This is a genomic window from Sorangium sp. So ce726 (assembly GCF_051521405.1).
Classification (GTDB): domain Bacteria; phylum Myxococcota_A; class Polyangia; order Polyangiales; family Polyangiaceae; genus Sorangium.
The window spans coordinates 3,932,672-4,163,357 of the sequence record NZ_CP150349.1 but is presented as its reverse complement, the minus strand read 5'-3'; the positions used below and the strand labels follow the sequence as shown (position 1 = coordinate 4,163,357).

General features: G+C 70.8%; 161 protein-coding genes and 1 pseudogene (2 of these 162 cut by a window edge). 61 read left to right on the top strand and 101 right to left on the bottom strand.

Features of this window, described 5'->3' with window-relative positions; translation table 11 throughout:
* A protein-coding gene (locus tag WME79_RS15640) for a hypothetical protein (protein WP_437536005.1) crosses the window boundary here: on the top strand, positions 1-257 show its 3' portion. The gene continues 1,270 nt to the left of window position 1, outside the view; the window shows 257 of its 1,527 coding nt (coding positions 1,271-1,527); its start codon lies off the left edge, out of view; its stop codon occupies positions 255-257.
* Positions 258-338: 81 nt separating this feature from the next.
* Here the strand turns inward: WME79_RS15640 and WME79_RS15635 are convergent, their stop codons facing one another.
* The 8 genes from WME79_RS15635 to WME79_RS15600 all read right to left on the bottom strand — a co-directional run bounded on the left by WME79_RS15635 (position 339) and on the right by WME79_RS15600 (position 9,351).
* A complete protein-coding gene (locus WME79_RS15635) occupies positions 339-905 on the bottom strand; it encodes a hypothetical protein (protein WP_437536002.1) in 567 nt (188 codons plus the stop codon).
* Positions 898-1,392, bottom strand: coding sequence for an RNA polymerase sigma factor (locus WME79_RS15630; RefSeq protein WP_437539852.1), 495 nt, complete (start codon positions 1,390-1,392; stop codon positions 898-900). The genes WME79_RS15635 and WME79_RS15630 overlap by 8 nt, the downstream gene beginning before the upstream one ends.
* Before the next feature lie 654 nt (positions 1,393-2,046).
* On the bottom strand, positions 2,047-2,625 hold the full coding sequence (locus WME79_RS15625; protein ID WP_437536000.1) for a redoxin family protein: 579 nt from the start codon (positions 2,623-2,625) through the stop codon (positions 2,047-2,049).
* Positions 2,626-2,628: 3 nt separating this feature from the next.
* Positions 2,629-5,760, bottom strand: coding sequence for an efflux RND transporter permease subunit (locus WME79_RS15620; RefSeq protein WP_437535997.1), 3,132 nt, complete (start codon positions 5,758-5,760; stop codon positions 2,629-2,631).
* Between the two features lie 10 nt (positions 5,761-5,770).
* The gene (locus WME79_RS15615; protein WP_437535994.1) at positions 5,771-7,135 is read right to left on the bottom strand and encodes an efflux RND transporter periplasmic adaptor subunit; all 1,365 of its coding nucleotides are present in this window, start codon (positions 7,133-7,135) and stop codon (positions 5,771-5,773) included.
* Position 7,136: 1 nt separating this feature from the next.
* A complete protein-coding gene (locus WME79_RS15610) occupies positions 7,137-7,475 on the bottom strand; it encodes a hypothetical protein (protein WP_437535992.1) in 339 nt (112 codons plus the stop codon).
* Between the two features lie 319 nt (positions 7,476-7,794).
* Complete coding sequence (locus tag WME79_RS15605) at positions 7,795-8,151, bottom strand: hypothetical protein (protein WP_437535989.1); 357 nt, start codon at positions 8,149-8,151, stop codon at positions 7,795-7,797.
* An 84-nt stretch (positions 8,152-8,235) separates the two neighbouring features.
* Positions 8,236-9,351, bottom strand: a complete 1,116-nt coding sequence (locus WME79_RS15600) for an STAS domain-containing protein (protein ID WP_437535986.1) — start codon at positions 9,349-9,351, stop codon at positions 8,236-8,238.
* A 211-nt stretch (positions 9,352-9,562) separates the two neighbouring features.
* On the opposite strand from WME79_RS15600, the gene WME79_RS15595 reads away from it, so the two are divergent.
* Together WME79_RS15595 and WME79_RS15590 are read left to right on the top strand one after the other, a co-directional pair.
* A complete protein-coding gene (locus WME79_RS15595) occupies positions 9,563-11,071 on the top strand; it encodes a 3' terminal RNA ribose 2'-O-methyltransferase Hen1 (RefSeq protein ID WP_437535983.1) in 1,509 nt (502 codons plus the stop codon).
* Positions 11,068-13,635 (top strand): polynucleotide kinase-phosphatase, encoded by a 2,568-nt coding sequence (locus WME79_RS15590; RefSeq protein ID WP_437535980.1) that lies wholly within the window; start codon positions 11,068-11,070, stop codon positions 13,633-13,635. Before WME79_RS15595 ends, WME79_RS15590 begins: the two co-directional genes overlap by 4 nt.
* 95 nt (positions 13,636-13,730) lie before the next feature.
* On the opposite strand, the gene WME79_RS15585 is transcribed toward WME79_RS15590, so the two are convergent.
* From WME79_RS15585 to WME79_RS15550, 8 genes are all read right to left on the bottom strand, one after another.
* The gene (locus tag WME79_RS15585; protein WP_437535977.1) at positions 13,731-15,608 is read right to left on the bottom strand and encodes a cellulose binding domain-containing protein; all 1,878 of its coding nucleotides are present in this window, start codon (positions 15,606-15,608) and stop codon (positions 13,731-13,733) included.
* A gap of 242 nt (positions 15,609-15,850) precedes the next feature.
* Positions 15,851-17,368 (bottom strand): cellulose binding domain-containing protein, encoded by a 1,518-nt coding sequence (locus tag WME79_RS15580; RefSeq protein ID WP_437535975.1) that lies wholly within the window; start codon positions 17,366-17,368, stop codon positions 15,851-15,853.
* A 760-nt stretch (positions 17,369-18,128) separates the two neighbouring features.
* Positions 18,129-19,313, bottom strand: a complete 1,185-nt coding sequence (locus tag WME79_RS15575) for a polysaccharide deacetylase family protein (RefSeq protein WP_437535972.1) — start codon at positions 19,311-19,313, stop codon at positions 18,129-18,131.
* A 460-nt stretch (positions 19,314-19,773) separates the two neighbouring features.
* Positions 19,774-21,153 (bottom strand): MFS transporter, encoded by a 1,380-nt coding sequence (locus WME79_RS15570; RefSeq protein WP_437535969.1) that lies wholly within the window; start codon positions 21,151-21,153, stop codon positions 19,774-19,776.
* A 435-nt stretch (positions 21,154-21,588) separates the two neighbouring features.
* Complete coding sequence (locus WME79_RS15565) at positions 21,589-24,633, bottom strand: ATP-binding protein (protein ID WP_437535966.1); 3,045 nt, start codon at positions 24,631-24,633, stop codon at positions 21,589-21,591.
* Positions 24,630-24,914 carry a hypothetical protein gene (locus WME79_RS15560; protein WP_437535963.1) on the bottom strand — a complete coding sequence of 95 codons (285 nt, stop codon included), beginning with the start codon at positions 24,912-24,914 and terminating at the stop codon, positions 24,630-24,632. The genes WME79_RS15565 and WME79_RS15560 overlap by 4 nt, the downstream gene beginning before the upstream one ends.
* A gap of 208 nt (positions 24,915-25,122) precedes the next feature.
* Entirely contained in the window at positions 25,123-26,100 is a 978-nt protein-coding gene (locus tag WME79_RS15555) for a macrolide 2'-phosphotransferase (RefSeq protein WP_437535960.1), read from the bottom strand.
* 281 nt (positions 26,101-26,381) lie between these two features.
* A complete protein-coding gene (locus tag WME79_RS15550; protein ID WP_437535957.1) occupies positions 26,382-27,542 on the bottom strand; it encodes a DTW domain-containing protein in 1,161 nt (386 codons plus the stop codon).
* A 221-nt stretch (positions 27,543-27,763) separates the two neighbouring features.
* On the opposite strand from WME79_RS15550, the gene WME79_RS15545 reads away from it, so the two are divergent.
* Entirely contained in the window at positions 27,764-29,251 is a 1,488-nt protein-coding gene (locus WME79_RS15545) for an amino acid permease (RefSeq protein WP_437535954.1), read from the top strand.
* Positions 29,252-29,262: 11 nt separating this feature from the next.
* On the opposite strand, the gene meaB is transcribed toward WME79_RS15545, so the two are convergent.
* From meaB to WME79_RS15530, 3 genes are read right to left on the bottom strand one after another with little or no spacing between them, the layout of a single operon-like run.
* The gene (gene meaB / locus WME79_RS15540) at positions 29,263-30,264 is read right to left on the bottom strand and encodes a methylmalonyl Co-A mutase-associated GTPase MeaB (RefSeq protein WP_437535951.1); all 1,002 of its coding nucleotides are present in this window, start codon (positions 30,262-30,264) and stop codon (positions 29,263-29,265) included.
* A gap of 1 nt (position 30,265) precedes the next feature.
* Positions 30,266-32,914 carry a methylmalonyl-CoA mutase gene (gene scpA, locus WME79_RS15535; protein WP_437535948.1) on the bottom strand — a complete coding sequence of 883 codons (2,649 nt, stop codon included), beginning with the start codon at positions 32,912-32,914 and terminating at the stop codon, positions 30,266-30,268.
* Entirely contained in the window at positions 32,907-33,359 is a 453-nt protein-coding gene (locus tag WME79_RS15530; protein ID WP_437535945.1) for a VOC family protein, read from the bottom strand. The genes scpA and WME79_RS15530 overlap by 8 nt, the downstream gene beginning before the upstream one ends.
* 205 nt (positions 33,360-33,564) lie before the next feature.
* On the opposite strand from WME79_RS15530, the gene WME79_RS15525 reads away from it, so the two are divergent.
* Positions 33,565-34,428: a PAS domain-containing protein gene (locus WME79_RS15525; RefSeq protein WP_437535942.1), complete on the top strand. Its 864-nt coding sequence runs from the start codon at positions 33,565-33,567 to the stop codon at positions 34,426-34,428.
* Between the two features lie 19 nt (positions 34,429-34,447).
* Here WME79_RS15525 and WME79_RS15520 read toward each other — a convergent pair whose 3' ends face one another.
* Entirely contained in the window at positions 34,448-35,947 is a 1,500-nt protein-coding gene (locus WME79_RS15520) for a M14 family metallopeptidase (RefSeq protein WP_437535939.1), read from the bottom strand.
* 491 nt (positions 35,948-36,438) lie between these two features.
* Here WME79_RS15520 and WME79_RS15515 point away from each other — a divergent pair, with 491 nt between their 5' ends.
* Together WME79_RS15515 and WME79_RS15510 are read left to right on the top strand one after the other, a co-directional pair.
* On the top strand, positions 36,439-36,759 hold the full coding sequence (locus tag WME79_RS15515) for a hypothetical protein (protein ID WP_437535936.1): 321 nt from the start codon (positions 36,439-36,441) through the stop codon (positions 36,757-36,759).
* A 151-nt stretch (positions 36,760-36,910) separates the two neighbouring features.
* On the top strand, positions 36,911-37,720 hold the full coding sequence (locus WME79_RS15510) for a class I SAM-dependent methyltransferase (RefSeq protein WP_437535933.1): 810 nt from the start codon (positions 36,911-36,913) through the stop codon (positions 37,718-37,720).
* A gap of 121 nt (positions 37,721-37,841) precedes the next feature.
* Here the strand turns inward: WME79_RS15510 and WME79_RS15505 are convergent, their stop codons facing one another.
* Genes WME79_RS15505 through WME79_RS15495 form a run of 3 tightly spaced genes read right to left on the bottom strand, consistent with a single transcriptional unit; the run spans position 37,842 to position 40,213 of the window.
* Positions 37,842-38,543 (bottom strand): hypothetical protein, encoded by a 702-nt coding sequence (locus WME79_RS15505; RefSeq protein ID WP_437535930.1) that lies wholly within the window; start codon positions 38,541-38,543, stop codon positions 37,842-37,844.
* A gap of 3 nt (positions 38,544-38,546) precedes the next feature.
* The gene (locus WME79_RS15500) at positions 38,547-39,560 is read right to left on the bottom strand and encodes a hypothetical protein (protein ID WP_437535927.1); all 1,014 of its coding nucleotides are present in this window, start codon (positions 39,558-39,560) and stop codon (positions 38,547-38,549) included.
* A complete protein-coding gene (locus tag WME79_RS15495; protein ID WP_437535924.1) occupies positions 39,557-40,213 on the bottom strand; it encodes a glycine-rich domain-containing protein in 657 nt (218 codons plus the stop codon). Before WME79_RS15495 ends, WME79_RS15500 begins: the two co-directional genes overlap by 4 nt.
* Positions 40,214-40,586: 373 nt before the next feature.
* Here WME79_RS15495 and WME79_RS15490 point away from each other — a divergent pair, with 373 nt between their 5' ends.
* The gene (locus WME79_RS15490) at positions 40,587-40,739 is read left to right on the top strand and encodes a hypothetical protein (RefSeq protein ID WP_437535922.1); all 153 of its coding nucleotides are present in this window, start codon (positions 40,587-40,589) and stop codon (positions 40,737-40,739) included.
* A 535-nt stretch (positions 40,740-41,274) separates the two neighbouring features.
* Here WME79_RS15490 and WME79_RS15485 read toward each other — a convergent pair.
* The gene (locus WME79_RS15485; protein ID WP_437524905.1) at positions 41,275-41,571 is read right to left on the bottom strand and encodes a hypothetical protein; all 297 of its coding nucleotides are present in this window, start codon (positions 41,569-41,571) and stop codon (positions 41,275-41,277) included.
* Between the two features lie 16 nt (positions 41,572-41,587).
* Positions 41,588-42,655 carry an IS630 family transposase gene (locus tag WME79_RS15480; RefSeq protein WP_437535919.1) on the bottom strand — a complete coding sequence of 356 codons (1,068 nt, stop codon included), beginning with the start codon at positions 42,653-42,655 and terminating at the stop codon, positions 41,588-41,590.
* 692 nt (positions 42,656-43,347) lie between these two features.
* Between WME79_RS15480 and WME79_RS15475 the strand changes: the two genes are divergently transcribed.
* Together WME79_RS15475 and WME79_RS15470 are read left to right on the top strand one after the other, a co-directional pair.
* On the top strand, positions 43,348-44,274 hold the full coding sequence (locus tag WME79_RS15475) for a hypothetical protein (RefSeq protein WP_437535916.1): 927 nt from the start codon (positions 43,348-43,350) through the stop codon (positions 44,272-44,274).
* An 83-nt stretch (positions 44,275-44,357) separates the two neighbouring features.
* Positions 44,358-45,194, top strand: a complete 837-nt coding sequence (locus WME79_RS15470) for a hypothetical protein (RefSeq protein ID WP_437535913.1) — start codon at positions 44,358-44,360, stop codon at positions 45,192-45,194.
* Between the two features lie 48 nt (positions 45,195-45,242).
* Here WME79_RS15470 and WME79_RS15465 read toward each other — a convergent pair whose 3' ends face one another.
* The 9 genes from WME79_RS15465 to WME79_RS15425 form a co-directional block, all read right to left on the bottom strand.
* Positions 45,243-46,172 (bottom strand): hypothetical protein, encoded by a 930-nt coding sequence (locus WME79_RS15465; RefSeq protein WP_437535910.1) that lies wholly within the window; start codon positions 46,170-46,172, stop codon positions 45,243-45,245.
* A 506-nt stretch (positions 46,173-46,678) separates the two neighbouring features.
* On the bottom strand, positions 46,679-46,936 hold the full coding sequence (locus WME79_RS15460) for a hypothetical protein (RefSeq protein ID WP_437535907.1): 258 nt from the start codon (positions 46,934-46,936) through the stop codon (positions 46,679-46,681).
* A gap of 80 nt (positions 46,937-47,016) precedes the next feature.
* Positions 47,017-49,131 (bottom strand): ATP-binding cassette domain-containing protein, encoded by a 2,115-nt coding sequence (locus WME79_RS15455; protein WP_437535904.1) that lies wholly within the window; start codon positions 49,129-49,131, stop codon positions 47,017-47,019.
* Positions 49,128-51,890, bottom strand: a complete 2,763-nt coding sequence (locus tag WME79_RS15450) for an ATP-binding cassette domain-containing protein (protein ID WP_437535901.1) — start codon at positions 51,888-51,890, stop codon at positions 49,128-49,130. Before WME79_RS15450 ends, WME79_RS15455 begins: the two co-directional genes overlap by 4 nt.
* Positions 51,887-53,038 carry an HlyD family secretion protein gene (locus WME79_RS15445; RefSeq protein ID WP_437535898.1) on the bottom strand — a complete coding sequence of 384 codons (1,152 nt, stop codon included), beginning with the start codon at positions 53,036-53,038 and terminating at the stop codon, positions 51,887-51,889. Before WME79_RS15445 ends, WME79_RS15450 begins: the two co-directional genes overlap by 4 nt.
* Position 53,039: 1 nt before the next feature.
* Positions 53,040-54,005 carry a sigma-54 interaction domain-containing protein gene (locus WME79_RS15440; RefSeq protein WP_437535895.1) on the bottom strand — a complete coding sequence of 322 codons (966 nt, stop codon included), beginning with the start codon at positions 54,003-54,005 and terminating at the stop codon, positions 53,040-53,042.
* A 539-nt stretch (positions 54,006-54,544) separates the two neighbouring features.
* Positions 54,545-55,078 (bottom strand): LEA type 2 family protein, encoded by a 534-nt coding sequence (locus tag WME79_RS15435; protein ID WP_437535892.1) that lies wholly within the window; start codon positions 55,076-55,078, stop codon positions 54,545-54,547.
* 162 nt (positions 55,079-55,240) lie between these two features.
* A complete protein-coding gene (locus tag WME79_RS15430; RefSeq protein ID WP_437535891.1) occupies positions 55,241-55,492 on the bottom strand; it encodes a hypothetical protein in 252 nt (83 codons plus the stop codon).
* A 553-nt stretch (positions 55,493-56,045) separates the two neighbouring features.
* The gene (locus WME79_RS15425; RefSeq protein WP_437535888.1) at positions 56,046-56,591 is read right to left on the bottom strand and encodes a DUF4123 domain-containing protein; all 546 of its coding nucleotides are present in this window, start codon (positions 56,589-56,591) and stop codon (positions 56,046-56,048) included.
* 71 nt (positions 56,592-56,662) lie between these two features.
* Between WME79_RS15425 and WME79_RS15420 the strand changes: the two genes are divergently transcribed.
* Together WME79_RS15420 and WME79_RS15415 are read left to right on the top strand one after the other, a co-directional pair.
* Positions 56,663-57,205 carry a hypothetical protein gene (locus tag WME79_RS15420; protein WP_437535885.1) on the top strand — a complete coding sequence of 181 codons (543 nt, stop codon included), beginning with the start codon at positions 56,663-56,665 and terminating at the stop codon, positions 57,203-57,205.
* A gap of 33 nt (positions 57,206-57,238) precedes the next feature.
* On the top strand, positions 57,239-59,575 hold the full coding sequence (locus WME79_RS15415; RefSeq protein WP_437535882.1) for a DUF2169 family type VI secretion system accessory protein: 2,337 nt from the start codon (positions 57,239-57,241) through the stop codon (positions 59,573-59,575).
* Positions 59,576-59,593: 18 nt separating this feature from the next.
* On the opposite strand, the gene WME79_RS15410 is transcribed toward WME79_RS15415, so the two are convergent.
* From WME79_RS15410 to WME79_RS15395, 4 genes are all read right to left on the bottom strand, one after another.
* Complete coding sequence (locus tag WME79_RS15410) at positions 59,594-60,418, bottom strand: DUF4123 domain-containing protein (protein ID WP_437535879.1); 825 nt, start codon at positions 60,416-60,418, stop codon at positions 59,594-59,596.
* Positions 60,419-60,432: 14 nt separating this feature from the next.
* A complete protein-coding gene (locus WME79_RS15405) occupies positions 60,433-60,789 on the bottom strand; it encodes a PAAR domain-containing protein (protein WP_437535876.1) in 357 nt (118 codons plus the stop codon).
* A 19-nt stretch (positions 60,790-60,808) separates the two neighbouring features.
* Positions 60,809-62,815 (bottom strand): type VI secretion system Vgr family protein, encoded by a 2,007-nt coding sequence (locus WME79_RS15400; RefSeq protein ID WP_437535873.1) that lies wholly within the window; start codon positions 62,813-62,815, stop codon positions 60,809-60,811.
* A gap of 167 nt (positions 62,816-62,982) precedes the next feature.
* Complete coding sequence (locus tag WME79_RS15395) at positions 62,983-63,816, bottom strand: class I SAM-dependent methyltransferase (RefSeq protein WP_437535871.1); 834 nt, start codon at positions 63,814-63,816, stop codon at positions 62,983-62,985.
* Between the two features lie 29 nt (positions 63,817-63,845).
* Here WME79_RS15395 and WME79_RS15390 point away from each other — a divergent pair, with 29 nt between their 5' ends.
* The gene (locus WME79_RS15390) at positions 63,846-63,995 is read left to right on the top strand and encodes a hypothetical protein (RefSeq protein WP_437535868.1); all 150 of its coding nucleotides are present in this window, start codon (positions 63,846-63,848) and stop codon (positions 63,993-63,995) included.
* Between the two features lie 297 nt (positions 63,996-64,292).
* Here the strand turns inward: WME79_RS15390 and WME79_RS15385 are convergent, their stop codons facing one another.
* Complete coding sequence (locus tag WME79_RS15385) at positions 64,293-65,108, bottom strand: hypothetical protein (RefSeq protein WP_437535865.1); 816 nt, start codon at positions 65,106-65,108, stop codon at positions 64,293-64,295.
* Positions 65,105-65,362 (bottom strand): hypothetical protein, encoded by a 258-nt coding sequence (locus tag WME79_RS15380; RefSeq protein WP_437535862.1) that lies wholly within the window; start codon positions 65,360-65,362, stop codon positions 65,105-65,107. The genes WME79_RS15385 and WME79_RS15380 overlap by 4 nt, the downstream gene beginning before the upstream one ends.
* A 1,100-nt stretch (positions 65,363-66,462) precedes the next feature.
* Between WME79_RS15380 and WME79_RS15375 the strand changes: the two genes are divergently transcribed.
* A complete protein-coding gene (locus WME79_RS15375) occupies positions 66,463-67,893 on the top strand; it encodes a hypothetical protein (protein ID WP_437535859.1) in 1,431 nt (476 codons plus the stop codon).
* Positions 67,894-68,125: 232 nt separating this feature from the next.
* On the opposite strand, the gene WME79_RS15370 is transcribed toward WME79_RS15375, so the two are convergent.
* Complete coding sequence (locus WME79_RS15370) at positions 68,126-69,973, bottom strand: glycoside hydrolase family 43 protein (RefSeq protein ID WP_437535856.1); 1,848 nt, start codon at positions 69,971-69,973, stop codon at positions 68,126-68,128.
* A 177-nt stretch (positions 69,974-70,150) separates the two neighbouring features.
* Between WME79_RS15370 and WME79_RS15365 the strand changes: the two genes are divergently transcribed.
* Positions 70,151-70,324, top strand: coding sequence for a hypothetical protein (locus tag WME79_RS15365; protein WP_437535853.1), 174 nt, complete (start codon positions 70,151-70,153; stop codon positions 70,322-70,324).
* Positions 70,325-70,591: 267 nt separating this feature from the next.
* Here the strand turns inward: WME79_RS15365 and WME79_RS15360 are convergent, their stop codons facing one another.
* The 3 genes from WME79_RS15360 to WME79_RS15350 all read right to left on the bottom strand — a co-directional run bounded on the left by WME79_RS15360 (position 70,592) and on the right by WME79_RS15350 (position 74,482).
* Positions 70,592-71,995, bottom strand: a complete 1,404-nt coding sequence (locus WME79_RS15360) for a sigma-54-dependent transcriptional regulator (protein ID WP_437535850.1) — start codon at positions 71,993-71,995, stop codon at positions 70,592-70,594.
* Between the two features lie 317 nt (positions 71,996-72,312).
* The gene (locus tag WME79_RS15355; protein WP_437535847.1) at positions 72,313-73,707 is read right to left on the bottom strand and encodes an SGNH/GDSL hydrolase family protein; all 1,395 of its coding nucleotides are present in this window, start codon (positions 73,705-73,707) and stop codon (positions 72,313-72,315) included.
* A gap of 535 nt (positions 73,708-74,242) precedes the next feature.
* Entirely contained in the window at positions 74,243-74,482 is a 240-nt protein-coding gene (locus WME79_RS15350) for a hypothetical protein (protein WP_437535844.1), read from the bottom strand.
* Between the two features lie 712 nt (positions 74,483-75,194).
* On the opposite strand from WME79_RS15350, the gene WME79_RS15345 reads away from it, so the two are divergent.
* From WME79_RS15345 to WME79_RS15330, 4 genes are all read left to right on the top strand, one after another.
* On the top strand, positions 75,195-76,013 hold the full coding sequence (locus WME79_RS15345) for a class I SAM-dependent methyltransferase (protein WP_437535842.1): 819 nt from the start codon (positions 75,195-75,197) through the stop codon (positions 76,011-76,013).
* Positions 76,006-76,665: a class I SAM-dependent methyltransferase gene (locus WME79_RS15340; protein WP_437535839.1), complete on the top strand. Its 660-nt coding sequence runs from the start codon at positions 76,006-76,008 to the stop codon at positions 76,663-76,665. The genes WME79_RS15345 and WME79_RS15340 overlap by 8 nt, the downstream gene beginning before the upstream one ends.
* A 24-nt stretch (positions 76,666-76,689) precedes the next feature.
* The gene (locus tag WME79_RS15335) at positions 76,690-79,035 is read left to right on the top strand and encodes a hypothetical protein (RefSeq protein ID WP_437535837.1); all 2,346 of its coding nucleotides are present in this window, start codon (positions 76,690-76,692) and stop codon (positions 79,033-79,035) included.
* Positions 79,036-79,233: 198 nt separating this feature from the next.
* Positions 79,234-79,947 (top strand): NUDIX domain-containing protein, encoded by a 714-nt coding sequence (locus WME79_RS15330; protein WP_437535834.1) that lies wholly within the window; start codon positions 79,234-79,236, stop codon positions 79,945-79,947.
* 163 nt (positions 79,948-80,110) lie between these two features.
* Here WME79_RS15330 and WME79_RS15325 read toward each other — a convergent pair whose 3' ends face one another.
* On the bottom strand, positions 80,111-80,776 hold the full coding sequence (locus WME79_RS15325; RefSeq protein WP_437535831.1) for a hypothetical protein: 666 nt from the start codon (positions 80,774-80,776) through the stop codon (positions 80,111-80,113).
* A 410-nt stretch (positions 80,777-81,186) separates the two neighbouring features.
* On the opposite strand from WME79_RS15325, the gene WME79_RS15320 reads away from it, so the two are divergent.
* The 4 genes from WME79_RS15320 (at position 81,187) to WME79_RS15305 (ending at position 93,445) form a co-directional block, all read left to right on the top strand.
* A complete protein-coding gene (locus tag WME79_RS15320) occupies positions 81,187-82,551 on the top strand; it encodes a hypothetical protein (protein WP_437535828.1) in 1,365 nt (454 codons plus the stop codon).
* A 104-nt stretch (positions 82,552-82,655) separates the two neighbouring features.
* Positions 82,656-84,215, top strand: a complete 1,560-nt coding sequence (locus WME79_RS15315; protein ID WP_437535825.1) for a thiol-activated cytolysin family protein — start codon at positions 82,656-82,658, stop codon at positions 84,213-84,215.
* 309 nt (positions 84,216-84,524) lie between these two features.
* Complete coding sequence (locus WME79_RS15310) at positions 84,525-91,496, top strand: pentapeptide repeat-containing protein (RefSeq protein WP_437535823.1); 6,972 nt, start codon at positions 84,525-84,527, stop codon at positions 91,494-91,496.
* Complete coding sequence (locus WME79_RS15305) at positions 91,493-93,445, top strand: metallophosphoesterase (RefSeq protein WP_437535821.1); 1,953 nt, start codon at positions 91,493-91,495, stop codon at positions 93,443-93,445. The genes WME79_RS15310 and WME79_RS15305 overlap by 4 nt, the downstream gene beginning before the upstream one ends.
* A 65-nt stretch (positions 93,446-93,510) precedes the next feature.
* Here the strand turns inward: WME79_RS15305 and WME79_RS15300 are convergent, their stop codons facing one another.
* The 6 genes from WME79_RS15300 to WME79_RS15275 all read right to left on the bottom strand — a co-directional run bounded on the left by WME79_RS15300 (position 93,511) and on the right by WME79_RS15275 (position 101,487).
* Positions 93,511-94,518 (bottom strand): tetratricopeptide repeat protein, encoded by a 1,008-nt coding sequence (locus WME79_RS15300; protein ID WP_437535818.1) that lies wholly within the window; start codon positions 94,516-94,518, stop codon positions 93,511-93,513.
* A gap of 224 nt (positions 94,519-94,742) precedes the next feature.
* Entirely contained in the window at positions 94,743-96,257 is a 1,515-nt protein-coding gene (locus tag WME79_RS15295) for a hypothetical protein (RefSeq protein WP_437535815.1), read from the bottom strand.
* Positions 96,258-96,280: 23 nt separating this feature from the next.
* The gene (locus tag WME79_RS15290; RefSeq protein WP_437535812.1) at positions 96,281-97,834 is read right to left on the bottom strand and encodes a hypothetical protein; all 1,554 of its coding nucleotides are present in this window, start codon (positions 97,832-97,834) and stop codon (positions 96,281-96,283) included.
* 37 nt (positions 97,835-97,871) lie between these two features.
* A complete protein-coding gene (locus WME79_RS15285) occupies positions 97,872-99,521 on the bottom strand; it encodes a hypothetical protein (RefSeq protein ID WP_437535809.1) in 1,650 nt (549 codons plus the stop codon).
* Positions 99,522-99,535: 14 nt separating this feature from the next.
* Entirely contained in the window at positions 99,536-100,477 is a 942-nt protein-coding gene (locus WME79_RS15280; RefSeq protein WP_437535806.1) for a hypothetical protein, read from the bottom strand.
* Between the two features lie 866 nt (positions 100,478-101,343).
* Positions 101,344-101,487: a hypothetical protein gene (locus WME79_RS15275; RefSeq protein WP_437535803.1), complete on the bottom strand. Its 144-nt coding sequence runs from the start codon at positions 101,485-101,487 to the stop codon at positions 101,344-101,346.
* A 26-nt stretch (positions 101,488-101,513) separates the two neighbouring features.
* Between WME79_RS15275 and WME79_RS15270 the strand changes: the two genes are divergently transcribed.
* Together WME79_RS15270 and WME79_RS15265 are read left to right on the top strand one after the other, a co-directional pair.
* On the top strand, positions 101,514-101,996 hold the full coding sequence (locus WME79_RS15270; protein WP_437535801.1) for a CoA-binding protein: 483 nt from the start codon (positions 101,514-101,516) through the stop codon (positions 101,994-101,996).
* Positions 101,993-102,760 (top strand): formylglycine-generating enzyme family protein, encoded by a 768-nt coding sequence (locus WME79_RS15265; protein ID WP_437535798.1) that lies wholly within the window; start codon positions 101,993-101,995, stop codon positions 102,758-102,760. The genes WME79_RS15270 and WME79_RS15265 overlap by 4 nt, the downstream gene beginning before the upstream one ends.
* A gap of 7 nt (positions 102,761-102,767) precedes the next feature.
* Here the strand turns inward: WME79_RS15265 and WME79_RS15260 are convergent, their stop codons facing one another.
* Positions 102,768-104,348 (bottom strand): cytochrome-c peroxidase, encoded by a 1,581-nt coding sequence (locus tag WME79_RS15260; RefSeq protein WP_437535795.1) that lies wholly within the window; start codon positions 104,346-104,348, stop codon positions 102,768-102,770.
* Between the two features lie 242 nt (positions 104,349-104,590).
* On the opposite strand from WME79_RS15260, the gene WME79_RS15255 reads away from it, so the two are divergent.
* The 5 genes from WME79_RS15255 to WME79_RS15235 all read left to right on the top strand — a co-directional run bounded on the left by WME79_RS15255 (position 104,591) and on the right by WME79_RS15235 (position 112,684).
* Entirely contained in the window at positions 104,591-105,454 is an 864-nt protein-coding gene (locus WME79_RS15255; protein ID WP_437535792.1) for a TOBE domain-containing protein, read from the top strand.
* Positions 105,455-105,833: 379 nt separating this feature from the next.
* On the top strand, positions 105,834-106,454 hold the full coding sequence (locus WME79_RS15250) for a hypothetical protein (RefSeq protein ID WP_437535789.1): 621 nt from the start codon (positions 105,834-105,836) through the stop codon (positions 106,452-106,454).
* A 125-nt stretch (positions 106,455-106,579) separates the two neighbouring features.
* Positions 106,580-110,398 (top strand): fibronectin type III domain-containing protein, encoded by a 3,819-nt coding sequence (locus WME79_RS15245; RefSeq protein ID WP_437535787.1) that lies wholly within the window; start codon positions 106,580-106,582, stop codon positions 110,396-110,398.
* A 266-nt stretch (positions 110,399-110,664) separates the two neighbouring features.
* Complete coding sequence (locus tag WME79_RS15240) at positions 110,665-111,816, top strand: TauD/TfdA dioxygenase family protein (protein WP_437535784.1); 1,152 nt, start codon at positions 110,665-110,667, stop codon at positions 111,814-111,816.
* 157 nt (positions 111,817-111,973) lie between these two features.
* The gene (locus WME79_RS15235; RefSeq protein ID WP_437535780.1) at positions 111,974-112,684 is read left to right on the top strand and encodes a M24 family metallopeptidase; all 711 of its coding nucleotides are present in this window, start codon (positions 111,974-111,976) and stop codon (positions 112,682-112,684) included.
* A 146-nt stretch (positions 112,685-112,830) separates the two neighbouring features.
* Here WME79_RS15235 and WME79_RS15230 read toward each other — a convergent pair whose 3' ends face one another.
* Positions 112,831-113,127 (bottom strand): hypothetical protein, encoded by a 297-nt coding sequence (locus tag WME79_RS15230; RefSeq protein ID WP_437523245.1) that lies wholly within the window; start codon positions 113,125-113,127, stop codon positions 112,831-112,833.
* Between the two features lie 16 nt (positions 113,128-113,143).
* A complete protein-coding gene (locus tag WME79_RS15225; protein WP_437523247.1) occupies positions 113,144-114,211 on the bottom strand; it encodes an IS630 family transposase in 1,068 nt (355 codons plus the stop codon).
* An 857-nt stretch (positions 114,212-115,068) separates the two neighbouring features.
* On the opposite strand from WME79_RS15225, the gene WME79_RS15220 reads away from it, so the two are divergent.
* Together WME79_RS15220 and WME79_RS15215 are read left to right on the top strand one after the other, a co-directional pair.
* Entirely contained in the window at positions 115,069-116,436 is a 1,368-nt protein-coding gene (locus WME79_RS15220; protein WP_437535777.1) for an MFS transporter, read from the top strand.
* Between the two features lie 492 nt (positions 116,437-116,928).
* On the top strand, positions 116,929-118,689 hold the full coding sequence (locus WME79_RS15215) for a DUF3616 domain-containing protein (protein ID WP_437535774.1): 1,761 nt from the start codon (positions 116,929-116,931) through the stop codon (positions 118,687-118,689).
* Between the two features lie 664 nt (positions 118,690-119,353).
* Here the strand turns inward: WME79_RS15215 and WME79_RS15210 are convergent.
* The 6 genes from WME79_RS15210 to WME79_RS15185 all read right to left on the bottom strand — a co-directional run bounded on the left by WME79_RS15210 (position 119,354) and on the right by WME79_RS15185 (position 124,413).
* Entirely contained in the window at positions 119,354-119,911 is a 558-nt protein-coding gene (locus WME79_RS15210; RefSeq protein WP_437535771.1) for a dihydrofolate reductase family protein, read from the bottom strand.
* 727 nt (positions 119,912-120,638) lie between these two features.
* Positions 120,639-121,550, bottom strand: a complete 912-nt coding sequence (locus tag WME79_RS15205) for an MBL fold metallo-hydrolase (protein WP_437535768.1) — start codon at positions 121,548-121,550, stop codon at positions 120,639-120,641.
* Between the two features lie 34 nt (positions 121,551-121,584).
* Positions 121,585-122,343 carry a hypothetical protein gene (locus WME79_RS15200; protein WP_437535765.1) on the bottom strand — a complete coding sequence of 253 codons (759 nt, stop codon included), beginning with the start codon at positions 122,341-122,343 and terminating at the stop codon, positions 121,585-121,587.
* Positions 122,344-122,410: 67 nt separating this feature from the next.
* Positions 122,411-123,430, bottom strand: a complete 1,020-nt coding sequence (locus tag WME79_RS15195; RefSeq protein WP_437333305.1) for an NAD-dependent epimerase/dehydratase family protein — start codon at positions 123,428-123,430, stop codon at positions 122,411-122,413.
* A gap of 84 nt (positions 123,431-123,514) precedes the next feature.
* Positions 123,515-124,063, bottom strand: a complete 549-nt coding sequence (locus WME79_RS15190; protein ID WP_437535761.1) for a TetR/AcrR family transcriptional regulator — start codon at positions 124,061-124,063, stop codon at positions 123,515-123,517.
* Between the two features lie 5 nt (positions 124,064-124,068).
* The gene (locus WME79_RS15185; protein WP_437535759.1) at positions 124,069-124,413 is read right to left on the bottom strand and encodes a transposase; all 345 of its coding nucleotides are present in this window, start codon (positions 124,411-124,413) and stop codon (positions 124,069-124,071) included.
* A gap of 98 nt (positions 124,414-124,511) precedes the next feature.
* Between WME79_RS15185 and WME79_RS15180 the strand changes: the two genes are divergently transcribed.
* Entirely contained in the window at positions 124,512-124,649 is a 138-nt protein-coding gene (locus tag WME79_RS15180; RefSeq protein ID WP_437535756.1) for a hypothetical protein, read from the top strand.
* Positions 124,650-124,661: 12 nt separating this feature from the next.
* Here the strand turns inward: WME79_RS15180 and WME79_RS15175 are convergent.
* The 4 genes and pseudogenes from WME79_RS15175 to WME79_RS15160 all read right to left on the bottom strand — a co-directional run.
* Positions 124,662-124,766 (bottom strand): annotated as a pseudogene (locus tag WME79_RS15175) (hypothetical protein); the annotation flags it as partial.
* A gap of 189 nt (positions 124,767-124,955) precedes the next feature.
* Positions 124,956-125,231 carry a transposase zinc-binding domain-containing protein gene (locus tag WME79_RS15170; RefSeq protein ID WP_437535753.1) on the bottom strand — a complete coding sequence of 92 codons (276 nt, stop codon included), beginning with the start codon at positions 125,229-125,231 and terminating at the stop codon, positions 124,956-124,958.
* Positions 125,232-125,526: 295 nt separating this feature from the next.
* Positions 125,527-125,946 (bottom strand): outer membrane protein assembly factor BamB family protein, encoded by a 420-nt coding sequence (locus WME79_RS15165; protein WP_437306528.1) that lies wholly within the window; start codon positions 125,944-125,946, stop codon positions 125,527-125,529.
* A gap of 861 nt (positions 125,947-126,807) precedes the next feature.
* Complete coding sequence (locus WME79_RS15160; protein ID WP_437535750.1) at positions 126,808-126,957, bottom strand: hypothetical protein; 150 nt, start codon at positions 126,955-126,957, stop codon at positions 126,808-126,810.
* A gap of 43 nt (positions 126,958-127,000) precedes the next feature.
* Between WME79_RS15160 and WME79_RS15155 the strand changes: the two genes are divergently transcribed.
* Positions 127,001-127,840 carry an amidohydrolase family protein gene (locus WME79_RS15155; protein ID WP_437535748.1) on the top strand — a complete coding sequence of 280 codons (840 nt, stop codon included), beginning with the start codon at positions 127,001-127,003 and terminating at the stop codon, positions 127,838-127,840.
* A gap of 229 nt (positions 127,841-128,069) precedes the next feature.
* Here the strand turns inward: WME79_RS15155 and WME79_RS15150 are convergent, their stop codons facing one another.
* Together WME79_RS15150 and WME79_RS15145 are read right to left on the bottom strand one after the other, a co-directional pair.
* Positions 128,070-128,525, bottom strand: a complete 456-nt coding sequence (locus tag WME79_RS15150) for a hypothetical protein (protein ID WP_437535745.1) — start codon at positions 128,523-128,525, stop codon at positions 128,070-128,072.
* Between the two features lie 76 nt (positions 128,526-128,601).
* Complete coding sequence (locus WME79_RS15145) at positions 128,602-129,801, bottom strand: hypothetical protein (RefSeq protein ID WP_437535742.1); 1,200 nt, start codon at positions 129,799-129,801, stop codon at positions 128,602-128,604.
* Positions 129,802-129,961: 160 nt separating this feature from the next.
* Here WME79_RS15145 and WME79_RS15140 point away from each other — a divergent pair, with 160 nt between their 5' ends.
* Positions 129,962-131,803, top strand: a complete 1,842-nt coding sequence (locus WME79_RS15140) for a glycosyltransferase family 39 protein (RefSeq protein WP_437535739.1) — start codon at positions 129,962-129,964, stop codon at positions 131,801-131,803.
* 31 nt (positions 131,804-131,834) lie between these two features.
* Here WME79_RS15140 and WME79_RS15135 read toward each other — a convergent pair whose 3' ends face one another.
* Positions 131,835-133,424 carry a hypothetical protein gene (locus WME79_RS15135; protein WP_437535736.1) on the bottom strand — a complete coding sequence of 530 codons (1,590 nt, stop codon included), beginning with the start codon at positions 133,422-133,424 and terminating at the stop codon, positions 131,835-131,837.
* 70 nt (positions 133,425-133,494) lie between these two features.
* The gene (locus tag WME79_RS15130) at positions 133,495-134,544 is read right to left on the bottom strand and encodes a hypothetical protein (protein ID WP_437535734.1); all 1,050 of its coding nucleotides are present in this window, start codon (positions 134,542-134,544) and stop codon (positions 133,495-133,497) included.
* A gap of 574 nt (positions 134,545-135,118) precedes the next feature.
* Here WME79_RS15130 and WME79_RS15125 point away from each other — a divergent pair.
* Positions 135,119-136,264 (top strand): FAD-binding oxidoreductase, encoded by a 1,146-nt coding sequence (locus WME79_RS15125; protein WP_437535731.1) that lies wholly within the window; start codon positions 135,119-135,121, stop codon positions 136,262-136,264.
* Between the two features lie 67 nt (positions 136,265-136,331).
* On the opposite strand, the gene WME79_RS15120 is transcribed toward WME79_RS15125, so the two are convergent.
* From WME79_RS15120 to WME79_RS15105, 4 genes are all read right to left on the bottom strand, one after another.
* A complete protein-coding gene (locus WME79_RS15120) occupies positions 136,332-137,414 on the bottom strand; it encodes a hypothetical protein (protein WP_437535728.1) in 1,083 nt (360 codons plus the stop codon).
* A gap of 49 nt (positions 137,415-137,463) precedes the next feature.
* Positions 137,464-137,973 carry a hypothetical protein gene (locus WME79_RS15115; protein WP_437535726.1) on the bottom strand — a complete coding sequence of 170 codons (510 nt, stop codon included), beginning with the start codon at positions 137,971-137,973 and terminating at the stop codon, positions 137,464-137,466.
* 64 nt (positions 137,974-138,037) lie between these two features.
* Entirely contained in the window at positions 138,038-139,675 is a 1,638-nt protein-coding gene (locus tag WME79_RS15110; RefSeq protein ID WP_437535723.1) for an FG-GAP repeat domain-containing protein, read from the bottom strand.
* A gap of 153 nt (positions 139,676-139,828) precedes the next feature.
* Positions 139,829-141,937 (bottom strand): hybrid sensor histidine kinase/response regulator, encoded by a 2,109-nt coding sequence (locus WME79_RS15105; RefSeq protein ID WP_437535720.1) that lies wholly within the window; start codon positions 141,935-141,937, stop codon positions 139,829-139,831.
* A gap of 173 nt (positions 141,938-142,110) precedes the next feature.
* Between WME79_RS15105 and WME79_RS15100 the strand changes: the two genes are divergently transcribed.
* The gene (locus tag WME79_RS15100) at positions 142,111-144,024 is read left to right on the top strand and encodes a PAS domain S-box protein (protein WP_437535717.1); all 1,914 of its coding nucleotides are present in this window, start codon (positions 142,111-142,113) and stop codon (positions 144,022-144,024) included.
* Here the strand turns inward: WME79_RS15100 and WME79_RS15095 are convergent, their stop codons facing one another.
* The 14 genes from WME79_RS15095 to WME79_RS15030 all read right to left on the bottom strand — a co-directional run bounded on the left by WME79_RS15095 (position 144,025) and on the right by WME79_RS15030 (position 168,525).
* Entirely contained in the window at positions 144,025-144,522 is a 498-nt protein-coding gene (locus tag WME79_RS15095) for a response regulator (RefSeq protein WP_437535715.1), read from the bottom strand.
* Positions 144,523-144,536: 14 nt separating this feature from the next.
* Positions 144,537-149,963 (bottom strand): trifunctional serine/threonine-protein kinase/ATP-binding protein/sensor histidine kinase, encoded by a 5,427-nt coding sequence (locus tag WME79_RS15090; protein WP_437535713.1) that lies wholly within the window; start codon positions 149,961-149,963, stop codon positions 144,537-144,539.
* 324 nt (positions 149,964-150,287) lie between these two features.
* Complete coding sequence (locus WME79_RS15085) at positions 150,288-151,358, bottom strand: hypothetical protein (protein ID WP_437535711.1); 1,071 nt, start codon at positions 151,356-151,358, stop codon at positions 150,288-150,290.
* A gap of 30 nt (positions 151,359-151,388) precedes the next feature.
* Complete coding sequence (locus WME79_RS15080; RefSeq protein WP_437535708.1) at positions 151,389-152,510, bottom strand: hypothetical protein; 1,122 nt, start codon at positions 152,508-152,510, stop codon at positions 151,389-151,391.
* A 309-nt stretch (positions 152,511-152,819) separates the two neighbouring features.
* Positions 152,820-153,875: a hypothetical protein gene (locus WME79_RS15075; RefSeq protein WP_437535707.1), complete on the bottom strand. Its 1,056-nt coding sequence runs from the start codon at positions 153,873-153,875 to the stop codon at positions 152,820-152,822.
* Positions 153,872-155,425 carry a hypothetical protein gene (locus WME79_RS15070; RefSeq protein WP_437535704.1) on the bottom strand — a complete coding sequence of 518 codons (1,554 nt, stop codon included), beginning with the start codon at positions 155,423-155,425 and terminating at the stop codon, positions 153,872-153,874. Before WME79_RS15070 ends, WME79_RS15075 begins: the two co-directional genes overlap by 4 nt.
* Positions 155,426-155,520: 95 nt before the next feature.
* Positions 155,521-156,666, bottom strand: a complete 1,146-nt coding sequence (locus WME79_RS15065) for a hypothetical protein (RefSeq protein ID WP_437535701.1) — start codon at positions 156,664-156,666, stop codon at positions 155,521-155,523.
* Positions 156,663-158,891 (bottom strand): hypothetical protein, encoded by a 2,229-nt coding sequence (locus tag WME79_RS15060; RefSeq protein WP_437535698.1) that lies wholly within the window; start codon positions 158,889-158,891, stop codon positions 156,663-156,665. The genes WME79_RS15065 and WME79_RS15060 overlap by 4 nt, the downstream gene beginning before the upstream one ends.
* A complete protein-coding gene (locus tag WME79_RS15055) occupies positions 158,888-160,330 on the bottom strand; it encodes a hypothetical protein (protein ID WP_437535695.1) in 1,443 nt (480 codons plus the stop codon). The genes WME79_RS15060 and WME79_RS15055 overlap by 4 nt, the downstream gene beginning before the upstream one ends.
* A gap of 253 nt (positions 160,331-160,583) precedes the next feature.
* Positions 160,584-162,212: a reverse transcriptase family protein gene (locus tag WME79_RS15050; RefSeq protein ID WP_437535692.1), complete on the bottom strand. Its 1,629-nt coding sequence runs from the start codon at positions 162,210-162,212 to the stop codon at positions 160,584-160,586.
* Positions 162,213-162,648: 436 nt separating this feature from the next.
* Positions 162,649-164,799: an SWIM zinc finger family protein gene (locus tag WME79_RS15045; protein ID WP_437535689.1), complete on the bottom strand. Its 2,151-nt coding sequence runs from the start codon at positions 164,797-164,799 to the stop codon at positions 162,649-162,651.
* A complete protein-coding gene (locus tag WME79_RS15040; protein ID WP_437535687.1) occupies positions 164,796-166,505 on the bottom strand; it encodes a hypothetical protein in 1,710 nt (569 codons plus the stop codon). Before WME79_RS15040 ends, WME79_RS15045 begins: the two co-directional genes overlap by 4 nt.
* Positions 166,506-166,626: 121 nt before the next feature.
* Positions 166,627-167,745 carry a Kazal-type serine protease inhibitor family protein gene (locus WME79_RS15035; RefSeq protein ID WP_437535684.1) on the bottom strand — a complete coding sequence of 373 codons (1,119 nt, stop codon included), beginning with the start codon at positions 167,743-167,745 and terminating at the stop codon, positions 166,627-166,629.
* Between the two features lie 141 nt (positions 167,746-167,886).
* The gene (locus tag WME79_RS15030) at positions 167,887-168,525 is read right to left on the bottom strand and encodes a hypothetical protein (protein ID WP_437535681.1); all 639 of its coding nucleotides are present in this window, start codon (positions 168,523-168,525) and stop codon (positions 167,887-167,889) included.
* A gap of 212 nt (positions 168,526-168,737) precedes the next feature.
* On the opposite strand from WME79_RS15030, the gene WME79_RS15025 reads away from it, so the two are divergent.
* The 3 genes from WME79_RS15025 to WME79_RS15015 all read left to right on the top strand — a co-directional run bounded on the left by WME79_RS15025 (position 168,738) and on the right by WME79_RS15015 (position 175,076).
* Entirely contained in the window at positions 168,738-173,684 is a 4,947-nt protein-coding gene (locus tag WME79_RS15025; protein ID WP_437535678.1) for a sigma 54-interacting transcriptional regulator, read from the top strand.
* Between the two features lie 371 nt (positions 173,685-174,055).
* Positions 174,056-174,499 carry a BON domain-containing protein gene (locus tag WME79_RS15020; protein ID WP_437535676.1) on the top strand — a complete coding sequence of 148 codons (444 nt, stop codon included), beginning with the start codon at positions 174,056-174,058 and terminating at the stop codon, positions 174,497-174,499.
* Between the two features lie 31 nt (positions 174,500-174,530).
* Complete coding sequence (locus WME79_RS15015) at positions 174,531-175,076, top strand: DUF3341 domain-containing protein (RefSeq protein ID WP_437535673.1); 546 nt, start codon at positions 174,531-174,533, stop codon at positions 175,074-175,076.
* A gap of 76 nt (positions 175,077-175,152) precedes the next feature.
* Here the strand turns inward: WME79_RS15015 and WME79_RS15010 are convergent, their stop codons facing one another.
* Positions 175,153-175,752: a cysteine hydrolase family protein gene (locus tag WME79_RS15010; protein WP_437535670.1), complete on the bottom strand. Its 600-nt coding sequence runs from the start codon at positions 175,750-175,752 to the stop codon at positions 175,153-175,155.
* Positions 175,753-176,020: 268 nt separating this feature from the next.
* Here WME79_RS15010 and WME79_RS15005 point away from each other — a divergent pair, with 268 nt between their 5' ends.
* Complete coding sequence (locus tag WME79_RS15005; RefSeq protein WP_437535668.1) at positions 176,021-176,977, top strand: Ku protein; 957 nt, start codon at positions 176,021-176,023, stop codon at positions 176,975-176,977.
* A gap of 70 nt (positions 176,978-177,047) precedes the next feature.
* Entirely contained in the window at positions 177,048-178,247 is a 1,200-nt protein-coding gene (locus WME79_RS15000) for a putative sensor domain DACNV-containing protein (protein ID WP_437535665.1), read from the top strand.
* A 170-nt stretch (positions 178,248-178,417) separates the two neighbouring features.
* On the opposite strand, the gene cheB is transcribed toward WME79_RS15000, so the two are convergent.
* The 7 genes from cheB to WME79_RS14965 are packed head-to-tail and all read right to left on the bottom strand — an operon-like array spanning position 178,418 to position 188,077.
* The gene (cheB, locus tag WME79_RS14995) at positions 178,418-179,452 is read right to left on the bottom strand and encodes a chemotaxis-specific protein-glutamate methyltransferase CheB (protein WP_437535662.1); all 1,035 of its coding nucleotides are present in this window, start codon (positions 179,450-179,452) and stop codon (positions 178,418-178,420) included.
* Positions 179,449-180,279 (bottom strand): CheR family methyltransferase, encoded by an 831-nt coding sequence (locus tag WME79_RS14990; protein WP_437535660.1) that lies wholly within the window; start codon positions 180,277-180,279, stop codon positions 179,449-179,451. The genes cheB and WME79_RS14990 overlap by 4 nt, the downstream gene beginning before the upstream one ends.
* Positions 180,280-180,289: 10 nt before the next feature.
* The gene (locus WME79_RS14985) at positions 180,290-182,653 is read right to left on the bottom strand and encodes a HEAT repeat domain-containing protein (protein ID WP_437535658.1); all 2,364 of its coding nucleotides are present in this window, start codon (positions 182,651-182,653) and stop codon (positions 180,290-180,292) included.
* Positions 182,650-185,199 carry a methyl-accepting chemotaxis protein gene (locus WME79_RS14980; RefSeq protein WP_437535655.1) on the bottom strand — a complete coding sequence of 850 codons (2,550 nt, stop codon included), beginning with the start codon at positions 185,197-185,199 and terminating at the stop codon, positions 182,650-182,652. Before WME79_RS14980 ends, WME79_RS14985 begins: the two co-directional genes overlap by 4 nt.
* Positions 185,189-185,626, bottom strand: a complete 438-nt coding sequence (locus WME79_RS14975; RefSeq protein WP_437535652.1) for a chemotaxis protein CheW — start codon at positions 185,624-185,626, stop codon at positions 185,189-185,191. The genes WME79_RS14980 and WME79_RS14975 overlap by 11 nt, the downstream gene beginning before the upstream one ends.
* Positions 185,623-187,689, bottom strand: a complete 2,067-nt coding sequence (locus WME79_RS14970) for a chemotaxis protein CheA (RefSeq protein WP_437535649.1) — start codon at positions 187,687-187,689, stop codon at positions 185,623-185,625. Before WME79_RS14970 ends, WME79_RS14975 begins: the two co-directional genes overlap by 4 nt.
* Before the next feature lie 4 nt (positions 187,690-187,693).
* A complete protein-coding gene (locus tag WME79_RS14965) occupies positions 187,694-188,077 on the bottom strand; it encodes a response regulator (RefSeq protein WP_437535646.1) in 384 nt (127 codons plus the stop codon).
* Positions 188,078-188,656: 579 nt separating this feature from the next.
* Between WME79_RS14965 and WME79_RS14960 the strand changes: the two genes are divergently transcribed.
* The gene (locus tag WME79_RS14960) at positions 188,657-191,185 is read left to right on the top strand and encodes a hybrid sensor histidine kinase/response regulator (RefSeq protein ID WP_437535643.1); all 2,529 of its coding nucleotides are present in this window, start codon (positions 188,657-188,659) and stop codon (positions 191,183-191,185) included.
* Between the two features lie 61 nt (positions 191,186-191,246).
* Here the strand turns inward: WME79_RS14960 and WME79_RS14955 are convergent, their stop codons facing one another.
* Both WME79_RS14955 and WME79_RS14950 read right to left on the bottom strand, forming a co-directional pair.
* A complete protein-coding gene (locus WME79_RS14955) occupies positions 191,247-191,627 on the bottom strand; it encodes a response regulator (protein ID WP_437535640.1) in 381 nt (126 codons plus the stop codon).
* Positions 191,628-191,712: 85 nt separating this feature from the next.
* A complete protein-coding gene (locus tag WME79_RS14950; protein WP_437535637.1) occupies positions 191,713-194,859 on the bottom strand; it encodes an ATP-binding protein in 3,147 nt (1,048 codons plus the stop codon).
* A gap of 220 nt (positions 194,860-195,079) precedes the next feature.
* Between WME79_RS14950 and WME79_RS14945 the strand changes: the two genes are divergently transcribed.
* The 3 genes from WME79_RS14945 (at position 195,080) to WME79_RS14935 (ending at position 199,886) form a co-directional block, all read left to right on the top strand.
* Positions 195,080-196,006 (top strand): FHA domain-containing protein, encoded by a 927-nt coding sequence (locus tag WME79_RS14945; protein ID WP_437535634.1) that lies wholly within the window; start codon positions 195,080-195,082, stop codon positions 196,004-196,006.
* Positions 196,007-196,215: 209 nt separating this feature from the next.
* The gene (locus WME79_RS14940) at positions 196,216-197,409 is read left to right on the top strand and encodes a S8 family peptidase (RefSeq protein WP_437535631.1); all 1,194 of its coding nucleotides are present in this window, start codon (positions 196,216-196,218) and stop codon (positions 197,407-197,409) included.
* Positions 197,410-197,945: 536 nt separating this feature from the next.
* Positions 197,946-199,886, top strand: coding sequence for an ABC transporter ATP-binding protein (locus tag WME79_RS14935; protein WP_437535629.1), 1,941 nt, complete (start codon positions 197,946-197,948; stop codon positions 199,884-199,886).
* 211 nt (positions 199,887-200,097) lie between these two features.
* Here WME79_RS14935 and WME79_RS14930 read toward each other — a convergent pair whose 3' ends face one another.
* Complete coding sequence (locus WME79_RS14930; protein ID WP_437535626.1) at positions 200,098-201,123, bottom strand: phosphatase PAP2 family protein; 1,026 nt, start codon at positions 201,121-201,123, stop codon at positions 200,098-200,100.
* A gap of 1,008 nt (positions 201,124-202,131) precedes the next feature.
* Between WME79_RS14930 and WME79_RS14925 the strand changes: the two genes are divergently transcribed.
* The gene (locus WME79_RS14925) at positions 202,132-202,518 is read left to right on the top strand and encodes a KGG domain-containing protein (protein ID WP_437535623.1); all 387 of its coding nucleotides are present in this window, start codon (positions 202,132-202,134) and stop codon (positions 202,516-202,518) included.
* Between the two features lie 65 nt (positions 202,519-202,583).
* On the opposite strand, the gene WME79_RS14920 is transcribed toward WME79_RS14925, so the two are convergent.
* Positions 202,584-204,371, bottom strand: a complete 1,788-nt coding sequence (locus tag WME79_RS14920) for a PE-PGRS family protein (protein WP_437535620.1) — start codon at positions 204,369-204,371, stop codon at positions 202,584-202,586.
* 814 nt (positions 204,372-205,185) lie between these two features.
* On the opposite strand from WME79_RS14920, the gene WME79_RS14915 reads away from it, so the two are divergent.
* From WME79_RS14915 to WME79_RS14890, 6 genes are all read left to right on the top strand, one after another.
* Entirely contained in the window at positions 205,186-206,835 is a 1,650-nt protein-coding gene (locus tag WME79_RS14915; RefSeq protein ID WP_437535617.1) for an FAD-dependent oxidoreductase, read from the top strand.
* A 202-nt stretch (positions 206,836-207,037) separates the two neighbouring features.
* The gene (locus WME79_RS14910; RefSeq protein ID WP_437535615.1) at positions 207,038-208,105 is read left to right on the top strand and encodes a PEGA domain-containing protein; all 1,068 of its coding nucleotides are present in this window, start codon (positions 207,038-207,040) and stop codon (positions 208,103-208,105) included.
* Positions 208,105-209,556, top strand: coding sequence for an SBBP repeat-containing protein (locus tag WME79_RS14905; RefSeq protein ID WP_437535612.1), 1,452 nt, complete (start codon positions 208,105-208,107; stop codon positions 209,554-209,556). The genes WME79_RS14910 and WME79_RS14905 overlap by 1 nt, the downstream gene beginning before the upstream one ends.
* Positions 209,557-209,579: 23 nt before the next feature.
* Complete coding sequence (locus WME79_RS14900; RefSeq protein WP_437535610.1) at positions 209,580-211,178, top strand: thrombospondin type 3 repeat-containing protein; 1,599 nt, start codon at positions 209,580-209,582, stop codon at positions 211,176-211,178.
* Positions 211,179-211,474: 296 nt separating this feature from the next.
* Entirely contained in the window at positions 211,475-212,572 is a 1,098-nt protein-coding gene (locus WME79_RS14895) for a hypothetical protein (protein ID WP_437535607.1), read from the top strand.
* A gap of 233 nt (positions 212,573-212,805) precedes the next feature.
* A complete protein-coding gene (locus WME79_RS14890) occupies positions 212,806-214,161 on the top strand; it encodes a hypothetical protein (RefSeq protein ID WP_437535606.1) in 1,356 nt (451 codons plus the stop codon).
* Positions 214,162-214,185: 24 nt separating this feature from the next.
* Here WME79_RS14890 and WME79_RS14885 read toward each other — a convergent pair whose 3' ends face one another.
* Both WME79_RS14885 and WME79_RS14880 read right to left on the bottom strand, forming a co-directional pair.
* Positions 214,186-218,355, bottom strand: coding sequence for a hypothetical protein (locus WME79_RS14885; RefSeq protein WP_437535603.1), 4,170 nt, complete (start codon positions 218,353-218,355; stop codon positions 214,186-214,188).
* A 280-nt stretch (positions 218,356-218,635) separates the two neighbouring features.
* Positions 218,636-219,439: a TetR/AcrR family transcriptional regulator gene (locus WME79_RS14880; protein WP_437535600.1), complete on the bottom strand. Its 804-nt coding sequence runs from the start codon at positions 219,437-219,439 to the stop codon at positions 218,636-218,638.
* A 137-nt stretch (positions 219,440-219,576) separates the two neighbouring features.
* Here WME79_RS14880 and WME79_RS14875 point away from each other — a divergent pair, with 137 nt between their 5' ends.
* From WME79_RS14875 to WME79_RS14850, 6 genes are all read left to right on the top strand, one after another.
* Positions 219,577-219,975, top strand: a complete 399-nt coding sequence (locus WME79_RS14875) for a hypothetical protein (RefSeq protein WP_437535597.1) — start codon at positions 219,577-219,579, stop codon at positions 219,973-219,975.
* Entirely contained in the window at positions 219,972-220,571 is a 600-nt protein-coding gene (locus tag WME79_RS14870) for a 6-bladed beta-propeller (protein ID WP_437535594.1), read from the top strand. The genes WME79_RS14875 and WME79_RS14870 overlap by 4 nt, the downstream gene beginning before the upstream one ends.
* Entirely contained in the window at positions 220,568-221,440 is an 873-nt protein-coding gene (locus tag WME79_RS14865; protein WP_437535591.1) for a hypothetical protein, read from the top strand. The genes WME79_RS14870 and WME79_RS14865 overlap by 4 nt, the downstream gene beginning before the upstream one ends.
* A 285-nt stretch (positions 221,441-221,725) precedes the next feature.
* Positions 221,726-222,649, top strand: a complete 924-nt coding sequence (locus tag WME79_RS14860) for a transposase (protein WP_437535589.1) — start codon at positions 221,726-221,728, stop codon at positions 222,647-222,649.
* A 493-nt stretch (positions 222,650-223,142) separates the two neighbouring features.
* Complete coding sequence (mfd, locus tag WME79_RS14855) at positions 223,143-226,958, top strand: transcription-repair coupling factor (RefSeq protein WP_437535586.1); 3,816 nt, start codon at positions 223,143-223,145, stop codon at positions 226,956-226,958.
* A gap of 96 nt (positions 226,959-227,054) precedes the next feature.
* A complete protein-coding gene (locus WME79_RS14850; RefSeq protein WP_437535583.1) occupies positions 227,055-228,827 on the top strand; it encodes a metallophosphoesterase in 1,773 nt (590 codons plus the stop codon).
* A gap of 236 nt (positions 228,828-229,063) precedes the next feature.
* Here the strand turns inward: WME79_RS14850 and WME79_RS14845 are convergent, their stop codons facing one another.
* Entirely contained in the window at positions 229,064-229,327 is a 264-nt protein-coding gene (locus WME79_RS14845; RefSeq protein WP_437535581.1) for a hypothetical protein, read from the bottom strand.
* A 318-nt stretch (positions 229,328-229,645) separates the two neighbouring features.
* Between WME79_RS14845 and WME79_RS14840 the strand changes: the two genes are divergently transcribed.
* Complete coding sequence (locus WME79_RS14840; protein ID WP_437535578.1) at positions 229,646-230,089, top strand: DUF2383 domain-containing protein; 444 nt, start codon at positions 229,646-229,648, stop codon at positions 230,087-230,089.
* Between the two features lie 117 nt (positions 230,090-230,206).
* Positions 230,207-230,686, top strand: partial view of a hypothetical protein gene (locus WME79_RS14835; protein ID WP_437535576.1) — the 5' portion only. The gene runs 258 nt beyond the window's last position; only the first 480 of its 738 coding nucleotides appear in the window; it begins with the start codon at positions 230,207-230,209; its stop codon lies beyond the right edge, outside the window.

The following is a 230,686-nucleotide window of genomic DNA, read 5'->3' as shown; positions in this document are numbered from 1 at the left end:
CGGGCGGCGCGGATCCCTCGGGTGGCGCTGGCGGCATGAATGGCGCGGGCGGCACGGATGCCGCGGGCGGCGCTGGCGGCACGAATGGCGCTGGCGGCACGGATGCCGCGGGCGGCGCTGGCGGCACGAATGGCGCTGGCGGCACGGATCCCTCGGGTGGCGCTGGCGGCACGAATGGCGCGGGCGGCGCTGGCGGCACGAATGGCGCTGGCGGCACCCTCGATGGGTCGTCGGTGTCTGCTGGAGGCGCCGAGTAGCCTCGGGCTGCGCACTGTTCTCTTCGAGATCGCCGACCTCCTCGCCGCGGCGAGGAGGTGCACACCTCTGGCGCAGTAGCACTACGGCGGGTTCCGCCCACCTCCGCACCATGCAGAGCAGAGCGGGACCGCCATGAGTGCGCCGGCCGCCATCGCGCCGAGCACCGCGAGCAGGCTTCCGGCACCGAACCCGGCGCAGCTCATGGCCGCGGTCAGGCTCGCGATCATGCCGGCGAGGAGCGCGTGGCGAGGCGGATGCGTCACGTGCGCCGCGCCCGCCAGCCAGGTGGTGCCAAGCCCCGCGAGGAACCCGGCGATCAGGCAAACCGGCGCACACGTCCGGAAGGGATCGGCGAGATCGCAAGCCCTGCCGAGCAGCGCGGTCAGGGCGCCCGCCGCGAGCGGGATAGCCCCCACGGTCATGCCCGTCTGGACAGCCAGCGCTCCCGGACGGCCCCACCAGCGGAGCGCGACCGACGTCGCCAGCAAGGCTGCCGCAAAAAGAAGGCAGCTCCTGGCTTCGACCTGCGCCGTGATGGCGGCGAGCGCCAGCGCCGCGATCGGCACCGAGACACGGAGGGCCGCGCGGACGCGCCCGTACTCGCTGGCGCGGCGCGCCTTCCTGGCCAGCACATCGAGATCAACCATGCAGCTTCCTCCAAGCGGCCCGGAGCCTCTCAAGCGCCCTGAGGCGTCGCTTCCTCGAGGTGTCGTCCGTGGGGGCAACTTCGCCTGCAAACGCGAAGGCCAGCGCAGCCTGATCTCGCTCCGGCAGCTCGCCCAGGACGGCGCGGACAGCCGCGCGCAGATCATCGGCGACGATCTGCTCTTCCTGGGTGGGCGCCGGATCCTGAAGGGATCCCAGCTCGACGCTGGCCGCTTCGCGGCGACGTTGCCGTTGCTTGCGGAGGGTCATCACTTCGTATCCGGTGATCGCCAGCGCCCAGCTCAGCGCGTCGCGCTCGCGATCGAAGTCGACGCTGCGCGAGAACACCTTGAGGAGCGCCTGCTGGGCCGCGTCCTCGGCGTCGGCGCGCGAGGGCAGCGTGCGCGTCGTGAAGGCGAGCAGCACAGGCCAGAGCCCATCGAACAGAGGCTTGAAGGCGGAGCGATCCCCGTCCGCGAAGCGGATCATGAGCGCGGTGAGCTCGCGGCGCCGTTCGGCCTCCATGCGCAGGATCAGACTATCCGGTGCGATGGGCGTCGAGCCCTGCGCCACGAGCCTGGGCGTCAGGGCGGAGGGGGACGTCAGACGCTCGGGCGCCCTGTGGAGGAAGCGTTCGGGCGCTCGCGGGGCCCTGTCGATCTGGAGCACGCGCGTCCGGCGGACGACAGCCGCACGCTCCTTCGGTCGAGCACGCACCCGCCTCGCCGCAGGATCCCTGGCGCTCCTCCGAGCGGCGACGAAAGGCGACCACCGCCAGCACCACGCCGACGGCCATCAGGCCGAAGGCGAGCGGCTCTCCGAAGGCGACAAGGGCGCCGAGCCCGCCGGCGCCGATGCTCAGGCCCAGCAAAGGAATCGCGCAGCACGCGGCGCAGGCGGCCACGCCGAGACCCAATGAAATGGCTGGCAGCGGCCAGCGCCTCTGAGGAACGGTGGACATCTCGAGCTCCTTTCCCCCTCTAGGCCGCCAGGCGAACGATCGGGACAGCGTGCGTGCGTATGCACACAAAGCTTTGTAATCGCTAATTATTTTCGTTCGATGCCAGGACCCGGCAGAGAGCGCCCCGCCTTCGCGCAGCAGGCGGCGTGGCCCTCGCCAGGGCTTTCCCGGGGGAAGCGCGATCAGGGCGCTGGCCGCTCGTGGCCAAGCAGGAGCGCCGTCGCCTCGGGTGCTCGCCAGTCCCTCGGGCCCGTGAAGCGGAGGGACATCCTGCCGTCCGCCTCCACCAGGAAGGTGTCGGGCAACGTCGAGACCCCGAACCGCTGCTGCGCCGCAGGGGATCCGGCCCGCACGACGCCGGGAGGGACCTCGCCCCCGAAGAACGCGCGCACGACTTCCCAGTTCTCGTCGACGCTCACGGCCACGAGCTGGAGCCTCCCGGCCTTCTCCAGCTGTTGGCCGAGCTCCAGCAAACGCGGGAGCTCGGCGCGGCAGGGGGCGCACCAGGTGGCCCAGAAGTGGAGCAGCACCGGCCGGCCGCGCAAGGCGGCCGCGCGAAGCAAGGTCCCGTCCGGCTGCTCGAAGGCAGCGTCGGGCACGCGCTGGCCGTCGTGGAGCCGCTCGACCGCGAAAGGGCGACCTGGCCGCTCGGCCTCACGGCGGCGCTCCACGGCCCAGTAGAGCCCCGCCGCGAGCGCCTGGAGGAGGACCAGGACGCCCGCGGCAGCGGCGATCGTGCGGAGGCGGGAGCGCGCGCTCATCGCCTACTCCGCCGCAGGCGAAAGGGCCGGGCCAGCGGGCCGCGGAGGCTCGGAAACGCCCGTCTCACCAGCGGCGTCCGGGCGGAGCCTTCCGCCGACCATGCTGTAGAGCGCCGGCAAAACGAGCAGGGTGAGCAGCGTGGAGGAGATCACGCCGCCGATCACGACGGTCGCGAGCGGGCGCTGGACCTCGGCGCCGACACCCGTGTTCAGCGCCATCGGCACGAAGCCCAGGGAGGCGACCAGCGCCGTCATGAGGACCGGGCGGAGGCGCCGCTCGGCTGCCAGCTCGATGGCGTCCCGCACCGGCATCCCGGCCGCGGTGAGCTGCCGGATGGTCGAGACGAGCACCATGTCCCCGAGCACCGCGACGCCTGACAGCGCGACGAACCCGACGCCCGCGGAGATGCTGAAGGGCAGGTCGCAAAGCCAGAGGGCGACGACACCGCCGATCGCGGCGAAGGGGACGCCCGTGAAGACGCGGACCGCATCCAGGAGCCGCCCGTACGTGAAGTAGAGCAGCAGCAGGATCAGCCCGAGCGCGATGGGCACCACGACGAGCAGGCGCGCCTGCGCCCGCTCGAGGTGCTCGAACTGCCCGCCGAAGCGGACGTAATAGCCGGGCGGGAGCTCGACCTCATCGAGCCTCGCCCTCGCCTCCTCGACGAAGGTGCCCACGTCGCGGCCGCGGACGTTCGCCTGCACGACGATCCGGCGCTTCGCCCACTCGCGGTTGATCGCGGCCGGCCCCTCGGTCGTGCGGATCTTCGCGAGCCGCGCGAGCGGGATGCGCTCTCCGCCGGCCGCGGTGACCAGGATGCGACCGATCGAGGCGGGGTCCTCGCGGTAGCGATCGTCGATGCGCAGCACCACGGGGAAGCGGCGCTCGCCCTCCTGGAGCTGCCCCACCTCCCGCGCGCCGAGGGCCTCGACGACATCCAGGACGTCGGCGGCCGCGATGCCGTGGCGCGCGATGGCGGCGCGGTCGACCTCGATCTCGAGCACGGGTTGGCCTGTCACCTGCTCGGTCACCACGTCCGCGGCGCCGGGGATCTTCTTGAGGGCAGCCTCGATCTCGCGCGCCTTCTGCTTGAGCGTGTCGAAGTCGTCGCCGAACAGCTTTACCCCGAGATCGGCCCGGATCCCCGCGACCATCTCGTTGACCCGCATCTCGATCGGCTGCGTGTAGATGACGCGCATGCCCGGCATCCCCGAGAGCTCCGACTCCATCGCCTGGACGAGCTCGTCCTGCGTGGCGGCGCGCTTCCATGCCTCTCGCGGCTTGAGCGTGATGAACATGTCGGACAGCTCGAGCCCCATCGGGTCCGTCGCCACCTCCGCGGTGCCCGTGCGCGTCCAGACGCGCTCGATCTCGTCCGGGAACCTGCCCCGCAGGACCCGCTCGAGCTGGGTGCCGTAGCGGATCGACTCGCCCGCCGAGACCCCCGAGAGCCGCACGGTGTTGGCGACGAGGGTGCCCTCACGGAGCCGCGGCACGAACTCGGCGCCGAGCCGCGTCGCGAGGAAAGCCGCGTTTCCGAGGAGCAGCGCGGCCCCGGCGAGCACCGCCCAGCGCCAGCGCAGCGCGAGCTGCAGCACGGGCCGGTAGGCCCGCTTGAGGAGGCGCACGAGCGCGTTCTCGCGTTCCTTCATGCGGCGCGGCAGGAGCAGGCTCGCGAGCACCGGCATGAGCGTGAGCGACAGGATCATCGAGCCGATGAGCGCGAAGATCACGGTGAGCGCCATCGGCCGGAACAGCTTCCCCTCCGCCCCCTCGAGCGCGAGGATCGGCAGGTAGACGATCATGATGATGAGCTCGCCGAACATCGTCGGCTTGCGGACCTCGATCGAGGCGTCGCGCACGATGTCTGTCGTGCTCCGGTCGCCCGAATCCTCCGAGAGCCGCCGGACCGAGTTCTCGACCATGATCACCGAGCTGTCGACGACGAGGCCGAAGTCGATCGCGCCGAGGCTCATCAGGCTCCCCGCAACGCCCGCGCGCAGCATGAGGTCGAATGCGAAGAGCATCGACAGCGGGATGGCCGAGGCCACGATGAGCCCGGCGCGGAGGTTGCCGAGGAAGGCAAAGAGCACCGCCACGACCAGCAGCGCGCCCTCGAGCAGGTTCTTCTCCACGGTGCCGAGCACCTTGTCGATGAGCTCGGTGCGGTCGTAGACGACGGCGACGTCGACGCCTCTCGGGAGGCTCTTCTTGACCTCTTCCAGGCGCGCCTTGAGCCGCGTCGTGACGTCGTGGCTGTTCTCGCCCATCAACATGAAGCCGAGGCCGAGCACGACCTCCCCCTGGCCGTCGGCGGTGACCGCGCCCCGCCGGATCTCGCGCCCCTCGACCACCCGGGCGACGTCGCGCACCCGGATGGGCGCCCCGCCCTTGGCGGCGACCACGATGTCCTCGATGTCGCTCACGCGCGTGGCGATGCCGATCCCCTGGATCAGGCTGGACTCGCCGGCCTGGTCCAGGTTGCCCCCGCCCACGTTGGCGTTGTTGCGCTCCAGGGCCTCGGAGAGGTCGTGGAGCGAGAGCCCCCGCGCGGTGAGCTCTGCCGGGTCGACGAGCACCTGGATCTGCCGCTCATCGCCGCCCCACGCGTTGACCTCGGCCACGCCGCGCACCGAGCGGAGCTGCGGCGCGATGACCCAGTCGTGGACCGTCCGCAGCTCGCTCAGCGACTTGCCCTTCCCCGTGACCACGTAGTGGAACACCTCGCCGAGCCCGGTGGCGACCGGGCCGAGCTCCGGGCGATGGATCCCCGGCGGCAGCGTCACGGTCTGGAGCCGCTCCATGACGACCTGGCGGGCCAGGTAGATGTCCGTGTCGTCCTCGAAGCGGGCGGTGACCTGGGAGAGGCCGAAGCGGGAGAGCGAGCGGACCTCCTCGAGCCTGGGAAGCCCCGAGATCGCCTGCTCGACAGGCGCCGTGATCTGGCGCTCGATCTCGACGGGGGAGAGGGCAGGCGCGACGGTGTTGATCTGCACCTGCACAGGCGTCGTGTCCGGGAAGGCGTCGATTGGCAGGCGGCGGAACGCGAGGACGCCTGCCAGAGAGAGGCCGATCGCGGCGAGGATCACGAGAAACCGGTGGCGGAGCGACCAGGTGATGACGGCGTTCAGCATGACCCGCGCCTCAGTCCTCGCCGCAGCAGCCGGCGCCGATGCTCTCCTTGAGGGTCTCGGTCTTGAGCAGGAAGCTCCCTTCGGTCGCGACTTCCTCGCCCGGGCGCACGCCCTTGGTCACCTCGACGACATCGCCCTCGGTCGCCCCGATCTCGACCCGCCGCGCCTCGAACTGGTCGTCCGCGAGCCGCACGAACACGAGCTTCACCGTCTTCGCGCGCTGCACCGCGGCGCGGGGCACCACGACCGCCGCGCGGGATGGGGCGAGGATGCGCGCCCGGCCGAACATGTTGGCCCGCAGCGCGCTGTCCGGGTTCGCGAGCGGGACGCGCGCCTTGGCCGTGCGCGTGGCCGGGTCGATGGCCGGCGCCACATACGTGATCTCCCCTTTGAGCTCGCGCCCCTCGATCCCATCGACCTCGATCACCACCGGCTGCTTCAGCGAGACGGCGGGAAGCTCGGTCTCGGGGACGTCGAGCTCGGCCCACATGCTCGAGACGTCGACCACCTCGAACAGGGTCTCCTCGACGCCGACCAACCTGCCCACGGTGGCCCTCCGCTGCGTCACGACGCCGGCGAGCGGTGTGGTGAGCGTGTAGCCCCCGCTCCCGCCCGCGCTCGCGCCCACGACGGCCAGGGAGGCCGCGAAGGAGGCGCGCTCGGCGCGGGCGGCGTCGAGCTCCTGCTGCGCGGCGAGGACGCTCTTGCGCGCGGCGAGCCCTTCCTTTTCGAGCTGCTCCTCGCGCTTCAGGTTCTCCTCGGCGACCTTGAGGCGCGACTGCGCGCCGGCGAGCCGCGAGCGATCGGCGCCCACGTCCGCGCTGTCGATGATGGCGAGCGGGGCGCCCTTCTTGACCTCCGCGCCCACATCCACGTGAAGCTGACGGACGACCCCCGCGGCGCGGGCGTTGATCTCCGCCACCTTGAGCGCGTCGTAGACGATCCTGGCGGTCACAGGGATGCCACCGCCGCCCTGACGCTCGACGGCCTTTGCGGTGAGGATCCCGGCGAGCCGGGCCGTGTCCTTGGTCTTGAACTTGACCTTCGTCCCGTCGGCAGGCGCGCCGTCGCTCGCCACGTCGGCCGCCGGCTTGCCTCCGCGCTCTGGGTGGCAGATGGGACAGATGGACTCCGGGAACTCGTGCTCCTTGCACCAGTCGCCCTTCGCCTGGAAGACGGGGACGAGCCTCGGATTGCACTTCGTGCAGAGGGCTTCCAGCACGCCGTGCTCCTTGCACATGGCGCCCTCGACGGCCGCCGCCGCTTTGGGCTTCGCCTCGGCCTTCTCCTGCGCGGTGAGGTCGGTCCCTTTGGACCCGCACCCCGAGCTGGCCGCGAGGAGCAGGAGCAACACGATGTGAACGCGGCCGGGCATGTCAGCTCTCCTTCGGCGGCCGGACGATCTTCAGATCGGGATTGCACTTGAGGCACTGCGACTCGGGCAGCCCGTGCTCCGCGCACCAGTCGCCCGTGGCCTTGAAGGCCGGGATCAGATCCGGGTTGCAGCGGGTGCACTGAGACTCGGGCACCTGGTGCTCTCCGCACCAGTCCTCGTGGGAGCCGGGCTTCACGCCGGCCGGCGCGTGCGGCGCGGGCGCCGCCTTCGCCTGCGTCTGCTCGGGCGCAGCCTTGCCGGCGCTCGGCGCCTCCTTCGAGCACGACGCAGCGCCGAGGGCGAAGACACAGAGCACGAGCGAGATGGAACGAAACTTCATGGGCCTTTTCTCCTTGTTGTTCACAACGTCACCTGACGAACGAGTCTCGGGCATGCGGTCTCTCTCGCGCACCAGCGCAGCGCCGCTACCGCCTCCGACCTGCCCGCGAGCATGACGCGCGAGCTGGGTAGACAGAGCTGAACCGGCGCGCTGGAGCGGGCGCGCGACGACGCGCCGCGTTCACGCCCTCCGCTCGGATCCAGCAGGGCGCTGAGCCACGCCACGCTCCGCTGAGGCCACCGGGGGCCGACAAAGCCCACATGGAGCTCGCAGGAGCGCGATCGACGGCTCGGGCCGCCGAGCGGCCATCCGCGCCGTGCTAGGTGAGGTGCCTTGGGACGTGGAGCACTTCGCGTACCTCTGGCGATGGGGGCGCGCGCTCGGGCACGAGCAGCACAAGGTCCGCGGAGGGGGGCGCGAGCAAGACCGGAACGATGGGCGAGGGCGGGACGGCCGGGACCCTCGCCGCGCAACACCCCGCGGCGCAGTCCAGGGGACAGGGGCAGTCCCCCTCGTCGTCATCGTCGGGACACGACTCGCCGCAGTCGTCGACGGCCACGAAGGCGTACGCCACCGTCAGCTGGCTCGCGAGCAGGGCAAGCACGAGCGCGGAGAGCAGCCGGACGAGCCGCCGCGTCCACCTGGAGCGTGGGTGGTGCCTTCGGTGCCGAGTCACGAGCCGGCAGAGCCTACCATGTGGACCGAGGGGAGCGAGCGCCAAGAGCGGCCCGGCCAGGGATCGACGGGCCGACCCCCGTCTTCACACCGCTGCAGGCTTGTCCGAGAGCGATTGGATGCACATCCGCAGCCCCTCGCGGAGGTTCCGCAAGGTGGTCACGGCGGACAGCTCGAGGCCGAGCGACGTGATCAGCGCGGCCACCGCGGGGCGCACGCCGGTGATGACCCCCTTGGCGCCGAGCAGCTCGACCGCGCGGATGATCCGGATCACGTGATCGGCGGTCTCGCCGTCGATGCTGTCCACGCCGGTCATGTCGAGGATCGCATAGCGGGAGCCGGTCCTGACGATGGCGTCGAGCAGCTCTTCCGTGATCACCCCGGCCCTCACGCCGTCGAGCGTGCCGATCAACGGGAGCGTCAGCACGCCGTCCCACACCTGGATGATCGGGGTGGCGAGCGCGCGGAGCTCGTGCTGCTGCCGCTCGATCAACGACAGCTTGTCGCGGAGCTCCTGCTCGGTCCTCTGGAGCTCCTCGGCGATGCGGGCGCGCTCATCGACCTCGCGCTTCAGCTTGTGCAGCGCGATGGCCAGATCCGTCTTCGTCGCCCGCTCCTCGTCGAGCAGGTGCTGCAGCCGGTCCTCCAGGCTGGTCGTCGCGGGGCGCACCGTGAACTCGTCGTGGGCGTCGCCCCGCGCGGCGAACGACGTCTGCTCGACGTCGCACTCCTCCCCGAAGAGCCGGGTACAGTACCCGGCCAGCTTGCCCGCGATCATGCTGCTGCCCCAGCAGACATCGAGCTCCTTCTGGTAGACCGACTCCCACCCGTTCACCACGCGGAAGCGGGCCTCCTTCCGCTCCCGGTCCAGGGAGAGCACGTGCCACACGCCCCAGCCCGCCGTGGCCGCGCCGACGCCGAGCGCCTTGAAGCCCTCCTCGAACGTCGGATAACCGGAGATGTAGTCCCAGTCGTCATCGATGCTGAGCCGCCCCCCGCTCTCCACGGCGAGGTTGAAGCGCTCGGTCCCCGCCATCCGCTGGAAGCCGGACATCAGGCCAACCACGCTGCTCGGCAGGAACATCGACACCGAGGGGACGCCGGCCCAGGTGCACTGCCCGTTCTCGAGATCCCACTCGATCGCCATTCCCTCGACGACGACGCGGATCTTCTTGTCTGCAGATGGAGAGCTCGTGTCCATTCATGCTCCGGGTTCGCGAGCGCGTGTGCCCGCCCGCAGCAGTCTACCGGCTCAGCGTCCGGCCGTGCACTGCGGGTCGCTCCCCGTTCGGCTCGGGACGCTCGCGCCGTCGCGACGGCCGCTGCGCCCGAGGAGCCGGAGATCGCCGCGCGATGCGCGGGCGCGCCGAGCGTGTCGCGCGTCGTCGCGCTCGCGTAGACTCGGGCACCCGATGCTCCTTACGCTCACCACCACGCACCGGCCGGCGACCGACCTCGGCTACTTGCTCGTCAAGAACCCGGCGTACACGCAGTCGTTCCCGCTGTCGTTCGGCAAGGCGCACGTGTTCTATCCGGAGGCGACCGAGGAGCGGTGCACCGCGGCGCTCCTGCTCGACGTCGACCCCGTGGACCTCGTGCGCGGGCGCGGCGCGGGCGAGCCCGGGACGCTCGCGCAGTACGTGAACGACCGGCCCTACGTCGCCTCGTCGTTCCTCTCCGTGGCGATCGCGCAGGTCTTCGGCTCGGCGCTCGGCGGCAAGTGCCGCGATCGCCCGGAGCTCGCCGACGCGCCGATCCCCCTCTCCGCCACGATCGAGGCCCTGCCGTGCCGCGGCGGAGAGGCGCTGCTCCGGCGGCTCTTCGAGCCGCTCGGCTACGAGGTCGCGGCCGAGCGCCTCCCGCTCGACGAGGCGTTCCCGGAGTGGGGCCAGAGCGCCTACCTGCGCGTCTCGCTCGCGAGGACGTGCCGGCTCAGGGAGCTGCTCGCGCACCTCTACGTGCTCGTGCCCGTGCTCGACGACAAGAAGCACTACTACGTGGGCGACGCCGAGGTCGACAACCTCCTCGCCAAGGGCAAGGGGTGGCTCGCGGAGCACCCGGAGCGCGAGGCGATCGCGCTCCGCTACCTGAAGCACAGCCGGCCGCTCTTCCGGGCCGCGCTCGCGCGGCTCGTGGCCGACGATGAGGCGAGCCCCGAGGAGGCCGAGGACGAGAAGGCCGCGCCCGAGGACCGGGGTGAGGCGCGGATCAGCCTCGACGAGGCGCGGCGCGAGGCCGTCGTCGCGGCCCTCCGCCGGGCCGAGGCGAGGAGCGTGCTCGACCTCGGCTGCGGCGAGGGCAAGCTGCTGAAGCGCCTCGTCGACGAGCGCGTCTTCGAGCGCGTCGCGGGCGCCGACGTCTCCGTGCGCGGCCTCGAGATCGCCAAGAACCGGCTGCGCCTCGACGACCTGCCCGACAAGCAGCGGCGGCGCATCCAGCTCTTCCAGGCGTCGGTCACCTACCGCGACGCGCGCTTCTCGGGCTACGACGCCGCGACCCTCGTCGAGGTCATCGAGCACGTGGACCTCTCGCGGCTCGGCGCGCTCACGCGCAGCGTCTTCGAGCACGCGCGGCCGCGCGTCGTCCTCGTGACCACCCCGAACGCCGAGTACAACGCGCTGTTCGAGGGGCTGCCGCGCGGCGCGCTGCGCCACGGCGACCACCGCTTCGAGTGGACGCGCGCCGAGTTCCGCGCCTTCTGCGAGGGGGTCGCGGCCGCGCACGGCTACGCCGTCGAGCACCTGCCCATCGGCCCGATGGATCCCTCGCTCGGCGCGCCGACGCAGATGGCGATCTTCACGCGCGAGGGCGGCGCGGGCGGCACAACCAGCACCAGCGGCGCGGGCGGCGCAGAGGCCCAGGACGGCGGCGCGGGCGGCGCGGGCAGCGTCGAGACGCAGGCGACGGAGGCGGCGTCGTGAGCGAGCAGGCCCCCCTCATCGTCCCTTCCCTCTCGCTGGTCGTGCTCGTCGGCGCGTCCGGCTCCGGCAAGAGCACGTTCGCGAGGGCGCACTTCAAGCCGACCGAGATCCTCTCGTCCGATCACTACCGCGGCGTCGTGTCCGACGACGAGAACGACCAGGCCGCCAGCGCGGCCGCGTTCGAGGTCCTGCACTTCATCGCGGGCAAGCGGCTTGCGTCGGGGCGGCTCGCCGTTGTCGACGCGACCAACGTGCAGGCGGACGCGCGCAGGCCGCTCGTCGCGCTCGCGCGCGAGCACCACGTGCTGCCGGTGGCCATCGTGCTCGACATGCCGGAGAAGCTCTGCCACGCGCGCAACGCCGGCCGGGCGGACCGGCAGTTCGGCCCGCACGTCGTGCGGGGCCAGAGCCGCGAGCTGCGCCGCTCGCTCAAGGAGCTCCGGCGCGAGGGCTTCCGCTACGTGCACGTGCTCTCCTCGCCCGAGGAAGTGGCGACGGCCACGATCGAGCGGCAGCGCCTGTGGACCGATCGCCGCGACGAGCGCGGGCCGTTCGACATCATCGGCGACGTCCACGGCTGCTTCGACGAGCTGGTCGAGCTGCTCGAGGCGCTCGGCTACAAGCTGGAGGGGCTGCCGGACGCGCCGCGCGCGTCGCCCCCCGAGGGCCGGCGCGCGATCTTCCTCGGCGACCTCGTGGACCGCGGGCCGCGCTCGCCCGACGTGCTGCGCCTCGCGATGGCGATGGTCGAGTCGGGCGCCGCGCTCTGCGTGCCCGGCAACCACGACGTGAAGCTGCTGAAGAAGCTGCGCGGGCGCGACGTGCGGGCGACGCACGGGCTCGAGCGGACGCTCGAGCAGCTCGAGGCGGAGACGGACGCGTTCAAGGCGAAGGCGGCGGACTTCATCGACGGGCTCGTCAGCCACTACGTGCTCGACGACGGGAACCTCGCGGTCGCGCACGCGGGGGTGAAGGAGGCGTTCCAGGGCCGGGGCTCGGGCGCGGTGCGCGAGTTCTGCCTGTACGGCGAGACCACGGGTGAGACCGACGAGTACGGCCTGCCCGTGCGGTACAACTGGGCCTCGGAGTACCGCGGCAAGGCGATGGTGGTCTACGGCCACACGCCGACGACGGTGGCCGAGTGGGAGAACCGCACGATCTGCATCGACACGGGGTGCGTGTTCGGCGGCGCGCTCACGGCGCTCCGCTACCCGGAGCGCGAGCTCGTCGAGGTCAAGGCGCGCCGCGTGTACTACGAGCCCGCGAAGCCGCTCGCGCCGCTCGCGGGCGAGCCGAGGGCCGGCGCGCGGGGGCAGGCGGACGACGTGCTCGACATCGACGACGTGCGGGGCCGGCGCGCGATCCGGACGCGGGTGCACGGCATGGTGACGATCCGCGAGGAGAACGCGGCGGCGGCGCTCGAGGCGATGAGCCGCTTCGCCGTGGATCCTCGGTGGCTCATCTACCTGCCGCCGACGATGTCGCCGAGCGAGACGTCGAAGGACGGGGGCCTGCTCGAGCACCCGCGCGAGGCGTTCGCGTACTTCCGGCAGAACGGCGTGGGCCGCGTCGTCTGCGAGGAGAAGCACATGGGGTCGCGCGCGGTGCTTGTCGTGTGCCGCGACGAGGCCGCGCGGCGGCGGAGGTTCCGCCTCGACGAGGGGCCGCTCGGCGTGTGCACGACGCGCACGGGCAGGCCGTTCTTCTCGGACGAGGCGCGGAGCCGGGAGCTCATCGACCGGGTGCGGGCGGCGATGGATCGGGCCGATCTGTGGGCCGAGCTGCGCACGGACTGGGTCTGCCTCGACGCGGAGCTCCTGCCCTGGTCGGCGAAGGCGCAGGATCTCCTGCGCGGCCAGTACGCCGCCGTGGGCTCGTCGGGCCGCGCGTCGCTCGACGCGGCGGTGCGGGCGCTCACGATGACCGCCGCGCGCGACGAGAGCGCGCGGGTGTTGCTCGAGCGGCACGCGGCCCGGAAGGCGGCGATGGACGGGTACGTGGCGGCCTACCGGCGCTACTGCTGGCCGGTGCGGTCGCTTTCGGACCTCCGGCTGGCGCCGTTCCACCTGCTCGCGAGCGAGGGCGCCGTGCACGCGGCGCGGGACCACGGCTTCCACCTGCGGCAACTCGCGCGCCTCAGCGAGGTCGATCCGGCGTTCTTCGTGCCGACCCCGCACCGCGTGGTCGACCTCTCGGACCCGCAGAGCGAGGCGCAGGCGGTGGCCTTCTGGACGGAGATGGTCGAGCGCGGCGGCGAGGGCATGGTGGTCAAGTCGTGGGAGTGGGTGGTCCGCGGCCCGCGCGGGCTCGTCCAGCCGGCGATCAAGTGCCGCGGGCCGGAGTACCTGCGCATCATCTACGGGCCGGAGTACCTGACGCCGCAGCACCTCGCGCGGCTGCGGAACCGCAGCGTGTCGGGGAAGCGCGCGCTCGCGCTGCGGGAGTACGCGCTCGGCCTGGAGGCGCTCCACCGCTTCGTGGAGGGCGAGCCGCTCCATCGCGTGCACGAGTGTGTGTTCGGGGTGCTGGCGCTGGAGAGCGAGCCGGTCGATCCGCGGCTGTGACGGGGGTCGGCCAGACGCCTGGCTATCCATCGCCAGACGTCTGGCCGTCGAGCTCGGCGGCGCCAATCCCGAGGGAGGCGCCGCGCCGGCGAGGCTCAGGGCACGGCCATCTCGAACGCCACCGCGTAGTTCGGCTGCGCGGTCCCCGTCATCGATCCGACGAAAGGATCGGAGTCGCGCAGCTGGCCCGAGCGCCACGTCCGGCCGGAGAACGCCGTGCCGTCGCTGGTCATGGCGTAGCCGACCCAGACGCCGGTCGCGGGGAGATCGCTGCCGACCGTGATGCGCACCGTGTCGCCCGAGATCGCGACGGAGCTGATCGCGATCCTGGTGTTCGCCGTGCGGACCTCGAAGCCGCGCCCCTGCGCCCACTCGGTGAGCGCGCTCTGGTGCGGCGAGGGGAGCGAGCTGTCCCAGGCGAGCGGCGGCACGGGCACGTGGAAGTGCACCGTGATCACGCGACCGCTGCGCTCGACCCGCGTCGGCTGCAGCGGCTGCCAGTCACGGCCCTGCACGACCTTCTCGCTATAGATCTGCCCGAGCTTCTCGCCGAGCCGCTCGTACCCGATCGCGGTCATGTGGATGTTGTCGCTCGCGTACGGGTACTGGTACTTCGGCCCCGAGCAGATGATGTCGCCCGGGCGGTCGATCCCGGCCTGCCACTGCGCGAGCGTGGCCGCCGACCGCTGGTTCGAGCCGCTCGGATAGGCGTGCTGCTGCGACACGAACATCGGGATCGACCGGGTCTGCCCGGTCAGCGGCTTGAGATCGGCGTTGTAGTCCGACCAGAGCTTGATGAGGTCGTTCTTGTAGCTGGAGCTGCCGGCGTCCGACTCGCCGTGGGTGATCACGATCGCGCCGACGCCGTACGTCTTGCCTGCCGCGCCGGCGAGGCGGGCGATCGCGGCGGCCTCGAACAGCGACGCCGCGTAGGCCCGACCCGTCGTGCCGGTGTCGGTGGCGCCCTTCCGGATGACCGACATGGCCTGTCCGCTCTCGCCGACGACCGTGTGAACGCTGATGTAATCGCCGCCCGTCGCTGCCTGCACGAGCGCCGTGATCTGGTCCCCCATGGCCGTATGCGGCGACTCGCCATAGATGTTGCGCGGATACGCGCTCGGGTAGCCCGTGGCCAGCGCGCGGATGGGCTCGACCAGCGGCACCATCGAGAGCGAGCTGTTCCTCGGATCGAAGGGCGGCACCGAGGCGTTGCCCAGCGAGAGCTTGAGGTTGTGACGGCGCTGGGTGGTCGCCCTGGCCGGCGTCCCCTGCGCCCCGACCGACAGGCTCTGACCGGTCCCGATGATACCGGCCCAGTCCCAGCCAGGGCCCGCGCCTCCGCCGCCAGAGCCGCCGCTGCCGCCAGAGCCGCCGCTGCCGCCCGCGCCGCCGCTGCCGCCTGCGCCGCCTCCGCCAGAGCTGGCCGAGGAGCTGCTGCTGGAGCTGCTGGAGGCGCTGCTGGAGCTGCTGGAGGCGCTGCTGGAGCTGCTCGAAGCGCTGCTGCTCGAGCTGCTCGAAGCGCTGCTGGAGCTCGCCGACGTCGAGCCTCCGTTCCCGTTGCCGTTGACCGACGTGATCGAGGGCTTCCCCGTGCCGTTCGCGCAGAACCCCCAGGTCGTCGACGCTCCTGCTCCCAGCGAGCCGTTGTAGCTCTCATGGGTGGCGTTCAGTGTCCCGTTCGACTGCGTGATCCGCGCGTTCCACGAGTTGGCCAGCGTCGCTCCGTTGAGCCCGATCGAAAGGCCCCACGAGGTGCTCGGCTTCGAGCTCACGTTCTTCACGGTCACGTTGGCGCAGTACCCCGTCGGCCACTGCGACTGATACGAGAGGTCCGCCGACATCGTCGAGTCCGGGCTGAGCAGCTCGCCCTCCAGCGACAGGATCTCTTCGTCGTCGGAAGACGCGCCGATGCAGGCGGCCAGGCAGCAAGCGATCGAGACTGAGCCCCAGCTCAGCAAGCTAGCAAAGCGCATGAATTTTCTCCTGAAAGCGGCCGAACAGGCCGCAAGCAAACTACGTAAGATGCCACGTTGGAACCGCAGAGGAGACAGAGCTCCTTTGCGGATGCTGGTGGGAAGTCCCCTACCCTACCGGAATAATGAAACCGCCAAGGCGCCATGAGACGCCAAGATTATTGTGGTTTTCTTGGCGTCTTGTGGCGTCTTGGCGGTTCAAAAACCCACCGCGCGCGTCGCGACGGGATGGGCCCGCTACATCACGGCGACAGCGTCACGGACTTCGCGTCGAGCGCCACTTCGTAGTAGCCATGCGGATCCCAGTTCAGCGGAACGCCGTTCTGCTTGAGCGTGCCGCCGGTGACCGTCACGCGCAGGTACTTGCCCGGCGGGAAGTGGTCGGGGAGCTGCCACGTGTAGGTCGTCGCGCCGCCAGACGCCGAGGTGGTGGCGGAGGAGACCGCCTTCTGGCCACGCCAGTAAGCGCCGACGTTGACCACGCTGTCGAGCCACATGTCGCCGAGCGCCTTGGAGTGCTTGACGTGATCGACGAAGGCCTGGAGCCCTACGGGCTGATAGGCGCCGTCGCTGCCGCCGGTGAAGCCGTGCACCAGGACGGTGCGCCACTTCTTGGCGTCCCGCGCGCCCGTGACCTGCTGGTCAAGCACCGCCGTGGAGGCGCCGGTCGGGGGGATGTAGCAGGGCAGCGTGAACGGATCGGTCGAGTCGTTCGGGCCGATGAGGTTGTTGGCCACGCCACGGTTGATGAGGAAGCGGGTCCTGGCGATGCTCGAGTACACGGACGCGCCGTTCGGGGCCGCCATCGTCCACACCTTGGTGCCGAACCGGCTCTCGATGAACTGCGTCGCCGCGTCCGTATCGGTGCCGTTGTCGTTGCTCGAATGGCTCTTCGTGTGGTTGCCGAGCTCGTGCCCGTCGCTCAGCGCCCTTTGCCACACCGCATTGGTCGATTCGGTCTTGCCGGTCTGGAGGTAGAAGGTGAACGGAACGTCGAGCGCGTTCAGCGTGTCGTAGTTCTGGATCTGGCTCGAGTTCGAGTCATCGAACGTGTACGACACGGCGCCCGTGAAGCCGGCCCAGTTGATGACCCTGAACCCGCCGGCCGCGCCCGACGGCTTCGCCACGTTGCTGGGTCCGGGCGGTGTCGGAAGGCCGGAGTTGACCACCGGGCCTCCACCGTTGCCGCCCGCGCCTGAGCCGCCTGAGCCTCCGGTGCCGCCTGCGCCGCCTCCGCCAGAGCTGGCCGAGGAGCTGCTGCTGCTGCTGGAGCTACTCGAAGCGCTGCTGCTCGAGCTGCTCGAAGCGCTGCTGGAGCTCACCGACGTCGAGCCTCCGTTCCCGTTGCCGTTGACCGACGTGATCGAGGGCCTCCCCGTGCCGTTCGCGCAGAACCCCCAGGTCGTCGACGCTGCTGCTCCCAGCGAGCCGTTGTAGGTCTCGTTGGTGGCGTTCAGCGTCCCGTTCGACTGCGTGATCCGCGCGTTCCACGAGTTGGCCAGCGTCGCGCCGTTGAGCCCGATCGAAAGGCCCCACGAGGTGCTCGGCTTGGAGCTCACGTTCTTCACGGTCACGTTGGCGCAGTACCCCGTCGGCCACTGCGACTGGTACGAGAGGTCCGCCGACATCGTCCCGTCCGAGCTGAGCAGCTCGCCCTCCAGCGACAGGATCTCTTCGTCGTCCGGAGACGCGGCGATACAGGCGGCCAGGCAGCAAGCGATCGAAACTGAGCAGAGGCTCAGCGAGCTAGCAAAGCGCATGAATTTTCTCCTAGGAGCGGCCGGATGGCCGCAAGCAAGTTCCGTAAGATGCCACGCCGACGCACCGCGCGCAAAGCACATGACACGGAGCGCTCAACCTATCTTTGTTTCGTGGCCCCCCGATTCTCGATTCCCGACGAGAGACCCTTCGATCACACGACGTGCTGAGTCAAGAACAATTGTTCTCTCAAGCGGGCGACGCGTCAAATACCAAGCTGTGGTTCAATGTAACGAAGAAGCACAGAGCACATCGGAGGCCTCGCAGCCCATCAGTGGCAACAAAACTATTCATCGATGCGATTCGCCAACATCGCGCCTCCCACGGTCATCTCGGTTCCTTCAAGAAAAACTATTTGAACCCTAGGTGCACAGAGCAGGCGGATGCACCTCTGAGCTCAGACCCGAGATCGAGTGACGCGGTAAGAGAGCGCGCCTCAGCTGAATCGCCTCGTCGCCCTGGCTCCTCCCATGCCAGCGCATCCGTAGACCCCCGTGGAGGGTGGTCGTCGCACGCGGCGCGGACGGGCTGATGTTTGAGCCCAAATGACGTCCTGTGTCCGGCGTGCTCCGCACGTCGGGCACAGGACGTCCCAGGCGAGTTCAGCCCGTCCGTGCCGCGCGCGACGACCACCCTCCACGGGGGCCGGGCGGTTCACCGAGGCCTCCCCTACAGGTCTGCGTGAACAATGCGCGGCGCCGCGCCCGGGAGGGCGTCGAAGTCGCCGCGCGCGCCGGCTCGACAGCCGGAATGACAGGGTTGTTACGGCGACAAGGTGAGCGCGCCCGCGTCGAGCGCGATCTCGTAGTAGCCGTGCTCGTTCCACGCCAGCGCATTTCCCCCCTGCGTCAGCGTGCCGCCATCCACCGTCACACGGAGGTACTTGCCCGTCGGGAAGTGCTCCGGCAGCGTCCACGTCCAGGTCGTCTCGTCGCCGGACGTATCGCTCGTCGCCTCTGCGAGCACCTTCTGACCCACCCAGTAGGCCCCGACCTCGACCATCGTGTCGATCCACACGTCGTTCAGCCCTTTGGCGTGCTTCATGCTATCGGTGATGCTCGTGAGCTCGACGTCGGCGTACCAGTGGTCCTCGGTCGGCAGGATCGTGTGGAACAGGAAGTTGAGCCACTTGCCGTCCGACCTCGCCGAGTCGATGGCCGTATTGAACGGCTCGGCGGTCTCGCCCCCGTTCGCCATCATCGTCGGGAGGTTCCACGGGTCCGAGTTGTCGTTCGGGCCGACCGTCCCGCCCTGGACGCCGCGGTTCAGGAAGAACCGCGACTTCGCCGGCTCGTTCCACCCCGCGTCGCCGAAGGGAGAGGCCATCGTCCAGACGTCGCTCTGGCCGTAGTTCGCGACGATGTAGTCGGTGCACTCGTCGATCTCTTCAATGAGGCTGCCGGCCGAGTCGCCCGCGCACTCGGTCATGTCGTCGTGGCAGTGGTGCGCCGTGTGGTTGCCGAGCTCGTGGCCATCCTGGACTGCCTTCGTCCACGTCGCGTCGAAGTTCGCCAGGTCGTTTCTCCCGCTGTTGACGTAGAACGTCAGCGGGATCCCCTCGGCCTGGAGCGCATCGTAATGAGCGATGTGCGACGGCTGCGCGTCGTCGAAGGTGTACGTGACGGCGCCCTTGAACCCGGCCCAGGGGAGCACGACCAGGTTCCCTGGCGTGCCGGACGGCTTGGGCACGCTGTCGCCGGGCGGGACCGGCAGCCCCGACTCGCCGCCACCAGCTCCGCCACCGCCATCGCCGCCGCCAGAGCCACCGGTGCTCGTGCCGGTCGTCGCTTGCTCGCCACCGCCGGCGCCGCCGGAGCCCGACGTGGCGCCGCCAACACCGCTGGTGGAGCCGCTGGTCGTCGCGGCAGTGCTCGAATTGTCGTCATCGCCACCACAGGCCACGAGGAAGATGGCGCAGACACCTGGAAACAAGAGCGAAGTACGCATAGGCCTCCTGTTGGGCTGAAGAATTCCAGGTCCTTATACACGGATTTTTCCGCGTGGGAAGCACACCGATGGGCGTCGATCACGAGGCCGTGGGCCTCGATTGGTGCGTTGCTGTCCTGCCGCACGGGAGTTCGGTCAGCGATAGCGGGGCACACCGGCGTGCACTCTGCGGGCTGACGAACCCCCTCATCTTGTTGGCATTTTTGGCGGAGAATTGAACAGGGAGACAGGGAGATTGGTGGGATTCCACTCCCCGTCTCCTCGCCTCCCTGTGAATTTTTCCGGAATTCGAGGGATGCTTCAGCGATACGGGCTCATCCGCGCCGTTCGGCTCGCTGCGGCGTACTTTCGTATGCCTCGCTCCGGTGCCTGACGGCTGAGCCCGTATCCCACGAATCTGCAAGGAGCGGGAGGCGGCGGACGACGCGCGAGCAGCGCTCCGTCCGCCGGGAGATCGGCATCAAGCCGGGCGATCGAGCTCGTCCCAGAGGCGCACGTCGCTGCGCTCTTTCAGGAAGATCCCGCCGACGACAACGGTGATGAGCGCCACCGCGATCGGGTAGAGGAGCCCCGCGTAGATGTTGCCCGTCGCGACCGTCACCGACGAGGCGATGAGCGGCAAGAGCCCGCCGAAGACGCCGTTGCCGACGTGGTACGGGATCGAGAGCGACGTGTAACGCACCTTCGCAGGGAAGGCCTCGACGAGGTAGGCCGCGATCGGGCCGTAGACCATCGTGACGAACAGCACGAGCACGAACACGAGCGCGGTGAGCACGACCGGGTTGTCCGCGTTCTGCTTCATCGCCCAGAACACGGGGAAGAAGCCGATCGCGCCGCACAGGTTGCCCGCGAGCATGATCTTCTTCCGTCCGATGCGATCCGAGAGCGCGCCGAAGAACACGAAGAACGGCATGCCGAGGGCGAGCGCGGAGGCGATCACGATCGTGGCCGTGATGAACGGGACCTTCAGAGTGTTCTGCAGGAAGTAGAGGGCATAGAACTGCCCCGTGTACCAGACCACGCCCTGGCCGGCCGTGGCGCCGAAGAGGGCGACCAGGATGACCTTCCAGTTGCGCTTGTTGCCGAGGCTGTCCTTGATGGGAGCGGTCGACGTCTTCCCCTCGGCCTTCAGCTTGCTGAAGATCGGCGACTCCTTGAGGCGGGCACGCACGTAGAAGGACACGGCGACGAGGAGGACCGACAGGAGGAACGGGATGCGCCAGCCCCAGTCCTTGAAGGCCTCCTCGCCCACGACAAGGCGGGTGCTGAGGATCACCGCCAGCGAGACGAACAGACCGAGCGTCGCCGTGATCTGGATGAACGAGGTGTAGAAGCCGCGCTTCTCGTCGGGCGCGTGCTCGGCGACGTACACCGCCGCGCCGCCGTACTCGCCGCCGAGCGCGAGGCCCTGAACGAGGCGGATCAGGACGAGCGCGAGCGGGGCGAGGAGCCCGATCTTGTCGTACGTCGGCAAGAAGCCGATGAGCGCCGTCGCGCCGCCCATGAGCAGCAGCGTCACGAGGAACGCGTACTTCCGACCAACGATATCGCCGATGCGCCCGAACACGAGCGCGCCGAACGGGCGGACGACGAAGCCCGTGGCGAACGTGCCGAGCGTCAAGAGGAAGCTCGCCGTCGGGTTGTCCTTCGGGAAGAAGTGGGTCGAGATGATCGCGGCAAGACTCCCGAAGATATAGAAGTCGTACCACTCGATCATCGTGCCGCCAGCGGACGCGAAGATGACCTTCCAGAGCGTGGAGCTGCTGACAACCTCACGCTCGGCCGCGGGGGCACTGCTCGTGGGGGTCACGGCGAAGGTTTGGGGAGACGTCTGTGCCATGAGAACGGTTCCTCGGAGGAGTTCCAGCGCTTGTCGAGAGGGCCGGAGACGGGCTTGGAGGCGAGCCGAGCGGAAAGAGGCAGCCAGGGTGTTCTTCATGGCTCCTCCTCCCTCGCACGCGAGGGAGGAGGAGGGGCCGGGCAGCGCGTGGGTCGATGCCCTGTCACCCCCGGCTCGCGGAATGCTGCTCTCTTTGATCTGAATACCACGCAAGCAGCCTTGAGAATACCTGTTCGTCCACGGGGCAAGCACGTTGGCGGGCTCGTTCAGCCACGTCTCGTTACGATCGGTAACACCCGACGTCCCGCACCGACCGCGTCACCTTCGGGCCTCATCCACCGGGTCGACGCGCCTCGGACGACGCGGTGCGCGCAGCGCGCAGTCGGCCGCGTGCCGCCCTGAGGACGACCCCGGCCTCGACACGCGGGGGCCGGCTCAGGGCTCCGCTTCGGGCCTGCGCCGCGCCTCGCCCGCGCCCGCGCCCGCGAGCGGCAGCCGGACGACGACCGTCGTCCCCCGCCCCACCGCGCTCCGCAGCGTGAGGGTCCCGCCGTGATCCTCGACGATCGAGCGCGAGAGCGGCAAGCCGAGCCCCGTGCCGCTCGGGTCGCGCTTCGTCGTCACGAACGGCTCCAGCACCGCGGCGAGGAGCTCCTCGGGGATGCCGCTGCCGTGGTCCTCGACCTCGACCACGATCTGACCCGCCTCGATCCACCCTCGAACGGCGATGAGCGCGCCGGCCTCGGACGCGTCGCGGGCGTTCGCGAGCAGGTTGACGAAGACCTGGACGAGCTCGCGCCGGTCGCCGATGACGACGAGCGACTCGGGGCAGGCTTGATCCACCCGGACGTGGGGCGCCGCGCGGTCGAGCCGGATGAGCCGCACGGCCTCGGCGACCACCTCGGCGAGCGCCACGCGCCCGACCCGCGCGCGCGCGCCCTCGCCGGGCTTCGGCACGGCGCCGGTGCGGCTGTGGTCGAGCAGGGAGCGCAGGATGGCCTCGATGCGCGCCGCCTCGCCCAGGATGAGGCCCGCCCGCGCGCGGATCTCGTCGCTGTCGGACTCGGCGCGGAGGTTCTGCGCGAGGCAGGCGATGCCGGTGAGCGGGTTGCCCACCTCGTGGGCCACGCCGGCGGCGAGGCGGCCGAGCTGGGCGAGGCGGTCGCGGTGGGCGAGCTGCGCCTCGAGCGCGCGCTGCTCGGTGCGATCCTCCACGAGGAGGACCACGCCCCCCGAGGCGGCGCGCGCGTCGAGCGGGTCGAGCGCGGCGCGGTGGACGCGCAGCGAGCGCGCGCGCCCGGCCACGTGCGCCTCGATCTCGTCCGCGCCGGCCTCGCCCGCGGAGGCGGCGCGGGCGGCGCGCGCGAACAGCTCCGCGAACGGGGCCGGCAGCCGGTCGAGCGGCGCCCCGACGAGGTCGCGCTCCTCGGCGCCGACGAGCGCCTCGAGGCGGCGGTTCACGAGGCTGATGGCGCCGTCGGAGCCCACCGCGCAGACGCCGAGGGGGAGCTGCGCGAGCACCGAGCGGAGCCAGCGCCGCAGGAGGTCGAGCTCCTTCGCGGCGCCGACGAACGTCGTCGTGGCCTCCCCGCGCGCGAGGCGCCGCTCCAGCCACCGGAGCTCCTCGGTGAGCGCGCCGCTCGCCGCTCTGCCACCGAACGCCGCGGGGGCGGCCTGCGCGTCCGCCTCCGCGACGGTCCTCGCGAGCACCGGGCCGACGAGCGGCGACAGGTTGCGGTGCAGGCGCTCCTGCAGCGCGTGGAGCTCCGTGGGCCGCGTCTCGTCGCGCGGGATGTCGAGCTCGATCCGGGCGCGCGTGACCTCGAGCGCGGCCGCCTCGCGGCCGAGCAGCCGCGCGAGCCGCTCCTCCAGCGCGCTCACGCTCGAGGCCACGGTCGCGCGCTCGACCGACGGGCCGATCTCGCGGCGCGTGCACAGGCGCGCCGCCTCGCGCTCCTCCTCGGCCGGGGGGCGCAGGAGCGAGACGAGCCCGAGCGTGGCGCCGTTGACGGCGAGCGACACGAACGTGGGCAGCGACCAGGTGTCCATGGCCGCCGCGTACGCCGTGGGGTCGGCCTGGCCCGCGCCCTCGCGCAGGAGATCGGCCCACCCTGGATCGAGCCCGGACAGCTCGGGCAGGAAGGGCGCGAGGCAGGTGGCGGTCCAGGTGCCGATGCCGGCGAGGAGCCCGGCGAGGAACCCGGCGCGCGTCGCGCGCTCCCAGAAGAGCGCGGCGAGCAGCCCCGGCAGGAACTGCGCGAAGGCGACGAACGACACGATGCCGCTCTCGACGAGCAGCCCGCGGTGCGGCTGCGCGCGGTGGAAGAGCCACCCGCCGGCGAGCATGACGATCAGGAGCCCGCGGCGGAGCCACAGCACGCGCGCGTAGACGTTGCGGCGCAGCGTCCTCCGGGCGAGCGGCAGGAGCAGGTGCGTGGCGCTGGCGCTCGCGAGGGCGACGGCCGTGACCATGACCATGGCGCTCGCCGCGGAGATGCCGCCGATGAACGCGGCGAGCGCGAGCCAGCCCTGGCCGAGCAGCTGCGGCACGAGCAGCACGTAGCTGTCGGCGGGCTCGGCCGGCGCGAGGCGGGTCCCGGCCCAGAGGACGGGCAGGACGGGCAGGTTGAGCGCGAGGAGGAAGAGCGGGAAGGCCCAGGCCGCCTTGGCGAGCGCGCGGTCGCCGGCGCCGCTCGCGAACGCCATGTGCCACTGCCTCGGCAGCAGGAAGGCGGCGGCGAAGCTGATGACGAGCATCGACGTCCAGCCGCTGTCCTCGCGCACGGGGCGGCCGAGCGCCTCGACCTCGGCGGCGTGCTCGCCCAGCCAGCCCGCGAGCCCGCCCGCCCCGCCGAAGACCCCGAGCACGGCGACGAGGCCCACGGCCGCGAGCACGGCGAGCTTCGCCGCCGACTCGAACGCGACCGCCGCCGCGAGGCCGTCCTCCCGCCCCTGCTCGGCGGCCGGGCGGGCGCCGAAGAACGCCGTGAAGAGCGTGAGCAGCGCCCAGAAGACGGCGCCCACGGCCTCCTCGTGCCCGGGCCCGGAGAGCACGCGGACCGACTGCTCGGTCGCGCGGAACTGCTGCGCGACGTAGGGCACGCTGGCGACGACGGAGAAGGCGGCGACGACCGCCCCCGCCGCGGGGCTCTGGAAGCGGAAGGCGAAGAGGTCGGCGAGCGAGGAGAGGCGCTGCTCGCGCGTGATCCGCAGGACGCGCGACCAGAGGAGCGGGGTGGCGATGCACGCGAGCGTCGGGCCGAGGTAGACCGCGAGGAAGACGAGGCCGTGGCGCTGCGCGAAGCCGACGCCGCCGTAGTAGGTCCACGACGAGGCGTAGACGCCGAGCGAGAGGGCGAGGACGAGGGGGTGACGCGCGATCGCGCGGGGGATCCGCTCGCGCTGCGCCGCGAGCGCGATCGCGGCGAGCACGGCGAGCCAGGCCACCGTGGCGAAGAGGAGGACGCCGACGTCGATCACGGCGGGCCTCGATCACCGGCGCCGGGGGCCGGGTCGCCGCGCTCGCGCTCGCCGCGGGCGAGATCGCCGCCTGGTGGGTCGCCGCGGTCACCGCGGTCGCCGCGCGCCGCGAGCACGGCGAGCGCGATCAGCGCGGCCCAGACCGCGAAGACCGCGGCCACCGCAAGCAGGCCTCGGGCCCAGAGCAGCCGCGCCGGTGACACGAGCAGCACCGTGCCCAGCAGCATGAGCACGAGCGCGCGATCCGCCGCGCCGGCATCCGCGCCGTGTCCTCCGGTCATGCGGAGAGGCTACTCAGGGCCGCAGCGGCTGAATACGCGCCGCAGCACAACGCAGCGCATCATCGCGGCGCGGCGGCGCGGCGGCGCGCGGAACAACGCCGGACAGCGCGCGCGAGCCGCGCCGAGGTCTCCTCGGACGATCAAGGCGCGATGCGGCCGGGCGCCGCGGTCCTGTGCGCGCCCGGCCGTGCCCTGGGGGCGCCTCTGGTCAACCGCTCTCGATCGCGAGCCCGGGGAGGAGGCTGCGCGCGTGCTCGATGACGCCTTCGTTGCCCGAGTCGACGCCCCACTTCGCTGCCAGCGCGGGCCACGCCGCCCAGCGCTCGGCGGCGTGGGCCGCAAGGCCGGGCCACGTGGCGCCGCCGGCCGCCTCGAAGCGCGCGATGAGCGCGTCGAGCACCCCCTTGCCGAAGGCGCCGGCGAAGAGCGCGAAGTCGCTCGAGGGCTCGCCGAGGTGGGCCTCGGTCCAGTCGAGGATCCCGGTGAGCCGGCCGCCCTCGTCGACGAGCATGTGCCCGGGGTGCAGGTCGCCGTGCACGAGGGCGAGGTGGCGCGGCCAGATGGCGTCGTTCGCGAGCCAGCGCTGCCAGCGCGCCCACAGGACGTCCGGCGGCGCCAGCACCGCGCGCGTCTCGTCCATGGCGCGCGCCAGGGCCTGGCGCGCGTCGTCGATCGGCTTCACGGGGACGCGCGCCGCCTCGACCTCCGCCGCATCGATGCGCTGCAGCGCGGCCAGGGCCTCCGCGAAGGAGGCGATGAACGCCGCCGAGGGCGCCGCCGGGTCGACGCGGTTCCAGCGCACGCCCGCCTCGGGATCGACGGTCACCGCGGGTACGTCGACGAGCCGCGGATACGCGATCACCTGATCGGTGTGCACGCGCCAATCGGGCACGGCGACCGGCAGGTGCCTGCGCACGAGGGCCAGCACGCGCGCCTCCACGCGGGCCGACGCGACCACAGCGGGCCGGCGCGGCGTGCGCACGACCCACGGCACGCCGTCCTCGTCGTGGGCGTGCACGACGAGGAAGTCGAGCCCGGTCTGGTCCAGGTCGGCGTGGTTCGTGACGAGCTGGAGCCCCTCGCGGCGCGCTGCCTCGAGGAGCGCGCCGACGGACTCGATCGGCGCGAAGGAGGAAGAGGAAGAAGCGGTGGGAGAACCGGTGGAGGTGTCTTGGCGTTCGGTCATGATCGCGAGCCTCTGGGCGCGCCGCCGGCAGGGCGGCGCGCGTGAAGGGGGGAAGACTCGCGGCGCGAGCTCACGACCGATGCGCGTGGCGTGATCCATCCAGGCTCCAGGGCGTGAGTCGACGCGCCCCGGTCTTCCACGTTTCGAGCGAACTCGGAGGAAGACAGGGCACGGACAGGCACCCGCGCGCTCGCCGCGTGCCCCCGGCGGCGCCGGGGACTACGGGGAGGACGAGGATGCCGGACTCAGCGGAACCGGATGGAATGCACGGACGGAGAATCTCATGCGGCGCCCCGCGCGGCAACGTCGTCTTCGCCCGCGAGGTCGAGGAGGCGCGCGAGGACGACCTCGAGCCACCCCACCGTGCGCCCGGCGCGCCCGCTGCCGTGCGCCGCGGGCTCCCCGGCCAGGAGCGCCCGCGCACCGTGGGCGATGCCGCCGGGCCGCCGGCGCAGGTGCCGCGCGCAGAGGTCGCGCAGGTCGAGGGAGGGCGGGCGCCCGAGGCCCTCCTGCGCGAGCAGGTCCAGGGTGAAGGTGCCCCAGGCGCCCAGCACCCCGCCCTGGCCGACGAACGCGCGGAACCGGGCCAGGGCCGTGCTCGCGTCCTCGCCGTCGAGCAGGCGGCGCTCGGGCACCTCGATCTGGTGCGCGACGCTCGGGCCCAGCGGCCGCCGCGGGCGCAGGAACGCCTCGAAGCGCTCGCCCGACGCGCGGCAGGCCACGAGGTGCACGAGCTCGGACGTCGGCTCGGCCTCGCCGGCGCCCGCCGGCCAGCCGGAGCTGGCCCCGCCGTCGACGAGCACCACCCTCGCCGGCTCGGCGAGGTAGGGGCGCAGCGGCGCGAGCGGCGAGGCCGCCTGCGCGCGCCGCCGTCGCGGGGCCTTGCTCCTCTCCTGGTGCTCGATCTGCCGGTCGACCATGAACGTGAAGGCCCGCAGCATCTCGTCGAAGCGCGCAGGCTCGCCCTCGAGCGCGGCCAGCGCGCTGGCCACCGCCTCGACCGTGGCGAGGCACTCGGGCCGGGGCTCCTTGCGGATGCGGTAGTTGCCCGGCGCGCGGGGCGTCACGCCGATGCGCCGCACCGAGGCCAGGCGCGGGTTCAGGGCGAGCATCTTCTTCGCCTGCCACCACGTGCCGTCGACCACGATGAGCGAGCGCACCGGCGCCCCGCCCGCCGGCTGCGCGTCGCCCCCGGGAAAGAGCACGGCCGTGGTCGGATCGCTCGCGAGGGCGGCGATCCGGGCGTCGTCCTCGAAGACCACCCCCTCGTGCAGCTCGGAGTTGGGCAGCGCGAGGTGGGTCATGCGCGCTGTGCCGATGCCAACCTTCCGCTCGCGCGGGTGCTGGAGGAGCACGACCCGGGTCCTCGTCGGCAAGGAGGGCAGGAGGGCGCAATAGCAGACCGGACGGGGGCGCCGGCAGCGCCAGCAGACGTCGCGCATGGGAGGCCCCCCTTGTACCGCGTCACCGCCGCTGCCGCGATCGTCGTCGCCAGCGCCACAGCCCAGGAGCGCCAGGCTCGGCACGACCGTGCTCAGCAAAGGCGTTGACCGCGTGGCTGATCGTGCACGGCGCGACATCGAACCACCGCATGTCCTCCCGCGAACGAATCTCCGGCTTGACGTGCCGCGGGCCGGGCCGCAGAGCCTGCGCACCGAACGCCATGGGGAGCCGGCTACTCGTCCGCAAGCCGATATCGGTCCTGAAAAAGGAGCTAGAGGGGGAGCACCGCCTCCGGCGCGCCCTTGGGCCGCTGCAGCTGACGAGCCTCGGGATCGGCGCCATCATGGGGACAGGCATTTTCGTACTCACCGGTCAGGCCGCGCACGACAAGGCAGGTCCTTCGCTGATGCTGTCCTTCGTGGTCGCGGGGATGGCCTGCGTGTTCGCGGCCCTCTGTTACGCGGAGTTCGCGGCGATGGTGCCGGTCGCGGGCTCGGCCTATACGTATGCGTACGCGACGCTCGGCGAACTGCCGGCGTGGATCATCGGGTGGGATCTCGTCCTGGAGTACGCCGTCGGCGCCGCCGCCGTGGCGCACGGGTGGTCCCACTATGTCCAGGACTTGATCGGGATCTTCGGGGTAGAGGTGCCAAGAGAGCTCAGGAGCGCGCCGTTCGACTACGATCCGGCGCTCGGCGCGCTGGTGTCCACAGGGGCGATCCTCGATCTCCCGGCCATGCTCGTGACGGCTGCGGTCACGGTGGTCCTGCTCAAGGGTATCCGCGAGAGCGCGACCATCGCCGCCGTGATGGTCGCGCTCAAGCTCGTCGTCGTGCTCCTCGTCATCGTGGTCGGCGCGTTCTACGTCACCCCGGCCAACTGGCGGCCGTTCGCGCCGTTCGGGCTCGGGGGGCTCAGCCTCTTCGGTCACACGATATTCGGCGAGACCGGCAAGGGGGGAGAGCCGCTCGGGATGCTCGCCGGCGCCGCGACCATCTTCTTCGCCTACATCGGGTTCGATGCTGTCTCGGCGCACGCAGAGGAGGCGAAGCATCCGCAGCGCGATCTCCCCATCGGCATCGTGGCCTCGCTCGTCATCTGCACCACCCTGTACGTCGCCGTCGCGGCGATCCTGACCGGCATGGTGCCCTACGCCGAGCTGAACATCGACGCGCCGGTCTCCGACGCCTTCGCGCGCGTCGGCCTCCCGTGGGCGCAGTTCATCATCTCCCTCGGGGCGGTCGCCGGAATCACCTCCGTGCTGCTCGTGCTCATGCTCAGCCAGCCGCGCGTGCTGCTCGCCATCGCCCGCGACGGGCTCCTGCCCAGAGGCTTCTTCGGCTCGGTGCACCCGGTCTTCAAGACGCCGTGGAAGTCCACCCTCCTCACCGGGTTTGTGGTCGCTGCCCTCTCGGCGCTCCTCCCGCTGCGGATCCTCGCGGAGCTCGTCAACATCGGGACGCTCCTTGCGTTCGTGTTCGTATGCGCGGCGGTCCTGATCATGCGCCGGACGGCGCCGGACGCGCCGCGCCCCTTCCGGGTGCCGCTCTATCCGCTCACTCCGATCCTCGGGATCGTGATCTGTCTCATCCTCATGTTCTCGCTGCCCACCGAGAACTGGCTCCGTCTCGGCGCCTGGCTCCTCCTCGGGCTCGCGATCTACTTCGGCTACAGCCGCAAGCACAGCGCGCTCATGGCGAGCCAGTGACGCCGCGGCGCTCACCGCGTTCGGCCCTTGCTGGCCGGGTCCCAGGCCTCCAGCAGCTGCCGCGCGGCGCGAAGCGGGCTGAGCGATCCCGCCTCGACGAGCGCCTCCACGCCAGACAGGCGCTCTCGCACGCCGGCGCTGCGCAGGAACGCCTCCCGCAGGTGCCCCTCGATGAGCTCGAACAGCCAGCGGCGCGCCTGCGCCGCGCGGCGGCGCAGGAGCCAGCCGCTGGCCTGCATGTGCGCGCGGTGGCGCAGCACGATCTCCCACGCTTCGCGGACACCGCGGCCCTCCTGGGCCGAGCAGACGCCAACGACGGGGGCCCAGCCGTGAGGCGCCGGCGGGAACAGGTGCAAGGCGCTCTCGTAATCGCGGCGCGCTCGCGCGGCCCTGTCGACGTTCCCGCCGTCGGCCTTGTTGATGATCACGAGATCGACAAGCTCCATGATGCCCCGCTTCACGCCTTGCAGCTCGTCGCCGGCCCCAGGCAGCATGAGGAGCAGGAAGCAATCCGTCATGTCGGCGACGGCGACCTCGGATTGCCCGACACCGACCGTCTCGACAAGGATGTTGCGGTATCCGGCCGCCTCGCAGAGCGCGATGGCCTGGCGCGTGGCCCGCGCCACGCCGCCGAGCGAGCCGCCCGACGGCGAGGGGCGGATGAAGGCCCGCGGGTCGCTCGCCAGCCGTGGCATCCGGGTCTTGTCGCCGAGGATGCTCCCGCCGTGGACAGGGCTGCTCGGGTCGACCGCGAGCACGGCCACCGTCTCCCCCCAGTCACGCACGAGGTGAACGCCGAGGGCGTCGACGAACGTGCTCTTGCCGACCCCGGGCACGCCGGTGATGCCGAGGCGCGTGGCGCCGCCGGCGTGCGGCAGGCAGCGCTCCAGGACCTCCTCGGCGAGCTCCTGGTGGCGGGGGAGCGAGCTCTCGGCCAGCGTGATCGCGCGCGCGAGCGCCGCCCGGTCGCCCGCGAGGAGACCGTCGACGAGCTGCCTCGGGCTCGACTTCAACCTAGCGCGCCTCCTGCGACGACAGGCTCCCAAGGAGCGTCCGGACGATCCGCGCCGCGGCCTCGGGAATGACCGTCCCGGGCCCGAAGATCCCCGCGACGCCGCGCTCCTCCAGATACCGGTAGTCCTGCGGCGGGATCACGCCGCCCGCCACCACGAGGATGTCCCCGCGGCCGGCCTCCCCGAGCGCCTCGATCAGCCGGGGCACCAGGGTCTTGTGGCCGCCGGCGAGCGAGGAAACCCCGACCACATGCACGTCGTTCTCGACGGCGTGGCGGGCCACCTCGTCCGGGGTCTGGAAGAGCGGACCGATATCGACGTCAAACCCGAGATCCGCAAAGGCCGTGGCGATGACCTTCATCCCCCTGTCGTGCCCGTCTTGACCCATCTTGGCGACCAGGATGCGCGGGCGCCGGCCCTCGAGGGCCGCGAACTCGCGGACGAGCGCCTCCACCTCGCGACCAGCGCCCGCATCGCGGATCTCCGCGCCGTACACGCCGCTCACCGTGCGCACCGGCGCCTCGTAGCGGCCGAAGACGCGCTCGAGCGCGTCGGAGATCTCGCCGAGCGTCGCGCGGCGGCGCGCGGCGTCGACGGCGAGCGCCAGCAGGTTCCCCTCGCCCGCCTCGGCAGAGCGGGTGAGCGCGGCCAGCGACTCACCAACAGCCGCCTCGGCGCGGGAGGCCTTCACCTGGCGCAGCCGCGCGAGCTGGTTTTCGCGAACCGCGGTGTTGTCCACCTCGCGGAGCTCGATCGGCGCCTCTCTCTCCAGCCTGTACGCGTTGACCCCGACGATGATGTCGCGGCCCGCGTCGATCCGGGCTTGCTTGCGGGCCGCCGCCTCCTCGATACGCAGCTTGGGCAGGCCGTTCTCGATGGCCTTGACCATGCCGCCCAGGGACTCCACCTCCTGGATGAACTGCCACGCTCTCCGCGCGAGCCGGTCTGTCAGGCGCTCGACGTGGTAGGAGCCGCCCCACGGGTCGATGACCCGGCAGAGTTCGGTCTCCCGCTGCAAGAGGAGCTGGGTGTCGCGCGCGACCTTCGCCGAGAAGTCCGAGGGGAGCGCCAGCGCTTCATCCAACGCGTTTGTGTGCAGCGACTGCGTGCCGCCGAGCACGGCCGCGAGCGCCTCGATGGCCGTCCGCGTGACGTTGTTGAACGGGTCCTGCTCGGTGAGGCTCCAGCCCGACGTCTGGCAGTGAGTCCGCAGCGCCATGGTCTTCGGGTTCTTCGGGTGGAACCCCTTCACGATCTTCGCCCACAGGAGCCGCGCCGCCCGCAGCTTGGCGATCTCGGTGAAATGGTCCATGCCGATGCCGAAGAAGAACGAGAACCGCCCGGCAAAATCGTCGATATCCATGCCCGACGAGATCCCGGTGCGCAGGTACTCGAGGCCGTCGGCGAGCGTGTACGCGAGCTCCAGCTCGGCGGTCGCGCCGGCCTCCTGCATGTGATAGCCGCTGATGCTGATCGAGTTGAACCTGGGCGTCTTCTCGGCGGTGTAACGGAAGATGTCGGCGACGATCCTCATCGACGGCGCCGGAGGGTAGATATAGGTGTTCCGGACCATGAACTCCTTGAGGATGTCGTTCTGGATGGTCCCGGAGAGCAGCTCGGGGCGCACGCCCTGCTCCTCGGCGGCGACGATGTAGAACGCCATGATGGGGAGCACGGCGCCGTTCATGGTCATCGACACGCTCATCGTATCGAGCGGTATCTGGTCGAAGAGGATCTTCATGTCCTCGACGGTGTCGATGGCCACACCGGCCTTCCCCACATCGCCGACAACGCGCGGGTGATCCGAGTCGTAGCCGCGGTGGGTCGCGAGGTCGAAGGCGACCGAGAGCCCGGTCTGCCCGGCGGCCAGGTTGCGCCGGTAGAACGCGTTCGACTCCGCGGCCGTGGAGTACCCGGCGTACTGGCGGACGGTCCACGGGCGGACCACGTACATGCTGGTATACGGCCCGCGCAGGAACGGCGGCGCGCCGGCGGAGAAGCCGAGGTGCTCGAGCGACGCGACGTCCGATGGGGCCGCGCCAGGCTCCGGGATCTCCCTTGTGTCGCCGAGCTCCCGCATCGCTGCGCGCGCGAGGCTCCGCGCGAGCTGCTCGATGTACCAGGAGCCGGCTGCAGGGCTGTCTCCGGCGTCGAAGCGGGCCTCCTCGCGGAGGATGACCCGGGCGTTGCCGAGCAGGCGCTCGGGCGGCGTGACGACGATGTCGTCCGCGCCGCCCGCGATGGCCGCCATCATCCCGACGATGCCGCGGAGGAGGTTCTTGTGCTCCTCGTCGCCAGGGACCGCGGCGGACGGGATGACGGCGGTGATCGTGGCGCCCGCCCGCAGGCGCTCGGCCAGGAGGCGCGCGGCGCAGAGGCGGGCGATCTCCAGGAAATAGCTGCATCCCATCGTGAAGCGCAGCTCCGGCGCGCCGCTCCGGAGCTCGGCGACCAGCGACGCCACGAGCGGGCCACCCGTGGCCGGCGGGAGCGAGGGGCTGTCCGGCGCGAAGATCGGCGGCACGAGGAGCCCCTCGGCGCTCGCCCACGAGAGGTCGTCCGCGGTCTTGCCCTTGAGATCCCGGTGGAGCGCCTGCTTCCACGTCGCGAGCGCGACCGGCGCGAAATCGGCGAAGAGCCTGTCATCCATGGGACTGAACGACCTCGATGAGGTGTCCGAACGGCGCGTCGTCGCGCGATCGGGGGTGCACGAAGAAGATCGTCGTGCCCCGGGAGCCCGGCCGCGGCGCCGCGTCGATGATGCGGAAGCCGCGCGCCTTGAGCTCGTCGAAGGCGGCCTGGACGTCGCTGACCCGGTAGGCGACGTGGGCGAAGCCCCCGCGACCGCCGTTCTTCTCGATGAGCTTCTGGACGGGAGACTCGGGAGAGAGCGGCTCGAGGAGCTGGACGTGGTTGTCGCTGTCGCCGATGCGGAGCATCACCTCGCGCACCTGATCCGTGCCCCGCACCTCTTCCCGGTGCACCTCGCGGAAGCCGAGCATCTCGTACGCCTTCACCTGCGCGTCGAGCTGCCCAGCGGGCACCGCCATGGCGATGTGATCGATGAACAGAAACCCGGGAATCTGGTCCTTCATGGGCTCTCGTGGGGTCGGGAGGCCGGTCGGGGCTGCAGGGGCCGGCCGTGTCGAGGGGGGCGCCATGCGCGCAGCTTGCGCCGCGAAGCGGGGCGGCGGCAAGAGCCGCGCGACGGGCTGCGGGCGTGGGCCGGCGTTGTTATAGACTCGCGACGACGTGCGAGAGCGCGAGCGCGCCCGGGCAACACAGGGGGGAGCGTGCGACATGCAGGGACGGGATCACGAGGGGCTCGTCGCGGAACTCGAGCGGCTGCGCCTGCGCGTGAGCGAGCTCGAGAAGGACAGGATCCGTCGCGACGCGGGGGTGAACCGGCTCGAAGACTACGTGCGACTGCTGACGAGTTACATGCCGGCGGCGGTCGCGCTGTTCGACCGCGACATGCGTTACCTGCTGACGAGCAAGCGCTGGCTCGAAGACTATGGCCTCGCGCCGCGCGAGATCATCGGTCTCTCGCACTACGACGTCTTCCCCGAGATCCCGCAGCGATGGAAGGATACCCATCAGCGCTGTCTCGCCGGGGCGAGCGAGCGCCACGACGAGGACCTGTTCCAGCGGGCCGACGGGCGCATCGACTGGGTGCGCTGGCAGGTCTTCCCGTGGCACGACGAGCGCGGCGGGATCGGCGGCATCATGATGTTCACCGAGGTCATCACCAGGCAGAAGGAGCTCCAGGATCGGCTGCGCGTGCAGTCTGCCGCCCTCCGCGAGCCGTCGACGCCGATCATCCCGATCTGCGACGAGGTGCTTGTCCTGCCGCTCATCGGCACGCTGGACGAGCGCCGCTCGCACCAGCTGGCGGAGGCGCTCCTCAACAAGATCGCCGACAAGGGAGCGCAGATATGCATCGTCGACCTCACGGGCGTCTCCGCCTTCGATATGCGGGCAGCGAGCGCGCTCGCGCAGATCGCCCAGGCGGTGCGGCTGCTCGGCGTCGAGGTGGTGTTGACGGGCATCCGGCCCGAGGTCGCTCAGGCGCTCGTCGGCCTGGAGGTGGAGCTGAGCAGCATCGTCACGCGCCGCGACCTCTCGCACGGGATCGCGTTCGCGATGGCGGCCAAGAAGCCCTGACCGCCCGACCCCTCCGGGCTCACCGGACCCGCCACGCCGGGTGCTCGTCCCCGATGGCGGGCGCCTCCACCAGGCCATTCTCGACCGCCCCATCGTCGCTTTCCGGCTCGCACAGGTACACGGCGATCGCGCCGAGCGGCTGCTCGGTATCGACCCGGGACCAGCCCTCGGGGGCCCGCCGGGCCTCCTCGCGCCACCGCACCGACACCTCGCCGACCCGTGCCGCCTCCAGGATGGCCCGTCCGCCCTCGGCGCCGAGCGACGCCACCCGGGCGACCTCGACGTCGTGGACGCCCCCGGCCGGCTCGACGCGGAGCCCGTGCCGGCGCAGGGCCTCGGCGATCGTCGGCGGCACGAGGTACGCCCGCGGCCGATCCACCACCGTGGTCCCGACGAACCGCGCGTGGTGCGGGATCCGCAGGGTGACCGGCGCGCCGTCGAACGCCCGCGGGCTGCGCGTCAGGATGTCGATCGGGGTCCCGGTCGGCTCGAGGCGGTACCGGACCGCGACCCGCTCCGGCGGCCGGGCGCTCGCGGCCACGACCTCGCGGACCGCGTCGGCGTGGGCGGCGACCCAGGAGAGGGCCTCGATCTGCCACGCCGAGGCGGTCTGGACGCGCTCCTCGAAGGGGAGATAGCTGGTGCACTCGAGAAGCAGGTCGAGCCGCCCCGTGAGCCCGCGGTAGTTCGAGCCGAACCGCGGGTGGTGCGGGTAGGTCATCCACCCGAGACCGACGGGCGCCGCCGGGTCGACCTCGCCGTCCGCGTCGAGCACCCGCTCGTCCTCGACGAAGTTGCCGTACCAGCCGCTCTCGAAGCCACGCCGCCGGACCGCGGCGATCACGTCGGGGACCAGGCGGTCGCGCACCATGGCGATCGGCTCGTGGCGGCCGGACTCGATGGTGTGCGGCACGTCGATCGTCATGTGGAACCGGTGCACCGACCCGTTGGTCGCGTGGTTGTCGATCGTGAGATCGGGCGCCCAGGGGATGCACACGCGCTGCTGGAGCAGGCGCATCTCGGGCGCGGCCTGGCGGAGGTAGTCGCGGTTCAGGTTGATGCCGTGGCTCTGGGTGCGGGTGCCGACGACGGGACCTGGCTGGCCTGTGAGCTTCTTGAGGTCGAGGCGGCGGTTCCGCGGGTCGAGCGCGTCGTTGCCATCCGCGTTGAACAGCGGAACGACGAGGAGCACGAGCGCGTCGAGCCAGTCCGGGTGGCGGCCGTCGAGCAGATCGCGGACGAGCGCGAGGCTGGCCTCCTTGCCCTCCACCTCGCCGGGGTGGATCCCGTCGAGCATCAGCACCACGGGGCGCCCGGCGCGGCGGGCCTCGTCCGGGGATCGCACGCCGTCCTTGGACAGCACGAGCAGCGGCAGCTCCCGCCCGCCCGGGCTGGTCCCGAAGGTGGTCACGTGCAGGCGCGGGTCGTTGCGGCCTTCGAGCGCGCGGACGAACCGCATCACGTCGGCGTGCAGGGAGGTCTCCCGGAATCCGGTGGCTTCGGCGCGGGTGAGCAGCATGGGCCCGATCTCTACCCCGCCGCCCGCACGAGGGGGCAGCGATCGGCGATGACCGCGCGACGACCGCGCGACGGCGGCGCGCCCCGCCGGACGAGCCCGCACGTGTGGTGGTGTGGCGGGTGTGGTGGACGAAGCGCCGGAGTCCTCGTCCAGGCTGGTCAGATCGACAGGACAGGATGCGACCCGAAAGCGTGGAAGGTTCGGCAGGCGCGTCAGACACGCATGTCTTCCCTTCGCCACGGTCACCGGCGCGCGCGGTCCGCACGCGGTCCACGCAGCGACCAAAGGCTTCAAAGAACGGATTGTCATTTTGGCAGGATGAGCCATTGTACAGGTGGCGGACGTGTCAGCTTTGGCAGAGCGGCGCAAGAAGCCCCTCGATCCAGGCGCTGGTTCCAGCGGATGGCAGCTGGCACGACGCTCGCATTGACAGGAGTCGTCACACGGACGCTGGCAGCGAGCGGGCGCTCGCGAACGAGGCAGGTAGCACCATGTTGAAGATCCTCCGGAAGTTGAATGAAGGGAGCCTCCTCCAGCGCACAATGATGCATATCGCGGTGCTCGTCGCTGGATCTGCGAGCGTCGTCGCTCTGACCAGCGTGCTGCTCGTGTCGACCGCGAAGACCGTGCTGCCGCGTCACGACGCGACCGAGGCTGACGCCGACAAGGCGGATGAGGAGCACAGCGCCGACTCGGATGCTGATCCGAGCTCGTCGGAGGCGGCGGCGAGCCCCGCCGGCCCGAGAGGCGTGCCGAAGGCGCTGGCGCAGGCGCGCGTGGCGAATCGACGCGAGAGCGCGGTCGCGCGGTGATCACCGCATCACCTCATCGCGGCATGGCGTTGGCGCGGCGTACTCGTGGTCATCGCCTCGCCCCGGGGGCGTGAGCGGCGACCACGAGTACGCCGCGCCAGGACACCGGCGGCTGGATCCGCTCGACGCGTCCGTGATAGCACCTCTGCCGATGACCCAGCCCCCGAGCCCCCTCGCCACCCCCGTCGCGTGGAACCTGGTCGCCGACGATTACACGTCCGACATCGTCCCTCACTTCGAGAAGTACGCCGCCGACGCGCTCCGGCTCGCCGGGGTCGGCCCGGGCGCCCGCGTGCTCGATGTGGCCGCCGGGCCGGGCACCCTGTCCCTCCTCGCCGCCGGGGAGGCGCGCGTGACCGCTGTCGATTTCGCCCCCGCGATGGTCGAGCGGCTGCGCGAGCGCGCCGCGCGCGCGGGGCTCGCGGTGGACGCCCGCGTCGGCGACGGCATGGCGCTGCCCTTCGAGGATGGCTCCTTCGACGCTGCCTTCTCGATGTTCGGGCTGATCTTTTTCCCCGACCGCGACCGCGGCTTCCGCGAGCTCCTCCGGGTGCTGCGCCCCGGCGGCCGCGCGGTCGTCGCGAGCTGGGTGCCCATGGACAGGACGCCCATCCTGGGCGAGCTCTTCTCGGCGATCGGCGCCGAGCTCCCCGGGCTGCCCTTCGGCGAAGGCAAAGCGCCGCTCGGAGACCCAGGCGAGTTCCGCGCCGAGATGGAGGCCGCCGGGTTCCGGGACGTCTCGGTGCACGAGGCGGAGCACTCCCGCGAGTCGCCCTCGACCGAGGAGTTCTGGCGCTCCGTGAGCCGGAGCAACGCGCCGCTGGTGCTCCTGCGGGACAAGCTGGGCGACGAGCGCTGGGAAGCGCTCAGCAAGGCGATCCTCGGCAGGCTGCAGGCGCGGTTCGGCGACGGTCCTCAGCAGTTCTCGATGACCGCCCTCCTGGGCGTCGGCTCGCGCTAGCGACGCCCACCTGGAGTCCGTCCACGGATCCGGAGAGATTTCAACGCAAAGGCGCAAAGGCGCAAAGGCGCAAAGGCGCGAAAAAGAACAGATCATCGCTCGTCGCGGGCGGCTGCACCGACTACGGGGCGACGCGGAGCGTCCGCGACGCCACGAGCGCCCGGCAGAGGGCGATCCGGTCGTCCAGGTCGAGCCCGGGCAGCTCGCGCACGTAGAAGATGCCGTGCCGGGCGATGAAGCGCAGCGCGGGCTCGCCCCAGGCGTCGACGCGGACGAGCACCGCGTCGCCATCGACGAGCTCCGCCTTACCGTCGTTCAGTCGGACCGACACCTCGCGATCGCGGATCACGCGGCGAGGGCCGCAGATGGACGAAGCGTCACTCCACAGCTCGGGCGGCGGCTCGCCGTACAGGGCGCTGTACGCGGCCGCGAACTCATCCCACGTCGCCTCGCGGCAGGCGTGCGTGACGGGCGCGTTGCTCGGCGCATGGTGCAGGAAGCGCCCGAAGAAGCGCTGGCAGAAGCCGGCATATTCGATCGTGAAGAGGGCGAACTGGTGCCAGGCCTCATCGACGCGCAGCGAGAACATCGGGTAAGCGCGGGTGCGGTCGGAGTCGACGAGCCAGAGATAGCGCACGAGCTCCCGGAACAGCGCCTCTGCCTCGCGCTCGGTGGCCACGGTCTTGTTCATGAGCAGCTTGCTGATGACGAACGGCGCCCGGTAGGCAAAGAGATCAGGCCGCCTGCGCGCGATCGGCGTCACGACATCTGTCTGCGTGGGCTGCGTGGGCTGCGTGGGCTGCGTGGTTTGCGTGGTTTGCATGGGTCAGTTCTCCTGGGCTTCGAAGGGCTGAAAGGTCCCCCAGTCGACGAGGGCGCGGGCGAGCGCGAGCTGCTCCGCCTCCGCGAGGCCGGGAATGTCGCTGGGGCGGAGCTCCCGGGCGGCCGACACCGCGTGGAGGGCGGGTCCGGCCCACGCGTCGACGCGGAGCAGGACCTGGGCGCGCGGGCCGCACCGCGCGACGAGCTCGGCGCGGCCCGCGCGGGGCGCCACGTCGAGATCCACGCCCGGCCAGCGGCGCGCGAGGACGGCATGCGTGCCGAGGGCCTCGGTCCGGCCGAGCGCCCGGGCGGCGCGCCGCCGGGTCCCCGCGTCGCCGCGGGCGTGGAGGCGCGCGAGGAGCGCGGCGGCCTGCGGGCCCCGCCGCTCGAGGGCGTCGATCTGCGCCCGGCGAACGCACTCCCGCTCGTACGCGAGGAGCGCCGCCGAGAGCGCGTCGTCCGGCGCCGCCTGGGGCGCCGCGGGGGTCAAGCCCTCGATGGGGCCCACCTGCGCCTCGATGACCGGACCGTCGTGAGGGCCGAACAGGTGCAGCGAGATAGACCAGCTCCCCGTCGGGTTCCGCGGGTCGTGGATGCACGGCCCGTAGATGTGGCCGACCCGCCCGGCCTCCGCGGAGAACAGCCGCTTCGGCACGAGCCGCCGCGCGCGGGCCGTCGCGTCCCAGTCGAAGGTGGCGACATCGAGCGTGTTGTGGACGACCGCCGTGACCGTCCAGTCCGAGTGCTCGTGGGCGCCGGCCGCGCGCCCGGGCCGCCAGTACGCGAACGCGAGGCGCACGCCGAGCTCGGGGATGACGTGGAACGGCGCGAGATCCGGCGCGCCGTCGCGACGCTCGATCTCGAGCGCGAAGAGGTCGAGCAGGAGCTCGTCGTCCGAGAGCCCGGCGCGGACCGCCCCCTCGATCGCGCGGACATGATCGCGCGGAGGATGGCCATGGCCCTCGGGGGCCGGGAAATCGAGCCGCCCGAAGAGGGCGGTGAGCTCGGCGAGCCTCATGGCGCGATCCGGAGGTAGTCGCCCTTCACGAGCGGACGGCAGAGCGCCACGCGCTCGCCGTCCTCGAGGCCGGGGAGCTCGCGGACATAGAAGTGATCGCAGTCGACGATGAACTGCAGCGCGTCCTTCGCCCACGCGTCGATGCGCACGAGGACGCGCGGCGGCTCCAGCGACCACACGAGCTCCGCCCTCCCCTCCTCGACCCGGACGTAGATGGGGCGGCCGAACTTGACGCGGATGAGGCGTGTGTCGGGCGTCACGGCGAGTTCGTCGCTCCACGCAGCGGAGAGGGGCCCGAAGAGCGCCTCGTACTCGGCGCGATACTCGGCGAGGGTCATCTCGGGGCGCGCGCCGAGCTCGCCGCGAGGGGCGGTGTTGGCTGTGTGGTGCACGAACTCGCCGAAGAAGCGATGGCCGAACGCCGCGTACTCCTCGGTGAAGAGGACGAACTGGTGCCAGACCTCGTCGACCCTACGGGAGAACATGGGGACTTGCCGGGTCCGGTCTGCTCGGCAGACGAAGATGTATTTCTTCACCTCGTCGAAGAGCCGCGCCGCATCGTCGCGGGAAGAGGCCATCCGGTCCTTGACGAGCTTCTCCTCGAGCCACGGCGCACGGAAGGAGAGCAGTTCGGGGATGATTGACGTGTCCATCACCGCTGGCGCCCTGCGATCTTCGTGCCGAGCGGCGCTCACCCGCTTCGGAGACGGGCCCATCTCGACGGTTTCGGTGCTCAGCTCCCTTTCGTGCGCCTGCGCGCCGAAAACGCCGATCTGAGCCCGTCTCCGAAGCGGGTGAGCGCCGCTCGGGGACCCTATCGCGTGCACCGGAGCTGACCCGATCGGGAAGGGCGATGCCAGACGGGATTCCCCAATTGGGAAAGGGGTTGCCCAAGCGCGGCCAATACCGCGCCAAAGCGGCCGATACCGGGCCCAAAACGGCGTGGCACGGCGACTGCAATAGCCCTCCTCGCGGGACGTCGAGTCCCCGAATGGAAATAACCAACCCATCTACGGAGCAATCGCCATGAACGAGCAGATCAAGGTCGAGATCGAGGTCGAGTCGAAGCAGGAGACCGTCGAGGAGCGCCCTGCGCGCCTGACGGTGGAGGTCCCCACGGAGCTCCAGGCTGGCCTTGCCGCGCCGGTTTGCACCTGCCCGCCCGGCTGCTGTTGCTGAGACGCCGACGAGGAGCCGAAGACCGCAGCCCGCGGCGACCGGCTCCTCGAACCTGACGACACGACCGCGGAGGCCCGCGCTGCGATGAGCAGCAGCGGGCCTTTCGCGTTTTCGCGTTGAGCACGCGCGATGGGTCGGCGAGAGTGGCGCTCCGCGATGCGCCCTCGATCCGGGTTGCGCGCTGGCCGCTCGAGCGGCGTGCCAGCAATGAGCAGCGCGGAGCACGAGTTCGGCGCGGCTCCCCGTTGCGGCGGCAACGGTCGACGCGCACGTTGGGCAGGCTCGATCAGCCCCGGAGGCTGGGTTCCGACGAGAAATATCCAACGTCCTCGCGAACGCGGTCGAACCCCGATCGTTTGCGCCCCTCGATCCAGCTCGGCAGCGCCGAACAGCCGCGATCCAGCGCGCCACGTCGTGCTAGTACAGCGTTCCCCAAGTTCGTCCCTGGATCGGCGCTGTGCCACCCGGCCGCGAGCCGGGCTGGCCGGGCGTTGAAACGGAGCGAGCTCGTCGCGGGACAACGCCGCGGAGCGAGTTACTCGATCGGCGCGAGCGTCCAGGGGAAGTCGGTCATCAACAGCTTGAGCAAGTCCTGCCACGGGCCGCGGAAGCCGGTCTTCTCCCACCTACCGGTGTGGGTTGCGATCTCGAGCGTCCAGAGGTGGACAGTGTCACGGCGGAGCCTGGCGTGGGCTATCGGGCCCGCTTCAGGACCCGACTCGATGATCACGAGCTGCCCGTACTTGCGGGCCCGCAGATGGGACATTCCCTCGGCTGCGAGGTAGGCGCGGACGGAGGCGGCGTGCTCCGGGGAGGCGGACGGCTTCGACATCGGACCGCACGGAAGCTCAGGCGGCGTAGGACGGCAAGGTCGCCCTCCACTGGCCGCGGAACTTCCAGCGAAAGGGCCGGGCTTCGTGCTTGTTCCAGTGGCGCACGAAGGCGAGCACGCAACGGCTCAACTCCTCGGCGGACGCGAAGGAGGCGTGCTTGAGCACCCGACGGCTCAGGATGCTGAACCACAGCTCGATCTGATTGACCCACGACGCATGGATGGGCGTGTAGACGAAGTGAAAGCGTCCGCCGTGCCGCGCGTTGAACTGATTCCACCTGGCGCCGTGGTGAATGTTGAGATTGTCCCAGATGATATAGACGTCGCCCGTGGGGTAGCGCTCCGCCACCTCGTCCATGAACGCGAGCAGATCGGCGGCGGTGCGTGTCGGTCCGCAGCGCGACACCACCTCGCCCGTCTTGATATTGAGGGCCCCGATCAGTGTGCGCGTGCCGTGGCGCTGGTACTCGAACTCCTTGCGCGCGGCTCTTCGGCTACGGCACGGCTGCATGGGGAACCGATGCTTCAGCGCCTGCATGCCCGTCTTCTCGTCGACGCAGAGCACGGTGGCGCCTGCGGGAGGCTCCAAATACAGCTTGCAGATCGCCTCGACCTTGGGGCGGAAATGCGGGTCCGGGCTGTGTAGCCACAGCCGGACGCGATGCGGTCGGAGGCTTGCTCCCCGCAGCACGCGCCAGATCTCGGTGCGGCTCAGTTCTACCTTGGTCTCGAGCTTCAGGGCCTTCGCCAGCCGCTCCAGAGTCCAGACCTGTTCGAACGGGACCTTGTGCTCATCGGGGCGACTGCAGGCCAACTTGATAAGGTCGTAGTGCACTGTGGTGGCCACGCGCGGCGGTCGGCCCCTGCGCATCCTGTCCTGCAGCACCGCCTCGTCAGCAAACGCCGCGATCCGGTTGCGCCACTTGCGCACCGTCTTGATGTCGCAGCCTACATCAAGCTGGATCCGCTCGTTGCTCCAGCCCTCGTCGGCCAAGCGCGCGATCCGGGCACGCTGCGCATCGCGCTGCGGGGTCTTGGGCGAGCGCGCCGCGTGCTGCAGCTTCTGGCGCAGCGACGCGGGCAACAGAACGGCTTTTGCGCGAGCTCGGGGCACTTACGCGCGTGGGACCTGCCCCGTGCTGATGGATTCAAAAGCGCAGGCGATCGTGGATGAACCGGCAAACCCGCCCCGTAGACCGGAATGCGTCGCGTGTAGGCTCGCCACGCTCGGGCTGCGAGCCATCGCGAGGGCCTGGCCTGGTGTACCGCAGATCCAGGTACGAACTTCGGGAACGCTGTACTAGGCTACTCGGACCGTGCCGCGCTGGTAGCGCCCCGCATCGGGAGCAGCGACTCTGGGCGATGGCGAGAGGGGAGCGATCCATGAGGACGTCGATATGGCTACTCAGCTCGCTGGCGCTCATCGCGGTTTCCTGCGGTGAGGACGGGTTGGGCTCCTCCATCGCAGAAGGAGGTTCTGGCGATGAAGGGAGCTCCTCCGCAGGAACGTCGAGCTCGTCGGCAAGCGACGCCACGCCGTCGGGCGGCGGGCTCGCCGGAGCCACCGGCGCCGGAGCATCCGGCGGGGGCCAGGGGAGTACCGACGGACCGATGGAGGTGACCACCGGGGGCACAGCCGGTGCGCCACCAGGGGACGACTCGCCGCCCGGGTCCCCGTCGGACGAGGGTGACCTCACACCAGGGACGTGCGGGATCATTCGCCGTATCCCGCTACCCGGTGCTCCTCGAGGGCACATCAGCAGTAGCCACCGCGCGATGCCCGCGCTCGTGAAACGGGTGATGGGCGCCTTCGTCGTGGGCCCCTGGAGTGTGGACGACGACAGCGGCGTGCACACCGACTGGCTCTGGGTGAGCGATGACGGCAAAGAGCAGGTCAAATACTCCATCGCGATCGCCGGTCCCACCATGGGCTACAGTCCCGGCACCTTCCTCTTCGCGATGTCGAAGTCGCCGCAACTCACCTGGGTTGCCGGGTCCGTCGACGGATATGCCGGGGGGTTCATCGCCGAGGATGCCCCGGACTACACGCTCACGGACATGCTCCTCAAAACGCGATACAATGAGGGGCGAAGCTCGGCCCTGGCTGGCATCTCTCTGGACGGAGAGCGAGGACTTATCGTGCCCGGCCCCTACACGGGTGCATTCGCGACGTTCGCGAGGGACGGGAGCCTCGTCGGCGCGGCGCAGGTGGCCGAGAGCCTCGGGACCTGCTGGCGCCACGTTCCAACGGAGCACGGCAACGCCTTCCTGCAGGACATACACCTCTGGGAGTTCTCCGCCTCCGGGGAGATTCTCGTGGACTATGATCCCGGCCGCTCCCGGAAGGACACGTGTCCTGTGGTGGCTCTGACCGACGACGGCATTGCGATCCTGGCCTACGAAGAGGACAGCAGCTGGCACCTGCATCGCGTGGGACATAACGGAAGCGCGAGCGAAGAGCTCTGGGAGGCGAGGCCGGGGATCCCCCTCGCGCTGGCATCTCTTGGCGACGTCGCTCTGGTCGTGAGCCACCTTGACGACGGGACGCTGGTTCGAGTCAAGGATGGAGAAGCGGAGATGTTCCCGCTGCCGGAGGTCCCGTCGGCGCGAGCCATCCCGGCGGAGCCCGGCAAGCTGTTCCTGGATCTCTCCGATCCCAAGGGCGCCGTTCGCGAGATCGTGGAGATCGGCTGCGCCGACTGAGTCGAAGCAGCCGCGCGCACACGTCAAGCGAGGCTTCTTCGCTTTCCCCTCGCGCTCGCGGCGAATGAACGCAGAATCGACGCATGAAGCGCCAACTCGCTCGGGTCTTCCTCCTCGCGCCGATGCTGGCGGGCTGCGGCTCGGACAAGGAACTCGGGCCGGTTCCGCCGTTCCAGAGCGAAGAGCACGTGCAGGTGTGGGCGACGAGCGCGAGCGCCCTCGGCGTGTACGTTCACGCCTATGAGCCGATCGCCGTCGCCGACGGGCACTTGAACTTCCAGGACCCAGCGTGCCCCATGACGAGCGACGACGGGACGACGCTCACCATCGCCGGAGGTTGCACCGACGAGGGCGATCGCCAGTGGAGCGGTCGCGCGACGGTCACGCGCGACGGCGGCGAACGAACGCTCACGTTCGAGGACTTCGACGGCAAGGACGGCACCATGGTCGTCCGCACGACGGGCCCCTCCTTCCACGAGTTTCACGCCGATCTCGTGATCGGGGGCGTGACGACAATCGGATACGATGGAACCATCGAGGGCGACTACACCGGTCGAACCACGTGGAACGGAAGCGGCACGGTTCGACGCGATGGTCTTCTCGCGCCGACCGGGATCGTCGAGGCGACAACGGTGGACGAAGTGGTGGACGACGGCGTTTGCTCCGGGCAACCGGTCTCCGGCTCGACCACCCTGCAGTCGCGCGGCGACACCGCCGTCATCACGTACGACGGAGCCACCGACTGTGACGCCGAGCAGAACGCGCGTTTCAGCGTGAACGACCGCGATCGCGGCATGGTCTCGGGGATCAACTGCGCCATCGACGCGCCTGGGCGAAGCGACCGAGCCGGCAGGTTCGGCGTCGCGGTTGCGCTCGCGGCGCTCTGCGCGGCGCTCGGCCGCAGACTCCGTCCGAGCTAATCCCTCGCGGGACGACGCCCCGGCGCCGAACCGTCGCTTGGCGCTCGCTCACGGACAGTCGACCCGTTCGATGATGCGAGCGCTTTCGCTCGGGTAGGTCATGTACCAGGACCTGCCTTCGACGCCGAGCACCTCGAACGTGCTCCCCGTCAAGGTGGGCCAATTCGGCAGAGGATAGGTTGGACCTCCGGGTCGACCGTCCTGGCCGAGGCGCATCATCGCGTTGGTCTGGTCCGCCAGCGTGCCGACAAACAGGAGCTCCTCACCCAGGATGCCGATGAGCCCGCCCCGGGTACCTTCGGGAAGCTCGAGGAGGGCGGGCGGGCTCGTCTCCTCGCTATCGCGATTCACGGTCACGAGGACGCGCTGGCCTTCGAGGCTGCGCCATTGTCCGACGAAGCCAGCGGGACCTTCGACGAGCGTGGGGCAACCCGTGAAGCCGCGATCGGTCCCGAGCGGTAGGGTCAGGTCTCGTTCGAAGGCAATGTTTCCGTATGCGTCGAGCTCGCGCAGGAACCAGACGACTTCGCTGTTGCTATGTCCCGAGGTGAAGCTGACCACCGCGGCGGTTTCGGTAGGCACGACGTCGAGGCATTCGGTCCCGAGATCCAGCTCGTGAGCCGTTCCGACGAGCACGCCGTCCTCTCCGATGGCGGCGAACCCCGGGCCTCCGAACAGGCTGCCCAGCGCGAAGACCGCGCGGCGACCGTCGCGAGACGTTGCGAGATCATACACACCGGTGCGCCCCTCGTAGACTCCGACGAAGAGCGGGGATGCGGTGGGCGCGCTCGCCTCCCCGTCCCAAGCGACAGCGGCTGCGCTGATGGGCCGCTTCAAGGGCTCGTCTCCGGGTCCGATCGCCGGGAAAACCACCTGCAAGCCGCCCGCTTCCGGGGCGATGACGGTGGGCTCGAGGAACGTGCAACCCGTGTTCTCGCCGCAGTCGACGCGCCACGGACCGTGCTCCTGCGCCTCCACCCCGTCCCACGACACGAGCGCGAGCCCCGATACACCGAGCCCGCGCTCGAGCACGACGAACTGCTCGCCGAAGCGCATGACCGTTGGACTGACGAGAGAAGGTTCCGCCAGCGAGAGGGGGATCTCGACGTGTTTGGACAGGACGCAGGGACACTCTCCGGGGGACGCGCACGAGCCGCCGGAGCCACCCGTCTCGCCGCCAGCGCTGCTCGAGCCGGTGCTGCCCGAGCCCGTACCGCCCGACCCGGCGGCGCCCGACGCATCGGCAGGCGCGCCGCCGGAGCCAGGCGCGCCGCCGGAGCCAGGCGTGCCGCCGCTCGAGACTGCGCTTTCGCCGCCGGAGCCAGGCCCGACACCGACGCTCGGTTCATTGGCAGCTGGCGCCGCATTCGGAGCGCACCCGAGCGCCCACGCCACCGCCCAACCTGCCCCGAGCGCTCCGCTGCACCTCGCCAGCATGCAACCAGGTTAGTCGATCTGGAAGCTAGGCGGATCCGTAGAACCGCTCAGACCGTGCTTTCGCGGCGCGGGCGCTCGTTGCCCAAGAGCACGCGTTTCCTCCAGGGCACGGCGTCGGGCGTCAAATCGACCAGCTCATCGCGGTCGATCCATTCGAGCGCTTCGTCGATGGTCATTGTCTTCGGGGGGCTCAGCTGCAGATTTTCGTCCTTGCCGGAGGCACGGATGCTGGTGAGCTTCTTTTCCATTGGTGATGTTGACGTCGAGATCGTTGTTGCGATTGTGCTCGCCGTATTGTCGGTCATGAACAGATGTGCTCACCGACTGGCTCTCACGTCAGCGTCAATAACCCCCATGCCGAGGCCGTCCTTCGCCCCCCTCGCGCTCACGGGTGCGCGATGACGATCAGCGCCGGCGCCCGCTCCAGCACGGCCCCCACGCACTCGCGGGCCGTGAGCGGATCCAGCGCCCCAAAGCTCTCGTCGAGGATCACGGCGTCCGAGCGCTGGAGCAGCGCGCGCGCCAGGAACAGCCGGCTCCGCTCGCCGTGCGAGAGCTGCCATCCCGTCTCGCCCACGACCTGATCGAGCCCCGAGGGCATGCGATCGATCAGCGGGCCGAGGCCCAGCTTGCGGCAGACGACCTCCGCCTCCCGCCGGTCCTCGGGCGACGCGGGCCACGCGCGGCCCATCAGCAGGTTGAACGCGAGCGTCCCGGAGAGCACATGGTTGTCATGGAACTGCGGCGCGCTCGCCACACGGCTGCGCCACGCCGCCCCGCCCAGCGTCCGCCGGTCGAGGCCGCGTAGCAGCACGAGCCCCGACGACGGCGCGTGAAGGCCGCTGAGCACGGCGGCGAGCGTCGACTTGCCGCCGCCGGAGCGCCCCTCGAGCAGCAGCCGGTCGCCCTTCGAGAGCACCAGGTCACAGCCGCGGAGGACCGGCTCGCCGCGCTCCCCGTCGTAGCGGAACGAGACGCCCCGCGCCTCGATCACGACGTCCGACGTCGCGGGGCGCCCGAGCGCGGCCTGCGGGATCCCGGCGGGCTCGCGCCCCTCGGCCGCCGAGAAGAGCCGGGCGATGGAGCGCCACGAGACGGCAGCCGAGAGGAGCGCGCCGAGGCTCGTCGCCAGCGTCGCGAACGCGGCCTGCGCCTGGAGGATGCCGCCGGTCGCGACGACGAGCGGGCCCGCGCCCACCCCGCCCAGGACCGCCGGAACCAGCCCGAGCAGCCCGAGCGCGAGCCACCCGCGCGCCGGGAGCGACGCGAGGAGATCGCCCACGCTATCCATCCCGCGCGCGGCGCGGTGGTAGCGCTCGAGCGCCGCGTCCTCCTCCAGGTGGTGAAGGTGCGAGGCCTGCTGGGCGACGCGCGTCCGGTGCCCGACGACGTGCTCCACGAAGCCGCTCGTGATCGCGAACCGCTCGCCCGTCCACGCCGCCCGCTCCCGGGCGAAGCGGCGCCCGAGCAGCGCCACGGCGAGCGTCCACCCGAGGAGCAGCGCGACGTGGAGGCCACCGCCGGCGCCAGCGGCGAGGACCGCCGCGGCGCTCGCGAGCTGCACGAGCGCGACGATCGCCCCGAGCGCGCCGCCGAGCCCGGCCGTCTCGACCGCCTCGGACTCCGAGACCATGGCCAGCAGCTCGCCCGAGCCGCGCGCCCGGATCGCGCCCGGATCCAGGCGGAGCGCGCCGCACAGCAGGCGCTGCTTGAGGAGCGCGGCGACGTCGATCGTGAGCATGCCCCCCGTGAACGAGGCGAACAGCTGCACGAAGAGCGCCGAGAGCGACAGGAGCACCCACGCGAGCAGCCACCCCGGCTGCACGTCGCCGTCGAGCGCGCCCGCGCCGATCAGCCACCAGGCGAAGACGCCGAGCGCGATCTGCGAGGCGGCGGCAGCGAGGAAGATCGCGCCCCGGCGGAGCACCCCGCGCCTCGAGAGCAGGCGCCGGAAGCTCGACCCTGGATCGGGGCGGAGCAGCCACACGCCGTCGATGGGGCGATCCGCGACGAGCTGGGCGAGCAGCTCGTCGCGCGCCCGCGCGGCGCGCCGCGGCGGGACCTGCGCCGCGGCGAGCCACTTGTCGACGTGCGACGCGGGGCGGTCCTCGAGGTGGGCGGTGAGCGCCCGGCGAACGGTCTCGAGCGGGATCCGCGCCGGCGTGAGCGCCGGCGTCAGCACCGAGAGCCCCCGCCGGCCCACGGACATCACCGCGAGGTAACCCTGCTCGACGCGGACGATCGAGGGGCCGAGGGACGCGAGCGCGCCCCCGAGCTCGGCGAAGCTGCACTGGACGGCCTCCGCCTCGATGCCCATGCACCCCGCGTAGGCCTCGATCCATGCGGTGGGGTCGCCTTCCGGCGGCGCGCCGGGCGACGGCGCCGCGCCGGTCGCGAGCCCGCACGCGGCCGAGAGTGCGCTCATCGCGTGGCCGAGCGCGGGCGGCTGCCAGACGAGCTCGGCCAGCGTCGCCGCCTGATCGGCCTCGCCCGCCTTCACGCCGCCCCCTGGAGGAGCCGGCCGCCCTCCATCGTCGCGCTCCGGAAGTGCTCTTTCGACCAGACCTCGTCGCGCGCCCGCGCGTCCGCCTCGGCGAGCGCGCGGTAGCGGCTCCGCGGGTCGTCCATGAGCTCGCGCGGCGCGCCGTCCTCGACGACCCTGCCCCCCTCGACGACCAGCACGCGGTCGAAGCCGAGCGTGTCCATGACGTCATGGCTGACGAGGACGAGCGTCGAGCGCCCCCAGTGCTCCCGAGCGCGCGCGAGGAGCTCCCGGCGGCGCTCGCGCTCGAGCCCGCGGAACGGCTCGTCGAGGAGCACGAGGCGCGCGTCGCCCTTCATGAGCGCCCGCGCGAGGCGGACGCGCTGCCCCTGCCCGCCCGACAGGCGCGCGCCCCCCTCGCCGATCGACGACTGCAAGCCGTCGGGCAGGCTCTCCAGGACGCCGGTGAGCTCGGCCTGGCTCATGGACAGGGGCACGCGCGCGAGGGCGTCGCCGGCGTGGCCGAAGGTGATGTTCTCGAGGAGCGTGCGGTTCCAGAGCTGGATCGCCGGGTCCACCCACGCGGTCGCGCGGCGGAGGCGCTCGACCGCCGCGTCGTCGAAGGGGCGACCGTCGACGAGCACCTCCCCTCCGGACGCCCGCAGCCACCCGAGGAGCAGCGAGAGCAGCGACGATTTCCCCGCGCCCGACGCCCCCACGATCGCGACGTGCGCCCCCGCCGGGACGCTCAGCGAGACGTCGGACAGGAGCGTGTGCCCGCCGGCCTTCACGCTCACGCCCCGGAGGTCGATCGACGTGGCGCATGTGGCGCACGCGGCGTCCTGCGGAGCCCCCTCGGTGGGCGCGCGGGGCAGGTCCATCTCCGGCGCCGCGAGCGGCGCGAAGAGGCGCACGGAGGCGTTGCGCACGTTCTTCCAGCCGAGCAGCGCAGCGACGAGCTCCTGCGCCGCCGCGGGGAGGCGCAGCGACCAGAACACGAGCAGGAGCAGCGCCGCGGCCGGGCCGCCGGAGGCGACGTAGCCGCCTACGATCGCGACCGCCACGGCCGTGCTCGCGATCCCCTGGGCCGCCTGCATGGCGGTGGACTGCGCGTGCACGAGCCGGCCGGTCCGCGCCCACTCGACGAGCAGCGCCTCGTGCTCGCGCCGCACCGCCCGCTCCGCGCCGTGGACACGGATGGGCACCACGCCGAGCAGGGCGTCGAGGTAGAACCGCTCGAGCGACGCCGCGTGCGTGCGCAGGCGCATGAGGCTCTCCACGAGCGGCCTCCGCGCGAGGTACGGGGCGGCGAGGGCGACCGCCGCGGCCACCAGCGACAGCCACGCGCCGCCCGGGTAGAGCCAGACGACGCCGAGGAGCGTCGCGGCGAACGACAGCGCCGCGCGCGCGATGCGGGCGAAGAGCGCCGGGGCCTCGCGCATCAGGTGCATCGCGTGGCCGCGCGCGGTCATGTCCGAGGTCGGGCGGCTGCGCAGGTAGCGATCCTCGAGCCGCGGCAGCTTCTCCAGGAACGCGGCGCGGAAGCGCACCTCGAGGGCGCGCCCGAGGCGCGAGACGGCGTGGGCGACGAAGATCTCGAGCGCCAGGCCCCCGGCGGCGAACGCGACCAGGGCGAGGAGCCCGAGCGCGCGCTGGTACTCGACGGTGACGCTCTTCACCGCGTCGAACAGCCCGCGGAGGACGACCACATCGATCGCCGCGATGGCCGCGCTCGCCGCGAGCGCCACCCCGACGAGCGCGAGCGCCCCACCCGCGTCGGCGCGCAGCATCCAGAAGAACAGGCGCGAGGGAGACGGCGTCGGCAGCTCCAGCTCCCGGCGAACGGACGCCGGGAGCGCCGCGGTCGCGCTCGCGCGCGGCGCGGGCCGGTCCGGCGCGGCCGCGCGCGCGGCCTCGGGCGCGGCGCTGCCGCGGTAGCTCGGCGGCGGCGCGGCAGCCGAGGACGCAGGCGCGCGCGCGGCCACGCTGGCCTCGCCCGCGCCGCGCTGACGCGGGCCGACGTGGACGATGACGGCGCCGTGCACGAGGAGCTTCCCCGGCACCTTGGCCTCCGTGGCCCAGAAGAACCCCTTCGGGATGGCGCCCGCCTCCCCGGCGAGGGCGCGGTCGAAGACGCCCTCGAGCACGCGCTGCGCCTCGCCCCCGCGCGCGATCGCGCCGCCGCGGACGAGGCGCGCCACCATCCGCACCGCCGCGTCGAGCGCCGCGAACGACTTCCACCCCGGGTCCGCGTCGGCCCGGGCGATCAGCGCCTCCCCGTCTGCGCGCAGCGCGCGCAGCTTCGCGCGGAGCGGGCCGAGCGAGTCCGCGGACGACGCCCACCGCCGCCACCGATCGATCGAGATCGGGATCGGGAAGTGCGGCATGTCCTCCATGAAACGCGCTGCGCGCACCCAGCGGCGCCCGCTGCCTGGGTCGAGGATCTGCACGAACGGCCCGAGCCGTCGCCAGACGACCACGAAGTGGAGCGCGCCGCCCGCGCCGCGCTTGACCACGATCGCGGGGAGGCAGTCGGCCTCTGGCAGGAGGAAGCTGTCGTGGGGCACCACCACCTCGGCGGTCGCGAGCCCGAGCTCCTGCCCGAGCGCGGCGAGCGCGTCGATCGATGTCCCGTCCACGTCCGTCTGGCAGCGGTCGCGGAGCCACTCGTAGTGCACGTCGACGCCGAACCCCTGCAGCACCGCCTTGAGCGCGGCGGGGCCGCAGTCCATGAGCGACGCCTGCAGCACCTCGGGGACGAGGAACGCGCGCTTCATCGCGCACCTCCCGGCGCCACGGCGCGCAGGAGGAGCGCCCACGGAGAGACGCGCTCCACCTCGACCTCGGTGGTCCCCGGCATCCCGTGCTGCACCGGGATCGACGCCGCGCTCTCCGGCCGCACGAGGAGCTCGACGCGGATCGCGCCGTCGTACGGCTCGCTCGCGACGTGAGAGACCTCCCCCTCGATCATGCCGAACTGCGTCCACGCGAACCCGTCGAGGCGCATCCGCGCCCTCTGCCCGGGGACGATGCGCCCGACCGCGTCGGACGGCGCGAAGAGCGCGACGGCGTGGAGGTCGTCGCCCGGGACGACCGTCGCCACGAGGTCGCCCGGCTTGAGCACGTCCCCCACCTGGAGCGCCGCGATGTTCCCGAGCTTCCCCGCGATGGGCGCGCGGATCTTGCGCCGCTCGATCTGCGCGAGCGCCGTGTGCACCGCGGCCTCGGCCGCCTGCTGCTCGGCCACCAGATCCCCGAGCGCGCGCCCGAGCTCCGCGAGGCGGGCCGCCGTCTGCCGCTCGTCGTGGTGCCCCGCGACCGAGAGCCGCCGGAGATCGGCGCGCGCCCCCTCCGCCTTGAGGTGCTCGTCGGCGGCGCGGCTCTTCGCCTCGAGGTGGTCGGCCGTCGACGCGAGCCGCTCGTCGTGCAGGCGCTCCGACATCGCGCGCAGCTCCTCGCCGTGCGCTGCGGAGAGATCCCGCTGGCGCAGGTCGATCCTGGCGCGCGCGACCGAGGCGTCGGACAGCTTCACCTGCCACGCGCGCACCTCCTCCTCGACCGCGATCTGGTGCTGCAGCGCCTCGATCTTCGGCGCGAGCGCGGCCGCCCTCGTGCGCTCCTCCTCCAGGCGCCGCTCCTCGACGGCGGCGTCCAGCTCGACGAGCACCTCTCCTTGCTCGACGTGGCGCCCGAGCGAGACCTGCACGACCGACACGCGCCCGGGCTCGACGGCGGCCACGCGGTGGGCCATCCGGCTGACCTCCAGGCGCGCCTTCCCGGTCGTCGCGTAGACGGAGACGCGCGCCGCGTGCATCCAGCCCGCCCAGGCGCCGAGCACGGAGAGGATCACGGCGAGGCGGATCCAGGTCCTCGGGCCGCGCTCGACCTCGAGCGACCGCATCGTGCGGAAGAACGGCGAGGCCACGTCAGCACTCCTCCAGCGCGACCTTCTTGCGAGGCCGCGCGATGCCGTACGCGTTGAGCTTGTTGGTGAGCGTGCGCCGCGAGACGCCGAGCAGCTCGGCGGCCCGCGTCTGGTTCTGCCGGGCCTGCGCGAGCGCCGCGACGATGCGGTCTCGCTCGAAGGAGCGCAGATCGCCCTTGATCCCGGCCTCGACCGGCGCGCGCGGCGCCTCCAGCATCAGGTGGTCCGCGCCGATCGGCCCGCCCTTCGACATCACGACCGCGCGCTCGACCACGTGGCGCAGCTCCCGGACGTTCCCTGGCCAGGCGTGCGAGAGGAGCGCGGCGGTCGCCTCCTTCGCGAGCGGCGGCGCCGGGCGCGCGAGCCGCTGCGAGAGGCGCGCCGCGAAGAGCGCCGCGAGCGGCAGGATCTCGGAGGTGCGGGCCCGGAGCGGCGGGATCCGCAGGGTGATCGCGTTGAGGCGGAAGTAGAGGTCCTGGCGGAAGCTCCCCTCCCGCACCATCTGCTCGAGATCGCGGTGCGTCGCCGCGATCACCCGGACGTCCACGCGCCGCGGGCGCGTGCTCCCGACGCGGACGATCTCGCCGTACTCCAGCGTGCGGAGCAGCTTCGCCTGCGTGCGCGGGGACAGCTCTCCCACCTCGTCGAGGAAGAGCGTGCCCTCGTGGGCGGCCTCGAACAGCCCTTCGCGCGGCGCCACCGCCCCGGTGAACGCGCCGCGCTCGTGGCCGAAGAGCTCGCTCTCGACGAGCGACTCCGACAGGCTCGCGCAGTTGACCTTCACGAAGCGCTCGCGCGGGTGCCGCGACATGCCGGCAATCCACTCCGCCACCACCTCTTTTCCCGTCCCGGTCTCGCCGAGGATCAGGACCGGCAGCGGCGTGGGCGCCACGGTCTCGAGGGCCTCGCGCAGGCGCCTCATCTCCGGATCGAGCGCGAGAAAACCGCTGGAACAGTCGTCCACCATGAAAGCTCCCCCTCGCGCCGACGGCGCGGGACGGTGTGTCGCAATAGCGACCGAGTTCAGGAGCGAGCCGAAGCAAGTCGATGGCCAACGCGCCGCTCCGTCCATGAACGAACCGGCCAGGATGCCCCCATGCTCCTCGGCGGCGAGAGGCATCGCCGGCGAGAGCGCGTGTGAGGCGCGGGCTGTCCTGCGCGGAGGCTGCGCGTCGAGGCTCGCCGCGCCGCCTGGAGGCCGGAGCCTCCACCTGATGGCGGGAGCCGCCACCAAGAAGGAGGGAGACGCTCACGGCGCGAGCGCGCTGCTGTCATGGCCTGTTATCGCATCGAGCGTCGACCTGGCCGGCCAGCCAGCGCCGGTGCCGACGTCGAGGGCAGCCGCGCCACGTCGGCGCGTATTGCGCAACTTCGGCACGTGGTGCGCCACGCCAACGCGGGCACCTCGGCGCGTGGTCCTCGCCGGAGACCGAGCGTGTGACCGCCCGTGCGGGCGCGCCCGTGGGCCGCTCGCGTGCGGCCCGCAGGCTCCGGGCGCCGCGGGGGTTATCGCAGGATGCCGAGGGCGGTCTCGATCTGGTTGCGGGCGACGACGCCGTGATCGTCGACCGAGTAATCGTCGGCCTCGAGCCGGAAGGTGCGCGTCGCGGTGACGTCCGCCCGGCCGCTGAAGCGGTACGGGATGACGGGCGACGCGAGCGTCTCCCGGAGCAGCTGGAGGCCGAGATCGACGGGGACGCTGACGGGGACGCGGACCTGGGTCGTGCGGTCGGAAGGGAGCCACACGCCGTCGCCGTCGGCCCGGAAGTCGACCGCCAGCGGGTAGCGGCCGGCGAGCACGACCTGGCCGCGGACCGCGCGCACCGCCACGTCGTACGAGTTCGGGTTGTGGACGTTGACGACGATGGTCATGAGGATGCCGAGGCTCGGCGGGAAGGCGATGCGGATCCCTGTGATCTCGGCGTGATCGAGCTGCATCGTCGGCTTGCTCACGCAGGCGGTGCCGGCGATCGCCGTCAGCGCTGCGAGCGCGAGCACGGGCAGGCGGCGCAGGGGGTTGGTCTTCCGGGGAAACGGCACGAGCGCGAGCTTAGCCGCGCAGGGCCACGCCGTCACCTCGCGGCGTCGCGGGGCGGGAACGTCGAACGGCGGCGCGCGACCGGCGGGCCGCGGCGCTCCGCTCGCGCCGGCGATGCCCGTCGGCGCGCCGGATCCACGTTCGCCGGGGTCGTCGGCCGCCGGTCAGGACGCGCGCCCGGAGGAGCTGGCGGAGACGCTGTCGTGAAGCACCTCGCGTGTCCCGGCGCCGGCGACGAGCAGCCATGTCTGGAGCATCTTCAGGTCGTGCGTGGCCTCCACGGCGGACCGCAGCGCCGGCGGCATGAGGCCGAACCGCTCTTCATAGAGCTCGATGGTCGCCTCTGCCATCGCCTGCGCCATCCCCTCGGCGTGCCCCTGCTCGATGAATTGCTCGACGAATTCCTTCGTGGCCATCACGGACTCCCCTTCCTCGCGCGTCGCCGGCCCGTGCTCGGCGACCTCCGTCCGGCAGCGTAGCAGCGGACCGAGCGCGATGTCGCGTCCCGGCGCCACCTCCAGTGGCGGCCGGAGGTCGCCGAGCGCCTGTCCGAGTCCCCGTCCGCCCCCTGCCCGCCGATAGGCCGGCTCAAGACGGTCGAGCGCGCGCGGGGCGGCTCCCCGAGGACGATCAAGGCGGTTCGCAGCTGTCATGCCGCGCGGACGGTGCGCAGAGACAAGCACTCTCGGCCCACCAGGAGTCCAGCCAGGGCTTCGGGAAGAGATTTCAACGCAAAGGCGCAAAGACGCAAAGGCGCAAAAAAGAGAACAAATATCATGCCTTTTTGCGCCTTTGCGTCTTTGCGCCTTTGCGTTGAATCTCTCTCCGCTCGCGAGGCAGAGCCCTGGCAGGATGTCTGCCCGCGGAACCAGCGCCTCGTCACCCGACAGAGAATCGACGGTGGCGAGCGGCGAACGCCGGCGGTCAGCTCGACGTCGAGCCGAGGTGGTCCTTTCGGGAACATCCGATTCACGCCGGCGCGGCCGCGCGGAGGTCGATCACGGAGCGCGCGAGCTCGGGCCCGGCGCGCCGGAACACAACGAGCTCCCCGGCGTCTTCGCCTTCGACCGCATAACGGAGGACAGGACCGAACACCTCGCCGAGCTCGCCGGCGTTGCACGTGGGCAGGTAGGTGCGCAACACCCGCGGATCGTAGTAGCGAAAGAACAGGGCCGCTCCGTCCGGACCCAGGACGCGGAGCAGCCGGCGCAGGTGCCGCCGCACGGTCTCGAGAGGAGACGGCGTGGCGAGGAAGATACCCCAGCTCTTCCCCCACCCGAGCCGGAGCAGGCGTCGCGTGAACTCGCCCGATCGCTGGAGCCTCACCAGGTAGGGCGCCACCTGGGCCAGCTCCGGGCCCAGGTCGCCCGCGAGGAGGCAGCAGTGCGGCAGGTCCGAGGAGCGCACCGAGTCGGCGATCGCCGTGTCGCGCGCGCCGTCGAGGACCGCGTAGACCAGATCCGCCTCCGCGCCCCAGAGGTGCTGAACGATTCGATCGAGCGTGGCGTCATCCATCCATCACCTCGCGACGGGGCGGCCCGGCGCGGCCCCGGGCATGATAACCTGCCTCCGTGCTGCGGCTGCGGTTGAACGAGCGTTTTCTCGACCTTGTCTCGCCGGACGGCGGCGGGCCCGCGCTGCCGGGCGAAGAGCGGTGGATCGATCTCTCCTGGTGGTGGGAAGAGCCGCCCACGGGCGATCGTGTGCCGCTTCGAGGGGATCGGCTCGCGGCGCGGCGCTACATCGCCTCGCTGGGGGCGCGCGCCGAGATCTTGCACGAGCTGCGGCGGTTCCTCCGCGAGGATCGGCCCTGGCTCTCGATATCGCCGGACGATCGCGAGGTGATCGACCACCTCGCGGCCGCGCTCGCGGCGGGACAGGTGCACGTCGCAGAGGCCCCGGACCAGGGTGGCTCCGGGAAGGACTTGGCCCAGCCCGCGCCCTCTCCCGCCGCGGCGGTCCCGGCCCAGCGCCCTCGCGCCGCGGCAGCGCCGTTGGAGGAGCCCGACGACGCGCAGGAGGAGCCGTGCTGGCCGTGCTTGCAGCGGGCCGCCGCCTCGGCCCAGGCGTTCCGGGACGCAGCCGCGGCGGGGCTCCCCTTCATCGCCGACAACCCGCGCGCCCCCTGACGGCGCCGGAGTGGTGGTACCGTCGGCCCACCTATGGATGTCGTCTCCGACGGGCCGCTCCCCGTCGCCTCGCTCCTCTGGCAGGTGCGCTCCCTGACCTGGGTGCTCACCGTCGTCTGCAAGGCGACGTTCACGCTCGCGCCGGGCGAGTCGCCGCTCGCGCCCGCGCAGGAGCCGATCCGCGAGCGCGACGCGCACCTGGAGGACGACCCCGCGCGCAGCCTGATCGAGGCGAGCGATCTCGCGCCGCTCAAGCAGGGCGTCGATGTCGTCCTCGTCGGCCACGCCCACGCGCCCGGCGGCAGCCCAGCGCGGTCGCTGATCGCGCGGATGGCGGTCGGCGAGATCGATAAACCCATCCAGGTGTTCTGCGATCGCCTGTTCACCCAGGAGGGCGAGCTCCAGGAAGGAGCGCACTTCACGACGATGCCGCTCACCTACGAGCGCGCCGCGGGCGGGCCGGACACGGACAACCCTGCGGGCATCCATCGCGAGGCGCGCGACGCCCGCGGCAGGGCCGCCGTCCCGAACCTCCTCCCCGTGGATCGGGTCGTCGCCAGCCCGGACGACCCCATCGCGGTGGTGGGCTTCGGGCCCATCGCCCCCACCTGGCCTTTGCGGCACCGCAGGCTCGGCAAACACGCGGCGGCCTGGTCGTCGGGAGCGCTCCTCTCGAGCCCGCTGCCGGAGGATTTCGATCGCACCTTCTTCAACGTCGCTCCGCTCGATCAGCGCCTGCTGCAGCTCCGCGACGACGAGCAGATCGTGCTCGAGAACCTCCATCCTCGCCACCCGCGCCTCGTCACCAGCCTTCCCGGCGTCCGCCCCCGGGCGACCGTCACCGGCCGCGCCGGCGGGCCGCGCGATCTCGCCATGCGCTGCGACACGCTCGTGATCGACACCGATCGCCTCCTCTGCACGCTGACCTGGCGAGGCCAGCTCCCGCTCGCGAGCCCCAAGGAGTCAGGGCAGATCCGCGTCTCGCTGGAGCGGCCCGCGAGGCAGGCGCCGGCCGAGGCACCCACCCCCTCGGCGCCGGGGCCGCAGCCGCCGCCGCGGGTGGCCCCGGCCGCGCCCAGGGTGAAGCCTCCCGCCCTCGGCCCGTCGACGCTGACCCTCGACATCCAGGCGAAGTCGCCCGACGCCCCGCAGGCGACGATCATGCCCTTTCGCGCGGGACCGCCCACGCCGCCGCCACCCGAGGTGCCCGCTCCGCGGCCGGCCGAGCCGCCCGGTTTCCGGCCGAAGCGGAGCTCGATGGAGGGCGAGACCGGCGACATCACCGAGGAGGCGTCGAAGGTGCCTCTCCCCTTCGTCGCCCCGTCCTCGGCGCCGCCCCCCGCGGCCACATCGAACACCCCTCCTTCGAACACCCCTTCTCCGATCCCTGCCCCGCCCATCGCGAAGGCCTCGCCCGGCGAGCCGGTGAGCCCCTGGGCGGCCGGCGCTCTGCAGCCCGGGTCGAGCGCCATGGGCATGATCCCGCACGCGCCGGCGGCGCCGCAGACCATCGGCGCGATGCTCGCGGGCACAGGCGGGGCAGCGGACGCCACCGCCGCGCTCGCGCCGGCGCAGCGGGACGCGCTGACGCTCGTCTGGTTCGATCGGAAGAGCGTGCCGCGCATCGTCCGCAAGCCGGCCTGGCAGCGCCTGCTCGACGCCATGGAGGCCGAGCCCCTCGACCCGGAGACCGACGATCCGGCCCTCTCCGACGAGCCCGCCGAGATCGAGGATCGGGCGCAGGTCTTCGAGATCCTCGATCGCGGCGCGGCCGCCGACGTCGCGGGCGTGCACGGGGCGCTCGCGCGCGCCGCTGGCAAGCGCGGCATGCCGGTGCCTCCGCTCGAGCTGATCGAGGGCGAGCTCTCGCTGTCCTTTGACGAAGTGGAGACGCTGAAGGCGCTGGTCTCCACCGCGACGCCGCTCGCGACCGGCGACGACGCGCTCGCGGCGGCGCTCGGGGCCGCCGAGAAATTCCTCGCCACGCCGGGCGTCTCGACGGCGCCCGCCGTCGCCGAGGCGCTGTGCGGGAAGATCCGCGAGGCGCTCGGCCACGGAAAGAAGGGCCGGGTAGAGCTCGCGAACGAGCAGGTGGAGCGCGCGCTGCTCGAGCAGCGGCACTACCAGAAGCGCAAGGTGCTGGGCGGGCCGCACCTGCGCGGGCTGCTGCGCGTCGCGGGAGAGACGCAGCCGCTCGTGATCTACCTGCCGGCCTCGATCGCCGAGGCGCTGCCGCTCTCGGCGCGCTTCCGAGCGCGGGTGATCGCGGCGGTGCACCCGGCGATGGACGAGCGAGAGGCGGAGCCGGTGGCGCTCCAGGCGGCGGCGCTGGGGCGGGTGGTGCAGCTCAGGCAGCGGCGCGCGTCATGAGGGTCCGGACAGGCGCCGTCACGCCCCCCCGAGCCGCAGTAACTCGCCCGTCTCGCCCTCGATGACGAACCCGCCGATCTCCGTCCCCAGGATCTCGCTCCGCTGCCGCGCCGAGCACGACGGCAGGAACAACCGCAGCACCCGCGGATCGTAGAACCGGAAATAGAGCCCCTTCCCCGTCTCTTCGTCCCTCACGATCAGCGACCGCCGCAATCTCTGCCGCACCTCTCGAAGAGGCCTCCGCCCGGTCAGGTAGACTCCCCAGCTCTCGCCCCACCCCTCGTTCACGAGCACCGGCAGGAGCGCCGACCCCTTCTCGATCCGCACCAGGTGCGGCGCCGCCCGGGCCATGGCCTCGCCCGCGACGCCCTCGAAGAGCGAGCGATTCTCGTCCTCGCAGGCGCGCAGCAGCGTGAGGATGCGCCGATCGCGAGCGGCGTCGAGGAGGGCAAAGAGCGGCTCCGGCTCGCTCTGCAGCGCCGCCAGCGCGACCGCCCGGGCGGCGAGCAGCTCCCGTGACGGCGGCGGGCGCGGCAGCGCAGGCGGGAGATCGGCGCCCAGATCGTCGGGCACGAGGCGCAGCAGGAAGTGGGTTTGCCCCGCCACGACGAGGGCGCCGTCGCCGATCGCGGCCTCGGCGACCGCCTTGCCGTCGACCTGCGTCCCCCGGCGGCTCCGATCGAGGAGCCGGCACACGGCGCCGTCCCACGCCACCTCGAAGTGCACAGGCGCCATCTGCTCGTCCTGCGAGATCACGATATCTGCCCGCCCGAGGCGCCCCACGCGCAGCGCCTCGCCGGCCTGGAGGCGCACGCGCCGCCCGGCGAGCAGCCCTGATGTCACGTGGAGCAGCGCCTTCACCCGGCGCCGCCCATCCGGCAGCTCTCGCAGTCGAGGAACGGAGTCCCCGACACGGACGCGGCGAGCAACGCCTCGATCTCGGGCGTCGAGCCGATGTTCACCGTCGGACACCCGGTCACGACCACGCCCTTCGGCGCCGTCCCGTCGCCGAGCCGCGCGGCCATGGCGCCCTCGATGAACACGGTCGCCGAGCCCTCGACGATCGCGGCGCTGGCCGGGCACGCGGCGCGATCGCCGACCCGCGCCGCGGGCAGGAAGCCGATGTTCACCGTCCTGGCCGACGAGACGATCGGCGTGGGCCCAGGGTGCGTCTGGCAGGTGTGCAGATCGGTGAGGCGCGCGGCAGCGGGCATGATCTCGCTCCTCCTCGTCTCAGGGAGACGGCGTGTCCTTGGGGTGCGCCTCTTCGGCCGCGAGCGGCGCCGCCGGGCTCGCGCCCTGGCCGGCGCCCGGCGCGCCGCCGCTGTTGATGTTGACCACGGATCCCACGATGTCGACGCCCCCCGGGTGGATGTCGATGAAGCCTCCAGGCCCCTTGATGGTGAGCCGCTGGCCGGCCTCGAGCACCAGGGTCGCGCCCGCCTTGATGTGGATCTGCCCGCCGGCCTCGAGCGCGTGGTTCGCGCCCACGCGCTCGTCCCGGTTCACAGCGACCGTGAGCGACACCGAGCCGTCGACGGCCGTTCGCTGGTCCAGCTTCACGTGCACGTGGTCGCCCCCGTGGACGAGCTGCTTTCGCGCGCCCTTCACAACGACATCCTCGTCGCCGCCCACGGTGCTCCGCTTGTGGCGCGCGGTGCGCTCGACGTCATCGCGCTTGACGAGCTGGTTCCTGTCGCGCTGCGCCTGCATGTAGACGAGCTCCTGACCCGCCTGGTCCTCGAACTTGATCTCGTTGTAACCCGCGCCGCCGGGCGACGAGCTGCTCTTCCAGGTGCTCACCGTCTTGTGATCCGGCAGCTTGTACGGCACGAGCTCGCGGCCGTTGAAGGCGCGCCCGGCGACGATCGGGAGATCTGGATCGCCGTCGAGGAAGGCCACCAGCACCTCCTGGCCGACGCGGGGGAGCATGAACATCCCGAACCCGGCGCCCGCCCAGCCCTGGCTCACGCGCATCCAGCACGAGCTGTTGTCGTCGAGCTTGCCCTCGCGATCCCACGGGAACTGCACGCGCACCCGCCCGAGCTCGTCGGTGTGGATCTCGGCGCCCGGCGGCCCCACCACGGTCGCGCTCTGCAGCCCGGGCGCGACCGGCTTGGGCGTCTTGCGCGCCGGCCGGTACGGGGCCTTGGGATCGGCGAAGAGCGCGCGCCCGCGCACGCTCCACGGCTCGCCGAGCGAGGCCACGATCTCGAGCTCGGCCACCATCAGCGGCCCTTTTCCGACCTCGGGGTGCGGGTGCTGATCGACGGAGAAGACCCGGCCGGGGTAGAGGTCGACCACGTTGGCCTCGAAGAGCACGCCGCGCTTGTCGGCGCGCATCGCCGCGAGGACCCGTGTCGACAGATCGGTTCCGTGCTTCGGGTCGTACCGGTAAACGCCCTTGGCGTCGCCGATGGGCGCGCCGCCCCCGGCGCTCGCGGCGAGGAACGCGCCGGGCTCGTAGCGGTACTGCTCGTACTTCGCCTCGGGCGCGGGCGCCGGGGGCGCCTCGCCGGTGAGCGCGAACGAGGGCTTGCGGAAGTCGTGGCCGCGGATCGTGCTCGCGCCGGGCCGGACCTCGTGGCCGAGCCGCACCCGGGTGACGAACTCGCGCTCGGCGGTCTCGATGGGGTTGTCGACGTACGCCAGCGGCGGCCCCGGCCGCAGCGGCTCCGCCTCGAGCTTGTCGCTCAGGGTGAGCTTGGAGTCCTTCCCGCGGTCCGGAAAGGTGTAGGCGATGCCCGCCTCTTCGAGGAGGCGGCAGAGAAAGGCGTGATCGCTCTCGCCGTGCTGGACCTTGTACTCGAGCCTGGGGTACGCGCCGCGATCGACCTTCCACGCCGGCTCGATCGCCCACTCGCCGAGGAGCGCGTCGACGATGTCGGGGATGGAGAGGTGCTGGTAGATGCGGTGGCCGCGGCGCTGGGTGAGCAGCCAGAGGCGCGGCACGATGCGGAGGTAGTACGTCGAGAGCCCCGTCGGCTCGGCCTGCACCTGCTCCACGTGGCTGCACACGCCTTGCCAGAGCCTGCTGCTCAGCCAGTGGAGGTGCGCGGTGTCGGGCTGGATCTGGAGCGACGCGCTCTGGCCGACGAGCGACTCCAGCTCGAGATCCGAGAGCCTGGATCGGGCCCACACCGAGACGGCGAAGAGCTCGGAGACAGCCTCCTGGACCACGACACGGCGCACGGAGAGCGAGGCCTCCCCGGACTGGAACGAGAGCTCGAAGATCGACATTCGGATCGGTCCTGGGTGCGGGCGCCGCCGCGGGAGGCTGCGGGGAGCGGATGGTAGCTCACCTCAGAAAAGAACGGGGCGCGGCAACCAGGGGCATCGCGTCATCCTGGGTCCAACACCCGACAGACGTCGACGCAATCCAGAAAAAACCCTCAAGATTCGGGGAGTCAGCCTTCGCGTCCCCACGAGTGCGCCGGGGCGCGCCGCGCATCGAACCAGCAGAACGTCTCGCGCACCCGGAACGCGCCGCGGTCGCCGTGCTGCTCGGCGAACCGCGAGAGCGCCGCGGGCTCGACGGCCCGCGGGTCGAACCGGTCGTGGGTCGTCGCCTGCCACCACCTCAGCAGCGCGTCCAGATTCGGATACACATGAGTTCCATGCTGCTCCTCCAGGCGGAGCAGCTGCAGCCCGGCGCCCTCGACGTGGTGCGCGAGCGCCGCGGCGTCCTCGAACGCGAAATCCCGCAGGATCTTCTCCCCCGAAGGGTCGGCGAGCCGCGAGAGCTCCCCGACGAGCGCGGGGAGCGACGAGACGCACTGGACGAGGATGCGCCCCGCGGGGCGGAGCAGGTCGCGCAGCAGGCGGAGGACCGCTCGTTTGTCGGTGATCCAGTGGAACACGAAGTTCGAGAAGACGAGATCGAAGGAGCGGTCCCGGGCGAGCTCGCCGAGGGTCTCGGCCGCCGCCACCTGGAACTCCAGGTTGGGCGCGCCCGCGGTGCGCCGGGCGAGCGCGATCCGCGCCTCGTCCGGATCGATCCCAAGGACGCGCCCGTCGGGGCCCACGAGCTCGGCGAGCTGCTGCGTGAGGCCGCCGGTGCCGCACCCGAGGTCGAGCACGAGCTCGCCCCGCCTCACGCCGGCGAACGAGATGAGGCGCTCGCCGCGCCCCCTCTGCCAGAGGCTCCCTCTCCGGTAGGCCTGCGCGGCGCTCGACGCAACCACGGCGGGCCTTCTGGCGCCGGCGTCCTTGTCGAGGTTCCGAGGAAGGTCACGTCTCATCTCGCCCCCCCTGATCGAAGCGCACAGCGATGAGAAACGCGACCGAAGACAGCGGGCTCGGCACGTTGGCGCAGAGCACCGCCTCCTCGATCCGCTCTTCAACAGAGAGGGATCTCGTGAGGAGATTCATTGTCGTCATCGGTATCGGCGCAGACATCATGGCGCTCCGCTCCGTGTGATGGCGCGGCGGTGCCGCGCGCCCGTGGACGGGTGTTGCGAGCCAGCGAGCGATCAAGCAACGCGTATGCCGCCTGGGGCGCCCTCCCGGCGTGACGTCCATGGGCGCAGCGCAAGCGCACCGACGCGGCAAATCCGGCCGAAATGGGCGAACCACGGCGCGCGCCGGGCCGACGGCTCGACCTCTGCGCCGGGCGAGCCGCCGTGACATGTCACGGCCGAGAGCGTGACATGTCACACCCTGGCCGTGACATCGCGCGCTGCCGGGGCGGACTGCGGCAGGTACCGCACCACCGTCGTCAGTCGGTGATCGTCTCGTATTGCAGCATCGTCCCGCACGCCGCAGCGAAGTACCCGAGAAGCAACATCATGTCCACGCCAGGCCCGAACGCGGTCACGTTCGCCGAGGAGAAGAACGCGAACAGGATGTCTCCCACGGCCATGAGCGCGCAGCCCGCGAGCAGCGATCCCCAGATCGCCCACACCTTGCCGCCGCGGAAGGCGCGCGTGATCCGCAGCATCACGAGCGCGGGGACGAGCGCGATCAGATCGAGGATGGGATAGGCGATGTTGATGAGCCGCTCGCCGAGCGGCACCGGCGCGCGCGCGATCGGGGCGAGCACGGGATAACCGACGATCGCCATCGCCGCCGCCGCGCCCGCGGCGATGCCGAGGTGCTCGCGCGCGCTGCCGACAGGGAAGCCGGACGCGCGGTACACGAAGACGAAGCGCACCGACGCGGCGATCAGCAGCGCATATCCGAGGAGGAACGCCGCGTCCGCGATCGACGGCAGCGGCGTGGGCGCGCGCGCGATGAGCGGGTAGTACACGAGCCCGACCTGGCCCAGGGTGAAGAGCGCGAGCCACCCGCCGAGCAGGAACCACGGGCCGCGCGCCGGGTTGTCGCGCTCGAGGCGCGCGGCGCTGCGCAGGCCGAACACGGCGGCGACCGCGAGGCACGCGAGCCGCACCAGCGGACCCACGGTGTCGACGACCGACGTTGGGAGGAGCCGCTCCGAGAGCTCGGCGGTCGGTGGCAGGAGGCGCGGGACGTACACCGCACACACGATCGTCACCACCACCGGCGCCACACGGCGAACGGGGACTCGCGTCATCGAGCTCCTCCCTGCGCGCCGATCGCGGCGCGCGCCTCGTCGAGGATCCGCTGGGCCTTGTCGCGCCCGACGAACACGCCGAGCCCCGGCGCGACCGCGGCCAGCAAGCGCTCCACGTCGGCCGGGGACAGGCGCCCGTGCTTGAACCCCAGCTTGTCCGCCTGGCTGCGCACGGCCGCGCGCGCCATGTTCTCGCCGAGGTACGGCGCGAGCACGTGCACCAGCTTCTTGATGACCTCGTCCGCCGGAAGCATCGCCTCGCTCAGCAGCGACGCGCCATGGCGGACGGGTGCTCGCCCTGGCGGACGACGTGGATCTTCATGGGGGCGCTCGCAAGGTAGATCGCGCCGCGCGAGAGGGTCAACGAAGCAGGAGATGCGCCCGCGGGCCGCCCCACAGGCGCCGTGACGATCGCCGAGCGCTTATCGAGCTGCCCACTCGAGGCGCCGGCGCTCGAGAGCCGCGGTGTTCGCGCCGCAGCGCGAACGCGATACCCCCCTTCAGCGTTTGGAGCGTCGATAGCTCACGAACCAGCTGCTCGAGCTCGCGGTTGAGGCGCCTTGCCTCGTCCTCCGCCTGCCGGCGCTCGGTGACGTCGACCCCGATGGACTGGAACTCAGCGTGTGGCCCCTCATGCCCGCTGCAACACCACCATTCACATGGCTCTCGTTCATGGTCCCGTGCTCCCCCGAAGCGCCGGTAAGCAGCAGCGCCCCGCTTGGCCAGGCTATCAAAGGCGCGGCCGCCCCAGGTACGCTTCGGATGAGGCCGCTCGCCGGGTCCAGAATGGCCGGCCCGCGGAGCGGCTTCCCAGGGTGCCCCCTTGGCCTCCCAGGTCAGCGGCATGGTCGGGCCGAAGCGGGCAATTTATGGTCTCACTGAACGCGATCAACCATCGATACGGCTTTACTTTTCCAGGCGGGAGCCGGATGGCGCAACACCCCTTCAATCAGGGTGAGCGGCGATTCACCCTTGACATACTAAAACCTCTTTACTTTCCCCTTCCCAGCGGCTCATCCCAAGACGGCGATGATCGTTTTGCAGCAAATTTACACCCGCTTCTCTGCTCGGAAGCCTCGTGCTACGCAAATGGCACGTGCGGTTGGCCGATGCTCCATCTGGCGTCTGGCTCAGCGGCTGCGCGGAAGCATGCACCCGGCACCCAGCGGTCCGGCATCCAGCGGTAACGAGGAGCACCATGCGAATCAACGATCAGGAAGGTCCGTCCACCGTGTCATTGGGCAAGATGTCCCAACGCACATTCGGTTTCCTCACGTGCGTTACGGCCTTGCTGCTGGGAGCCTGTAGCGGCGAAGATCCCGACGCCGGGGGCAACGGTGGAGCAGGCGGCGGCGTGTCCACCTCCACCACGACCTCCTCGTTGACCGGCACCGGCGCCGGCGCCGGCACCAGCGCCGGCCCGAGCACCAGCGGCGCCGGCGCCGGCGACCCCTCCACCTCCGCCGCGACCACGGGCTCCTCCTCGTCCACCGGAGATCCCGCCGGCGGCACCGGCGGATCGAGCGGGACGGGCGAGACACACCCGAAGGATCATTGCGTGGATGGTTACGATCCCCATCCCAGCGACGCGACGATGAAGGATGGGTCGGCGGAGTTCGTCAAGAACAACCAGATCGATCTCACCGTTCAGCCGGAAGTCATCTCCTGGATGCAGGAGAACGAATGGCAAGCCGCCCACTTCGAGTGGCACAGCATCCGGCGCTGCAACGGCGGCATGGGCATGAGCAGGGTCAATATCTGCAGGTCGGCGGTCCCGGTTCCGTCGGACCAGGAGTGCAAGACCACGGGCGACGGCTACCAGTTCCTCGCCATGCATCGGCACATGATCCAGTCGCTGAAGCAGCTCTGGCCGAAGCACTCGGAGCAGTTCGAGGGCTTCAAGAAGTTCCCCACGACGGCGGAGGAGCTGCCCCAGCAGTGGAGATCGGACTTCAGGCCCTGGAGCGCCACGACGCTCGCCAACGCGAAGATCGGCGACGAGATCGACAAGCCGGAGAACCTGAGCCGCTTCCCGGACGAGGGCGCGTTCGGCATGTGGCTCCAGTGTTTCGCCGGCCAGGCCATCCCCGGCAGCAGCCAGCAGGCCAGCGGCCTGCACGGGGATCTCCACTTCAAGTGGGTGCGCTCCCAGAACACCGACCACGGCCTCGGCAACCAGTTCACGAACATCGACAACTACATGTTCTGGAAGCTGCACGGCTGGATCGACAACGTGTGGGAGAAGTACCGTGTCGCCAAGGGCATGTCGCCCACCGACCAGAAGCTGAAGGACGCGGTAGCCGCCCAGTGCTACGAGATGGACGCGATCGCTCAGGTCATCAATCCCGACCTGAAGCCGGATGAGCCGGTAGATCCCCTGCCCGAGGAGGCCGGCGTGTTCCACGAGAGCGTCCGTCCGATCTTCGAGAGCGCGATCCACAAGTGCAGCGGTTGCCACGCTGCGCCGGGGACCGCTCCGCAAGCAGGTCTGTCGCTCGGCGGCGACATCAGCTCGACGGACATCGTCGCGGGCCTCGTCAACAAGACCGCCAAGGGCGGTGGGCAGTTCAAGCTCGTGGTCCCGGGAAATCCGGACCAGAGCTGGCTCTACCTCAAGGTCGCAGGAACGGCCGGGAACGCCGGATGCAGGCCTTCCGGCGGCGGCACCTGCCAGACGGGCGTCATGCCGCAGGCCGCGGACGGCAAGCCGAGCCTGACGAGCGCTGAGCTTGCGACGCTCCGCCAGTGGATCCAGAGCGGCGCGCCCGCGCCGACGAAGAAGTAGGCTCGCCCCGCTCCGCCTCACCCGCGGCCCGCTCGCCCCTGCGCAGGAGCGGCCCGTGGGGGGCAACCCCCCGTCAAGGCACACCTCTCCATCGTCATCGATGAACGCCGCCGGCTCGACGCCACCACGTACGGTGCGCGAGCCGGCGAGCGCCTCAGCGCGTCCTCGAGCGGGCCCGTGGGGCTGTCGCTCTCGGCCACGCCGATGACCATGCAGGCGGTCGGCTCGCATCTTACGGCCTGGTGACCTCGAAGGACGCGACGTTCACGGAGCCGCCCAGCGACTGCGTGGCGTAGTTGAAGATGCCGAACCGATACCCGAGGAAGTACTGCCAGTTCTTGTTCATGCTGAGCGTGTTGCCCAGGTTGGTGAATCGGGCGCCATCCGTGCTGTAGGAGAAACGCGCTTGCGCGCCGCCGTTATCCGTGCGGACGTTGGCCTCCACGCGCAGCCAGATCTTGCCGCCGGACACGTCGGCGCCGGCCACCTCGGTGCCCTTGCTCGTCGTGGACCAGGAGGTGTTCATGTTGACGCCGTTGGTCATCACGACGCGCGCTGCCCCGCCGGCCTTCTTCACCCCGATCCACGCCGACACGTCGCGCAGGGCGGCCAGGCCGGCGACGTCGCCGTTCTGCATCTTGCTATGGTCGAGCTCGATCGTCGCGATCGAGACGGGTCCTTCGATACGGCGCGTCAGCGTGTTTCGAGCGGCGTACAGATCGTCGGTCACCGTCGCCGTCTGCAGGATCAGCCCAGCCCCTGAGGACCATTTGGTGCTGTCGGGGTTGTGGTTCCACTCCCACTCGGGGCGCAGGGTCGCCTCCGCGAAGGTGTCCTTGGTCGCAGGCGGCTTCACTCGATTCGACCCGCAAGGCAGGTTCGGGAAGGGGTACGTACCTCCCCATTTGCCGTCCACCAGGGTGAGCGAGGGCCATCCGTCGGTCCAGGTCATCGGGGCCATCACCGGGATGCGGCCAGCCGGGTACGAGTCGTTGAAGCCGAGGTAGTACCAGTCGCCGTTTTGCGTCTGGACGACGCCGCCCTGGTGCGGGGCCCCGCCGGAGCCCGGAGCGCCGGCGTAGGGCAGCTTGACCGCGAAGGGCCGCAGCTCGTAGGGGCCGAAGGGCCCCTTCGTCGAGCGGAGCACATACTCACCGTTCGCGTACTGCGTGGTGAAGATGTAGTAGTTCCCGTCCTTCTTGATGATGCGAGAACCCTCCAGCGGTCCGGAGAGGTCGCCCGGCGTCTGGAACACGACCTGATTCTTGACCTGGCTGAAGCCGTCTGCGCTCAGCTGGGCCACGCTGATCGTGTTGTTTCCATAAGCCACGTACATGGTGTCGTCGTCGTCGATCAACAACCCCATGTCGTAGTAGCAGCCGCCCTTGTGCTTCTCCCATGGACCTTCGGGGGACTTGGCGGTGAAGACCCAGCCGCCGCCCTTGTTGTGCATGCAGCCCATCCAGTAGAAGGTCTTGTTGCTCTCCCGGTACTGGAGCGTGGACGCCCAGATGCCGTTCACATAGGATCTATCCCGGCCCAGGTCGTACGACGGGTCGACGTCGAGCAGGGGAACGGAGTGGGAGACGTATTCCCAGTGGACCAGATCGTAGGAGCGAAGCAGGGGCGCTCCAGGCGAATGATGGAACGTGGACGCCGTATAGTAGTAGGCATCGTCGACGCGAATGACCTCCAGATCGGGGAGGTCTTGCCAGAGGAGAGGATTGGAGTAGGTCTCGGGGCAGACAGCGGGGGCGCCGCCGCCCGAGCCGCCGTCACCACCGCCGCCGCCGGCGCCGGCGCCGGGGTCACCGCCTCCGGACGCGGCCGAGCTTCCGCTGGCGCTCGTCGAACCGCCGCTGGTCGTTTGCCCGTCGCTCCCACCCGAGCCGCTGTTGCTCGAAACGCCCGTTCCAGGGCCGGTCGTCGCGCCCGTGACGCCGCCACCGCCATCGCCGTCGCCCACCTGCGACTCCCCGCTACAACCTGCAAGGAGAGCGAGGAGACAGGCCGCAGATACCGTACCGCCTACACGTCGGGAGAGAGAACCGATGTCGGCAGGTTGGGAAGGGAAGTACATGGTGATCTCCTGATAAGAGGTATCGGCGAGAGCGCTCAGCACGCGGCTGGCAGAGAAAGGGAATCGTTTCCCCGCGGGCTCTGTGGGCACACAGGCCGAGCAAGGATGGAACAACTTGCGGGCAGCCGCGGGGCGCCCTCCCCCATCGCACTTCTGAGCGCTGCATCGAGGGCATCCGTGGGACACGTCGCCTGCTCGCGGACCGTGGTCGCACAGGCGGTGCGTGGACGTGTCGACGTGCAGCGGGAGACCGGAGAATTCAACGCAAAGGCGCAAAGGCGCAAAGGCGCAAAAAATCCAGAGATTGAGTTTATTCTATTCCTGCAATCGGTTGATCACACGATCACATGATGGGTACCTTGCCTCACCTTCATTTCGCCGAAGTTGATGACCAGACGTTCTTGGTCATTCTCTCTCCGCCTTTTTGCGCCTCCGCGCCTTGGCGCCTTGGCGGTACAATCCGAGATTCTCGGCGACGTCCGCCGGGCGCACGACGAAGCGCCCAGCGCCGTGGGTGGTCCGCGCACGACGCCATCGAGCGCTCTGGAGCCAATTGTGAACGCTCACATGGCGCCGGTCAACTGAAATGGACCGGCGCGCGCCGCCGTCGACGGAGACTCAGGAGCGCGGCCGGGGGATCCCGAGCCGCTGCCGCCGCTCCCACAGCGCCTTGCGGCTGATGCCGAGCCGGCGGGCGATCTCGGTCTCCGTCAGCTCGTGCTGGTGCTCGAGGACGAAGCGGCGGAAATAGCCCTCGAGAGAGTCGGACGGGGGCTCTCCCTCGTGCGCGTCCGCGGCAGGCGCAGGCGAAGGCGAAGGCGGTTGAGGGGGCGCGTCGAGCCCGAGCAGCTCCATCCCGATCTCGCTCGCATCGGCGAGCACCATCGCGCGATGAACGGCGTTCTCCAGCTCCCGGATGTTGCCGGGCCAGGGGGCCGCCGCGATGGCGGCGCGCGCCTCCGGCGTCAGCGTGAGCGGCGCGCGGCCCATCGCCCACGCGCGCCGCCTCAGCAGCGACTCCGCGAGGCGCACCGCATCGCCCGGCCGCTCGCGCAGCGGCGGGAGGCGGATCTCGAGGACCCGCAGCCGGAAGTAAAGGTCGCTCATGAACGACCCGTCGCGCACCATCGCCACGAGATCTCGGCGCGTCGCCGCGATGAGGCGCACGTCGACCCGCCGGGCCCGGGTCGCGCCCACGCGCCGCACCTCACCCGTCTGGAGGAAGCGGAGGAGCCGCGCCTGGACCTTCGGCGGCAGCTCGGCGATCTCGTCGAGCAGCAGCGTCCCGCCCTCCGCGGCCTCGCAGAGCCCCGCGCGCGCCGAGATCGCGCCGGGGATGGCGCCGCGCTCGTATCCGAAGAGCTCCCCCTCGATCTGCCCCTCGGGGATGGCCGCGCAGTGGACTGGAACGAACGCCAGCTGCCGGCGCGAGCTCAGCCGGTGCACGGCGCGGGCGAGCGTCTCCTTGCCCGTGCCGCTCTCGCCGAGGACGAGCAGCGTCGCCTCGCTCGGCGCGACCTTGCGCACCCGCGCGAACACCTCCCGCATGGCCGCAGAGCCGCCGACCATGCCCTCGAGCTCGTCGTCCTCAGAGGTAGGCGGCGCAGGCGGCGCGGACGGCGGGGGCACCGAGGCGCGCGGCGCGACGTCGGGGAGCGCGCTCCGCGCAGGCCGCGCGCCGGGGAGATGGTGCTCGACGAGGGCGACCAGCTCGGCATGATCGAACGGCTTCGACAGGTAATCCGCAGCGCCGCGCTTCACGGCGTCCACGGCCGCCTTCACCGTGGCGTAGCTCGTCATGAGCACGACCGGCGCGCCGCCGCACTGCCCGACGAGCGCGGTGCCCGGCGCGCCCGGCAGCCGCACGTCGGCCAGCACCAGATCGAACGCGCGCAGATCGTGATCCGCCGAGGCATCCTCGACCGATCCCGCCTCGATGACGTCGTGCCCATGACGGACGAGCAGCCGCCGGAGCTCTGTCCGGATGACGACCTCGTCCTCGACCAGCAGGATCCGGCTCACGACGCCACCTCGAGCCCGCGCCTCGCCCCGAGCGCGCCCGCCGCCACGAGCACGGGCGCGCAATCCGTCGCGCTGGCCTCCGCGTCGTCTCCTCCGCGCATGGGACAAGGCTACTCAGGACCGTTGCGGCTGAATACGCGAGGACGCATGGCGCAACGCGTCAACGCTAGCAGCTCAGTTGTCTGGGTTACCGGTCATAGCGCCCTACGAGGACCGAGGCGCTTTCTCCGCGGGGGGAGCGGGTGGTCTTCGCCGGGCGCGCGGACGCTCGAAGCTCCGCGCGCCCGATCGGGCGCCCCCCACAAGCGGCCTCCGCGTTACTTGGGCTGGGGGACGAACAGCAAGAGGTCGACGGCGTTCGCCAGCGCCTCCAGGCCGGTCGGGTTGAAGTGCAGCCCGTCATCCTGGAAGTCAAGGTCAGCCTTCAGCTTGGTAGCATCCTGGGGGTCGACGACCGCCGGCTCGAAATCGATGACCTTGTCGAACTTGCCGCTCGTGCGGATCCAGGTGTTGACCGTCTGGCGGGTGGCCTCGTGCGCGGCGGAGTAGTACCCGTTGCCACCGAACGGCGTGATGGGCGCTCCGTAAACGAGCATCCCTTTCTCTTTCGCCTTGGTGATGAAGTCACCATAGGCCGCGATCAGATCAGCCCCGACGTTCGCAGTGGAGTCGTTGCCGATGTCGTTCACGCCGATGAACGTGATCAGCCACTTCGCGCCGCGCTGGTCCAGGACGTCACGCTGGAAGCGGGCCTTGGCTGTCGGCCCGAGCCCGCCGGCGAGCACGGTGCCCCCGCCGATGCCGAGGTTCAGCACGGCGACCTGCTGGGTCCCCTGATTGGACCGCAGGCGGCGAGACAGGAAGTCCGGCCAGCGGGTGTTCATGTCCGTGTCCGAGCCGCGGCCATCGGTGATCGAGTCACCCAGGATGACGACCGCCGCCGCCTCGGGGGCCGCATCAACGTCGAGGCCCGTGATGTAGTACCAGTGAGCGGTGGACACAGGGGAGGTCAGGTTCGCCGCCGAGACCCCGTTGCCGGTCTGGATATACGAGTTGGTCCGCGCGCCCGGGTGCCCGGTGATCCCGGCCGGCACGGCGCCGAACTTGATGGTCACCGCCATCTTGGTGTTGGGCTTGATGGTGTACTCGATCGGATCGGAGAAGACGGTCTTGCCCACCGGGATGGTCACCGCATCAGCGCCCGCAAACTTCAGGGCCTGATCGGTGGCCACCGTGATGCCGTCAGCGGTCGTCGACTCCGCGATGTGGACCGACTCCATGGTCACCGGCCCGTCGCCGAACTCGTTCGAGAGCAGGAGCCGCACGGAGCTGCCGCCGATCGAGGTGTAGATCACCTGGCGCAGCGTGTTGTTGGTCAGGCCCGGCTCGGGCGGGTTGTTGTTGGTCTCGGTCAGCTGCGGACCGGTCGTCCACGTCCCGACCCAGTGCGCCTCCGCCGCGCCGCCGGCGCCACCACCGCCGCCCTCGCCACCGCCGCCCGTGGCCCCGCCGCCGCCGGTGTCGCCAGCGCCGCCCCCTCCGGTGTCGCCGCCGCCAGCGCCGCCGCCGCCAGAGGCATCACCCCCGCCGGAGCTCGCCGCGCTGCTCGAGCTGGACGTCGAGCTGGACGTGCTGCTCGATGTCGTGGTGTCCGTGTCATCGCCGCAGCCGGTGACAGCCAAAAACAGAAGAGCACAAAGTATTCTTCGCATGGTCCTCGACGCTCGAAAGATTGCTGTGTTCGCGATCGTTCGAATTGCTCCTCGGCGCACCGCCCCCGACCAGCAGCTCCTTCAGCGCATTCGAACTTTCGAATTTCCTTGACTTCAGCCGAGAGCGCGCCGGTTCGCTCGTGCGCGCAGCGTCGCCTGGATCGAGCCCGGATCCATCGAAGAGCCCATCTGGATGGCTGCGCTGCCCGCCGTCGATACCCGGAGGCGCGCGGGAGAGCGCGGGCCGATGCCATGCCCCTCACACGCGCCGTCCAGTGTGTCACACGAGGACTCGATATACTACTCGGTTCATCGCCTGGAGAACGCCCGGGTCGCGTCGTCCGGCCAGGTGACGTTACGTTCGGTAACGCTTCGATGCGCTCGCGTTACGTTCGGTAACACCCGGCGCAACGCGTCGTCAAGGCGCTTCGACCCATGACCCGAGGCCGCCGTGGGTCGTGCGGGCGGCGCTCCGGTCAGGCCGGCGCCGGCGGCGCGTCGCCGGGCGGCTGGCGGGATGAGCTGGCGGCGGGGGTCAGGACGAGCGCTCGGGGGGACCGGCTGCGAGGGCCTGGTGCACTTCCTCGCGCGTCCCGGTGCCGGCGAGGAGGAGCCACGCTCGGAGCGTCGACAAGTCGCGCATCGCCTCCACGGCCAACCGTAGCGATGGCGGCGGGGGGCCGAACCGAGCTTCGTAGAGCTCGATCGTCGCCTGCGCCATCCCCAGCGTGCGTCCCTGCTCGATGTATTGCTCGACGAGTTCCTGCGTGGTCATCACGAACTCCTCTTCTTCCGGTGTCGCTGGCCCGCGCTGGGCGACCTCCGCTCGGAAGCGTAGCAGAGGACCGAGCGATCGGTGTCATCCCCTCTTGAGCGATATCCTTCGCCAGCCGATCGAATCGGTTTCGTATGGCGGAAGCAAACTGGCACTCCGTGCGGACGTGATGAAGAAAAAAAAACGCAGTTTCGCCCGCGCGGCGGCATCGCAAACCACTTACGCGCGCTCGACCCACTACATTCTCCTTTCGACACACCAAGTGCCATCAACGATCTGCTCACGCACTGCGATCGCAGCCGGCGGACCTCGCGAATCGCCGCGTCTTCCGCTCGTAGCCTCCGGAGCCGACACGTCGAGCCGCGCCCACGCGGCGCGCCGCAGTCCGCCTCGATGAAGGCGTGTCCGAGCGTAGGCTCCGCGACGTCCCCTCCAATGTAACGGGCGGCCGAGGCCATGCCGTTGCTTTACTGGAACCTCTCGCCGAAGCCCGTGGCGGGTTCGGTCGCGGCGAGCTTCTGACCCCGTGTCGGCGAATTTAGGCCGTACCCGGGGAGCGCCGCTCCGATGTTAGGATGCGGCGCATGCCACTGCCGCACCGCGATCTCGGAGCGCTCACGGCCATCGTCGAATCCCCGGATGAGCCACACCCGACCGGAGCGGTCCGCGCGTACCGGCGCTCCTTGCGCCTCCACGGGTGATGAGCGCTCCCATGGACCGAGAGTGGCCGCTCGACGCCGACGACTTCTCCGCCTACTACGCCTTCGCGCCGGCGGCGCTCGCCATCCGCGAGTGCGTGCGGCTGCGCGCCGTGCGCGAGCTCGATCTGCCGGAGCCGCTGCTCGACGTCGGCTGCGGCGATGGCCTGTTCGCGCGCCTGGCCTACCCGGACAAGCAGGCCTGGGGCATCGACATCAACCCGACCGAGGTGCAGCGCGCGCAGCGGACGGCGTCGTACCGCACGCTCATCTGCGGCAACATCGTCAACGTCCACCTGCCCGAGGGGTTCTTCGGCAGCGCCATCGCCAACTGCAGCCTCGAGCACGTGCCCGATCTCCACGGGGCCCTCGTGAACATCCGGCGCGCGCTCAAGCCCGGGGCGCGGTTCGTGCTCATCGTGCCCACGCCCGACTGGACGTACCAGCTCGCCCTGCCCGAGGCGCTCCGCTCCGTGGGCCTGGTCGGCCTCTCGCGAGCGTACGGCGACGCGCTCGATCGGGTCTTCTCGCACGTCCACCTCTACGACGAGGCGGGCTGGCGCGATCACCTCGCGCGCGCGGGCTTCGACCTCGTGGAGACGCGCCCGATCGCGGGCCGGCCGACCTCGTGGGCGTTCGACTTCATGCTGTACCCGAGCTTGCTCGGCTACGTGATGCGCAAGCTCACCGGCCGCTGGGTCGCGATGCCAGCGCTCCGCCCGCTCACCGTTGACCTGGCGCGCACCGTGGTCAACGCGCTCGGGCGCCTCGCCCCGGGCGGCGACGCGGCCGCCGAGTACCTGCTCGTGGCGCAGGCAGGGCCCGATGGCTGACCCGGCGGCGACGCCCGGCGACTACTTCTCGAACCACCGCCGCCGCGAGCGGTTCCCGTGGTCGCTCTACCACGGCGCGCTCACCCGCCCCCTCGCCCGCGCCATCGCCGCGCGCGGCCCGAGCCCGCGCGTGCTCCTCGTCGGCTGCGGCCTCGAAGGGGAGATCCCCGGCGCGCCGCCCACGACCGAGCTCTATGGGTGCGATCTCGACGCGCGCGCCATCGAGGCGTGCCGGCGCCTCTACCCGGGGCGCGCAGAGCGCTTCGCCGTCTGTCCGGGGCCGTACGAGCTCCCGACGGGCCGAGGGTTCGACGGCCCGTTCGACGTCGTGCTCGCGAAGGAGGTCGTCGAGCACACCCTCGATCCGTCGCGCTGGGCGCGCGGGCTCTCGGCGCGCCTCGCGCCGGGCGGCGCGCTGCTGCTGACGACCCCGAACTACGGCCGGCTGTCCACGCTGCCGCTCCTCGAGGCCACGGTGCTCGAGTGGATCGCGCGCCGCGACGGCTTCTCGCGCAAGCACATCCACCCGAGCAAGTTCGACGAGCACAGCCTCGCGGCGCTCGACGTCGGGGAGCGGATGCGGCTCGTGTCGGTGCGGCGCACGCTCACAGGCTGGTCGCTCCTCGGCACCTGGCGGCGCGCCCCGGGTTGACCTGGGCGCCGGGGAGCTCCGTTGATGCTCTACCTCCTGCTCGCGCTCGGCGTGCTTGTCCTCCGGCTGGCCGAGCTCCGCGCCGGCGCGGCCGCCGGACCCGCCGCGCCCGCGCCCGGGCCGGCCGTATCCGTCGCGTCCGCGCCGGCCGTACCCGTCGCGCCCGGGCCCGCGCCGCGCCTGGCCTGGCTCGCCGCCGCCGCGGCGGTGGCGGCCGCGCTCCTGCCCGCGCTGCGCGACGCGCCCGCGCTCGCCGGGCCCGGCGCCGCGCTGTCGAAGGACACGATCTCGCACCTCGCCATCGCCTACGACATCGCGACGAGCGGCCTGCCGCACGGGTGGATCGCCACGAACAACGGCGGCTTCCCGATCGCGCTGCACTACCCGCCGATCGGCTGGCTGCTCGTGGCGGCGCTGATCCGACTCGGCGTCGCGCCGGTGGTCGCGGTGAAGGGGCTCGGCTTCGCCGCGTTCGTCGGGGCCCCGCTGGTCGTCCTCGCGGCGGCCCGCGCGGTCGGCGCGCGGCCCGCGGCGGCCGCCGCCGGCGCGGTGGCGCTCGCGTGGGTCGCGCCGTACGTGCAGTTCGCCGGCGGGTGGCCGTCGTTCTTCCTCCTCGGGCTGCTCTCGCAGATCCTGGTCATCCCCCTCGTCATCGCCTGGGCCGCCGCGGTGATCCGCCCCGCCCGCTTCGAGCTCGGGCCGGCGCTCGCCGCCGCCTGCGCGGCGACGCACCCGCAGGTCTTCACGGTGAGCGCCGCCGTCCTGGGCGCGGCCGCGATCGCCGCGTGGGATCGCCGCCTGTGCGCGCGCGTGCTCCGCTCGCTCGCCGGCGGCGGCCTGGTCGCTGTCGCGCTCTACGGCCCCGGCATCGCGTCGATGGCCGCGCCCTTCGGCTGGCCTGCCGGCCTCGGCTGGCGGCACATCGGCTTCGGGCCCGAGCGCGTGCTGCCGTGGATGCTCGATGGCGACCTGCTCGACTACGAGCACGCGCCGGTGATCGGCTCCGCGTGGATCGCTGCCTGTCTCCTGCACACTTTGCACGCGACGCGCCTCCGCGCCCCGGCGTCGCGGGCCGTGCTCGCGGCGTCGGCGCTCGTGCTGCTCCTCTCGATGAGCGGCGGCTGGATCGTCGGCGCAGGCCCGCTGGGCCGCGCACTGCTCTCGCTGTTCCAGCCGATGCGCGCCCTCGCCCTCCTGCCGCTCGTCGCGGCCGCGGCCATCCTCAGCGCGCTCGATCTCGCCGCCGCGGCGCTCGCGCGCATCGGCGCCGCGCTGGCAGCGCGGGGCGCGCGCCGCTCGCGCCCCGCGCTCGCCGGGCTCCTGCCAGCCGCGCTCGCGGGGTTCCTGCCGGCCGCGCTCGCGCTTGTCGCGGCCCTCGAGATCCCCGCCCGCGCGGCCGATCTCCACGTCCTTGCAGAGAAACAGGCCGCGCTCGTCGCGTCGCGCAGCTGCCCGCCGCCCGCCGAGGGCTTCGACCCCGATCTCATCGCCCGCTGGCTCGCCGAGGCGCCGCACGGCCGCGCGAGCTACGCCGTCGAGGACGAGTTCGCGACCTGCTCCATGATGCACGCGGCCGATCTCCGCCGCGCGGTCCCGATGGCCGTCTCGACCGGCGCGGGCTCGCATGTGGGCGTTCACGCCGCTGCCTTCCTCAAGGTGGCGCCCGAGCGCCCCGGGAGCGCCGCGCGCGCGGAGGCGCTCGGCATCCGCACGCTCATCCACCTGACCACGCAACGGCCGGGGCCGCCCGAGGCATGGGCGCTCGTGGACAGGCGCGGCGAGGTCGAGCTGTCTCGGCGGGTGGGCGGCACGGACTACGTGGGGCTCGGGTGCGTGCGCGAGGTATGGCGCGGCCGGGAGGCCGATCTGCTCGCGGCGCTCTTCGAGCACCTGGAGCAGCCGCGCACGGTGCTCGACACGCCCGGCGAGCTCGTGGCGCTGGAGGCCACCCGCGGCCCGCTCGAGCGCGTGGCCGTGGCCGACGACGGCTGCGACGCGGCCCGCTCGAGCGTGCGCGAGGTGCCGCGCGAGCCGGGCGCGTACGAGGCGATCGTCGACGCCGAGGCTCCGGTCGACGTGGTCTTCCGCGCCACGGCGTACAGCGGCTGGCGCGTGCGCGACGGCGGCGTCGAGCTGGCCACGAGGCGCGTCGCCCCGGGATTTTTCGCGGTGCGCGTCGGGCCCGGCCGGCACCACCTGGAGGCGGTGGTGGCGCTGCCGCGGTTTTACCTGCAGGGGCTCGCGCTCGCGTGCGGGGCTGCGCTCGCGCTGGGGGCGCCGCACCTCCGGCGGCCGCTCTTCCGCCGCGGCCGGCTCCCCTCCCGCCGCTCCGAGGGTCGCCCGCGCTCTCCCGGCGGAAGCCTGGATTAGTGTCCCGTCCCTGCCAAACATGCGACGCCCTATCGTGGAATTAGGGCCAGCGGGGGTCCGTTCGGCCATCCATTGACTGGCCGCTCCGCTCTACCAAAGAAGTACTCGTTCATGCTGCCATGGCCCCCTGAGTCTTCGGGCTCCCCGATCTCCGACGTCGAGGGGTGGTCGCCTGCATGAGCGAAAGGAGCCGATGTCATGGCCGCACCGAGGTACTCCCGTCGCGCGATCGCGACCGTTTGTGCGTTGACTATACAGCTCGGGTTCTCCACGTCCGCCGCCTTCGCGGATGGCCTGAAGGCCTGCTATGTGCTGGCCTATGACTGCGACTCCGAGGTCGGCGCCGACGTCCTCCTCGCCCGAAAAAACATCATCATGAAGAGGAACGGCGGGACGACGCTGTCGAGGCCCACCGCGCTGCTCAACGCTGGACAGTACGTGATTCCGGGCGGCCTCGCAGATCCGGAAGAAGGCGACGCGCCCAAGTGTGCGATCCGCGAGTTCAAGGAGCAGACGGGGATCGACGTGCGCGCCTACCGAGGTGTGCTGTCGCGATCGACGATCACCGTGTATTCTCAGGAGACCGGCGATCTGTATGCGGTGCAGTACGTGCGCGTGGAAGAGGTCACGGCGCTCGCGAGCGCCATCCAGGCGAACCTCGACGCCGCGACCACACAGGACGACGAGCTGCACGAGGTCGTGGTTTCTCCGGCGGCCATCGCAGGTCACTACTTCCGGCCAGCGCCGCCGCGGGACCGCGGTGCGCTCGGGTACGTCATGCCCGACTGGATGAGGGAGCAGTACGACGAGGCCAAGCGCTCCGCATGGAACGGAGAGGGCCTCGACGAGTACCTGAGCTCCCCCTCCGGCTGGTTCAAGCTAGCGATAAAGCAGCTGCCCAGCTGCTCTTGACGCCGCTCGCGGCCCTGTCGCTCGGCACGGCGCGCGAGCCCCACGCTCCGGGCCCGAGCACGCGGCCGCGCGAGCTGCTCTCCAGTCGAGCAGCCGCGCGCGGCAGGTGATCCGATCCGCCGGTGTGGCCGGTCGGTCGTGGCCTTCCTGCGCATCGCCGCCGTCAGCGCGGCAGACCGCCGTCGCCGTAGGGTGACGCTGGTGAATCGGGTGCGTCGGAGCAGACGACGCCGAGGCCGTCGACCCAGTCCGAGTAACCGCCCTCGAAGTACTGGATTCCGGTGACCACCATGCCCGGCGGGCACATCCCCATCCCGGAGCCTTGGGTGCCTTGCTCGCTGCCCCGAGGTTCCCGCCCCGTGTACCAGTTGACGCTGTGGACTTCCCCGTCGCTCAGGCGCAAGCAGGATAGCCCGATGCCGTCGACCCAGTCCGAGTCGCCGCCTCCGAAGTACTGGACGCCGTTGACGACGTGCCCCGCGGGGCACTTGCCGCCGCCACTCAGATGCGTGCCTTGCTCGCTGCCGAGTACGCCGCCGGTGTACCAGTTATGGTAGGTCTCCTGGCGAGTGTGCAAGTTGATGCAGGACACACCGATGCCGTCCATCCAATCGGAGTCTCCTCCATCGAAATACTGGACGCCGTTGACGACCGACGACGGCGGGCAATGGCCCATGCCCGTGCCGTGGGTGCCCTGCTCTGGCCCGCGCGGCGTCCCCTCGAAGTACCAGTTGTAGTAGGCGCTGTTTCCTGCGAACGCGAGAGATGGAAGAGCGCTCGCCATCACGACGGCCTGGAGGATTCGAGAACACCCGGATGAGATCTTCATGGTCCACACTCCTTTAGCCAACGCACGCCGCAGTGCGACTGCATGTCCACCAGCACCGATCCTCCCCGCTCCAGAGCCTCGACGCCATCTGCGGCGCCCTGACGGAAGCTCGGGGGTTTCGCCGATCCCCTCCACGTTCCTCGAGATCCATGCGGTCGATGTGTCGCTGGAGAGCATCGACAGGAGGAACCTGCGCCGCCTGGATATTCCCGTCAAGGTCGATCCGTCGAGCCGGCGGCGTTCGACCCCATCGCTTGCTGAGCGAGCTGATTCATTCAATGATGAGGCGAGGGGGAACCGATCGACCGGGAACACCGGAGAGGGCTCATTGCGCACGGCGAGCTCTCCTGCCCGCGGTTGCCTGCTGCACGCGCGGACAGCCCGCGCACATGGACAGAGAGGAGATGGCGATGACCACCACGATTTCCGCGCCCAAACACCGAGCGGTCCGGCCGACCACGATCGCTGCCTTGGCCGCCGCCGGCGTGCTCTGCGCAGGCGCTCGTTCTGCCTTCTCTGCCGTCCCCACGGCTGGCATCGAGTGGGAGTTCGAGCCCAATCGGATACAAGTGACTGTCAAGGACAATCGTGGAACGTTCGTAGATCCAGAAGCTGCTACCCCTCAGGTCGTGATGTGCACCAAAGGCGAGGAGCTCAACGGTTATCCCCTCGTGAGCATCACGTGGGATGATGGCAACGCAGAGGGCCGGGTATTCGAAATCGTCACCGCCCCGTTCACCGTCAACAAAGAGATGGGAGACAACTGGAAGCGGGTGCTCAAGACGGTCGACAGATTCATCAAGAGCGTACAGCAAAATTGCACTGAGCGGAAGAGCCCGAAGGGTACAGATGTGTGTGCCGCAAGCTGGGACGACGTCCTCAGCTACCTCAACAAGAACCAAGCACCCGGTGACTTAAATTTCGTCATGAACAAGAACGACACAAACGGAGACCTCGACAGGTGTGGCCGCAAGAAAGAGTCGAACAAATACAACAGCGCGGCCACGGGTTACATCGAGATCTTCAAACCATGGATCGATACATCATCGCTATCATCCAGGAACGACATCCAGAGAATAATGCAAGCATCTGAAGAATCACCCGCAGTGTGGACACAGGTTAACCTGGGCGTACTGCTCGCGGATCTGTGGGACAAACGGCAGAAAATTGTCGACGCTCGCATGCTTGACGCGAGAAAAACCGGCACAACCATGTACAAGGCAACTCCTAAAATCCTATCTCAGCTCGACGAGTCGATGGACTCCAACTCAAAAGCGTTCATGATGCTCATGGCGATGGGCATCAACGTGGTCACGTGGCGCAATATACACCGCGAGTCCGGGACACTGAGGGCGGCCCACGTCAAGAATGAGTTCAGCATGCTTCCAAAGACGCCACTGAGCCAAATTTGGGCTGCGCTCCCCGAAAACGACAGGCAATTTATACGAAAATCATTTCTCAATCCGCCCGATGGATTGCATCGTCTTTGCCTCGAGCAAAATGGAGATTGCTATCGGCCAGCCCATAAATTTGCCCGTGCGTTAAAAGAAGACCAAAACCCGCGCACCCTTAGCAAGATTATCGACAAGCCTATCGATCTCATGAAGATCAACAAAAATCAGCCGGTGGTCGTCATGGAGTTTCGATCCATAGTGCCATTCGTCACTAGTGCCAGCATCCAGTACGTCGACGGAGACAGCGCTACCAACGTCGGATTTAAGAATTGGGATAAGTTCTCGTCGACTATCAATGATGTATTCACCAAATCCAATTAATGCTCCGCCTCACAGACCATTCGTCCTAGAAACCCGCGCCAGCCGCCGGCGCGCGGCCGTCGCCGTGGCCCCTCGAGGGTCACGCGCGAGGGCAGGAGGGAACCATGAAGCAGCTCGGTTTCGTTGTGTTGATGGCCCACATGGGCCTGACGGGGAGCGCGTGCGTGGCCGCCGGCGATCCGGAGGCCGGCGAGGATGACGAGACCACCCTGAGCGGGGAATCAGACGTGGAAGCGAGCAGCGAGCCGTCGTCGGCCGCCGCCCGGAGCGACATCGACGCCTACGTCCGTTCCCTGAGCTACGATCCACGCCAGCTCCTGAGCGTGCAGGAGGACGGCGCCACAGAGGCGCAGCCGGTGAGGGAGCGCAAGAGCACGGGCAACGCGGTGATCGTCACCACCAAGACGAGGCACTCGCTGCGCAAGAACCTCTCGGACGTCGCGATCCTGCGCCCCACGGCGGGGGTGATCTTCCCCGGGGCGCTGGTCATCGCGGACCGCAACCTGATGGAGGGGCAGCCGGTACCTATCACGCTCCCCCGCGGGAAAATGAACATATCCATCGATCTTCCAGGGCTGCGAAACGGCCACCGTGCGGTCGAGAATACGACCAATTCGTCCGTTCAAAACGCGATCGTCGAGATGCTTGAAGAGTGGAACGCGCTCGCCGCGTCGAGCGGGTACGTGAACCCGGCGCGCTCCTACCTGGAGGTCAAGACCGCGTACACGTCCCAGCAGGCCGCGCTGGAGCTGGGCTTCAACGCCAAGTGGGCCAGCGGGAGCGCCTCGGCACAGCTCGACGTCAGCAGCACCTCTGAGACATCGGCGGCGGTCGCCTTCTTCAAGCAGGTCTTCTACACGGTCACCATCGACGCCCCCGGCCGACCGTCGGACTTCTTCGCGGATTCCGTGTCCCTCCCTGACGTGCGTCTCGTGGTCGATGCCCAGCACCCCCCGGCGTACGTGCGCAGCGTGGACTATGGGCGCATTCTCATGGTGCGAATGGATACGACCTCCCGAGACACCCGGGCCAACCTGCAGGGCGCCCTGAAGCAGGTGACCTCCGGGCGTATCGAGGTGGGGGGCAGCCTGCGTGCTCAGTACGAGAACATCGCCAAGAACGCCACGTTCACGGTGGTCGCCATCGGCGGAGGCGCCCAGACGGCCGCGTCGTTCGTCGGCAGCGAGGAAGACATGAAGAAGCTGCGGGAGTACATCGCGAAGGACGCGACGTACCGCAGGGACAACCCGGGGGCGCCCATCTCCTATACGGTGGCCTTCATGAAGGATAACCAGATCGCCACCATGGGCTTCACGACCGACTACACCCAGACAGAGAGCGTCGAGCACCCGAACGGCTTCCTCGCGCTGGAGCACCGCGGGGCCTACGTGGCGAAGTTTGAAGTCTCTTGGGAGGAGCCCGACGCCAGCGATGAATACACCGTGCGCAGATCCTGGTCATCAGGCAACAAGACCGCGGGCTACTCGTATCGGCTCGACCTGCCGGGCGACGCGCGCAGCGTGAAGATACGCGGCCTGGTGGCCACCGGCCTCCTCTGGGATCCGTGGGCGGAGGCGCTCAACATCACTCTGAACGGCCCCCCCAACATTTGCTACAAGATCAAAGGGACGACGCTGAACCGGAGCTGGGACAACAGCTGCTGAGCCAGCGCGGCGCCATGCCGGCTTCGCCTCCGCCGCGGGCCCTCCGGCGCCCGAGCTCGCGGGCGCTCCTCGGATGTGCCCGCGGGCTGTGTTAGGCGGCACGCATGCGCGCGCTCCGTATCCTTGCAGGTTCACCGGGAGCTCGGGGTAAGGTCATTGCCGGGGAGAGGCGGGCCAGCGCCTCGCCCGCGTCGAGGCGTCTGGCCACGGACAGCCAGGCGCGCCGCTTTCGCTTCCACGCGCCGCGCTCGCGCGATAGCCTCGCCGATCGAGGCGCGGACAAGAACGCAGATGGCGGCGGGGGGAGCGATGTATACGCGGGTTGCTGTCGTACAGCTCGCCTATTACCCAGCGATCATCATCGATCGGCGGTCTCCGCTCGAGGACCCGCTCTTCGATCCAAGGCAAGCCGCGGACTCGCTGCTCCCCGCGCGCGCCGATGTGCCCGACGCGATCAAGCCGAAGCTCGAGGCGCTCCGGCGGCGCATCCGCGAGGCCTACGATGCGCAGCTCCTCGCGCGGATCCGCGCGGTGCTGTCGGCTTGCCTGGAGTACGGGGCAAGGATCGTTGTGTTTCCCGAGTACAGCATCCCCTGGGAGATCCTCGGCGGCGTCGCCGACGCGGCGGGCGACATGGTCGTCGTGGCGGGGACGCACATGGTCGACCGGGCAGCGCGGCGATCCGGGGTGTACGAGCGGCTCGGTGCGGCCGCGCTCCCCGCGGTGGGACAGTCGGTGTGCCCGGTGCTCCACGGCGGCAGGCTGCTCGGCCTGCAGGCGAAGCTGAGCCCGGCGATCCCGGAGCGGAGCTCGATGCGGCCTGGCGAGACCTGGGCGCCCGTCGAGATGCCGGACGGCCTCCCGGGGCCCATGGGCGTGCTGGTCTGTCTCGACTTCCTGTTTCGAGAGGGCGAACCGCACCGGAAGCTCGTGGCGGAGCGCGTCGGGGCGTGTCGATTCCTCGCCGTGCCGAGCCTGACGCCGCACCACACGCTGCCGGAGTTCGCCGGCAAGGCGTGGGAAGAGGCGCGCCGGTACGGGCGGCCGGTGCTCTATTGCGACGGCGCGGAGGGCGGCGGCACGTCGGTGTATGTCGACGAGGGGCAGGCGCACGACCTGCAGCGGTTTCCGGATCGCGCCGGGTATCTCGGGCCGGGCGACGAAGGGGTGATCGTCGCCGACGTCGACCTCGGGTACGAGCGGGCCGGGAGGTCGACGCAATACGACGCGCCGCGGCCGGTGGTGCCGGTCGCCGAGGCGACGCTCGTGTACCGCGGGCACCCCGCCGGGGAGGCGTACGCGCGGTGGCTCGACGAGGCGCGGGGGCTGCTCGCGCGCGACGACGACGATGCGCTGGAGGCGGTCGTCGCACGGCTCGAGCAGGGGCGCGACGTGTTGCTGAACGCGGGCGCGCTCTCCGGGGCCGCGGCGCGGGGGAGGCGGCTCAGGCGGCTGTACGGCGAGCTCGACAGGGTGACGAGCGTCGAGCAGCTGCGGCAGTTCACGCGGGAGGTGGTGCTCCCGGCGGAGGTGCTGCCGCTCGATGCGCTGCGGGCGGCGATGGCCGGCGCGGCCGCCGACGTGGTGTTCGGGTGGATGGCGCAGCGCGAGGCGCGGGAGGCCGGATTCGGCGAGGTCGAGGCGCGGCTCCGGAAGGCGGTGGACGCGACGCGGGGGGCCGGCGAGTGGACGAGCGACGGCGTGGCGGCGCTCGGGGCTGTGGCGCAGGCGGTGCGCGGCACGGGCGAGGTTGACGAGAGCAGGCAGGACGAGAAGCCGGCGGGGGAGATGCGTGGGGTGGTGCCGGGAGGGCTCGACCCGGCGGCGCTCGGGACGAGGAGGGTTCAGGGGTGGGTTCTCTCGTTCGCGAAGCGGCCAGCCGACTTGAGGGCTGTCGTAAAGGACTCCGCTCGGCGCGCGCCCGGGGCTGCCGGAACGTACCGACTCGGCGAGGAGCTTGACGAGGACCGTCGTCTCACGACGATCTCGGAACATCAGATCGCCGCGGCTGAGAGCCTGTTTCTGCTCGCGACGGCAGCGGGGAGACGGAATGTCACCGCCGTGAGCATCTCGTCAGAAGCTCACCCTGTTCCGTCGACGATCGCGGTCGCGTCATCGGGAGACGCGGGGTGGGCCCTGTGGACCGACGGCGGCGAAAGCTGGGTAGAGCGCTGCTTAGACGCGATACTCGTCGCCTTCGCCGATGCAGGGCTGACGGTTCCCGTAGCTCAAGCGATTCCGCCTGATGCTCTGATGACCCGGATTGCAGGGCTCCTGCCCCGCTTCGCTAACGCGCGCGCCGTCATCGCGGCGCTCCGCAACCAGCGGCTGCGCGAGGTCGACGGCAGGTTCGTCGAGCCCGACGCCCGTGTCGACGGCGGGGAGCCCACACCCATGCTCGGCGCCCTCGACGCATGGCTCTCGTCGGGTGAGCCGACAGCCCTCGTCCTCGGCGAGTTCGGGCTCGGGAAATCGACCGCGCTCGCCGTGTGGGCCGACAGGCGCTGGGAATCCGGGGCGACGCCGCTACCGCTCCTCGTGAACCTCGCCGGCGCGTCCCCATCGGCGAGCGCAGAGCAGCTCCTGCTCCAGGCCGCCCGGCTCGAGGATGCTCCCGAGAATCGGGCCGCTGTCCGCCTTCTCACGCGGCATCGCCTGCTCATCCCCTGCTTCGACGGCTTCGACGAGATGGCGACGCGCCTCGAGGCAGCGGAGCTCGCAGGCCGGCTCTCCGGGCTGCTCGAGATCGCGGCGGGCGGAGGAAAGGTGCTCGTCTCCTCACGAGACAACTACTTCCCCAGCCAGGCGCACCTCACGACGACGACCGAGAGCGCGCTTTCGCAGGCGCTCGGCGCGCCGGCGGGGATCCGGCGCGTCGTGGTCCAGCCGTTCACCGACGATCACGTGCACGATCTCGTGCGGCAGATCCGCGGCGAGGGCGGCGCCATGGCGGCGCTCTCGCGCATCGCCAAGATCTACGACCTCAAGGACCTGGTGCACCGGCCGCTGCTGCTCGGGATGGTGCTGGCCACGCTGGACGACCTCTCTCCTGGCGCGCAGGTCGGCCGGGCGGATCTCTACGAGGCGTACCTGAAGCGATGGCTCGACAACACGCGGAAGGACGACCCGGAGTGCTTCACGGACGATCAGAAGAAGGAGTTTGCAGAGGCGCTGGCCGAGCAGCTCTGGCGGTCTGGAAAGGCGACCTGTACGTGGCAGGAGCTCCAGACCTCCGTCCGCGCTCGCCTGTTCCCGCTCCTGCCCGAGGGCATGCCGCCGGGCGCGGCGTTCCTGGAGATCCAGGGCGGAGCGTTCTTCGTCCACGAGGGCGAGAATGGGTATCGCTTCGCGCACAAGTCGTTCCTAGAGTACTTCCTCGCCCGCGCGCTGGTCGCCACGCTGCCTGAACGGCCAGAGGAGGCGCTCCGGACAAGGCCGATCACGCAAGAAGTCGCGGCGTTCGTCGGCGAGATTCTGAGGGCGGACGGGGAGCCGAGGCGCGCGAGTGCGGTCCGCGTGGTCCAGTCGTTCCTGGTGAAGGATCGGCGGTCGCTCCAGCGACCCGGTGAGGCCGCTGCAAACGCCCTGCGGCTGCTGCTCGGCCTCTCTCGATGGGCAGGCGATGCGGCGGACTGGATCCCGGACGGCGCGGATCTCCGCGGGGCGCAGCTCGCCCGCGAGGATCTTCGCGGGGCGCGCCTCCCCGGCGCGAAGCTGGAGGGCGCGAACCTCGCCGGCGCCGACCTCTCCAAAGCGGATCTGACGGGCGCCGTGCTGAGCGGAGCCACGCTCTCGGGCGCGAAGCTCGATGGAACGCTCCTCCGACGCGTGATCGCACATCGCGCAGATTTCACCCAGGCCGAGGCGAACGGTGCCGTCGTCGAGGCGGCGAACCTCATGGGCGCGGTCTTCCGGCAGTCGACCTGGACAGGATGCCGCTGGAATGACGTGCGAGCCGAGGGCGCGGACGTGAGCGCATGGCTGGCTGCGGGAGAGAACGAGCTCCTCGAGCGCAGGCGCAACCTTGCTCCGGTACCGCCGCAGGTGCAGGCGGCGCTCGTCTCGGGACACACCGCAGCCATCCATGCGATCGCCTGGGCGCCTGACGGCAAGCGTCTGGCGAGCGCCGGATACGACGGGACGGTGCTCCTCTGGGACACGGGCACTGGCAACCAGCTCGCTCGCCTCGTCGGTCATTCGGATTCGGTCATGGCCGTGGCCTGGCACCCCGACGGAAAGCGCCTGGCTAGCGCCGGATACGATAACACCGTGCGCCTCTGGGACCCCGACACCGGCAACCAGCTCGCTCGCCTCGTCGGTCATTCGCATTCGGTCATCGCGGTGGCCTGGCACCCCGACGGAAAGCGCCTGGCTAGCGCCGGATACGATAACACCGTGCGCCTCTGGGACCCCGACACCGGCAACCAGCTCGCTCGCCTCGTCGGTCATTCGCATTCGGTAATGTCCGTGGCCTGGCACCCTGGCGGAAAGCGCCTGGCTAGCGCCGGAAACGACAAAACGGTGCTCCTCTGGGACCCCGACACCGGCAACGAGCTCGCTCGCCTCGTCGGTCATTCGGATTCGGTCATGGCCGTGGCCTGGCACCCCGACGGAAAGCGTCTGGCTAGCGCCGGATACGACAACACCGTGTTCCTCTGGGACCCGAACAGCGGCAACGAGCTCGCTCGCCTCGTCGGCCATTCGGATTCGGTCATCGCCATGACCTGGCACCCCGACGGAAAGCGTCTGGCGAGCACCGGAAACGACAACACCGTGCTCCTCTGGGACTCGGACACCGGCAACGAGCTCGCTCGCCTCGTCGGTCATTCGGATTCGGTCGTGGCCGTGGCCTGGCACCCTGACGGAAAGGTTCTGGCTAGCGCCGGATACGACAACACCGTGCTCCTCTGGGACCTAGACACCGGCAACGAGCTCGCTCGGCTCGTCGGTCACTCGCATTCGGTCTGGGCCGTTGCCTGGCACCCCGACGGAAAGCGCCTGGCTAGCGCCGGATACGACAACACCGTGCTCCTCTGGGACCCGGACACCGGCAACGAGCTCGCTCGCCTCGTGGGTCATTCGCATTCGGTCCGGGCCGTTGCCTGGCACCCCGACGGAAAGCGCCTGGCTAGCGCCGGATACGACAACACCGTGCTCCTCTGGGACCCGGACACCGGCAACGAGCTCGCTCGCCTCGTGGGTCATTCGCATTCGGTCCGGGCCGTTGCCTGGCACCCCGACGGAAAGCGTCTGGCTAGCGCCGGATCCGACAACACGGTGCGCCTTTGGGACCCGGACGCCGCTAACGAGCTCGCTCGCCTCGTGGGTCATTCGGATTCGGTCCGGGCCGTTGCCTGGCACCCTGGCGGAAAGCGTCTGGCTAGCGCCGGAGACGACAACACGGTGCGCCTCTGGGACCCGGACACCGGCAACCAGCTCGCTCGCCTCGAAGGACATTCGAATTGGGTCACTGCCGTTGCCTGGCATCCCGACGGAAAGCGCCTGGCTAGCGCCGGATTCGACAAAACGGTGCGCCTCTGGGACCCGGACACCGGCAACCAGCTCGCTCGCCTCGTGGGACACTCAGCTGCGATCAGGGCCGTTGCCTGGCATCCCGACGGAAAGCGTCTGGCTAGCGCCGGAGTTGATAGGACGGTGCGCCTCTGGGACCCGGACACCGGCAACCAGCTCGCTCGCCTCGTGGGTCATTCTTCCCGGATTCGGGCGATTGCCTGGCACCCCGACGGAAAGCGCCTGGCTAGCGCCGGGGACGATTCGGTACGGATCTGGGACGCCTTCGACAGCAAGCTCCTCGCCTCGTTCGAGTCAGCGGGCCTCGCCACCCTCACGCGCACCGCCGGTGGCTTCTGCTCGTTCGGTAAGCTCCACCCCGACCGCGCCCGCCTCGCCCTCCTGCGCCCCGACGCGACGACCACGCTTTACCTTCCCCTCGCCGGCTTCCGCGACGTCCTGCACCGCGCCGACAAGGTGAAGGCTGCGCTCTCCGGAGATCTCAGCGGCGACAACCTCAGCGAGGAGCTCGCCAGGCACGGCTACGCAGGCGGCATCCCCTGGGATGGGAAAGCGCAGGTCATCAAGTCTGGCTCCACGGCCTCCGGCTCCGGCCCCAGCGCCGCCGTTCCCGCAACGACGGGCCCCGCGCCAGCGCTCACCGTTCCTGCGCTCGCCGCCGCTGCCCGCGCAGCCACCGCCCCAGCCCCCACGCACGCGCCCGCCATCCTCGAGATCGCTCTCGAATCACTCTCCCTCCCCGCCGACGCCCTCCCCAACCCCTTCCGCCCCGGCCCCGCCCTCACCGACGCCTCCTCTCTCCCCGGCCGCGCCCGCGTCGTCGCCGAGCTCCTCGCCCTCGTCGAGGGCCGCAGCCCCGCGGTCCTCCGCGGCCCGCGCCGCTCGGGCAAGACCTCCATCCTCCACCACCTCGCCGCGCGCCTCTCCCCTGCCCGCGCCGTCCACCACCGCTCTCTCGAGGGCCGCGCCTCTCCCCTCCGCACCGCCGACGATCTCGCCGCCTTCCTCGACCCCTCTCTCCAGTCCGACGCCACCCCCGCGCTCACCCTCCGCGACCGCCTCTCCAGCGCCGGCAACGCCGTCCTGCTCCTCGATGAGGTCGCCAATCTCCACCAGGCCGACGCCACCGTCTTCGCGTGGCTGCGCGCCGTTGGCCAGGAGCAGACCAGCGTCGTCCTCGTCGGCTCGCACTGGGACTGGGTCACCGTCGTCGAGCACGCCTTCGCCGCCGCCCCGGGCTCCTCGTTCGGCAACGACGTCACCCCGGTCAACCTCGGCCCGCTCCCCGAGGCGGACGCGATCCGCTTCCTCGTCGACACCGCTCCTCCCGACGTCGCCGTCGAGGCCGAGCGCACCGCCCGCTGGATCGTCGAGCTCTGCGGCCCATGGCCCTTCTATCTCCAGGTGATGGGCTATGCCCTCGTCCAGGCCGTCCGCGCAGGCCAGCGCCGCGCCCTGGTGGAGCGCGCCGGCGTGCGCGAGCTCTACGAGCAGCGCCTGCTCCTCGATCGCGACACGGCCTTCTTCCGCCCGCGCTGGGCCGAGCTGCCCGAGCGCGCGCGCGCCGTCCTCGGCGCCCTCCGCGGCGCCCCCGACGCGGCGCTGCCCGAGGTGCGCAGGCTGCCTTCCGAGGACGTCGCCGTCCTCTGCGACGCGGGCCTCTGCGATGCATTCGGGGAATGGCTCGCGGATCCGCCCTTCTTTGACTGGATTCGACGGATCGCCAGACAGACAGGGAGGGAGTCATGACGCGCGCGTTCGACGTGAGGAGACCCTACTCGCCGGAGCGCGACGTCCGCGATCACAGCCACCTTCTGGATCTCTTGACGTCCCTCCCCGCGAACGGTGTGCTCTGGCCGCTCGTCGGCGCGCGCAGGGCCGGGAAGACGTGGACGCTCAAGGCGCTCGAGCACCACCTCGGCCTCGCCGACAAGACGAGCGTGCGTTACCTCGACCTCCGCAAGTTCGGCCGGGCGCTCCCCAGCGTGCCGCCGGGGACAACGCTCCTCCTGGATGAGCCGCAGCTCGCCGGCCAAGGCGGCAGCCCGCGCGACGCGAGCGCCTTCCTGCGCTGGTGCGTCGACCTCTACACGACCAACACAAGGATCTTCCTGGCGATGAGCCCCGCCGAGTGGATCGCGCTCGAACGCGCGGCCGCCGGCGACGCCGGGCTCGTCTGCTCGCGGGACATGCGCTTCCTCGATCCCCTCACGCACAGCGAGGCGCTCAAGCTCGCCCGCACCGCGGTGTCGAGGGCGCTCCTCCCCGAGCTGCCCGCCACCTGGCGCCGGAATCCCTTCCTGCTCGAGTTCGTCTTCGAGCTCGCCGAGCAATCTCCCGCTCTGGCGAACACCCCATGGACGCTCCTGCAGGCGGCGCGCGTGAGCAGCGAGCGCATGGAGTTCGCCTATCACCGCGCCGTGTTCGAGGACGGGCTGACCGACGCGCAGCGGAGCGCGCTCCGCGAGATCGCGCGCGGCGCAGCGCCTCGCGACGAGAATGTCGATCTGCTCGAGCGCTGCGGCCTCGTCCAGCAGCGGGACGGGCGCCCCGTGCTCGCCGATCCGATCCTCGAAGCGAACCTGTGCCCGCTGCGGATCCACCATGTCTCCGACATCCATTTCGGCCCGAAATCCGCCGAGCGCGTCGACGTGAAGGAGAGGAACCCGCACGGCGACACCATGAAGGGCGGGCTGGGCCCCCCGCGCGTCTGCGATCACTACGTCGAGCACGTCGCCGAGCTCGCCGCGGCAGGCCGCGCGCCGCACCTGCTCGTCGTGTCCGGCGACGTCGCCGAGTGGGCCGATGACGCCCAGTACGCCGAGGCCCGCCTCTGGCTCGATCAGGTCTCCAGGCACCTCGCCAAGCACCCTCGCCTGCCGCCCGACGAGCCCAACGTGCTGCTCGTGGGCGGCAATCACGACGTCGACTGGCGGCAGGCGGCGGGGCCCGCGCCGGCCGGCGCGCAGGCGCGCCACGAGCCTTTCGCGAGGGCGTTCGGCGATCACCCGCGCTGCGCGCGGCCGCCGCTCGAGGAGCCCCCGGCGACACGGGCGCTCGCCGTGGCGCGGTATGCGGATCTCGGGGTGGAGTTCGCGCTGCTCGGATCGGCGGAGTTCGGCGGCCAGGAGGAGAAGGATCCGGTCCGGGACGAGCTCCTCTCGCTCATCGGCCGCCTGCGGCAAGGCGCCATGGAGGAGCCAGACGCCGAGCGCGCCGCGGCGCTGCGCGACCACGTGTCGCGCATCGATCCCGGCCTGGTCCATGACGCGGATCTCCAGCGCCTGCGCAGGGCGCAGTGGCACGCGCCGATCCGGATCGCGGTCCTGCATCACCCGGTGTCCCCGCTGCCGTCCACCGAGCTCGCCCGCTTCGGCGGCCTGATCAACGCCGGTGAGGTGAAGGACGCGCTGGCCCACAAGGAGTTCTGCCTGGTGCTCCACGGCCACAGCCACACAGGCTGGTTCGGCAAGGAGCAATGGCCGGAGCGACATGAGGACTGGACGATCCGTATCGCAGCGGCGCCGTCGCTCTCGAGCCGGGAGGTGCAGGAGCATAACGGCTACAACGAGATCGAGATAGCGCGCGACGGCGTGGGCGGCGAGGTCGGCTATCAGATCCACGTGAGGCGCATGGTGAGAGAGGGCGCGACCTGGACGCGGCGGGCGTCGATGGGGCCGTTCGCGCCGGGGAAGTAGCGCCGGTGTCGATGCATGTGGCTCCCGGCTGCCGCCGTCTAGCCACTTCGCGATTGCGGTATTGGTCAGTCCATCCAGCGCTTCGAGAAATCTGGCGCCTCGCCGCGCTCGATGACGAGCGCCCATTTTTCAAGCAGTGATGCGCCGCTCTCCCAGAACTTCTTACAACTGTCGATGTAGCAGACAACGGCGTCTCGCTGCCCGATGGCGAACAACTGGGATGCGAGCTCAAAATCGGGCCCAAACGAGTTGAGCTGTGGCGAGCCGCGGACCTCGCCCGCGGCCCGTAGGTGTTCTGCTGCGCTGGCCGAATCGTTGCGCGCCATCGCGACCTTTCCCAGCGCGATGTGTGCGCAATGCACGGCGTTTCCGTACTGAAATGTGTCGACGTGATCCGTGGCATCGGCGAGCAGTCGCTCTGCGGCCTCGATCGCCCGCTCGTAATTCTCGGACATGACTGCTGACCTTGCGATGTCCATGAGAATTCCGAGCGCTCCAAGCGTAGAGCGCTCAAGCGTGAGCGCCGCCTCGTATTCCGCGAGTGCCTCTCGCGCAAGTCGTGTTCGTTCTTCGCTCGATGTGGACCCAATGCTGGACCTCAAGCGCAGCCGGCCCAGGAGCTGTCGCCAGTCCGACGTGTCCGGCTCGATCGTGGCTCCTCGTTTGTACAGCTCTTCGGCCAAGTTTGGATCTCCAGCCGAAAGGAATTCCCCGGCATTCCTGAAGATGGCAACGTCGTTGGGCCTGCTGGATACCGCACTCAACCAGAGGCGCTTTCCCTCGTTGTACGCATCCGGATATTCTTGCGAGTCGATGCGCGCGAAACCCATAAGGTAGATTTCTGGGCGATGTGAGATCAGCCAGTGAACGTGTTCTTCTCGTCGGCGCTGCGCATCACCATCTTGGTTCGTGAAATAGAACCCGAGCAATTTTACGCGTGCTTCGACGTCGTTCGGGCTCTTCAGCAGGTGGGTCTCAAGGGCTGCTGCATCTTGCGCGGCCAGGTCGATGGCGTCGGTGCATATGGAGAGCCAGTCGGGTGAGCGTTCCATGGTGCTGCGAGGATAGCGCACCTGGCAGGCGCCTATCGGAGCGCTCGGCGCCGCTACTGTTCACCCGACCGAGCTCGGGTACGTCGCCGAGGAGGTCGCGCTACATGGCCCCGGAGCAGACCGCGCGGCGCGGGGTCGAGGTGGACACCGGCGAGCCAAGGAGGACGCCGGCGCGCTCGGGACCGTCGATGTCCGTCCTGGCTGGCGTTGAGCTCCGCGCCGTCCTCCCCGGACATGGCTGCAGGCTATTCGGCAAAGCGAAGCGTCTCGTGGGTCTCGCCGCTCGGCCCCCTCACCAGCGTGCCATCGGGGTTCCAGCTGATGCCGCCCTCGCCCGGCGGTCCCAGATCCACCGTGAGCCCCTCCACCGTGAGCCGGTCCTCGTCGAGGTAAGCGATGCCGATCGAGTCGCCGCCGCGTCCGGGGCCGCCGTAGCCGCCGGGGCCCCCGTCACCCCCGTCGCCCCCGGCGCAGGATCGGGTGCCGTCGCCCAAGGCGCCTCCCGGAGCGCCTCGGCCGCCTCGGCCGCCTTTCTCAGGGGCGCCGCCATTGCCGCCCGGACCGGCCTCGCCTGTCGAGATGAAGGTATCGCGCACGGTCAGCTTGGCGTGAAGCGCGATGATGCCGATCGTCGGCTGTCCGTTCTGGCCCCCTCGACCGCCTCGACCACCGCAGCCGCCAGCACCCCCGGAGCCGCCGCCGGCGCCTCCCCTGGACGCCGCATCGCAGACGGCGACCCCGCCCCGACGACCGCCACCCCCGCCGCCGCCCTGGCCTGGCATGCCGTCGCCTCCGTAGCCGGCTCTGCCGCCTTCCCATCCTCTCGTGCTGATGCGCCCGATGCCCTCGTCGGCGGCACCCAGCGCACCAGGCTCGCCATCGAGCCCAGCTCGACCCGCTTCACAAGGGGTGCCCGTCAACTCGCCCGCTCCTCCCCGTCCGTCCGCCGAGGTGGCCGCCACGCGCGGCTCCCCGTCCTCGCCGTCGCCAGCGCCGTCGGGCAGCCCATCCCCTCCTTGGCCGCCGGTGCTCGGGACGGTGCCCGAGATGGCCTCGAAGCACGGGTTCTCCGCCGCCGCGCCGCCAGGAACGGTGGCCGCCGAGCATGCGTCTCCCCCCTCCTCACCATCGGGTCCGTGCCTTGCCCGGTTCGACGAGGGCCACGGGTAGCCATCTTCGCCCACCGACCCGGCTTTGGTGTAAATCTGGCCCCGGATGAGCTCCACCGCCGTCTCGGAGTAGACGAGCATCGCGAGCGGACCATCCGTCCAGAGCAGCACGTCCGTGATCGTCGATACCCCGTCCGCAGCCCCCGTATCTCCGCGGCTTGGCGGCATGACGGCCAAGGGGAGGGCGTGCGAGCCCGGCGACGGCCTCAGCGACGTGACCCTCTCGGGATCGTCGATCTCACGCTCCCACGTCGTACAGTTGAATCCCCCGATGAGATCCACGCCGGACGGCAGCGCGATGGGACCGTAAAATGGGTAGTTGCACGCGAAGATGCGCCCTCGCTCGGTACGCGCGAGCTCGATGGCGCGGAGCAGATCGCTCACCGGCCTGGACCTCGTGCCGGGGTTCTCGTCATCCGCCCCGGAGGTGCCCCCAGCGACGAACACCCCGCAGCCGTACTCCGGAATACCGGCGGCGAGGCGCTCGAGACAGGAGGACTCCGACGGCGCGCCCTCTGGCGGGGCGGTGCTGCAGCCGGCCGTGACGAGCAACAGCGCAGAGGACAGGCACATCAGGCTCGGGCTTCGCATGGTTTTCCCTCGATAGGTGCTCATCACGGCCCCTCAGGGAAACGACGCGTCTCGACGGAGATGCCGTCCTCCGCTCGGATCTCGTCGCCAGACCGCGTCCAGGTCACGCCGCCCTTGCCCGGCGGTCCGATCTCGAAGGCGACACCCTCGAGCGTGAGCTGGTCCTCGTCGAGGTAGGCGACGCCGATCGAGTCGCCGCCGCGCCCTGGGCCGCCGTAGCCGCCGGGCCCTCCGTCGCCGCCGCTGCCGCCCCTGCAGCCCTGAAGGACGTCCACATCGGCGGCGCCCGGTGCGCCTCGACCGCCGCTGGCGCCTTCCTGGGGTGGCCCTCCGTCGCCGCCATAGCCGCCGGAGACCGCCGTGATCACGCTGTCGCGCACGGTCACCCGGGCGTGAAGCGCGAGGACGCCGATGGTCGGATGTCCGTTCGCTCCCCCGCGGCCCCCTCGGCCACCGCAACCGCCGGCCCCACCCGAGCCTCCTCCTCCGCCTCCCTTGGAAGCCGCGCCGCACATGGCGAACCCGCCCCGCCGACCGCCGCCGCCGCCGCCACCCTGGCCCGGGGTGCCCCACGTCCCCTCGCCCCCCGTCTCGCCCTCCCACCCGGTCTCAGTGAGGCGCCCGATGCCCGTGCCGAGCACCCCGTGCGTCCCCGGAACCCCAGAGGCCCCGTCGGATCCGACATGGCATCTGGTGTTGTCCTGCTCCGCGGTGCCACCGACCCCCGAGGGCGAGGGGTCCCGCCCTGAAGCGGGCTCACCGTCGCCTCCGTCCTCGGCGCTGTCGGGCAGCCCATCCCCTCCCTTGCCGCCGATGCTCGTGAGCCCGCTCTCGCACCGGTTCACGGTCGTGGGCCCGCCGGCGACGACGGCCGCCGAGCACGCCTCCGCAGCGAACATGCCATCCGGTCCAGCCGGTGGGCTGTAATGAGGCCACATCTCGCCATCGATGTGGCCGAATGCGCCGCCCGCGCCGATCTCGCTCCGCAGGATCTCCACTGCCGTGTCGGACTGAGCGAGCAAGCCGATCGGGCCCCACGAGGTGAAGTGGAGGTCGGCGAGCGTCGACACCCCGTCCGCGGCGCCGCTGTCCTCGGGGCCCGCGGGCTCGACGACCGCCATGGCGATGGGGCTGTCCACCCGCTCGTTATTGATCAGGGTCCATGGGCGCACGAGATCGCGCACCCATGTCAGGCAGTGGAAGCCCCCGAGAAGATCCACGCCGGAGGGCACCCTGAACTGACTCGCGCTGAATCCCTCGTTGCAGAGGAACACGCGCCCTCGTCCAGCGCTCGCGAGCTCGATGGCCCGCGGGATGGTGTACACCGGCTTCTCCTTCGTGCCGGGGTTCCTGTCGTCTCCGCCGCCGACGTTTCCGGCGAGGAACACGCCGCAGCCGTCGTCGAGGATGTCGGCGGCGACGTGCTCCACGCACACCGACTCCGGGGGCGGCTCGTCCACGCACGAGGTGCCTTCACAAGGCGTCACGCCAGGGTCGTTCACGTCGGGCACGGTTCCGCAGCCGGGTGCCCACGGGGACAGCAGAAGAACCAAGGTGACCGCGGTGCGCTGTTTCATGTGCGTCTCCTGACGGGTGCCGCCAGCACAGGGCGGGTCATCGAGGCGGTTCCGGGGCTGGCGCATCGAACCGGTGCCAGAACCACGCAATCCCGTCTTTCCCTTCGCCCGGCATGTCTTCGGAGGTTGCGTTGCCGCCGAGACCTCCCTTGCCGGCCTGTCCGGGCGAGACCGTCGCATTCTCCAAGATGGCCACGGAGGCGCCCACGGAGCCGATGCCGAGCGAGTGGCCCCCGAGACCGCCGCCAGCATCGCCCCCGCGACCGCCGTCGCCGCCAAGGCCGCCACTGCACCCTCGCGACGTGTCGGTCAGAGAACCGCGTCCACCTCGGCCGCCGTCCCAGCCAAAGCCTCCCCACTGTCCCGTTCCGCCGACCCCGCCGTTGCCGCCCTTGGCCCCGAGGACCGTGCTGGCGTCGACCGTGAGTTCGCTCCCCTGCAAGGCCACGATCGCGATGCTCGCGCCGCCGTAGCCGCCGCCCTTGCCCCCCTTGCCCCCGCAGCCGCCGCTGCCGCCGCTGCCGCCGGCCGCACCGAGTTGGGGCCGATCCGCCGGACACGCGTTCATGGGGACGTCCATGGGGTCGCGCCCTTTGCCGCCACCACCTCCGCCGCCGCCCTGGCCGACGCCGCCTTTTTCCCCGTCTTTACCGCGGACGCCGACCCATCCATCGATGCCCAGGAGGCCAGCGCTCGCCGCTCCGGCAGCGTGCTCTGCAGGGGCGCCGTTTGCTCCCTTCTTCCCTTCTGTGCACGGCATGCTGGACGCGCCGCTACCAGCCAGGCCGCGATCGTCCGGAGTCCCGACCGGCTCCGGCAGTCCTGGCGCCCCGTCGCTGCCCGTCTCGAGGCCTCCATCGCTCCCCTCGCCGCCCGTCGACTCGATCCCATCGTCGCACACGGTCACGACCGGAAGGGCGCCCCGCGCCGCGTCCGCGGTGCAGGCGTCCGCGCCGTTGTTCCCCACCATGCCGGCGTTCGCGCGAAAGCTCGGCGCGTCCTCACCAGGCTCTCCATCTTTGCCGTCGCCTGCGAGGATCTCACTCCCCCACACGATCGCCCTGGCCCCATGCTCCAGGATCATCGCGATCGACGACTTGCCATCCCTCGCGGAGGCGTCGGCCGCCACGACGCGCACGCCGAAGATCACCGACGTCGCGTCGTCCCCCGCGATGACCGCGTCGTCCCCCCCGAGGACGCGCACCGGGATCCCCACGGGCGGCGCGATGACGGTCAACGCGTTCGATCCGTCGAGCGGCCCTCCGTAGGACCAGTCGCCGCCGGCACACAGACGACCGCCCCAGATGTCGACACCCTGGGGGAGCGATATGGCCTCCTCGAACAACCCGCCGCACGCGTACACGCGCCGGGTCGGCGCCTGGCCGCTCCGTCGAACGTGCGCGGCGAGGCCGACCGCGCGTTGCAACGTCCTCACCGGCGCGTCCTTCGTGCCGGGGCTGCTGTCGTCGCCCTCCTCGCTGACGAACACGCCGCACATGTCGAGCGCCGTCGCCGTCGCAGGATCCCCATCACAGGGAGACGGCTCCGGCTCGCACAGGTAGGACTCTGCGCAGCTGTCCGAGTAGCACCCCGTGTTGCCGGCCGCTCCGGCCAGACCGAGTGCGACGGACGCCAGCGCACGGAGGAGCCCTCGACCGCGACCCACGGATCTAGCTCTTGAACGCATGACCTTGCCCCGCTTCACCACGCTCCCTCGAGGAGCACCCCCGCCCGTTCGCTCGTCGCCATGGGTACGACGCGGACGCCAGTGGCTTTCGGCCCGGCACCGAAGACGGCGATCTCCGTGAAAAAGGAGGCCGCCGTCGCCACGCCGAACACGGCGCTCGTCGCCAGCGACACCTTGCCGAGGGTGGCGAACAGATTCCGCTCGTTCACCTGGTCGTGAATCTCGGCGCACGACGCCGGAGCGCTCGCTTCGCGGCAGGTGTGTGACGTCCATCCCTGCGCGCGGCGCGCGACGTCTCCCTCGCGCAGGTCGCCGTGGACCACGTGAGCGCGCACGAGAAAGACCGCGCCGGCCGCTGCCGTCGCCGTCGTCAGGGCGATACCACCGATCCGCGCCGTCCCCGGCCAGGAAGCCCATGGGCTGGGAGACCCTGTGCGCGGAGTCGCCGGAGAGCGCACGGCTCGCGGCGCTTCGTTGGGTGAGGCCGGCGTGCCCTCCTCGGCGTCGCTCGTCGACGTGTGCGGCAGATGCATCACGATCTCATGCTCCGCGCCGGTCACGGCGCCGACGACATGGACCGCGTCTTCGCGGCCGAGCGCTCGGGCCCGCACCGTGTGTCGGCCCGGCTCCACGAAGATCTGGTAGGCCCCCTCAGGCCGGACGATGACCTTGCCGTCGACGAACACCTCCGCGTCCGGCGGATCCACGGCCAGGCGGAGCTCTGCCACGACGAACGCTGCCTTGCGTAGCCCGATCTCGAACCTTCGCTGCAGCGGCAAAGGGAGCGGCTCGCCCTGCGAAAGGCTCCAGGCGAGATGCTCGGCCGCGTCACGGGGTCTGTTCAGCGCGAGCTCACACAGCCCGAGCTCCCCGGCGATCTCTGCGCGCTCCGACGCTGTGCTGGATGCCGGGTCTGCCGCTTCGAAGGCCGCCTTGTAGGCGGCATAGGCCGCCATCCACTGCCCAGCATCGCGCGCTCTCTGACCACGGCGGACATGGGCCTTCACCATCGATCCATCACCCGCCCTCGCCTTCGGATGGGCACCGGCTGCGCTGGCCGAGCTCGCGAAGCCTGTTGCTGCCCCGAGCGTGAGAAGCACCGAGCACAGATGCGCCATGAAACGCATGGGTCACCGTACTCATGCTCATCGCGCCGCGTCAATCCGCAGGAATCCTCACATCCTTGCCCTCTTCACGAGAAAATATCACCCGAAACCGCAATGCCATCGTGGGCCTCCAGGGTTCAGCGGGTCTCCCAGCGCGTCGAAGCGCCGCGGTTGCCGCGCTTTCCCGTCCCTGGCGGCCTCCTGCGCGGTCCCGCACCCCTCCTGCGCGGCTACGGCGGCCTCGTACGCCGTCCCAGCGGCCGTCCTGCGTGGCCCTGGCGGTCCTGTTGCGCGGCGCCGGCAAGCTCCTGCGTAGCCCTGGCGGTCCAGCTGCGCGGCGCCGGCAAGCTCCTGCGTGGCCTCGGCGCCCTTCCTGCGCGGTCCCAGTACCCCTCCTGCGCACCCAATTTAGTGTCCTTCCATACAATAAAGCGACTCCTGCGCGGTCCCCGCACCCCTCCTGCGCATCCAACTTGGTGTCCTATCACACGTCTCCATGGCTCCTACGCAGCCCCGGCACGCTCCTACGCGGCCCCGGCCCCCTCCTGCGCAGCCCCAACCTCTCCTGTGCGCCTTTTTTGGTGTCCTGTGTTACATTGGCTCAACACCTGCGCCTGGTCGTCGCCTCCGCTGCGCAGCCCCGGCGTCGTCTTGCGCGGCGCTGCTGTCCCCTCGCGACCTGGGCTTCGTGCTCTCCTCTGACCAAAGCTTCGGTGTCACCGATATCCTTGATCGAGCGACCGCCCCTCGGCTGCTCGGGGCTGCCAATGGCCCCTGGCTGCATTCAGCGCGGAGATCACGACGGCGAAGGAGAGAATCTTCATCGCGGAGATCACGCAGGTCCAGGCCGCGTCGCGCATGCTAGATCTTCTCCGCGGCGCAGAACATGCTCGATGTCCCTCTACTCGGCACCGTGGACATGGAACGGACGCTCAGGAATGCGCGTTCGATCGCGGTGCTGGGTATCAAGCCGGAGAGCCGCCGGGACCTCGATGCGCACCAGATCCCGCTTTACCTCCAGAAGGTCGGCTACCACATCGTCCCCGTCCCGACCCGCTATCCCGAGGCGACGCAGATCCTCGGCGTGCCCGTCCGCCGCCGCCTGATCGAGCTTCCCGCGCCGATCGATGTGCTGAACGTCTTCTGCAAGCCCGAGGATTTCGTACCCCACGTCGAGGATGCGCTCGTGTTGCGTCCCTCGGTGGTGTGGTTCCAATCCGGGCTGATCGAGCTCTCGGCGGCGCGCAGGCTGCTCGACGCTGGGATTCCGGTCGCGGAGGATTGTATCGGCTGCCGGCGCGCGTCGATGTGGCCTTCCATCGAGCCATTCGAAGCACAACGCTCGGTAGCGGGCTCGCGGACGCCATGAAAACAGGCCCGCGCTCGACGCCTTCCGGCCTCGTGTGGATCCCTGGCGGCACCTTCACGATGGGCCAAGCGCCTATCTTCGAATCCGAAGCGCCAAACCCACCGCATCGCGTCGAGCTGTCCCCTTTCTGGATCGGCGCGCACCCGGTCACCCGCGCCGAATACAACGTCTTCGTCGAGGCCACGGGCGCCGCAGCGCCGCCCTCCGCGGGCCGGGCAGAGCTCGACGCGCCCGATCGGCCCGTGGTGAACGTGAGTTACATCGAAGCCCTGCGCTATTGCACCTGGGCCGGGGGGACCTTGCCCACCGAGGCGCAATGGGAGCTCGCCGCGCGCGGATTCGATGGGCGGCGATATCCCTGGGGAGACGATCCTCCGGACGAACGGCGCGCCTGCTTCGCCGAGGACTGGAATCGCGGCGGGCCGAGCCCGACAGGCGCGCACCCGGCCGGCGCGAGCCCTTTTGGTTGCCACGACATGGCCGGCAATGTCTGGAGCTGGTGCCTGGACGCGTTTCGCGCGGACGCGCACCTCGAACGGACGCGCCTCGGCCGCGATCCGTGCGTGGGCGGCGCGACGCGGGTGCGCCCGCTGCGAGGCGGATGCTGGCGCAGCATCGAGAGCAAGCTCCAGTCAGCGTACCGCAAATGGAGCCACGAGGTGGCGCGACACACCACCATCGGCTTTCGCGTCTGTGTCCCGATGGTTCGAGGCGAAGGCTGCGAGGACGACGGCGGATCGCGTGCGGCATCTTCTGTCCCCTGAGGACAGATCAGAATGCCGGGACGTTGTTGCCGTCGGTGAGCACGTTCAGGAACGCCATCAGGCAGGTCACCTCCGCGTCGGTCAGCGCGATGGGCGCTCGAGCCTCGGGCGGAAGGTGCGCCACCAGCTCTCGATAGAGCTCCGGCGCGGTCGTGCTGTCGTGACAGGGAATCGCATTGCCGCCGACCGCGAGTTCGCTGGGACAGCGAAAGGCGAGCGCGGACGTTTCGGGATCCAGGTGGTGGCGCACCGCGGCTTCCAGCGTCTCGTACGCGCCGTCGTGCATATACGGAAAGGTATTCCTCACCTCCCACAGGGACGGCGTGCGGAAGGCGAAGAGGTCCGCGGTTCGGCCCGTGATCTCGTACCGTCCCTGGTCGCGCGGTGGGCTCAGGGCTCGACCGGCGCCGGAGCCAGGACCGACCTGCGGAACCGCAAGATTGTAGGACCGCTGGTCCGTCAGCAGAGGGCCCGTGTGACAGCGGCCGCACCGAGCCTTGTCGAAGAACAGGACACCTCCGCGCTTGGCGCTGTCGGGGAGATCGCGGGTCCCGGCGACGTATCCGAGCAGCCAGTTGTGCTTTCCCAGGCTGTACCAGCGGCGCGATTCGAAGGCCGAGATCGCGTTGGCCACATGCTCGATCCCCAGGGCCGCGAGCGGAGTGTCGGGGTACGCGGCCTGAAGCTGCGCGGCGATCGAGGCGCTCTCGCGCAAGCGCTGCATGATCGCGCTCCACACGGGCGCGGGGTCGGCCTCGACCGGGGTCCCTGGCGGGTTCAGGTCCGCGAGGTCGTTGGCGTCGGCCTCGTCGTACTCCCCAAGCATCTCGCTCCGCGACAGCAGCGGAAACAGCGCCTGCGCCGCAAGGACGTCCCGGATGCCGGGGGGCAGACGGGACCCCGCAGGGGTGACGAGCTCGTCCCCCTCGATGGCCACGCGGCCGTCCCAGAACAGCGCAACGCGGCCGCCGACGCCGAGGTTCAAGAGGCCCGGCGTGTTGCGAGGCAGGACCGGGGTCCCCGTGCGCGCGGGGGGCTTTCCGGTTCCGTCGACGCCGATTCCAAGGATCAAGTTGTCGATACCCGCGCTGTTGGTCGGGTGGCAGCTCGCGCACGACACCCGTCTGTTCCCGGACAGCAGGGGGCTCTCGAAGAGGCTCTGGCCGAGGGTGACGAGCGCATCGACATCGGCCCTGCGCGCAGGCGCCACGACACCGTGCTCGGACAGCAGCCGGCGCAGCGTTTCGTCGAGCGACTCTGGCGGAGTCTCGGGGACCTCGCTCTCCCCGGACGCGCCTGACGTCTCCGGACTGCCGGCGTCGGCACCCACGCCAGGCGGGCTGCTCGGTTCACCCGCCTCCTGCGCGCCGGCCGTGGCGAGCACGTGGGGGGCGTCCAGCTCACGGGGCTGCCCGAGCGCCGGCGCCGCGCCGGACCCTCTCGCTGGCCCGTCGCGCTCGTCCCCGTCGCCCCGAGCGCCCGGCGGCTGTGCCGCCTCCCCGGGCGGCGCGAAGCCGCCCTCACAGGCGCAGAGCAGGTGGAGCCCGACCCAGCCCGCAGCGAGCACCTGCTTGAAACGACCCCGCATCAGGACACCTTCTGGGCGAGCAAAGCGCGGCTGCCGCGCCCTGCAATCTACATGCCTATACAGCGATTCCAGGGAGCGAGGGGCATCCTAACCTCGATGGTTTCGGGTTTGCTACCTGGTTTCGCTCCGTATGGCTCGTTGGCTTCGGTTGTCGTAGAAACGAGGAGGTTCCCGGTGAGAGCGTCGGATCATCGGGCGCGGGACCCACACGCTCAGAGCACGCGACGGAAACACACGCTGATATGGCCAACACGAGACGCGAGAGACGGCCGCGGGCGCACGAGGCCAGGGATCCGGCGAGCCCGAACGGCGGCGTCGAGCAGGGCATCCGCGGGCGCATCCAGCTCGACAAGGACGGGACCCCGTTCCTCGCGCCGAGGCGGATCGACCTGCTCCAGGCCATCGGTCGCGAAGGCTCGATCTCGGCGGCCGCGCGCGCCGTTGGCCTCAGCTACAAGGCGGCCTGGGACGCCGTCGACGCGATGAACCACCGCGCGGAGGCGGCGCTCGTTCGGACCGCGACCGGCGGGAGCGGCGGCGGCGGCGCGGAGCTCACCGAGTACGGCAAGCGGGTCGTCGAGCTGGTGCGCCGTGTCGAGGCGGACTACGCCGGGGTCCTCGAGCTGCTCGACGATCCGTCGCGCGAGATGGCGTCCCATCAGTCCTCGATGCGCCGCTTCGCCGTGCGGACCAGCGCGCGCAACCAGTGGCTCGCCACCATCACGCGGCTCGACGTCGGGCTGGTGGACGGCGAGGTCACCATGACCCTCGGTGATTCCATCCGGCTCGTCGCGGCGATCACCGCCGAGAGCTCGCGCGAGCTCGCGCTGCAGCCGGGACGCGAGGTCTACGCGCTGGTCAAGGCGACGGCCGTCGAGATGGTCGCCGGCGCGGCCTCCAAGCCCGGTCCCAACCGCTGGACGGGCACCGTGGTCCGCACGCTGGAAGAGCCCGATCGCATCGAGGTGACCGCCGAGGTCGAGGCCAGTCGCACGGTCACCGCCGTGATCGCCCGGCGCGCGCCGCATGCGACCGCGATGCGCGAGGGCTCGGCGGTGTCGATCGCCATCCAGCGCAACAGCGTGACCCTCCTGGCACCGTTCTGAGCCGAGGCGCCGCGCCGGAGCGGAGCTCACCCGCCTGAAGCGCCCGGCGAGAGCGACCGGCATGCCCGGGGTGCGGCGCGATCGCCGGCCTCGGCGCCGCGGCCGCGCTGTCGCAGCATGTACATGACTATATAGCGACCATGGCCCTGTGCCCGCGCAGGGAGTGCTACCGCCGTGCGGAGGGCACGCGAGGGGCAGACTGTTGCCGCCGGCAGACGTCCAGGTTTCTGGACTGTTAACCGCTGCAGTTCGGACTCGTCCACGGCCACGCGGTTTCCTGTTGGCGTTGACATTCCATGTTCTACCGTTATATGGGCGCGTACATCACGGGCCGCGGCGAGGCTCCGTTGGCCCAACCCGGAAGGAGGAACGCGGCTTCATGTTCAAACGATCGTACGCTTTCCATTGCGCGAGAAACCTGCTGTCGCCGGCGACCATCGCTGTCGTCGCGCTGCTTTCGCCCTCTGCTTTCGCTACCACCTCGGCGGTCGACGTCTACCTCAACAGCGTTTACCAGTCGACGATCTCGACCACGACCATCCAGGGCCTGAGCACCTACGGGACCTACAATTACTCCGGCGTCACCAACGCCCCCGCCAACCAGTACTACACCGCAGAAGGCGCGACGCTGGGGGAGATCCTGGAGCAGGTCTCCGCGCTGACCGGCAACCTGTCCTCCATCACCATGGTCGTCGTTCACTCGCCGGTCGGGCCCAATTTTACCAGGACATTCTGCTCTCCGCAGTCGCAGCTGTTCACGGATCGGAACTACTATCCTGATCTGAGCAACTCGGCGGTGTACTCCGAGGTGCCTGCCATCCTCGCCGCGCTGTCAAAGCCGCGGGACAGCGGCACCCTGAGCAGCACGGACGCGCTTCGGCTCTTCTTCGGGCACCTGAGCACCACGGAGAGGAACATCCCTTATTTCACGAAAGAGGTCGACGAGATCGACGTCTACACAGGCGAGACCGGCTGCAGCGGCGGCTACGGCTACCTGTAGCCCGCGCTGCGCCGCTCCAGAAACCTCAAGGATCGCCCGCCGGGCAGGGTGCTGAGGCCTTCGATGCCGCCTCGGCGCTCTGCCCGTGCCGCCTCTCCGGGCGCTCCCACAGCCTCGAGGCCGAGATGAAGCCGTCGTATCTTCTCAGAAACCACGTCGTCCTGGGCTTTTTGTCCGTGCTCGCAGGGATGCTCCTCACGTCATCGGGAGTCAGGCGGGCCGCGGCCGATCCGGCTCCGTCGGGCACCTGGGTCTACGTCGGGGCGGAGCGCTTCACGACGGGGATCGGGGGCGCGCTCCTCCGCGGTGATGGAGGGAAGCTCTACCTCCTGTCACAACGAGACCTGGGCACTGGAGCCGCGCCGTCGCGCCGTCCTTTCGTGCATCGGTTCGACGGCAGCTGGACCGAGCTCCCGCCGATCACCTCGCGGAGGCTGTCGGGCAACAGCCTCACCGACTTCAACGCGATGGCCTTCGACGTGGAGCACGACACGCCGTACGTTGCCTGCTGCGACATCGGCGCCACCAACGCCGACACGGTGACCTCCCTCAAGAAGCTGAACGAGCTGAACGAGTGGTCGCCCGTGGGAGAGCCGTTCAGGGCCGGTCTGGCTTCGGGGCTGCGGCTGGACGTCGACAACGGCGTTCCGTACGTCTCCTTCGTCTTCAACCCCGCCAACGCCACCGGATCCCCGAGCGGCAGCAACAGCAAGCTGGTGGTCATGAAGTACACGGAGGGCTCCTGGCTGGACCTCGGAAGTCCACCTGCGAAGACGGACATCCCGCCAGACAGCCACGCGCTGTACGTGCGGCAGGGAGTACCGTACGTGGCCTTCCGCGACAGCGGAGACGGGAACCGGTTGAAGGTGATGCGGTACGGCGAGAGCGGCGAGGGCTGGGTGCAAGTGGGCCCGGCGGGGAGCGCCGTGCCGTCCAGCAATGTTCAGGTCACGCTGGCCTTCGAAGGCGAGGTCCTGTACGCGGGCTACAAAAGCAGCGGGACGACCGCCGAGGTGGCGCGGCTCGAGGCTTCGGACGCTCCGGCGTGGATGCCCCTTGGCGACTTGAGCGCGAGCATCCCCGGGACGGCCGCCTTCTCCTTGAAGCACTTCTCCTTGAACCATGGAGTTCCGCGTGTGTGGGTGTCGAGGACGGGCACGGCCGAGCTCGCCAAGCAGTACGCGGGCGGAGGGTGGGAGGACCTGTTCGACACCTCATCGCTGAAGGAGACGGGGAAGATCAATCGCTCTCTCACCTTCCTCGACGGAAAGCCTTACGTGGTGCGGACCTCGAGCGAGGGGAGCTCCGTCCTCACGTATGCCACGGTCGATTTCAGCCTGGGAGGGATGGCGAAGGACGGCAAGGTGACCCTGCGCTGGAGCTCGGTCGAAGGCGCCGCGGGATACCTGCTCTACATGAGCGAACGCTCGCCGGTCCCGCTGACGACGATCTCGCGCGTCTTCAACGCGACCGAGACCTCTGGCGACGTGGGCGGGCTCGTGAACGGGACCTCCTACCGCTTCGTGATGAAGACCCTGGATGGCCGCATCTCGAACGAGTACCAGCTGACGCCGCAAGCGTTGCCCCCGACCGCCCCGACGGGGCTCCGGGCGGTCGCAACCGACGGCGGCAAGGTGTTGCTGCAGTGGGCGCCCGTGACCGACGACACCGGCGCCAACGCGACGGGCTACGAGATCTACGTGCGCCAGCCGGACGGCTCCTACGCGGCGACTCCGGACTGGATCGTGGCTGGGACGCTCGTCACACAGGTCGAGGTGTCGGACCTGGAGAGCGGCGTGCTCCAGTACTTTCGCGTCAAGGCCATCAACGCGAACGGCGCGAGCGACTTCTCGGACGAAGCGAGCGCAACGCCGGCGATGGCCGTGTGGAAGCGGATGCCCGAGCCGCTCAATCAAGCCGGTCGAGGGAGCTCGCTGGTCGTCCACGATGGGACACCTTACCTCGCGTTCTCGGACGTGAATCCTGCGGATGGCCAGCGCTCGCTGACGGTCATGGAGTACGTGGGCAGCGACTGGCGGCCGCTCGGCGCGCGCCACCTCGCGGCCGTGTCCGGGGTCGCGAACCTCTCGCTCGCCGTCGATGGCGGCGCGCTCTACGTCGCTTTCGCGGACCCCGACGAGCACCTGGCGGTGATGAAGTACACAAGGAAGGGCGCCACGGGCTGGGAGACCGTCGGGAAGGTCGGCGTGAGCGACGCGACGGAGATCTCCCTGTCCGTCTCGGGGGGCATCCCGTACGTGGCCTGCAATCGAGGTTCCGAAGGCTTCATCGGTACGGAGGACTGGCTGCAAGCAGGCGCGGTGGTCTTGAAGTACGATCCGGGTGTTTCCGCCTGGGAGCTCCTGGGCCCCGGCGTGGTCTCCCTCGGTTGGGCGGGCGACTACGTGTCGCTGCAGGTCGCCGACGGCGTCCCGTACGTCACCTTCCGTGACGAAGGAAGCTCGCTGGACGGCTCGGTGCTGAGGTACGATGGCGCGGACTGGGAGCCCCTGGAAGAGCGCGGGTTCACGGGCAGGTACAGCGAAGCGGGCGTCACGAAGTGGACCTCGCTCGCCGTCTACGAGGGCGTTCCTTACCTGGCGTTCAGGGGTCGCGGCGCCAACGTGATGCGGTTCAACGGAGCCCGCTGGGAGCACCTGGGAAGTCCCGAGTTCTACGTCGCGAGTCACCCGAGCGGCGCGCTGGCCGATCTGGGCAACCTGCGGCTGGCGATCGACCAGGGCGTCCCTTATGTCCTGTTCAACGATGGCTCGAAGGGGGAACGGGCCGTCGCCATGAAGTACACGGGCAAAGGAGACACCGGCTGGGATCTGGTGGGCAACCCAGCTTTCTCCTCGGACGTGGCCAGACACAACGCGCTCGCCGCGTTCGACGGCGTCGTCTACGCGGCGTTCTCCGAGTCGGACAGGACCACGGTCATGCGCTTCGACGACTCCGGCAGGGCTCCGGCCGTGCCGCTCACCGTGTCGGCGACCGCGGGCAACGGCGAGGCCGCGGTGTCGTGGAACGCGGTGCCCAAGGCCGCGGCCTATCGTGTTTACGCGGGGACCGAGCCCGGCGTCTACGGCGCGCCCGTCCACGTCGTGGAGGCGAAGTACGAGGCAGGGGAGCTGGTCAACGGGCAGACGTATTACTTCGCGGTCTCCGCCGTCAACGAGAACGGCGAGAGCGGCCACTCCAGGGCCGTGGCCGTGACGCCCATGGACAGGACGGCGCCGCTCCTGTCCGACGTGTCGGCGGTACCGGGCAGCCGTGTCGGAACGACGGTCGTCCAGGTCGTCCTCGAAGGCGACGAGAGCCTGCATCTCGCCCTGCACGTGTCTCCGACCGATATCGCGACACCGGAGATGGGCGCCTCCCCTCCGCCGGGGCTCCACAACCCCTACGCCGGCGAGGACGTCGCGGTGTCCGTGGGCGACTACCTGGGTGTGTACCTCGTCAACGCTCACGAGGAGATCCAGGCGTTTGCCAAGCTGGCGCTGTCGCGGGAGCAGATCAGACAGCCGGAGCCACCCGGTGAAGATGAAGGCAGCGGAGGCAGCGGGGCGGGCGCTGACGCAGGCGTCGGGGGCGCTGGCGGTGACCCCGGGCAGGGCGGCGGCGCGCAGGGCGGCGGTGGAGGCAGCTCCGGGCAGGGCGGCGGCGCGCAGGGCGGCGGCGCGCAGGGCGGCGGCGCGCAGGGCGGCGGCGGAGGCAGCTCCGGGCAGGGCGGCGACGCGCAGGGCGGCGGTGGAGGCAGCTCCGGGGGCCCCGGTGTTGGCGGGGCTTCATCGACCGACGAGGGCGGCAGCACGCGTGCAGGCGGCGGTTGCAGTTGCACCATCCCCGGATCCGCTGAGAAAGCGCCTGGCTCGCTCCTCGGGCTCGGAGTGCTCGTGTCGGGGGTCGCCCGCCTGCGCCGCAAGCACGCGAAACGCCCGTGAGACTCCCCGGCGCGGCGTGGCTCTGGGTGGTGCTGCGCGATGAGCGCGGCGGAATTGATTTCTCCAGGTACGAGGTGCGGGTACGCTAGCTCGTGCGCGCTGAGCGCGAGAAACCTGCCGGAAACGAGCGCGGCGCTCGATCATGCCCGCCCGACGTCGAGGCGCGACGAGCTCGATCCGTCGCGCGTTGGAGCATTACCTCCAGGCGCTGAGCGGCGCTGCCCCGCTTGACAGGCGTTATATACTCGCAGAGTATTCGATCCATCATGATTGCTCGGCTCGACGTGACGCCGGCGCTGTGGTCCCAGACGTCGCTCGCGTTGACGCCTCTGGCGTCGTCGAGCGCCGGGAGCGAGGTGGACTTCGGCGTCGACGTGGGCGAGCTGGACCTCGAGCACCTCGGCGAGGCTCCGTTCGCCGCGCTGGAGCGGGCGGTCCTCACGCATCAAGTCGTGGTCGTTCGCGGCCAGGAGCGGCTCTCGCCGCGCGCGCAGCTCGATCTCACCCGGCGCTTCGATCCGGTGGCAAAGACGTACGGCCATGGCCATCGCCCGGACATCATGAAGCGGAGCGTCCTGGTGCAGGACCTCGTGTCGATCCCCGACGTGCCCGAGGTGAAGCTGCTCGGCAACGGGCGGGTGAAGGACCACGAGGGCTTGCCCGAGGTCGATCTCCGCCATCCGTCGCATCGGTCGTTCCACCGGGAGCCGCTCACCGAGGCGCAGGAAGCGCGCGGGTTGACGCGCTTCTATCGCTGGCACATCGATGCTGCGCTCTACGAGCTTCACCCGCCCAGGGTGACGACGCTGCTCGCGCTCGAGGTCCCGGAGCCGCGCCGCGAGACCGTGGTGTACGACGACGGCAGCGGTGACACGCTGGAGGTGCAGGTCGGCGCCACCGCGTTCGTTTCGGGTGCGAAGGCGTTCGATCTGCTGTCACCCAGCCAGCGCGCCTGGGCGCTGAAGACCGAGGCGCGCTACGCGGCGCACCCGTACGTCTGGATGCGCAACGCCCGCGCGCTGCCCAACGGGCTCGGCCTGGTGTCGGAGGGCCGGGAGCTCCAGCGCGACGAGCTGCCTCCGTTCGAGGTCGACAAGGTGATGACGCTGCCCCTGGTGTGGAAGAACCCGCTCACCGGCCGGCGGGCGCTGCAGGTCCACGCATGCTGCGTGGAGGACCTGATCGTCGACGGCCAGCCGATCGGCGATCTGGCCGAGTGCCGCCGCCTGCTCTACGAGCTGATGCGCCCCGCGATCGCGCCGTCGCGCGTGTACGCGCATCCATGGCGACCAGGAGACCTGGTCATCTTTCACAACCGAGGGCTCTGGCACAGCGTGGTCGGTTCGCTCCGGCCCACGGACCTGCGCGTCTACCATCAATGCAACCTCGCCGCGAGCGAAGCGCCCTTGATTGCATAGCGCGCCGGCTGCGGACCCGGCACCGCCGCGCGTCGCGCAAACCGCTCGGAGCGCGGCGCCATCGGCCCCCTTGGCGAGCCCATGGACGGTCTTCACGAATCATGCTGTGACCACGCCGGAGCCCCTCGGGGTTATTCTTCCGTGATAAGGTAGGAGAATGAACGAACCGCATCGTCTGGGCGCACGTGCGACGTCACAGGAGACGGTGGAGGCCGTTGATCCAAAGTTCGTGGTCGAGGGCTTGATGCGTGCGCGGTCCAGGACCATTCACGCGCTGGAGCAGGTACGGACCGGGCTCAAAGAAGGCATGACGGAGGACGAGGGTGGACGGCTGGCGCTGGACGTGTTTCGGGCGAACGGTGTGACGAAACACTGGCACAAGCCCTGGGTTCGCTTCGGCCCCGGAACATGTCTCACATTCAACGACCCCGTTCAGCCGGAATATCGACTTCAATGGGGCGATGCCTACTACCTCGACGTCGGGCCGGTCTGGTCGGATCCTGAGCTCGGGCTCGAGTACGAGGGAGACTACGGCGACAGCTTCGTGTTCGGCGGCTCGAATCCGGCGGCCGAGGCGTGCGCGGCCGCCGCACGTCGGCTCTTCGCCGACGCGCGTGCGCTGTGGCTGAAGGAGGGGGTGTCGGGCCAGGAGATCTATCGTTTCATGCAACGACGCGCCGACGAGCTGGGCGTTCGCCTCCTGGAGGACGTGCTTGGTCATCGGCTCGGTGACTTCCCGCACCACAAGTATTTCAGGGATGCTCTCGGACAGGTACCCTTTCGACCCAGCGGCTCTCTCTGGGTGTTGGAGGTCATGGTCGTCCATCCGACGGCCTCGGTAGGAGCATTCTTCGAGGATCTGCTCTAGCTAGCCCCCGCCTCCGTCCCCCGCCCGCCTAGTACAGCGTTCCCCAAGTTCGTCCCTGGATCGGCGCTGTGCCACCCGGCCGCGAGCCGGGCTGGCCGGGCGTTGAAACGGAGCGAGCTCGTCGCGGGACAACGCCGCGGAGCGAGTTACTCGATCGGCGCGAGCGTCCAGGGGAAGTCGGTCATCAACAGCTTGAGCAAGTCCTGCCACGGGCCGCGGAAGCCGGTCTTCTCCCACCTACCGGTGTGGGTTGCGATCTCGAGCGTCCAGAGGTGGACAGTGTCACGGCGGAGCCTGGCGTGGGCTATCGGGCCCGCTCCAGGACCCGACTCGATGATCACGAGCTGCCCGTACTTGCGGGCCCGCAGATGGGACATTCCCTCGGCTGCGAGGTAGGCGCGGACGGAGGCGGCGTGCTCCGGGGAGGCGGACGGCTTCGACATCGGACCGCACGGAAGCTCAGGCGGCGTAGGACGGCAAGGTCGCCCTCCACTGGCCGCGGAACTTCCAGCGAAAGGGCCGGGCTTCGTGCTTGTTCCAGTGGCGCACGAAGGCGAGCACGCAACGGCTCAACTCCTCGGCGGACGCGAAGGAGGCGTGCTTGAGCACCCGACGGCTCAGGATGCTGAACCACAGCTCGATCTGATTGACCCACGACGCATGGATGGGCGTGTAGACGAAGTGAAAGCGTCCGCCGTGCCGCGCGTTGAACTGATTCCACCTGGCGCCGTGGTGAATGTTGAGATTGTCCCAGATGATATAGACGTCGCCCGTGGGGTAGCGCTCCGCCACCTCGTCCATGAACGCGAGCAGATCGGCGGCGGTGCGTGTCGGTCCGCAGCGCGACACCACCTCGCCCGTCTTGATATTGAAGGCCCCGATCAGTGTGCGCGTGCCGTGGCGCTGGTACTCGAACTCCTTGCGCGCGGCTCTTCGGCTACGGCACGGCTGCATGGGGAACCGATGCTTCAGCGCCTGCATGCCCGTCTTCTCGTCGACGCAGAGCACGGTGGCGCCTGCGGGAGGCTCCAAATACAGCTTGCAGATCGCCTCGACCTTGGGGCGGAAATGCGGGTCCGGGCTGTGTAGCCACAGCCGGACGCGATGCGGTCGGAGGCTTGCTCCCCGCAGCACGCGCCAGATCTCGGTGCGGCTCAGTTCTACCTTGGTCTCGAGCTTCAGGGCCTTCGCCAGCCGCTCCAGAGTCCAGACCTGTTCGAACGGGACCTTGTGCTCATCGGGGCGACTGCAGGCCAACTTGATAAGGTCGTAGTGCACTGTGGTGGCCACGCGCGGCGGTCGGCCCCTGCGCATCCTGTCCTGCAGCACCGCCTCGTCAGCAAACGCCGCGATCCGGTTGCGCCACTTGCGCACCGTCTTGATGTCGCAGCCTACATCAAGCTGGATCCGCTCGTTGCTCCAGCCCTCGTCGGCCAAGAGCGCGATCCGGGCACGCTGCGCATCGCGCTGCGGGGTCTTGGGCGAGCGCGCCGCGTGCTGCAGCTTCTGGCGCAGCGACGCGGGCAACAGAACGGCTTTTGCGCGAGCTCGGGGCACTTACGCGCGTGGGACCTGCCCCGTGCTGATGGATTCAAAAGCGCAGGCGATCGTGGATGAACCGGCAAACCCGCCCCGTAGACCGGAATGCGTCGCGTGTAGGCTCGCCACGCTCGGGCTGCGAGCCATCGCGAGGGCCTGGCCTGGTGTACCGCAGATCCAGGTACGAACTTCGGGAACGCTGTACTAGCCCGGGCCGGGCGCTCGCGCGCCTGCCACCGCAGAGCGCAGGCCACCGCCTCGTGAATCCCCCCGTGCGGGACGCACCCGCCCTGCGCGCCGCCCGCTTGCAGGCGCCGCTGGATGCCGCGTCCTCCGTTGCCGCCGGCGCCACGCCACGTCGAGGTCGATGCTCTCCTGCCCCGTCGGCGCCCGAGGCGACGGCTCGGTCGGCAGCGCCAGGTAGGCCAGGATCTCGTTCACCACGTCCGGCACGCCTCGCGAGCGGCGCCAGCAAGACGGAGGCGTCCGACGCACGTGAAGGACCCGACGAGCCTCCCGCACGCCTGCTCGCCGCTCGCGACAGCTGACCAGCAGGCGCTCTGATCGCGCCCCACATGCCGTGATGGCCACGGCGTGGACATCAATCGGAAACATACGATCCACGACCCATCTACGGTCCGACATCGACCGGAAACATACAATCGACAACCCATCCAGGGTCCGACATCAGCCAGAAACATACGATCGACAACCTATTTGTGGTCCGACATCGACCGGAAACATACGATTTACGATTCATTTACGGTCCTTGTTTTATGGATCCGTCCTGAGGCCTCGAGCTCCGCGCCGCGAGGTCCTCCAGAACCGGCAACTTGCGAGGCCCCATGACCCAGGCTACCAAGGCGACAAAGATCGAGCTATTTTCGCTGTCTACTCCAGCGATGCGCGCATTCCATTTGACCTGGCTGGCGTTCTTCGCCTGCTTCTTTGCGTGGTTCGCAGTGGCACCGCTGATGCCGGTCATCAAGGGCGAATTTGGGCTGACCAAGGAGCAGATCGCCAACATCAACATCGCCGCGGTGGGAATCACGGTGGCGGGTCGTCTGGTGATCGGGCCGCTCTGCGACAAGTACGGTCCGCGAGCGACCTACACGTGCTTGCTCGCGCTCGGCGCCATCCCCGTGCTCGGGATCGCGCTGGCGCAGAGCTATGAGGTCTTCCTGTTCTTCCGGCTGCTGATCGGCATGATCGGCGCGAGCTTCGTCATCACGCAGTATCACACGTCCGTCATGTTCGCTCCCAACGTGGTCGGCACCGCGAACGCTGCCAGCGCCGGCTGGGGCAACGCCGGAGGGGGCGTCACGCAGTCGACCATGCCCTGGGTGCTCGCGGCCGTGGTGAGCCTGGGTGTCAGCTCCTCGATCGGCTGGCGCGTCGCGATGGTGGTGCCGGGCGCGCTCATGCTCGTCGTGGCCGTCCTCTACTGGAAATACACCCAGGACTGCCCGCAAGGGAACTACAAGGACCTTCGCGCGGCGGGCATCGAGATCGAAGGCGGAAAGAAGGGCGGATGGGCGATCTTCAAGGCGGCGGGGAGCAACTACCGGGCCTGGATGTTGTTCATCACGTACGGCGCCTGCTTCGGGATCGAGCTCTTCGTGCACAACGTGGCCGCTAGCTACTTCGTGGACCGCTTCAAGCTGGATCTCCAGACCGCAGGCCTGGCGGCGGGCAGCTTCGGGCTCCTGGCGCTGTTCGCGCGCGCTGTCGGCGGCATGCTCTCCGATCGGCTGGCACATCGGAAGGGCCTGGACGCCCGCACGACCCTCCTGTTCGCGCTGATGGTCGGCGAGGGGCTCGGCCTGCTCTGGTTCTCCCGGATGCAGACGCCGGGGATGGCGGTGCTCGCGATGATCTGCTTCGGGCTCTTCACGCACATGGCTTGCGGCGCCACCTACGCGCTCGTGCCCTTCATCGATCGCAAGGCGCTCGGCGGCGTCGCGGGTATCGTGGGCGCGGGCGGCAATGTCGGCGCGGTCGCGGCGGGTTTCCTGCTCAAGGCGGTCGGCGACACCCAGGATTGCTTTGCGGTGCTGGGCTTCGCCGCGCTTGTCTCGTCGGTGTGCGCGATCCTTGTGCGCTTCACGGCCGCCCACAAGGCGAACGAACAGGCCCTCTACGATAAGGCCCTCGCCGAGCGCCTCGCCCAGAGCGGCGCCGCGGCCCCGATCGGCCTCGCGCGCGCGAGCTAATACGCTCGAGGTGACCGCCGCGACCTGGAGCCACGAGGTCGCGCGGCACACCACCACAGGCTCTCGCCTCTGTGTCTCGACTGTCTGACGCGGAGACCACGAGAAGACTGGGTGAGACGAAAGCTCACGTGGAACCCTGAAGTCTCATCATGCAGGCCATGAAGGCCCCGCGGACCTCCCCGGTCACGATTCGCGGAGCCTGGCGCAGAAGACGAATCCAATACATTTTCATGCTGATTTCGTGACGAGTCTCTGGCGTCCTCGTGGCGACGCGCCACACGGGCTCTCGCGGAGGGTCGCCGTCCCTTCTGCGGATGCCGGAGATTAAGGAGCTCACGGATCGATCTCCGAGCGGCTCTCCCGCGCCGTTGTGGGCCGACATCTCACCATTTCTGGGGCACAGCCATCTCGTCTTCTTGTAGCTGCGCGCACGATCGCAGAGATTGGCTAACCGGTGCGGAGTCTGTCCATTGGCAAGGAGCCTTCATGCGCATGACGGGACGTCGTTTTCGAAAGATCGGAGCGGCCGGGGTGGTCCTCGGCGTCACGAGCGCGGCGATCGCGGCGGCCTCGTGCGGCGCCGCCGGCGTCGACCCCCTGGAGCTGGTCGCCACGGACAGCTTCGCGCTCGGAGCGTACAGCGCGTCGTTCCAGGACGGCGTATTGCCGGCGTCGAGCTACGCCGGGACGCGCGATACGATGCTGGAGGAGAACGCGCCCACCACGACGAACGGCGGGGACACGAGCATCTCGGTGAGCGGTGATACGCCGAGCGGCAGCGGCAAGGACGACGCTGTGCTCGTCCAGTGGGACCTCTCCGGCACGATCCCTGTGAACGCCATCGTCACCTCGGCGACGATCACCGTCACCGTTTCGGACAAGGCGGCGCAGAACTACCCGATTTATCAGGTGCTGCGCGCGTGGGCCGAGGGACAGGCGACATGGAACCTGGCCGCGAGCGGGAGCGCCTGGGCGACGGCGGGCGCAAAGGGGGCGAGCGATCGTGGCTCGGCCGAGCTCGGCAGCATCAACGCGGCATCGACGGGGAGCTACACCATCACGCTCAACGCCCAGGGCCTCGCCGTGGTGCAGGGGTGGGTCAACAACCCCACCTCGAACCACGGCGTGATCTTCGCCAGCGCGAGCAACGACAACCGCCTCGAGCTCCGCTCCAGCGAGTACTCCACCAAGTCCTCGCGACCGAAGCTCACGGTCTCGTGGGACCTGCCGGGCGGCGCGGACGCCGGGGCGCCCGACTCGGGCGGCGACGCTGGCTCCGGGCTCGTGCAGACGCCTGGGACCTACAGGGGCAAGTGCGACGGGTCGGCGGCCGTGTCCATCGACGGGACGCACTTCCTCAACTTCAACGACGAGAATCAGCAGATCCAGGTCTACACGCAGGGGGCGAGCGGCACTCCGCTCCAGCAGCTGGATGTGAGCGGAGCCATCGGGCTGTCCTCCTCCGACGAGGCCGACCTCGAGGGCGCCGCCCGCGTCGGCAACCGCGTGTACGTCGTCACCTCGCATGCGCGCGACAAGAACGGCGTGCGTGAGACGCCGCGTTACAGATTCTTTGCCATCGACCTCGCCGGCTCGGTACCGAGCCTCTCGATGACCGTCGCCGGGAGCTACTCCAACCTGCTCGCCGACATGCTCGACGCGGCAAACTGGGCGTCGCCGAACGCGTCGCTCATCTCCCTCCTGAACAGCAGGTCGCAGCTCTCGACGGGCACGGTCGCGAGCCTCGCGCCGAAGGATCAAGGGACGAACATCGAGGGTCTCGCGGCGCTGCCCGACGGCGGGAGCGCAGGGCGCCTCGTCATCGGCTTCCGCAACCCGCAGTCGAGCGCCCAGGCGATCCTCGTCACGCTGCTCAACCCCGACGCGGTGGTCGGGGGCGCGAAGGCCCAGTTCGGCGAAGCCTACCTGCTCGATCTCGGCGGCAAGGGCGTCCGCGACCTCGCGTGGTCGACCGCGCACAACGCGCTCCTCATGCTCAGCGGCCCGCACGACGAGACGAACGGGCCGTTCGCGCTCTGGAAGTGGAGCGGCGTGCCGGGGAGCGCGCCTGTGAAGGTGCAGGACCTCACCGCGCCCGCGAATGCTGGCCCCGAGTCCATCATTCCCTACAGCGGCACGAACGACGTTCAGGTCCTCTTCGACATGGGCTCGTTCCAGATCGGCGGGAACGACTGCAAGGACGTCTCGGCGTCGAGCCAGTACTTCACCGACGTCGTCGTCCACGTCGAATAGCTCTGCATGTCAGAAATCCCACCAGAAAAAACGGTCGATAACGAGCGGTCGCCGGAAGCAGTAGCGATTTTTGTAATTTCCGCCTGCTTCGCCGCCGAGGGCAGCTCCGGTGTGGCCCAACGCGGCGCCCTCTTCCGCCGCATCGCCCGCGGTGAAGGGCCCGCGGCATCACCGATCGGGGTCGGCGCCTGGCCTGGCGGCGCAGCGCCGAGGGATGCTCCTTCGCTCGCCGCCCTGTTGCCGGGCCCTTCGATGCGCTGCCGCCTGTTTCGGGATCGTGCCTGCGTCCCCGCACTCTGCCGGCCCAACGACGTGCGGATCTGCCGCCGCGTGAAATGCGACCGCCAGCATCCGCTGGTTGGGCCGCTTGGATGAGAACAGCGGATCTGCGATTGAACGATGCATGCGATGCGGGCGCCGTAGGATGTCAGCTGCGCGCCCTCTCGCTCTGTCCCGAGCCGGCCTTCGTGGTGCCCGCCGAGGTGCGCCGCGCGCCGCGCGGCTGGTTCGCCATTCGCCGGCGACCCGCCGATCCTGTAGGCCGCGCTCGCCGGCCGCGCCATCCGCGGCGCGATCACCCCGAACATCGCCGCGGTGCTGCGCGGCGAGAAGGCTCCCGACGACGCGCTGGCCCGCGAGCTGGGCGCGAAGGGGCTCTTCTGAGTCAGCGCGCGCGCCGGTAGTGCATCGCCACCGCGCCGCAGCGGAGCGGCTTGGCCGAGACCAGCTCGAGCCGCCGCGCGGCGGGCAGCCCGCTCTGGTACAGGGTCGGGCCGTGGCCGGCGAGCTTGGGGTGGACGAGGAACTTGTACTCGTCGATGAGATCCAGCCGATCCAGCTCGGTCGCGAGCTTGCCGCTGCCGAGGAGCACGCCGGCCGGGGTCGCGTCCTTGAGCTTCTGCACGCCCATGCGCAGATCGCCGGCGATGTGGTGGCTGTTGGTCCACGGGAAGTCCTTGCGCGTGGACGACACCACGTACTTCGGCTTGTTCTCCAGCTTGACCGCCCACTCGCGCAGCGTCGGAGGCGCCTCCTCGTCGCCGCGGGCGACCGCCGGCCAGTAGCTCTCCATCATCTCGTAGGTGACGCGGCCCCACAGCATCGCGCCGCTCTCGTCCATGAGGCGGGTGAATAAGGCGTGCGTCTCGTCGTCGACGATCCCCTCCTGGTGGTCGACGCAGCCGTCCAGGGTGACGTTGATGGTGAAGGTCAGCAGTCCCATGCGGCGAGTCTCCTTCGGAACGAGGCATCGGTCAATGTTCCGGTATTGCAATGCGCACCGCGAGGCTCTCGGCTTTGTCATCTCGCAAGACTCTCGAGCCCGTGGTGTCGCAAAGCACAGGCCCAATCTGACGTTCTGGCAAGATGTGCAGCTGCTGGGATTCCTGAGTCCCCCCTACTACAGGTGGGACGTTTTCGGTAGCGGCCCAGGGGACAAGTCGGCTCACCTTCGAGGAGACTTGGGTCTCCTGCGTCGCCAAGGTTGATGTGAGCTTGTCTACCATCAGCGCAACGTCAAACCGGGTGCCTGCGGCTGCAGTGCCAGCGCGTAGGCAAATCAAGCCGGATCGCAGCGCGAGGAAGTGTAGCGCGGCAGAGCGAAAGGGTGGGACCGCGAGCGTCGTGATGGCTCGGTCCTGGGTCGAAAGAGCGTGGTCCGGGCGGCGCCGCGCGCGCTACGGGGCGCATCGGCGTGCCGTGGGCACACGTGTCCGTCCGGGCGTTGGTCTGGCCCGGGAGGCGCGTCGCGAGACGCTATACGGCGTCACGGAGCGCCTTGCGGCGCACAACGGTGCTTTTCCAGGCCTGGGCCTGAGCATGGTCGAGCGGCTCGTCACGCTGTATGGCGGAATGATCGACGTCCGGATCGAGCTCGATGTCGGGACGACGTTCAGCGTCGTGTTGCCGTTCGCGAGCGCGTAGGAGCGACCTCCCTCCCGCGCTCGATCCTAGCGGCCGAGCAAGATCCGTTGCTCTCCCTGCGCGAGGATGTGGACCTTCCCAGGCGCGATCCGCCGGGCCGCCATCACGCGCTTGAGCTCGGAGACCGCCTGTCCGGGCTCGTCCGAGGAGTTGATGAACGTGTCGAAATGGATCGGCACCACCCATTTCGCGCCCAACTCTTCGCAGGCCTCTAGCGCCTCTGCCGGGTCCACGTGGCGCGAGTGCATGAAATCGCGCGGCCCGATCGGCGCGATCGGCATCAGCGCGAGATCGATCGCGGGGAACCGCGCCCGCGTCTCCGTGAACACCTTGCGATCGTAAGCGGTGTCCCCGCCGAAGTAGACGGTGATCCCATGATATTCCACGACGTACCCCGTGAATCCACCCCAGCCGAGGGCGATGTCGACTCCGTAGCGGCCTCCCCCGTGCTTCACCGGGACGGCGGTGATCCGCAGCCCGTCGTGCTCCCAGCGCTGCCACGTGGAGAGCTCGATCGTGTCGAACGCGAAATCGGGCACGTAGGGGAGGGCGCCGCGGGGGACAAAGAGCACCGGTGTCTTCTCCTCGATCATCTCGAGCGAGCCGAGCGACAGGTGATCGAAGTGCGTGTGCGAGACCAGCACCGCCGAGAGGGGCGGCACGTGCTCCGGGTCCAGGCCCGGCTCGACGAGCCGCGCGGCGAGGAGGCCCACGGTCGAGGTGAAGACCGGATCCGTGAGGATCTGCTTGTCGTCGATCTGGACGAGCGCCGTCGCGTGGCCGACCCAGAGGACGGCCAGGCGCGCGTCTTTGCGGTAGGGCTCTCGCACCTTGTTGGCGACGGGCGCCGGGCCGCCGAACAGCGCGCCCGTGTTGCCTGACAGGACGCGCCCCGGCATGCTGTTGCAGGACAGCGCCGAGGCGGCGAGGAGCGCCATGAGAGCGGTGGAGCTTGCCGCGCGGAGCATGGGGTCAGAAGTACCTGAGGTTGAGCGTCAACGTGGTCCCGCGCAGCGCGCGCGTCGGAGCGTAGGCGACCTGCACGCCGATGACACCGAAGAGCGTGTAGAGGCCGGCCTCGTACGCCGCCGCGACCTCGCCGCCGAGCGTGAAGGCGGAGCCGCCGAGCGAGCAGGAGAGGTACTCTCCGCGGTGGAGCAGCGGGAAGTAGGCGCGCACACCGCCAGTCAGCTGCACGTGATCTCCGATGCCGACGCCGGAGAAGAGGTATTCGGGCGTGACATGGATCTCGAGCGCTCCGGCATGCCGCGCGAGCGGCTCGGCGAGGAGGCTGCGCCAGGGGGACAGCCTCCGATTTCTGCCGAAGGAGTAGAGCAGGGGGGTGAGCTGCCAGCGCAGGCCGAAGCGCGTGTCGTCGGCGTAGAGGTGCCAGGTGGGGCTCGGAATGAGCTGCGACGCGGCCCAGGCGAGGTCGGGGCTTATCCCCGCCTCGGCGAGGCTCTGCGTCTCCGCGGCGCGGGCGGGGGAGCCCCAGGCGAGCGCGCCTGCCAGCGCGGCGCCGGCGAGCGAGCGCCGGAGCGCTGTCACGGGGCCGCCGCGCGCAATGCAGGGCAACCGAGCGCCCGCAGCCGCCGGCAGCCGCGCGCAGGCGCTTGCCGAGCACCGCGAGGATGGCGAGGGCGCGACGTTGCCCGAAGCGAGCGCGGTGGCATTCTCCTCGGCGCGATGGCAGCTCGCTCTCGCCACCGTGCGCCCTCTTGCCTTCTCCATCTTCTCTCTTATTCTCTGCCAGCCGCTGTCACCCTCACGGAGAACCAGTACAGGCACCGACCGCGCCTCAATGCGCGAGCGCGGGGCTCTCGCCGCTCCGCCGAACGGCGCTGCCATGGGCCCGGAGCGCGGCGAGGCCTTCCGCGCGGCTCCGCACGGCGCGGTAGCCAATCTCCTTCTTCGCCCGAGCAGACGAGAGGTGAAGCGTTTGCCCGAGGAGCCGCACGTCCTCGAGGGTGAGCGGTGGGCGCCGTCGCGGCGCGAACCACCCGAAGAGGTTGGTGAGGAGCCACCCGAACAGCACCGCCAGGGGGAGGGGTACGGACCAGGCTTTCGCGTCCACGCCGCGCGTCGCCATGAGCTCCGTCAAGAAGGTGCGCATCGGCGTGACCTCGTCGTCGGTCACGAAATACGCGCGCCCGCCGACGTCACTGCGCACTGCGCAGCTCACCGCTTCGGCGACATTGTCGACGTGGGCGACGCTGTAGAGGTGTTTGCCCCCGCCGACGTAGGCGAAGCGCCCGGCGCGGAAGGCCTCCGCGATGATGTCAAGGGTCTGCGCGTCCGGGCCCCAGATCATCGGTGGGCGGAGGCTCACGGTGCGCATCGCGGGGCTGTCTGCCTCGAGCACCATCGCCTCGGCGAGCGCTTTCGTCGCGCTGTACGGCAAGGAGCGGTCGACCCTGGGCGGCAGAGCGTCCTCGTCCCCTTCGCTCGGCCGAGAGCCCTCGATGACAACCGACGCAGCCCCGAGGTAGATGAAGCGGCGGACGCCGGCCGCGCGCGCCGCTGCGAGCAAGCCGCCAGTGCCCTCGACGTTGGTGCGGGCGTGCTCGCCCCAGCGCAGGGCCGAGGTGAGGGACGCGGCCGCGTGCACTACGACCGCGGCGCCCGTGCAGCCCTCGGTGAGCGCGGCGGCGTCGTGGAGGTCGCCGCGGACGGGCTCGGCGCCGAGAGCGGCGAGCTTGGCAGCGCTGGCGGCGCTTCGCGCGAGGGCACGGACGCGGTACTCACGCGCGATGAGCGCACGGACGATGGCGCGGCCCACGAAGCCGCTGCCTCCGGTGACGAACACGGTCTCTGCCATGACGAATCTCTCCTGTTCGGGCCCGCTCCGGCGCGCCCTCCAGGATCATCTATAGCATCGCTACACGACTTGTCTATAGCGGCGCTACAATTGGTCGGCGATCGCTTGGAACACCGCGTCGAGCGCCCCGGCCGAGGTGGCGCGGCTCGGTGGTGCGCCGTAAGGGCTCGCGACGATGCTGAGCGCGAGGCCCTGGACGACGGCCCAGACGTGCTCGGCAGCGCGCTCGATCGGCACGCGCAGGGCGCCCGCCCTGGCGCAACGCTCGAGGCGGTGCCGCATCAGGGCGTAGCTCGGCTCGAATATCGACGGCTGCTCGATGCCGCGCGCCATCAACGCGGCCGTGACGGAGGGGTGGGCCTGCACGAATTCGAGCACGTGCTCGCAGCCCGTGCGGAGATCCGCGACGGGGTCGTCTGTCGGCGTGAGCGCCCGTTTCTTCGCCATGAACTTCTCGAGCGCGACGGCGTGGACCGCAGCCACGAGCCCGTCCCGGTTGCCGAAGTGGTGGTAGAGGGTCGGCATCGTCACGCCGGCCTCCTCGCACACCCGCCGCGTCGTGAGCGCCGCTGGGCCTTCGCTCTCGAGTACCCGGTACGCTACGGCGAGCAACTTGTCCTTGACGTCGGCCATCGCTGTCAGGCTAGCACAGCTAGCCTCTGGCAGCTCCTCGCGACCCGGAGGCAGCCCGACGGCGCGCTGAACGAGACCGCGCGGGCGACGCTCTCGGCCGGCACGCCAGCGTACTTGACGGTGTGAAAGCGCGGCGGCGGGACGCTGGCCGCGAGGCGGCACAGGAGCGAGAGCGGATCCATGTCCACAAGGGCAGTCCCGTCGGCGAAGGCGCGCTTGCGCGAGAGCCACACCAGGCCGTCCTGCTGCGGCTCGACGCGCTCCTTTGCGATCGGGGGTCGCAGCACGTAACGCAGCAGCGCCTCCCTCGCCGCGGCATGGTGCGCACCGGCGCGCGTCGCTGCGTGCAAGGTGAAGCCATCGAGCGCAGCGCACAGCGGCTTGTCGTACGCGAACGCGCTCGGACAATACGACGAGAGTCCGCGGAGCCATTGCGGGGCGACGACGTGTGGCGCGGCTCTCGTCCCGAGACGGCGGAGGCACAGAGCACGGCCTCGGGCTCGTCGTCCGCCTCGACGTCGTGCTCGATCTCGAGATGCCCGTACCGCCGGAGGTAACGGAGCATCCGCCGGACGGCGTGCTCTAGGACCTGACCGACCTCGCGCGTTCGCAGGTGACCGAGTTCGTTCCACACGAGCTCGGTGCCGTCTTCGTGATAAGCCCCGTCGAGGAAGACCACGTGCGGATGCGGATTGAGCCGCATGTCGCCGGACGTGCGTTGCACGACGGTCACCGCGCCGCTCTTGACCGCGCCGCACGCGCCTCGGCGCGCGGCGCGCTTCTCGTAGAACCGCTCCACGCTCTCGACGAAGATGCGGGTCAGCACGCCGAACAACGCCCCGTCCTGGGCGAGCCTGCGCCGCCACGGAAACGGAAACGTCAACACCCACTGTCAGAACGCCACCTCGGGCAGGACGTCCTCGATCAGGTTCGCCGCCGTGGCACACATGCGTCGGCCCAGACACGACGGGCAGAAACCGCGTCCTTTACAGCTGAAGGCCACCAGCCGACTCTCTTCGCAGCGCTCGCACCGGAGCCGCGCGAACCCGCGGCAGAGCAGCCCGCAGTCGAGGTAGGCTTCGCGCTCCTTCTTCGCGTGCTTGGGTTTCCAGACGGCGATGGCGCCGTCGTCGATGGCCCCGTACAGCGTCTCCACGTTGTCGCGCACGATCTCGTAGAGCGTCGTCTTCTCGGGACGACGGCTCCTCGCGCGGTGCCTCCGGGACGCGGCCGAGCCGGAGCAGGCGTTCGCGGCCTTCGAGCGTCTGCGGCGGCCGCGCGTCGAGGCGATCGTCCGCCAGGCGCGGCGGCACGGCAGCCGCAAGGCGGTCGCCGGTCCGGTGGCCGAGTGGTTCCGCGACCGGGCGCTGCCGCTGTTCCTGCGGCTCGGCGCGGCGGTGCAGGCGCGCGTGCACGCGTACCGGATCGACTGGGAGGCGCGGGCGGCGTAGCGCCGGGGGGCGTCAGTCCTTGTCGTCCGGCTGCGCCACATTGTCCGGCACGCCCAGGGCGACCGGGCCCATCCCCTTGCTCTTGAACTGGTTGTGCCAGAGGCTCTTGCCGGTGAGCGAGAAACACTCCACCTCGCCCTGCTTGGCGACGAAGAGCCGGTCTCCCTCCAGGAGGAGCGTGGCGCGGCCCTGCGTGGCGGCCTTCACCTCCCAGAGCAGCTCGCCCGTCGGGTAATGCAGACAGGCGACGCGGCTGAAGCTCGCCGCGTAGATCGCCGCAGGCGTGATCAGGAGCGCTGTGGAAGAGAAACCGACCCCGGCCTGCTTGTACTCCCAGAGGACGCGCCCGGTGGCCGGGTCGACGCCGAAGATCTGATCCCGGAACGCCGCCACCAGCACCGGCGCCGCCGCGATTGTTCGGTATTCGCTCATACGTCCCCTCGCTTCCTGATTGCGTCCAGCGAGCTATCAGCGGGGGGGCGGCGCGGCAAGCTGCGAGCACGTGCGGGGTCGCGAGCCGCGCGCACGGCGAAGATGCGAGCTCGCATGGGCTCCTGGCGGAAAGGTGATGCGGGGAGCGAGCTCATCTCAAGCGGCTCCTCGCTGCGCTCCTCCGGCACAATGGTAGTCTATCGGAACACCTCGGAGAGCGCGGGGGTGGCTCCGCTCGCGGAGGGCTCGGGGCCGCTCGCGGAAGATCGACAGGTCGCCCGCGTTCGCTCTACTCTCCTCCGCCTCCCGGGCTTCGATGAAAGACACTGCACCGACGCAAGATCAGGCCATGTGCTTCTATCGAGCCGCGCTCCCGGCGGCGCAGCTGATCGACCGGGCCGCCGAGCCCTGCGCCCCGGCAGGGCAGCGTGTTCCCTGACGGCTCGATAAGCCGAGCGGCTCCGACTTCGGCGCTGCGATCAGCGCCTCTCTGCCTGCCTCGCCGGTGGCGCGCTCCGGCTGCTCTGGGCCGAGCAACGCCTCGCGAGGAACCGTGGAGCGATCCAGCTCGGGCGTCTCGGCGTCGCGGGTTACAGCGCTGGCGGCCTGTCCCTGTGGGCCGCCCTCGCCAGCAACCGGCAGCGCGTCTCGGCACGTAGGCAAATCAAGCCGGATCGCAGCGCGAGGAAGTGTAGCGCGGCAGAGCGAAAGGGTGGGACCGCGAGCGTCGTGATGGCTCGGTCCTGGGTCGAAAGAGCGTGGTCCGGGCGGCGCCGCGCGCGCTAAGGGGCGCATCGGCGTGCCGTGGGCACACGTGTCCGTCGACGCGAGCGGCGGGCTCGACGTCTGGCCCAAGCTCGCTCACCCCTCCGGTGCCGCCGGCAGCCCGAGCAGCCGACCGATCGCTTCGTGAACGACCCGGACAGCCACCTCATCCCCGAGGGCGACGGCGTGGCTCAGGGTGCGGGCGAGCGAGGCGACGACGGCCGCCCGAAGCGACGCCTCGGTCACGGGGAGCTCCCCAAGCCCAGGGCTTGGCCATTATCGTCCCGCCATGCCGCGCATCGACAGCCACCAGCACCTCGTCTACCGCGACCGCTTTCCGTACAAGTGGACCGCCAGCCTACCGGCGCTCGCGACGGCGCCCTTCACCCTCGCCGAGTACCGCGCGGCCGCTGCGAGCTGCGACATCACCGGGACGGTGTTCATGGAGGTCGACGTGCCCGAAGGGCATGCCGGGGACGAGGCGAAGTTCTTCTGCGCCCTCGCCGAGGACCCCTCCAGCGGCATCCGCGGCGTCGTCGCGTCGGGCCGGCCGGAGAACGCAGACTTCCCCGCGCACCTCGAAGCGATCCGTCATCCGAAGCTGAAAGGCATCCGCCGCATCCTGTATGTTGCGCCCGACGCCACCTCCCAAGGCGCGCTCTTCCGGCGCCACGTCGCCGCGCTCGGCGCGGCCGGATTGACCTTCGACATCTGCGTCCGGGCCCGCCAGCTGCCGCTGGCGGCGGCGCTGGCCGACGCGGCGCCGGCAACCCAGCTCATCCTCGACCACTGCGGCATGCCGGACATCGCGGGTGGCGGGCTCGACCCGTGGCGGGCGGACCTTCGCGAGCTGGCCCGCCGCCCGAACGTCGCCTGCAAGATCTCCGGCCTCGTCACCTACGCCAAGCCGGGCGCAGTCACCGCCGACGCGCTGCGGCCCTATGTCGAGCACGCCGTCGCCTGCTTCGGTTGGGACCGGATTGTCTGGGGCGGTGACTGGCCCGTGTGCAACCTCACGTCCTCGCTCGGCGACTGGGTGCGGCTCCTCGACGAGCTCCTCGTAGCCGAGCCCGCGGAGAACCGCGCCAAGCTCTTCCACGACAACGCCTGCCGTCTCTACCGCCTTTGACATCAGCGCGTGGCCTCGCTCCGCTCGACGCTCAGCTCAGGATGGTTCGCCTGGATCCAGGAGGGGAAGGTCGCGGGGAGCCGCGGAGCGCGTCGGGGAGGCGATCGAAATCGCGCGCAGCCGCTGAGCGGTTGCAGGATGGAGCGAAGGCGCTCGATGCGCGCGAGGACGTGCGCTGCGCCGTCGGCCTGCCCCGCTCGTGACCCAAGGACTCGCAACCCACAAGTCGCTACTGCCGGCAGGCAAACGCGACGGCGCCGCAGCCCACCCCGACCAGAATCGCCAACACACGCTTCGTGATCATGACGAAGCGTGGCTGCCCGAAGGCGTTGTCCTTGACGATACCAGCGAGCCAAGCGCCGAGGACCACGTGGCCGGCCGCCAAAAACACTACCGGGAGTTCCAGCTCGCCACGCTTGCCAGCGCCGTGCGCGAGCGCGCCGAGGCCCTGCCCCATCGCCCAGGCAAGGCCCGCCACGAGCAGCAAGGCGAGCTGCGCTGTCAGCTTCAGCTCGAAGCGTGGCGGGAGAGACAGCGAGGCCGAGCGCGAGAGCAGCAAGATGGCGAGCAGATGCGGCACCGCCGCAGCGACACCGAGCGCGGTGTTCAGCGGCTGGTGCAGCCAAACGCCGAGCGCCGTGGCGCGGAGGGCGAACAAGAGCGCCAGAACCGGAAGTAGCAGCACCGAGCTAGCGGTTACTCGGCCCACCGGGCCCGCGCAAGCGGATAACCTTGGCGCCCGGTTCGCGGCTGCCCTGAAACTACCACTGTTCCATCTCAAAGTGATCGCGCACGATCCACTGAGGCGTTCCGCAGTCGTGGACGCTGCCCAAGGTGAACCGCTGGCCAAAACCGCGCAGCTCCGCCATCTGCTCGGGTGCCGCGGAGGTGATGTTCGCCAACAGCCGCAAACTCGGCAGCCCCTCGGCGCGGAGGAGCGACAACGCCGCGTCCGCGCCGAGCGGCGTGAAGAAGGACATGAGCAGCTCGAGCGACCGATCTCGAGCGTGACTCAACGCATGCGCGGCCGCGTCATCGAAGTCGCTCTCCTCCACGTTCAGCCGCTGCAGCGAGGCCCAGCTCGCGCTCTCCGCCAGGTCACGCCAGAACGCCGGGCCCGCCGGAGTTCCCCACAAGCTCAACGAGCGCAGCCGTGCCGCCAGCGGCAGACCCGACAGGCGCGGCATCACGCTGGCATCCACTTCACTGCAGCCGAGCGCCAGCCGCTCCAACCGAGGCCAGCATGCCCCCTCGAACAGCGTGCACAGCGACCCGCTCAACACCCGCTCGTTGAAGCCCAACGACAGGTGCCGCAAGTGCAGCCAGGCGCCCGCGCCGTGCAAAGCCTCCAGCCCGGCGTCCCCGATCCGCAGATTCCACAACCCCAGCTGCCCGAGCTCCTCCTTCGGCAGCGCGCGAGCAAACTCCGCCATCACGGCGTCCCCCTCGAAGCTCGCGCCGCTCGCCTCCAACACCAGCTGCCGCAGCCTCGTTGTCGCGGGAGCTCGCGCCAGCGTCAATGCATCCCCTGCGTCGAGCAAGGCATCGGACAACAGCAGCCGTCGCGGCTTCAGCGCCTCGAGCGCAGCCAGGCACTCCTCCAGCTCAGCGCGCGGCAATTGCTCGAGCTCCAGCGAGCTCGCGTCCAGCAGCCGTACTCGAGTCAGACGCCACAGGCACGCCGCATGATGTTTCCTCACCCGACGCACCTTGAACAACCCCCACGCGAACTCGCCGTCGACCCCATCCTTGTCGCTCAGCTCCCACGCCCCGCGCAGCTCGTCCCGCGCCCTCCGCCGCGCTTGCCACGCTCCCGCCTCGTCGGCCCTCACCCGCCGCTCCCAGTCGATCAACTCAGCCAGCGGATCACCCGCCGCCCTCAGCGTCTCAGCGTACGCGAGCCAGGCCTGCGCATCGGTCGGATCACGCCGCAGCGCGGCCTCGAGCCCCCTCTCGTTCATCGTTCGCCCTCGGCGTCGCTTTGCCTACTATGGTGGGGTTGCCCCGTGCACCATCGCGCAATGGTACACCCGTCGTGCTCGCCTGCGGGTGCGCGCGCCGGGGCCCTGCCAGACCTCTGGGTCGCCGTCGGGCGCGGCGCCGCGGGCGAGCGAGGCAGGCGTGACGCGCCGGGAAGGCGTCGCGCTCGGGGGTGTCCTGGTCCTCGCGCTCGCCGTGCGGCTCCTCTACCTGGACGAGCTGCGCGGGGACGTCCTCTTCGAGAACCCGCCGCTCGACGAAGCCCGCTACGTCGACGAGGCGCGGAGGAGCGCGAGCGGGCTCCCCCTCGAGGATCGCCCGTTCTGGCAGCCGCCGGGGATCCTCTTCGTGCTCGCGGCGACCTTCCGCGCCGTGGGGAACGGCCTCTACGCGCCCCGGCTGCTCCAGGCGCTGGCCGGGACGGCCGCGTGCGCGCTCGTGTGGCTCCTCGCGCGGCGCCTCTTCGGCCTGCGCGCGCCCGCCGCGATCGCCGCCGCCGCCGTCGTCGCGCTCCACGGGCTGCTCGTCTTTGCTGGCGGGGAGCTCCTCCCCGCGACGTGGTCCGGGGTCCTCGATCTCGCGGCGCTCGCCCTGCTCCGCGACGCCCCGCGGAGCGTCGCGCGCGCAGCGGCGGCGGGCGGCCTGCTCGGGGTCTCCGCGCTCTTCACGCCCGTCATCCTCCCCTTCGCGGCGATCGCGGCGGTCGTGCTCGCGCGCACCCGCGAGCGCCGCTTGGTCCCGTGGGTCTTCGCCGCCGCGGTGCTCGCGCCCCTCGTCCCGGTCGCGGTGCGCAACACCCTGCGCTCGGGCGAGCTCGTCCTCATCTCGACCAACGGGGGCCTGAACTTCTTCCTCGGCAACAACGAGCGGTACCTCGAGACGCTCGCGATCCGCCCCGGCCCTCGCTGGACCGAGCTCACCCAGGAGCCGTGGCGCGCGGCGCGGATCTCGGCGCCGGGCGAGGCGTCCTCCTGGTTCTTCCGCCGCGGGCTCGCGTTCTGGGCGGCCCACCCGCTCGACGCGCTTGGCCTGTACCTGCGCAAGCTCTGGCTCTTCTTCCACGCGGTCGAGATCCCGCGCGACACCGATCTCTACGCCGTGCGATCCGAGTCGCGCGTGCTCCGCGCGCTCGTCGGCCCGCGCGCGACCGGGTGGCCCGACGGCGCGCTCGTGCCACTCGCGCTCGTGGGGCTGGCGACGAGCCTCCGCGAGCGCGCGCGGCTCGCGCTGCCCCTCGCCTTCGTCGCCTCGCAGGCCGCGGTCTACGCGTTCTTCTTCGCGTCGGCCCGCTACCGCGTCCCGTGCGTCCCGGTCCTCGCCATCTTCGCGGTCGCCGGCGCGGCCGCGATCGTGCGCGCGGCGCGCGATCACGCCGCGTCGCGAGCGCGCGCCGCGCGCGCGATCGCGGCGGCCGCCGTCCTCGCCGTCGCCTGCGCGCTCCCCGCCCGCGAGGCGACGATGGCGTCCCCGGCCGAGCGCGATCTCTACCGTGGCCTCGCGCACCGCAAGCTCGACGCCCCGGAACGGGCGATCGAGAACTTCCGGCGCGCGGCGCAGGCCGATCCGGACGACCCGCGGCCGTGGCTCGAGCTGGGCAACGCGCTCGACGCGCTCGGCCGCCCCGTCGAGGCGGCCGACGCCTGGGAGCGCGCCGCTGCGCGCGATCCATGGGACCTCTGGCCGGGCCGGCAGGCCGCCGCCGCGCGCGCCCGCGCGGGCGACCGCGCCGGCGCGATCCGCGCGCTCGAGGCGAACGTCGCCGCCGGCAGGCGCGCGCCGCCGGAGTACGCGGTCGAGCACATGGATCTCGCCGCGCTGCACCTCGACGCCGGCGATCGCGAGGCCGCGCTCCGCGACCTGCGCGCGGCCTTCGCCGCGAGCCCGAGCTACGCGCGGCCCCGCGCGAGGGAGCTCGCGCGCGCGCGGCGCGCCGCGCTCGTCGACCCGGCGTTCTGGGCGGCCTTCGACGCGCTCTCGCGGTGAGCGCGCGCTCGCCTCGGACGAGCCCCGCGGGTCAGGGCTTCCGCCGGTAGAGGATCATCCGGCCGATCCGCTGCTCGACGACGTACTCGCGGGCGACCCGATCGCGCAGCTCCGGGAACTGCAGCAGCGTGCCCTGCGAATCGACGGGCTCGAACGCGTCCTCGTCCCCGTGGGCGACGATCACGTACGCGGGAGGGTCGACCGCGAGCCGCTGGACGAGCTCCGCGCGGCGCTCCTCGAGGCCGGGGATCCGCGTCGAGAGCGGCGCCGCGGTGAGCATCAGCTTGTGGAACGCGTAACGCGTGATCGGGTGCCGGTCGGCGAGCGCATAGATCCCGGGCGACCACGCCCAGACCAGGATCCCCTCGTCCGGGCGGGTGCGCTCGCGGATCACGCGCGCGACCGCCTCCTCGATCACCATCGAGAAGGCGCCGGGCTGGAGCTGCCGCAGGTAACCTGCGCGGCTGAGCCGGCCCGTGACGTGCGCCGCCCCGGGCGCGTACGCGGCGGACCACGCGGCGCCGCTCCGCAGGACGAGCGCGGCCAGCGCGGCCAGCGCGACCCGCGCCGCCGCGCGGGCCCGCCCTCGGCGGCGCGCGGCGCGCAGGGCGGCCGAGACGCCGTAACCACCTGCGGTCGCGAGGGGAGGCAGCGCGAGCAGGTAGTGGTACCCCGCGAGCTGCCGCTGCGCGACGATCGCGGCGCAGGTCATGCCGATCCACGCCGCGAGCCACGACGCCTCGGGCGCGCGGCGGCGGGCGAGCGCGAAGAGCCCCACGGCGGCCGCGGCGAGCGGGAGGGCGGCCACGTCGGCGAGCGTCGCCGTGAACGAGAGGAGCACCGAGGGCAGCGGCAGCGCGATCAGCTCCGCGTAGGCGACCTGGTACGTGAAGACCGCGGCGACGAGGCGCCGCGCCTCCCCGTGCGCGCCGAACCACGCAAAGGTGAGGGCCCAGGGGACCGCGACGCCGGCGAGGAGCCACGCGATGCGCCGGAGCGCGCCGCGGCCCCGGACCTCCAGCGCGAAGAAGGCCGACCACGCCGCCACGATCGCGAGCGAGGGGACCTTCATGACCCCGCAGACGCCGGCGAGGAGACCTGCCAGGAAGGCGAGCCGCTCGCGCCCCGCGGCGCGGAGCGCGAGCCACGCCGACGCGAGCATCGGGAGCGCAAGGATCTCCTCGGCCTGCGCGCGGGCCCAGAACCCGCCAAAGCCCGGCGCCCACAGGCCGGCGAAGAGCAGCGCGGCCGACGCGACCCCCGCGGCGCGGCCCCACGCGCCCGAGGCGCAGGCGCACGCGAACGCGAGCGTCCCGGCGAGCCACGCCCCTTCGAGCCACCAGAGCGCGCGCGGGAGGTCGTCCGGAACGAGCGCGAGGAGCGAGAACCAGTACAGGAAGAGCGGTGGCTTGCTGTCAAACAGGTCGCGGTACGGCAGGAAGCCGCGCGGCACCCAGCGGCCGAAGCAGGCGAAGAGCCCCTGGTCCGGGCCGAGCGGCTCGGCCACGCGGGCCGCGAAGGCGATGGCAAACAGGAGGGCGAGCGCGAGCCCCGCGAGCGCAGCGCCGCGGCGGCGAACGAGGGGACGCGGGATCAGGCGGCGCGGAATCAGCGGCGGCACGGCGCTGGTCTGGAGGGAGGGCGGCCCGCCCTTCGTGAGGCGGCCCGTCTCCGTTTCAACCCTCGATACCTCAGTGACAGCCCGGCGACGAGTTGTGGAGCCCGCGCGAGCCGCACGAACCGCCCGTCGTGGACTGCGCGGCGTCGCTGTAGATCGCGTTCCGCTGGAGCTCGGCGTCGTCGTTGCAATTGTGCCTGCTGCCGGCGATGAGTCCGCTGTCCCAGCTATAGCCGGTCGTGCAGCCACCGGACCGCTCGCCCGTGCTGGTCGAGGGCTCGGAGTAGAAGAAGCGCGTGTGCGTGCCGTCGTCGCTCCGGTAGCCGCTCATCGTGCAGTGAGTGCTCATCGCGGACGAGTTGGCGCAGGAGCCGTGATTGCAGCTGACCGCGTTGAAGACCACGGAGCTCGACGACGACCAGCCGCGGAGGAGGACCGCTGTGTGGTCGCCGAGGCCGCCCAGCAGGTCCTTGTTCCGGATCTGGTAATCCCACTTCGCGACGGCGGCCCCTCCGGTCACCGTGTCCGCCTGCGGGGCGAGGGTGCCCTGGCCGATCGCCGGCTCGGCCTGCGCGGGGATCGCGAGGCCCGGCTTCTCGGGCACCTCCTCGACGCCGAGGCCGATCTCGATGCCCGCGAGGCGGAGCTGCTCCAGGCCATCCGGCAACTTCAGCCCGCGAAACGCGGGGACCGCGTCGCGCATGAGCCGGATGTCCTTGAGACGCCCGGCCTCGTCGAAGTTCTCGACGTGCGGCATCGCCCAGCTCGAGTCGATGAAGGAGTCGCCGCCCATCTGCATCTGGAAAGGCTGCCCGTTGGCGTCGAGGACCTGAGCGTCGATCTGGTAGGTCGGGAGCTCGGGGTTCGCCTTGAGCTCCTCGGCGGTCGGGGGCGTGTCCATCTTCGGGCCGAGGCGCATCTCGTAGGTGATCGAGCGACCGTCTTTCTCGAACTTCAGGACGAGCTTCCCGGCCGCCTCATCCATCTCGACGATGCTGAGACCACGCGCGGCGGGCGCGGGCTCGACGCCGTCAACGGCCGGGTCTCCCGAGGAGCTACAGGCGCTGGCGAGAGACAGGAGGCCGAGAGCGCCTGACGCCGCAAGCATACGGAATCTCATCATGACGACGCTTCCTTTCGTGCTGGTGGGATACCGACGGCATCGCGTCCTGCGGCAGCGGAGATCCCTTCTCGCTCCGGGCGACGACCGCGGAATGCCCACGATAACAGAGAGACAATTACACGACTGCGCTCCGGAGTTCAACGCCCTTCGCGTCGCTTACACTGTCCATCTTCGCATCTTCGCGTCTTCGCGTCTTCGCGTCTTCGCATCTTCGCAAGAAGTCGACAGATCGTTTCTGTGACGTCGCTCTGACGCGCCGCCCAACGACGCTCTCTATCGCGGAGATCGGCGTTTGTCGCCACGCGCCCGCGCTCCGAACGACGCACAGAAGTCATCGGGTTGGCCGACGATGCCACGGGCAGCACCCGGCCGTTCATCTGGAACGCGAAGTGATACCTTCTTCGCGATCGCGTACAATATCAACGACCGCGGACAGATCGTCGGCGGCTGGGCCGGGCCGGATGGCGGCCACGCTTTCCTGTGAGAGCCCGGCAGATAGCCGTGAGAGGCAAAAAAGAAAAGCGATGCGCGATGCTGAAATAGCGCTGCGATCTCTACGTGATAGCCTCGCGCCGTGCAGCGCCCGCAGCAGCTCCGCGAGCTCTTCTCCGCGTTCGCTCCGCGGGTGACCTCCGGCCCGATATCCCATTACGGCGGCCTGCGGCAGAGCGCGGAGACCTTCTGTGAGATCGCCCCCGCCTCCTCTGCCGAACTCGCGGACGCCCTCGGGACGGCCCACCGGCACGGCGTCCCGGTGCGGATCCGCGGCCAGGGGCACTGCCTGAACGGCGCCTCGCTGCCCGGCGCGGGCGAGCTCCTCGTCCGCACCGAGCGGCTCGCCGACGTCCGCTTCGAGGCGGAAGGCACCGTGACCGCGGGCGGGGGCGCCGTCCTCTGGGACGTGCGCGACGTCGTGGAGCGCCATGGCTTCACGGTGCCCGTCGTGAACGACGGCCACGCTGGGCCCTCCGTCGCCGGCTTCGTCGCCGCGGGCGGCTTCGGGCCGGGCTCCAGCCTGCACGGCGGCTTCTGGGAGAACGTCGCGGCCGTGACGCTCGTCGACGGCACAGGCCGGCTCCGCCGCGTCGACAGGGACGACGCGCTCTTTCCATGGCTGTTCGGCGCCATGGGGCAGCTCGGCGTCGTCGCCGACGCGACGCTCAAACTCGTCCCGCTCGACAGCGCGAATCCCCCGCCCTACCCGACCGGCGCCGGCGCCACCCGGCAGCTCATCGCCACCTCGCAAGAGCTGAAAGGGCCCGGGCTGGACGAGCATGAGCGCGACGAGCAGCTCGTGTGGTTCACCCTGTTCACCCCGGGAAAGCGGCTCGCCGTGGCGCAAGCGCGGATCGCGGCCCTGGAGGCGGCGCACGCTGGCCTCCTCGACTACCGCAGGCGCTACGTGTACCCCATCCGCCAGCGGCACCCCGTGCCTCCGCTGGTGTACCCGCGCGATGAGCCGTTCTTCGCTATCGGCTCCTGGGGCGCCCTGCGCCTGCCCCCCGGCGACGCGGCGGGCCCGCTGCGCGCCTGCGCCGAGGAGCTCACGAGGCACGCCGTCGAGCTCGGCTGCCGCCGGTACATCCAGTCCGAGGCGACCTGGGACGTCGACGCCTACCGCGCCTGCTTCGGCGACGAGACCTACGAGACGCTACGCAGACTCAAGGCGCAGCAGGATCCAGCGCTCCTCCTGAACCGCGGCGCGGTCTTCGCTCCATGAGACGGGGGATCAGGGTGCCGCCCTCACGGCACGACATCGCGGGAGCGCCGCGCCCCGCCTCACCCGATCACCCGAACAGCGCCACGTAGGGCGTGATCCCGAGATAGGCCTTCGCCTCCAGCGGCACGCCGGGCCGGTAGACCAGCTTGAGCATGACCCCCTGACGGAGGCGCACCGGCCACCCACGGCCTGGCCAGCTCCGCGCTTCCGCCGGCCAGCCCAGGACCGCATCGCGCTTCTCCGGCGAACACGCGCCCAGCGCCACCAGCGGATCGAGCACCGTCGCCCAGCGGACATCCACGACCGGATACGAGATCTCCAGGCCCAGCATGGGCTGCACCTCCGCGTCGACGTCGAGGTGGAAGCTGACATGGCTCGTGAACGGGACCACGCTTTCGAGCAGCTCATCGAGCTCCGCGAGCGCCCCGGGCCAGCCGATCCGGGCCAGGTACGCAGGGACATCGGCCTTCGCCATCGCCACCACCAGCCGGACCGCGGCGCTTCCCCGCGCGGCGAGCGGCGCGACGTGCATCGCCCGCCCGCCCGGAGGCAGCCGCGCGAGGCACCGGAGCAACGCGCCATCGACCGCCGGCGGCACGGGCTCGCCGAGCAGGAGCGCGAGCGCCCGCCGGATCACGCTCGCCCGCTCCGAGAGCGCCGCGCCGCCGCTCGCCCCCTCCGGGAGCGCCGCGCCAGCCGCCGCGCCGGGGCTCGCCGCTACGAGGCCGCCCACGATCCCGGGCTCGACGCAGGGGAACGGGTACGGCGCCGGCACGGGTCCAGGCAGCGCACCGGCGTCAGGGAGGTCGAGCTCGAGCCAGAGCAGCGGGACACCCCGGTGCAACGGCGAGCCGGCGTCAGCCCACTCAGCGCAGAACTCGACAACCCTCGCCCACGCCGGCGTCGCGAGCCGGTCGAGCTCGGCGCGCCGCCGCACGAGCTCGCGGTGGCCGCCCTCCGCCGCGATCAAACACACCAGCAGATCGACGCGCTCGGACGCCCCGAGACGGCACTCGACCGCGACGCTGGACGCCGCCGCGGGCAGGCCGCCAGCGACCGCCGCGAGGCGCGAGCACGCCGCCGGAGAGACCAGCGCCGGCGGGAGCAGCGCCGCGTCCGGCGCCATCAGCGCATGGAGCGGGACGATCAAGGCGCGCCCCTCCGAGCGGCGACGCCGCCCCGCGCGCTGGGCGTTCCGCTCATCGCACGCGAGCGCGCTCCACCTCGAACGCCCTCGGCAGCGTACTCTCGGCCTTCTGCGTCCTCGCCTGCACACCAAACCAGTCGGGGGGCGCGTTGCCGAGGTTGAACTGCACATCCATCCGCGAGTTCTCCCCGGTGACCACGTTCGAGACCACCCCTCGAATCACCGTCTGCCCCTGGATCAGCGAGCACTGCATGGCGCTCTCGAAGAACGTGCCGTACACGACCAGCTTGACCACCTGCCCCGCCACGCCCGCGGGCGGGTAGACGGCGGTGACATGGAGCACCGGGCCGATCCAGTTGACCACCGGGTCCGGCGACCGCATCGGCAAGCCCTCGACCTCCCGCGCGACCGCATCGGCGATGCGCTTCGGATCGCGCGCGCGCAGCACCGCTCTCTGAGGATCGGAGAGGCCGGCGGCCTCCATGGCGTGCTCCGGATCCTCGGCGAAGGCCGCCTGGAGGTTGGGATCGCGGGCGAGATCGGCGATGAAGAACATCAACATGGGGGCCGCTCCACGGTGGGGTGATGCACGCGACGACGAGCTCGCGCGCGGCGCCGCACGGCGTTCACCGGGGCGGCGTGTGATAGTAGATGTAGCTCGATGTATCGCAGTTCGATACGACGATGTCCAGCTCGGTCGAGTACGTGTAACGCACCTGCACCTCGTCGCCAGGCACGAGCCGCCGGGCGAAGGAGATCCAGCTCCCACCAGGGAGCGAGGCGACGTCGCGCGGCGCGACGAGCGCGCCATTGCGGCGGATCTCGTCGATCTGCTCGATGACCTGGCGAGAGAGCGTGACGACGGCTCGTTCGCGCTGGATGCGAAACGTCTCCGTCGCTGTCCGCAACGCCTCGCGGCCCAGGTCGGCGAGCGCGATGACCTCTTGCACGGTGCTCGTCGCAGACACCCAGACGGGCTCCGGGCTGAAACCGCCGCCCTGGCCGAGGTAGATCTGCATCGGCGCGCCCAGCGATTTCGGCGGCGGCGCAGGACCCCAGCGGCCCGCGATCACATCCAGCACGCCATCGCCGCTCACGTCAGCCAGCGCGACGCCTGCCCCCCAGCCGATGCTCGCCGACCGCCAGATCGGACCCGGATCGAGCTGCGGCGCATAGGCCTCCAAGCGGGTCGAGCTGGCGCTCGCCGCGCCCGCGCCAGCGCCGGCCGCATCTCCGCCCGCGTCCGCCGCCGGCGCGGCGGACACGCTCGGCGCGCGCGCGCCGCCCGACGGACCGAGGCTCGCGCCATAGTCGCTGTACGAGACGACGAGCCCGGTGGAGGCCCCGAGTCGCCCCGCGTCCAGGAACATCGGGTATCGGATCGACTGGCTCGCCGTCCAGCCCGGCTCCCGCGGGAGCGAGACGACGCCACGATCGCGCAGCACGGCGCGGAAGATCGGGACGCCCGGCATCGCGATGGCGAGATCCAGGAGGCCGTCCTGATCGATGTCAGCGAACTCCATGCCGAAGCTGTGGTCGACCCTGGCGCTCTTCCAGACCGGCAGCGAGGACAGCACGCCATCGACGTTCTCATAGAGCCGCGCAGGGCCCGGCGCGACGCCCTCCTCGAACGCGACGGAGGCCGCGAGATCGAGATCCCCGTCGCCGTCCATGTCGCCCAGCGCGCAGCCGACGCTCGAGTAGCTGTCCCCGCTGCGGTAGCTCGGCGACGGCTCGAGCGCCCCGCCGCGATTGCGATAGACCTTGACGTGTCCCTGCTTCACATCCTGAGGAGGCATGGGGCCGACGCTCACCGCGACGTCGATCCGGCCATCGCGATCGATGTCCCCCACCGCGAGCCCGGTGTTGTACTCGAGATCCCGCGACGACCAGCTGGGCTGCTCCGGGAACCGGCCGGTCCCGTCGTTGTAGTAAACGACGACGGGCTTCGTCGCGAGGTCGTTGCCATTCGCGATGATGATGTCCTTGAACCCGTCGCCGTTGATGTCGGCCAGCCCCATCCCCATCGAGTTCGCGCCCTGGTCGGCGGACCGCCAACCCGGCTCCATCCGGTACGGCAGGCGCCTCGGGGCGACAGCCGTCGCCGCCTGCGCCTGCGATTGCGTCGGCTCGGGCGGTGGAGCGCGACCTGTCCCCGTGGCGCAGCCCGACGGCGAAAGGAGCGCGAACCACAGGGCCACGGTCGCCCCCGCGCGAGCGGCGCGCCGGACGCGCCACTCATCCAGGTCGGTCGCAACATGCATTGCGCGCGAGACACGCAATGTGCGCGAGGCGCGCGCCACGCGCCGGCGCCGGTCAAAGCTCGGGCCTTCGCGGTCCGTGAGCAGGCGTTCAAAGCTCGGGCTCTTCCGCGCCACAGACCGGAGGATAGATCAACGCGTCGGATCCATCACCCGTCAGCGCGGGAGCGAGCTCGCCGAGCTGCGCAGCTCGCGGCGCCCCGCCGACAGGGCCTCCATCAGCGCGGTGTCCTCGGCTGGCTTGACGAGGTGCTTGTCGAAGCCCGCCTCTCGCGATCTGCGCCGGTCCTCGTCCTGACCGTAACCGCTCAGGGCGACGAGGCGCGTCGACGCGAGGGACGGCTCGGCGCGGATGGCGCGGGCCACGTCGTACCCATCCATCCCGCCCGGCAACCCGAGGTCGCACAGGACCACATCCGGAGGGCGCGTCCGGGCCGCCGTCAGGCCGGTCGGGCCGTCGAACGCCGTCTCCACGTCGTAGCCGCTCAGGGTCAAGAGCATCTCGAGGCTCTCGGCCGCGTCGTGGTTGTCCTCGATCACGAGGACGCGAACCCCCTGGCGACTGGCCTCCTCCCCGTCGGCGGCGGCCGACAGGTCCCGGACGACCGGCGCCGCGAGCGGCAGCCGCAGCGTGAACACAGAGCCGCGGCCGGGCCCCTCGCTGTGCGCCGCCACCGTCCCGCCGTGGAGCTCGACGAGCCCCTTCACCAGCGCAAGGCCGAGCCCGAGCCCCCCCTTGCTCCGGGCCAGCCCCTGATCCGCCTGGCTGAACGGGTCGAAGATGCGCGATAGCAGCCCCGGATCCATCCCGACGCCGTTGTCCTCGACCGTGATGACGGCCTGTCCAACCGCGCCCCCGTCGCGCCCGGGCGCCCGAGGACGAGGGCCCGCCTCGACGCGCACGCTCACGCGCCCGCCCCCGCTCGCGCCCGCGTCGGTGAATTTGCCGGCGTTCTGCAGCAGATTGCCCAGCATCTGCGCCAGCCGGGTCTCGTCGCCCTCGACCCAGAGCGGCTCGTCCGGCGCGCTCACGCTGAGCGCCACGCCGTCGGCCTCGAGGTTCGCCCGGTAATCCTCGGCGGTCTGGCGGACGATGCCGACGAGATCGCAGCGCGCCTTGCGGAGCTGGATCCGGCCGCGGGCGATGCGAGAGATGTCGAGCAGGTCGTCGATCAGCCGGACCATGTGCGTGACCTGGCGATCGATCACGTCCCGGGCTCGCCGCTGCACGGGATCCGCCGTTCCGACCCTCCGGAGCATCGCGACGGCCGTGCGGACGGGCGCGAGGGGGTTGCGAAGCTCGTGGGCGAGCATGGCCAGGAACTCGTCCTTCCGTCGGTCCGCGTCCCGCAGCGCCTGCTCTGCCAGCTTGAGATCGTGGATGTTGATCCCGATCCCGAACCAGCGGACGATCCGGCGCGAGGCGTCGCGGATGGGCCGCCCGCGCACCTTGAACCACTGGTATCCGCCGTCGCGCCGCCGGACGCGGTACTCCAGGTCATACGGGGCGAGCCCCCCGACCGCGGCGCGCCACGCGGTGAAGACCCGGTCCCGATCGTCCGGGTGCAGGACCTCGAGCCACCGGTCGCCGAACTGCCGCTCGGCAGGCACGCCGGTGAAATCAACCCATTGCTCGCTGAGGAACTCGCAGTAGCCGTCGGGCCGGGTCGCCCACACCATGCCCGGGATCGATTCGAGGGTCTGACGGTGAAAGAGCTCGCTCTCGCGCAGGGCGGCCTCGGCCCGGTGGCGCTCGGTCAGATCCAGCATCGAGCCGATCATGCGGGTGGGCGCGCCGCTCGCGCTCCGGCCGATGTAGCCGCGGTCGAGGAAGGGCGCGTACGAGCCGTCGCTCTTGCGAAAGCGGTACTCGTCGGTCCAGCTCTCCCCGTTGCCGTCGATCGCCGCACGGATCCCCTCGGACACCCGCGCCTTGTCCTCCGGGTGGATGCGGTCGTACCAGCCCTCGGGGCTGTCGCCGAGCTCCTCCGGCGTGCAGCCGAAGTGCTGGACGACCGCGCCGTTCCAGTAGACCCGGTTCGTCTCCAGATCCCAGTCCCAGATCACGTCGTTCGTGGCGCGGTTGACGAGGCGATACTGCTCCTCGCTCCGCCGGACGGCCGCCTCGGCCTCCAGCCGGGCGGCTTCTGCGCTGGCCGCGCGGTCGCGGGCCTCGCTCTCCCGCAGCGCCACCTCGGCCTGCCCGGCCACGGTGGCGCCCTCGGTTCGCTGGCAGCCAGTCCCGTCCACCCGTGTGCTCCGCATCGTCGTCCTCGCCCGGAGGTTTGCGTAATGGCGCGCTCGGCGTTTCGCCACCCACCGACGCGCCCGTCGCGCCGAGAAACGATGCCAGAGACCGCGGCGATGCGGGCCCCACCTGGCAGCGCGAGCTCGTCTGCGCGGTTGCGCGCGCGACCTCTGGTAACAATGCATAGAGCGTGGCTGCGCTGGGGAAATCCGCGGAAGAAGGCGCCGCCGACGCGCTCAAGCGACAGCTGGCCGAGCTCGGCGGCGCAGAGGCGTTGCTGCAGGCGATCCTGGACAGCGCATCCGATTGCATCCTGGTGATCTCCCCGGAGGGCACGATCCTGCTCTCCGGCCGCGCGCTGCCGAGGGCGAGCTCGACGAGCCTCCTGCGGACGAGCGTCTACGAGCACATCTCGCCCGAGACGCGAGAGGCGGCCCGCTCCTGCGTCGAGCGCGTCGTGCGGTCGGGGGCGTCCGGCAGCTGCGAGTGCACGATCCCCGGCGAGCACGGCCAGGCGGCGCTCTGCGAGGTGAGGGTCAGCCCCATCCTGCGCGGCGGCCGCGTCGCCACCCTGCTCATGATCTGCGCCGACGTCACGGAGCGGAGGGCGACGGAAGCGGCGCTCCGGAGGAGCGAGGAGCGCTATCGTTCGGTGATCGCCGCCCTCGATGAGGGGATCGTCCTCCAGGACGCGAGCGGCTCGATCGAGGCGTGCAATGCGAGCGCCGAGCGCATCCTCGGGCTCACGTCCGCGGAGATGACAGGCCGGGAGAGCCGCGATCCCTGCTGGAGCGCGGTCCACGAGGATGGCTCTCCGTTCAGCGGCGACGCGCACCCTGCCATCGTGACGCTCCGCACGGGGGCGCCGCAGAAGAACGTGATCATGGGGGTACACAGGCCGGAGGGCGAGATGGCGTGGATCTCCATCAACTCGCAGCCGCTGCTCCGCCCGAGCGAGTCCATCCCCTACGCGGTGGTCACGTCGTTCCACGACATCACGGAGCGCAAGCGCTCCGAGGAGGAGCTGAGAAGGAGCGAGGACCGCTTTCGCGCCACCTTCAACCAGGCCGCGGTCGGCATCGCCCACGTGTCGGTCGAGGGCCGGTGGCTCCGGTTGAACGAGAGGTTCTGCGATCTCGTGGGTTACTCCCACGCAGAGATGACGGATCTCACGTTCCAGCAGATCACGTATCCGCCGGATCTACCGGCCGACCTCGAGAACCTGCGCCGCATCTTGTCGGGGGAGGTCCAGACGGCCTCGCAGGAGAAGCGTTATGTCCGGAAGGGCGGCGAGCTGGTCTGGGTGAAGGTCACGGTCTCGCTGGTCCGTCACGCCGCCGAGGGGCCTGCCTACTTCATCGTCATCGCAGAGGACATCACGGACCGGAAGCACGTCGAGGAGACGCGCCAGGAGTTCTTGACCATCGCGTCGCACGAGCTCAAGACGCCCCTCACCCCGGTGATGCTCCGGGTACAGGCGCTCCTTCGCATGTACCGGAGGGCCGGCGGGCCGCCGCCGGCCGCCGAGGAGGTGATCCCGAAGCTCGAGTCCGTGGAGGCGCTGCTCGACAGGCTGCACCGCCTGGTCGAGGAGCTGCTCGACATCTCGCAGATCACGGCGGCGCGGATGACGGTGGTGCCGAGGGAGGTCGACCTCAGCGCGCTCCTCCGGGACATCCTGAGCGGACACGCGGCGCTGCTCCGGCGCGCGGCCTGTCCGGTCACCGTCGACGCGCCGAGCATCCTGAGCGGCCACTGGGACCCGGCGCGGCTCGAGCAGATCATCACCAACCTGCTCTCCAACGCGTCCAAGTACGGCGGCGGCAAGCCCGTCGACGTGGCGCTCGAGGCGTCCGGCGACATGGCGCGCCTCACCGTCCGCGACCGCGGGATCGGCATCGCGGCGGCCGATCACGAGCGGATCTTCGGCTGCTTTCAGCGGGCGACGACGTCACGCCATTACAGCGGGTTCGGGCTCGGGCTGTGGATCGTGCGCGAGGCGGCGGAGGCGATGGGCGGGGCGGTCCGCGTGGAGAGCCGCCTGGGCGAGGGCGCCAGGTTCACGGTCGAGCTGCCGCGCGCGCGGCGGCACGCCGGCCACTGATCAGCTCGCGTCCGGGGGCATGATCCCGCGCACGAGCTTCTGCGCGCTCGCCATGCTGGAGACCAGGCTGTGATGCTGGACGGCCTTCTCGACCGCCGCCATGAGCCCCGACACGTCGCCATTCTTGTCGAAATAGCCGAACGCCTTGTGGGTCGAGAGCAGGTCTTGCTTCTCCAGGATGTCCTGGAACGCGGTGTAGAAGATGATCGGCACCTTCGGGAACAGCGCCTTGATCTTGAGGTAGGCAGTGAGCCCGTCGATGCCCGGCATGCGGATATCCAGGATGACCAGGCTGACCATCTCCGTCATGGCGGCGATGCCCTCCTGCGCGCTCGCGAACAGGCGCACGTCGTAATCATGCCGCATCGTGAACGCGAGCGCAGACCGCATCCGCGGGTCGTCGTCGATCACGACCACGATCGGCCGCTCTTTCTCGGGCTCCTCCGGCGCCTCGTCCGAAGCTTCGCGGAAGCGCCTGGTGAATTTCGCCGATGTCATCTTGGCGCCTCCTTTCAATTCCCGGAGAGGTTGAGCTCGATTCGGCCGGCGGGCGCGCCGGCCGGCTGCGGCTGTTGCGGCTGCTCGTGGAGCGCCGCGCGCGGTAGCCGAACGACGAACGTCGTTCCGCGCTCGGCGGCGCTCTCGACGTCGATCGTCCCGCGGTACATCGCGACGAGGCGGGAGACGAAGCTGAGCCCCAGGCCCACGCCGGTCGTCGGCTTCGTCGAGAAGAACGGCTGGAAGATCTTCGAGAGGTCGTCAGACGAGATCCCGTCCGCGTTATCGCTGATGGTGAGGACCTGGAGCTCCCCCTCGTCGACCGTCTCGACCCGCATCCGCCGGCCGCGGCCATCGCCGACCAGGAGCAGCGCGTCGCGCGCGTTCAGGACGATGTTGCTCACGATGGAGTCGAAGTGCGACTCGTACCCGACGACCGCCGAGCCGCCCCGGAGATCGAGCTCGACCGATACGCCCTGGCGCGCGAACTCGTCGCGGTGCCGCGCCGCAATGGACTCGATGACGCGGCGGAGGCTCACGACCTCGTTGCCGGCGAGCGCGACGCCGAGCTTCGAGTACTCCAGGATCCTGTTCGTGACGCTCAGCGCGCGCTCCGTGCAGTCGCCCACCATGCGAAGCACGCTGTCGAGCGTCTCCTCGGCCTCCTCGATGTCGCCCAGACGGGCGATGGCCGCCCTGAGCTTGCCCTCCGGGATGTCGCCCTTGAGCAAGTCGAAGAGCTCGCCGAGCCGGGCCGCGTTCTTCGCGCACAGCGTCTCGCCGTCCTGGGTCACGGACTCGAGCACCATGGCGGCCCCCGACAGGGCATTGCGCATCTCGTGCGCGAAGCCGCCCGCCATCTGGTTCTCGACCGCCTCCCGCTCCAGGCGGACGATCGTCGCGTGGGCCTCCTCGAGCTCCGCCGTGCGCTCGCGGACCTTCTGCTCCACGCCCGTGTAGAGCTTCGCGTTCTCGATGGAGATCGCCATCTGCGAGGACAGCATCGAGAGGAGCTCCAGCCGATCCTGGGTGAACGTCCCGGTCGTCGTGTTGTTCTCGAGGTAGATGGCCCCGTAAAGTTCGTTATGGTGGATGATGGGCGTGCACAGGACCGACCTCGGGCAGCGCTGCGCGACGTAGTCATCGCGCTGGAACTGCCGGTCTGTCGAGGCGTCGGAGAGGACGACGCACTGGCCCGTCCGCGCGACGTACTGCACGATCGCAGCCCAGACGAGCGGGCGATCGTGCGCCGCGGCCTGGTCGAGGGGCAGCCCCGGGAAGCGCGCGTCGTCGCGGCCGTCGGACCAGTCGACCTCGGCCTCGATCCGCAGCCCATCGCTGTCTCGAAGGACGAGGCAGCCGCGCTGGGCGCCGGCGTTCTCCATGGCGACCGACATGAGCTTGGCGAGGAGCTTGTCGAGCACGATCTCCCCGGAGATCGCCTGCGCCGCCTTCAGGACCGTCCTGAGGTCGAGGCGCGATGCGCCGAGCGAGGTCGTCGTGACGAACGTCCGCGAGGGCGCGATCTCCGAGGATCGTTGCGACAGCGCCTCGCGCGCGGCGAGCTGCGGATACCGCTCCTGGAGGTCCTGCGTTTTGCGGACGGCGCCCCAGAGGTTGTAGTGGTAACTCGCGTCCGCGAGGTACACGCGCGCGAGCTTCTCTTTCCCCTGCGCGAGCCAGAACCGCCCCGCCAGCTCGCAGGCGACCGCGGCCTCGTTCACGTAGTCGTGCTCCGAGGCAGACGCGATGGCGCGGTCGTACAGGTCCAGGGCCTCGGCCACGCGGCCGTCGATCCGCGCGAGCTCGGCCTCCACGAGCAGGTACCGGTGCAGGAAGTTGCTGGCGCACGTGCCGGACAGCGCCTTGAGCTTCGCCTGGTTCTCCGACAGCTTCGCGCGGTAGCGCGCCTTGTCCTCCGGGGAGGCCGCCGGGTAGAGCGCGGTCATGGCAAGGGAGTAATAGAAGGTGTGCAGCGGCGTGAACACCTTGCCCGTGCTCGCGCCGAGGGTCGGCTCCGTCTCGGCAGCGTGCTTGTAGGCGAGCTCGTATTCGCCAAACACGAAATAGAGCATGGCCTGCGCCGTATGAATGTAATTGACGGTGTTGAAGTTCTTTGTCGCGTAGAGGCCGGGGAGCGCCTGCTCGGCGTCGAAGAACTCTCCCTTGATCTTCGCGGCGAGCTCGGACCTGCCGGTGAGGTTCCGGATGACCTGCCGCCACACGCTGAGCTGGTTGATCACCTGCTCCTGCTTGAACCTGAACACCTCCTCGATGTACTTGTCGAACATCGACTCGAGGTCCATGAGGTTCTGCCCGGAGACGGCGCCGCAGACGAAGGCGTTGATCAGGCAGTACGCTGCGCTCTCGGCGTCGCCGTTCTCGGCGTAGCTCAGGTATCCTTCGATGAGCGGCGACTGGCTCTCGCGGGCCGGGCGGTAGAAGTGCCGCGAGAGCCCGTAATAGAAGTTGTAGACGCTCGCCTTGTAGAACGGCTCGTCCCGGCGCCGGTGCACCGCGATCGCCAGCTCACCGAACTGGGATCCCGTCGCGATGTCGCCCACGCCGGCGTTGACGAGAACGCTGAACGCCGCGAACGCATAGGACGAGAGCGGCGACTCGCCGTGATCCATCGTCAGGTCGAGCGCGCGGCAGATGAAGAGCCCGAGCATCTCCGGCGCGGCGAAATAAGACGCATGGATCGCGCGCCGGAGGATCACGAGCGCAGCTTGCTTCGGGGCCTCCGTCATCGGGGCGAGCCGGCCGAGGCGCTCGAGGCCGATCTCGGCGACCTGCTTCGTCGTCTTGGTGTAGGCGTCGAGGAAATCCTGCATGCCGGGGCTCGCCGGGAACGTCTCGCCGAGCTGCGCGAGCGCCTCCACGGCGATGTCCACGGCCTTCCGGAACTCCGCCTGGGTGTGGTGATAAAGGATCAGGAGCTCGTAGAGCTTGCTCCTGTTCATGACGTCGTGGATCTCGCCCAGGGCGGCGTCCACGAGCTCCTTCATCGCGCCCCAGTCGGCGTTCATGCACGCCGCCTCGGCCGCGCCGACGTGGAGCGCGCTCATCAGCGCAGGCTCGCTCTGCCAGGCGCTCGCGGGCAGCAGCGAGAGGCCTCGGGCGAAGTAGCCGCGCGCCGCGTCGAAGGCGGCGGAGAGCAGCGCGCGCCGGCCCGCGAGGAGGTTCAGCTCCGCGAGGCGCCGCTGCTCCGCGGCATCGCTCAGCAGGTCGGCGCCGCGGTTCAGGTGGTAAACGACGTCGAAGACCTTCTCCTCGGGGGCGCGCCCGCCCAGGCTCCGCAGGAGCAGCCGGCCGATGTCGGCGTGGAGGCCGCTGCGCTCGCCGTCCTCGATCATGGCGTACGCGGCCTGCTGGACGCGATCGTGGAGGAACCTGTAGTCCGGGAAGACGAGCGGCGCGGCGAGATCGTCGGGAGCCGCGGGCTCCATCGGGGAGAGCGGGACGATGAGCCCCTCATGCAGCGCGGGCACGAGGTGCCGGTAGGCATCACCGCGCGTCTCCTCGCGGATGACCGCGAGCCTGCTCAGGTCGAAGCGGTTGCCGAGGCAGGACGCCGACATGAGCGCTCGCTGCGTGTCCGCGGGGAGCTCCCGGAGCTTGCCGATCATCAGGTCGACGACGTTGTCCGTGATGTTCCTGGACTCGATGTGCTCGACGTCCCACGTCCACGCCGCGAGCCCGGCGTCGTAGCGCAAACACCCGGTGTGGTGCAGCGTGCGGAGGAACTCGTTGACGAAGAAGGGGTTGCCGCCCGTCTTCCGCGTGACCAGCGCGGCGAGCGGCATGACCGCCGCGGCGTCCGCGCGCAGCGCGTCCGCGAGCATCCGGCAGACCATCTCGGCGCCGAGCGGCCCCGGAGAGATCTCGCGCACGAGCGCCCCTTCCCGTCGCAGCGCGGCGATCGCGGCCGAGAGCGGGTGCGCGGCCCCCACCTCGTTGTCGCGGTAGGCGCCGATCACGAGCAGGCCGCGCAGCTTCGCGTCGGTCATCAGGAGCTCGATCACCCTGAGGGACGCCGCGTCGGCCCACTGCAGGTCGTCGAGGAAGATGGCCAGCGGGCGCTCGGCGTCGCAGAACACGCGGACGAAGTTCTGGAGGACGCGCACGAAGCGGTTCTGGGACTCGGCGGGCCCCAGTGCCTGGACGGCCGGCTGGTCGCCCACGATGCGCTCGATCTCCGGGATCACGTCGACGAGGACCTGCCCGTTCGCCCCGAGCGCGGCCTTGATCTTCGAGCGCCACAGCGCGAACTGCGCCTCGGGCTCGGCGACGATCTGCCGCACCAGGTCGCGGAACGCGCTGGTGATCGCGGTGTACGGGGTGCTTCGCTGGAGCTGGTCGTACTTGCCCGCGACGAAATACCCGCGCGCCTCGGTGATGGGCTTGTACAGCTCGTGCGCCAGCGCGGACTTTCCGATCCCCGAGTACCCGGCGATGAGCATCAGCTCGGTGCCGCCCCGCGCTGCGCGATCGAACGCCTCGAGCAGCGCCTGCACCTCGCGCTCGCGCCCGTAGAGCTGCTGCGGAATGCGAAGCGCGCCGGAGGCGTCGGCGCGGCCGAGCGGGAACGAGGCGATCTCGCCCGTGGCCGCGAGGCGCCGCTCGCACTCCTCCAGGTCGTGAAGCAGACCCGCCGCGCTCTGGTAGCGGCCCTCGGCCGCCTTCGCCATGAGCTTCATCACGAGGTCCGACAGGACCTCCGGTACGCTCGGACATCGCGCGCGCGGCGGGGCGGGCTCGCGCGCGACGTGGCAGTGAACGAGCTCCATGGCGTCCGTCGCGCTGAAGGGCGGCGCGCCCGTGAGGAGCTCATAGAAGGTGGCCCCGAGCGAGTAGAAGTCGGTGCGATGGTCGAGGGACCGGTTCATGCGACCGGTCTGCTCGGGAGAGATGTAGGCGAGGGTCCCCTCGAGCACGGTGGGGCTCTTGATCGAGAGCTCTTCCCGTGAAAGCCGCGTCGAGATGCCAAAGTCGACGATCTTGGCGTCACCCGTCTCGCGGTTGAATACGACGTTGGACGGATTGATATCCTTGTGAATAATTCCGCTTCTGTGGACTTCGTGAAGGGCGCGCGTGATCTGGATCGCAAGCCGGACGAAGTCCGCGGCGTCGAACGGGCGGCCCTGGAGGTGGTGGAGGTGGTGGGCCAGCGAGCGGCCGCCGAAATCCTCGAGGACGAGGAGGAGCCCGTTCTCGTGCCTGCACAGGTCGAGCGCCCGGACGACGCCCGGCACATCCAGGTTGCGGAGCACCGCGTATTCATGCCGGTAGCGCGTGAGCTCCGTCTGGCTGGGATAGTCCGAGCGCAGCAGCTTGAGGATCACGGCGCGCCCGTCTCCGGCGCGCTGGCCCCGGTAGACGCGCGAGCTGCCGCTCTCGTAAATCTTGTCGGTCGCTTGATAACCCGAGATCGTCAGCATCACTCCCCTTGACGTCAGACGTGCTCTGGCGCTGTCAGGCGCGGTCAACGGCCCACGGCGTGGCATGCCCCCACCACGAATGTGTCCTGGATGGTAACACGAAGACGCTTCGCGGCTGGACGAATCTCGCTGGACGGCGTGGGTGGATGTCCGCCGTTGATACCTGTTCTGGTTCAAGGTGCCACTTTGGGGTCCACACCTGCGAGATCTCCAGACAGGCAGCAGGGAACAGAGGGCGATGGCCCTCACGGAGCCGAGATGCTGCCCAACCGCTCGCTCGCCCGGGTGTGAAGTCCGGAGAAGTGAGAGGGGGCACGATCTGCGTCAGGACATCAGGCCGAGCATGAAGAGAGCGTCGGACCAGAGCGGCCAGAGCGTGCGGTACGGGTGCGTGGCCAGCACCACGCCGCCGCTCGGCAGGCGGCGGACGTGGAACCGGGCGTGATCGACCAGGAACTCGAAGTGGTCGAGGGTGATCTCGACCTGCGAAAGCGACGAGCCGTTGCCTGTCTCCGTGCCCTGTCCGTCGCGCCCCCTGAACGGGAGCGTCCTCTCGTAGATCTCGCGCGCGCGCGGCTCTGCGGCACGCCACGCGCCATCGGGCTTCTCCGCCGCTGCTTCAAGCGCCTCGAGCAAGGCGGAGGGCGGCGTCGCCAGCGCCTTGAGAACGGTTTCACGGCAGAGCGAGCTCGAGTGCCCGCTGCTATGTCTCAGCGCGACGCACGCTCCAGGCGGCGCGGTTTCTACCCGCGCGCGGAGCGATTCCAGCGGCAGGCCCGCGATGCGCGACACCCTCTCCTTGTCATGGAGGCAGATCCACGAGAGGGCGAGATCGCGCCCAATGTCGCGGGCGTCAGCGTTGTATGTGGCGCACATGGCGACCGGGGCGAGCCAGGTCCGCGCCGTCGTGCAGCCGCCGGTCGGGACGCGCCCGTTCGCGTCCGGCGCGCAGAGGCGGAGCAGGACGTCGTCGATGTCTTCCAGCGCCATGTGCCACGCGAGCACGGCCTCGGCCTGCACGGAGCGCGGGCCCCTCCCCAGGGCGAGGTCCATGTGCATGGGGGCAAAGTCCTCGATCTGGCGGGCGTGCATGTGGATGGGGCCCATCGGCTTGAGACGTTCGCTCCTGTCGGTGAAGCAGCGAAGGATGCAATGGACGAAGTGTTCGTAGCTCAGCGACGCGACGAAGTAGGCTTCGGCGTCGGTGCGCCCGAAGTGGGCGCGGAGCATGCTGATCACCTCGTCCACGGAGGTCGTGTTGCATTCCGTGTCGCGATCCATGATCGCGCGGATACTGTACTGTGGCTCCTTGATGAGGGCCGACAGCGCCGCGCCGAACGCATCGACCCGCTGTGCCTCGTCACACCAGGCGAAGAAAAACGGCCCTTCTCTCATCGCTCGATCATCCTCATGGTGTAGCCTGCGTCAGGGCATCACGCCGAGCGCGAAGAGCGCGTCGGCCCAGAGCGGCCAGAGCGTGCGGTACGGGTGCGTGGCCAGCACCACGCCGCCCCTCGGCAGGCGGCGCACGCGGAAGGGGGCGTGATGCTCGATGAATCGAGTGTGCGCGCCCGTATTCACGGTCACGTTCTCGGTGGGCGCCCCCTCCTTCGCTGCCTGAATGGTCTCGAGCGCGATCGGCTCGATCGCGCGCCACGCCTCGTCCGGCACAGCGGAGGCTTCGAGTGCTTCAAGCAGCGCGGCCGGTCGCGTGGAGAGCGCTGCAAGGACTTGCTCGCGCGTCAGCTCGGCGTCGCCCGCGAGCGCGACGCGCGTGCCGACCGGCAGGACCTCGCCGCGCGCGCGCAGCGCGTCCTCCCTCTCTGTGAGCTCGATGGTCTTCCTCCAGCGCGCGCGCGGATCGGGTTCATCGCGCACGAGCAGCCCCATCCTCTCCCTCTCTGCGGAATCCTCCAGCTCGGCGTGCTTGCGCGCGCGCGCGACGGTGCGCGCGACCGCGATCCGCGTCCCGCGCGGCGCGGCCTCGATACGCGCTCGGAGCGCATCGAGCGAGTTGCCTGCGGCGCGCGCCACCTTGTAGCCCTCGTGGACGTGCACCCATGAGAGGGCGAGATCGCGCGCGACGAACGAGTCCGCGTGGTATGTTGCGGCGAGCTCGATCGGTGGACCCCAAGCGTTGAGGTCTGAGCACCCGCCGGTCGTCACGTGTTCGCTCGAGCAGACACGGACCAAAAAATCGTTGATGTCCTGCTGAACATGCACCGACATCACCGCGGCCTCGACCTCGACGGAGCGGGCGCCGACAGCCACGTCGATGCTGCTTGGGAGCAGATCGTGATAATCGCCGCTCGATGCGCTCAGAGGACCGTCCGGGGACCGGCGCTCGTGCTTCTCGTCGGCGCAGCCGATGGTGAGAGGGATGCCGTGGCCGAAGCTCGTCATGGTCCAGAAGCTCGCTCCGATGCGCACACCGGTGCCGAAGGCCGAGCGAGCCACTTCCACGGCCTTCTCGACGGGAAGCGCGGCGTAAGACCTATCGGGACCGGCGAGCGGATGGATCGAGAGCCTCACGAACCACCCCGGCATGACGAGGGCGGACAGCGTAGCCGCAAGCGCGTCGACCCTGTGTTCCTCGTCGCACCCCGCATACAAGCGAAGGGGGTCCTCCCTCAGCGTACGATAGCTGCTTGCGCGACTCACGACGTGATGCCCTCCCACCTGAGCTGAATGGCTACAGCATTTACACCTTGCTGACGGACCATTGGTTTCCCTTCGTCACAGAACCAGGTCGGCCACCATCGCGGCCCTCTTGCCGGCCTGCCCCAGCCGTCGTTCCCCGGGCTTGATCCTGGCCCATGGCGTCACGGCCTCCCGAGCGTGTTGCTTGGCTTGACGTCACGACTTCAGGCCGAGCACGAAGATCGCATCGGCCCAGAGCGGCCAGAGCGTGCGGTACGGGTGCGTGGCCAGCAGCACGCCGCCGCTCGGGAGCCGCCGGACGTGGAAGGGGGCGTGCTCTTCGAGGAAGCGGGTGTGCTCGCGCGTCGTGACGTCCACCCAGAAGGCGGGGGGGACCTCCCCCGCGGCTTCGTCCTCGAGCTGGTGGCGTAGCTCGAGGAGCTCGCGCGCCTTCGGCTCGGCCGCGCGCCACGCCTCGTCGGGCACCGCCGCGGCCTCGAGCGCTTCGAGCAGCGTGGCCGGCGGCATCGCGAGAACCTTCAGCACGGTCTCGCGCGAGAGCGAACGCGCGAGCTCGCTCTTGCCCTTCATGGGTACTCGCGCACCGGCCGGCGCGGCATCGACGCGCGCTTGGAGCGCATCGAACGACATGCCTACGGCGCGCTTGACCTTGTCCTTGTCGTGGCGGTGCACCCACGACAGGGCGAGGTCGCGCGCGAGCTCAGCGGCGTTCGCGTTGTAGGTAGCGCACATGTCGACCGGTGCGACCCAGTCCCAAGCGTTGGTGCACGCGCCGGTCGGGATCCGTCCGCTCGCGTCCGGCGCGCAGAAGCGAAGCAGGAGGTCCTCGAGGTCGTCCTGAACCACGAGCCACGCCACCGCAGCCTCGGCCTCGATCGAGCGCGGTCCCCTGCTCACTGCGATCTCATGCGGAAAAAAGTCCCACTTGTCGCACACACGCAAGACGATGGGGCCGGATGCATGGCGACGTTCGTATTCTTCCGTAAAGCACGCGATACCGAAGCAGACGGCGCGCTCGGGGTGGCGCAGCATGACACCGGACGAGACGTCCGCGTTAATCCATCCGGAGAAGTGGGCGCGGACCGTCGCGACCACCTCGTCCATGGAGTGCGTTTTGTACCAGATGTCGTTGTCCATCGACACGCGGATGAGGTCTCCCGGGATCACCAGCGCCGACAGCGCTGCCGCGAGCGCGTCGACCCGGTCTGCCTCGTCACACCACGCGTAGAACATGGGGCCTGAATCGCTCATAGCCGGATCACCATGATGAACTTGTTGTCCACGGTGACGGGTTTGCCCGTGAGCAGGTTGACCAAGTAACCGTCCCGCACGCCGATGTTCTTGTTATCAAACGTGGCCCCCTGCTTCATGATGAGCTCCAAGCGGGCAACGTCGCCACCGAGCCTCCACTTCTCCTTCAGCGTGTTCATCGCATTCGTCAACTGCTCGATCACCTCCTTCACGATTACCTCGTCCCCGCCTTTTGCCTCGCTGAGAATCAGCTCGTTCCCTGCGCGTAACGAGACGAAGTCCGGCGCCTTCCCCTCGATGGTACCCGTCCGTGACTCCTTCGGAATGTCAAGCACCCTGCGCACGCCGTCGTCGCCAACCCCGACGAGCGATCGGCCGTCGTCCACCAGGAACTTGGCCGCCTTCTTCTCGAAGATATTCACCGCCTTGGTCGTGATCGCCCCGCGGAGGTTCTTGTACCCCCGGACGCGGTTCGTTTTTACGATCTTGGCGAAAACCTCCTCGATCTCGGCGATCTCCCCCGCCACCCGGATCGCGGCCGGCCTGAGCCCGCTGCTGATCTTGACCGCGCGCCACATCGGCCCGATTGCCCCGAGCCCGAAGCCCATCCCCGAGAAGATCCGCTCCTCGTCGCTGAGCTCCTCCCCCGACGGTAAGCACCACGCCTTGCCCGTCACGGCCTCGCACAGGTCGAGCGCCGGCCCGACCACCGGCACGAACCCCACCCCGATGCGCGTCGTCGCGTGCACCAGCGTCTGCATCACCTCCGCGTATGCCTCGAAGCCCTCGCCGACCGTCGACATCGCCCCAGCGAACGCGCTGATGGTTTGGTAGAGCTGCGTCTGCTCCAGGTCGAGCCCGTCCCCCGTCCACTGGTTCAGGCTGTCCTTCATCTGGTCCGCCAGCGCATCGAACCGCGGCTTCAGCACCGTGTCCACCTGCGCCCGCAGGTCCGGCGGGACGGGCGTGTCGACGAACCAGTCCGACGCATCCATGTACTGCCGCACGAACCCGGTGATCCGGTTCTGCGCCTTCAGGAACGCGTTCGTCTCCGCCAGCGACACGCCGATCCGATCGCGCAGCGCGATCTCCAGCGCCGCGCTGTTCGCCCGCCACGCCCTCACGTTCGCCACGAAGTCCGCGCGTGCGACCACCACGTCGCCGCTCACGTCCTTCTCCAGCGCCGCGATCACGCCGTCCGCATACGCCGCGTACGGGTCCCTCCCCTCGTCGAACGCTCCCTCCACCTCCGCGATGTCCGGCACCTCGACCCACGGCACCTCGCTCTCCCCGAGCGCGTACGCCCCCGGGTCGTCCGGGTTCCACCCCTCGGTGTTGGTGGTCGATGACGAGGGTTCTGAAACGGCGGAGGACGGCTCCGAGAGAGCGGATGCCCACCCCCGGCCCGTGCTCGGCGCTCCGCGCCTGCGCGCGGTCCGCCCCTCCCTAATCGCGCGCTCCGCGCGCTCAGGGAGGGGTGCGTTGCCCGGCATATCCAGGTGGAAACCTGAGAGGGAGAGCAGGCGGGCAACTTTCCCGGAAGCGCCCATGCCCACGCGCTTCGCGCGATCACGGAGGGGCTCGCCGTCTGGTATGTGCCACCCTGGTGCAACGCTTGGAACAGGCAGGGAGCGCGCGAGTTGCGTCAGGATCGGATGCCGAGCAAGAGGAGGGCATCGGCCCAAAGTGGCCAGAGCGTGCGGTAGGGATGGATGGCCAGCATTACGCCCCCGTTCGGAAGGACCTGCACGTGATACGGAGAATGGCGCTCGATGAACCGGAAGTGCCTGCCCGTGCGCACGTCGACCGCGGAAGTGGGCGCGCCCTGTTTCACCGCATCGATGAACTCGAGCACGCGATGCTCGACAGCGCGCCACTCGTCGTCTGATACGGCGGAGGCTTCGAGCGCTTCGATGAGCATAGCCGGCGGTGTGGCGAGCGCCGCGAGAACTTGTTCCCGTGTGAGCACGGCGTCGTCTGGGAGTCGGGCGCGCGGGCCGCGTCGTACAGCGCCGACATGCGTAGGCCGTTCGTCCCTCGATCGGGACGCGGCGCGGTCCAAGCTAAGGTGTTGGTCGACGCGCTCGACGTCGCTGGCGACGCCAACACAAGCCCCTCGTGGAGCGGCCTCGACGCGAGCAGAGAGCGCGTCCAACGATAGGCCCGAGGCGCGCCCCACGATGTCGCCGTCATGGAGGTGCACCCACGACAGGGCGAGATCGCGGGCGACCCTGGCGTCCGCATGGTAGGTCGCGCACGCCTCGATCGGGGCAGGTTGGGTCCAGGCCGCCGTGCACATGCCGGTCGTCACGTGGACGTACGCGCCCGGCGCGCACAGGCCGAGCAAAATCTCCTTCATCTCCTGCTGGAGTTCCATGGAAGCGATCGCCGCCTCGACCTCCACGGAGCGCAAGCCGACGGCGATTTCGAGGCAGTCGGGGAACACATCCTTCCGCTCGCCCGTCCCTACGCGCAAAGGGCTGTACGGATACCAACGGGCCCGTGCTTCCCCATAGCACTCCAGGTTCAAGCCCGTCCTGGCCAACCACCGCCAATGGGCGCCGAAATCCACGTCCACCTGTGAGCCCGACTTGAAGGCTGCACGTGTCATCTCGATGACCTCCTCAACGAGAACCCCGTCGCGCCACAAGCGTTCGGATCTTCCAAGTGTGGAGAGGCTGAGGCTGCACACTCCCCCCGGATAGACGAGCGCGGACAGGGCCTCCGCGAAAGCGTCGAGCCTGTTCGCTTCGTCGCACCACGCGTAAAAATCAGGGCCCGATTCGTTCATAGCTGGACGACCTTGATGAAGAGGAGCGGAAAGCCCTCGATCTCGACGGTCTTGCGTTCGACCTTGTTGAACAAGTAGCCGTCCTTGGTGCCGAAGTTGGGATTGTTGAACGGTGCACCCCTGGGCATAATGATTTCCACCCTATCGACGTCTCCCGCAAGCTTAAGACTCTTCAGCTTCTTCATCGCGTTCGTCAGCTGCTTTATCGCCTTGCCAGCATCGACTTTCCCGGTATTTGATTCAATGCCCTTCGCCTCGCTCACGGCCAGCCTGTTCCCCTTGGTCACCGAGACGAAGTCGGGAGCCTTCGCCAGGTCACCCGGGGCATCCTTGAGGATCTCCAGCACCGTGCGCACCCCATCGTCGCCAACCCCGATCAGCGCCCGCCCTTCCCCCTTTATCAGGTAGAGTGCTGCCTTTTTCTCGAAGTCATTCATCACTCCGGTCGTAACAGCCCCACGCAGCGTCTTGTACCGGGTGCGCCGCGGTGCACGCAGCGCAGTGGCAAGCTCCTCGCCAAACTGCGCGATCTCCTCGGCGACCCGAATCGCATCCGGCGTTAGCCCGCCGGCGCGACTGACCGCGCGCCACATCGGCCCGACCGCGCCGAGCCCGAACCCCACCCCCGAGAAGATCCGCTCCTCGTCGCTGAGCTCCTCCCCCGACGGTAAGCACCACGCCTTGCCCGTCACCGCCTCGCAGAGGTCGAGCGCCGGCCCCACCACCGGCACGAACCCGACCCCGATGCGCGTCGTCGCGTGGACGAGGGTCTGCATCACCTCCGCGTACGCCTCGAAGCCCTCGCCCACCGTCGACATCGCGCCCGCGAAGGCGCTGATCATTTGGTAGAGCTGCGTCTGCTCCAGGTCGAGCCCGTCCCCCGTCCACTGGTTCAGGCTATCCTTCATCTGGTCCGCGAGCGCATCGAACCTAGGCTTCAGCACCGTGTCGACCTGCGCCCGCAGGTCCGCCGGCACCGGCGAGTCCTCGAACCAGTCCGACGCATCCATGAACTGCCGCACGAACGCCGTGATCCGGTTCTGCGCCTTCAGGAACGCGTTCGTCTCCGCCAGCGACGCCCCCATCCGGTCGCGCAGCGCGATCTCCAGCGCCGCGCTGTTCGCCCGCCACGCCCTCACGTTCGCCACGAAGTCCGCCCGCGCGACCACCACGTCGCCGCTCACGTCGGCCTCCAGCGCCGCGATCACGCCGTCCGCATACGCCGCGTACGGGTCCCTCCCCTCCTCGAACGCACCGTCCACCTCCGCGATGTCCGGCACCTCGACCCATGGCACCTCGCTCTCCCCGAGCGCATACGCCCACGGATCATCCGGGTTCCACCCCTCGGCGCGCGCGTCCTGCGTCGCGAGGTCCGCCACCTCGTCGGCCTGCGCGCCGAACTCGTCCATCAACCGCGCGAGCTCGTCCTCCAGGTCGCTGACGCTCTTCTTCAGGTCGTCGACGAGCTGCTCCATTGCCGCCCGCGTCTCCGCGTCGACAACGTCCTTGTACCGGTCGAGGATCGCGTCGAGGTCGGTCCGCGAGATCTCGTCCAGCGGCCGGTTCACCAGGTCGTGCAGCTCCAGATCGAGCTGCCGCAAGAGGTCCATCCTCGCCCGGAGGTCGGCGACCCTGGCGGCGTTCCGGAGGATCGCCTCCATCAGCTTGCCGAGCGCGACCTCCAGCTCCGCGATGTCGCGCGCCAGCGCCGGGTTGATCTCCGCGAGGCTCAGGTCCACGTCGGTGTCGCCCTCGAATCCGGTCCCATCGCGGCGGACGTTGAAGAGCGGCTTGTTCAGCCCGAGCGGCTCCGAGACGAGGTGCACCACGTCGTGCGCGTGGGTACACCAGTCGAGGCCGTTCACGGTGTGGACCCCGAAGTGGAACGCGTTGGTGCCTGTGCGGAGCAGCACCGAGTCGAACTCCGCCTCGCGCGTGTTGCTCTGCGAGCCGTCGCCGTGGGTCTGCAGCGCGCCCGGGATCCCATAGGTGGGCAGCGGCGTCTGGTTCACCTCGAAGATGGCGTCGCCCTCGGTCTCCAGCTCAGGGACCCCGCACGAGTTGGCGTCATGGTGGCTCTGCCAGAGCACCGTGTACGGCGTGCGGGTGTGCGCCCACACTGGCGATGGCGCCAGCACCACCAGCACCGTCACCAGCGCGACGACCTTCTGGAAGCCCGCGGCGATCTGCCCGCGCAGCGTGAGGAGATCCTTCGAGCGGTTCATGTCCCCTCCGCGCCGCGCACGGCGGCGTCGTACGCCATCGCGGCGCCTTTCACGTCGCCCGCGTCGAGCCTCGCCTGTGCTGCGTCGAGCTCCGCCGCGGCCATCCCCTTCTCCCGCAGCGCCGCGAGGCCCGCCGCGATCTTCTGCGGCAAGCCCGTCCTGAGCTCGGCCTCCGCGGCGTCGAACTGCCCTCGGAGCGCCGCGCACCCCGCCTCTCGCCACGAGGACGACGCCGCCTCGCAGAGCGGCCTCATCTGCACCAGCGCCACGAGCTCCCCGCACCGCTCGGCCAGAAGCGGCAACCCGAGCCGCTCGCTCACCGGCGGCGCCGCGGAGAGCGCCGCGACCCGCGCGCGCGCTCCCTCGCTAAACACCTCGGATGCCCTTTGGCTCCGCGCCCGCCCCATCGCCTCACGCGCCCCCTCGTCCGCCTCCAGCGCGACGAGCGCCTGCCGGCGCAGCGCGATCCCGCCGAGCAGCGCCGTCGCCGTCGCGTCGCTCCGGCCGACCCGCCGCTGCACATACCCCAGCATCGCGCCGAGCGACCGCAGCGCCCCCGATGTCATGTCCGGCGGCACCGCGCCGTGCGTCGCAAGGAACTCCCTGTGCGGCGCGAGCGCCTCCTCGAACGAAACCGCGAACGCCTGGAGCTCCGCCGACAGCGTTATCACCTCCGCGGCGAGCTCGCTCGGCGCGCGGCTCGCCTCGCGCGCCGCCGCGAGCACCGCCTGCTCCACGCCGTCGAGCTCGTCGGTCGCCGATCGCGACGCTTGCTCCGAGAGCGCCGCGTACGCCGCCGTCTCCGCCGCCTCGGTCGCGCGGTAAGCGGCGAAGCGCGCCGCCGCGCCCGCGTACCTGGATTGCAGCGGCGCCACCTCGTCCCTGGCTCGATCGAGGATGGCCTGCACGGCGGTCATCGCCTGCTTGTCCGCCGCGATCGCGGCGACGAGCGGCTCCCGCTCGGCGCTCGCCTTGCCGGTCATCGCCTCTTTAAAGTTGTCGGCCGCGCGGAGTGGCTCTGCCTGGAGGGCTTCCTCCTGGCTATCCCTGATCAGCCCGAGCAAATGACGGAGCTCGCCGCTCAGCGTCGCCTGGAGCGACTCGGCGTGCTTCTTCTCGTCGCGCACATAGGACACGACCCGATCGATGGTGTCGAACCAGGCCCTGAGCTCCGCCTCGCTCGCGATGAGCTCCTCGGGCGTCACGCGACCCGACCACCGCGCCCACATGAATATCGGCAGCTCGCCGTCCGCTTCGGCCTTGCTCCACGCGCTGGCCGGGCCCTCGCTCGCGTCGACGCAGTGCTCGACAACGCCGGTATTCGGTATCGCGCAGATCCTCCCGCTCAGGGCCTCCGCGCGATCCCACAGGCACCCGGGCGCCGTCGCGCCGAGCGCCAGGGCGGCAAGGACCACCGCAACGATCGTCGCCAATCGCACCGCTCTCATCTCATTGCCTCCACCCCGCGAATTTTCTCGCCCAGGCACGCTCGCCCGCCGATTCTCCAGGTGCAAGCGTCCTCACGAAAGCGGTAGGACATTGCTCGGCCGACGAGCACGTTGGCTGGCCACGCAGATCCCCGGGAAGGAAAATGGATGCGAACTGGCTGCCGGCGAGGGCCCGCCTGTGAAGTCACCGGCGAAGGTGGGATGAAAAGGAAGAGGGCCCAGGTTTCAGCCTGGCACCCGGCTATTACCCCGTGAGCGCGTTGAGCGCCGCGAGCAGCGGCGCGGCCCTCGCGCGGTCGATCATCTGCACGTAAGCGATCCTGCCGCGCAGGTGCGCCTCGAAGTCCGGCACGCCCTGGCGGTTCTGGGCGGCGAGGCCGGTCTTCTTCGCCGCGTGGAGGATCGCGCGCAGGCGGCGCACCTCCTCGCGCGGCGCAGAGGGCTTGTCGTTGACCACGACGCCCGTCACCACCTGCCGGCCGCCGGCGCGCTGGATACGGCCCTTGTCGGGGTTGATGGCAAAGCCCTCCTCCTCGACGATGTGGCGGACGCGGGCGAGCAGCATCGCGATGTCGCCGCGCTTGCCGGGTGGCGCCGAGAAGGTGAGGTCGTCCGCATACCGCGTGTACGTGAAGCCCGCGCGGGCGCACATGCCGGAGAGGCGGCGATCGAGCTTCCGCGCGACCTGGTTCGAGATGGCCGGGCTCGTGCAGGCGCCCTGCGGCAGCGCGCGATCGCCGACCGCGACCCAGTAGCGCTGCCCGTCGTACTCGACAGGCCGCCGCGGCGGCTCGGTGCAGAGCAGGGCGAGGAGCGTGGCCACCGCCGGGGAGTAGCCGAGTCGATGGAAGACGCCGCGCACCCGCGGAAACGTGATGGTCGGGAAGAAATTGGACAGGTCGAGGTTCACGACCACATCGCGGCGCGTGTGCGGGCGCGCGTTGGTGACCGTGGAGCGGCCCTTCACGAAGCCGTGCGCGGGCTCCTCGACGGGCAGCTTCTCCAGGATCTCGCGCAGGACCCACGCCTGCGCCGCGGCCAGCGAGGCGTGGGGAGCCGCGAGCTGCCTCGTCCCGCCCGAGCGCTTCGGGACGTCGAAGTACACGTAGTGAGGGCGCTCGACGGCCTCGCCGTGAAAGCAGAGCCAGCGCAGGCGCGGGACGGCGACGTCGAGGGCCGCTGCCAGGTCGGCCGGGGTGGACAGCACGGGCAGCCCGCGCTCGACGAGCGACTCGACGTGCGAGCGCCGGTCCGCGAGGCCCGCCGAGACGTCGGTGCCCAGGAAGATGATGTCCTCGGCCCGGCGGCGCGCCACCGCCTCGGCGCGCTGCCGCTTGCGCTCGGCGCTCTGGCGCCGCTTCTCCTCCTTGCGGGCGAGCTTCTCGCGCTTGAGCTGCTCGATCGCCTCGTCCGCCGAGCGCGCCGCGACGGTGCCGGCGAGCGCCGCGGCGTCCTTGTGCCTGAGCCAGAGATCGCCGATGCGGTGGATCTCGGCGATCTGCGCCTCGGTGAGCAGGCCGCGCAGGATGAGGCCCCGATCGATGAGGGCGGTGCGCTCGTCGCTCTGCGGCGGGATCGTGTCCACGCGGCCGATCCAGGCCGTCATGCGCGGGTTGATCTTGAGCGCACGCTTGCGCAGCTCGTCCGCGGAGAGGCCGAGTATCCCGCCGGCGTCGTAGGGGTTTGCCGGGCGCGGCTTCGCGCCCGCCGCCGCGGCGCCGGGTTGCCGCATGCGGGCGGCCGGCTGCGCGGCGGCCGCAGTCCCAGCCTGCGCCGCCTGGGCCTGCTCGGCCTCGGCCCCGCCCGGCGCTCGCTCGCCCTGCTCGGCCCCGCCCAGGCCGAGCATCGACTTCAGCTTATCCCAGAAGCCCATTCGACCGTTCCTCTGGGCAGCACCCGGACCAGGGTGGTTGGGCACTTACCCCACCCTGCCCGAATGATGGAACCGCCAAGGCGCCATGAGACGCCAAGATTTTTGTGATTTCTTGGCGTCTCATGGCGCCTTGGCGGTTCAAAAGACCCCACCTTCGGCCAAAGTACCTCACCACCGGTCCAGCCCTCCAAGGAGGCCCGCTCGCCCGACTACTTGCTCGTGACCACGCCCGATCACCCAGGCGCCTGGCACCTGCGCGGTTCCAGGACCGCAGGTCCCTCTGAGTGGAACCGCGCAGGTGCTAAAGGCGCCCAAAGAACATCGGGGGTGGGGATGCATGGAAGAACAACCTCCACCGCGGCGGAGCGCCGCAGCATGTTGGGCTCGAGCGAACGGACCTCCTTGCAGGGCTGGACTCTCAGGTGTCTGGTGAACCTCACTTCGTCGATCGCCTGGCGACGAGCCACGCGAGGCCCACCACCGCGGCGGGGCTCGCCTTGAACTGGTCAGCGACGCGCCGGATCTCGGCCAGCACGTCGGCGTGGACCGGGAGCGTCCTGACGACCGGCGCGCGGAGCTCGCGCGCGCGGAGCGCCCGCTCCGCCTCCGGACCGCCGAGCGCGAGGGCCTCGGCCCAGGAGCGGCAGCCCTGGATGCGCTCGAACGCGAGATCCCACGACGCCTCGACGACCTCCGCGAGCCCCGCCCGCTGGGCGGCCGCGGCGCGCTCGATCTCGACGAGGAGCTCCGCGGGGAACGGCACGGCCTCGCCTCGCGGGGCGGCCGTGGTCGCCCGCGGGCCGCGCGGGGCGGCCTCCGCCTGCTGCGACGGCTCCGGAGGCTGCAGCGAGGGCGCTGCGTCGCCGCGGCCGGACAGGTGGAGCTTGACCGCGAGCAGGTGCCGGCACGGGCCCGCGCGCAGCCGGTTCTTGTAGAAGTACGAGCAGCTGCACTTCGCCTTCTTGATCGCGCCGTCGGTGTCGAGGAGCAGCTCGCAGCTCGTCGCCTTGGCCCGGGCCATGACGACGCGGCGGCCGCCGGAGAGGGTCTCTTCCCGCGCGATCTCCACCCCGCCCTGGGCGATGCGCCGGCCCTCCGCGAGCTCCGGGGGCTCGGGGCCGAGCAGCGCGTCGGAGAGGGCGACCGGCATCACCGGGCGGCAGCGATAACACTCCGCGGCGTGGTCGTAAACCACCTGCCCCTGCTTCGCGGCGAGGTGCAGCGCGCTGCGGAGCGCGCCGTCCGGCGCGCCCATCGACACGGCGAGCTCGCCGTAAGACGCGCGCCGGACCATCTCGAGGTGGCGCGCGACCCGGTCCACCAGCTGCGCGTCCGGGGTGAAGGCGTCTGCCATGACGTCGAGGTGAGAGCCCGAGGTCCAGTCGTTCGCCGTCCAGCCCGAGAGCGCGAGGGTGAAGCGCATCTCACCCATGAAGACGATCCACAGGCTCGGCAGCCCGGAGCCGAGCAGCCGCACCTCGATGCGATCGGCGAGCGGCAAGAGCCGCGCGAGCACGGAGAGGCGGCGCCTCCCCCACACCTTGATCTCCTCGGTCGCCTCCGCCGCCGGCGCGCCCCTCGGCGCCCCGGAGCGGTACGGGCCGAGCCCGCCCGCGCCCGCCGCGGGCCCCACGGCCATGGGGACATCGTCGCAGGTGACGCCGCGGCACGGGATCGAGACGCCCCAGGGGTCGAGCACCAGGATCGGCGCCTTGCCCGGCGTGAGCTGGAAGCGCAGGCTGCGCGGGCCCGTGCGCTCGCGGTGCCGGTCGAGGTGCGCGAGCAGCGAGTAGACCGCCTCCACGGGGACGTCGACCCTCCGGCACGGCAGGCACATCGCCGCCTGGAGCTGGCCGAAGCCGCGGAGCCACGTGGGCGGGAGATCGATCTTCTCCTCGCGGTAGTCGCCGCGGCTCTCCACCGCGACCTCGAAGCCGGTCGGATCGACGAGGAGCCGCGTCGGGCGGTAGCTGCGGAGCGTCTGGAAGTGCTCGTAGAGCGCGAGCGAGTAGTCGACGTTCGTCGTGCCGAGGCCGGCGTCCTGCGCGCCCCGGAAGGCGTCGCGATCGACCGAGAGGCAGCCGTAGCTCGACTCGTCCTTGGAGAAGCACTCGAAGAAGACGACATCGGGCGCCACCGTCACGACCGGATCGCAGGGGACGAGGTGACGGAAGAGCTGCGGATCGTTCCGCGCGAGCTCGTTCGCCCAGCGGACACGCGCGCCCCAGTAGAGCTTGTGCATCTTCCGGAAGTCGGCCTCGAGGTTCCGCGGCAGCGGCGCGCTCCCGAAGCGCGCGAGCTCGGCCTTCATGGCCTCGCCGTGGAGCTCCCGGCGGAGCTTGGCCTCGCGCTCGGCCTCCTGCTGCTTCCACGCCTCGTGGGCGGAGCGATCCTTCGGCAGGCGCCGCAGGTCGCCCACAACGACGTCGTGGAGCGCGCTGATCGCCTCGCGGAAGCGCACCGGCTGCGCGAGCTCACCGTCGAAGAAGACCCTGGGGCGCGCGAGGTTGGGCGCGAAGCTGAGGGCGGCGCCGCCGCCGAGCTCCTTGACGCCGCTCTTGCCGAGGTAGCGGAGATCGAAGCTCACGCCGCGTCCTCCCCCTCGAACAGCCGGAGCTCGGGGAGCCTGCGCGCGATGGCGTCGCGCAGCGCGGGGGCGCGGAACGCGGCGCGGGCGAGCGCGCCGAGGGCCGCGCGGCGCTCGGGCGCGCGCACGCTGCGGAGCGCGACGCCGAGCAGCGGCAGGAGCGCGTCGGCCTCGCCGGGCCGGGCGACCACGCGGTCCGCGATCTGCCGGACGACCGCGCGCTTGTCGCGCGCGCCGCCGTGGACGGCGAGCAGCGCCGCCGCCCAGACGTGCCGCAGCGCCTCGGGCGAGAAGGCCGCCTTGCGCGCGCCGAGGTGCCGGATCAGGAACGCGCGGGCGTCTTCGTGGGGCGTCTCGGCAAGCGCGGCCCACAGGCCGGTGTCGTCGCGGAAGCGGGCGTCTGCCTCGAAGAGCTCGAGCGCGCGGGCGCGGACGTCCTCGTGGCGGGAGTCCAGGAGATCGCGCACGTGCTCGGCCCGGCCGTGGGGCGAGCGCCCGAGCACCTCGACGAGCCACGCGACCGCCTCCTCCCGGACCCGGGGGGCGACCGCGGTCGCGAGGCGCGCGAGGGTGTCGAGATCGGCGGCGGTCGCGACGGGCTTCGTCCTCGCCCAGCGGAGGCCGAGCTCCGCGACCGGCGCGGCGCGCGCGCAAGTGAGGGCCACGCACTCGGCGAGCGAGAGCCGCGCCGGCGAGACGTGCTCGACCACCGCCTCGCAGAGGAAGGCGAGCGCCGCGGCGTTCTCGGTCTGGAGCAGCGAGAGCCAGTCGGCGATCGGCAGGCTCCCGAGGCCCGGGATCTGCCGGAGCAGGCCGGCGGCGAACGTCTGCACCTCGTCGTGCGGGCTCTCGAGGAGCACGCGCACGCGGGCGAGCGGCAGGCCGCGGAGCTCGGCGGCATAGTCGCGCTCGAGGAGCCCAATGGCGAACGCCCGGACGGTGCGGCTCCTCGCGGCCATGACGAGGCCGAGCACGTCATCGAAGGCGCCCTGCCACGCCTCGGGGTAGATCGGCGCGGGCGCGAGCTCGGCGAGGGAAGCGCCCTCCGCGAGGCGGACGCCACGCGGGAGGCGCTCGATGGCGGGCGAGCCCCAGTAGAGCGCGTGGAGCAGCCCCCAGGCGTCGAGCAGGCGCTCGGGCCTGTCGAGGTGCTCGTCGCGGTAGAGCGCGAGCGCGGCGCGGATCGCGCGGCCGTAGCGGGCGGCGTCGCGCCGGCCGAGCCGCCGGAAGTAGCGGAACGCGCGGCGCCGCAGGTAATGGCGCGTCCGCATCGAGAAGCGCGGCGACGCGACGTCGCCCTGCGGGAGGCGGACGGGCGCGCCGGTGTCGCTGACGAGGCAGGGCTCGTCGCTGGAGGTCCTGGTCACCCAGTCGTAGCGGGTCACCTTGACGAGCTTGCGGCGGACGAGGCGATCGAAGGCGACCATGAAGCGGCCGACGATCTCGTCGTCTCCCGCCTGCTCGGCGAGCTTGTAAAGGATCTTGACGAGGCCGCGGTGGTGCGGCCGGTCGCAGCCGTCGTCGATGTAGCGGAGCAGCGCGCGGCGCGCGAAAGGGCGCGGGTCCGCATACCAGCGCGAGGCGAGCGCCTTCAGCTTCCGGCCCGCCTCGGAGGCGAGCACCTCGTCCACGAACCGGTCGTCGCCCGCCTCGAAGTGCTCGTCGAGGAGGAGCGTTGACGCTGTCTGGGATCGAGCGTCGCTCATGCGCCGCAGGATGCTACGGAACCAGCGTGGAGCCGGTCAAGGGCGGCGCCGCCGCGCCGCGCGTCGCGCGAGGGGGGGGTGTCACGCGACGCGCGGCGCGGCTGGCGCCTACGATACCGCTTTACCGGCGCTCAGCGCACTCGCCGCGCGACACGACCGACACGCCCGCCGCGTGCGCGAAGCACTCGTTGCCGTACGTGTTGTCGTCGCAGCCGCAGACCGGGTCGTACTGCTCCGTGCACGCCTCCGGGATGGTCTCGCAGGTGCCCGTCTGATCGGCCGCGCCGCACATGGCGTCGATGCCGTAGTTGCAGAACTCGCCCTTGTCGCACGCGAAGCCCGCGAAGCCGCCGCAGATCTTCCCCGCGGGCGCGCACTCGCCCTTCGACGCGACCGACACGCTCGCCGAGGCGGCGGCGCATGCGTTGCTGTACGTCTGGCCGTCGCAGCCGCAGACCGGGTTGTACTCGAGCGTGCACGCCTCCGGGATGGGCGTGCAGGTCCCCGGTCCGTCCCACGCGCCGCACTCGACCTCGGGCGCGAAGTTGCAGAACTCGCCCTTCTCGCACGTCCAGCCGCCGCGGGTGCCGCACGCCTTGCCTTCTTCCGGAGGCGGCGCGCACTCGCCCTTCGACGCGACCGACACGCCCGCCGCGTTCGCGGTGCACGCGTTGCCGTACGTGTTGCCGTCACAGCCGCAAACGGGGTCGTACTCCCTGGTGCACGCGCCCGGCGTGGGCAGGCAGGTGCCCGTCATGTCGCCCGCGCCGCACTGGGCGTCCGGCGCGAAGTCGCAGAACTCACCCTCCTTGCAGGAGAGGCCGAGGAGGCCGCCGCAGACGTCCCCCGGAGGAGGCGCGCACTGGCCGATCGACGACACCGACGTGCCCGCCGCGTTCGCCATGCACTCGTTGCTGTACGTGTTGCCGTCACAGCCGCAGACCTCCCTGAGCTCCTTCGTGCACACCTTGGGGATGGGCTGGCAGGTGCCCGTCTGATCGGCCGCGCCGCACATGGCGTCGAGCTCGTAGTCACAGAAGAGGCCCTTCTTGCAGGAGAGGCCGAGGAGGCCGCCGCAGGCCTTGCCCTGCCCGCCGCCGCCCCTCACCTCCGCCGAGTCGGTGGCGGTGCTGTCGTCGGCGATCTCCACCTGACAGCCCGCGGCGAGCGGGAGCATCGACAGCGCGAGCCAGAGGAAGGATCCGATACGGCTGCTCTTGATACGATTCTGAACGTTCATGGGTTCCTCCAAAAGAGCCCCGCCGTCCCCGGCGAGGCGATAGACATGCACGAGCCCCTCCCCTCCAGAGGAAGGGCGCCTCGCGCCGCGCGCAGTACGTCGCGCGCGGCGCGTGAGTTCGATGTTCGTCTCCCCGACCGTTCAGTCGGGGAGCGTCAGTGTCAGGACGCGGCGCCCAGGCTCGGGCGCCGTGACCTCGAGGAAGAGCACGTCCTCGCGCTCGACCCCTTCACCGTCCGCGCGCACCGTGACGACGGCGGACTCGCCCGCCGGCACCACGAACGCCTCCGCCGGGCTGAACCCGAACGGCCCCGCGCCGCGGCGCAAGCGCGGCGCGCCGATGGACACGTCCTCGGCGCACGTGTTGCGGACGACCACGTCGCTCTCGCCGGCCTCGAGCGAGACCCACGCGGCGGGCTCGATCGTGAGGCAAGGCAGGTGCGCCAGCATCGTCCGCGTCGCGTCGATGGGCTCCCCCGTGAGCTGCAGATCCACCGGCTCCGACCGGCGCTCGCCCTGCTTCACCTGGATCCGCAGGACCTGATCCGTCGACGCGTCCACGGCGGCCACGAAGCTGCCGTCGCGGTTGATCTCCGCGATGACGGGCGCGTCTGCGCTGTCGAGGTTCGTCACCACGACCACGCCCTCCGCCGGCTCGACCGCGCCAGGCTCGCCCTTGAGGAAGACTTGTTGCCGCAAGATCGTGGGGTCGCCCGACACGCCGACGAGCCCCGTATCCAGGATGGGCTCGTGGACCGGCGGGCTCGGCTGCGGGCTCACGACACAGCCGCCAAGCAGCACCCCGAGGAGCGTCGCGACGCGTGCGCCCCGCCGTCCTCGGTGTCCGTATGTCGTCCGCATCGCCATGCCGGCCATTAGAGCAAACCTGGTGCCGAATGAAAAAGGACGGAAATCGCCGCGAAATGCGAGGCACAAGTGTCTCATCGAGTGTCTCACTGTCTCGGATGGCACATCCATGAGACACTGCGCGGGTGAGCCAAGCCGAAGGGACCCTGCTCGCCCGCCGCTACCGCCTGATCCGCCCCCTGGGGCGGGGGGGCCTGGCCACAGCGTGGCTCGCGCGCGACGAGGCGCTCGGGCGGGACCTGTGCCTCAAGCTGCTCGGCCACGCGCGCACGGCGGAGCGGGCGGCGTTCCGCGGCGAGTTCAGGATGCTGGCGGGGCTCTTCCATCCGCACCTCGTCCGGGTCCTCGACTTCGGCATGCTCCGGGAGACCGGCGAGCCGCGCTTCTACTTCACGTCGGAGGCGGTGCTGGGCGCGCCGCTCGACGAGTACGTGACAGGCCGGCGCTTCGAGGAGGTGCGGGCCGCGATCGTGGACGTGCTCGACGCGCTGCGGTTCCTCCACCGCGCGCGCATCCGCCACGGCGACGTGAAGCCGGCCAACATCCTCGTCGGGGCCTCGGGGAACGCGGTCCTGATCGACCTGTCCTGCGCGGCGCGGCTCGGGGGGAGGCCCGACGATGGCGTCTCCGGCACCCGGGGCTATCTCGCGCCCGAGGTGATCCGCGGCGAACCCGCCGACGGGCGCGCGGACCTGTTCTCGCTCGGCCGCACGCTCGAGGCGATCGCGCCGCTGCTCGCGGAGCCGCTGCCGGAGGCGATCGGCGCGCTCGTCAAGCGCCTCGTGCGGTCCGAGCCGCGCGACCGCCCGGCCGACGCAGGCGAGGTGCTCGACTGGGTGGGCGCCGCGCCGCGCGCCCTGGCCCCGCCGCCGCCGGAGCCGCCCCACCTCGTCGGGCGCGACGCAGAGCTGCGCGCGGTCGCCGAGGCGCTCGCCGCGCTCGAGCGAGGCGAGCGCGGCCCGCGCGTCTGCGTGATCGCCGGGGAGCCAGGCTGCGGGAAGAGCCGCCTCCTGCGCGAGGCGACGTGGAGCGCCGAGCTCCGGATGGAGGCCGTGGAGGGCTTCGCCAGGGCCAGCGCGCCGGTGGCCTCGATGCTGGGCCGCGCGACCGGCGGCGAGGAGGCGCTCCCCGCCGGCGCGCTGGGCGCCCTGCGCGCGCACGAGCGCCTGACGCGCGCGCGGGGAGGAGGCGACGCGGGGGCGGGGGCCGGGCCGCTGGTGCTGGTGCTCGACGACGCCGACGAGGTGAGCGGGGCGGACCGGGAGATGCTCGAGGCGCTCGTCCGCCTGCTCGGCCCGGAGGATCCGGTCCTGCTCCTCGCCGCCGAGCGCGTCCCGCACGGCGGCGGCCGGGCGCCGCTCGCCGCGGTGGCCGCCGAGGCGGGACAGGGCGTGCGCGAGGTCGCGCTGCCGCCGCTCGGGCGCGAGGCGGTGCAGCGCTGGATGGACGACCTCGGCCTGGGCGACGCGACGGAGGTCGTGCTGCGCGCGAGCGCGGGGTGGCCCGCCGATCTCGTGGTGATCGCGGGGCGCCTCGCCGAGAGCGGGGACGTGGCGGGGCTCGACGCGACGACGCCCGGGGCGAGCGCGCGCTATGCGCTGCGGCTGCGAGGCCTGGGGCGGCCGCTGCGGGACGCGGTGGCGACGCTGGCCGTGCAGGGCGGCGCGGTCGCCGACGAGGAGCTGCCGCCGCTCGGGCTCCCGGTCGCGCACCTGGCCGAGCTCGCCGCCCGCGGCGTCGCCGCCCGCACCGCAGGGGGGTGGACGCTGACGCGCGCCGGCCCGATCGCTGCCCTCCTCTGTGCCCTCGGCGGGGAGGCGGTCCGCGCGGCGCACGCGCGGGCGGCCGCCGCGCTCCCGGCGCACGCCGAGCAGCGGGTGCTTCACCTCGCGCTGTCGGGCGATACGGCCGCCGCCGAGCGCCTGTTCCTCGAGCGCCGCGCGGAGCGGGAGGCGGATCCAAAGCCGTGGGGCGCGATCGCGGAGGCGCTGCTCGAGGCGGCGACGTCGGCGGAGGCGCGGCTCGAGATCGCGTCCACCCTCCAGCGCGTCGGCCGCGCGGCGCGGGCGCGCGAGGTGCTGGAGCACCTGCTCGCGAGCGGCGAGGCCGGAGGGCTGGGCGCGCGGCGCGCGCAGGCGCTCGTCCGGCTCGGCGCGTGCCTGCTGGAGCTGGGCGACCCCACGGCGGCGCTCGCGCGGCTCGACGAGGCCGAGCGGACCGAGCAGGCCGGCGGGGAGGGCTCGGCGTCATCGTCCACGCCGCGCGAGCGCGCGGCCCTCGCCGATCTGGCGAGCCGGGCGCTCTTGCGGCTCGGATCCCACGCGGAGGCGCGGGCCCGCGCCGAGCCGGCGCTCGCGTCGTGCGACGAGCCGGAGGTGCTGGCGAGCCTCCACGAGGACGTCGGCGTCGCGGCGAGCTACCTGGGCGAGCGCCGGCTCGCGGGGCTGCACCTCGGGCTCGCCGCCGGGCTGCACCGCGATCGGCGGGCGCCGAGGGCGCTCGTGCGGGCGCTGTCGTACCAGGCGATCGACGCCTTCCGGGCCGGGGAGGTCGAGGCGTCGCTCGTCGGGTACCGGCAGGCGCTGGCGACCGCGGAGGAGCACGGGCTCGGCGACCTGGTGGCGCGCTGCAGCCTCAACGTGGGTACGGCGTGCCACCAGTCGGGCGACCTCGGGGGAGCGCTCGCCGCCTACGAGCGCGGGGCGCGGCTCGCCTCCGCCCTGGGCCAGGCGGACCTGGTCCTCGTCCTCGATTTCGATCTGGCGAAGCTCTGGGCGGACGTGGGGGCGTTCGAGCGGGCCGCCCGCGTGGCCTCGCGGGTGGAGGCCGAGGCCGCGCGGCGGGGCGCGCCGTTCTTCGCGGCGGCGGCGGCCTCGGTCCTCGGGGACTGCGCGCTCGCGGGCGGCGACGCCGAGGAGGCGGCGCGCTGCTTCGAGCGGTCGCGGCGCGGCTTCGAGGCGCAGGGGGCGCAGCGGGAGGTGGTGGAGGAGGAGCTGGAGCTCTGCCGGGCCCACCTCGCGCGGGGCGCGGTGGGCGACGCGCGCGCCGCGCTGGGCCGGGCGCGCGAGCACGGCGCCGCCCGGGAGGCGCCCGACCTCGGGGCGCGCGCGGCGCTGCTGGAGGGGCGGCTCGCGCTGCTCGACGGCGAGGGCGACGGCAACCTCGGTCAGGACCTCACCGCCGCCCGGGAGCGCCTCGATCGCGCCCTCGGCCTCGCCGAGCGCGCGGCGCAGCCCGACCTCGCCGCGGACATCCGCCTCGCGCTGGCCGAAGCCCACGAGCTCGCAGGTGAGCCCGAGGCCGCCGCGGCGCAGCGGGAGCGCGCGGCCGCCGCCTGGACCGCCATGGCCCGCTCGCTGCCGGAGGCGCTGCAGCACGCCTTCTGGACGCACCCCCGGCGCCGCGCGGCGCAGCCGGCGCGCGCGCCCGCGGCGGCCGAGGCCGCGGCGCAGCCGGCGGCGGAGCGCACGGCCAAGCTCGAGCGGCTCCTCGCGGTGTTCCGCAGGCTCAACTCCTCCGTCGAGATCGCCGACATCCTCGCGATGGCGATGGACGCCGCGATCGACCTCACGGCCGCGGAGCGCGGGTTCCTGCTGATCGAGCAGCCGGGCGGCGAGCTGCGCGTGGCGGTCGCGCGCAACGTCGACCGCGAGAAGGTCGGCAGGAGCCACCTCAAGTTCAGCTACGGCATCGCCGAGCGCGCGATCGCGACGCAGGAGCCCGTGGTCACCGTGGACGCCCAGGAGGACCCGCGCTTCCACGAGCACGCGTCGGTGCACGCCATGCGGCTCAGGTCCGTGATCGCCGTGCCGATCCGCTCGCCGGACGGCGTGCTCGGCGCGCTCTACCTCGACAACCGCTTCCGGCGCGCGCGCTTCGCGCCGGAGGACGTCGACCTGCTCCTCGCCTTCGCCGACCAGGTCGCGCTCGCGCTGCGCAACGCGCGGCTCGTCGACGACCTGCGCCGCCGCACGGTGGAGCTCGAGGCCGAGCGGCGCCGCGTCGAGGAGCTCCTGCGCGGCCAGGCCGCGGAGATCGACCGGCTGCAGGAGCAGGTGCTCGTCCGCCAGCAGGCCCTGGAGCACCGCTACGATTACGGCGCCATCGTGGGGCGCGGCCCCGCGCTCCGCGCGGTGTTCGCGACGCTCGACCGCGTGGTCGAGGCGCCGGTCAACGTGCTCGTGACGGGCGAGAGCGGCACCGGCAAGGAGCTCGTCGCGCGCGCCATCCACTTCGCCGGCCCGCGGAAGAGCGGCCCGTTCATGGGGATCAACTGCGCCGCGCTCCCCGCCGCGCTGCTCGAGTCGGAGCTCTTCGGGCACGTCCGCGGCGCGTTCACGGGGGCCGACCGGGACCGGACCGGCCTCGTGGTCGCGGCGCGCGGCGGCACGCTCTTCCTCGACGAGCTGGGCGAGATGCCGCTCGAGGTGCAGGCGAAGCTGCTCCGGGTGCTCCAGGAGCGGGAGGTGCGCCCGGTGGGCAGCGCCGAGGCCGTGCGCGTGGACTTCCGCCTCGTCTGCGCGACGAACCGCGATCTCCTGGCCGAGGCCGCGCGCGGGCGCTTCCGGGAGGACCTCTACTACCGCGTCGCGGTGGTGCAGATCCGGCTGCCGGCGCTGCGCGATCGCCTGGAGGACCTGCCGGAGCTCGCGCTCCACTTCGTGCGCCGCGCCGCCGAGCAGCTGGGCCGCCCGGCGCCGCAGCTGTCCCACGAGGCGCTGCGGCGGCTCGGCCAGCACGGCTGGCCCGGCAACGTGCGCGAGCTGGAGAACGTGATCACGAAGGCGGTCGTGCTCTGCGACGGCCGCAGGATCGGCCCCGACGACGTGGACCTGCCCCGCGCGCAGGAAGGCCGCGGCGCGCCGCGACCGCCGCGACCGCCGCACGACGAGCGCGCCGCGCTGCTCGCCGCGCTCGAGCGGACCGGCTGGAACGCGCTGCAGGCCGCGCGCGAGGCGGGCATGTCGAGAGCGACATTCTACCGGAAGCTGCGGCGGCTCGGAATCGAACGGCCGATCGAACCGCCCATCGCACGCACGGCCGAACGGCCGAGAGGCGCCCGCGACGACTGAGCCCTTCCTCCAGCGCGCCGAGCGTGAGCGCGGGCCCGATCGGGTGCTGGCGACTGGCGCTGTCGACGGCGTCCGTCACAGGCGTACACACGCGCTGTCCTCCGACCGATAGCGTTCGTTCTCCCCTTCTTCTGACCTCGCCGGCACGGGGCAGTTCGCCCCACTTGGGGCAGTCCGGCCTCTTTCAAGCCATGAGCTTGCCAGCCGCGCGGCGCCGCGCACCGACGCATGGAAGCGCCATCCACGGTACGGCGTGGAAAAAGGCATCTCATCCTCCGGCGTGACGGGGATCATGCTCCACCCTGGCCACGGCCGCGCACCGACAGGCGCTCTCCACAGGGGATGGCCCGGGCCTTGCGAGGGCGCCGGGCATGAACACAGCCAAATACGTCCTGCTGTTGCCTCTCTCGATCGCGGCTGCGGCCGGCTGCGATCGAGCGGAAGGCACGACTCGCTCGGACGGCAACCCCGCAGTGCCGGGCGAGATCGCCCAGCGGGCGAACAACCCCACGCCGACGGCCGCCGACAACACGGGCAAGAACGATCGCGATCGCGATCCCGCCGCGCTGACCCCCGGGGACCAGGGCGAGAACGAGGCCGATCGCACGATCACCCAGAAGATCCGGCAGGCGGTGATCGCGAACGACACGCTCTCGATGAGCGCGAAGAACGTCAAGATCATCACGACGGGGCAGGTGGTGACGCTGCGCGGCCCGGTGAAGAGCGACAAGGAGAAGGCCGATATCGCCGCGATCGCCCTCGGGATCCCGGGTGTGCAGAGGGTCGAAAACCAGCTCGAAGTCGACGTTGACTGAACCGAATCGAACGGTCCGAAAGGAAGATACCATGGCAACGAAGAAAGCGGTCCTTGGCCTCGTGAGCACGCTCGCTCAGGCAGACATCATCGTCGGCGATCTCCAGCGCGCCGGCTTCATGACCGGCGACATCTCGGCGCTCTTCCCCGACAAGCACGGGACGCGGGACTTCGCGCACGAGAAGCACACGAAGGCGCCCGAGGGCGCGACAGCGGGCGCCAGCGCGGGCGGCGCGGTCGGCGGGACCATCGGGCTGCTCGCCGGCATCGGCGCCCTCGCCATCCCGGGGCTCGGGCCGTTCATCGCGGCCGGCCCCATCATGGCCGCGCTGAGCGGCGCCGCGGCCGGCGCCGCGCTCGGCGGCGTGACCGGCGCCCTGATCGGGCTCGGCATCCCCGAGGTCGAGGCCAAGCAGTACGAGGGCAAGATCAAGGGCGGCAACATCCTCATCTCCGTCCACGTCAACGACAGCAACGAGCGCGGGCTCGCCAAGCAGATCCTCGAGCGCGGCGGCGCGACCGACATCGCGGTCGTCACCGAAGAGGGGATCTCGACGAAGCACAGGGCCGTCGCCTGACCGTGGCGCCCTGTCACCCCACGTGACCTCGGGCAGCTGCCCGCCGGACGCGCTGCACGCCAGTCGATGCGCGGCGTCAGGCGGGCAGTCGCTCGAGGTCGAGCTCGTCCGACGGCGTGATGTCGGCCTTGAGGAAGCGCTGCATCTGCCGGAGCGCATGGCCGTTGTCCTCCTCGGTCTCGGAGGCCACGCAGTCCGACGGGACGAGCAGCCGGTAATCGCGCATGTAGGCGTCGTTCGCCGTGAACAGGACGCAGATGTTCCCCGCCATGCCGGTGAGGAGGAGCGTCTGCGCGCCGAGCGACTCGAGCAGGATCTCCAGCGTGGTGCCGTAGAAGCCGGAGTGCTTGGGCTTGAGCACGAAATAATCTTCCTCTCCAGGCCGCAGCAGCGATGCGATCTCGCGGCCGCGGACGCCCTCTTCCAGGCAGTGCTCGATTTGACGATGGAAGTTGGATTGCCAGCGGCCGAAGTTGTCGTTCACGTAGACCGCCGGAATGCCTGCGTCGCGACACCGCTGCTTCAGCGCCCGGATGCGGTGCGCCATCGGGAGCGCGTGGGCGAGCAGCCGGTCGCCTCCCGGGAAGTCCAGATCGTTGATCACGTCGATGAGGAGCAGCGCTGTCCGGCTCTCGTCCGGCGCGGCGCCGTGAAGGTCGTGGGAACGCCGAGGCATGTCGCACGCGGGTTATACAGCGGGCGAAGGCGCGTGGGGCAGCAATCACCGTCGATCACCGCCGCGCCCGGTCTGCCGTGGCGAAACGCAACCTCGGCTGTGGCAGCGCGCGGCGGGAGGCGCAGGATCCGCGATGGCCCCCGGGCGGCCAGGACGGGCGCGAGGCGCAGGATCCGCGAGGACGCGTCGTCGGCCGCCGGCTTGCATTGCTCGCCGCGATGGACCTGGCGCGGGCCCTCGGGTCGCCTTCCGGGTCGAAGGAGCGCACATGCCTCGCAGCATCTGGAAAGGGAGTATCAGCTTCGGGCTCGTGCAGATCCCGGTGGCCCTCTACCCCGCCGAGGAGCCCGACGAGCTCCACTTCACGCAGCTCGACAGGCGCACCATGGCGCCGATCCGCTACGAGCGCGTGAACCGGGAGACGGGCGAGCCGGTGAGCTGGGACGATATCGTCCGCGGCTATCCCTACGAGAAGGACGAGTATGTCGTCCTGTCCGACGAGGACCTGCGCCGCGCGAACGTGGAGGCGACGCAGACCGTGGATATCCTCGACTTCGTCGACGCCTCGGAGATCGACCCGATGTACTACGACAAACCGTATTTCCTCGCTCCCGCGTCTCAGAACGGCAAGAAGCGATCGCCGGTGACAGCGTATGTCCTCCTGCGCGAGGCGCTGCGGAAGACGGGCAAGGTCGGAATCGCGAAGGTCGTGATCCGGACGCGCGAGCACATCGCCGCGGTGAGGCCGCACGGCAGAGGGCTCGTGCTGAACCTGCTCCGGTTCGCGCACGAGCTCCGCTCGGAGGAGGAGCTCGACCTGCCCGAGATGGACGCCAAGGGAAAGGGGCTTGGCAAGCGGGAGCTGGAGATGGCGGAGCGGCTGGTGGCCGAGATGGCCACCGCGTGGGAGCCGGAGAAATACAAGGATGAGTACCGCGACGACGTGATGAAGCTCATCGAGAAGAAGGTGAAAGCCGGCCGCACGACGGCGCCCGCGGAGCCTGTGGAGGAAGAGCGCCACCGCCGCGCCACCGGCACAGTGGACCTCATCGCGCTGCTCAAGAAGAGCCTCGGGCAGAAGGGCGGGAAGGCCGCGAACGACGACGACGACGCGAAGAACGGCGCGAAAGACGGGAGAAGAGCGCCGGAAGAAGGCGGCAAATCCAGGGTGCGGAAGGCGGAGACCCCGAAGCGGAAGGGCGGCAGCTCGCGTCGGGCCGCGTAGCGAGCACGAAAAGCGATCCGCGCGCCGCCCGCCGGGCTGACCGGGGGCGCGGAGGAGGTAGAGCGAGCTCATGCGCCCCAAGTATCCGGCGGACGTCACGGCGGCTTTTCTCGAGCTGCAGGGGCAGCCCCCGCTCGCGGCGCAGAAGCTGGCTCCGGGCGCCCGCGTCGCCCCCGACGAGGCGCCGCCCTCCTTCGCCGCGATCCTGACGCAGCTGATCGAGACGCTGTTCTTCGCGTCCATGGCGACGGAGGAGGGGCGGCTCAACCCGATCGGCGTCGTGTTCGCCGAGCGCCTCGCCGAGTTCGAGTCCGGAGAGCCCGCGTGGGATCTCGTGCGGTTCGGGTCCCCGGTGGCGTTCGACGCGGAGCACCTGGCCAACCTGGGTCCGGCGAGCGCGTGGCCGCGCTCCTTCCTGGCCGTGGTGCCGCTCGAGGGGTCGCTCGCCGTCGCCGGCATCGCGGTGCCGCACGGCCGGCCGTCGTTCGCGCTCGATCAGCTCGTGCGCGTCGTCGCCCCGAAGCCCGGCGTCGTGGCCGTGTACCGCGGCGAATGGGAGGTCGTCCGCTACGAGCGCGGCGCCGTGCGGACGTGGATGCCCAAGAACCGGCCGCTGCTCGACTCCATCGAGCGGACCGTCGCGCGGGACCAGGCGAGCGCGCTCGTCCGCAATGTGCGCGGCTACCTGCTGCGCATCGTCGAGGGAATGGTCGAGCTCGGTCGCGGTGGGCTCCTCGTCGTTCTGGGGCCGGGCGAGGGCCTGCCGCAGCTCTTCGGTGAAGACGGCAATCAGCTCGACACCGAGGTCAAGCGGCTGGCCCCTGCCCTGTGCCTCGGCTCGGCCATCCTCGACCTCGCCGGCGCGCACGAGACCCACCTGCCGGACGGGCCATGCCAGCCGTCCGGGAGGCCAGCGGCGCGCGACTCGGCGGACGCGCTGCAGAGGTCCGAGCGCGTCAGCCGGCTTCTCGAGCTCATCGTGCGGCTGACGACCGTCGACGGCGCGGTCGTGATGAGCCACGCCCTCGACGTGCTCGCGTTCGGCGCGAAGCTGCCGCCTCCGAGGGCGATCATCTCCGAGGTCTTCGCGGCCACCCCCGACCAGCGGATGGACGCGAGCTTGAGCCTCGACGCGCGCGGCACCCGCCACCGCGCGGCCGCGGCGTTCGTCGCGGGGTATCCGGAGCGGATCGCCTTCATCGTCTCCCAGGACGGCAACGCGGCGACGTTCCAGGAGATCGAGGGGAAGGTCGTCTACTGGCCGCTCTAAGGACTCCCCTTAGTTTGCAGCCCTTTTCAGCGGGGAAGTTGAACAGGGAGGCGGGGAGACGGGGAGTATTTTGAAGATCTTCCTCCCCGTCTCCCCGCCTCCCTGTGAATTTTCCGGAGAATTTGAGGGATGCCTCAGCTGGCTGCTGTGACGACGTGCGACCTGCGACGTCAAAGATGCTGCAGGATGGCCGCAGGCATCTGATCGATCGGCGCCGCGGCCGCGGCGAGCCCGGCCTCCAGCACGCGGCGGGGCATGCCGTAAACGACGCAGGACGACTCGGCCTCTGCGAGGATCCTCCCGCCCGCCGCGCGGATCGCCCGGGAGCCCTCCAGGCCGTCGTCCCCCATGCCCGTCAGCACGACCCCGAGGACGCCCGGCCCGAACTCGGCCGCGGCGCTCGCGAAGAGCAGATCCACCGACGGGCAATAGAGGGACGCGCTGGCCGTCGCCACGAAGCGGACGCTGGCGCGCGTGAGGTTGCGCCGAACCTCGATGTGCGTCCCCCCGCGCGCGAGGACAACGAGCCCAGGCTGCAGCGGGAGATCGTCCGACGCTTCGACGATCGAGAGCGCGCTCCCGTCGTCCAGGCGGCGCGCCAGCGATTCCGTGTAGCCAGGAGGGATGTGCAGCGCGACGACGATGGGGGCCGGGAACCCGGCGGGCATCGCCGCGAGGAGCCGCGTCAGCGCCAGCGGGCCGCCGGTCGACGCGCCGATCACGACGAGCCGCGTGCGCGAGACCGCCGGGATCGCGCCAGGCACGGACGGCGGCGCGGGCGGGGGCTCCGCGCGGTGGACCTTCGCCTCGGCAGCGGCGAGCACCTTGCGGACCAGCTCGTCCGCGAGGCCGAAGAGGCGATCGGTCGCGAGCGCCGTCGGCTTCTCGACGAGATCGGTCGCGCCTTCCTGGAGCGCCCTGACGCCGAGATCGCTGTCCGCGTCGGCGCTGCTGACGACGATCACCCGGGGCGCGCCCTCGCGCGGCAACGACGCGAGCACGCCGAGGCCGTCGAGGTTCGGCATCACGAGATCCAGCGTGACGACATCCGGCTTGTAGCGCGCGATCTTCTCCAGCGCGTCCAGGCCGTCCATGGCCGTGTCGACGACCTCGATCGAGGAGCTCGCGCCGAGGACCTGCCGCAGCACCTTGCGCACGAAGGCCGAGTCGTCGACCACGAGCACGCGGACCGCTGGGCGCTTCATGGCGCCACGTTCCGGTAGAGGAACACGCCGCCCCGCTCCTCGCAGGCGAGCGCGGTGCCGAGCCTGAAGAGCGACTCGGAGACCCCGACCAGGAGGATCCCGCCCGCGGAGAGCGCCCCCGAGAGGTTCTTGACCACCCACCGCGCCGTGTTGTCGTGGAAGTAGATGAGCACGTTGCGGCAGATCACGATGTCGAGCTGCCCGAGCGACGCGACCTGGGACGCGTCGAGCAGGTTGATCCGCCGCCAGTCGATCGCCCGCCTCAGGTCGGCGCTCACGACGACGCGATCGGGCATCACCTGCAACCACCGCTCCGCGAACGGAGGCGGCGGGGCGTTGCTCCGGAGCGAGCGCGGCCCGAGCACGCCGGCCCGGGCCCGCGAGAGCGCCCGCGCGCTGATGTCGCTCGCGATGAGCTCGACCTTGTCGAGCAGGCCCCGCTCGGCCAGGAGCATCGCGAGCGTGAACGGCTCCTCGCCGCTCGAGCAGGCCGCCGACCAGATCCGCGGCCGGCCGCCCGCCGCCACGCGCGGCGCGATGAACTCCGAGACCGCGAGCTCGAGCTGCGCGAGCTCGCGGAAGAAGTACGTCTCGCCCACGACAAGCCCGTCGATCAGCGCGTCCATCTCGGCCGCGCCCGCCGGGTCGTAGCGGAGGAAGTAGTAGTAATCGAGCAGCGAATCGAAGCCGGCGTCGAGGGCGCGCACCGCCAGCTTGTCGCCGAGCAGCTCGCGATCGCCCGCGTCGTAGTGGAGGCCGATCTTCTCGGCGACGAGCGCGCTGAAGATCGCGAAGACCTGCGGAGAGATGGGGAGTCGGCTCGTCATGCCCACGGGATCAGGCCCACTGCGCGAGGACGGACGCGGACACCCGCCGCACCTCGGGATCTGGATCGGTCCGCGCGGCGCGCTCGACCGCCGCGAAGCCCTCGCGGGTGGCCACCGCGGCGAGCGTCGTGGCGGCCGCCTTCCGCGCCGGCGCGCGCGGCAGCCGGAGCGCCTCGAGGAGCGCGGCGTGCGCCCCGGGGAGCCGCATCCGCGCGAGCGCCGCGGTCAGGAGCGGCGAGAGCTCGTCGTCCGCCGTGCCCAGCGCGTCGAGGATGCCCTCGATGCGGCCCGGCACGGGCGTCGACAGCGCGGCGAGGAGCGGGCCCTGCGCCCGCGACGTGACGAGCAGCGCGACCAGGGTCCTCGTCGCCTCGGCGCCGGGCCGCCCTGCGATGAAGCTGGTCGCGGCCGCCCCCACGCTCTCGTCGGGGTCGCCCGCCGCCCGCACGAGCGCCGGCAGGACCTCGGACGACGAGAAGCCAGAGATCGCCGAGACCGCGACCAGCCGGGTCGCCACGTCCGGGGACGAGAGCGCGTCGAGCAACGTCGGCAGCGACGCCTCCCGCCCGGCGATGCCGAGCCCGATCAGCGCCGACCGCCGCATGTCCGTGTCGCCGTCCCGGGCCGCCTGCTCCAGCGCCGCGAGCGCGAGATCGCCCTTGATCCCCGACAGCGCCTCGATCGCCGCCACGCGCACCTGGCCGCTCTCGTCCCGGAGTCGCTCGGCGATGACCCCTGCCGCCTCCTCCCACCCGAGCTTCCCCAGCGACTGGCAGGCGTAGTACCGGACCCACGCGTCGCCGTCGCGGAGCCCCGCGAGGAGCGCGTCGATCACGCTGGGATCCCGGCGCGATTGCCCGAGCGCCCGCATCGCCACGGCCCGGATCCGCGCCGTGGGATCGGCCGCGACCGCGACCAGCGCCTCGAGCGCCGCCGGCGCCTCGAGGGACGCGAGGCCATGGATCGCCTGCTCGCGCGCCCGCACGTCGAGGTCGCCGAGGCCGTCGAGGAAGACCGGCAGCGCCGACGGCGTCGCGAGGTGCCCGAGGATCCGGAGGGCCGTCCTCCGCGCGGCCGGGGCCCCATCGCGGGCCGCGGCGAGCGCGAGCGCCTCGACGTCCGGGCCGCCGAGGCCCTGGATCGCGGTCGTCGCGGCGTGGACCACGCGGGGGCTCGGGTCGTCGAGGACCTGGAACAGCGCGCGCGCCGAGCCGGGCTCCGCGATGCGCGCGAGCGCGTCGCACGCCGCCGTGCGGACCTCCGCGTCCGGATCGGCGAGGCAGCGCTCCACGTCGCCCGCGGCCGCGACGCCCCGGACGAGCGGCAGGAGAAGGAGCCTGCGCGGGCTGTCGCCGTCGCGCAGCGCCGCGAGCACCCGGGGGTCGGCGCTCCGCGAGAGCTGGCCGAGCGCCTCCGCGGCGGCGCTCGCGACGGGGGGATCGGCGTCGAGCAGGCGCGTCAGCTCGAGCAGGGCGTCGTCGCCCCCGATCGCGCCGAGCACGCTGCAGAGGGCGGCCTGCTCGGCCGGATCCGCGCCCGCGAGGCTCTGGGAGAGCCGCCGAGCCACGCCGGGCGCCGGCGCCTCGCTCCGGAGCGCCTCGTCGATCGGCGCGGCCGTCCCGTAGCGCTCGCGGTACCGCTCGCGCAGCTCGGCGAGCGCCGCCGCGGCGACGCGCACGACGCCATCGCTCGGCCGCCCGAGGAGGCGCACCAGCGGCGCCACGGCGCCGCGGCTGCCGGTGCGGCCGAGCGCCCGCGCCGCCTCGAGCACGTAGCGGGGATCCTCGAGGAGGGCCGCCAGCGGGCCGGTCGCGCGCGGATCGCCGCTCCGGCCCAGCACGTCGATCGCCGGGAAGACACGGAAGAAATTTCCGCTAGAGACGGCGTCCACGAGCGAGTCGACAGCGGACCTGCCGCCGACCCGGCCAAGCGCCTCGATCGCGGCGACCGCGACGTTGTCGTCGGGGTGCGACGTGAGCTCCGCGAGCCGGGAGACGGCCTTCCCGCTGCCGCGGCGGCCGAGGATCTGCGCCGCGTCGGCGACGAGCGCGGGGCGAGGATCCAGGGTCAGCGCGAGCACGGCGGCGTCGACGTCGCCCAGCGACGCGACGAGCGCGTCGACCGTGGCGGCGATGCGCGCCTCGCTGTCGCGCCGGGTGGAGAGGCACGCGCAGAGGGGGTGGACCGCCGCATCGCCGAGCGCGGCGAGCGACGCGACGACAGCGCGCCGCACGGTCCAGCTCGGATCCGCGAGCATCTCGACGAGCGCAGGCGCCCCCGGAGGCCCCGAGGCGGCGAGCCGCTCGACCTGCTCGACGCGCTGCCGCTCCGCGTCCGAGATGGCGAGCGCGGGCGCCTGCCGACGAGCGATCACGCTGTCTCCGGCGGCGTTGGGTGCGGCGTCCCGTTCGCCTTGATGTGGGTGATGGCGTGGGCGACCGTGGCGACGACGCCCGCGACCGCGTCCGCGTGCTCCCCGCTCGCCTGCCGGATCCTGCCGAGCTGCTCGAGCACCTGGCCAGCGTCGCTCGCGATCGCGCCCGTGTCCCTCGCGTGCCTGGCCGTGGAAGCGAGCAGCTCCCGGACCGGGTCGCGCAGCCGCGAGAGCGAGGCGGCGTGCTGCTCGCTCCGCGTCGAGAGCTCGCCGACCCCCTTCTCGGCGGCCTGGAGCGACGACGTGTGCCGGTTCGCGCCCGACGCGAGGGCCATGATCGCCTCCGCCTGATCGGCCACGGACCGCGCCGTCTGCCTGGCGATCCGGCGCACGGACTCCCCCTCCTTCGCGAGGGACGCCGTCGCCTTGCCCTGGTCCGCCATGGCGGCGGTCACCGCTGACGCGAGCCGCGCGACCTGGCGGGCGGACGCCTCCAGCTGCTTCGCGGCCCGCGCCTGCTCGCCGATGCCCCGCGCCGACTGGACCGACAGCCGCCGGATGTCGTCCATCGCGCGCGCGATCTCGGTCGCGCCGCCCGCCTGCTCCGCGAGGCCGGCGACCATGCGCTGCGACGCGCCGGAGACGTCCTGCGTGAGCGCCGTGATCCCGACCAGGGCGCGGGTCTGCTCGTTCATGGCGGCGCTGGTCTGCTGGGTCAGCGCGCGCATCTGCGCGGCGACCTTGGCGAGCTGCGACGCCCCTGTCGCCTGCTCGTCCATCGCCCGCGACACCCGCTCGGCGGTGGACGTGAGCTGAGCGTTGGCCTTCACGGCGTCCCGCAGCGCGCGCGCCTGCTCGGCGGTCGCGTCCTTCGTCTGCCGGGCCATGCGCCGCATCTCCGCGCTGCCCTGCGCGAGCGCCTGGATCGCCCTGGTCTGCTCGGCCGCGGAGCGCGCGACCGCCTTCCCCTCGTCGCTCATGCGCGACGCCGTCTGGGTCAGGGAGGCCACCGCCTGCACCTGATCGGCGTTCGCCCGGTCGATGTCGCGGATCGAGCGCCCGAGCTCCTCGACCCCCTGAAGGATGGACGTGAGCGCCCGATCGGCGTCGCCCGCGAGCCGGGTCCCCTCGTCCGCGACCTTCACGCCCTCGCTCGAGGCGGCCACCGCCTCCCGGGCGCTCGCCTGGAGCGCGCGGACGATCTTGGCGATCTCGGCGCTCGAGACGGCGGCCCGATCGGCGAGGTTGCGGATCTCCTCGGCGACGACGGCGAAGCCGCGGCCGTGCTCCCCCGCGCGCGCGGCCTCGATGCTGGCGTTGAGCGAGAGGAGGTTCGTGCGGTCGGCGATCAGGTTGATCGTCTGGACGATGTCGCCGATCTCCTCCGCCCGCTTGCCCATCTCCTTCATGACCGACGCGGAGTCGGCCATCGCCTGCCGGATGCTCCCGAGCCCGGCGATCGACCTGCCGACCGTCGCCGCGCCCTGGCGCGCGGTCGCGACGCCCTGCTCGGCGGTCGCGCGCGCGGTGTCGACGATGGCGACGATCCGCCGCGTCGACGCCTCGACCTGCGACGACGTGGCGGCATTGCCGGCCGCGAGCCCGCTGATCTGCTCGGCGCTCTGCGCGACCTGCTGCGCGGTCCGCGCGAGCTGCTCGGCGGCGACCGCGTTCGCCTCGATGGTCGCCGCGTTCTTCTCGGCGGTGGCCGCGACCTCCTCGACCGAGCTCGCGATCTCCGTGATCGTGCTCGCGGTCGTCGACGCGCTCGCGTCGAGCCCCTTCGCGCTCTCGGCCACCCCGCGGATCGACCGCGCCATCTGCTCGGCGGTCGCGGCGGTCTCCTCGACCGCGCTCGCCATCTCGGTCGCGTCCTTCGCGACGCGATCGAGGGAGCCGCTCACGCCCACGACGGTCCCGGCCATGGTCGAGATCTGCGCCCCGACCCCCTTGGCGTCGGCCGAGAGGCGCGCGACGCCCTTCGACATCTCCTCGATGGTGGCCCCGATCTCCTCGATGGCCGCGGCGCTGCTCTCGCCGCGGGCGGCCGCCTCATCGGCGGATCCGCTCGTCACGGAGACCGAGCCGAGGAGCTCCTCGCTGGAGGACGCGAGCTCCTCGGCGCTGGCGCTCACCGCCTTCACCGAGCGGGCGATCTCCTCGAGCGCCGCCGCTGTCGTGTCCGCCGAGGCGGCGAGCACCTCGGCGTCGTTCTTCACGCTGGCGAGCGCGGGGGCGAGCGCGCCGATGCCGCCCGCCATGCCCTCGGTCCCCCTCACGACCTCGATGACGACATCGCCCACCCGCTGCCCGGAGCGGGCGAGCGCCTGCGCGGCCGTCCCAGCCTCCTCGAGCTCGCCCGCGAGCGCCCCCGCCATGGCCCCCTGCTCCCTGCCGGCCGCGGCCTGCTCGGCGCCGAGAGCGGCGAGCCGCGCGGCCGCCTGCTCGACGCCGGCGACGGTCGCGACCGCCTGACGGAGCGCGCGCTCGGTCTGCTCCGCCCGCGCGAGCGCGCCGTCGATGTCCGCGATTGCATCAGCTGCCATGATCTTGCTCCTCACCGATGATCCTGCCGACGTCGACGAGCATGACGAGGCGCTCCCCGAGCTTCGCGACGGCCCTGACGAACCCGGCGCTCTCCTCCGCCATGACCTCGGGGGGCGGCCTCAGCTCGCCCTCGGCGATGTTGACGACCTCGCGCGCGCTGTCCACCAGGAGGCCCACGGTGCGGCCGCCGCACTGGACGACGATGACGCGCGAGTCCAGCGTCGGCTCCGCGCTCGGGAGCCCGAAGCGGACGCGCAGATCCACGACCGGGACCACGCGGCCCCGGATCTGCACCAGGCCGCCGACGTACGATCGCGTCCCCGGCACCCGGGTCGCCCCGGCGAACGTCTCCATGTGGAGCACGTCCGCCGCCGAGATGACGTACTCGGTGTCCGCCACCTTCAGGACCACGTGCAGATCGCTCACGAGGCCACCCGGACGAGCGCGCCACGGCCGCCGCGGACAGCGGAGATCCTGCCGCTGAGGGTCACGAGGTCGAGGACGAGCGTGGGGCGCCCATCGCCGAGATCCGTCGAGCCAGACACGCCCTGCACCCTGACGAGCGGGTCCTCGAGCGGCCGCACGACCACCTCCTGCTGGCCGATCACGCGGGTCACGCCGAACGCGAAGGGCGCGCCGTGGCGACGGACGACGAGCGCCCTGCGCGCGGGCGAGGCCCCGAGCTCGAAGAGGGCGCCGAGGTCGACGAGGGGCACGACCTCGCCGCGGCGCTCGATCAGCATGGTCCCGCCGCGCGCTTCGCCCGCGGCTGGCAGCATGGTCCCGCCCCGCGCTTCGCCCGGAGCCGGGCCGCGGATGATGCGCGCGGCGTCGATCTCCACGACCTCCTCGACGCCCGCGACGGGCGTCACGAACAGCTGGTCACCGCACAGGAAGGAGAAGGCGTCCACGATGGTCAACGTGAGCGGGATCCGGAGGGTGAAGGTGGTGCCGGCGCCGGGCGACGTGCTCACCGAGAGCTCGCCGCTGAGCTGCTCCACGGCGATGCGGCGCACGATGTCCATGCCGAGCCCGCGACCGCTGGTCTTTGTCGCCTGATCGAGCGTCGACAGCCCGGGGAGCGTGATGAGATCGAGGAGCGCCGCGTCGCTCTCGGGCGCGGGGCGGCCGGCCCGCCTCGCGACCAGCGCGCGATCGATGCCGCGGCCGTCGTCGGTGACGCTGAGCTCGAGCTGGTTGCTGGAGCGCTCGAAGCAGGAGACCCGGACGAGGCCCTCCTCGGGCTTGCCGAGGCGGCGCCGCTCGGCGGGCGGCTCGATCGCGTGATCGACGGCGTTGCGGAGCAGGTGCACGATCGCAGGGAAGACGCGCTCCGCGACCGCCTTGTCGAGCTCGGCCTTGCCGGCGTCGATCTCGAGCCGGACCTGCTTGCCGGTCGCGCGGCCGAGGCCGCGGACGACGAGCGGCACGCGATCGAGGAGCTCCGCCACGGAGATCATGCGCGCGCGCATGATGGCGCCGCGGAGGTCGCGCAGCGTCCGGTCGTGCTCGCGCAGGATCTCCGACAGATCGCGGGTGTCGACCCCGCGGGCGCGCAGCTCGGCGGCCGCCCGAGCGAGCCGGAACCGCGTGACGACCAGCGCCGACAGCTTGTCGAGCGCGTCGTCGAGGCGCGCCACCTCGACGCGGACGACGCCTCGGAGCTGGGGCTCCCGGTCCGCCGGCTCGTCCGGCTCGCGCTCCGCCAGCGCCGCGACGGCCGGCGGGACGGGGGGCTCCACGGTGAGGGCGCGGACGCCATCCGCCGCCGCCGCGCGCGCGACCTCCTCGTCGGGCGCGCTCGTGAGGACGAGGAGCGCGAAGGCGATGCCGCCCGGCGCGCCATCGCTGGCCGGCACCGAGAGCGGGACGACCTTGACGATCTCTGCGAGCTTGCCGACGCGCTCGCGGACGGTCGTGATGTTCACCCCCTCGGCGGTGCGCGCCGGCGAGGGGACGAAGTCGACCCGCAGCGCGCGCCGCCCGCCGGCCACGCCCTGCGCGAGCTGCACCCGCTCGCCGGGCCCGAGCTTCGCGAGGATCTCGGGATCGGCGCCGATCGTCGGCACGGGCGGCGACGGCGCGGCGGCGAGATCGAGCGCGGTGAGCGCGGCGAGGAGCTCGGGCGCCGCCGGCAGCACCGGCTTCCCCTCGGCGAGCGCCCGGGCCCGCTCCTCGATGGACCGGAGCCCGCGGAGCAGCACCTCGATCGACGAGGCGGAGAGGCTCCCGGCCGCCCGGTCCGCCGCGCGGAGCACGGTCTCCATCGCGTGGGCGAGATCCACAATCGGCTCCACGCCGACCATGGCGGAGAGTCCCTTGATGGTGTGAAGGGCGCGGAAGAGCTCCCGGATCGCCCTGGGGCTCGACTCGCCGGCGCGGAGGGCCGCCTCGACGGCGAGGAGGTTGGCCGTCGACGCGGAGAGGTGCTCTTCCACCTCGACGAGGTAGCCGGCCACGAACTCGTTCACATCGAGCGCGCCGCCCATCCGGTCATCCGGCGCTGGCGAGGTTGTCCTGCAGGAGCGCGCGCACGCTGGCCAGGATGGCGTCAGGAGTGAAGGGCTTCGTCATGAACTCGGACGCCCCCGCGGCGAGCGTGCGGGCACGGGACTCCTCATCACCCCGGGTCGTCACCACCAGGATCGGCAGGCTCCGCAGCCTGTCTTGACCCCGGATGAACTCGATCACCTCGAGTCCCCCGATATCGGGCATATTCAGATCGAGCACCACGAGATCGAACGGCCTGAGCGAGAGCGTCTCAATCGCCTCAAGCCCGCTCGCCGCGTGCGCGAACCCGTGCTGCTCTACCCGCAGGCAGGCCACCACCATCTCGCGCATCACCCGGCTGTCATCGACGACGAGGATCTCTGCCACTGCGGTGCTCGGCCGAGGGAATAGCCTTTCCGAACACGAGGTGTCAATCGCACCTGTGCGTCCGTGCGAGAATCAGGGAACTCCCGTCGGACCCGCCCCGAGCTCCGGATCCCAGGCGCGGGAGCGCAGCGCGCCGCGGCCGTGCGCTGCGCTCCCGCGCGCCGAACCGGCGCCGGCGGCGACTGCTGTGCTCGCTGACAAGTCCGGGCTCCGCCGAGGAGCGGCAGCGCGCCAGCGAACCGCCGGTGAGCGCGCGAACGCCATGACAGAGCTCGATGGAAACCGGCGAGCGCCGCGTGATGCGTGGCGCAAGGGCCAGAAGCAACCTGACGCAGCCAGATGCAACCAGATGCAACCCCGAAGAGAGCGACAGGGCGCCTTTCATCGTATTAGGCTTGCATGGTCGCAGGCTCTCCCTCAGATGAGACTGGGCGGTAAAGATGCTTGCGGAACCAACGCGTCTCCGCCCAGTCCCCGCCCCGAGAGGCGCCGCCCTGTGGCGATATGCCTCGTGAGGCGCCGCCCTGTGGCGAACTGCCTCACGGTCCCTGCTGCTCCTGGAGAACCATGAATCGGCCAATGACGATGGACTTCGTGCTCGCCGACGCCGCGCGCGATGCGAACGGCCCGCCCCGGCGCCCGGCGCCGGCCGCGGGGCGGGGGGTCCGGGAGGGGGGCATGGAGCCTCCGCCGAGCGAGCACGCGCAGCGCGGGGTGGTGTGGATCCTCGACGATTCGCTGCTGGAGGCCGAGATGGCGGCGCGCGCCCTCGCGCCAGGGTACGAGGCCCAGGTCTTCACGGACGCCGCCGCGATGCTCGAGCGCGTGGCGGGAGGCGATCTGCCGGACGTCCTTGTGCTCGACCAGGTGATGCCGGGCATGTCCGGCACCGAGATCTGTGCCCTCTTGCGGTCGCGCGCCGCCACGGTCGGGCTCCCGATCCTCATCCTGACCGTGGCCGGGCAGGAGGAGGACCTCGTGGAGGGGCTCACCGCGGGCGCCGACGACTACGTGGTCAAGCCCTGCCCGGCGGCCGCGCTGTCGGCGCGCGTCGGCGCGCTCCTTCGCTCGAAGCGGCTCCGCGAGCGGACCGAGCGGGCCGAGCGAATCGCGGCGGTGGAGCGCGATCTGCTGCGCGCGCTCATCGAGCAGAGCGGAGACGGCATCATGGCCGCGGACGCGCGCGGGGCGCTCCGCATCTGCAACGGCGAGGCCCAGCGGCAGCACGGGGTGTACGAGCGCGACGCGAGCGACGCGATCGAGTCGCTCCGGGGCCGCGGGCTGCTCGCGCTGGACGGCCGGCCGCTGCGCCCCGACGAGGACCCGCTCCACCGCGCGCTCCGGGGCGAGAAGGTCGAGAACGCGCGCTGGCTCGTGACGCGCCCGGACGGCTCGATCCGGGCCCTCGCCGGGACCGCATCGCCGCTCAGGCACGCCGACGGCTCGCCCGCGGGCGCCGTGCTGATCACGCGCGATGAGACCGACGCGATCGAGGCGGAGCGGGCGCTCCGGGACAGCGAGGAGCGCTATCGCGTGATCATCAGCGCGCTCGAGGAGGGCATCACGCTCCAGGACGAGCGCGGCGTCATCCGCACCGCGAACGCGAGCGCCGAGCGGATCCTGGGCCTGCCCATGGCCCAGCTCGTCGGGTCCACGATGCTGGGCCCGTCGTGCAGGATCGTCCGCGAGGACGGCTCGACGTTCCCTTTCGAGATGTACCCCTCGCAGATCGCGCTGCGGACAGGCGCGCCCCAGTCGGGCGTCTTGCTCGGGCTGGAGCGGCAGGGCAGCTCGGTCGTGTGGCTCTCGGTGAACGCGCAGCCGCTCCGCGGCGCGGACGGCTCGGTGGCCGGCGTCGTCTCCTCGTTCTTCGACATCACGGCGCGGAAGCGCGCGGAGGAGGAGCGGCAAGACCTGCTCGCCGCGGCGCAGTCCGCCCGGAGCGAGGCCGAGGCCGCGAGCCACCTGAAGGACGAGTTCCTGGCGACGATGAGCCACGAGCTCCGCACGCCGCTCACGGCGGTCCTCGGCTGGATCCGGATGCTGCGCACCGGCAAGCTCGCCGAGGAGCGCCGCGACAAGGCGCTGGAGACGGTGGAGCGCAACGCTCAGGCGCAGGCGCAGCTCATCGACGATCTGCTCGATATCTCGCGCATCATGGCCGGCAAGCTCCGCCTGGACGTCCAGCCGATCGAGCTCATGCCCTTGATCGACGCCGCCCTCGAGGTCGTGCGGCCGGCCGCCGACGCCAAGGGGGTGCGGCTCCTGCCGCTCCTCGAGCCCGGCGTGGGCGCCGTCGCGGGCGACGCGGGCCGGCTGCAGCAGGTCGTCTGGAACCTGCTCAGCAACGCGGTGAAGTTCACGCCGCGCGGCGGCGTGGTGCGCATCCGGCTCGAGCGCGCCGACGGGTCCGCCGAGATCACCGTGTCCGACACCGGCCAGGGCATCGAGCCCGGGTTCTTGCCTTACGTGTTCGAGCAGTTCCGGCAGGCCGAGAGCGGCACGACGCGCAGGCACGGCGGCCTGGGCCTCGGGCTCACGATCGTGAAGAGCCTGGTGGAGATGCACGGCGGCACGGCCCACGCGCTGAGCGACGGGGAGGGTCAGGGCGCCACGTTCGTCGTCCAGCTGCCGCTCGCGGCGCCGCCGAGCCACAGCCGGGGGCGCCGGCTGGCGCCGCTGACGTGCGTCACGGCCGGGAGCGACTGCCCGCCGGAGCTCGCGGCGCTGAACGTGCTCGTGGTGGATGACGAGGACGACACGCGCGAGCTCCTCGTCACGATGCTCGAGCAGTGCGGCGCGCGCGTGACGGCCGTGTCGTCCGCCGCCGAGGCGTTGCTCGCGGTGAAGGCGCTGCAGCCCGATGTCCTCGTGTCCGACGTCGCGATGCCCGGCGAGGACGGCTACGTGCTGATCCGCAAGATCCGCGCGCTCCCGGCGGCGAGCGGGGGGCGAACCCCGGCGATCGCGCTCACCGCCTATGCGCGCACGGAGGATCGCATGCGCGCATTGCGGGCCGGGTTCAACACCCATGTCCCGAAGCCCATCGAACCGGCGGAGCTGCTCGCGGTGCTCACGACCATGTGCGGCGCGAGGGCGGGCGCCTAGGTGTGCCTGCGGCGCGACATCGGCCGTTCGCACGATCGGCCCGGCGTGGCGCGCCGCCGGCTCACTCCCTCCGGCAGCTCCGCTCGATGGTGTCCATCAGCTTCAGCACATCGAACGGCTTGCTGAGGATCGCGTCCGCGTCGATGCCGGAGCGCTCCGTCGCGCCGCGCGCGGTCATCACCACGGTGGGCGTGGCGGCGAGCGTCGGGTCGCGCTTCTGCTCGGCGCGAAACTGGAACCCATCCATGACCGGCATCATCAGGTCGAGCAGGACGAGCGCGATGGACGAGGGATCGTCCCGCAGATAGGCCAGGGCCTCGAGCCCGTTCGCGGCGCAGGCGACCGCATACCCCTCCTCTTCCAGGAGCTCGCTCAAGGTCCGGCGAATCGCGGCGTCGTCATCGACGATCAGGATGCGCTTGCTGGGACGGCTCATCGTCATGCGCGCTCGCTCCCTTCACGGGGTGACAGCGACCAGGGCGCCACGACCTCGGGCCGACCCACGGGGCCCCCTCGCGCCGGGCGCCTCAGGCGCTCTCGGATCCCGGCAGACCCTGCCGGCCCGTCGCCCGAGGGCCGGCGAGCGGCAGGATCACCTTGAAGGTCGAGCCCTCTCCCAGGACAGAGCTCACCTCGATCGAACCATCCAGCGCTTCGACCACCTGCATCGAGATGTAGAGCCCCATGCCCAGACCGCCATAGTGCCGCGCCGACACGGCGCGCTCGAACCGCCCGAAGATCCGCCCGATGTGCTCCTGCGCGATGCCGATGCCGTGGTCAGCGATCGTCAGCGTGGCCATCGAGCCCATCGAGGCGACGGTGATCTCGATCGGGTTTCCCTGACCATACTTGAGCGCGTTCGAGACGAGGTTTTCGACGACCTGCTCGAGCCGCACCCGATCCCAGCTCCCGGCGGCGTCGTCCGCCGCGCTCACGGTGACCTGCGAGCCCGCCTCCGCGATCTCGCCGCCCTCCTGGAAGCGAGACACCACCTGCCGGACGATCTCCGACAGCCGGACAGACTCCAGGTCCAGGGCGAGGCGCCCCGCGGAAATGCGGGAGATATCGAGGAGGTTCTCGACGAGCCGCCTCAGCCGCTCGCTCTGCCGGCGAACGAGCCCGAGCCGATCCATGAGCCACGGGAGGCGCTCCCTGTCGGGGCACAGCTCGGGCGCGCGGCGCATCAGGGTCTGGATCTGCAGCGCGAGCGGGGTGAGCGGCGTCTTCAGCTCGTGGGAGGCGATCGAGAGGAACTCGTCCCGCAGCGCGATCGCGCTCTGCGCGTCCCTGTACAGGCGCGCGTTGTCCACCGCGAGCGCGCAGCGGCGCCCGAGCTCCTCCGCGGCCGCGAGGTCCGCCCCGCTGTACCGGCGCTCGGATCGCGAAACGATGAAGGTGAGCGTCCCGAAGAGCCGCCCCCGCCGCGCCAGCGGGACGCACATGAACGAATGCCCCCCGATGGCCCGGATCACCCGGAGGTGATCGTCGTTCTGTGCGATGGCGCACATCTTCTCGTCCGTGAACTTCTCGACGAGCACCGACCTCTGCTCGAGGAGCACCTTGGTCGGCGGGTGCTCCTGGTTGCCGTCGAGCTTGGGCGCGAAGCGCTTCGCCTCCTCGGCCACGGCAGCGAGCGCGGGGTCCGAGTACGCCACGGCCACCCGCCGGAAGGTGCCGTCCTCCTCGTCTTGCAGGTCGACGAAGCAGAAGTCGGCGAGGACGGGCACCGCGAGCTGCGCCACCCGCGCGAGCGTCGTGGAATAGTCGAGAGACTCGGCCAGGACCACGCTCGCCGCGTCCAGGAAGCGGGGCAGCTCCTGCGCGCGCTCCCGCTCCGCGGCCTCGACGGCGCGCCGCCGCATCCGCGCCATCTCGATCTGCGTCCGGACGCGGGCGAGGAGCTCGCGCGGCGAGAACGGCTTCACCAGGTAATCGTCCGCCCCCGTGTCGAGGCCCTCGACGACGGCGTCCTCCCCCGCCCGAGCGGACACGAGCACCACGGGGACACTGCTCGTCCTCGGGTCCGCCCGGAGCTCCCGGAGGAGCGCGACGCCGTCGAGCTCGGGCATCATCACGTCGCTCACCACGAGGTCGGGCGGGCGCGCGAGCGCGGCCTCGAGGGCGGCCCGCCCGTCCGAGGCCGCCTCCACGCTCCACCTCGGCGTGAGCAGGTGGACGAGGTACTCGCGCATGTCCGCGTTGTCGTCGGCGACGAGAATCCGGCCCTCTCCGTCGCCCGGGGCGCCCTGCACGGGCCCGCCGTCGGCGCGCGGCTCCGGGCCCGTCGGCGCCGCTCCTTCGCGCCCGGGCGAGGACCACTGGGACGCCTCGAGCACGTGGAGGCTCGCGCCCGGCGCCGACGGCGCCGGCTCCCCGGCGGCGACCACGCGCTCCGGCGCCAGGTGCGCGCGGCCCCTCGGAATCGCCACGATGAACGCGCTCCCCTGCCCCACCGCGCTCGAGGCGCGCAGCGAGCCCCCGTGCGCCTTGACGAGCTCCTGGACAAGGGCGAGCCCGATCCCGGTGCCCTCGATGCTCCGGCTGCGCGCGCCGTGCACGCGGTGGAACCGCTCGAAGATGCGCGGGAGCTCGTCCGAGGGGATCCCGGTGCCTGTATCGCGCACGGTCAGCTCGACGTGGTCCGGGTGAGCGCGCAGCGAGACCGCGATCTCCCCCTCGAACGTGAACTTGAAGGCGTTCGAGAGGAGGTTCATGACGACCTTCTCCCATTGCGCCGCGTCGACGTAGACGGGCTCGGGCAGCGGCGGGCAGTCCACGACGAGCAACAGGCCCGCGCCCTCGATCAGCGAGCGGAAGGAGCTCGCGAGCTCCGCGGTGAGCCGCGCGAGATCGGTGGGCGCGAACGACGTCTGGAGGCGCCCCGCCTCGATGCGGGAGAAATCGAGCAGCGTGTTCACGAGCCGGAGGAGCCGGAGGGTGCTCCGGTGGGCCGCGGCGAGGCCGTCGCCCGCGAGCGCCCTCGCCGGGGTCGACAGCGCGTCCTCGACGCGCCCGAGGATGAGGGTGAGCGGGGTGCGGAACTCGTGGCTCACGTTGGCCACGAACTCCGTCTTGAGGCGGTCGAGCGTCGCGAGCTCGTCCCGGTGCTGCGCGACCTCGCGCTCGAGCCGCCGCTGCTCGGTGACGTCCCGCCCCTCGGCGATCATGAAGACGACCTTGCCCTGCCGATCCTTGACGGGGTTCAGGTTGAAATCGATGGTGATGCACTTCTCACCTTCGTTCCTCCCGAGGACCTCCACGTCGTACCTGACGAACTCGCCGCGCGCCGCGCGCCGCACCGCGTCCTTCAGGCGCTCCTGGATCTCCGGCGAGCCCTGCCACCAGCGGCACTCCCAGAAGGGCACGCCGTGCACCTCCCTCCGCTCCACGCCGGCGCCGCGGGTCGAGGTATGGTTCGACTCCCAGCTCGTACCGTGGGCGTCGAGAAGGCCGAAGAACTGGAAAGAGCTGTTCATCGCGACCCGCGCCGCGAGGAGCCGCATCAGCCCCGACTCGCGGCCTGGGCTCGCGCGGGCGAGCTCCTGCTTCAGGAGCTCGGTGTCCCAGAGGAGATGATCTTCGGAGTCATCCACAGGTCGCACGATCGCGAGGTCTTCCAGGCATTCAATGAAGTCGCGCCCTTCTGCGCGCTCCTCGCTCGACCGCTGTTTCATCGCTTCTCGCATCACGCTTGCGGCTGCTCGAGGCAGAGAACAGCTCATCCTGAAGCGCTTAGTGGAGATCGCCGACCACGCAAGGGCTGAGCGACAACCCCCCTTGAACTTCCACGGCGGGCCAGCGCGTGGATCCCGATCGTCGCGGGGGGAGCGCTCATGGCCGTCCTCGCGCCCGGCGCACTTGCGGCTGTTGCATGGGCGATCCTACGCTGATCTCGTGGGGGTATTGAAGCACCGGGCGACCGGGCGGTGCGTCACGCTGGCGGCGCGTTCCATCGTCGGGCGAGCCGAAGGGTGCGCTGTGCGCCTCGCCAGCCGTCGCGCTTCCGGCGAGCATGCCGTCCTGTTCTGGGACGGCGATCGATGGTCGACGCGCGATCTCGGCAGCCGGAACGGGACCACCGTCGACGGGCGGCGCATCGCGATCACGGAGCGCGTCGACGTCGCGCCGAGCGCGGAGTTCTGCTTCGGGGACGACACCGAGCGCTGGACGCTCGAGGATGCCGGCCCGCCCGCGGCGAGCGCGCGCGCCATGGCGACTGGCGAGGTGCGCACAGCGGACCACGGCCTTCTTGTGCTCCCCGACGCGGCCGACCCGCGCGCCACGCTGTTCGAGGACCGGGACGGGCGCTGGCTCATCGAGATCGACGGCGACGTGCGCTCCGCCGTGGACCACGAGCGCGTCGAGGCCGAAGGGGCGTGGATCCTGCGTATTCCTCCCCCGGCCCACGGCGGCGCCCTACCGACGACGCACGCGGTGGACAGCGTGAAGCTCATGAACGACACGATGCTTCGCTTCGAGGTGAGCCGAGATCAGGAGCACGTCGCGCTGTCGATCGTGCGTGGCGGCCAGCGCACATCCCTCGACGAGCGCACCCACCACGAGCTCCTCCTCGTCCTCGCGCGCGCCCGCCTGCGCGACAAGGAGTGCGGCGCGCCCCCCGCGGAGCAAGGCTGGGTTTACGTCGACGACCTGCTCGGCATGCTGAAGCTCGATCTCAAGCACCTCAATGTAAAGCTCTTCCGCGCGCGGCAGCAGCTCGCGCGCGCCGGACTGATCGGGGCCGGCGTGCTCGTCGAGCGGCGGCAGACGACGAGGCAGATCCGCCTGGGGACCGCCGCGATCGAGATCGTCCGCCACTGAGCACGAGGCGCCGGGGAGGCCAGCGCGTAATCGCGTGTAACCGCGCGTAACTGCGCGTAGTCGACGCTCACGTCGGGCCGTTCCATCGTCCGCGAGCGCGATATCCAGGCGCAGCGCGAGGGCGACCAGGCTCGTTTGCGCGCTGGCGCAGCATCATCCCTCGAATCAGCGGCTCAACACATCATCCATCGAAGGAGAGAGACACGATCGTGACGCATAAGTATACAGTCCTCAGAGCCATCCGCGGCATCAACACGCATGGCCGCCTGGCTGCCGCCCTTCCGCTCGCCACGAGGCTCGACGCGCTCGACAGCGGCCCGCCGGAGCTCCGGGTGGAGGTCGAGGCGCTCCGCCCGACCGACATCGCGGACCTGAGCCGCGATCCGTCGGTCGCCGGCCTCGCCATGACGGTGCCGACGAAGCTCGTGGAACCCGTCGCCGCACCGGCGTCCGTCACCCCGTCGACGGCCTGGGGGCTCGCGGCCGTCGGCGCGGACAGGTCGCCCTTCGACGGGACCGGGGTGGTCGTGGCCGTGCTCGACACGGGCATCGACGCGACGCACCCTGCGTTCCAGGGGCTCAAGCTCGTGCAGAAGGACTTCAGCGGAGACGGTAGCGGGGACAGGAACGGACACGGGACGCATTGCGCGGGGACAATCTTCGGCCGCGACGTGGGCCGGACGCGCATCGGCGTCGCCCGCGGGGTGACGAGGGCGCTCATCGGAAAGGTGCTTCGCGACTCGGGGAGCGGCGATTCGGACTGGATCTTCGATGCCCTCGTGTGGGCGATCCAGGAGGAAGCGCAGGTCATCTCGATGTCGCTCGGCTTCGATTTCCCTGGCCTCGTGGTGCAGCTCCGGGAACAGGGCATGCCAGAGACGGCGGCCGTGTCCGTGGCCATCGAGGCGTACCGCAGCAACATCGATATGTTCAACTCGATCATGGATCTCGCGACCGCGCGGGCCAGGTTCAGCGGAGGGACGATCGTCGTCGCCGCGGCGGGCAACGAGAGCGGCCGCAACGAGAAAAGACCGTTCGAGGTCGCGGCGGCGCCCCCCTCGTCAGCGAGGGGCGTCATGGCCATCGGGGCGCTCGGGAGGGACGGGGACAGGTACGTTATCGCCGATTTCTCGAACACGCTCCCGACGCTCAGCGCGCCGGGGATCGAGATCCTCTCGGCGAGGGTCGGCGGCGGATTGCATTCCCTCACCGGCACCAGCATGGCCGCGCCCCACGCAGCGGGCGTCGCCGCCATGTGGTGGCAGGCCGTGAGGAACACACCGGTGCCGGTGAGCGCGAGCACCGTGAGCGCGAAGCTGATCGCCAGCGCGCGCAGCAACGTGTTCGCGACGGGCGTCGACGTCGCGGATCGCGGGGCCGGCCTCATCACCGCGCCGCTATGATGTGACTCCATCGCAGTTCGAGCGAGCGTCCGCCGACGCTCCTCGAACGGCGGCGAAACGTGGCTCGCGCGATCGCCTCCCGGGCGGCGGGCCGCCGGCGGACCTCGACCGGCGCGAGCGACGGAACGACGCGCCCTCAGCGGACGTCACTGGCTGCGCCAGGGGCAATGCCGTAGATCCGGGACGTCGAGCGCACAACCCCTGCGTGCGCCGCAGCAGCCGATCACCACCGCCTGCTGCTGAGGCAGCAACCCCCTCCCACCCCTCCTCCACGGTCGCGGTCAAGGCAGAGCTGGCCCGGTTAGTGCTTTTGAGCGCGCGGTGCTGAACCTACGGATACGCAAGGCGGCGCATGCGGCGGCCTGGGCTGGCGACCTGCGGCCGCGCCCCCTGCGATGAGCACCCCACAACGCCGTCCGCTCCCGCCGCCTCCGAAGCCGCCCCTGCGCCGGTGCCCTGCCCCGCGCGGGGCGAACGCCGCTCGGGGGCGATGACCGTCAGCTCATGAGGGCGCGCAGGGCGCCCAGGACATCTCGGTGGAACCCAAGACCTCTCTGCAGCGCGCCCCCGGCGCTCCGGTGCTCCCGGACACGCCCTTCCGGTTCATCGTTCACTTCATCGGTCGTTACCGCGCCTGGTATCTGGCGATGTTCGTGTTCGAGTCGGCCCACGCCTCGTGCGGGATCATGATCCCGTACGCCATCGGGCAGGTCATCCAGGGGGTGACGCAGGCGTCGGGCGCTGGCCGCGCCGTGCTGAGCGGACGGCTGCGCGACGCGCTGGCGCTGTTCGTCGCGCTCATCGCCGGCGAGTTCCTGTTCAGCCGGACCGCCGGCCTCTGCCAGATCCTCGTCGGGCCGTGGCAGCGCCAGAACGTGACCCGCAATCTGTACGCGTACCTCCAGCACCACTCCCATCGTTACTTCAGCAACAACTTCGCCGGAGCGCTCGCCCACCGGATCAGCGAGACGTCGATGGGGGTCTCGCAGACCCTGTGGGCCATCCTCTTCGACTTCTGGCCCATCGCCATCGTCTTCTCGGTCTCGATCGGGCTGCTCTACCGCGCTCACCCGGCGCTCGCCGCGGTCGTCGCGGCCTGGGCGGTGCTGTTCGTCAGCATCTCCTACTGGCTCGCGACCCGGTGTCAGCCCCACGCGGTGCGCGCCGCGTCTGCGCGGAGCGAGACCACAGGCAAGCTCGTCGACTCGGTCACGAACCTCACGAGCGCGCGGCTCTTCGCGCGGTTCGGCTTCGAGCGCGAGTACCTGGACGAGCAGCTCAAACACGAGCTCCGCGCGGTGCGCAGATCGAACTGGTACTCCGAGCGCGTGCGCTGGTTCCAGTTCGCGTCCGCCGCGCTGCTCAAGGTGGGGACGCTCTACCAATCGCTCAGGCTCTGGGAGCGCGGCGACATCGGCGTCGCCGAGTTCGTCATGGCGACGAGCCTGTCGCTCCTCATCATCAACGAGGCGCGCAACCTCAGCCGCCGCTTCCTCGAGTTCTTCGAGTTCGTCGGCAACGTCGCGAACGGGGTGAACACCATCGTCCGCTCCCACGAGCTCGTCGACCGCCCCGAGGCCGTCGCCCCGACGCTCGAGCGCGGCCGGATCGAGCTCCGGAACGTGACCTTCGGGTATACGCCCGGTCAGCCGATCTTCGAGGGCCTCAACGTGACGATCCCGCGCGGCCAGCGCGTCGGGCTCGTCGGCTTCTCGGGCTCCGGCAAGTCCACCTTCGTCAGCCTCATCCTGCGCCTCTACGACATCGACTCCGGTCACATCTTGATCGACGGCGTGGACATCCGAGACATGACGCAGGACGCGCTGCACGCGCAGCTCAGCCTGATCCCGCAGGACCCGAGCCTCTTTCACCGGACGCTCCTCGAGAACATCCGCTATGGCCGGCTGAACGCGACCGACGCAGAGGTGGTCGACGCCGCGCGGAAGGCGCACGCGCACGAGTTCATCGTGCAGATGAAGGACCAGTATCGCTCCATGGTCGGCGAGCGCGGCGTCAAGCTCTCGGGCGGCCAGCGCCAGCGCATCGCCATCGCGCGGGTCGTCCTGAAGGACGCGCCGATCCTCCTCCTCGACGAGGCGACCTCGAGCCTCGACTCGATCACCGAGCAGGCCATCCAGGACACGCTGGACGACGTCATGAAGGGGAAGACGGTGCTCGTCGTCGCCCATCGCCTCTCGACCGTGGTCCACCTCGACCGCATCCTGGTGTTCGAGAACGGCCGGATCATCGAGGACGGCACGCACGCCGAGCTGCTCGCGCGAAACGGGGCCTACAAGCGGCTCTGGAGCAAACAGTCGGACGGATTTCTGCCGGAGAGCGCCGCCGAGGAGCCTGCAGCGGTGGCGGCGCCGCCGGTCCGCGTCCACGAAGCACCGCGGCTTCAGCCGGCGGCTGACCGCGCCGACGAGCTCCCGCTGGGTACTCCGCTGAAAGCGTGGGAGGCACCGCTCGCCTGAGCGGCTGCCGGCTCGAGCAGGCCACGGCCATGGGGCGACTCGGTCATCGCCCCGCGCGCCCGGGGCGACGTGCGCGTGCGCAAAGCGCTGAGCATGGCGCTCGACCGGGCCGACCTGGCCGACGTGGCCAAGGCCGGTGCGCTCGTCGACCAGGCGGGCTCTACGGCGGAGGAGCGCGGGACTGGAGCGAGTCAGCGCCGGAGAGGCGCGCTTACCGGAAGCTCCACGGCTGCGGCTGACCCATGCGGGCGCGGAGGCCCTCCTCCCAGCGGACGAGCCGCGGCGTGAGCCACGCCGTGCCCACGGCCAGTACGGCGCCGGCGACGACGTCGACCGCGTAGTGCCAGCGGAGGAGCATGGTGGAAACGATGATGTTCATGGAGAAGAACGCGGCCACCACGGCCAGCCAGAAGAGGCGCCGGTCGGTGCGGGCGCGGTGGAACGTGTACAGAGCGAACCAGAGCGGCGCGGCCGTGTGCAAGGAGGGAAAGACGTCCTTCATGGCGCCGCCGGCCTGCACGACGCTGCTCACGCAGCCCCAGAAGAAGCCACCGTCCAGCGGCCCCTGATAGAGGTGGCTCAGCGCCTGGATGGGGCCGTACGCAGGGACCGCCATGTAGCCGAGCTGGCCAACACAGTAGACGATGCAGGAGCCGACCGCGTACTCCGTCGTCCCCCGGCCGGGGCGGGCGACCCAGACCGCCAGCACCATCGAGAGGAAACAGATCAAGAAGTAGCTGAAATAGAAGAAGGAGAACCACTCCACGATCGGGCGCGTGTTGAAGCGCTCCATCCAGAGCGCTGGCTCGACGCGGAAGAGGAGCAGGTCGAGGTGGAGGAGCTCCGCGTCGACGCTATCGCTCCGGACCGTCGGCAGGAGGGTCCGGAGCGACAGGTAGTTGAGGAGGAAGGCGCCGACGAGCGAGAGTCGGTAAATGACGCTCCGGAGCAGCGGCGCCAGGAACGTGGCGCGGCGCACGAGCACGCAGACGAACACCAGGGCGGCGATGCCTGCCAGATTGCGGTTCATACACTGCGCTCGCAGCTCCGTCGGCGGCGCCCCGAGCAGGAAGATCGTCGTCAAGGCGAGATAGCCGATGAGGATCACGTCGTGGAGAGCGAACACGCCGACCAGGCCGCGCAGAGCGTCCTTCAACAGCGCGCCTTCGCGCGCGACGTCGACCAGCCCGCCGGAGCCGGCGACCTCATCGCAGTCCGTTGTGAGCCTCTCTTGCATTCGGGGACGTTCCAGGGATGGCATGGTGCGCATGGGCTGCTGACGCCGGGCCGCTCTGTATCACGTGTTCGCGCGTGGCGTCACCGTGACATCGGTGACGCTCCAGCGACCGGGAGGCAACAGGTGGAGCAACTCGGGGGCCACACCGATGTCGAGTTTTTGACGGGCCGGTTCGCGCCGCCTGACAGCGGTAGGGGGCCTCCACGCCCCCGGCATGGCCCTCCCGCGACAGCCCAACCGCCGCCTCGGCGGGCCGCTCGCGTGCGAACACGGCGACGCAGCGGCGCAGGGCCTACGCGTCGCCACGAGGTCGTCGCGTCCCCAGGTTGCGCTGCCGGGCTCCCGGACGCGCAGAATCTGCGCGACGGCGTCGCCCCTGGATCTGCGCGCCGGCTGCGCCCACCGGCTGCGCCCACAACCCCGGTCGGGGGGTCGGCATTGGTGCGATGGTGATCGAGAACGCGCACTGTCAAGCACGCTGGGCGCCGGAGCTCGATCCTCGCAGCGGGCCGGCGGCCGTGACGTCGGCGACGTCGCGAGCGCCCGAGTCGTCCACACGAGAGAGCGCGTGGATCTCGGCGCGCGCCGAGGACGAGGCGCGATGGCCCGCGCGCTCACGACCGGTGGGGCAGTCTGCCGCGCGGCGGGTCGTCCGCTGGAACGCCGATCTCGGCCGGGCTGAGCGGCGCTGGACGCAACGCGACGCAATCGGCGCTGCGCACGTCGGCGCAGAAACAGCGTCCTCCCTGGGCGCGCGCGGAGGATCGCCGTCAACCTCACCCCGCTGGAGCGCACCCTGGACGCTCCCGTGCGCTCACGAGAATCCACGGAGGCCCCGTTGGTTCCGCGTCGGTGACGTCGAGTGTCGATGGATCCCTCTTCATGGCACTCACGTTGCAGTCCCGCTGAGGAGCCGACATCGTTCAGCGACGATCCCACAGGGCACCACGCCTGGGTCGCCCCGTGAGGGTGCTGAAACGATGCGCCCTGACACCAAGGAGACGACGCATGGCACAGCAACAAGGTCAGAGCAGCAGTCGTGGGTTCGCCGCGATGGACCAGAAGCAGCAACGCGCGATCGCGAGCATGGGCGGCAAGGCCGCGCACGAGAAGGGCACGGCCCACGAGTTCAGCTCCGAGGAGGCCCGCGCGGCCGGCCGCAAGGGCGGCGCGAGCGTCAGCCAGAACCGCGAGCACATGGCCGCGATCGGCCGCAAGGGCGGCGCGGCCGTGAGCCAGAACCGCGGACACATGGCGCAGATCGGCCGCAAGGGTGGCGAGTCGCGCGGCGACGGACAGAGCGGCGCGCCAGGTGAGGGCGAGCGCGAGGGCGAGCAGGGCAGCAGCACCGCGCAGCACGCCGAGGCCGTCGAGCCGCGGCACGAGACGAACTGAGCGGCGCTGTGGCGCATCGCCGCCTGTGAACGGGCGCGCGGGAATGCCGCGCGCCCGATCTGCCGTCACGGCGACAGGGTGACGACGAAGACGTCGCCGTTGCTGCGGTCGCCCGCTGGCGCGCTGTGCTCGACGGCGGGGAGGCCGCCGCCGAGCTCGATCCGCTCCCCGTGGAAGAGGCCAGCCGCGACGGTGTTCCCGCTGTCGGTGACGGCCTGGGCCGTGGTGAAGCAGAAGACCCCATCGCGGTAGACGTCGGACCAGAGCTCCTCGGAGAAGTCCTGGCTGAGCTTTGCGACGAACGCATCGCCCGACTCAGGCGGCGCGACCGCCAAGGGCGTCCCGCCGAGCTCAAGCGCCTCCGTGAAGTAGCCACTCAACACGTGGTTGCCCCAGGGGTCCTGCGAGAAGCCCCAGACGAACTCGTCGCCGGCGGAGGGGAGCCCTCGGGCGGCGAGCGGCTCACCGGTCTCTGCGTCGAGCTGGGCCAGGTAGAGGTCGTAATCCCCGACCGCGGCGCGCTCGATGTCCGTGGGCCCGACGCGGAACGGAGCCCTGTAGTTGCCGAGGACGACAGGATGGCCGTCGAGCCCGAGGCTGACGAACTTGGCGAACTGCTCGCCGGCGGCGCCCAGCGACCGGGCCCAGACGAGGCTGCCCGATGCGAGATCGAACCGCAGGACGAGCCCATCGATGCCGTAGATCGGCTCGTCGTCACGCGAACCGTCGACGGCGCTCTCCACGACGTGGCCGTCGATCTCGAGCTCTCCGCCGAACGCTCCGGCCGCGTAGAGGGCCGACTCGCCGACCGCGACGCTGCGGAAGCGCTGCCAGCTCTCCGCGGACCCGAATCGCCGGCTCCAGACGTGGCCGCCGCCGGCGTCGAGCTTCGCAACAACGACGTTGGGACCGCCGCTCCCCTCGAGCGCGGTCCCGGGATCCTCGCTGAAATTGATGCTTCCGTCGACCATGCCGAGGACGACGATCTCGCCCGCCTCGGTGACGGCCACGGCCGTGGCGCCCTGGTCGAGCTCGCCGCCAAAGCGCTTGCTGAAGAGGTGGTTGCCGTCGGCGTCGAGCTTGGCGACGAAGAGGTCCTTCCCACCGGCGCTCACGAGCTCCGTGCTCGGGTCCGCGCCGAAGTTGAGGGTTCCCTCGAACTCGCCGGCGACGACGACGTTGCCGATCGAATCCGTGGCCACCGCGAACGCAACCTGCTCGGACTTGTCTCCGAAACGCCTGCTCCAGACGTGTCCCCCCGCCGCGTCGAGCTTCACGACGAAGAGGTCGAGATCACCCTCGCTCACGAGGACGTCCGCCTCGCCACCGAAGTTGATCGCCGTCTCGAAGCCGCCGACCAGGACGACGTTCTCGTGCAGATCCGCCGCGATCGCCTCGATTCGCTCGTTCTGAGCCTCGCCGGCGCCGAACCCCCACAGGGCATCTCCGAGGAACGCCGGAGGCTCGCCGCCACCACTGCCGCCGGCGCCGCCGTCGCCGCTTCCGCCGGCACCCCCCACCCCACCTGATGCGCCGGCGCCCGCTTCGCCACCTTGCCCCCCGGCACCTCCAACGCCACCACTGCCGCCGGCACCTCCGACTCCACCGCTGCCGCCGGCCCCTCCGACTCCACCGCTGCCGCCGGCGCCCGCTTCGCCACCTTGCCCCCCGGCACCTCCGACTCCACCGCTGCCACCAGCGCCCCCTTCACCGCCTTGCCCGCCGCCACCTCCGGTCCCGCCCTGCCCGGCGACGCCGCCTTCGCCGCCTTGGCCGCCGGCGCCGCTCGCCGACGAGGTGACGCCGTCCTCAGGCTCCGAGTCGCAGCCGTTGCAGCCCAGGGGAAGTCCCATGCTCGTCAGAAGGGCAATCCGAGCCACTTTCGTCACGAAGTGCGCTTTCATCAATCCTCCATGTCTCGACGAAGAGCCCGAGCCGCGGGCGCTCGGTGGAGCCAAGGCCGGTCCGGCACCCCCTTGCTGTGGGCTGTCGAACGTCCTCAATCTGCTGTGTCGTGGACGTCAAGTACGCGTGCGCGCGGATCGAATCAAGCAGCTGTCGCGGCGAATTCGTGGCAACGATCGGCTACGCATGGATCCGCCGGAACGACGCGTCCCGCCTGGACGGCGCGCCTCGCCTGGACGGCGCTCCCCGCTGACCAACCGTTCTCTTGCACGCGGCCCGCGATGGGCTCGGACGCGCGCCGCGCGCGTCGCAGGTTTGCCTCATCGTGGCAGAATGCCTCACCGTGAACCCTGCGGCACGTCCGGCAATCATGCCGCGCCGGGCGGCGGTGGGCGCGGTACGCGATCTGCATCGTCCGACGAGCGATGTGGGTGGCTTGGCTCCTGAGCGCCACGACTCTCTTTGCGCTCGCGCTCTTCGCGTGCAGCGGCGACAAGAGCCGCGCGGGCAAGCGTCGGCGCGCGGGAGGCCGGCGTAGCGAGAGGGGCCTGACGAGTTCGCCCGAGCGCGCGTTCGCGCGCGAACGAAGAGCGCCGCCGGCGCGCGTCCCCCCGCGCGCGCCGGCGGCGCGGCGGCCATGGAGGCCGCGTCCGGGGCGTCTGGCGCTGCAGATCATCACACCTCCCGGACGGCGGACCCCACGACCGATCACCGAGACGAAGCGCCGAGCCAAAGCGCTCGGCGTTCAGACGCGGAGCGCCTATGACGGAGCGAGCCTACGATAAGAACACCGCCTGGACCCACGCCGTCATCCCTCCGATGACCCCCCTCGCGACCGACCACGAAGCCGACGTGTGCGTTGTTGGCGCGGGGATCGCCGGGCTGACGACGGCGTACCTCCTCGCGAAGGCCGGCAAGAGCGTTGTCGTCCTCGACAACGGCGCCATCGGCGGGGGCGAGTCAGGGCTCACCACCGCGCATATCACGCACGCGCTCGACCGGCGCTGGGCCTCGCTCGCGAAGCTCCACAGCGGAAGCCGCCTGCGGCTCGCCGCAAGGAGCCACACGGCGGCGATAGAGACGATCGAGCGGATCGTCACGGAAGAGAAGATCGACTGCGACTTCCGGCGCGTCCACGGCTATCTCTTCGCGGCCCCGGGGTCCCCCCCGGCCACCCTCCGGGACGAGATCGAGGCCGCGCACCGCGCCGGGCTCGGCTCCACTCATTACGTCGACCGCGCGCCGCTGCTCGATTTCGATACGGGGCCGGCGGTGCGTTTCCCCGATCAGGCGCAGTTTCATATCCGCAGGTACCTCGCGGGGCTCGCGCGGGCGATCGAGCGCGACGGCGGCAAGCTCTATACGCTCGCGCACGTGGTCGACGTCGACGAGGACGCCGTGCCTCATGACGTCGTCGTCAGGACGGCCCGCGGGCACCGGGTGATCGCCGGCGAGGCCGTGCTCGCCACGAACTCGCCCTTCATTCCGCGCATCGCGGTGCACCTGAAGCAAGCCGGCTACCGGACCTACGTCGTCGGCTTGCGCATCCCCCGGGACGCCGTCCCGCCGGGGCTCTACTGGGACACGGCCGAACCGTTCCATTACATCCGACTCGCCAACATCGACGGCGCGGACGGCCCGGACGAGGTGCTCCTCGTGGGAGGAGAAGACCACAAGACCGGCCAGGCCAGCGACGCGGACCAGCGCCACGCGCGGCTCGAGGCGTGGGCGAGAGAGCGCTTCACGCAGGCGGGCGAGGTGCTGCACCGCTGGTCCGGCGAGGTGATGGAGACGGTCGACGGGCTCGCGTACATCGGTCGCGTCAAGAAGGGATCGAGGATCCTCATCTCCACGGGCGACTGTGGCAACGGCATGACGCACGGGACGATCGCAGGCCTCGTGATCTCGGACCTCGTGCAGGGCCGCGAGAGCCGGATGGCGTCGCTCTTCGATCCCACCCGCGTCAACCTGAGCCTGGCCGCCGTCTCCGAGTACGCAAAGGAGAACCTCAATGTGGCGTGCCAGTACGCCTCATGGCTCGGCAAGGGCGATGTCGATGACCTGGCGCAGATCGCGCCTGGCGCCGGCTCCGTCGTGCGCAGGGGCCTGAAGAAGCTCGCCGTCTACCGCGATCCGCAAGGGCAGATCCACGAGATGTCGGCCATGTGCACCCACCTCGGCGGCGTGGTCTCGTGGAACTCCGCGGAGCGCAGCTGGGACTGCCGCTGTCACGGCGCCCGCTTCGACGCCATGGGCCGCGTCCTCCGCGGGCCGGCGACGGCCGATCTCGCGCCGATCGCGCCGAGCGAGGCGCCTCTCAGCGCCGGCGGATCGGTCTCGCCGCCGAAGGACAAGGAGGGGGTCGCCCGCCCGGCTGCCGTGCCCCTGCCCCAGAGTCGCCCGGCCACGTGAACGGACCGAGTCGCGAGCGCCAACCTACGGTGAGCGCAATGGACGTGGGTCGACGTGATCAACGTGATCGACGCCATACGCGATGCGCGCGCCATGGGCCCATGAGCACGATGCGCGCGCGCTGGCGTAGTTGACCCCCGCGCAAGCGGCGTGCGATCATGATCGAGTAGTCCGGGACAGTCCCGGGCGGCTTGGTGATGAGATGAATTTGTTGCGCCCCCGTGCCTCCCGCGCCGCAGGCATAGCCCTGGCTGTCCTCTCGGTCGCCGGGGCAGTTCCGGCGCGGGCCGAGCCCTCGGCGGCCGATCGTCAGACCGCGCGGACGCTCCTCATCGAGGGGCGCAAGAAGCGCGACGCGGGGGACGTCGCCGGCGCCCGCGAGGATTTCCAGGCGGCCCATGCGCTCGTGCGCGCCCCCACGACGGGGCTCGATCTCGCGCGCGCCGACGAGGCGCTCGGTCGCCTGATCGAGGCCCGGGAGGCGGCCTACGACGTCGTCCACCTGCCCCTCGGGAGCGACGAGCCGCCGGTGTTCACGCAGGCGCGGGCGGCCGCCGCGGCGATGGTCGAGCAGCTCGAGGCGCGCATCCCGTCGCTCCAGCTGCGGGTCGAGGGCGCGGCGCTGGACCAGCTCGAGGCGCGCGTGGACGGCCAGCCGATCCCCCGCGCGGCGCTCCCCTACCCGCGCAAGCTCAACCCCGGTCGCCACGAGGTGGTGGTGACGGCGCCAGGCTTCCAGACGGCGCGGCGCGAGGTCACGCTGAAGCAGGCGGAGCGCGCGCCGGTGGAGGTCCGCATCCGCCTCGTGCCGGGGCAGTCGACCGAGCCGAAGGCAGGCGCAGCCGCAGGTGGGAGCATGGGCGCCAACGTGGGTGGAGGGCAGCTGCCGCCCCCGGACGCGCCGACGGAGCCCCGCGCGCCGGTGCCGCTGTGGGCATGGACGGCGGGCGGCGTGGGGCTCGCGGCGCTGGCGGGGGGCGCGGTGTTCGCTGTCGACCACATGGGCGCGCGGGCTCGCGTCGAGGAGGAGTGTCCCGGGTCCGTGTGTGATCGGGGCATCCACGACTTCGAGAGCATGGAGGCGCTCCGGGCGCGGTGGAACCGCAGCCTGGGGCTGTCGGTGACGCTCGGCGCGGTCGGCGTCGCCGGCGTGGGCGCGGCGCTGGGCGGCATCCTCCTGCGGCCCGGGGCGGGCGGCGAGCGGGCGTCGTCGCTCGTGCCGATCGCGACGCCCACGGCGCAGGGCGTGATGTGGCAGGGGGTGTTCTGATGAGGGAGCGGCGGTTCTACCCGGCAACATCTGGCGCGGCGCTCGGCGTCGTGATGATCGGCGCTGCGGCGCTCGGCGCTGCGGCGCTCGGCTGCGCTCCCGAGCTCAGCCTGTCGACCCCCGTGGGGGCCGGCGGCGAGGGCGGCGGCGCACCGCCGTCGGGCGGCGAGGTGCAGTGGGCGCGCGCGCTCGGGGGCGACGGGGAGCAGGCAGGGGCGAGCGTGGCCGTCGCCGACGACCGCACCGCGGCGCTCCTCGGCAGGCTCACGAAGGCGGAGGACGTGGCCCTCGACGACGAGAGCGTGACCCCGATCGGCGAGGAGAACGTCTTCTGGGCGCGGCTCTCGGCGAGCGACGGGTCGGGGCTCGGGCTGAAGCGCTTCGGTGCGTTCGATCCGCAGACGGTGAACGCGCTCGTGCCGGACGGGAACGAGGGCCTCCTGGTCGCGGGGGAGTTCTCCGGCACGCTGGAGTTCGGCGGCGAGCCGCGGACGAGCGCCGGCGGGCGAGACGGCTACGTCGCGAGGCTCGACGCGGAGGGGCAGGAGCTGTGGCTGCAGCCGCTCGGGGGCATCGGCTTCCAGGCGGCGACGAGCGTGGCGACGACGGCGACGGGGCGCCTCGTCGTGGCCGGCCGCTTCTCGGGCGCGCTGCACGTCGGCGAGGACCGGATCGAGAGCGCCGGAGGCAGCGACGTGTTCCTGGCGAGCTTCGACGCCGACGGCGCGCCGCTCTGGAGCGAGCGGTTCGGCGACGGCTTCGATCAGCAGGCCCGCGCCGTGGCGATGGACGAGCGCGGCAACGCGATCGTGGTCGGAGATTTCGCCGGCACGCTCGATCTCGGGGGCGATCCGCTGGAGAGCGCCGGGGATTTCGATGTGTTCGTGGCGAGCTTCGACGCGCTCGGCAAGCACCGCTGGAGCAAGCGCTTCGGCGACGCGGGGCCGCAGCGGGCCAAGGCGGTCGCGGTGGACGGGGCGGGCAACGTGATCGTGGGCGGGGAGTTCGGCGCGACGATCGATCTCGGCGGGGGCCCTCGGACGGCCGGAGAGCACCCGGCGGTGTTCGTGGCCAAGCTCGATTCAACGGGCGAGCACATCTATAGCCGGGTGATCGGCGAGGAGGGCGCGTCGCTGGGTCAGCTCCTCGTCGACGGCGTGGGGGACGTGGTCGTCGCGGGGGGGTTCCGCGGAGACACGACGTTGGCGGACGGCTCGATGACGAGCGCGGGGGGCGACGACGTGTTCGTGGCCAAGCTCGATCAGGAGGGCGGCTACCGGTGGAGCCACCGCTTCGGCGGCGCTGGCGCGGACCGGGCGACGGGCGTGGCCATCGACAGCGACAGGCAGGTCTACGTGACCGGCGCGTTCACCGGGAAGGTGACGTTCGGGGACAAGCGGATCGAGGGAGGCGAGGGCACGGACGTGTTCGTGACCAAGCTGTCGCCATGAAGGCCATGAAGGATGGAGGCGCGATGAAACGTGCGGGGACGAGGGGCGTGCGGTCGCGCGGGCGACGGTTCTCGGTGGGGCTCCTGGCGGGCCTGTTCGGGCTGATCCTGCCAGCGACGGGCTGGGCGGAGGACCCGGATACCGATCTGGATGGGGTCGTGGATTCCCAGGACAACTGCGTGCAGACCCAAAATCCGGACCAGGCGGATGCCGACAGCGATGCTGTCGGCGATGCGTGCGACGACTGCCAGTCCGTCGCCAATCAGGATCAGCGGGATTCGGATTCCGACAGCGTCGGCGACGCTTGCGACAACTGTCCTGTCGCGATGAACCCGGATCAGTCGGATGCGGAGGCGGACGGCACCGGCGACGCCTGCGACGACGATGACGACAACGACGGCGTCCTGGATGCCAACGACAACTGTTCGTTCACCGCGAACGACGATCAGGTGGACTCCGATGGAGACGGCACCGGCGACGTTTGTGAGGCCGGTGACGACGACGGCGACGGCATCGACAACGACGTCGACAACTGTCGCGACGTCCCGAACTCGCTCCAGCAGGACAGAGACGACGACAAGATCGGCGATCTCTGCGACAACTGCCCTGCCACGCGCAATCCGAACCAGGAGGACAGCGACGGCAACGGCATCGGCGACTTCTGCGAGCCCGACATCGACGCCGACGGCGACGGGCTGCGCAACGCAGAGGACAACTGCCCTGCAGATCAGAACCCTGGCCAGGAGAACGCGGACGGGGACAGCCTCGGGGACGCCTGCGATCCCGACAGCGACGACGATGGCGTGGTCGACGTGGAGGACAACTGCGCTGTCGTATCCAATCTGTTCCAGGAAGATACGGACGGCGACGGCACCGGCGATGCCTGCGAGGACGACGACGACAACGACGGCGTCGTGGACGACAGCGACAACTGCCCGCACGTGCCCAACCAGGATCAGACCGACGGCGACAGCGACGGCCGCGGCGACGCCTGCGACCTCGGGGCCGACGTCGACGGCGACCGCGACGGCATCACGGACGAGACGGACAACTGCCCGCACGTGCCGAACCCCGATCAGACGGACGCCGACGACAACGGTGTGGGCAACGCTTGCGAGGACGTCGACGGAGATGGCCTGAGCGACGCAGCGGACAACTGCGACGAGGAGTACAACCCCGATCAGGCCGACAGCGACGGCGACGGTCAGGGCGACGCCTGCGAGGCAGACGACGACAACGACGGCGTGCCGGACGAGCACGACAACTGCACCTCCGTCCCCAACGCGGATCAGGCCGACAACGACGAGGACTATCAAGGCGACGCCTGCGACGTCGATGACGCGGACGACGACAACGACGGCGTCCCGGACGGCGACGACAACTGCCCGCTCGCGGCCAACGCGGATCAGGGGGATGACGACGCCGACGGGGTCGGCGACGCCTGCGACGACAGCGGCGGTGCGGGCAGCAGCGGCGGCGGGTCCACGGAGCCGGAGGTCTCGTCCGGGCTGGTCTGCGCGATGCAGCAAGGCGAGCGCGGCGGTACGCTCGTCGGCCTCGTGGCGCTCCTCGCCGGCGCGCTGGGCCTGGGCGCCCGCCGGCGGCGCGATCGCGCGGCGTGACCGCCGCTGCGCGCGGCCCTGGCGCATAAGGGCCACGCGACCCCATGAGAGCGGCGAGCGTGCCCGCTCGGCTGCCACCCAGAACCAGAAGAGAAGAGGAAACCGCGAGCACAACGTGGGTTATCACCCCACGACCACACGCGGGTTTCGCGATGGCTCCGCGTTTTTTTCGCGATCGGTCATTTTTCTGAGCCGTGACATGACCGCGGCGGAACTGCTCCAGATGAACGCGCCGGTAGTCCCGCTCCGCAGCTCGCGCTGCGGACGGGAGCGCCTGAGCCACCTCTGGAGACACCATGCGCCTAGCTCTCTCTCTCTCTCTCTCGTTGGTGACCGCCCTGGTTGGACTCACCCTCAGCGCCGGCTGTAGCGACAGCACCGTTGACGGCGCCGCCCCTTCCGGCGGCGCGGGAGGAGGCGGCAGCGCGAGCGGCGGCGGCAGCGCGAGCGGCGGCGGCAGCGCGAGCGGCGGCGGCAGCGCGAGCGGCGGCGGCAGCGCGAGCGGCGGCGGAGCTGGCACCGGCGCGTCGGGCGGAGGCATGGCGACCCCGACGAGCATCGTTGAGTGCCAGGGCAAGACGTACGCGTGCGGGGATCTCGTCGACAACGACGAGGATGGGCTCCTCGACGCGCAGGATCCAGACTGCCTCGGCCCGTGCGACAACACCGAGGGCAGCTACTACGGCGGGATCCCTGGCCAGGCGGGGCCGGCGTGTACCGTCGACTGTTATTTCGACCAGGACTCCGGCTCCGGCAACGACGATTGCCACTGGAACCACAAGTGCGATGAGCACGAGGTCGCGCCCGGGTTTCACCCGGAGTCCATCAACGGGACGATGTGCGCCTATGACAGCGGGGCCTCGACGCCGGGCGCCGCTGGCAAGAGCTGCAGCGATCTCAACGACGAGCAATCCGATATGTGCCATACGATCTGCGGTCCGCTCACGCCGAATGGCTGCGACTGCTTCGGCTGCTGCGAGCTGCCGGCAGGCGGCGGCAAGTACGTCTGGCTTGGCTCCGACGCCGATGGCACCGGTGAAGGCTCCTGCTCGCGCGGCCACGAGTCCGACCCGGCCCGCTGCGAGCCCTGCACGCCTGTGGATGCGTGCCTGAACAAGTGCGGCCACTGCGAGCTCTGCCTTGGCAAGGACACGCTGCCAGACGACTGCTTCGAGTCCGGCACCGGCGGAGGGGGCGGCGGCGTTGGAGGCGGCGGAGCCGCGACAGGCGGCGGCGGCGGCGGCGGCGACGCGACCGGCAGCGGTGGCGGGCCCACCGACGAGCCCCAAGGCCAATGCGCGACGGGGGTCCAGCCGTGCGGGCTCTCCGGCCAGGAGCCTTGTGCCGCAGGCTACTACTGTATCACCGGCTGCTGCCAGGTCATCCTGAACTAGCCCTTCGCTGGACCCGGTTCTCCCTGGATTCGAGGACAGGGATTGAACCATGAAAGACACAGAAGAACCGGAGGGATGTGTTCCCCCTGCTCGGTGCCCGCCGCGCCTGCGTGATTCACTGTCCCTGCTCGAAGCGGCGACAGGATCGCAGGCCGCGGCGCTGGCCGCTCACGAGCTGAGAAGCTGTGCTTGCAGCGACAAGACATGGTTTGAAAGGAGACGAGTCGATGGTCATGCGCTCAATATCTGTTGGATTGCTGTGCGCCTTGATGGGGATGGGGTGCGGCGGCGACGACGAGGGTCAGCCGCAGAGCTGCTCGGTGGCCAAGCAGACAGGGTGCGCCGCGCCGCAGGTGTGCGAGGAGGTCGAGGGCGCTGAGCCCGCTTGCTTCGAGCCCGTGACCCTGAGGGGGCGCGTTTACGACTCGCTCGATGACAAGGCCATCGCGGGCGCGCGCGTGCTCGCGCGGGACCCGAGCGACGCGGTGATCTCGCGGGTGGCGATCACCGGGGCCGACGGGACCTATGAGCTCGTCGTGCCCGCGCGGCGCGACGCGAGCGGCGCTCCGGTCGAGGCCAACATCACGCTGCGCGCTGACGCGCAGGCTTATGAGACGTTCCCGAAGGCGCCGCGGGTCGCGCTGCCCATCGACCTCTCCACTGCGGCGGGCAAACCGCTCGCGATCGAGTCGGCGGCGACGGAGATCTCGCTGTTGCCGCTCTCGGACAGCGAGGGGCTCGGTTCCATCTCCGGGGTCGTGCACGCCGACCACCCAGGCGGGACGCTGCTGGTCGCGGGCGGCGCCACCGGCGCAGCCGACCTCGACGGCAGCTACACGATCTACAACGTGGCCGCGGGCGACGTCACGGTGAAAGGCTATGCTGCCGGCCTCGCGCTCGACACGGCGAGCGCGACCGTCAGCGCCGGCAAGGAGACGACGGGCGTGGATCTTCACTCGACCGGAGACGCCACGGCGGTGGTGAGCGGCAAGCTCGAGATCGTGAATGCTCCAGGGGGGAGCGCGACCTCGGTCATCCTCGTCGTGGCCGATACCTTTGACGAGGCGACCGCGCGCGGCGAGACCCCGCGAGGGCTCCGGCAAGGCAACGTCACCGGCGAGTTCTCGATCGCCGGGGTGCCCGACGGCGATTACGTGGTCCTCGCCGCGTTCGAGGACGACGCGCTCGTGCGGGATCCTGACACGTCGATTGGCGGGACCGAGATCGTGCGCATCACGGTCTCCGGCCAGGATCTGCCCGTCGCGGAGTCGTTCAAGGTGACGGGCGCGCTCGCCGTGGTCTCGCCCGGCGCGAGCACGCTGGAGGAGGTGAGCGGGACACCGACGTTCGTCTTCGAGGACGACTCGAGCGAAGATCTGTACGAGGTGCGGTTGTTCGACGCGCTCGGCGCGAAGATCTGGGAGAACCTGGAGGTGCCCAGGGTGTCGGGGAGCGAGAACGTCTCTGTCGAGTACGACGGTCCCGCGCTGATCCCGGGGATGATCTACCAGTTCAGGACCACCTCGAAGAAGGACGGCACGCCCATCTCGCAGACCGAGGATCTGAAGGGGGTCTTCGTCTACAGGTGATCGCAGGGCGCGCGGGCGCCGCCGTCAGCAGCGGCGGCGGCGGGCGCGGCGCGCGCTGCCGAGCGCCACGAGGACGCCGCACAGCACGAGCGCGCGGGCCGCTCCTGGCGCGTGCCCGGTCTCACCGCCGATGACGGCATACGCGCAGCTGAGGCTCAAACAGCAGCAGTGGCCCGAGGGCGCTCCTCCCTCGGATTGGCCTCCTTCCCCTTCCCCTTCCCCACCCCCGCCCGCCGCATCCCGGCCACCGCCGACCCCTGTGCCGCCCGCCCCGCCGGCATCGGTGGAGCAATCGCCGCCGGCGCCGTCACTCCTGCCTCCAGCCCCCTCGGCCGGTCCTCCGGCGTCGCCGCCGCCCGCTCCGCCACCGCCCGCTCCGCCACCGCTTGCGCCGCTGCCGCCCACGCCGCTACCGCCCGCGACGCCGCCGCCTGCGCCGTTACCGCCCGCTCCGCCACCGCTTGCGACGCTGCCGCCCGCTCCGCTGCCGCCTGCGCCGCCGCCCGCGCCGACTGCAGCCCCTCCCTCGTCTCCGCCTCCGACCCCTCCCGCCGTAACGCCGCTCGGCGTGTTCCGGCAGCCAAAGAAGGGATGGCACTCGTCCGTGGTCGTCGGATCCCCGTCATCGCAGTCGAGCGGGATGTCGCTCAGACAGAGTCCCTGGAAGCAGACATCGCTGCCGTTGCAGACATCGAAATCATCGCAGCTGGCGCCGTCCGGCAGGCTCACGTCGGCGGGACAGCTCCCTGCGCCGTCGCAGTACTCCCCGGGATCGCACAGCGAGGTCGCGATGCGGCAGATCGTGGTCGGCGGCTCGGCGGTGCACAGCGCCGAGCAGCAATCCCCGTTGCGCAGGTTGCCGTCGTCGCACTCCTCGCCTAGCCCGAGCTCGCCATCGCCGCAGATGGCGGGCCTCACCGTGAGCACCGTCGGATCGGCCGCGCCGGCGAACAGCGGCTCGTCGGTCATCGCGCTCGACTCGTTGACGCCGTCCGAGTCCGCGTCGAAGAAGAGCGTGCCCTGGTTCGTGACGACGAGTCCATCGGTCAGGGGAAGGAGGATCGCTTCCATCGTGAGCTCCACCCACTCCCCCGGCTCGACCTCGCCGTCCCAGCCCACCGTGTTGGTGGTGGGATCGGCCGAGACCGCGCCGCTGTCCGCGAACGCACCTTCCAGCAGGAGCTCGGGCGGGAGCACGTCCACGAACTCGAACCCTGCGTTGTCGGGCTGCAGGCGCCCCCCCGTGTTGCAGATGAGCGCCGTATAGGCGAGATCCTCGCCGGCGACGCGCTCGCCGAGGACCGTGAGATAGCCGATCAGGCGCGCTGGCACGGAGACGTCGATGCGCACGCCGCTCTCGTTGTTCTCCGGCTCCGGATCGTAGTCGCTGGAGCTCACCTTCGCCGTGCTCTCGACCTCCTCGTCGACCGTATGCGGCGCGAGCGTCGGCGCGACCATGGCGACCGCGATCGACGAGCTCTCCCGTGCGGCGAGCGAGGCGCGCCGGCACAAGAGCTCTTCGCCGGCGGGGTCGCACGTCCAGCCGGTCCCCGAGGCGCTGGCGAGGCTCGCCCCGGCGGGCAGCACGGAGGATACGACGACATTGCTCGCGTCGCCCGGCCCCTCGTTGGTGACCTCGATCGTCATGGTGAGCTGCGCGCCCGGCGACACAGGATCCGGCGCGGCCGTCTGGGTGATGGCCAGATCCGCCCCGCAGGCCCCGGCCACGACGGGCACCGCCGCGAGCGCGATGTTGTCGACCGCAACGCCGCACGGCCCGGGGCGCCCGAGATCCGTGCAGACCCGGCTGTTGTCCTGCGTGTAGTCGAATCGGAGCCGCACGGTCCGCCCGCGCAACCCCGCGCCAGGGAAGCGGATCGACACGCGCTTGCTCCCGCTGGAGCTGCCGGACCATACCGCGTTGTCCTCCAGGTAGTCCGGGTCGTCACGGGCTGGAAGGTGCTTGGGAAAGTGGTGGCTCCCGCCGGTGACGATCCGCTCGGCAAACGCCTCCGCGAGGACCGCCCTGGGCGCGGCGCCGGCCGTGAGATCCTCCACGCGCAGCGTCAGACCGTCGAACGCCTGGATGAGCTTTTGCGGATCGTCCTCCAGCTCGTAGGTCAGATCGAAGTCGAGCGTGACGTAGGAGTTCCCGGAGCTCTCCGGGATGGTCACGGAGGGCGACACCAGCGCGACGAGCGACGTCGCCGCCTTCTCGTCGTGAAATGCCGCATTGTTTCCGGGCGTCAGCGTCTGCGCGACGGTCCACGGCGAGGCGGAGGCCGTCCCGCCGGCGCGCACCGACTGCCAGCCGGAGGGCAGCGCGGGCGCGCTCGCTGCGTCGAAATCCTGGCGGAGGAGGACCTCCGCGGCGCCCGGCGAGCCCGTCTCGAGCTGGATCGGCAGCTCGATCGTGCCCTGAGCGGAGCTCACCGTGAGCGTCAGATCGATCGGCGTTCCCGGAGCGAAGTCCCGGGCCGTCCTGAGGACGAATGGCGCGTCGCCCGCGACGGTGCGGAGGGGCTCGATATCGGGGTAGAGCGCGCTCGCCCTCACGATGGTCACGGAGGGCGTCTCCGTGGACAGCGTGGTGGTGATCCGGGAGACGGTCGTCCTGCCGGAGATCGGGTTGGCGAGGTAGTTCTCGAGGTAGACGCCGACGTCGACGAGCTCCCCCGGATCGATGCGCTCGTTCGCGAGGGCGCCGCACGCGGTGTCCGCGATCCGCGCGCCCGCCGCGCGCAGCGGCGGGACGCGCGCGAGCTCGTCGAGGACGTCGAGGTGGACGTTCGACGCGATCAGGGAGGTCGACGACGGCTGCCCCTCGTCGAACCGCGGCGGGGTGGCCGTCATGCTGAAGACGCTGTAGAGCTCACCGGCGAGCGCCACGCCGCCGATGCGGTCGCCGAGGTTCTGCCGGGAGGCGTCGTTGCCATGGCCCGCATGAAAGGGGTGGTCCGAGATCGGCGTAGGCGGGCTGAACGAGGCGCCTTGATCGCTCGACGCGGTGTGGACGATCTCGGTCAGGTCCCCCGAGCTGTCGACATCCTGATCGTAGTAGACGACGTGCGCTGTGCCGGTCGTTCGATCGACAGCCACGAAGGGGAAGAACTGGGCCCGATCGCGCCCTGGATTGCTGTTGAGGAGGACGGCGGGGCCTGCGGTGCACTCCCCCGTGAAGGAGCGCAGGGCGATGTCCCCTGTCCCGCGGGCGCCGCTCCGCTGATAGACGACGTAGACCTGCCGCGTGGCCTGGTCGACGTCGATCGACGGGACGCTCCTTCCGTGATCGACGCCGAGGATCTGGTCTTCCGTGGGGTAGCTGGCCTCGTCGAGGAGGGTGAGCGGTTTCCAGGTGACGCCTCCGTCGATCGACCGGCGGCAACCGATGTTGCGCAGCGAGGTCCCCGGCTCGATGCCGCGAAAGACGGCATAGACGACCGAGTCCCGGTCGGTCGCCCCGGGGAGGATGCGCGCGCTCGGCCCGTCGAGATCGCCACCGGCGGGCGCTTGCGCGATCGTGGCCACGGGCGACCAGGTCTGGCCGAGATCGTCGGAGTGGCTGTAGAGGATCCTCGGAGACGCTCCGCCGCGCTGAACCCAGGTGACGGAGAGGCGCCCGGTCGCCGCGTTGACGTCGATGGAAGCCTGCTCGGCGCTCTCCCCCGCGACGAAGGCGGGGGTCACCTCGACCGGTGCGGACCACGAGGAGCCGGCCGCGCTGCCGGGGTTCGAGGCATGGATGCAGAGGCCCTGGAGGCCGTCGGCGGGGCGGACGTAGGTGGAGGAGCTGACGAACACGTCGCGGCGCGGATCGTGGACGACGCGGGGGGCGCCGAGCACCTGGCCGCCGGCGACCGAGGGCAGCGCCCCCGCGCCGCTCGGGCCGGGGACCTCGGCGAAAGACCTCCCGCCGTCGGCGGAGCGCGCAACCCCGGACAGGCTGATCGGATTCGCGAGGGCGCCGCGCGGATCGGTGTAGGTCGCGATGAGGATGCTCGCGTCCGCGTTGGCGGCGATCGCGGCCTGGTGCTGAGCGCCGAGCGCATCGACCGCATGCACGGTGCGATCGGCGCTCGCGACGGCCGCGAGCCGAGCTACGCCGAGCGCCTCCGGTTCGTCGCTGCCACAACCGGCGCCAGCGGTGAGGAGCCCCCCGCTGAGCAACCAAGCGACCGTGCGTCGCGCGCGCATAACACCTCCGAACGGAGATAGATGCCGCGAGCTCGCAGGACGTGCCGATTTCCCCGACATTGCGAGGCCTGTCCGGCGAACGGACGCGATGTGCTGGGGTCGGTCTCGCACAACTCCAGGGCAAGCCCCGCGCCGCGCGAGGGATGCGCCCAGTGCGAAGGCGCGCGTCGACGCGCTTTCCCTTTCTTCCTGGCCGGCGAGCCGTGTGCCAGGAGACTGTGCGCCGTGCGCGGAGCGTCCTGCGAGCGCCCTGGCGCCGGCAGGCGCCTGGGCGGAAGGCTCAGGCGCGGCGCCCGGGGCCGTCGCGGTCGTGGCTCGCCTGGGAGGCGGGCGGCTCGGGTGGACGGGCGGGGAGCACGAGGTCCGCGAGACGGCGTGCCGCGGCGAAGGCCACCTCCGCATCTCCGGCGGGGCCCACAGCGGACCCCTCACCCAGGTTCGGATCCTCACCCGGGGCGGACCCCTGACCCAGGTTGGGATCCTCACCCGGGTTGAGTGGGGTCCCACCCGGGACTCCACGCAGGGGCCCATCCAGACTGGAAGAAATCAGTACAGAAGGAATATTCCCGGAAGAAACCTCACAGGAAACCTCACCCAGGTTGGCGCGCCCGCTCAGCGCGAGCATCGCGATGCCGTGGAGGCCCGCGAAGAGCACGTGGGTATCTTCCTCCGGCCGCCTGCTGCCGTGATGGCGCAAGAGCTCGACGAATGAGCTCCAAAGAGGGCGCGCGAGCCGCAGGCGCCCCTGTTCGCGCAGGCGGGCGCGGTCGAAGCGGCGCTCAGCCATCAGCCAGTACAGGTCCGGATGGCACAGCGCAAACTCGACGTAACCGACGGCAAGCGACCGCGCATCGGCGCCAGCGAGCGCCCGCGCGTCGAGGCGCTCCGCGAGCCGCCGCCACCCGAGGCCATCGACGCGAATAAGGAATCCGTCGAGCGAGCCGAAGTGGTGATACAGCACCATCGTTGTCTGGCCCAGGAATGCGGCGATCTTGCGGGCCGTCAGATCGTCGCGCGTCAGCCGTCCCTCGTAGAGCGCCATGAACACGCGCTCCACCGGCTCATCGGCATCCATCACACCCATGCCCACCATCCTGCCACGTCCGCACCTCGCCCGTTGACGCCACCAGGATAACATTGTTATCCTTGGTCATGGGATGGTTGCTTCGCAACGCAACGTCGGTCGCAGCGGCGCAGCGCGGGGGCCGCTGGTTGGTGGGGTTGGCGCTTGCCGGGGCGTGCACGTCGCGACCGCCGACAGCGGACGACGCGCCTGCAGGGCCGTACGCGGTGGTGGACGGGTGGCCGCGTGTCCCTGACGGGATGGTGTTCGGCCCAGCGCTCGATGTGGCGGTCGACGCGCGGGGGCGTGTGCTGGTGAGCCATGCAGCCGGGCGCACGTCAGGGAACGACGAGCCGATCCGCGAACCCACGATCTTGGTGTTCGAGCCAGAGACGGGCGAGCTTCTCGACGCGTGGGGAGAGGGGCTGTTCTTCTATCCGCACGGGATCGAGGTGGATCGCAACGACTTCGTCTGGGTGACGGACTCCGAGCAGAACCGGGTGTTCAAGCTGACGGCGGAGGGGGATGTGGTCATGACCCTCGGCGAGGCGCCATGAAGGGCATCGGTGTGTGGATCCTCGTATTGGTTGCGGATATCGGGTGCGCGACGAGCCCGGAGCAGCTCGATCGGCCCACCAACGTGGCCTTCGGCGTGGACGGCGATATCTACGTGGCGGACGGCTACAACCATGCGCGGATCGCGCGCTTCTCCGAGGACGGCGAGTTCGTCATGGAGTGGGGCGAGAAGGGCTTCGGACCGGGACAACTCGACACGCCTCACGGCATCGTCACCGACGACGAGGGGCGCGTCTACGTGGCGGACCGGGAGAACGCGCGTGTTCAGGTCTTCAGCGCGAACGGCCAGTACCTGGCACAGTGGAAGAGCGCCGCGCTGGGGCGACCGTGGGCGATCGCCTTCGGACCTGACCGGCACATCTACGTTGTCGACGGAGGCGATCAGGATCCGGAGCGGCCGCGGGGTCATGTGCTGCGGATGAGCCTCGACGGGAAGATCGTGGACCGGTGGAGCACATCGGGGGACGGTCCCGGGGAGATCGACTGGGGGCACGGAATCGCCGTAGGGCACGACGGCAGCGTCTACGTCACCAGCCTGAGGGGTCGTGGCGTGCAGAAGTTCCGGAGGACGAGGTGAGGAGGAGAGCGCGCGGGCTGGCGCTCACGGTCACCGTGGTTGCCTCGGTCGGGGCGGCGCCGAGCTGGGCACAGACGACGGGGGACATTCCGTCGCGACCTGGCGGCCGCGGCCATGTCGCGCTGTACGGTATCTTCACAGAATCACCGCAGGACCGGACGGTGGCTACGATTCATGTCGCGCCGCAGATCGCGGCGGGCCTTCGCCTGAACAGCTGGCTGCTCGCAACCACGGACGTCACCTCGGCCTGGACTACGTTTCGGATCGAGGGCGAGGCGCGGCGCTCGTCGTTTCGCTTCGGGAATCCGTTCGTGACCGTGCAGGCGGCGCTTCTCGAGGAGCGAAACCGCTCGATCTATGCCGGGATCGGGGTCGCACCGCCGGTGACGACGTTCCCTGGCTCCATCCCCGAAAATACGGAGGTCGAATACAATTACGCCGTAGCTACGGCCGCGCGCGGGTTCGCGGACTACTGGATGTGGGCACCGAACGCGATCCCGATCGCGCTGTTGCTCCGCAGCCGGGCGGAGCTGTCCATCCCGGTGATCGTTGGCGCTGAGCTGGATCCAGCCGTGCTCGTTTCCGTGAACGCCAACCCGTCTCGGCTGGCGGTCGTAGCCGCCGCGCACGCGGGCTTGCGAATGGGTCCGCTGACCCCCGGAGTGCGAGTGCAGATGCTCGCGCAGTCGGTGCCGCTCGCAGGGCGAGATTTCTCACAGTGGGCAGCGATCTTGTATGCAAATGTGGAATTCGATCCGGTGTTCGTACGCTCCCAGGTTGCCGTCAACCTGGATGCGCCATCCGGGCTGACCGGGCAGCGAGGAGCGACAACGTGGGGGGTATCGCTGGGAGGCGGGGTCCACCTGTAGAGCTGTTGAGCCCCTTTGGTTTTGTTACCGACCCACGAGGCATCGCCAGCATCATCTTCATTGCCTTCACAGCAGCCGCCGTCTACCGAGCCACGTTGAGACGTCGCGCTCGACTGACGTTGCGCTCTGCAGCGCTCGGCACGCGCTCTGCCCTGCCACCCCGACCTGACCATTGGGTGGCGACAGGTGGCGGAGAGGATGGCGGCCGCCACCCGCTCGGTCACCCAAATCCTCAAAAATCGGCGAATTTCGAGACTGGCACGGCGCTTGACGTAACCATCTGGCATGAGCCAGCCTCGTGCTATCGTTCCCGGCGCTACGTATCTTCTCACCCGCCGTGTACTGCGAAGGCATTTCCTCTTCCGCCCCGATTCCGCGATCACACGGCTCGTGATCTATACCCTGGCGGTCTCGGCCAACCGCTATGGTATCCTCGTACACGCCCTCTGCGTGATGTCCACGCACATTCATATCGTTGTCACAGACACACATGGCGAGCTCCCACGATTTCTGCAGAGATTCCATCGACTTGTCGCTCTCGGGACCAAGATCTTGCGCGCGTGGGAGGGGCCGGTGTGGGACCATCGAGCGACGAGCGTGGTGCGGCTAGCAACACGGGACGCTCTGGTGGAGAAGATCGCTTACACGCTCGCAAATCCGGTTGCTGCTGGTCTCGTACAGCATGCACATGAGTGGCCAGGAGCCAAGGTGCTCGTCGGCGACATCGGCCGCGGCGTGCTGTGCGCCCAACGCCCTCAAATATACTTCAATCCACAGAACCCCGAATGGCCAACCGACGTAGCGCTTGCGATCACGCTTCCACCGTCTATTAACGATTGCGACGCTGACAAATTTCGCCGCGAGATCACCGGAAGAATCGATCTGCACGAGAGACAGGCTCGCGCTATCCTACAGCGACAAAGACTTGATTTTCTAGGGGCCACGCGCGCGAGGAACATTTCTCCTTACAAGCGAGCAACGAGCATCGAGCCACGTGGCGATCTCAATCCAACATTCGCAGTCGGCCGCGGACAGACAGACGCACAGAACGCCGCCATCGCGACCGTCCACGCCTTTCGCATCGCATACCGACATTCGATCAATCAATGGCGCGCAGGTGTACGCAGCGTAACGTTCCCTGCGGGAACGTGGTGGATGCGCGTGTTCCACGGGGTCACCGTTAACGAGGGCGAGCCTGCGGCCGCATAGACGCAGGACCAGCACACGTCGACAAAATCACATCAGAAGCGGAAACCAGGGATATCAGTTCGCCCGTCGCACAACACGACCGAAGCCTGGATACGGCGTTGTTGCAGGCGACGGGCGGGACCAAACATTCGTTCTCCTTCGAGGCTCAACTCATGCGCAACGAGGGGCATTCGGCTGGCCAGCAGGCGCACTGGCTCATCAGCTCGTATTTGCTCGAGGCGGTCAGGGTAGCGCGAACAGAGTCCGAGCGGTCGAAAGGTCTGCATGGAGTCGAGCGTCGACATTACCATCGTGAGGAGCTGTGATTCAGAACCGAGGCCGATCTTGCGTGCGCGTCGTGTAGCGCCCCCGCCTACGACGTCTACGCGATACGCTTCCAGCACGGTGGGGTTGCGCCCCCGGCCACAGCACGGTGGGGTTGTGCCCCGTGCGCGGCGCGAACCACGGTCAGGTCGCGACCGCGACAACAACGGCGGGTCGAATCGCGCCGCCCATGCTAGACCGCGCTGCGCCGATGCCCCCCGAGCGCTCCCTCACCTCCACCTCGAGCTCCCCGCTCAGCGCCACGATCGCCGAGCTCTCAGGCCACGTCGACGACAGCGCCTCGAACGATACCGCTACCAGCGGCTCGCCCGCCTCCACGCCGGCCGACTTCGAGCCGCTCCCGTCGTTCGATCTCCCGACAGACCGCCGGGTCGTCACACCCCGTGAGCTCGCCGCAGAGCTCGCCGCGGCGCCGCCTGGCACCCGTCATGTCACAGGCTCGGCCGGCTCGGCCGGCGCCCTCGTCATCCGTCGCCTCGTCACGGCCGCCGCCGGGCGCCGGATCATCGCCCTCACTCCCGACGTCGACAGCGCCCGCGCTCTGGCGGCCGATACCTCGTTCCTGCTCGTCGATCGGGACGCCGATGACGCCGAGGCCGCCGGCTCGACCACGTTCGGCCGCGTCCTTCTCTACCTGCCGAACGAGGCCAGCCCTTACGCGGATGTCAACCCGGACCGCCGGGGCGCCCAGACCCGCCTCGCCACGCTCTTCCACCTCGGCATGGACCTTCCCTGGTCGGTCCTCGTCTGCCCCATCACCGCGCTCGCCCGCAAGGTCGTACCCAGGGACGAGATCACCGAACACGCCGAGCTCGTCATCGCCGAACAGGAGATGGATCGCGACGCGCTCTCGGCCCGCCTCGGTGCATCCGGCTACGTCCGCAGCCCCCTGGTTGAAGACCCCGGGACCTTCGCCGTCCGCGGCGCCCTCCTCGATGTCTGGGCGCCCTCCGCCGAGCTGCCGGTGCGCATCGACTTTTACGGAGACATCGTCGCATCGATCAAGACCTTCAACCCCGACGACCAGCGCACGGTCGCCGACGTGAAGGAGGTCTGGATCCCGCCGGCGCGCGAGGCGATCCTCACGCCTGCCAATGTCGAGCGGGCCCGCCAGCGGGTACGCGCCGCGTGTGACGTCATCGACTTTCCCTCAACCAAGGCGCGCGCCTTGGTCGACGACGTCGCGAGCGGCCGCGCCTTCTTCGGGGCCGAAGGCTATTTGCCTGCCTTCATCGACCTCGCCTCCTTCACGTCGTACCTGCCGGACGACGCGCTCATCGTCCTTGAGGACCCATCCTCCGTCACCGCCGCCGTGCGCGACGAGCTCGGTCGCGCTGCGGCCGATCGGAGCCACAAGGACCGTGAGCCGCACTTCCCGCTGGCCGCCTTCTACGAGGACGAGGCACACGTTGCCTCGTGGCTCGGCGCGCGTGCCGTGGTTGCCCTGCACCGCACCGGGGTTGAGGGTGCTGCGGAAGACCGGAACTCGCTGGAACGCTTCGAGGTCGTCCCTGAGGACGTCCCGTCGCTCGCAACGCGCGACCAGTCGGACCTCGAGCGCGCCATCAAGACCGCCCGCGCCTCACACGGCAAGCAGGGCGCCCTAGACCCACTCGTTCGTCGCGTGGTCGCTTGGCAAGAAGCGGGCCTACGAGTGCTTATCGCCGCACGCGCGCAGACCCAGGTTGAGCGCCTCGTCGCCCTGCTCCGCCATCGCGACGTGAGGGTGAAGGCCAACCTCGGTCCGTTCGACCCCGCGTTCTTCGACGGCAGCAGCTCCGCGTCTCCGCGCGACACGGCCCTCGTCGTCACGGGCTCTCTTGCGCGCGGCGTCATCGCTCCCGCGGAGGGGCTGGCGCTGGTCACGGAGGAGGAAATCTTCGGGGCCCGCGCTCACCGCCGCGCCGCACGCGCCGCCGCCTCCTCCACGAAGCCCTCGCAGGCCTTCCTCGAGGACCTCCGCAACCTCGGCGTCGGCGACTACGTCGTCCACGTGGAGCACGGCATCGGACGGTACCTTGGCCTTGTCCACAAGCAGGTCGGCTCAACCACGGTCGATCTCATCGCCGTCGAGTACGCCGGGGGCGACAAGCTCTACCTCCCGGTCTACCGCCTGAACCAGATCCAGAAATTCAGCGGCGGCGAAGGCGCCCCCAAGCTCGACCGGCTCGGCGGGCAGACGTTCGCCAAGACGAAGGCGCGGGTCGAGAAGAGCGTCCGCAAGATGGCCGACGAGCTCCTCCGCCTCTACGCCGAGCGCCGCGCCGCCACGGCAGAGCCCGTTCCACCGCCGGACGACGATTACCGCGCCTTCGAGGCGACGTTCCCCTTCGACGAGACGCCCGACCAGGCCCGGGCGATCACCGAGGTTGCGGCCGACCTCGAGGCCGGCCGTCCGATGGACCGCCTCGTCTGCGGCGATGTCGGGTTCGGAAAGACCGAGGTTGCCATCCGCACCGCCTTCCGCGCCGCCAACGCCGGCAGGCAGGTCGCCGTCCTCTGCCCAACCACGGTGCTCGCGCAGCAGCACTACCTCAGCTTCCGCTCGCGGATGGCTTCCTACCCCATCGAGGTCCGCGTCATGTCCCGCTTCCAGACCAAGCAGGAGCAGGACGAGGTCTCCCGTGGCCTCCGCGACGGCAGCGTCGACGTCGTGATCGGCACCCACCGCCTCCTCTCCAAGGACGTCCACTTCAAGCGGCTCGGCCTCCTCGTCGTCGACGAGGAGCAGCGCTTCGGCGTCACCCACAAGGAGCGCATCAAGGCCCTCAAGACCAACGTCGACGTCCTCACGCTCTCGGCCACCCCCATCCCCCGCACCCTCCAGATGGCGGTCTCCGGCCTCCGCGACATGTCGATCATCACGACCCCCCCGGTCGATCGCCGCGCCATCCGCACCGTGGTGACCCGCCACGACGAGGCCGTCCTCCGCGAGGCCGTCCTCCGCGAGCTCGGCCGCGGTGGCCAGGTGTTCTACGTCTACAACCGCGTCGAGGGCCTCTACGAGCGCGCCGCCCGCCTCGCCGAGCTCGTCCCGAGCGCCCGCATCTGCGTCGCCCACGGCCAGATGAGCGAGCAGAACCTCGAGCAGGCCATGCTCGACTTCGTCGAGGGGCGCTACGACGTCCTCTGCGCCACCGCCATCATCGAGAGCGGCCTCGACATCCCCCGCGCCAACACCATCCTCATCGACCGCGCCGACATGTTCGGCCTCTCGCAGCTCTACCAGCTGCGCGGCCGCGTCGGCCGCTCCAAGGAGCGCGCCTACTGCTACCTCATCGTCCCGCCCCCGAACGCCATGACCGACGAGGCCCGCGCCCGCATCGAGGCCCTCGAGCGCCACACCGAGCTCGGCTCCGGCTTCCAGATCGCCTCGCTCGACCTGGAGCTGCGCGGCTCCGGCGACCTCCTCGGCGCCGAGCAGAGCGGCACCGTCGCCCAGGTTGGCTTCGAGCTCTTCTGCCAGATGCTCGACGAGGCCGTCCACGAGCTGCGCGGCGAGCCCGTGGTTCACGACGTCGACACCGAGCTCTCTTTCGACGCCGATGCACTTCTGCCAGAAGAGTACATTTCCGACGTAGGCGTACGTCTCTCCCTCTACAAGCGGCTCGCCGGCGCCTCCTCGACCGAGGATGTGCAGGACCTCGCGGTCGAGATGGAGGATCGCTTTGGCCCGCCCCCGCTCGAGGCGCGCCGGTTCGTGCACCTCATGCGGCTCAAGACCGAGCTGCGCCGGCTGAAGGCGCTCGCATGCGAGGCGAGCGCCAAGGGGGTCACGCTGCACCTGCGCGAGGACACCCCGCTCGATCACGCCAAGGTGCTCAAGCTGGTCCAGCCGAAGAGCTCGCCTTACCGACTCTCGCCCGACATGCGGCTCACCCGCCGAGCCAAGGAGGGAGAAGCCTTCACGAGCGGTCTGGAGGCGACCGACAAGCTCCTCAGCGAGCTCGCCGGCTGCCTCAAGGAGGGCGGTGATCTCGCCTAGCGTGAGTGCCCACGACGTCGTCGCGCCCCGCTGAAGCGCGCGGGCGAGGCGACGCGGCGCTCCGGCGGTGATACCCTCCCTTGAGCGGAGGGACGGATGATCGATCGCCCGGATCGCGAGCAGCTCGCGGCGCTCCAGCGGAGCGTCATGACCTGCTGGTACAGCCCCTTCCAGCTGGCCCGCTCCGCGCTCGACATGACCGTCTCCCGCCTGATGGGCGCGCGCGGCGATTTCCGCCTGCTCGAGGCGATCGCGGGGCCGCAGCCGCCCTTCGATTACGCCGTCCGAAACGGCGTCATGCGCGACGAGCTCTGGATCGATTACGTGGCGGACACGGGCGATGGCTTCAACCCCACCTACGCGATCGCCAGCCTGCTCGCGCGGCCGGTCCTCTCGCTCGGCGGCCGGGAGACGAGGCGCGGAGAGGTGCTCATCATGGGCGGCGACCAGGTGTACCCCTCGGCCACGCGTCAGGCGTACTGGACGCGGCTCGTCGAGCCCTACGCGGCCGCCGCGCTCCCGAAGGCCGATGTGACGGAGGCGCCGCACCTGTTCGCCATCCCTGGCAACCACGACTGGTACGACGGGCTGATGAGCTTCATGCGCCTCTTCGGCCAGAACCGCACGCTCGGCGCCTGGAAGACGTCCCAGTCGCGGAGCTACTTCGCGCTGAAGCTGCCTCATGGCTTCTGGCTGCTCGGCGTCGACATCCAGCTCGAGTCCGACATCGACCAGCCGCAGATCGAGTATTTCTGCAAGCTGGCGAGGCACGACATGCGCGACGGCGACCGCGTGATCCTCTGCACCGCCGAGCCCGACTGGGTGAAGGGCGCCATCTACAACCCAGAGCTCCAGAGCAACCTCGCCTTCTTCGAGAAGCAGATCGCTGACGCTCGGCCCGGGGTCGAGATCGTCGCGCGCATCGCCGGAGATCTGCACCACTACCGCCGCCATGAGTCCGTGGACGGCCGGCAGAACATCATCGCCGGCGGCGGCGGCGCGTTCCTCCACCCGACCCACGGCGAGCCGGTCAGCGTGGTCCGCTCCGGCGCGGGCACCGACCAGCGCCCTTATACGTTGCGTGCCTCGTTTCCGTCAGAGTCGGAGTCGCGCCGCCTCGCCTGGCGCAACCTCTCGTTCGCTCGGCACAACCTCGGCTTCTGGCCTGCCGCCGCCTTCCTCTACATGCTCTCCTCACTGACGCTGCCCCGTCCCGGGCCGGGGGCCGTGGGGTGGGTCCTTGTCGTCGTGCTCGTGTTCATCGTCTTCACGGACACCTACAAGACCTGGTATCGCCGGTTCGCGGGCTCGCTCCATGCGCTCGCGCACCTCGCGGCGGCGCTGGGGCTCGCGCACCTCGGCGGCGCGCTGCTCGGCGTCGACGTCCAGGACCTCCCGTCCATGTGGAGCCTCCTCGGCGTGACGCTCTTCGTCGGCGCCACCGGCGCCGTGGTCGGGTCGACGATCATGGGCGTCTATCTCCTGATCTCGCTCAACGTCGCGCGACGGCACGGCAACGAAGCGTTCTCGGCGCTCCGGATCCAGGACTACAAGAACTTCTTGCGGATTCACGTCCATTCCGAGGGCCTCACCCTCTACCCCATCGGGCTGAGGAAGGTGCCGCGCGCATGGAAGGTGGCCGACGACCGCAAGCCCGGCGAGCCGCGCTTCATCCCCGCCCGCGGCGCGCTGGCGCCGGAGCTCATCGAGGAGCCCGTCACCATCCCGATCGCGCAGCAGCCACGCCGGACCGACCAGCTCACGATCGACGCGGCGGGCGCCGGGCCCCGCGAGTGCCCTGCGGGCGAGCGGCGGAGTCGCCCCCCCGCAGCCGGCGCCGCGGCGGGAGCTGGCGCGCCCGACCTATAGAGGCACACGGGAGCCCGGGCGATCGTTCCTTCTGCATGAGGCAGTTCGCCTCAGCCGGGACATTCTGCCTTTTGCGCTGGCAAGCACAGGCGCATCCGGGCGATCGAATTGTTCGAATTGTAGAAGCGGTCGACCGCAGAAGGACCTCTTCCTTGCCGAGCTCGCCCCGCGCTCCGGCACGCGCAAACGTGAGGTCAGAGGACACAGCGACGTTTTCTCGCGCGAGCCGGCTGCGCTCAGGGCGACGCGGCGGCGTTGGGCAGCCTCAGCGGAGCGGCCTTGGGACAGATCTCGCGCAGCTCGCCGGGGGGCGAGAGCGGATCGGGGCCTTCCCTGGGGCAGGAGCGCGGGCCATTCGCGATGGCGTCCTGCGCACGGTCGTCCGGGGTCCATTCGCGGTTGATGCTGGGCGCGTTCGCGAGACCCTCGGCGCAAGCCGCGGAGGCGACGAGGAGCAGCGCGAGCGCGGCGCGCATCAAGCGGCCAAGAGAGCGTTTCATAGGCACATCCCATCTCCCCGCGGCGCCGGCGCTGGCGGCGCCGGTCCACGGAAGCTGTCAGCGTTTCCCGGTTTCCCGTCTCCCGTCTCTCGACGTGTTTCACGGTCCGTGCCAGGTCGAGGCTGCCGGACCGATCGGGAGGCCAGGCCGCCCGCCGCGGCCGCCGACGGCAGCCTCGAGCGGCGGCCGAACCGGGCGCGACAACGGCGACCACAAGTTCCGGCGACGACGTGCGCATGGCTTGCGCCCCCACGCAAATGCCCCAGGTGGTGGGCGGGGGGGTCCGAGCGGAGCGCGATCCCGGAAGGAGTGTCCATCATGGCGAGAGACGTCATCGAGGTGCTCAACGACCTCATCCAGCTCGATCGCGACGCGATCCCCGCTTATGACCGCGCCATCGAGGCGTGCGAGCACGCTCATACCAAGGAGAGGCTCGCGAGCTTCAGGGACGATCACGCGCGCCACGTGGTGGATCTGACCGCGCATGTGACGTCGCTCGGCGGCATCGCGGCACAGACCCGCGACCTCAAGGGCAAGCTCATCGAAGGGTTCACGGCGATCACGAGCCGGGGAGACCAGAGCGCGCTCCTCGCCATGCGCGGCAACGAGGAGCTCACGAACCGCCGGTACCAGGCGGCGCTGGACGAGTCGCTCACGGCCGAGGCGCGCGCGATCGTCGAGCGCAACTATGCTGATGAGCAGCGGCACCTCGCGTGGATCAAGGACGCGCTGTCAAGGAAGGTCTGGGAACAAGCCGCCTAGTGGGCGGTCGGCCCGCGGCGGTGGTGAGTACGATCGGAAGCATGTTCTACGGTTGGGGGTAATATGAAATTGAATCGGTCCATCCAACTCGCGCTCGCCATGGGAGCGCTCGCGGTCGTGCCGGCGCTCGCGGCCGCCCAGACGGGCGGCACGGGCTCGCCGCAGCAACGCGAATCGGGCACGCCGGGAGCGGCGCAGGGCGGTGCGCTGCATCATCAGGGCGACAAGCCCGGCCCGAGCGGCGCACAGCGCACGCAGCAGCAGCAGGGGCAGAGTCAGAAGAAACAGGCGCTCAATCTCCAGGAGCAGATCTCGTTCCCGGTCGAGGAAGGGTGCACCTACACGGCCTCCGTGAACGGTCGGATCGATCCCGTCGCCGCGGGCAAGTCGCAGCAGCCGTCGGGTGGCGGCAACCTGGGACGGGGCGGCGCGGGTGTGCAGGGCCAGACCGACGGCAGCCAGGCCCAGGCCCATGCCGGCGGCGCTCAAGGCGGCAGCCAAGCCCACGCAGGCGCCCAGGCCGGCCGGGCTCAAGCGGGCGGCCAGGCTGGGCCAGGTGCTGACTACCGCGAGGGTCAGGAGCGGGTGAAGCCCAAC

Bases quoted from the DNA above. Each gene is read 5' to 3' on its own strand.
- WME79_RS15350 (WP_437535844.1), bottom strand. From the start codon at position 74,482: ATGACCACGCAGGAACTCGTCGAGCAATACATCGAGCAGGGACGCACG.
- WME79_RS15450 (WP_437535901.1), bottom strand. From the start codon at position 51,890: ATGAAGCGCGCGTTCCTCGTCCCCGAGGTGCTGCAGGCGTCGCTCATG.
- WME79_RS15460 (WP_437535907.1), bottom strand. From the start codon at position 46,936: ATGACCGACAATACGGCGAGCACAATCGCAACAACGATCTCGACGTCA.
- WME79_RS15235 (WP_437535780.1), top strand. From the start codon at position 111,974: ATGAACGAACCGCATCGTCTGGGCGCACGTGCGACGTCACAGGAGACG.
- WME79_RS15415 (WP_437535882.1), top strand. From the start codon at position 57,239: ATGGATGTCGTCTCCGACGGGCCGCTCCCCGTCGCCTCGCTCCTCTGG.
- WME79_RS15340 (WP_437535839.1), top strand. From the start codon at position 76,006: ATGGCTGACCCGGCGGCGACGCCCGGCGACTACTTCTCGAACCACCGC.
- WME79_RS15585 (WP_437535977.1), bottom strand. From the start codon at position 15,608: ATGCGCTTTGCTAGCTTGCTGAGCTGGGGCTCAGTCTCGATCGCTTGC.
- WME79_RS15070 (WP_437535704.1), bottom strand. From the start codon at position 155,425: ATGGGCGCTTCCGGGAAAGTTGCCCGCCTGCTCTCCCTCTCAGGTTTC.
- WME79_RS14930 (WP_437535626.1), bottom strand. From the start codon at position 201,123: ATGCAAGAGAGGCTCACAACGGACTGCGATGAGGTCGCCGGCTCCGGC.
- WME79_RS15490 (WP_437535922.1), top strand. From the start codon at position 40,587: ATGAACGAGCAGATCAAGGTCGAGATCGAGGTCGAGTCGAAGCAGGAG.
- WME79_RS15520 (WP_437535939.1), bottom strand. From the start codon at position 35,947: ATGCTGCTCACCCGCGCCGAAGCCACCGGATTCCGGGAGACCTCCCTG.
- WME79_RS15530 (WP_437535945.1), bottom strand. From the start codon at position 33,359: ATGAAGGACCAGATTCCCGGGTTTCTGTTCATCGATCACATCGCCATG.
- WME79_RS15635 (WP_437536002.1), bottom strand. From the start codon at position 905: ATGGTTGATCTCGATGTGCTGGCCAGGAAGGCGCGCCGCGCCAGCGAG.
- WME79_RS15190 (WP_437535761.1), bottom strand. From the start codon at position 124,063: ATGGCCGACGTCAAGGACAAGTTGCTCGCCGTAGCGTACCGGGTACTC.
- WME79_RS15270 (WP_437535801.1), top strand. From the start codon at position 101,514: ATGCTCGATGTCCCTCTACTCGGCACCGTGGACATGGAACGGACGCTC.
- WME79_RS15250 (WP_437535789.1), top strand. From the start codon at position 105,834: ATGTTCAAACGATCGTACGCTTTCCATTGCGCGAGAAACCTGCTGTCG.
- WME79_RS15035 (WP_437535684.1), bottom strand. From the start codon at position 167,745: ATGAACGTTCAGAATCGTATCAAGAGCAGCCGTATCGGATCCTTCCTC.
- WME79_RS15475 (WP_437535916.1), top strand. From the start codon at position 43,348: ATGCCCGCGCTCGTGAAACGGGTGATGGGCGCCTTCGTCGTGGGCCCC.
- WME79_RS14970 (WP_437535649.1), bottom strand. From the start codon at position 187,689: ATGGGCGGCGCGCTCGATGTGAACGAGTTCGTGGCCGGCTACCTCGTC.
- WME79_RS15325 (WP_437535831.1), bottom strand. From the start codon at position 80,776: ATGAAGATCTCATCCGGGTGTTCTCGAATCCTCCAGGCCGTCGTGATG.
- WME79_RS15230 (WP_437523245.1), bottom strand. From the start codon at position 113,127: ATGTCGAAGCCGTCCGCCTCCCCGGAGCACGCCGCCTCCGTCCGCGCC.
- WME79_RS15580 (WP_437535975.1), bottom strand. From the start codon at position 17,368: ATGCGCTTTGCTAGCTCGCTGAGCCTCTGCTCAGTTTCGATCGCTTGC.
- WME79_RS15525 (WP_437535942.1), top strand. From the start codon at position 33,565: ATGCAGGGACGGGATCACGAGGGGCTCGTCGCGGAACTCGAGCGGCTG.
- WME79_RS15320 (WP_437535828.1), top strand. From the start codon at position 81,187: ATGACCACCACGATTTCCGCGCCCAAACACCGAGCGGTCCGGCCGACC.
- WME79_RS14840 (WP_437535578.1), top strand. From the start codon at position 229,646: ATGGCGAGAGACGTCATCGAGGTGCTCAACGACCTCATCCAGCTCGAT.
- WME79_RS15200 (WP_437535765.1), bottom strand. From the start codon at position 122,343: ATGGAGAAGGCAAGAGGGCGCACGGTGGCGAGAGCGAGCTGCCATCGC.
- WME79_RS15390 (WP_437535868.1), top strand. From the start codon at position 63,846: ATGAGAAACGCGACCGAAGACAGCGGGCTCGGCACGTTGGCGCAGAGC.
- WME79_RS15015 (WP_437535673.1), top strand. From the start codon at position 174,531: ATGGCAACGAAGAAAGCGGTCCTTGGCCTCGTGAGCACGCTCGCTCAG.
- WME79_RS14980 (WP_437535655.1), bottom strand. From the start codon at position 185,199: ATGGCAGCTGATGCAATCGCGGACATCGACGGCGCGCTCGCGCGGGCG.
- WME79_RS15505 (WP_437535930.1), bottom strand. From the start codon at position 38,543: ATGCAAACCACGCAAACCACGCAGCCCACGCAGCCCACGCAGCCCACG.
- WME79_RS15600 (WP_437535986.1), bottom strand. From the start codon at position 9,351: ATGGACACGAGCTCTCCATCTGCAGACAAGAAGATCCGCGTCGTCGTC.
- WME79_RS15255 (WP_437535792.1), top strand. From the start codon at position 104,591: ATGGCCAACACGAGACGCGAGAGACGGCCGCGGGCGCACGAGGCCAGG.
- scpA (WP_437535948.1), bottom strand. From the start codon at position 32,914: ATGGATGACAGGCTCTTCGCCGATTTCGCGCCGGTCGCGCTCGCGACG.
- WME79_RS14910 (WP_437535615.1), top strand. From the start codon at position 207,038: ATGAATTTGTTGCGCCCCCGTGCCTCCCGCGCCGCAGGCATAGCCCTG.
- WME79_RS15075 (WP_437535707.1), bottom strand. From the start codon at position 153,875: ATGAGCGATTCAGGCCCCATGTTCTACGCGTGGTGTGACGAGGCAGAC.
- WME79_RS14950 (WP_437535637.1), bottom strand. From the start codon at position 194,859: ATGAAACAGCGGTCGAGCGAGGAGCGCGCAGAAGGGCGCGACTTCATT.
- WME79_RS14960 (WP_437535643.1), top strand. From the start codon at position 188,657: ATGACGATGGACTTCGTGCTCGCCGACGCCGCGCGCGATGCGAACGGC.
- WME79_RS15130 (WP_437535734.1), bottom strand. From the start codon at position 134,544: ATGATGAGATTCCGTATGCTTGCGGCGTCAGGCGCTCTCGGCCTCCTG.
- WME79_RS15310 (WP_437535823.1), top strand. From the start codon at position 84,525: ATGTATACGCGGGTTGCTGTCGTACAGCTCGCCTATTACCCAGCGATC.
- WME79_RS15260 (WP_437535795.1), bottom strand. From the start codon at position 104,348: ATGCGGGGTCGTTTCAAGCAGGTGCTCGCTGCGGGCTGGGTCGGGCTC.
- WME79_RS15060 (WP_437535698.1), bottom strand. From the start codon at position 158,891: ATGAACCGCTCGAAGGATCTCCTCACGCTGCGCGGGCAGATCGCCGCG.
- WME79_RS15545 (WP_437535954.1), top strand. From the start codon at position 27,764: ATGGGGAGCCGGCTACTCGTCCGCAAGCCGATATCGGTCCTGAAAAAG.
- WME79_RS14920 (WP_437535620.1), bottom strand. From the start codon at position 204,371: ATGGGACTTCCCCTGGGCTGCAACGGCTGCGACTCGGAGCCTGAGGAC.
- WME79_RS14860 (WP_437535589.1), top strand. From the start codon at position 221,726: ATGAGCCAGCCTCGTGCTATCGTTCCCGGCGCTACGTATCTTCTCACC.
- WME79_RS15305 (WP_437535821.1), top strand. From the start codon at position 91,493: ATGACGCGCGCGTTCGACGTGAGGAGACCCTACTCGCCGGAGCGCGAC.
- WME79_RS14895 (WP_437535607.1), top strand. From the start codon at position 211,475: ATGCGCCTAGCTCTCTCTCTCTCTCTCTCGTTGGTGACCGCCCTGGTT.
- WME79_RS15065 (WP_437535701.1), bottom strand. From the start codon at position 156,666: ATGAACGAATCGGGCCCTGATTTTTACGCGTGGTGCGACGAAGCGAAC.
- WME79_RS15555 (WP_437535960.1), bottom strand. From the start codon at position 26,100: ATGACCGAACGCCAAGACACCTCCACCGGTTCTCCCACCGCTTCTTCC.
- WME79_RS14870 (WP_437535594.1), top strand. From the start codon at position 219,972: ATGAAGGGCATCGGTGTGTGGATCCTCGTATTGGTTGCGGATATCGGG.
- WME79_RS14925 (WP_437535623.1), top strand. From the start codon at position 202,132: ATGGCACAGCAACAAGGTCAGAGCAGCAGTCGTGGGTTCGCCGCGATG.
- WME79_RS15495 (WP_437535924.1), bottom strand. From the start codon at position 40,213: ATGGACACGTCAATCATCCCCGAACTGCTCTCCTTCCGTGCGCCGTGG.
- WME79_RS14850 (WP_437535583.1), top strand. From the start codon at position 227,055: ATGATCGATCGCCCGGATCGCGAGCAGCTCGCGGCGCTCCAGCGGAGC.
- WME79_RS15355 (WP_437535847.1), bottom strand. From the start codon at position 73,707: ATGCGAAGAATACTTTGTGCTCTTCTGTTTTTGGCTGTCACCGGCTGC.
- WME79_RS15615 (WP_437535994.1), bottom strand. From the start codon at position 7,135: ATGCCCGGCCGCGTTCACATCGTGTTGCTCCTGCTCCTCGCGGCCAGC.
- WME79_RS15550 (WP_437535957.1), bottom strand. From the start codon at position 27,542: ATGCGCGACGTCTGCTGGCGCTGCCGGCGCCCCCGTCCGGTCTGCTAT.
- WME79_RS14990 (WP_437535660.1), bottom strand. From the start codon at position 180,279: ATGACGAGCCGACTCCCCATCTCTCCGCAGGTCTTCGCGATCTTCAGC.
- WME79_RS15395 (WP_437535871.1), bottom strand. From the start codon at position 63,816: ATGAGACGTGACCTTCCTCGGAACCTCGACAAGGACGCCGGCGCCAGA.
- cheB (WP_437535662.1), bottom strand. From the start codon at position 179,452: ATGAAGCGCCCAGCGGTCCGCGTGCTCGTGGTCGACGACTCGGCCTTC.
- WME79_RS14845 (WP_437535581.1), bottom strand. From the start codon at position 229,327: ATGAAACGCTCTCTTGGCCGCTTGATGCGCGCCGCGCTCGCGCTGCTC.
- WME79_RS15155 (WP_437535748.1), top strand. From the start codon at position 127,001: ATGCCGCGCATCGACAGCCACCAGCACCTCGTCTACCGCGACCGCTTT.
- WME79_RS15405 (WP_437535876.1), bottom strand. From the start codon at position 60,789: ATGCCCGCTGCCGCGCGCCTCACCGATCTGCACACCTGCCAGACGCAC.
- WME79_RS15210 (WP_437535771.1), bottom strand. From the start codon at position 119,911: ATGGGACTGCTGACCTTCACCATCAACGTCACCCTGGACGGCTGCGTC.
- WME79_RS15280 (WP_437535806.1), bottom strand. From the start codon at position 100,477: ATGGCGGCCTATGCCGCCTACAAGGCGGCCTTCGAAGCGGCAGACCCG.
- WME79_RS15195 (WP_437333305.1), bottom strand. From the start codon at position 123,430: ATGGCAGAGACCGTGTTCGTCACCGGAGGCAGCGGCTTCGTGGGCCGC.
- WME79_RS15510 (WP_437535933.1), top strand. From the start codon at position 36,911: ATGACCCAGCCCCCGAGCCCCCTCGCCACCCCCGTCGCGTGGAACCTG.
- WME79_RS15295 (WP_437535815.1), bottom strand. From the start codon at position 96,257: ATGCGAAGCCCGAGCCTGATGTGCCTGTCCTCTGCGCTGTTGCTCGTC.
- WME79_RS15330 (WP_437535834.1), top strand. From the start codon at position 79,234: ATGGCCGCACCGAGGTACTCCCGTCGCGCGATCGCGACCGTTTGTGCG.
- WME79_RS15345 (WP_437535842.1), top strand. From the start codon at position 75,195: ATGGACCGAGAGTGGCCGCTCGACGCCGACGACTTCTCCGCCTACTAC.
- WME79_RS15485 (WP_437524905.1), bottom strand. From the start codon at position 41,571: ATGTCGAAGCCGTCCGCCTCCCCGGAGCACGCCGCCTCCGTCCGCGCC.
- WME79_RS14955 (WP_437535640.1), bottom strand. From the start codon at position 191,627: ATGACGATGAGCCGTCCCAGCAAGCGCATCCTGATCGTCGATGACGAC.
- WME79_RS15380 (WP_437535862.1), bottom strand. From the start codon at position 65,362: ATGCTTCCGGCGGACGAGGTCATCAAGAAGCTGGTGCACGTGCTCGCG.
- WME79_RS14900 (WP_437535610.1), top strand. From the start codon at position 209,580: ATGAAACGTGCGGGGACGAGGGGCGTGCGGTCGCGCGGGCGACGGTTC.
- WME79_RS15080 (WP_437535708.1), bottom strand. From the start codon at position 152,510: ATGCCGGGGTGGTTCGTGAGGCTCTCGATCCATCCGCTCGCCGGTCCC.
- WME79_RS15625 (WP_437536000.1), bottom strand. From the start codon at position 2,625: ATGAGCGCGCGCTCCCGCCTCCGCACGATCGCCGCTGCCGCGGGCGTC.
- WME79_RS15440 (WP_437535895.1), bottom strand. From the start codon at position 54,005: ATGGTGGACGACTGTTCCAGCGGTTTTCTCGCGCTCGATCCGGAGATG.
- WME79_RS15105 (WP_437535720.1), bottom strand. From the start codon at position 141,937: ATGCGGAGCACACGGGTGGACGGGACTGGCTGCCAGCGAACCGAGGGC.
- WME79_RS15425 (WP_437535888.1), bottom strand. From the start codon at position 56,591: ATGGATGACGCCACGCTCGATCGAATCGTTCAGCACCTCTGGGGCGCG.
- WME79_RS15290 (WP_437535812.1), bottom strand. From the start codon at position 97,834: ATGAAACAGCGCACCGCGGTCACCTTGGTTCTTCTGCTGTCCCCGTGG.
- WME79_RS15285 (WP_437535809.1), bottom strand. From the start codon at position 99,521: ATGCGTTCAAGAGCTAGATCCGTGGGTCGCGGTCGAGGGCTCCTCCGT.
- WME79_RS15470 (WP_437535913.1), top strand. From the start codon at position 44,358: ATGAAGCGCCAACTCGCTCGGGTCTTCCTCCTCGCGCCGATGCTGGCG.
- WME79_RS15560 (WP_437535963.1), bottom strand. From the start codon at position 24,914: ATGACCGGAGGACACGGCGCGGATGCCGGCGCGGCGGATCGCGCGCTC.
- WME79_RS15000 (WP_437535665.1), top strand. From the start codon at position 177,048: ATGCGCCCCAAGTATCCGGCGGACGTCACGGCGGCTTTTCTCGAGCTG.
- WME79_RS15315 (WP_437535825.1), top strand. From the start codon at position 82,656: ATGAAGCAGCTCGGTTTCGTTGTGTTGATGGCCCACATGGGCCTGACG.
- WME79_RS15400 (WP_437535873.1), bottom strand. From the start codon at position 62,815: ATGTCGATCTTCGAGCTCTCGTTCCAGTCCGGGGAGGCCTCGCTCTCC.
- WME79_RS15620 (WP_437535997.1), bottom strand. From the start codon at position 5,760: ATGCTGAACGCCGTCATCACCTGGTCGCTCCGCCACCGGTTTCTCGTG.
- WME79_RS14880 (WP_437535600.1), bottom strand. From the start codon at position 219,439: ATGGGTGTGATGGATGCCGATGAGCCGGTGGAGCGCGTGTTCATGGCG.
- WME79_RS15610 (WP_437535992.1), bottom strand. From the start codon at position 7,475: ATGAAGTTTCGTTCCATCTCGCTCGTGCTCTGTGTCTTCGCCCTCGGC.
- WME79_RS15020 (WP_437535676.1), top strand. From the start codon at position 174,056: ATGAACACAGCCAAATACGTCCTGCTGTTGCCTCTCTCGATCGCGGCT.
- WME79_RS15265 (WP_437535798.1), top strand. From the start codon at position 101,993: ATGAAAACAGGCCCGCGCTCGACGCCTTCCGGCCTCGTGTGGATCCCT.
- WME79_RS15090 (WP_437535713.1), bottom strand. From the start codon at position 149,963: ATGCTGACGATCTCGGGTTATCAAGCGACCGACAAGATTTACGAGAGC.
- WME79_RS15095 (WP_437535715.1), bottom strand. From the start codon at position 144,522: ATGACATCGGCGAAATTCACCAGGCGCTTCCGCGAAGCTTCGGACGAG.
- WME79_RS15240 (WP_437535784.1), top strand. From the start codon at position 110,665: ATGATTGCTCGGCTCGACGTGACGCCGGCGCTGTGGTCCCAGACGTCG.
- mfd (WP_437535586.1), top strand. From the start codon at position 223,143: ATGCTAGACCGCGCTGCGCCGATGCCCCCCGAGCGCTCCCTCACCTCC.
- WME79_RS15500 (WP_437535927.1), bottom strand. From the start codon at position 39,560: ATGAGGCTCGCCGAGCTCACCGCCCTCTTCGGGCGGCTCGATTTCCCG.
- WME79_RS15515 (WP_437535936.1), top strand. From the start codon at position 36,439: ATGTTGAAGATCCTCCGGAAGTTGAATGAAGGGAGCCTCCTCCAGCGC.
- WME79_RS14905 (WP_437535612.1), top strand. From the start codon at position 208,105: ATGAGGGAGCGGCGGTTCTACCCGGCAACATCTGGCGCGGCGCTCGGC.
- WME79_RS15595 (WP_437535983.1), top strand. From the start codon at position 9,563: ATGCTCCTTACGCTCACCACCACGCACCGGCCGGCGACCGACCTCGGC.
- WME79_RS15630 (WP_437539852.1), bottom strand. From the start codon at position 1,392: ATGATCCGCTTCGCGGACGGGGATCGCTCCGCCTTCAAGCCTCTGTTC.
- WME79_RS15335 (WP_437535837.1), top strand. From the start codon at position 76,690: ATGCTCTACCTCCTGCTCGCGCTCGGCGTGCTTGTCCTCCGGCTGGCC.
- WME79_RS15430 (WP_437535891.1), bottom strand. From the start codon at position 55,492: ATGGCCACGAAGGAATTCGTCGAGCAATTCATCGAGCAGGGGCACGCC.
- WME79_RS15165 (WP_437306528.1), bottom strand. From the start codon at position 125,946: ATGAGCGAATACCGAACAATCGCGGCGGCGCCGGTGCTGGTGGCGGCG.
- WME79_RS15050 (WP_437535692.1), bottom strand. From the start codon at position 162,212: ATGGGCTTCTGGGATAAGCTGAAGTCGATGCTCGGCCTGGGCGGGGCC.
- WME79_RS15085 (WP_437535711.1), bottom strand. From the start codon at position 151,358: ATGAGAGAAGGGCCGTTTTTCTTCGCCTGGTGTGACGAGGCACAGCGG.
- WME79_RS15370 (WP_437535856.1), bottom strand. From the start codon at position 69,973: ATGTACTTCCCTTCCCAACCTGCCGACATCGGTTCTCTCTCCCGACGT.
- WME79_RS15215 (WP_437535774.1), top strand. From the start codon at position 116,929: ATGACGGGACGTCGTTTTCGAAAGATCGGAGCGGCCGGGGTGGTCCTC.
- WME79_RS15275 (WP_437535803.1), bottom strand. From the start codon at position 101,487: ATGCGCGACGCGGCCTGGACCTGCGTGATCTCCGCGATGAAGATTCTC.
- WME79_RS14885 (WP_437535603.1), bottom strand. From the start codon at position 218,355: ATGCGCGCGCGACGCACGGTCGCTTGGTTGCTCAGCGGGGGGCTCCTC.
- WME79_RS15110 (WP_437535723.1), bottom strand. From the start codon at position 139,675: ATGCATGTTGCGACCGACCTGGATGAGTGGCGCGTCCGGCGCGCCGCT.
- WME79_RS15040 (WP_437535687.1), bottom strand. From the start codon at position 166,505: ATGAGCGACGCTCGATCCCAGACAGCGTCAACGCTCCTCCTCGACGAG.
- WME79_RS15115 (WP_437535726.1), bottom strand. From the start codon at position 137,973: ATGTTGATGTTCTTCATCGCCGATCTCGCCCGCGATCCCAACCTCCAG.
- WME79_RS15385 (WP_437535865.1), bottom strand. From the start codon at position 65,108: ATGACGCGAGTCCCCGTTCGCCGTGTGGCGCCGGTGGTGGTGACGATC.
- WME79_RS15010 (WP_437535670.1), bottom strand. From the start codon at position 175,752: ATGCCTCGGCGTTCCCACGACCTTCACGGCGCCGCGCCGGACGAGAGC.
- WME79_RS15005 (WP_437535668.1), top strand. From the start codon at position 176,021: ATGCCTCGCAGCATCTGGAAAGGGAGTATCAGCTTCGGGCTCGTGCAG.
- WME79_RS14890 (WP_437535606.1), top strand. From the start codon at position 212,806: ATGCGCTCAATATCTGTTGGATTGCTGTGCGCCTTGATGGGGATGGGG.
- WME79_RS15145 (WP_437535742.1), bottom strand. From the start codon at position 129,801: ATGAACGAGAGGGGGCTCGAGGCCGCGCTGCGGCGTGATCCGACCGAT.
- WME79_RS15245 (WP_437535787.1), top strand. From the start codon at position 106,580: ATGAAGCCGTCGTATCTTCTCAGAAACCACGTCGTCCTGGGCTTTTTG.
- WME79_RS14915 (WP_437535617.1), top strand. From the start codon at position 205,186: ATGACGGAGCGAGCCTACGATAAGAACACCGCCTGGACCCACGCCGTC.
- WME79_RS15205 (WP_437535768.1), bottom strand. From the start codon at position 121,550: ATGGCGCTCCTCGCCGCCTCGGCGCTGTCCTGCAACAGCATGCCGGGG.
- WME79_RS15220 (WP_437535777.1), top strand. From the start codon at position 115,069: ATGACCCAGGCTACCAAGGCGACAAAGATCGAGCTATTTTCGCTGTCT.
- WME79_RS15575 (WP_437535972.1), bottom strand. From the start codon at position 19,313: ATGCGTACTTCGCTCTTGTTTCCAGGTGTCTGCGCCATCTTCCTCGTG.
- WME79_RS15570 (WP_437535969.1), bottom strand. From the start codon at position 21,153: ATGGCACAGACGTCTCCCCAAACCTTCGCCGTGACCCCCACGAGCAGT.